At 37.6% G+C, this 230,686-nt stretch carries 191 protein-coding genes, 11 tRNA genes, 3 rRNA genes and 2 pseudogenes (2 of these 207 cut by a window edge); 189 read left to right on the forward strand and 18 right to left on the reverse strand.

What is annotated here, in order from left to right; genetic code table 11:
* The 4 genes from QBE53_03520 to argF form a co-directional block, all read left to right on the forward strand.
* On the forward strand, positions 1-151 hold the end of the coding sequence (locus tag QBE53_03520; protein WZL82192.1) for a patatin-like phospholipase family protein. Its footprint begins 1,034 nt before the window's first position; 151 of the gene's 1,185 nt are visible here — the last part of the coding sequence; the start codon falls outside the window, past its left edge; the stop codon is at positions 149-151.
* A gap of 52 nt (positions 152-203) precedes the next feature.
* A complete protein-coding gene (locus QBE53_03525) occupies positions 204-1,763 on the forward strand; it encodes an HD domain-containing protein (GenBank protein WZL82193.1) in 1,560 nt (519 codons plus the stop codon).
* Positions 1,750-3,891, forward strand: coding sequence for an RNA degradosome polyphosphate kinase (locus tag QBE53_03530; GenBank protein ID WZL82194.1), 2,142 nt, complete (start codon positions 1,750-1,752; stop codon positions 3,889-3,891). The genes QBE53_03525 and QBE53_03530 overlap by 14 nt, the downstream gene beginning before the upstream one ends.
* Positions 3,892-3,966: 75 nt before the next feature.
* A complete protein-coding gene (gene argF, locus QBE53_03535; GenBank protein ID WZL83261.1) occupies positions 3,967-4,902 on the forward strand; it encodes an ornithine carbamoyltransferase in 936 nt (311 codons plus the stop codon).
* A 132-nt stretch (positions 4,903-5,034) separates the two neighbouring features.
* Here the strand turns inward: argF and fabG are convergent, their stop codons facing one another.
* A complete protein-coding gene (fabG, locus tag QBE53_03540; protein WZL82195.1) occupies positions 5,035-5,769 on the reverse strand; it encodes a 3-oxoacyl-ACP reductase FabG in 735 nt (244 codons plus the stop codon).
* A gap of 134 nt (positions 5,770-5,903) precedes the next feature.
* Between fabG and QBE53_03545 the strand changes: the two genes are divergently transcribed.
* The 35 genes from QBE53_03545 (at position 5,904) to tsaD (ending at position 47,080) form a co-directional block, all read left to right on the forward strand.
* Positions 5,904-6,887, forward strand: a complete 984-nt coding sequence (locus QBE53_03545) for an LCP family protein (GenBank protein WZL82196.1) — start codon at positions 5,904-5,906, stop codon at positions 6,885-6,887.
* 21 nt (positions 6,888-6,908) lie between these two features.
* On the forward strand, positions 6,909-8,306 hold the full coding sequence (locus QBE53_03550) for an LCP family protein (GenBank protein WZL82197.1): 1,398 nt from the start codon (positions 6,909-6,911) through the stop codon (positions 8,304-8,306).
* A gap of 11 nt (positions 8,307-8,317) precedes the next feature.
* Positions 8,318-9,046, forward strand: coding sequence for a WecB/TagA/CpsF family glycosyltransferase (locus QBE53_03555; GenBank protein ID WZL82198.1), 729 nt, complete (start codon positions 8,318-8,320; stop codon positions 9,044-9,046).
* Between the two features lie 9 nt (positions 9,047-9,055).
* Positions 9,056-9,949, forward strand: a complete 894-nt coding sequence (locus tag QBE53_03560; protein WZL82199.1) for a YitT family protein — start codon at positions 9,056-9,058, stop codon at positions 9,947-9,949.
* Positions 9,950-10,185: 236 nt separating this feature from the next.
* On the forward strand, positions 10,186-11,298 hold the full coding sequence (gene ugpC / locus QBE53_03565; GenBank protein WZL82200.1) for a sn-glycerol-3-phosphate ABC transporter ATP-binding protein UgpC: 1,113 nt from the start codon (positions 10,186-10,188) through the stop codon (positions 11,296-11,298).
* Between the two features lie 129 nt (positions 11,299-11,427).
* Positions 11,428-12,522 (forward strand): helix-turn-helix domain-containing protein, encoded by a 1,095-nt coding sequence (locus tag QBE53_03570; GenBank protein WZL82201.1) that lies wholly within the window; start codon positions 11,428-11,430, stop codon positions 12,520-12,522.
* A gap of 36 nt (positions 12,523-12,558) precedes the next feature.
* Positions 12,559-13,245: a cell division ATP-binding protein FtsE gene (ftsE, locus tag QBE53_03575; GenBank protein WZL82202.1), complete on the forward strand. Its 687-nt coding sequence runs from the start codon at positions 12,559-12,561 to the stop codon at positions 13,243-13,245.
* Positions 13,235-14,143 (forward strand): permease-like cell division protein FtsX, encoded by a 909-nt coding sequence (ftsX, locus tag QBE53_03580; GenBank protein WZL82203.1) that lies wholly within the window; start codon positions 13,235-13,237, stop codon positions 14,141-14,143. The genes ftsE and ftsX overlap by 11 nt, the downstream gene beginning before the upstream one ends.
* Before the next feature lie 40 nt (positions 14,144-14,183).
* A complete protein-coding gene (locus QBE53_03585) occupies positions 14,184-15,359 on the forward strand; it encodes a peptidoglycan DD-metalloendopeptidase family protein (protein WZL82204.1) in 1,176 nt (391 codons plus the stop codon).
* Positions 15,360-15,379: 20 nt separating this feature from the next.
* On the forward strand, positions 15,380-16,567 hold the full coding sequence (locus QBE53_03590) for a S41 family peptidase (protein ID WZL82205.1): 1,188 nt from the start codon (positions 15,380-15,382) through the stop codon (positions 16,565-16,567).
* Positions 16,568-16,654: 87 nt separating this feature from the next.
* A complete protein-coding gene (locus QBE53_03595; GenBank protein WZL82206.1) occupies positions 16,655-17,893 on the forward strand; it encodes a PDZ domain-containing protein in 1,239 nt (412 codons plus the stop codon).
* A gap of 162 nt (positions 17,894-18,055) precedes the next feature.
* Positions 18,056-20,041, forward strand: coding sequence for an excinuclease ABC subunit UvrB (uvrB, locus tag QBE53_03600; protein WZL82207.1), 1,986 nt, complete (start codon positions 18,056-18,058; stop codon positions 20,039-20,041).
* A gap of 8 nt (positions 20,042-20,049) precedes the next feature.
* A complete protein-coding gene (uvrA, locus tag QBE53_03605) occupies positions 20,050-22,875 on the forward strand; it encodes an excinuclease ABC subunit UvrA (GenBank protein WZL82208.1) in 2,826 nt (941 codons plus the stop codon).
* A gap of 90 nt (positions 22,876-22,965) precedes the next feature.
* A complete protein-coding gene (locus QBE53_03610) occupies positions 22,966-23,694 on the forward strand; it encodes a PHP domain-containing protein (protein WZL82209.1) in 729 nt (242 codons plus the stop codon).
* Between the two features lie 83 nt (positions 23,695-23,777).
* Positions 23,778-24,257 (forward strand): NAD(P)H-dependent oxidoreductase subunit E, encoded by a 480-nt coding sequence (locus QBE53_03615; protein WZL83262.1) that lies wholly within the window; start codon positions 23,778-23,780, stop codon positions 24,255-24,257.
* 12 nt (positions 24,258-24,269) lie between these two features.
* Positions 24,270-24,665, forward strand: coding sequence for a (2Fe-2S) ferredoxin domain-containing protein (locus QBE53_03620; GenBank protein WZL82210.1), 396 nt, complete (start codon positions 24,270-24,272; stop codon positions 24,663-24,665).
* Between the two features lie 20 nt (positions 24,666-24,685).
* The gene (locus QBE53_03625; protein ID WZL82211.1) at positions 24,686-26,479 is read left to right on the forward strand and encodes an NADH-quinone oxidoreductase subunit NuoF; all 1,794 of its coding nucleotides are present in this window, start codon (positions 24,686-24,688) and stop codon (positions 26,477-26,479) included.
* A 26-nt stretch (positions 26,480-26,505) separates the two neighbouring features.
* Positions 26,506-28,269, forward strand: a complete 1,764-nt coding sequence (locus tag QBE53_03630) for an NADH-dependent [FeFe] hydrogenase, group A6 (GenBank protein ID WZL82212.1) — start codon at positions 26,506-26,508, stop codon at positions 28,267-28,269.
* Positions 28,270-28,450: 181 nt separating this feature from the next.
* Entirely contained in the window at positions 28,451-28,984 is a 534-nt protein-coding gene (gene raiA, locus QBE53_03635; GenBank protein WZL82213.1) for a ribosome-associated translation inhibitor RaiA, read from the forward strand.
* Positions 28,985-29,360: 376 nt separating this feature from the next.
* Positions 29,361-31,958: a preprotein translocase subunit SecA gene (gene secA / locus QBE53_03640; GenBank protein WZL82214.1), complete on the forward strand. Its 2,598-nt coding sequence runs from the start codon at positions 29,361-29,363 to the stop codon at positions 31,956-31,958.
* A gap of 20 nt (positions 31,959-31,978) precedes the next feature.
* Positions 31,979-33,089 (forward strand): peptide chain release factor 2 gene (prfB, locus tag QBE53_03645; GenBank protein ID WZL82215.1). Its coding sequence is split into 2 segments (ribosomal slippage): positions 31,979-32,053 and positions 32,055-33,089, totalling 1,110 coding nucleotides; the frame shifts between segments, so codons are not numbered across the junction.
* Between the two features lie 35 nt (positions 33,090-33,124).
* A complete protein-coding gene (locus tag QBE53_03650) occupies positions 33,125-33,586 on the forward strand; it encodes a chemotaxis protein CheW (protein ID WZL82216.1) in 462 nt (153 codons plus the stop codon).
* Positions 33,587-33,719: 133 nt separating this feature from the next.
* Positions 33,720-34,163 carry an ACT domain-containing protein gene (locus tag QBE53_03655; protein WZL82217.1) on the forward strand — a complete coding sequence of 148 codons (444 nt, stop codon included), beginning with the start codon at positions 33,720-33,722 and terminating at the stop codon, positions 34,161-34,163.
* A 4-nt stretch (positions 34,164-34,167) separates the two neighbouring features.
* Positions 34,168-35,388 (forward strand): homoserine dehydrogenase, encoded by a 1,221-nt coding sequence (locus tag QBE53_03660; protein WZL82218.1) that lies wholly within the window; start codon positions 34,168-34,170, stop codon positions 35,386-35,388.
* A gap of 3 nt (positions 35,389-35,391) precedes the next feature.
* Positions 35,392-36,600, forward strand: coding sequence for a cofactor-independent phosphoglycerate mutase (locus tag QBE53_03665; GenBank protein WZL82219.1), 1,209 nt, complete (start codon positions 35,392-35,394; stop codon positions 36,598-36,600).
* A 25-nt stretch (positions 36,601-36,625) separates the two neighbouring features.
* Entirely contained in the window at positions 36,626-37,837 is a 1,212-nt protein-coding gene (locus tag QBE53_03670) for an aspartate kinase (protein WZL82220.1), read from the forward strand.
* Positions 37,838-37,974: 137 nt separating this feature from the next.
* Entirely contained in the window at positions 37,975-40,116 is a 2,142-nt protein-coding gene (locus QBE53_03675; protein WZL82221.1) for a Tex family protein, read from the forward strand.
* Positions 40,117-40,130: 14 nt separating this feature from the next.
* Positions 40,131-40,748: a YcxB family protein gene (locus QBE53_03680; GenBank protein ID WZL82222.1), complete on the forward strand. Its 618-nt coding sequence runs from the start codon at positions 40,131-40,133 to the stop codon at positions 40,746-40,748.
* A complete protein-coding gene (gene tsaE, locus QBE53_03685; GenBank protein ID WZL82223.1) occupies positions 40,735-41,157 on the forward strand; it encodes a tRNA (adenosine(37)-N6)-threonylcarbamoyltransferase complex ATPase subunit type 1 TsaE in 423 nt (140 codons plus the stop codon). The genes QBE53_03680 and tsaE overlap by 14 nt, the downstream gene beginning before the upstream one ends.
* Positions 41,154-41,873 (forward strand): tRNA (adenosine(37)-N6)-threonylcarbamoyltransferase complex dimerization subunit type 1 TsaB, encoded by a 720-nt coding sequence (tsaB, locus tag QBE53_03690; protein WZL82224.1) that lies wholly within the window; start codon positions 41,154-41,156, stop codon positions 41,871-41,873. Before tsaE ends, tsaB begins: the two co-directional genes overlap by 4 nt.
* Positions 41,860-42,303: a ribosomal protein S18-alanine N-acetyltransferase gene (gene rimI / locus QBE53_03695; GenBank protein ID WZL82225.1), complete on the forward strand. Its 444-nt coding sequence runs from the start codon at positions 41,860-41,862 to the stop codon at positions 42,301-42,303. The genes tsaB and rimI overlap by 14 nt, the downstream gene beginning before the upstream one ends.
* Positions 42,304-42,319: 16 nt before the next feature.
* Complete coding sequence (tkt, locus tag QBE53_03700; protein ID WZL82226.1) at positions 42,320-44,302, forward strand: transketolase; 1,983 nt, start codon at positions 42,320-42,322, stop codon at positions 44,300-44,302.
* A 177-nt stretch (positions 44,303-44,479) separates the two neighbouring features.
* Positions 44,480-45,388, forward strand: coding sequence for a ribonuclease Z (locus tag QBE53_03705; protein WZL82227.1), 909 nt, complete (start codon positions 44,480-44,482; stop codon positions 45,386-45,388).
* A gap of 90 nt (positions 45,389-45,478) precedes the next feature.
* Positions 45,479-46,048, forward strand: a complete 570-nt coding sequence (locus QBE53_03710; GenBank protein WZL82228.1) for a hypothetical protein — start codon at positions 45,479-45,481, stop codon at positions 46,046-46,048.
* Positions 46,049-46,057: 9 nt separating this feature from the next.
* Positions 46,058-47,080, forward strand: coding sequence for a tRNA (adenosine(37)-N6)-threonylcarbamoyltransferase complex transferase subunit TsaD (tsaD, locus tag QBE53_03715; GenBank protein WZL82229.1), 1,023 nt, complete (start codon positions 46,058-46,060; stop codon positions 47,078-47,080).
* Between the two features lie 29 nt (positions 47,081-47,109).
* Here tsaD and QBE53_03720 read toward each other — a convergent pair whose 3' ends face one another.
* On the reverse strand, positions 47,110-47,619 hold the full coding sequence (locus QBE53_03720; protein ID WZL82230.1) for a ferritin: 510 nt from the start codon (positions 47,617-47,619) through the stop codon (positions 47,110-47,112).
* A gap of 103 nt (positions 47,620-47,722) precedes the next feature.
* Between QBE53_03720 and ispD the strand changes: the two genes are divergently transcribed.
* From ispD to prfA, 21 genes are all read left to right on the forward strand, one after another.
* Positions 47,723-48,415 (forward strand): 2-C-methyl-D-erythritol 4-phosphate cytidylyltransferase, encoded by a 693-nt coding sequence (gene ispD, locus QBE53_03725; protein ID WZL82231.1) that lies wholly within the window; start codon positions 47,723-47,725, stop codon positions 48,413-48,415.
* A gap of 169 nt (positions 48,416-48,584) precedes the next feature.
* Positions 48,585-48,670: transfer RNA gene (locus tag QBE53_03730), tRNA-Ser, on the forward strand.
* A gap of 58 nt (positions 48,671-48,728) precedes the next feature.
* Positions 48,729-48,817 (forward strand) — tRNA-Ser (locus QBE53_03735).
* 224 nt (positions 48,818-49,041) lie between these two features.
* Positions 49,042-50,568, forward strand: a 16S ribosomal RNA gene (locus QBE53_03740).
* 262 nt (positions 50,569-50,830) lie between these two features.
* Positions 50,831-50,948: ribosomal RNA gene (gene rrf, locus QBE53_03745) — 5S ribosomal RNA — on the forward strand.
* A 29-nt stretch (positions 50,949-50,977) separates the two neighbouring features.
* Positions 50,978-51,051, forward strand: a tRNA-Ile gene (locus QBE53_03750).
* Between the two features lie 177 nt (positions 51,052-51,228).
* A 23S ribosomal RNA gene (locus QBE53_03755) occupies positions 51,229-54,126 on the forward strand.
* The 16S, 23S and 5S rRNA genes sit together here with 11 tRNA genes alongside, the layout of an rRNA operon.
* Positions 54,127-54,204: 78 nt before the next feature.
* Positions 54,205-54,276, forward strand: a tRNA-Asn gene (locus tag QBE53_03760).
* A gap of 8 nt (positions 54,277-54,284) precedes the next feature.
* A tRNA-Glu gene (locus QBE53_03765) sits at positions 54,285-54,356 on the forward strand.
* 104 nt (positions 54,357-54,460) lie between these two features.
* Positions 54,461-54,533, forward strand: a tRNA-Thr gene (locus QBE53_03770).
* Positions 54,534-54,561: 28 nt separating this feature from the next.
* Positions 54,562-54,635: transfer RNA gene (locus tag QBE53_03775), tRNA-Ile, on the forward strand.
* 25 nt (positions 54,636-54,660) lie between these two features.
* Positions 54,661-54,734 (forward strand) — tRNA-Asp (locus tag QBE53_03780).
* A gap of 68 nt (positions 54,735-54,802) precedes the next feature.
* Positions 54,803-54,875 (forward strand) — tRNA-Val (locus QBE53_03785).
* A gap of 16 nt (positions 54,876-54,891) precedes the next feature.
* A tRNA-Leu gene (locus QBE53_03790) sits at positions 54,892-54,975 on the forward strand.
* Between the two features lie 12 nt (positions 54,976-54,987).
* A tRNA-Arg gene (locus QBE53_03795) sits at positions 54,988-55,061 on the forward strand.
* Positions 55,062-55,173: 112 nt separating this feature from the next.
* Positions 55,174-56,526: a magnesium transporter gene (gene mgtE / locus QBE53_03800; GenBank protein WZL82232.1), complete on the forward strand. Its 1,353-nt coding sequence runs from the start codon at positions 55,174-55,176 to the stop codon at positions 56,524-56,526.
* Positions 56,527-56,744: 218 nt separating this feature from the next.
* Positions 56,745-58,220 carry a transcription termination factor Rho gene (gene rho / locus QBE53_03805; GenBank protein WZL82233.1) on the forward strand — a complete coding sequence of 492 codons (1,476 nt, stop codon included), beginning with the start codon at positions 56,745-56,747 and terminating at the stop codon, positions 58,218-58,220.
* Positions 58,221-58,337: 117 nt separating this feature from the next.
* Positions 58,338-58,550 carry a 50S ribosomal protein L31 gene (gene rpmE / locus QBE53_03810; protein ID WZL82234.1) on the forward strand — a complete coding sequence of 71 codons (213 nt, stop codon included), beginning with the start codon at positions 58,338-58,340 and terminating at the stop codon, positions 58,548-58,550.
* A 140-nt stretch (positions 58,551-58,690) separates the two neighbouring features.
* Positions 58,691-59,683 (forward strand): DUF1385 domain-containing protein, encoded by a 993-nt coding sequence (locus QBE53_03815; GenBank protein ID WZL82235.1) that lies wholly within the window; start codon positions 58,691-58,693, stop codon positions 59,681-59,683.
* Positions 59,652-60,536 carry a peptide chain release factor N(5)-glutamine methyltransferase gene (gene prmC / locus QBE53_03820; GenBank protein WZL82236.1) on the forward strand — a complete coding sequence of 295 codons (885 nt, stop codon included), beginning with the start codon at positions 59,652-59,654 and terminating at the stop codon, positions 60,534-60,536. Before QBE53_03815 ends, prmC begins: the two co-directional genes overlap by 32 nt.
* 17 nt (positions 60,537-60,553) lie before the next feature.
* Positions 60,554-61,624, forward strand: coding sequence for a peptide chain release factor 1 (gene prfA / locus QBE53_03825; GenBank protein ID WZL82237.1), 1,071 nt, complete (start codon positions 60,554-60,556; stop codon positions 61,622-61,624).
* A gap of 66 nt (positions 61,625-61,690) precedes the next feature.
* Here the strand turns inward: prfA and QBE53_03830 are convergent, their stop codons facing one another.
* Entirely contained in the window at positions 61,691-62,668 is a 978-nt protein-coding gene (locus QBE53_03830; GenBank protein WZL82238.1) for a diguanylate cyclase, read from the reverse strand.
* Positions 62,669-62,962: 294 nt separating this feature from the next.
* Here QBE53_03830 and adhE point away from each other — a divergent pair, with 294 nt between their 5' ends.
* The 6 genes from adhE (at position 62,963) to QBE53_03860 (ending at position 73,443) form a co-directional block, all read left to right on the forward strand.
* Positions 62,963-65,566 carry a bifunctional acetaldehyde-CoA/alcohol dehydrogenase gene (adhE, locus tag QBE53_03835; protein WZL82239.1) on the forward strand — a complete coding sequence of 868 codons (2,604 nt, stop codon included), beginning with the start codon at positions 62,963-62,965 and terminating at the stop codon, positions 65,564-65,566.
* A gap of 276 nt (positions 65,567-65,842) precedes the next feature.
* Positions 65,843-66,823: a Gfo/Idh/MocA family oxidoreductase gene (locus tag QBE53_03840; protein WZL82240.1), complete on the forward strand. Its 981-nt coding sequence runs from the start codon at positions 65,843-65,845 to the stop codon at positions 66,821-66,823.
* 439 nt (positions 66,824-67,262) lie between these two features.
* Positions 67,263-67,613 (forward strand): DUF2294 domain-containing protein, encoded by a 351-nt coding sequence (locus QBE53_03845; GenBank protein WZL82241.1) that lies wholly within the window; start codon positions 67,263-67,265, stop codon positions 67,611-67,613.
* 22 nt (positions 67,614-67,635) lie between these two features.
* Positions 67,636-68,841, forward strand: coding sequence for a cation:proton antiporter (locus QBE53_03850; GenBank protein WZL82242.1), 1,206 nt, complete (start codon positions 67,636-67,638; stop codon positions 68,839-68,841).
* Between the two features lie 142 nt (positions 68,842-68,983).
* Positions 68,984-71,686, forward strand: a complete 2,703-nt coding sequence (gene acnA, locus QBE53_03855; protein ID WZL82243.1) for an aconitate hydratase AcnA — start codon at positions 68,984-68,986, stop codon at positions 71,684-71,686.
* A 14-nt stretch (positions 71,687-71,700) separates the two neighbouring features.
* Positions 71,701-73,443: a methyl-accepting chemotaxis protein gene (locus QBE53_03860; GenBank protein WZL82244.1), complete on the forward strand. Its 1,743-nt coding sequence runs from the start codon at positions 71,701-71,703 to the stop codon at positions 73,441-73,443.
* Between the two features lie 125 nt (positions 73,444-73,568).
* On the opposite strand, the gene QBE53_03865 is transcribed toward QBE53_03860, so the two are convergent.
* Positions 73,569-75,194: an ATP-binding cassette domain-containing protein gene (locus QBE53_03865; protein WZL82245.1), complete on the reverse strand. Its 1,626-nt coding sequence runs from the start codon at positions 75,192-75,194 to the stop codon at positions 73,569-73,571.
* A 124-nt stretch (positions 75,195-75,318) separates the two neighbouring features.
* On the opposite strand from QBE53_03865, the gene QBE53_03870 reads away from it, so the two are divergent.
* From QBE53_03870 to QBE53_03885, 4 genes are read left to right on the forward strand one after another with little or no spacing between them, the layout of a single operon-like run.
* Entirely contained in the window at positions 75,319-76,314 is a 996-nt protein-coding gene (locus QBE53_03870) for a Gfo/Idh/MocA family oxidoreductase (protein WZL82246.1), read from the forward strand.
* 53 nt (positions 76,315-76,367) lie between these two features.
* The gene (locus QBE53_03875; GenBank protein ID WZL82247.1) at positions 76,368-77,228 is read left to right on the forward strand and encodes a helix-turn-helix domain-containing protein; all 861 of its coding nucleotides are present in this window, start codon (positions 76,368-76,370) and stop codon (positions 77,226-77,228) included.
* Positions 77,218-78,783, forward strand: coding sequence for a hypothetical protein (locus tag QBE53_03880; GenBank protein WZL82248.1), 1,566 nt, complete (start codon positions 77,218-77,220; stop codon positions 78,781-78,783). The genes QBE53_03875 and QBE53_03880 overlap by 11 nt, the downstream gene beginning before the upstream one ends.
* Before the next feature lie 9 nt (positions 78,784-78,792).
* Entirely contained in the window at positions 78,793-80,343 is a 1,551-nt protein-coding gene (locus QBE53_03885) for a hypothetical protein (protein WZL82249.1), read from the forward strand.
* A 15-nt stretch (positions 80,344-80,358) separates the two neighbouring features.
* Here QBE53_03885 and QBE53_03890 read toward each other — a convergent pair whose 3' ends face one another.
* Entirely contained in the window at positions 80,359-81,411 is a 1,053-nt protein-coding gene (locus tag QBE53_03890; protein ID WZL82250.1) for a winged helix-turn-helix domain-containing protein, read from the reverse strand.
* Between the two features lie 165 nt (positions 81,412-81,576).
* Between QBE53_03890 and QBE53_03895 the strand changes: the two genes are divergently transcribed.
* The 14 genes from QBE53_03895 to QBE53_03960 all read left to right on the forward strand — a co-directional run bounded on the left by QBE53_03895 (position 81,577) and on the right by QBE53_03960 (position 96,995).
* Positions 81,577-82,332, forward strand: coding sequence for an alpha/beta hydrolase (locus QBE53_03895; GenBank protein WZL82251.1), 756 nt, complete (start codon positions 81,577-81,579; stop codon positions 82,330-82,332).
* A gap of 20 nt (positions 82,333-82,352) precedes the next feature.
* On the forward strand, positions 82,353-83,909 hold the full coding sequence (murF, locus tag QBE53_03900; protein WZL82252.1) for a UDP-N-acetylmuramoyl-tripeptide--D-alanyl-D-alanine ligase: 1,557 nt from the start codon (positions 82,353-82,355) through the stop codon (positions 83,907-83,909).
* A 15-nt stretch (positions 83,910-83,924) separates the two neighbouring features.
* Positions 83,925-84,809, forward strand: coding sequence for a DegV family protein (locus QBE53_03905; GenBank protein WZL82253.1), 885 nt, complete (start codon positions 83,925-83,927; stop codon positions 84,807-84,809).
* A gap of 94 nt (positions 84,810-84,903) precedes the next feature.
* Entirely contained in the window at positions 84,904-86,187 is a 1,284-nt protein-coding gene (locus QBE53_03910; GenBank protein WZL82254.1) for a glucose-1-phosphate adenylyltransferase, read from the forward strand.
* On the forward strand, positions 86,180-87,301 hold the full coding sequence (gene glgD / locus QBE53_03915; protein WZL82255.1) for a glucose-1-phosphate adenylyltransferase subunit GlgD: 1,122 nt from the start codon (positions 86,180-86,182) through the stop codon (positions 87,299-87,301). Before QBE53_03910 ends, glgD begins: the two co-directional genes overlap by 8 nt.
* Positions 87,302-87,406: 105 nt before the next feature.
* A complete protein-coding gene (locus QBE53_03920) occupies positions 87,407-87,871 on the forward strand; it encodes a chemotaxis protein CheX (GenBank protein ID WZL82256.1) in 465 nt (154 codons plus the stop codon).
* Between the two features lie 23 nt (positions 87,872-87,894).
* Positions 87,895-88,962: a branched-chain amino acid aminotransferase gene (locus tag QBE53_03925; GenBank protein ID WZL82257.1), complete on the forward strand. Its 1,068-nt coding sequence runs from the start codon at positions 87,895-87,897 to the stop codon at positions 88,960-88,962.
* A gap of 95 nt (positions 88,963-89,057) precedes the next feature.
* Positions 89,058-90,140, forward strand: a complete 1,083-nt coding sequence (gene asd / locus QBE53_03930) for an aspartate-semialdehyde dehydrogenase (protein ID WZL82258.1) — start codon at positions 89,058-89,060, stop codon at positions 90,138-90,140.
* Positions 90,141-90,244: 104 nt separating this feature from the next.
* Positions 90,245-90,397 carry a DUF3787 domain-containing protein gene (locus tag QBE53_03935; GenBank protein WZL82259.1) on the forward strand — a complete coding sequence of 51 codons (153 nt, stop codon included), beginning with the start codon at positions 90,245-90,247 and terminating at the stop codon, positions 90,395-90,397.
* A 177-nt stretch (positions 90,398-90,574) separates the two neighbouring features.
* Positions 90,575-92,344 (forward strand): methyl-accepting chemotaxis protein, encoded by a 1,770-nt coding sequence (locus QBE53_03940; protein WZL82260.1) that lies wholly within the window; start codon positions 90,575-90,577, stop codon positions 92,342-92,344.
* Between the two features lie 171 nt (positions 92,345-92,515).
* Positions 92,516-93,685 (forward strand): HAMP domain-containing sensor histidine kinase, encoded by a 1,170-nt coding sequence (locus QBE53_03945; GenBank protein ID WZL82261.1) that lies wholly within the window; start codon positions 92,516-92,518, stop codon positions 93,683-93,685.
* Entirely contained in the window at positions 93,678-94,367 is a 690-nt protein-coding gene (locus QBE53_03950; protein ID WZL82262.1) for a response regulator transcription factor, read from the forward strand. Before QBE53_03945 ends, QBE53_03950 begins: the two co-directional genes overlap by 8 nt.
* 20 nt (positions 94,368-94,387) lie before the next feature.
* Positions 94,388-95,524: an HD domain-containing phosphohydrolase gene (locus QBE53_03955; GenBank protein WZL82263.1), complete on the forward strand. Its 1,137-nt coding sequence runs from the start codon at positions 94,388-94,390 to the stop codon at positions 95,522-95,524.
* A 121-nt stretch (positions 95,525-95,645) separates the two neighbouring features.
* Entirely contained in the window at positions 95,646-96,995 is a 1,350-nt protein-coding gene (locus QBE53_03960; GenBank protein ID WZL82264.1) for a citrate/2-methylcitrate synthase, read from the forward strand.
* Between the two features lie 8 nt (positions 96,996-97,003).
* Here QBE53_03960 and QBE53_03965 read toward each other — a convergent pair whose 3' ends face one another.
* The 3 genes from QBE53_03965 to QBE53_03975 are packed head-to-tail and all read right to left on the reverse strand — an operon-like array spanning position 97,004 to position 100,225.
* Complete coding sequence (locus QBE53_03965; GenBank protein ID WZL82265.1) at positions 97,004-98,026, reverse strand: lysylphosphatidylglycerol synthase transmembrane domain-containing protein; 1,023 nt, start codon at positions 98,024-98,026, stop codon at positions 97,004-97,006.
* Positions 98,007-99,038 carry a glycosyltransferase gene (locus tag QBE53_03970; GenBank protein ID WZL82266.1) on the reverse strand — a complete coding sequence of 344 codons (1,032 nt, stop codon included), beginning with the start codon at positions 99,036-99,038 and terminating at the stop codon, positions 98,007-98,009. The genes QBE53_03965 and QBE53_03970 overlap by 20 nt, the downstream gene beginning before the upstream one ends.
* An 8-nt stretch (positions 99,039-99,046) precedes the next feature.
* Positions 99,047-100,225: a glycosyltransferase family 4 protein gene (locus QBE53_03975; protein WZL82267.1), complete on the reverse strand. Its 1,179-nt coding sequence runs from the start codon at positions 100,223-100,225 to the stop codon at positions 99,047-99,049.
* Between the two features lie 210 nt (positions 100,226-100,435).
* On the opposite strand from QBE53_03975, the gene QBE53_03980 reads away from it, so the two are divergent.
* From QBE53_03980 to QBE53_04105, 26 genes are all read left to right on the forward strand, one after another.
* A complete protein-coding gene (locus tag QBE53_03980; protein ID WZL82268.1) occupies positions 100,436-101,257 on the forward strand; it encodes a transporter substrate-binding domain-containing protein in 822 nt (273 codons plus the stop codon).
* Between the two features lie 30 nt (positions 101,258-101,287).
* Entirely contained in the window at positions 101,288-102,040 is a 753-nt protein-coding gene (locus QBE53_03985; protein ID WZL82269.1) for an amino acid ABC transporter permease, read from the forward strand.
* A gap of 21 nt (positions 102,041-102,061) precedes the next feature.
* Positions 102,062-102,787, forward strand: coding sequence for an ATP-binding cassette domain-containing protein (locus tag QBE53_03990; protein WZL82270.1), 726 nt, complete (start codon positions 102,062-102,064; stop codon positions 102,785-102,787).
* 13 nt (positions 102,788-102,800) lie between these two features.
* Complete coding sequence (locus QBE53_03995) at positions 102,801-103,208, forward strand: DUF3783 domain-containing protein (GenBank protein ID WZL82271.1); 408 nt, start codon at positions 102,801-102,803, stop codon at positions 103,206-103,208.
* Positions 103,205-103,738 carry a DUF5698 domain-containing protein gene (locus tag QBE53_04000; GenBank protein WZL82272.1) on the forward strand — a complete coding sequence of 178 codons (534 nt, stop codon included), beginning with the start codon at positions 103,205-103,207 and terminating at the stop codon, positions 103,736-103,738. The genes QBE53_03995 and QBE53_04000 overlap by 4 nt, the downstream gene beginning before the upstream one ends.
* Before the next feature lie 16 nt (positions 103,739-103,754).
* The gene (locus QBE53_04005; protein WZL82273.1) at positions 103,755-104,384 is read left to right on the forward strand and encodes an ATP-binding cassette domain-containing protein; all 630 of its coding nucleotides are present in this window, start codon (positions 103,755-103,757) and stop codon (positions 104,382-104,384) included.
* Positions 104,384-105,184, forward strand: a complete 801-nt coding sequence (locus QBE53_04010; protein WZL82274.1) for an ABC transporter permease — start codon at positions 104,384-104,386, stop codon at positions 105,182-105,184. The genes QBE53_04005 and QBE53_04010 overlap by 1 nt, the downstream gene beginning before the upstream one ends.
* A complete protein-coding gene (locus tag QBE53_04015) occupies positions 105,181-105,996 on the forward strand; it encodes an SH3 domain-containing protein (GenBank protein ID WZL82275.1) in 816 nt (271 codons plus the stop codon). The genes QBE53_04010 and QBE53_04015 overlap by 4 nt, the downstream gene beginning before the upstream one ends.
* A gap of 8 nt (positions 105,997-106,004) precedes the next feature.
* Positions 106,005-107,879: a GAF domain-containing protein gene (locus QBE53_04020; GenBank protein WZL82276.1), complete on the forward strand. Its 1,875-nt coding sequence runs from the start codon at positions 106,005-106,007 to the stop codon at positions 107,877-107,879.
* Positions 107,880-107,894: 15 nt separating this feature from the next.
* Complete coding sequence (locus QBE53_04025; protein ID WZL82277.1) at positions 107,895-108,596, forward strand: Crp/Fnr family transcriptional regulator; 702 nt, start codon at positions 107,895-107,897, stop codon at positions 108,594-108,596.
* 70 nt (positions 108,597-108,666) lie between these two features.
* Positions 108,667-109,326, forward strand: coding sequence for a DUF47 family protein (locus tag QBE53_04030; protein WZL82278.1), 660 nt, complete (start codon positions 108,667-108,669; stop codon positions 109,324-109,326).
* Positions 109,326-110,279, forward strand: coding sequence for an inorganic phosphate transporter (locus QBE53_04035; GenBank protein WZL82279.1), 954 nt, complete (start codon positions 109,326-109,328; stop codon positions 110,277-110,279). The genes QBE53_04030 and QBE53_04035 overlap by 1 nt, the downstream gene beginning before the upstream one ends.
* A gap of 126 nt (positions 110,280-110,405) precedes the next feature.
* On the forward strand, positions 110,406-113,948 hold the full coding sequence (nifJ, locus tag QBE53_04040) for a pyruvate:ferredoxin (flavodoxin) oxidoreductase (protein WZL82280.1): 3,543 nt from the start codon (positions 110,406-110,408) through the stop codon (positions 113,946-113,948).
* A gap of 115 nt (positions 113,949-114,063) precedes the next feature.
* The gene (locus QBE53_04045; protein WZL82281.1) at positions 114,064-114,990 is read left to right on the forward strand and encodes a metallophosphoesterase family protein; all 927 of its coding nucleotides are present in this window, start codon (positions 114,064-114,066) and stop codon (positions 114,988-114,990) included.
* Between the two features lie 11 nt (positions 114,991-115,001).
* Positions 115,002-115,418, forward strand: coding sequence for a secondary thiamine-phosphate synthase enzyme YjbQ (locus QBE53_04050; GenBank protein WZL82282.1), 417 nt, complete (start codon positions 115,002-115,004; stop codon positions 115,416-115,418).
* 31 nt (positions 115,419-115,449) lie between these two features.
* Positions 115,450-115,719, forward strand: coding sequence for a hypothetical protein (locus QBE53_04055; protein WZL82283.1), 270 nt, complete (start codon positions 115,450-115,452; stop codon positions 115,717-115,719).
* Positions 115,720-115,751: 32 nt separating this feature from the next.
* Positions 115,752-119,096: a PD-(D/E)XK nuclease family protein gene (locus QBE53_04060; protein ID WZL82284.1), complete on the forward strand. Its 3,345-nt coding sequence runs from the start codon at positions 115,752-115,754 to the stop codon at positions 119,094-119,096.
* On the forward strand, positions 119,080-119,388 hold the full coding sequence (locus tag QBE53_04065) for a hypothetical protein (GenBank protein WZL82285.1): 309 nt from the start codon (positions 119,080-119,082) through the stop codon (positions 119,386-119,388). The genes QBE53_04060 and QBE53_04065 overlap by 17 nt, the downstream gene beginning before the upstream one ends.
* A gap of 10 nt (positions 119,389-119,398) precedes the next feature.
* Positions 119,399-120,439, forward strand: a complete 1,041-nt coding sequence (locus tag QBE53_04070; GenBank protein ID WZL82286.1) for a V-type ATPase subunit — start codon at positions 119,399-119,401, stop codon at positions 120,437-120,439.
* A 17-nt stretch (positions 120,440-120,456) separates the two neighbouring features.
* Positions 120,457-122,367 carry a V-type ATPase 116kDa subunit family protein gene (locus QBE53_04075; protein ID WZL82287.1) on the forward strand — a complete coding sequence of 637 codons (1,911 nt, stop codon included), beginning with the start codon at positions 120,457-120,459 and terminating at the stop codon, positions 122,365-122,367.
* Positions 122,368-122,389: 22 nt separating this feature from the next.
* A complete protein-coding gene (locus tag QBE53_04080; protein ID WZL82288.1) occupies positions 122,390-122,821 on the forward strand; it encodes an ATP synthase subunit C in 432 nt (143 codons plus the stop codon).
* A 31-nt stretch (positions 122,822-122,852) separates the two neighbouring features.
* Entirely contained in the window at positions 122,853-123,161 is a 309-nt protein-coding gene (locus QBE53_04085; protein WZL82289.1) for a V-type ATP synthase subunit F, read from the forward strand.
* An 18-nt stretch (positions 123,162-123,179) separates the two neighbouring features.
* Entirely contained in the window at positions 123,180-123,794 is a 615-nt protein-coding gene (locus QBE53_04090; protein WZL82290.1) for a V-type ATP synthase subunit E family protein, read from the forward strand.
* A 1-nt stretch (position 123,795) separates the two neighbouring features.
* The gene (locus QBE53_04095) at positions 123,796-125,586 is read left to right on the forward strand and encodes a V-type ATP synthase subunit A (GenBank protein WZL82291.1); all 1,791 of its coding nucleotides are present in this window, start codon (positions 123,796-123,798) and stop codon (positions 125,584-125,586) included.
* Positions 125,583-126,980 (forward strand): V-type ATP synthase subunit B, encoded by a 1,398-nt coding sequence (locus QBE53_04100; protein ID WZL82292.1) that lies wholly within the window; start codon positions 125,583-125,585, stop codon positions 126,978-126,980. Before QBE53_04095 ends, QBE53_04100 begins: the two co-directional genes overlap by 4 nt.
* Positions 126,981-126,982: 2 nt before the next feature.
* Complete coding sequence (locus QBE53_04105) at positions 126,983-127,597, forward strand: V-type ATP synthase subunit D (GenBank protein ID WZL82293.1); 615 nt, start codon at positions 126,983-126,985, stop codon at positions 127,595-127,597.
* Positions 127,598-127,659: 62 nt separating this feature from the next.
* On the opposite strand, the gene QBE53_04110 is transcribed toward QBE53_04105, so the two are convergent.
* Complete coding sequence (locus tag QBE53_04110) at positions 127,660-128,619, reverse strand: alpha/beta fold hydrolase (GenBank protein WZL82294.1); 960 nt, start codon at positions 128,617-128,619, stop codon at positions 127,660-127,662.
* Between the two features lie 158 nt (positions 128,620-128,777).
* Between QBE53_04110 and pgmB the strand changes: the two genes are divergently transcribed.
* A complete protein-coding gene (gene pgmB / locus QBE53_04115) occupies positions 128,778-129,419 on the forward strand; it encodes a beta-phosphoglucomutase (protein WZL82295.1) in 642 nt (213 codons plus the stop codon).
* A gap of 111 nt (positions 129,420-129,530) precedes the next feature.
* Here pgmB and pyk read toward each other — a convergent pair whose 3' ends face one another.
* The gene (gene pyk, locus QBE53_04120; protein ID WZL82296.1) at positions 129,531-130,949 is read right to left on the reverse strand and encodes a pyruvate kinase; all 1,419 of its coding nucleotides are present in this window, start codon (positions 130,947-130,949) and stop codon (positions 129,531-129,533) included.
* 141 nt (positions 130,950-131,090) lie between these two features.
* Between pyk and addA the strand changes: the two genes are divergently transcribed.
* The gene (gene addA / locus QBE53_04125; protein ID WZL82297.1) at positions 131,091-134,747 is read left to right on the forward strand and encodes a helicase-exonuclease AddAB subunit AddA; all 3,657 of its coding nucleotides are present in this window, start codon (positions 131,091-131,093) and stop codon (positions 134,745-134,747) included.
* Positions 134,748-134,823: 76 nt separating this feature from the next.
* On the opposite strand, the gene QBE53_04130 is transcribed toward addA, so the two are convergent.
* On the reverse strand, positions 134,824-136,245 hold the full coding sequence (locus QBE53_04130; GenBank protein WZL82298.1) for an ISNCY family transposase: 1,422 nt from the start codon (positions 136,243-136,245) through the stop codon (positions 134,824-134,826).
* Between the two features lie 202 nt (positions 136,246-136,447).
* Here QBE53_04130 and QBE53_04135 point away from each other — a divergent pair, with 202 nt between their 5' ends.
* The 13 genes from QBE53_04135 (at position 136,448) to ptsP (ending at position 147,609) form a co-directional block, all read left to right on the forward strand.
* Positions 136,448-136,681 carry a hypothetical protein gene (locus tag QBE53_04135; protein WZL82299.1) on the forward strand — a complete coding sequence of 78 codons (234 nt, stop codon included), beginning with the start codon at positions 136,448-136,450 and terminating at the stop codon, positions 136,679-136,681.
* Positions 136,682-136,723: 42 nt separating this feature from the next.
* Positions 136,724-137,416, forward strand: a complete 693-nt coding sequence (locus QBE53_04140) for a hypothetical protein (protein WZL82300.1) — start codon at positions 136,724-136,726, stop codon at positions 137,414-137,416.
* Between the two features lie 15 nt (positions 137,417-137,431).
* On the forward strand, positions 137,432-137,659 hold the full coding sequence (locus QBE53_04145; GenBank protein WZL82301.1) for a helix-turn-helix transcriptional regulator: 228 nt from the start codon (positions 137,432-137,434) through the stop codon (positions 137,657-137,659).
* Positions 137,652-138,578 (forward strand): hypothetical protein, encoded by a 927-nt coding sequence (locus QBE53_04150; GenBank protein WZL82302.1) that lies wholly within the window; start codon positions 137,652-137,654, stop codon positions 138,576-138,578. The genes QBE53_04145 and QBE53_04150 overlap by 8 nt, the downstream gene beginning before the upstream one ends.
* A 1-nt stretch (position 138,579) precedes the next feature.
* On the forward strand, positions 138,580-139,155 hold the full coding sequence (locus QBE53_04155) for a GNAT family N-acetyltransferase (GenBank protein ID WZL82303.1): 576 nt from the start codon (positions 138,580-138,582) through the stop codon (positions 139,153-139,155).
* A gap of 78 nt (positions 139,156-139,233) precedes the next feature.
* Positions 139,234-140,151, forward strand: coding sequence for a GntR family transcriptional regulator YhfZ (gene yhfZ, locus QBE53_04160; GenBank protein WZL82304.1), 918 nt, complete (start codon positions 139,234-139,236; stop codon positions 140,149-140,151).
* A gap of 260 nt (positions 140,152-140,411) precedes the next feature.
* Positions 140,412-140,768, forward strand: a complete 357-nt coding sequence (locus QBE53_04165) for a DUF2620 family protein (protein WZL82305.1) — start codon at positions 140,412-140,414, stop codon at positions 140,766-140,768.
* Between the two features lie 41 nt (positions 140,769-140,809).
* Positions 140,810-142,111: a YhfT family protein gene (locus QBE53_04170; protein WZL82306.1), complete on the forward strand. Its 1,302-nt coding sequence runs from the start codon at positions 140,810-140,812 to the stop codon at positions 142,109-142,111.
* A 28-nt stretch (positions 142,112-142,139) separates the two neighbouring features.
* A complete protein-coding gene (locus QBE53_04175) occupies positions 142,140-143,051 on the forward strand; it encodes a phosphotriesterase-related protein (GenBank protein ID WZL82307.1) in 912 nt (303 codons plus the stop codon).
* A gap of 25 nt (positions 143,052-143,076) precedes the next feature.
* On the forward strand, positions 143,077-143,436 hold the full coding sequence (locus QBE53_04180; GenBank protein ID WZL82308.1) for a PRD domain-containing protein: 360 nt from the start codon (positions 143,077-143,079) through the stop codon (positions 143,434-143,436).
* 12 nt (positions 143,437-143,448) lie between these two features.
* On the forward strand, positions 143,449-144,612 hold the full coding sequence (locus tag QBE53_04185; GenBank protein ID WZL82309.1) for an alanine racemase: 1,164 nt from the start codon (positions 143,449-143,451) through the stop codon (positions 144,610-144,612).
* 47 nt (positions 144,613-144,659) lie between these two features.
* The gene (locus tag QBE53_04190) at positions 144,660-145,859 is read left to right on the forward strand and encodes a phosphopentomutase (GenBank protein WZL82310.1); all 1,200 of its coding nucleotides are present in this window, start codon (positions 144,660-144,662) and stop codon (positions 145,857-145,859) included.
* 22 nt (positions 145,860-145,881) lie between these two features.
* On the forward strand, positions 145,882-147,609 hold the full coding sequence (gene ptsP / locus QBE53_04195) for a phosphoenolpyruvate--protein phosphotransferase (GenBank protein ID WZL82311.1): 1,728 nt from the start codon (positions 145,882-145,884) through the stop codon (positions 147,607-147,609).
* An 8-nt stretch (positions 147,610-147,617) separates the two neighbouring features.
* On the opposite strand, the gene QBE53_04200 is transcribed toward ptsP, so the two are convergent.
* Positions 147,618-148,436: an AraC family transcriptional regulator gene (locus QBE53_04200; GenBank protein WZL82312.1), complete on the reverse strand. Its 819-nt coding sequence runs from the start codon at positions 148,434-148,436 to the stop codon at positions 147,618-147,620.
* Between the two features lie 164 nt (positions 148,437-148,600).
* Here QBE53_04200 and QBE53_04205 point away from each other — a divergent pair, with 164 nt between their 5' ends.
* A complete protein-coding gene (locus tag QBE53_04205; GenBank protein WZL82313.1) occupies positions 148,601-149,734 on the forward strand; it encodes a glycoside hydrolase family 27 protein in 1,134 nt (377 codons plus the stop codon).
* 2 nt (positions 149,735-149,736) lie between these two features.
* On the opposite strand, the gene QBE53_04210 is transcribed toward QBE53_04205, so the two are convergent.
* Positions 149,737-150,414 carry a PAS domain-containing protein gene (locus QBE53_04210; protein WZL82314.1) on the reverse strand — a complete coding sequence of 226 codons (678 nt, stop codon included), beginning with the start codon at positions 150,412-150,414 and terminating at the stop codon, positions 149,737-149,739.
* A 228-nt stretch (positions 150,415-150,642) separates the two neighbouring features.
* Between QBE53_04210 and QBE53_04215 the strand changes: the two genes are divergently transcribed.
* The 22 genes from QBE53_04215 (at position 150,643) to QBE53_04320 (ending at position 176,853) form a co-directional block, all read left to right on the forward strand.
* Positions 150,643-151,020: a RidA family protein gene (locus QBE53_04215; protein WZL82315.1), complete on the forward strand. Its 378-nt coding sequence runs from the start codon at positions 150,643-150,645 to the stop codon at positions 151,018-151,020.
* 24 nt (positions 151,021-151,044) lie between these two features.
* Entirely contained in the window at positions 151,045-152,559 is a 1,515-nt protein-coding gene (nhaC, locus tag QBE53_04220; GenBank protein ID WZL82316.1) for a Na+/H+ antiporter NhaC, read from the forward strand.
* A gap of 48 nt (positions 152,560-152,607) precedes the next feature.
* Positions 152,608-153,795, forward strand: coding sequence for a pyridoxal phosphate-dependent aminotransferase (locus tag QBE53_04225; protein WZL82317.1), 1,188 nt, complete (start codon positions 152,608-152,610; stop codon positions 153,793-153,795).
* A 252-nt stretch (positions 153,796-154,047) separates the two neighbouring features.
* Complete coding sequence (locus QBE53_04230) at positions 154,048-154,920, forward strand: sugar ABC transporter permease (GenBank protein WZL82318.1); 873 nt, start codon at positions 154,048-154,050, stop codon at positions 154,918-154,920.
* A complete protein-coding gene (locus QBE53_04235) occupies positions 154,920-155,753 on the forward strand; it encodes a carbohydrate ABC transporter permease (protein ID WZL82319.1) in 834 nt (277 codons plus the stop codon). Before QBE53_04230 ends, QBE53_04235 begins: the two co-directional genes overlap by 1 nt.
* A 67-nt stretch (positions 155,754-155,820) precedes the next feature.
* On the forward strand, positions 155,821-157,149 hold the full coding sequence (locus QBE53_04240; GenBank protein ID WZL82320.1) for an extracellular solute-binding protein: 1,329 nt from the start codon (positions 155,821-155,823) through the stop codon (positions 157,147-157,149).
* 133 nt (positions 157,150-157,282) lie between these two features.
* A complete protein-coding gene (locus tag QBE53_04245) occupies positions 157,283-158,797 on the forward strand; it encodes a helix-turn-helix domain-containing protein (protein ID WZL82321.1) in 1,515 nt (504 codons plus the stop codon).
* Between the two features lie 9 nt (positions 158,798-158,806).
* The gene (locus QBE53_04250) at positions 158,807-160,492 is read left to right on the forward strand and encodes a histidine kinase (GenBank protein ID WZL82322.1); all 1,686 of its coding nucleotides are present in this window, start codon (positions 158,807-158,809) and stop codon (positions 160,490-160,492) included.
* A 19-nt stretch (positions 160,493-160,511) separates the two neighbouring features.
* Positions 160,512-161,975 (forward strand): sulfatase-like hydrolase/transferase, encoded by a 1,464-nt coding sequence (locus tag QBE53_04255; GenBank protein WZL82323.1) that lies wholly within the window; start codon positions 160,512-160,514, stop codon positions 161,973-161,975.
* 9 nt (positions 161,976-161,984) lie between these two features.
* Entirely contained in the window at positions 161,985-163,628 is a 1,644-nt protein-coding gene (locus tag QBE53_04260) for a glycosyl hydrolase family 28 protein (protein WZL82324.1), read from the forward strand.
* A 178-nt stretch (positions 163,629-163,806) separates the two neighbouring features.
* The gene (locus tag QBE53_04265; GenBank protein WZL82325.1) at positions 163,807-165,723 is read left to right on the forward strand and encodes a family 20 glycosylhydrolase; all 1,917 of its coding nucleotides are present in this window, start codon (positions 163,807-163,809) and stop codon (positions 165,721-165,723) included.
* A 63-nt stretch (positions 165,724-165,786) separates the two neighbouring features.
* The gene (locus QBE53_04270; protein WZL82326.1) at positions 165,787-167,136 is read left to right on the forward strand and encodes an extracellular solute-binding protein; all 1,350 of its coding nucleotides are present in this window, start codon (positions 165,787-165,789) and stop codon (positions 167,134-167,136) included.
* Between the two features lie 200 nt (positions 167,137-167,336).
* A complete protein-coding gene (locus QBE53_04275; GenBank protein WZL82327.1) occupies positions 167,337-168,218 on the forward strand; it encodes a sugar ABC transporter permease in 882 nt (293 codons plus the stop codon).
* Between the two features lie 14 nt (positions 168,219-168,232).
* Positions 168,233-169,087, forward strand: coding sequence for a carbohydrate ABC transporter permease (locus QBE53_04280; GenBank protein ID WZL82328.1), 855 nt, complete (start codon positions 168,233-168,235; stop codon positions 169,085-169,087).
* 170 nt (positions 169,088-169,257) lie between these two features.
* Entirely contained in the window at positions 169,258-170,040 is a 783-nt protein-coding gene (locus tag QBE53_04285; GenBank protein ID WZL82329.1) for a TIM barrel protein, read from the forward strand.
* Between the two features lie 98 nt (positions 170,041-170,138).
* Positions 170,139-170,762, forward strand: coding sequence for a helix-turn-helix domain containing protein (locus QBE53_04290; GenBank protein WZL82330.1), 624 nt, complete (start codon positions 170,139-170,141; stop codon positions 170,760-170,762).
* A gap of 63 nt (positions 170,763-170,825) precedes the next feature.
* Complete coding sequence (locus QBE53_04295; GenBank protein ID WZL82331.1) at positions 170,826-172,037, forward strand: hypothetical protein; 1,212 nt, start codon at positions 170,826-170,828, stop codon at positions 172,035-172,037.
* A 55-nt stretch (positions 172,038-172,092) separates the two neighbouring features.
* The gene (locus tag QBE53_04300; protein ID WZL82332.1) at positions 172,093-172,947 is read left to right on the forward strand and encodes an ABC transporter ATP-binding protein; all 855 of its coding nucleotides are present in this window, start codon (positions 172,093-172,095) and stop codon (positions 172,945-172,947) included.
* Positions 172,948-174,063, forward strand: a complete 1,116-nt coding sequence (locus QBE53_04305; protein ID WZL82333.1) for an ABC transporter permease — start codon at positions 172,948-172,950, stop codon at positions 174,061-174,063.
* Positions 174,064-174,077: 14 nt separating this feature from the next.
* Positions 174,078-175,082, forward strand: coding sequence for an ABC transporter permease (locus QBE53_04310; GenBank protein ID WZL82334.1), 1,005 nt, complete (start codon positions 174,078-174,080; stop codon positions 175,080-175,082).
* Positions 175,083-175,112: 30 nt separating this feature from the next.
* Complete coding sequence (locus QBE53_04315; GenBank protein WZL82335.1) at positions 175,113-175,310, forward strand: hypothetical protein; 198 nt, start codon at positions 175,113-175,115, stop codon at positions 175,308-175,310.
* Positions 175,311-175,428: 118 nt separating this feature from the next.
* Positions 175,429-176,853, forward strand: a complete 1,425-nt coding sequence (locus QBE53_04320) for a GGDEF domain-containing protein (protein WZL82336.1) — start codon at positions 175,429-175,431, stop codon at positions 176,851-176,853.
* On the opposite strand, the gene QBE53_04325 is transcribed toward QBE53_04320, so the two are convergent.
* A complete protein-coding gene (locus QBE53_04325) occupies positions 176,799-177,206 on the reverse strand; it encodes a PilZ domain-containing protein (protein ID WZL82337.1) in 408 nt (135 codons plus the stop codon). The genes QBE53_04320 and QBE53_04325 overlap by 55 nt on opposite strands.
* A 120-nt stretch (positions 177,207-177,326) precedes the next feature.
* Positions 177,327-178,220, reverse strand: a complete 894-nt coding sequence (locus tag QBE53_04330; protein ID WZL82338.1) for a haloacid dehalogenase-like hydrolase — start codon at positions 178,218-178,220, stop codon at positions 177,327-177,329.
* 266 nt (positions 178,221-178,486) lie between these two features.
* Here QBE53_04330 and QBE53_04335 point away from each other — a divergent pair, with 266 nt between their 5' ends.
* From QBE53_04335 to QBE53_04470, 28 genes and pseudogenes are all read left to right on the forward strand, one after another.
* Positions 178,487-179,482, forward strand: a complete 996-nt coding sequence (locus QBE53_04335; GenBank protein WZL82339.1) for a helix-turn-helix transcriptional regulator — start codon at positions 178,487-178,489, stop codon at positions 179,480-179,482.
* A gap of 208 nt (positions 179,483-179,690) precedes the next feature.
* A complete protein-coding gene (locus tag QBE53_04340; protein ID WZL82340.1) occupies positions 179,691-180,608 on the forward strand; it encodes an ROK family transcriptional regulator in 918 nt (305 codons plus the stop codon).
* Between the two features lie 36 nt (positions 180,609-180,644).
* A complete protein-coding gene (locus QBE53_04345; GenBank protein ID WZL82341.1) occupies positions 180,645-181,958 on the forward strand; it encodes a hypothetical protein in 1,314 nt (437 codons plus the stop codon).
* A gap of 80 nt (positions 181,959-182,038) precedes the next feature.
* Entirely contained in the window at positions 182,039-184,192 is a 2,154-nt protein-coding gene (locus QBE53_04350; GenBank protein ID WZL82342.1) for a hydantoinase/oxoprolinase family protein, read from the forward strand.
* A gap of 8 nt (positions 184,193-184,200) precedes the next feature.
* A complete protein-coding gene (locus QBE53_04355; protein ID WZL82343.1) occupies positions 184,201-184,890 on the forward strand; it encodes a hypothetical protein in 690 nt (229 codons plus the stop codon).
* Between the two features lie 11 nt (positions 184,891-184,901).
* Positions 184,902-186,362 carry a DUF4127 family protein gene (locus tag QBE53_04360; GenBank protein WZL82344.1) on the forward strand — a complete coding sequence of 487 codons (1,461 nt, stop codon included), beginning with the start codon at positions 184,902-184,904 and terminating at the stop codon, positions 186,360-186,362.
* A 52-nt stretch (positions 186,363-186,414) separates the two neighbouring features.
* Positions 186,415-187,767: an FAD-dependent oxidoreductase gene (locus QBE53_04365; protein WZL82345.1), complete on the forward strand. Its 1,353-nt coding sequence runs from the start codon at positions 186,415-186,417 to the stop codon at positions 187,765-187,767.
* A gap of 3 nt (positions 187,768-187,770) precedes the next feature.
* Complete coding sequence (locus tag QBE53_04370; protein ID WZL82346.1) at positions 187,771-188,361, forward strand: hypothetical protein; 591 nt, start codon at positions 187,771-187,773, stop codon at positions 188,359-188,361.
* A 17-nt stretch (positions 188,362-188,378) separates the two neighbouring features.
* Positions 188,379-189,671 (forward strand): hypothetical protein, encoded by a 1,293-nt coding sequence (locus QBE53_04375; GenBank protein WZL82347.1) that lies wholly within the window; start codon positions 188,379-188,381, stop codon positions 189,669-189,671.
* Between the two features lie 145 nt (positions 189,672-189,816).
* Positions 189,817-190,086: a TIGR03905 family TSCPD domain-containing protein gene (locus QBE53_04380; GenBank protein WZL82348.1), complete on the forward strand. Its 270-nt coding sequence runs from the start codon at positions 189,817-189,819 to the stop codon at positions 190,084-190,086.
* Between the two features lie 295 nt (positions 190,087-190,381).
* A complete protein-coding gene (locus QBE53_04385) occupies positions 190,382-191,671 on the forward strand; it encodes an extracellular solute-binding protein (GenBank protein ID WZL82349.1) in 1,290 nt (429 codons plus the stop codon).
* 2 nt (positions 191,672-191,673) lie between these two features.
* A complete protein-coding gene (locus QBE53_04390) occupies positions 191,674-193,500 on the forward strand; it encodes a histidine kinase (GenBank protein WZL82350.1) in 1,827 nt (608 codons plus the stop codon).
* Positions 193,490-195,103, forward strand: coding sequence for a response regulator (locus QBE53_04395; protein WZL82351.1), 1,614 nt, complete (start codon positions 193,490-193,492; stop codon positions 195,101-195,103). Before QBE53_04390 ends, QBE53_04395 begins: the two co-directional genes overlap by 11 nt.
* Before the next feature lie 78 nt (positions 195,104-195,181).
* The gene (locus tag QBE53_04400; protein ID WZL82352.1) at positions 195,182-196,294 is read left to right on the forward strand and encodes a C4-dicarboxylate TRAP transporter substrate-binding protein; all 1,113 of its coding nucleotides are present in this window, start codon (positions 195,182-195,184) and stop codon (positions 196,292-196,294) included.
* A 94-nt stretch (positions 196,295-196,388) separates the two neighbouring features.
* Positions 196,389-196,880, forward strand: coding sequence for a TRAP transporter small permease (locus QBE53_04405; GenBank protein WZL82353.1), 492 nt, complete (start codon positions 196,389-196,391; stop codon positions 196,878-196,880).
* On the forward strand, positions 196,880-198,160 hold the full coding sequence (locus QBE53_04410; GenBank protein ID WZL82354.1) for a TRAP transporter large permease: 1,281 nt from the start codon (positions 196,880-196,882) through the stop codon (positions 198,158-198,160). The genes QBE53_04405 and QBE53_04410 overlap by 1 nt, the downstream gene beginning before the upstream one ends.
* Before the next feature lie 38 nt (positions 198,161-198,198).
* Entirely contained in the window at positions 198,199-198,870 is a 672-nt protein-coding gene (locus QBE53_04415; GenBank protein WZL82355.1) for a glycerophosphodiester phosphodiesterase family protein, read from the forward strand.
* Between the two features lie 229 nt (positions 198,871-199,099).
* Positions 199,100-199,750, forward strand: coding sequence for a DUF47 family protein (locus QBE53_04420; protein ID WZL82356.1), 651 nt, complete (start codon positions 199,100-199,102; stop codon positions 199,748-199,750).
* 28 nt (positions 199,751-199,778) lie between these two features.
* Entirely contained in the window at positions 199,779-200,837 is a 1,059-nt protein-coding gene (locus tag QBE53_04425; protein ID WZL82357.1) for an inorganic phosphate transporter, read from the forward strand.
* 234 nt (positions 200,838-201,071) lie between these two features.
* On the forward strand, positions 201,072-201,434 hold the full coding sequence (locus QBE53_04430; protein ID WZL82358.1) for a YccF domain-containing protein: 363 nt from the start codon (positions 201,072-201,074) through the stop codon (positions 201,432-201,434).
* A gap of 278 nt (positions 201,435-201,712) precedes the next feature.
* A complete protein-coding gene (locus QBE53_04435) occupies positions 201,713-201,919 on the forward strand; it encodes a hypothetical protein (GenBank protein ID WZL82359.1) in 207 nt (68 codons plus the stop codon).
* A gap of 166 nt (positions 201,920-202,085) precedes the next feature.
* Positions 202,086-202,904 (forward strand): DUF4263 domain-containing protein, encoded by an 819-nt coding sequence (locus QBE53_04440; protein WZL82360.1) that lies wholly within the window; start codon positions 202,086-202,088, stop codon positions 202,902-202,904.
* A gap of 20 nt (positions 202,905-202,924) precedes the next feature.
* On the forward strand, positions 202,925-204,634 hold the full coding sequence (locus tag QBE53_04445) for an AAA family ATPase (GenBank protein WZL82361.1): 1,710 nt from the start codon (positions 202,925-202,927) through the stop codon (positions 204,632-204,634).
* A 2-nt stretch (positions 204,635-204,636) separates the two neighbouring features.
* Positions 204,637-206,406: an ATP-dependent helicase gene (locus QBE53_04450; protein WZL82362.1), complete on the forward strand. Its 1,770-nt coding sequence runs from the start codon at positions 204,637-204,639 to the stop codon at positions 206,404-206,406.
* Positions 206,407-206,417: 11 nt separating this feature from the next.
* Positions 206,418-206,663: a hypothetical protein gene (locus QBE53_04455; protein WZL82363.1), complete on the forward strand. Its 246-nt coding sequence runs from the start codon at positions 206,418-206,420 to the stop codon at positions 206,661-206,663.
* Between the two features lie 48 nt (positions 206,664-206,711).
* Complete coding sequence (locus QBE53_04460) at positions 206,712-207,368, forward strand: hypothetical protein (protein WZL82364.1); 657 nt, start codon at positions 206,712-206,714, stop codon at positions 207,366-207,368.
* Between the two features lie 26 nt (positions 207,369-207,394).
* Entirely contained in the window at positions 207,395-208,180 is a 786-nt protein-coding gene (locus tag QBE53_04465) for an IS3 family transposase (GenBank protein WZL82365.1), read from the forward strand.
* A 140-nt stretch (positions 208,181-208,320) separates the two neighbouring features.
* A pseudogene (locus tag QBE53_04470) lies at positions 208,321-208,653 on the forward strand (integrase core domain-containing protein).
* 202 nt (positions 208,654-208,855) lie between these two features.
* On the opposite strand, the gene QBE53_04475 reads toward QBE53_04470, so the two are convergent.
* Positions 208,856-209,236, reverse strand: coding sequence for a hypothetical protein (locus QBE53_04475; protein WZL82366.1), 381 nt, complete (start codon positions 209,234-209,236; stop codon positions 208,856-208,858).
* A 270-nt stretch (positions 209,237-209,506) separates the two neighbouring features.
* Between QBE53_04475 and QBE53_04480 the strand changes: the two genes are divergently transcribed.
* The 6 genes and pseudogenes from QBE53_04480 (at position 209,507) to QBE53_04505 (ending at position 219,976) form a co-directional block, all read left to right on the forward strand.
* Positions 209,507-209,716 (forward strand): helix-turn-helix transcriptional regulator, encoded by a 210-nt coding sequence (locus QBE53_04480; protein WZL82367.1) that lies wholly within the window; start codon positions 209,507-209,509, stop codon positions 209,714-209,716.
* Positions 209,717-209,733: 17 nt separating this feature from the next.
* Entirely contained in the window at positions 209,734-210,786 is a 1,053-nt protein-coding gene (locus QBE53_04485) for a DNA cytosine methyltransferase (protein WZL82368.1), read from the forward strand.
* 14 nt (positions 210,787-210,800) lie between these two features.
* On the forward strand, positions 210,801-212,351 hold the full coding sequence (locus QBE53_04490; protein ID WZL82369.1) for a restriction endonuclease FokI C-terminal domain-containing protein: 1,551 nt from the start codon (positions 210,801-210,803) through the stop codon (positions 212,349-212,351).
* Between the two features lie 293 nt (positions 212,352-212,644).
* Positions 212,645-213,142, forward strand: a pseudogene (locus QBE53_04495) (CatB-related O-acetyltransferase).
* A gap of 141 nt (positions 213,143-213,283) precedes the next feature.
* On the forward strand, positions 213,284-213,874 hold the full coding sequence (locus QBE53_04500; protein WZL82370.1) for a hypothetical protein: 591 nt from the start codon (positions 213,284-213,286) through the stop codon (positions 213,872-213,874).
* 294 nt (positions 213,875-214,168) lie between these two features.
* Positions 214,169-219,976: an S-layer homology domain-containing protein gene (locus tag QBE53_04505; GenBank protein ID WZL82371.1), complete on the forward strand. Its 5,808-nt coding sequence runs from the start codon at positions 214,169-214,171 to the stop codon at positions 219,974-219,976.
* A 49-nt stretch (positions 219,977-220,025) separates the two neighbouring features.
* Here QBE53_04505 and QBE53_04510 read toward each other — a convergent pair whose 3' ends face one another.
* Together QBE53_04510 and QBE53_04515 are read right to left on the reverse strand one after the other, a co-directional pair.
* On the reverse strand, positions 220,026-220,544 hold the full coding sequence (locus QBE53_04510; GenBank protein WZL82372.1) for a tail fiber protein: 519 nt from the start codon (positions 220,542-220,544) through the stop codon (positions 220,026-220,028).
* Positions 220,545-220,583: 39 nt separating this feature from the next.
* A complete protein-coding gene (locus tag QBE53_04515; protein WZL82373.1) occupies positions 220,584-221,102 on the reverse strand; it encodes a tail fiber protein in 519 nt (172 codons plus the stop codon).
* A 323-nt stretch (positions 221,103-221,425) separates the two neighbouring features.
* Between QBE53_04515 and QBE53_04520 the strand changes: the two genes are divergently transcribed.
* The 7 genes from QBE53_04520 to katG all read left to right on the forward strand — a co-directional run.
* The gene (locus tag QBE53_04520; GenBank protein WZL82374.1) at positions 221,426-223,873 is read left to right on the forward strand and encodes a type I restriction enzyme HsdR N-terminal domain-containing protein; all 2,448 of its coding nucleotides are present in this window, start codon (positions 221,426-221,428) and stop codon (positions 223,871-223,873) included.
* 15 nt (positions 223,874-223,888) lie between these two features.
* Complete coding sequence (locus QBE53_04525; GenBank protein ID WZL82375.1) at positions 223,889-224,605, forward strand: LytTR family DNA-binding domain-containing protein; 717 nt, start codon at positions 223,889-223,891, stop codon at positions 224,603-224,605.
* Positions 224,592-225,863, forward strand: coding sequence for a GHKL domain-containing protein (locus QBE53_04530; protein WZL82376.1), 1,272 nt, complete (start codon positions 224,592-224,594; stop codon positions 225,861-225,863). The genes QBE53_04525 and QBE53_04530 overlap by 14 nt, the downstream gene beginning before the upstream one ends.
* A gap of 98 nt (positions 225,864-225,961) precedes the next feature.
* Positions 225,962-226,999: an alcohol dehydrogenase catalytic domain-containing protein gene (locus QBE53_04535; GenBank protein ID WZL82377.1), complete on the forward strand. Its 1,038-nt coding sequence runs from the start codon at positions 225,962-225,964 to the stop codon at positions 226,997-226,999.
* A 68-nt stretch (positions 227,000-227,067) separates the two neighbouring features.
* Complete coding sequence (locus QBE53_04540) at positions 227,068-227,682, forward strand: TetR/AcrR family transcriptional regulator (protein ID WZL82378.1); 615 nt, start codon at positions 227,068-227,070, stop codon at positions 227,680-227,682.
* A 32-nt stretch (positions 227,683-227,714) separates the two neighbouring features.
* On the forward strand, positions 227,715-228,446 hold the full coding sequence (locus tag QBE53_04545) for an NAD-dependent protein deacylase (protein WZL82379.1): 732 nt from the start codon (positions 227,715-227,717) through the stop codon (positions 228,444-228,446).
* Positions 228,447-228,519: 73 nt separating this feature from the next.
* A protein-coding gene (gene katG, locus QBE53_04550; protein ID WZL82380.1) for a catalase/peroxidase HPI crosses the window boundary here: on the forward strand, positions 228,520-230,686 show its 5' portion. The gene runs 17 nt beyond the window's last position; 2,167 of the gene's 2,184 nt are visible here — the first part of the coding sequence; the start codon lies at positions 228,520-228,522; its stop codon lies beyond the right edge, outside the window.

Below are 230,686 nucleotides of genomic sequence, written 5' to 3' on the forward strand. Positions count from 1 at the left end.
GGTAGCGCTTGCTCTAAATATTGAGCGATTTAAACACTATAGTCTTAAAGAATTAAGAACTTGCGTAAGTCAAGAGATGCAAACAGGACAACAGGCGATATTATTTGACCATCCTCTATATGATATTTTTGTAAACTTATTTGAATCATAGGCGAAATGCCAAGGGAGTATGGTATAATAATGATTATTGAGGAGGCAAAAAAATGAGTAAAAAAGTGGTGGCAGCAATAGACTTGGGCTCACATGCCCTTCGAATGAAAGTTGGAGAAATCAATCGATCCGGACTTTTTCATGAGCTTGAGAATTATAGAAAAATCAACGGAGTAGGTCATGATACATTTACAACAGGAAAAGTTTCGTTTGAGACGGTAGACAAAATTTGTGATGAGCTTAAATTGTTCAAAAAATCTTTTGTAGAATATGGAGTGGATCAATACTTGGCTATGGCAACAAGTGCCCTTAGAGAAGCTGAGAACAGAGATTATATTGTTGACCAGATCCGGCTAAAGACCGGACTTGAAATCAAGGTCATCAGTAACTCAGAAGAACAGTATTTGACCCATAAAGCCATTAAGCATCAGTTGAGCGACTATGAGCAATTAATTCAAGAAGGAGCCGTCGTCGTTGTTGTAGGTGCTGGTAGTGTTCAGATTACAACCTATAAAGATGGACGCCTTCGATCTTCGCAAAATGTAAAGATGGGGTCGCTAAGAATAAAAGAAGTATTTGAGGATATCGAACGTAAAGCAATTAATTATCATAATATATTGGACGAATATATATCGACAAATTTAGAAGGTGTAGATTACTTTAAAGACACAGATACATATAAGCATTTGATTGCTGTCGGCGGAGAATTAAGCATCATAAGCAAGTTAATTGAGAATCAAGAAAATACTCACATTGGACAGCTATCAGAAAAAGAGTTTTTAAAACTATTTGATCATATAGTTGATATGACCATTGAAGAAATTGAAGAAACCTATGGCGTGAAAAGAGAACGTGCAGAGATTATATTACCGTCAATGATGCTCTTTAAAATGTTTTTAGAAAAAGTAGAGAGTAATCAAATTATTACGCCAATTATATCGTTAACAGATGGTATTATACGATTGATTCATGAAGAGCTTTACTTAAAAAAGAAAAGTGATGAAAATAATGATGATATTATTGCAAATGCAAAAGCATTAGCCAGAAAGTTTCAGTATAATGAACCACATGCAAAAAAAGTAGAAGAAAATGCACTTATCTTGTTTGATCGTTTAAAAAAAATACATGGACTAAAGCAAGAACGTGTTTTACTCCAGGTAGCAGCAATTTTGCATGATATAGGTAAAGTTGTTGCACTCGATCAGCATTATTTGCATTCGTATAATTTAATTCGGTCATTGGAGATTTTTGGGCTTTCAGAAGAACATGTTGAAATGGTAGCTAATATTGCATGCTATCATAGCATGGTCAAACCAACAGTTACTGACCAAAACTTTAATGGTTTACCTAGAGAGTCGCGAACAAAAGTTGGGAAGCTTATTTCAATTATCCGCTTGGCAGATGCCTTAGACCGATCTCACAAAGGCAAGATTCAGATTCAATCAGTTCGCCTCCATGAAAAAGAGCTGGTGATTCATTGTACAAGTGCTGTAAATGTAGATACAACATTAGAAGAATGGACCTTTAATCAGAAGGCGGATTATTTTATGGAAGTGTTTGGAATTACGCCACGACTAAAAATCAAGAGGGAGTTTGAGAATGAAAAAAAATAAGAACATTGATTTAAATCATCCGGCATTATATGAAAATCGAGAACTAAGTTGGTTGGAATTTAATCAGCGTGTTCTTTGGGAAGCAGAAAATATAGAGAATCCATTATTTGAACGTGTAAAATTCTTATCCATAGTCAGTAGTAATTTGGATGAATTTTTTATGGTTCGTGTTGCCTCGTTAATGGAACAAATCCATGCAGGTTATGATAAGCCTGACTTTTCAGGATTGTCACCAAAAGAGCAGATTGAACAGATTTCTATTCGAGCACACACAATGGTTGAAGATCAATGCAATGTGTTCAAACGCTCTATTTTGCAAGGATTAAAAAAAGAGAATATTATTTTTACGCTTGACTTTAGTCAGCTTAGTGAACAACAGATAGAGTATATTGACCACTATTTTGAAAACAATTTGTACCCGATATTGACGCCGATGGCAGTGGATTCATCCCGTCCCTTCCCTTTGATTTTGAATAAAAGTTTAAACATAGCAACAATTTTAGAAAAAGATGGTCAGGAATTTTTTGCAACAGTTCAAGTGCCGGCAATGATCAATCGTTATTTGGAAATACCGGCAGCACATGAAGGCGAACGTCAATTTGTTATGCTAAAAGACATTATTACGCATCATATATCGACTCTGTTTATGGGATATAGTGTGCTTTGTTCATCAGCCTATCGGATTACACGTAATGCTGACTTAACTATTGATGAAGAAGAAGCAGAAGATTTATTGCTTGAAATAGAAAAATCCATTAAAAAACGAAAATGGGGAGAAGCGATTCGCCTTGAAATTGATCAAAAGGTGGATGAACGGATATTAAGTTTTTTAAAAGAAGCTTTAAAACTCAAAAATCGTTCGATTTATAAAATCAATGGACCGATTGATCTCACTTTCTTAATGAAAGTCTACGGGATGAGCAATACAAAAGATTTGAAATTTAAAGACTACTCGCCCAAACGACCTAAAGATTTATTAGGCGAAGAGGATATTTTTGAGGCAATCAAGAAAAAAGATATTTTCTTGAACCATCCGTTTGAAAGTTTTGAACCTGTTGTGGAATGGATTCAAGATGCGGCAAAAGATCCTTTTGTTCTTGCAATCAAGCAGACCTTATATCGTGTATCTGGTCGCTCGCCCATTATACAAGCACTGGCAGAAGCGGCAGAAGCCGGTAAGCAAGTCACTGTATTGGTAGAGCTAAAAGCAAGGTTTGATGAAGAAAACAATATCCAATGGGCAAGACGCTTAGAAAAAGCAGGGTGCCATGTTATTTACGGACTTGTTGGTTTAAAGACCCATTCAAAGGTCACACTCATTGTAAGAAAAGAAGATGATGGCATTCGCCGCTATGTCCACTTGGGAACAGGAAATTACAATGACATCACGGCAAGGTTCTATACAGACATGGGGCTACTGACTGTTAATGAGCAAGTGGGGCGGGATGTTTCAGCAATCTTTAATACGTTGTCCGGATACTCTGAACCTCCCCGTTTGCATAAGATAACCATGGCACCAACTCAATTACGCGACAGGTTTATTTATATGATTCGTCGTGAAGCGACATATGCAAGTGAAGGAAAGAAAGCGCAGATTATCTGTAAGATGAATTCATTATGTGATTTTGAAGTGATGCAGGAGCTATATAAGGCTTCCATGGCTGGAGTTAAGATTGAACTGATTGTACGAGGGATTTGCTGCTTGATTCCTAATGTGGAAGGTGTCAGTGACAATATTACTGTGCGTAGTATTGTTGGAAAATACTTGGAACATAGCCGTATATATTATTTCTACAATGACGGAAAAGAAAACATCTATTTGTCAAGTGCCGATTGGATGCCCAGAAACCTTAACCGCCGAGTAGAGTTGCTTTTTCCTTTGGAGGCAAAACATATTAAAACGCGAGTTATGGATATGCTGGAGATACAACTTAAAGATGTTGTTAAAGCCAAGATAAAAGATCGGGATAAAAATTATAATCGTATCGACCGACGAGGAAAGCCTGTCATTAATTCACAAGATTATTTTGAAGACGAGGCAATAGAGGTTGAAAAGAAATATTATCGAAAAGAGATTGAAGAAACATTTACACCCATTATGTCCCATGATACAGAGGATGTCATTTGACAAAAAAGAAATATTTGAGTATAATTATAAAAATAAATGAATATATATTCAAAAAGAAGGGGTGGAACAATGGCAATCAATTTAAAAGGACGAAGTTTATTAACGCTTAAGGATTATACGTCAGAAGAGATAGAGTATCTAGTCGATTTAGCAATTACGCTTAAGAAAAAGAAAGCAATGGGCATCAAGGGCGAATTGCTTGCAGGAAAGAATATTGCCCTTATCTTTGAAAAACCTTCAACACGTACACGATGCGCATTTACAGTAGGGTGTGTTGATGAAGGTGGACATCCGGAGTACTTGGGAAAAAATGACATTCAATTAGGTCATAAGGAATCAGTAGAAGATACAGCCCGTGTTTTAGGACGGTTATTTGACGCCATAGAGTTTAGAGGCTTTAGTCAAAAAACCGTAGAGACATTGGCTGCATACAGTAAAGTTCCTGTATGGAATGGACTGACAGATGCATATCATCCGACTCAGATTCTTGCCGATTTAATGACAATCAAAGAAAATTTTGGGACATTTAAAGGAATTAAACTGACGTATATAGGTGATGGACGCAACAATATGGGTAACTCCTTAATGATTGGATGTGCAAAAGTAGGTATTCATTTTTCCATCATCGCACCGGCGTTTTTGTGGCCGGAAAAGAACTTGGTGGAAGAATGTCAAGAGTATGCAAAAGCATCCGGAGCAAAGATAACGATTATTGATGATGTCAATGAAGTCAAGGACAGTCATATCGTCTATACCGATGTATGGGTTTCGATGGGCGAAGAAGGAAAAAGCAAAGAACGCGTTGAACAATTAAGACCTTATCAAGTGAATGCAAACTTAATGGAGAAAGCATTACCACAAGCAGTTGCCATGCATTGCCTTCCTGCAGTGAAAGGCTATGAAATTACGGAAGAAGTGTTCGAAAAGCATAGCAAAATAATTTTTGATGAAGCTGAAAACCGTATGCATACAATTAAGGCAGTGATGGTTGCAACATGTGGCAACGGCTAGAGCTAAGTGATAATCTAAATGTATAATTTAAGAATAAAAAACAGATGTAACGTAAGATAGCGTTGCATCTGTTTTTTTATGGTGAGCGTGTGCCTATTGTGTGCCACCATCACCATTGCATGCCACCATGACCTATTGCATGCCACCATCATAGGTAATGACTTGCCCATTAAGATATAAGCCGTGGCGAATAATAGCATATGCAAATTCAGCGACTTCTTCTGGTGTTCCATAACGTGACATAGAGATTGAAGCGCTTAGAGCTTCGTGCTCTTGCTCAGATAAAAATGCATTCATGCCTGTGTCAATGACGCCACACGCAAGAGCATTCACACGAATATTTGAAGGACCAAGTTCTTTAGCTAGAGCCTTTGAAAAACTATTGAGACCTCCCTTAGAGGCAGAATATGCGACTTCCATTGAAGCTCCGTCATTGCCCCAGATGGAGCTAATGTTAAGAATGTGTCCATTATGATTGCGAACCATTTCGGGAACGACAAAAGAACACATGTTATAGACAGAGGTAAGGTTTGTATTTATAACATGTTGCCAATCTTCATAGGATGTTTCTGTGAATAACTTGATATGGCTGACGCCTGCATTATTTACAAGAATACGTATGGGATGGTTTAATTGGTGAATTTCGTCAAACATTTTTGCAACATTTTCATAGTTTGAGACGTCACATAATATAGGATAAGCTTTAAATCCCTTTTCCTCGATGGTGTGAACTGTTTGAAGCAGTCCGTCTTGGTCGCTTTTTGAAATACAAACCACAAGAGAGTCTTTATTTGCAAGTCGAATAGCAATGGCTTGACCAATTCCTTTGGAAGCTCCGGTGACAAGAACTAATGATAAACCGTTCATATATTTCGATTCCTTTCTAGAGAAGTTTATACGAATAATATATACTATTTTTAAAACTTATTCAATTTTTTATATGCAGGATAGAGGTATATATGGTAATATAGAGGTTGAAATTATTTTGCATGGAGGGCGACATGGATAAAGACTTACGAGAATTATTAATGTTATCGTTAACAATAGCGATTATATTTTTTAGTTCATTTTTAGTGGTAGGAACCCATAAAGACAATCAACAAGAGATAGAAGAGACAGTTCAAACGGATAAAGGCATTGAAGAAGTTCAAGTGGAAGAGGAAGAAGTTGAGGAGGAATCCTTTCATCCAGACTCGTTTACAGGGCTTTTAATAGGATTTGATAAGTCTCGAGGATTAACGGATGTTATTATGGTAGGATATTTTGATGCGACAACGAGTGAGTTTAAAGTTATCTCCGTTCCCCGTGACTTGCATATTGACTTTCGAAAAGAGCCGTTTAAGACGATTAAAGAAAATGATCCCAACAATCGAATTGCTTATTGTAAGTTAGGCGAAGTCTATTACAATCTAGGGAAAGATCATGATGCACTAAAGCAATTAAAAAAGATTATTAGTGTTATTGTAGGATTAGAAATAGATTATATGGCAACGATTGATGTCGGAGGATTTAAAGAAGTTGTTGATGCGGTTGGTGGGGTTGAGTTTTATGTTCCTCAGCGTATGTACTATCCTGACCCGCTACAAGATTTATATATTGATTTACAAGAAGGGTTACAGCTACTGGATGGGGACAAAGCAGAACAGCTGGTACGTTACCGAAAGTATAAAATGGGTGACTTGCAACGTATTCAAGTACAACAAGATTTTATGGTTGCCTTATATACGAAGATTAGTCAGATTAGAGACTTCAATAAGGTTGCTGAATTGGTAACTATCGGATATAATATATTTGACTCGGATTTCGGACTGGCCTTTGTATTAGACTATGCGCAGTATTTTTTCGACATGAAAGACCAGGATATATTATCTTCAGAGAATATGGTGATTTTACCATCCTATGGAGAAAAAATTAATGGAATTTGGTATCAGATGTGGTCATTAGAAGAGCATCATGAAGTAGTAGAAGAATTAATGAATCGATGACATAGGAATTAAGGAGTTATCATGGCTAAAAAGAGAAAAAACAGGCATATATATTTGATCAATAAATTCATAAAAATATTTTTTGTATCCTTTGTATTGCTAATTATAGTAGCATCTTTGGGAACGTATGGATATGTTCAAATAACAAGCAACAAGATTTTAGAAGCATTAAAAAATAATCCGATTACAGTGAATGGAACCGATGATGGTATTGACGAGGTGCTAAGCGAAGAAGATGCATCTCATATTGTGGCCAAGGAATTAACAACAGTAGCGATTTTTGGTGTAGACGAAGATGGTTATCGTACCGATGTGAATATGATTGCCTTTTTTAACCATAAGCTTGGAGATATTGATATTATATCTATCCCAAGAGATACAAAGGTCCGCATTCCGGATGATATTTATTCGGAGATAACAAAGGTACGTAGTGACGTAAAACAATATTCACGTATCAACGCGATACCGGCATATGTCAGTAGTAAAAAGCGTAATGATACTTCGGTTGAAGTGCTAGAGCAAGTGTTTGGCGTAAAAATTGACTACTATGTTAATATGAACTTGGAAGGATTTAAATATATTGTTGATGCAGTAGGTCCTATTTATATGGATATTCCAAAGCCTTTGAAATATAGTGACCCGCTACAGAATTTGTATATTAATCTTGATGCCGGATATCAGCCCCTTAATGGTGCTCAGGCCGAGCAATTAGTACGTTATCGCAAAGGGTATGCCAACGCAGACATCGGGCGAATCGATATGCAGCATGAATTTATGAAAGCATTTATGGAACAGGTGCTAGAGCCTGACAAAAAGTTTAATATGGTAACGATTTTAGAAACGATTTTTAACCATGTGACAACAAATTTTACTGATGCAGTGGACTATTTAATCTATATTGATGATATTTCTGCAGATAAGATAAGCATGACAACACTTCCTGGAGCTGGAAGTAAGACAGATGGATCTTATGAATATGATCAGGCGGCATCAAAAGAATTAATCGAAGGCATTATCAATAAAAAAGAGGTTGTTCCGGTACCGGAAAATCAAAATGCAGATGGTCAAGAAGCAACCAATGATGAAGGGACACAAGAACCAGAAGTTGAAATTGAAGTGGACCCAATTGAAATACTAGATCCAACAGAGTTTGCCATTTCTGTACAAAATGCAACGAACATCAGCGGATTAGCAGGACGTACAAAAGAGCGACTTAAAACCATAGGGTTTGATGTAGTGGATGCAAGTAATTATAAGGATAAATCCCTAAAGCAAACCATTATCATAGCACCGGTTCAAGAAGTGGGTGAAGCGTTAGAGACGCATTTTAATAATCCGAAAATTACAATTGATGAATCGTTGATGGACAAAGAAATTCAAGTGATTATTGCCGTTGGTGCCAATGACAGTGATCAATAGAGCGAGGAAATATGAAAACTAGAGAGAATATTTTAGGTGTGATTTTTGACAATGTCACGATGCAAGAAGCGTTTAACTATGGACTTGGTTTGTTTTCACGACAAACCAAGTCAGTTATTTACACTCCGAATCCGGAGATTGTTATGGCGGCTTATGAGGATGATGACCTTAAGAACAACCTTAATCAAGCTGATTTAGTATTGCCGGATGGAATTGGAGTGGTTATTGGGTCAAAGCTCATAGGCAGACCTTTAAAAGAGAGAGTTGCAGGATTTGATTTTATCCAACAACTATTCGCAGCATTAAAAGATACGGACTATACCGTATATTTTTTTGGCTCAAAAGAGGGCGTTGCAGAATTAGCGGCAGAAAAAATGAAAAAGAAATATCCGGGGCTTTCCATAGCTGGAACATGGCATGGATATGAAAAAGATACCGAGAAAGTTATTGCAGATATTAATCGAGTAAAACCGGACTTGTTATTAGTCGGTTTGGGTGCGCCAAGGCAGGAACAATGGATTTCACAAAACAAGGAGCGCATTGACGCAAAAGTATTTGCGGGCATCGGAGGATCGTTTGATGGTATGGCAGGCGTTGTTAAACGGGCGCCGGATATTTTTATACGGTTAAATCTTGAGTGGTTTTATCGCTTACTTAAGCAGCCGACACGATTTAAGCGTATGTTAAAGCTACCATTATTTTTAATAAAAGTGATTATTGAAGGACGAAATTACACGTAGAGGTGAATTATGGAAATACGAATCAAGCGACACCCGATTATTGACTATTTACTTATTATCATTGGTACAACAATTTTAGCCATTTCGATTAACATGTTCTTTGATCCACTGGAGATGGTTACAGGAGGCGTTACCGGATTAGCAATTATTATTAAAGCGGTTACTGAGAACCTGATAGAAGGTGGGGTACCAATTTATCTGACAAACTTGCTAATTAACGTTCCGCTATTTATTATTGCAGTTATTTTAAAGGGGAAAAACTTTGGCGTACGAAGCCTGTTTGCAACATTTTATCTATCTTTTGCCTTGTTATATACGGATGGATTACAACCCTTGACCTTTGATAATTTGTTAGGAGGCGTCTTTGGAGGTGTGCTTGCAGGCGTAGGACTTGGACTTGTTTTTAGTGCTTTTTCGACAACAGGAGGTACAGATTTAGCGGCAAGTATTATTCAACACTTTGCTAAACATATTTCCGTAGCGCAGATTATGCTTTTTTTAGATGCGTTGATTGTACTTTTAGGATTGTATATTTTTGGACCCGAAAAGACGATGTATGCCATTATTTCTATATATATATCCATGAAAGTTATTGATGGCATATTGGAAGGACTCCATTTTTCCAAGGCGGCCTTTATTATTTCGGATTTTAGCGAAGCTATTTCTGAACAGCTAATGGAAACTTTGGATCGTGGCGTGACTGGACTCAGTGCGGAAGGAAAATATACGCACAATAAAAAGGAGCTTCTCTTGTGTGTTGTGTCTAAAAGAGAAATCGTAACCCTAAAAGAAATTGTTCGAGATATCGATAAAAATGCATTTGTTATTGTTGCAGACGTGCGAGAAGTGGTTGGAGAAGGGTTTGTGGAATATGAAGTCCCTAAAAATGAAGCGATAAAATAGACAATGTGCCCATAAATTAGAGTCTGTTTTGGTGTGATAACAGAATGTGTTGTTCAATGTTGATAGGAAAAAAAGGAAAAAACCTTTGAATATATTGCAAAATAGCTGTAAATAGCAATGTACACAAATTCAAAAAGCACCTTTTGTATATTTAAGCCATAGTTTTCATTGGTTAAGTATAGTATAGTAATACATAACGTAACAGACATTAACCAATATTCCACAAGGGGGCCCATATGGCAAGTTTATCTCTTAAGAACATCAAAAAAGTATATGCAGGAAATGTAACAGCAGTTCAAGACTTCAACCTTGAAATTGCAGACAAAGAATTTATCATCTTCGTTGGACCATCAGGATGTGGTAAATCTACGACACTTCGTATGATTGCTGGTCTTGAAGAAATCTCAGAAGGTGAATTATACATTGGCGATCGTTTAGTAAACGATGTAGAGCCAAAAGATCGTGATATTGCGATGGTTTTCCAAAACTATGCATTGTATCCACATATGACCGTATACGATAACATGGCATTTGGTCTTAAATTACGTAAGACTCCAAAAGCTGAAATTGATCGTCGTGTACAAGAAGCAGCTAAGATTCTTGGTATTGAAGTATTGCTTGATCGTCGACCAAAAGCATTATCTGGTGGACAACGTCAACGTGTTGCTATGGGTCGTGCGATTGTTCGTGAGCCAAAAGTATTCTTAATGGATGAGCCTTTATCAAACCTTGATGCTAAGCTTAGAGTTCAAATGCGTATTGAGATTTCTCGCTTACATCAAAGACTTCAAACAACAATTATCTATGTAACTCATGACCAGGTAGAGGCGATGACACTTGGAACAAGAATCGTTGTTATGAAAGATGGTATTATCCAACAAGTGGATACACCTTCAAACCTTTATGATCACCCAACAAACCTTTTCGTTGCTGGATTCATTGGTTCACCTCAAATGAACTTCTTGGATGCAAAAGTTTCAAGAACAGGTGATGATATCACTTTATTATTTGGAACAAACTCGATTTTATTAAAAGGAAAGCAAGCACAATCTATGATTGATGGTGGCTATGTAGATAAAGAAATCGTATTTGGTATCCGTCCAGAAGACATTCATGAAGATCAAGCTTATATGGATGCACATCCAGAAGCAGTTATTGATTTTGATGTTAACGTTGTCGAAATGTTAGGTGCTGAGCTTAATGTTATCGGTAGTGTAGATGCTTTTGATGTTACTGCTAAGACTGATCCACGATACAAAGTTGAATCAGGTCAAACAGTAAAAATGGCATTTGACCTTAATCGCTTACATTTATTCGACAAAGAGACAGAAAAAGTAATAGAATTGTAAGAGTAAAACAAAAATAATTGGAGGGAATGCACAAAATTGTGCATTCCCTCTTTCAATTTTGTAAATTATGCTATAAAATGGAAACAGAATCCAAAGATGCAAAGCATCTAGAAAGTAGGAGAAAGTTATATGATTTCGAATCAAATAATTCAAAACACAATTGAAGGATTAAAAACAATTACTCGCATTGAACTTAGCGTTATGGATCCCGATGGAAAAATATTAGCAACAACAGAAGAAGAAAAACTAGGGGAATACAATTATGCAGTCCCTGATTTTATTAATTCACAAGCAGAGAGTCAACTTGTACAAGGCTATCAATTTTTCAAAGTATTTGATGACCGTACAGTGGAGTATGTTATTTCTGCCCAAGGTGAAGCAGAAGATGTATATAAAATCGGAAAGATAGCATCCTTCCAAATTCAAAATCTGTTGGTTGCTTACAAAGAACGTTTTGATAAGGACAACTTTATCAAAAACTTATTGTTAGATAATCTATTGCTTGTCGATATCTATAATCGTTCAAAAAAATTACACATTGAAACGGATGTACGTCGTGTATCAATGATCGTAGAAACCAAATTCGAAAAAGACACAAATGCTCTTGAAATCGTACGTAGTATTTTCCCAGCTAAAACGAAAGATTTTATTACAGCTGTGGATGAAAAAAATATTATTTTAGTTAAAGAGCTTAAAGAAACAGATACCATTGAAGATATTGAAAAATTGGCACGTATGATTGTAGATACATTAAATGCAGAGGCGATGAGCTCCGTTTATGTTGCTATTGGAACTGTGGTGAATGACATTAAAGATGTATCAAGATCCTACAAAGAAGCAAAGATGGCATTGGAAGTTGGAAAAATCTTCTATACAGAAGCACATGTTATGGCATATGAAAACCTAGGTATTGGACGACTAATTTATCAATTGCCAATTCCACTATGTAAAATGTTTATCAGTGAAATTTTCCAAGGACAATCACCGGATGAATTTGATGATGAAACACTGGCAACGATTAATAAATTTTTTGAAAACAGCTTAAATGTGTCGGAAACTTCAAGACAATTATATATCCATCGTAATACACTGGTATACCGCTTAGATAAACTTCAAAAAAACACAGGATTGGACTTAAGAACATTTGAAGACGCAATTACATTTAAAATTGCATTGATGGTTGTAAAATACATGCGTTATATGAGCCAGTCAGATGTATATTAACAATGGTCTTATCCGATAGGATAAGGGAGGCTTAAAATGATACGATTAGAAAATGTTTCAAAGACATATCCCAATGGCGTCAAAGCCCTTGACGATGTGTCATTTTCCATAGAAAAAGGAGAGTTTGTATTTATTGTCGGAGGAAGTGGCTCGGGAAAAACTTCGATAATCAAAAGCTTGATGCGTGAGATAAAAGTATCCTCCGGGCAGATATATGTTGAGGGTGTAGACATAACGAAACTAAGCAATCGAAAAGTTCCAAAGCTACGTCGTAATTTAGGTGTAGTTTTTCAGGATTTTCGATTGCTACAAAATATGTCTGTTTATCAAAATGTCGCATTTGCGCTGCGTGTAACAGAAACACCTACACGCATTATACGAAAAACCGTTCCGACATTACTATCTATGGTCGGACTAACGCACAAAGCAAAAATGAAACCTTATCAATTATCAGGTGGAGAACAGCAGAGAACAGCATTAGCTAGGGCTCTTGCAAATAATCCGCCTATTCTTATTGCAGATGAACCCACAGGTAACTTGGATCCAAAAATCTCCTGGGAAATCATGCGGTTGCTTCAAGACATTAACATGAGAGGAACGACAGTCGTTGTAGTAACTCATGATCGAGAAATCGTTGATGCAATGAAAAAACGTGTGATAACGTTAAAACATGGACGTGTAATTAAGGACATTCAAAGAGGAGACTATGGTTATGAGAATTAAAACTCTATGGTATTGCTTGATAGAAGGCATAAAAAACCTTTTTAAGAATAGATTGATGTCACTTGCATCCATATTGACCATTGTAGCAAGCTTATTTATTGTTAGTATTTTTTACTCCATAACAGTAAATTTAAACTATACACTAGATGAATTTGAGCATAATATTGGAATTGCAATATTTTTTGAAGAAAATGTAACAGAAAACGAAATATTAACACTTAAGACCCAATTGGAAGCGCGTGAAGAAGTGTATGAAGTGACCTATGTTAGTGAAAAACAGGCATGGGAGGATTTCAAAGGAGACTATTTTGCAGGAAGAGAAGATTTACTTGAAGGATTTGATGAAGATAATCCATTGGTTGGATCGGCTTCTTTGCAGGTTCTGTTTGATGATATATCAAAGCAAGACCATCTTATTCGTCTCCTAGAATCGGAAAGCATTGTTCGACACGTTAAGGAAGCTAGAGAAGTGGCGGCTATAGTTGAGAACTTTAATGATTTGGTTGCATATATCAGCTTAGCGCTTATTGTCATCCTATCAATTATTTCGCTATTTATTATTTCAAACACGATTCGCTTAGGTATTGCTCTTAGAAAGCGCGAAATTAATGTTATGCGTTATATCGGAGCAAAGTCGATGATGATTCGTGGTCCTTTTATTGTTGAAGGGGCGCTTATTGGAGTCATAGGTGCGGCTATACCACTTATTGCGATATCCAATTTTTATGATCGAGTCATACAAAGTATTATGACGCAATTTTACCTTTTGAATGATTTTCTTGTATTTATTCCGGTAGAGCAATTGATGGTTCAATTAACGCCAATTATGCTTATATCAGGAGCTGCACTTGGGATTATTGGAAGTCGATTTACCATTGGAAGATATTTAAAGGTTTAACGAGGAGTTACGATACCTGTACTAATAGGAGGGTGATGATGTGGGCAAAAAATTAATACGTCAGCGGTTCTTATTAACTCTGCTTTTAGCGGTGTTGATTCCGGTTGTCGCTTTAAGCGTCAACGCAAGAACGTCAATTGAAGATTTAGAACAGCAAAAAAAAGAGACAGAACAAGCGATTGAAGATGCAAAAGAGGAATTTGCGCAAAAAAATGCAGGTATTGCAGAGCGCTCCTACCAGATTTTAGAGTTGGAGGAGGAAACGAACCGTATCAACAATGCGATTGCAAAGACAAATTCTGAGATTGCCACTAAGGAAGAAGAAATTGGTCTAACGCTTGAGCAGTTAGACTTAATCCGCGAAGAACAAGATGTATATTATGAGCAGACAAAAGAACGTATAAAGGTCATGTATGAATTTGGATCAACAGAGTATCTTGAGGTACTTCTAGAATCTAAAGATACCAGTGATTTTTTTAATCGTTTAGAATATTTGAATAAATTAGTAGCATATGATCAAGAAATGCTCGAAAAGATTCAAGAAATTGAAGAAGAAATTAAGCGTCATGAAAACCAGTTGACAGTTGAAAAAATTGAACTGGAAGAGCTGCAGGCTGAAAACATGGTTCAAAAAAATGATGTTGAGGCATTGCGCGTAAAAAAAGAAAAAGAAATTGTGTCTATTCAAGAAGATAAAGAACTTATCCTTCAAGAGATTCAAATGATGGAAAAAGAGCAAGAAGAACGCGATAAAATGATTGAAGAGCTGATAAAGCTATATGCAGATAGTACAATATTATTCGGTGGGGATCTGGACTGGCCTGTACCTGGATGGAGTCGTATCTCTTCAGAATTTGGTCCAAGAATACATCCCGTGCATGGATATCGAAGCACACATACGGGAATTGACATTCCGGCGTCCTATGGAACTTCAGTAAAAGCCGCAGGAAGCGGTCGTGTTATTTTTGCCGGTTGGGGAACAGCTTATGGTAACTTTATTTTGATTGACCACGGGGTAGACCCGCAAAAACGACATGTCGTTACCCAATATGCGCATAATTCCGAATTGTTGGTTTCAGAAGGAGATGTCGTTGTTCGCGGAGAGACCATTGCAAAGGTTGGTAGTACGGGATGGTCAACAGGGAACCATTTACACTTCGGTGTTCAAATCGGGGGCGAATGGGTGGACCCAATGAAAAAAGCATCAGCAAACTAAAGCTAGAATAGAGGGAATGCATGAAAAAAAGTAGTTTTTTTATAGGTTTAGCCAGTGGTATGATTTTAATCTTAGCTCTTCAATTTGTTTTTAATGCATTTTATCCTTTACGATATGTGCTGCAGGAAGTTGTTCCGGAGTATACAAATCAAGAGTATGAGAGTTTTGAAACGAAGGTTGAGGATGTCATTGGAAAACTAAATACATACTATTATGAAGACATTGATGAGGAATTGTTATATGAAGAAGCTATACGTGGAATGGTCGATAGTGTAGGCGATCCATATACAACATACTTTACCAAAGAAGAGTACGCCTCATTTATGGAAACCATGGAAGGCAGTTATGACGGAATCGGTGTTGTTATTTCCTATGGGGAGACAGAAGATGAAGTGGTTGTTGTCGCTCCATTTAAAGGTTCGCCAGGAGAAAAAGCAGGCATAAAGCCAAATGATCAAATCATCGCTGTTGACCATGAAGAGATTAAGGGCATTGCGCTGGATAAATTAGTTGAACGTATTAAAGGGCCCAAAGGGACAGAAGTTATCTTAACGGTAATACGAAACGGGGAGACGATGGATATTTCAATAGAACGTGCAGAGATTGAGATTCCTACAGTGGAGTATAAAATACTGGAAGATAACATAGGATATATAGCGATAAGTAGTTTTGACCTTGTTACTGAAGACCAGTTTGAAAATGCAATAGAACAGCTAAATAATCAAGGACAAGAGGGAATGATTATTGATCTGCGGTTTAACCCTGGAGGATACTTACACATTGCGTATAATATGATTGATGAATTGTTAAAAGAAGATATGTTAGTCGTATATACTGTGGATAAACAAGGGGATCGTTCTGAACTTATTACAGAGACAAAGCAATCTTTTGATAAACCACTGGTCATATTGGTCAATGGAAGCAGTGCCAGTGCATCTGAAATTATGTCGGGAGCGATAAAAGATCATGATTTAGGAACCATTGTCGGCGAGACGACATTTGGCAAAGGGTTAGTGCAACAAACCATTGACCTTGATGATGACTCAGCCGTTAAGGTGACGGTTTCAAGGTACTATACACCCGATGGAAATTACATACAAGGGGTTGGAATAGAACCGGATATCTTTGTGGAAGAAGATTATGAAAATGATGTAGATGATCAATTAGAAAAAGCAATCGAAGTTATCAAAGAACACATTAATCCATAGAACACCATGAGAATACACAAATGATTCAAGCGCCAAAACTACAACAAAGCTTTGGCGCTTGAACCCTTAATGAAAGATGAGAAAAATATGTTGGAGATAGTAAGAGTAACTTTAGAAAGTGTTGGTCATTCAATTTTTAATATTGTTTTTATATTTGGTGTGTGGATTGTTTTTTTAATTAATCGACGTTTGTACCATATTGATATTTATCGAATTATCAAAAAAAAATCAATTTTTCACGTCATGGCTGACATACTTGTACAAAGCATTATCATTGGAAGCATCATGAGCTTTATTATTGTTTTTGTTGGGGTACCGCTATTTTTTAATGCGTTTTTGGTTTTTCTTATTCCGATTTCACTCCTGCTTTCGATGATTCGCATAAGATTTTTAGATATCCATTATAGTGCAGCGCTAATTTCTGTGATGACCTTAGTTTTAAATGGACAACATATAGGTGAATATGTGTTGCCCAATATTGAAACACACATTCCTTCGCTTATGCTTCTTGTAGGCATGTTAAATGTTATCAAAGGATTGATGATATGGTTGACCCAAGACCAAAGTGTTATCCCGGTATTGAGTCGTAAAAATAATCAAATCGTCATGGGACATATCATTCATAAAAGTTGGATTTTACCCATGGGTATCTTGCTGCTGCAAATAGGCGAATTGTTAACAAATGGAATTCAAATGCCACCATGGTGGCCGATACTTGATTATGGTTATAGTCAAAGCGTATTTTTTTCAATGCTTCCATTTGTAGCTATGTTAAGTCATAATTCAATTAGCTATACACAAACACTGAAAAATCATAAAAAGCAATATGTATGGAGTAATTTGATAATCGGAAGCATCATGATCGTGATCGGTTTTTTTGCACTACATAGTTTTATACTTCAAGTGGCCGGTACGTTGATGATGATTATATTGCCAGAAGCCATTCACTGGATGCGTCTTCAAAAGGAACGAAAAACTCCGCCCATCTATTCACATCCTGAAAGTGGGCTACGAATCATGGAAGTCATTGATGGCGGTGTAGCTGATGAACTTGGTATGGAAATGGGGGAAGTCATTGAAAAAGTCAACGATACGTTGATTCATGATTTTAAACATTTTTTGCGTATGATTAAAGATGCCAAAGAGCAAATTGTCATCGAATCTAGAACTATTTCGGGGCGAATGATTCGATATGAAATTCATAAAACGAAGGATCTGTCGCGCATGGGGGTAAGATTTATTCCGGAGAAACCACTAATCACCTATTCAATGGAAAACTATAATCATATTGGATTGCTTGATTTTTTAAAAGGAAATTATAAATAGACATATAGAGAATCAGACGTTTCATGTAATAGTCATGGAACTGTTCTGATTTTTTTTGTGATTTTGAGAACATATGTTTGCAAATAGAATAGGGTATGGTATAATTATTTAACAGTAAGCAGAGAAAAGTTTGAGATGATTTGGGTAAAAAGAGGTGTAGGCATGGGACGATTTAATTTACAATCAGAGTTTAAACCAACAGGAGATCAACCACAGGCAATTCGCCAATTGTTGGAAGGGTTTCAAGAGGGGAACAAGCATGAGACTTTACTAGGAGTTACTGGCTCAGGAAAAACATTTACTATGGCAAATATCATTCAGGATATGAATGTGCCAACATTAATTATTGCACATAATAAAACTTTGGCGGCTCAATTATATTCTGAGTTTAAAGAGTTTTTTCCAGACAATGCAGTTGAGTACTTTGTTAGTTATTATGACTATTATCAACCGGAAGCTTATGTGGCGCATTCAGATACATATATAGAAAAAGATTCATCGATCAACGAGGAGATAGATAAATTACGACATTCGGCTACGGCAGCATTAGCTGAGCGCCGTGATGTTATTATTATTGCATCGGTATCGTGTATCTATGGGTTGGGATCGCCGATTGATTATAAGGAGATGGTGATTTCGCTTCGACCGGGTATGGAATATGACCGTGATGAACTCCTACGTAAGCTTGTCGATATACAGTATAAGCGTAATGACTTGGATTTTGCTCGCTCTACTTTTCGTGTACGTGGTGATGTGGTTGAAATATTCCCATCAGGTTCCTATGAAAATGCCTTGCGTATTGAGTTCTTTGGCGATGAGATTGAGCGGATTACGGAGATCAATACACTGACAGGTGAAGTGTTGTTTGACTTAAAACATGCGTCAATATTTCCTGCGTCACATTATGTCATTCCTGAAGAAAAAATCGAAAAAGCTCTAGTGGCAATTGAAGAAGAGATGATTGAACGTGTAGCTTATTTTAAGGCACATGATAAACTTATTGAAGCTCAACGTATCGCTGAACGTACAAATTTTGACATGGAGATGATACGCGAGACTGGATTTTGCTCAGGTATTGAAAACTACTCCCGCCACTTAACGGGACTGGCACCAGGGCAAGCCCCTCACACTTTAATCGACTATTTTCCAAAAGATTTCTTGATTATTGTTGATGAATCCCATATGACGATTCCCCAAATACGAGGCATGTATGCAGGCGACCAATCAAGAAAGCAAAACCTCGTGGATTATGGATTCCGATTGCCTTCAGCAAAGGATAACCGACCATTGAATTTCTCGGAGTTTGAAGAACGTGTCAATCAGATTTTATATGTATCAGCGACGCCGGGACCCTATGAAAAAGAGCATGAACAAATGTATGCTGAACAGATTATCCGCCCGACAGGATTGCTGGATCCAGAAGTTTTTGTACGTCCGGTTAAGGGACAGATTGATGACTTGATTGGTGAGATCAATCATGAAGTTGAACTAGGTAAAAAAGTTCTGGTGACAACATTGACGAAAAAAATGTCTGAAGATTTAACGGACTATATGAAAGAAATAGGGATTCGTGTACGATATCTACATTCAGATATTGATACGCTTGAACGTATTGAGATTGTACGTGACTTACGCATGGATGTCTTTGACGTACTTATTGGAATCAACTTGCTACGAGAAGGGTTAGATATCCCAGAAGTCTCTCTTGTGGCGATTGTTGATGCGGATAAAGAAGGGTTCTTGCGTTCAGAGACTGCATTGATTCAGACTGTTGGTCGAGCCGCCAGAAATAGTGAAGGTCGGGTTATTATGTATGCAGATAAAATTACTGGGTCTATGGAGCGGGCGATTACAGAAACCAATCGTCGACGTCAGATTCAGCAAGAATATAATGAAGAGCATAATATTACCCCGCAAACAATTAAAAAGGCCGTTCGCGAACTCATAGCTATATCTAAAGTAGCAGAATCCAAGAAAACATATACTTTAGACAAAGATCCAGAATCTATGGATAATCAAGAACTGGAAAAATTAATTGTTAAACTTAACCAAGATATGAAAAAAGCTGCTTTAAATTTAGACTTTGAACGTGCAGCCATGTTACGTGATGAGCTTTTTAAGTTGAAAAAGCAGATGCAAGATAGATAGGAGCAAGTATGTCAAAAAATAAGATTGTTATAAAAGGTGCCAAAGAGCATAATTTAAAAAATATTGATTTAGAGTTGCCGAGAGATCAATTTATTGTCATGACAGGACTTAGTGGATCAGGTAAGTCCTCTTTAGCGTTCGATACGATATATGCAGAGGGACAGCGTCGATATGTTGAATCGTTGTCTTCCTATGCGCGTCAATTCTTAGGTCAGATGGAAAAACCTGATGTTGAAACCATTGAAGGCTTGTCGCCGGCAATATCGATTGATCAAAAAACAACCCACAAAAATCCACGATCGACGGTGGGAACGGTTACAGAGATTTATGACTATTATCGCTTGTTATATGCTCGGGTTGGAATTCCTCATTGTCCAAAATGTGGAAAGCCTATTCATAAACAAACAGTGGACCAAATTGTGGACCATATATTAGAACTTGAAGAAGGAACAAAAATTCAACTATTGGCGCCCATCGTACGTGGACGTAAAGGACAGCACACTAAACTGTTGGAACAAGCAAAAAAAAGTGGCTATATTCGAGTGCTCATTGATGGAAATATGTATGATTTAAGTGAAGAGATTGAGCTTGAAAAAAATAAAAAGCATACGATCGCTATTGTTGTTGATCGTCTTGTTGTTAAAAAAGATATACAAAAGCGCCTAAGTGACTCCATTGAGACGGTTATGCGCCTATCGGAAGGTATCTTAGAAGTTGATGTGATTGGCGCTGAACGCCTAACCTTTAGTCAGCACTTTGCATGCCCAGATTGTGAGATCAGTATCGAAGAAATTGAACCGAGAATGTTTTCCTTTAACAACCCGTTTGGAGCATGTCCGGCGTGCCATGGGCTAGGATTTACCATGAAGTTTGATCCGGATTTGATTATTCCGAATCCATCGCTTTCCATTCGACAAGGTGCAATTCAAGCACCAGGTTGGGGCTTGGCAAATAAGAAAAAAAGTTATACACTAAGTCTTTTTGAATCACTGGCAGCAAAGTACAAATTCAGCTTGGATTTAGCCTACAGTCAATTACCCTCAAAAATTCAGACCTTGATTTTATATGGCAATGAAGGCAAGCAAATTAAAGTGAAATATGAGAATGATCATATGTCCGGAGAATATGCAACAGCATTTGAAGGGGTTATCCCTGGATTGGAGCGTAGATATCAAGAGACATCATCAGACTACATGCGATCAGAATATGAAGCGCTGATGACGAATGATGAGTGTGAAGCGTGCCATGGAGCACGCCTTAAGCCTGAATCATTAGCTGTAACTGTAGGAGGAAAAAATATCGTTGAAGTTACAGAACAAGCGATTATTGATATTCAAGCATTTATGGAAAGCCTTCAATTAACAAAGCGTCAAGAGTTAATTGGGGAGCAAATATTAAAAGAAATCAAAGCACGAATTAACTTTCTTGTTGATGTGGGATTAGATTATCTGTCGTTGTCTCGTACAGCGGGAACCCTTTCAGGAGGGGAAGGGCAAAGGATTCGACTTGCAACACAAATCGGTTCAGGGTTAGTTGGTGTGGTTTATATTCTAGATGAACCTTCAATTGGATTGCATCAAAGAGATAATGGGCGTCTCCTAAAGACATTAAAGCATCTTCGCGACTTAGGTAATACCCTTATTGTTGTTGAACATGATGAAGAGACGATGGAAGAGGCGGACTTTATTGTTGATATAGGTCCTCGAGCAGGAGTTCATGGGGGGGAAGTCGTTTATGCAGGAGATGTACAAGGAATTAAAACGGCCGAACATTCCATAACAGGACAGTACCTCTCTAAGCGTCTTGAGATTCCAATACCTAAAGTTAGAAGGGTTCCTGATGAACGCTGGGTAAACATACGTGGAGCAAAGGAAAACAACTTAAAAGATATCGATGTATCCATTCCTTTGGGGGTATTAACATGCGTGACTGGAGTGTCAGGATCTGGCAAGAGCTCCCTTGTAAATGAAATCCTATATAAGCGATTGGCAAGAGATCTTAATCGTGCAAAATTAAAACCGGGAGTACACAAAGATATTGAAGGATTGGAACATTTAGATAAAGTAATTGATATAGACCAATCTCCTATTGGACGTACGCCAAGATCTAATCCAGCAACATATACAGGCGTATTTGATCATATTCGTGATATTTTTTCGGCAACGCAAGATGCCAAAGTTCGTGGATATGCTAAGGGACGCTTTAGCTTTAATGTTAAAGGGGGACGGTGTGAAGCATGCCGCGGAGATGGAATACTGAAGATAGAGATGCACTTTTTACCGGATATTTATGTTCCGTGTGAAGTATGCCATGGTGAACGCTATAATCGTGAAACATTAGAGATAAAGTATAAAGGGAAGAATATTTCAGAGGTTTTAGATATGACCGTCGAAGATGCTTTGACTTTTTTTGAAAATGTACCTCGAATAAAAAATAAAATGCAAACACTCTATGACGTAGGTCTAGGTTATATTAAGTTGGGACAGCCATCCACAACTTTATCAGGAGGAGAAGCCCAAAGGGTAAAATTGGCAACAGAACTGAGTAAGCGAAGTACAGGAAAGACAATGTATATATTAGATGAACCGACAACGGGGCTACATTTTGATGATGTAAGCAAATTGATTACAATATTGCAGACGCTTGTAGAACAGGGCAATTCAGTGTTAGTCATTGAGCACAATCTTGATGTAATTAAAACAGCAGATTACATTATTGATATGGGACCTGAGGGTGGACATCGTGGTGGAACGGTAATAGGAAAGGGAACGCCGGAAGAAATAGCTCAAAATAAAAAGTCTTATACTGGGGCTTACATAAAAAAAATGCTCTAATCATTCGTTTACAATAATGTGGAAATCTGTTATAATGAGGTCTGAATTGTACAAGGTGTAATGACAATAATTTAACAAATGGGGATTGCAATGAATGTAAAATATGACTTTCACATCCATACCGCATTATCATCGTGTGCCTTAGAAGAAATGTCACCAAATAATATTGTGAACATGGCGATTATTAGTGAATTAGATGCTATTGCCATTACAGATCACAATAGCTGCCAAAATGTAGACGCAGTCATGACAGTCGCTAAGGAACATGGTCTTGTCGTCATTCCGGGGATGGAAGTCGAAACTCGAGAAGAGATTCATGTTGTCTGTTTATTTGAAACGGTTCAAGCCTGCAATAAAATGCAGGCATATGTTTATGCCAGTTTACCTAAAAGGAAAAATAAACCTTCTGTTTTAGGACGACAACTCATTTTTGATGTACAAGATAATATTATTGCAGAAGAAGAAAGACTGTTGTCTTTTGCAACGACAATTCCTCTTGAAGACCTCATTCAACAGATAATTAATCTAGGTGGTGTTGCCATTCCGGCACATATTGACCGCCCAAGTTATAGTGTTGTTTCTAACTTGGGATTTATCCCACCCAATCTGCCCGTTCAATGTCTTGAAATTTCACAATACGCAGAGTACAATACATATAAAGATAAATATAAAAAGCACACGCTGTTACAATCATCAGACGCGCATGAACTTGGCTTTATAGGCATTTGCATGAAAGAACTTCAGATTCCTAAAGTATCAAAGTCTCAACTGAACGTAAAAGTTGTGCTTGATTTTTTAAAAAAGATTGACAAATCATAAACAAAAAAATGTTAGTTAGAGATGAATAATCTCTTCTTATATAAAGGTTAAGGCTATGTAATACAATTTTAAGGAGGTTAATGATGGCTGCTAATCACGATTTAACTCAAGAAAAATACCAAGAACTTGCAGACTTTATTGATGCATTGCCAGATACAAAAGGCGAACTCATCAAAGTTTTGCATAAAGCACAGGGGATTTTCGGATACCTTCCGGCTGATGTACAAAAATTTGTAGCAAAAAAATTAAAAGTTTCTACAGCAAAGGTATTTGGAGTCGTAAGTTTCTACTCATTTTTTACTATGGAACCTAAAGGGGAACATGATATTTCCATTTGTTTGGGAACAGCATGTTATGTTCGAGGTGCAGAAAAAATAGTTGATGCATTCTCAAAAGAACTAGGTATAGGTGTTGGAGAAACAACTCCTGATGGTAAGTTTTCAATTACTGGATTACGATGTATAGGCGCATGTGGTTTGGCTCCTGTTGTAACAATCGGTGAAAAAACTTATGGACGTTTAACGGCTGACATGGTTAAAGATATTTTAGCTGAATACAAATAGGAGGGAAAAATAATGGCAAAAATTAAATCACTTGATGAATTAATGAAGATTAAAAATGATGTTAAAAATAAAGTGGCCCTTAGAGAAAAAGGCGATAATGTCGATTCTCTGATTCAGATTAAAGTAGCAATGGCAACATGTGGAATTGCAGCAGGCGCGCGTGAGGTTATGGATTATCTAATTCAAGAAACGCATCGACAAGGCATTGATAACGTTGTTGTTACACAAACAGGATGCATGAGTTATTGTTATGCAGAACCTACTATTGAAGTAACTCTACCCAATCAAGAACCCGTTGTATTCGGAGACGTTAATGAAGCGAAGGCAAAAGAGATTATTGAAAAATACTTAAAAGCTGGAGAACTTGTTGACGGAATCATTCCAGCAACGCATAAGACAGTAGAATAGAAAGGTTAGGAGGCGTAATAATGGCAAACGAAAAAATGCATGTATTGGTCTGTGGAGGAACGGGATGTCTTTCGGCTGAAGCAGAAGGAATTATCACAAATCTTAGAAGTTCTATAACAGCTGAAAACTTAGATGCAGATGTTCAAGTTCTTAAGACTGGATGTTTTGGATTTTGTGAAAAAGGACCGATTGTAAAAATATTACCAGACAATACATTTTATGTACAAGTTAAACCAGAAGATGCAGAAGAAATTGTAAAAGAACACCTAGTAAAGGGAAGAAAAGTAGAACGTTTACTATATGTTGACCCAGATAAAAAAGTGATTATTTCCGATTCAAAGCATATGGACTTCTACAAAAAGCAAATGCGTATAGCATTGAGAAACTGTGGATTTGTTGATCCAGGAAATATTGATGAGTATATTGCTCGTGATGGATATATGGCACTTGGAAAAGCTATAACAGATATGACACCTGAGATCGTTATCCAAGAAATCAAAGATTCAGGTCTTCGTGGCCGAGGTGGTGGTGGATTCCCAACTGGATTGAAATGGGAATTTGCACGTGGATACGATGCGGATCAAAAATATGTTATCTGTAATGCGGATGAAGGTGACCCAGGTGCATTTATGGACCGATCCATTCTTGAAGGTGATCCACATACGATTATTGAAGCAATGGCAATTTGTGGATATGCTATTGGTGCGTCCAAAGGTCGTGTATATATCCGTGCGGAGTACCCATTAGCGATTAAACGTTTACAAGCAGCAATTGACGTTGCTCGTGAATATGGTTTACTTGGAGACAATATTTTAGAATCTGGTTTTGATTTTGATATTGAACTTACATTAGGAGCAGGAGCTTTTGTATGTGGTGAAGAAACGGCGCTTATCCATTCTATGGAAGGTGAACGTGGAGAACCAACAACAAAACCACCATTCCCAGCAGAATCAGGATATTGGGGCAAACCGACCAATGTAAATAACGTGGAGACATTTGCTAACGTACCTGTTATCTTACTAAAAGGTGCAGATTGGTTTAATAAAATTGGTACAGAAAAATCAAAAGGTACAAAAGTATTTGCGTTAGCTGGAAAAATCAATAACGTTGGACTTATAGAAGTGCCAATGGGTACAACACTTCGTGAAGTTATTTATGACATCGGTGGTGGCATAAAAGACGGTAAGAAATTTAAAGCCGTTCAAACCGGTGGACCATCAGGTGGATGTTTAACAGAAAAAGACTTAGATACACCAATTGACTTTGATAACCTTATTGCAAAAGGATCCATGATGGGATCAGGCGGTATGATTGTTATGGACGAAGACGATTGTATGCCGGCAGTGGCTAAATTCTATCTTGAATTTACAGAAGAAGAGTCTTGTGGAAAATGTACACCTTGTCGCGTAGGAACTAAGCGTTTATCGGAGCTTCTTGAACTTACGTGTGCAGGAAAAGCTGAACTTCGCCACTTAGATGAAATGAAGCGTTTAAGTCGTGTTATTAAAGATACTGCTTTATGTGGATTGGGACAAACAGCTCCAAACCCTGTTTTATCAACATTAGATGCATTTTGGGATGAATATGTTGCACACGTTCAAGAAAAAACATGTCCAGCAGGCCAATGTAGCAGTCTAGTAAAATACATCATCGATGAAGAAAAATGTATTGGATGTACAGCATGTGCACGTGTCTGTCCAGTTGGATGTATATCCGGAGAAGTGAAGAAACCACATGTGATTAATCAAGATGAGTGTATTAAGTGTGGCGCATGTTACGATAAATGTAAATTCGATGCTATTTTTAAGCAATAGAAATAAAAGATAAAGGAGTGTACCCAATGTCAGATATTAAAATTACTATTGATGGTAAAGAGGTTACTGTTCCGGCTGGTAGCACAGTACTTGATGGGGCTAAAAAGCTTGGAATTCATATCCCTACTTTATGTCATTTAGATTTACATGATACAAAAATGGTCAATCAATCCGCATCATGTCGTGTATGTGTGGTTGAAATTGATGGAAGAAGAAACTTGGCACCATCTTGTGCAACCCCTGCTGTTGAAGGGATGGATATTCGAACAAATACGATTCGTGTAATGGAAGCTAGAAAAACTGTACTTGAACTTTTAGTTTCGGATCATCCAAAAGATTGCTTGGCATGTGCAAAAGCTGGCGATTGTGAGCTACAAGATCTATCAGAGTTATGTGGATTAAGTGCAGACTCTATTTCAGGAACGGCTATGTCAACATATAAAAAAGATTATTCTCCATCACTTATACGTGATATGGATAAATGTGTTATGTGTCGTCGATGTGAGACAATGTGTAATAATGTTCAAACAGTAGGAGCACTTTCGGCAATCAACCGTGGATTTGATGCTGTTGTTTCAGCTGCATTTGAATTACCAATGGAAGAAACAGTTTGTACACATTGCGGCCAATGTGTAGCGGTCTGTCCAACAGGTGCATTAACAGAAAACAACCAGACATGGAAAGTAGTAGAAGCATTAGCGGACCCAACTAAAACTGTAGTTGTACAAACAGCGCCCGCTGTTCGTGTAGCATTAGGTGAAGAGTTTGGACATGAACCAGGTACAATCTTTACAAATCAAATGGTTACTGCATTGCGTCAAATCGGATTCAACTACGTATTTGACACTGATTTTGCAGCGGACCTTACGATTATGGAAGAAGGAACAGAGTTACTTGGACGTCTACAAAATTACTTAGATGGAAAAGCAGAGCAGACATTGCCTATCTTAACATCATGTTGCCCTGCATGGGTTAACTTTGTAGAGAGCCAATTCCCAGAGCTTATTGATATTCCATCATCAGCTAAATCACCAATGCAAATGTTTGGTGCTGTGGCGAAAAGTTATTTTGCTGAGAAGCTTGAAGTTAAACGTGAAGACCTTGTGGTTGTATCTATTATGCCATGTTTGGCGAAAAAATATGAAGCGAGTCGTGATGAGTTTGCAGTGGATGGAAATCCAGATGTTGACTTGGTATTATCAACACGTGAATTAGCGGATCTTATTAAAAAATTAAACATTGACCCAGACGAACTTGAAGCAAGTGAGTTTGATAATCCGTTAGGAATGTCAACAGGTGCTGGAGTTATCTTTGGTTCAACAGGTGGAGTTATTGAAGCGGCGGTAAGAACTGCATATGAGCTTCGCACAGGTAAAACATTAGAGCGTGTAGATTTTGAACAACTTCGAGGGTTTGATGGTGTACGTGTAGCTTCTGTCGCTATGGATGATGTTACGTTAAATATCGGAATTGCCCATGGTCTTGGTAATGCACGTGCTTTACTTGAAGAAATCCGTGATGGTAATCCAAGAGATATTCATGCGATTGAAGTTATGGCATGTCCAGGTGGATGTATCGGTGGAGCAGGACAACCCTATCACCATGGAAATGCAGAAATTATTAAAGCACGTCAAGATGCTATCTATGAAATTGACAAGAACATGCCATTACGTAAATCTCATGAAAACCCTGCAATTATTGAGTTGTATGAGACTTATTTAGATAAACCGATGAGTGAAAAAGCACATCATTTACTCCATACGGCATATTCTATTAAAGAAAAAGTATAATTTAATTATAATGTAAAATAGTCTATGTATATTGAAGTTGCATCTGTAGAAAATGACAGATGCAACTTTTCTATATAAAAAAAAGGAATTTTGAAAGTTATGGAGAATATGTATGTATTAGATAATATAGAATATTTTTCGAAAAGTATAATGAAAAATATTCCGGAAGGAGTTGTTATTTATGCGTTATGTAATTACAGGGAAAAACTTTGAGGTAACCGAACCACTTCGAAATATTTCAGAAGAAAAGATTAGCAAGTTAGAGAAGTATTTTACGTCGGAAACGACAGCAAATATAACGATGAGTGTCGTAAGAAAGCAACATCGAATCGAGGTAACGATTCCATTGAAAGGTACTGTTATTCGTGCAGAAGAAAATGCAGAGAATATGTATGCAGCTATTGATCTTGTTGTAGACAAGCTAGAACGTCAGCTTGTAAAGCACCGACACAAGTTAATCGATCGTCATCGACATAGTGGTTCATTTAGAAGTGCATTCCTAGATGCTGAGCCAGATCTTCAAGAAGAAGAAGGTCCAAAAATTGTTCGTACAAAGCGATTTGCAGTTAAACCAATGGATGCAGAAGAAGCGTGTATGGAACTTGAATTATTAGGACATGATTTCTTTGTATTTAGAAATGCAGATACAGAAGAAGTTAATGTCGTATATAAACGTAAAAATGGTGATTTTGGTTTGATTGAGCCAGAAGCATAAGCAAAATATGTGATTAAGATATAGAGAAGATGGTTGCTTGCAACCATCTTTTTTTAGTCAGAATATTGATTGACATAATTCTATCAATTCAATAAATCCACAGATAAAAGAGTAAAAAAAGTGCCGAAAATAGGGTTATGCACAGACTTAGACACACTATCCACAGAAATAATATGAGAAAATTATGTAAACCTAGAAACTTATCCACAGAAGCTTAGGGAAGAAAGTAGAAAATTAATACCATTTTTATAGGATGTTGCGGACTTTTGTGTTAAAATACAAGCAATACATGATTTCAAGAAAGTGTCTTGAAGGACCTACTGTAAAATGATACAATAGAGTAATGTAAAAATAGTTAAATTGGAAGGTGGACAAGATGGGGATTATTGAGAAAATCTTCGGAACCCATAGTGAAAGAGAATTAAAGCGAATTTACCCAATAGTTGATCAGATAGAAGCGTTAGAGCCGAAAATGATTGATTTGACCGATGAAGAGTTAAAGGCAAAAACAGAAGAATTCCGTGGACGTATCCATGAAGGAGAAGCACTGGATTCTATTATGGTTGAAGCATTTGCGGTTGTTCGAGAAGCGGCAAAGAGAGTTTTAGGATTACGACCATACAGAGTACAGTTGGTCGGAGCTGTTGTCTTACATCAAGGGCGTATTGCAGAGATGAAAACAGGTGAAGGTAAAACATTAGTTGCGCCTATCGCGGCATATTTAAATGCACTCGAAGGAAAAGGTGTACATGTTGTAACCGTCAATGATTATCTTGCTACACGTGATGCTGAATGGATGGGAGAAGTATTTAATTTTCTAGGGTTAACAGTTGGTGTTATTGTCAACGGATTAAATCACGAAGAACGACAAGCTGCGTACCGTTGCGACATTACCTATGGAACGAATAATGAATTTGGTTTTGACTACTTACGGGATAATATGGTTATATTTGAACGAGAGATGGTTCAAAGACCGTTAAACTATGCAATCATCGATGAGGTTGACTCCGTATTAATTGATGAAGCAAGAACACCGTTGATAATATCTGGAAGCAGTAGCAAGTCAACACACCTATATCAACAAGCACACATGCTTGCTCAGCGTTTAAAAGAAGGGCGAGTATTAGGAGAAGTAACCAAATTAAGCGCACTTCTTAATGAAGACATTGAAGAAGAAGGCGACTACGTTATCGATGAGAAAACGAAAAATGCTACGCTGACAGCAGATGGTGTGAAGCGGGTTGAAGAGTATTTTCAAATTGATAACTTAGCGGATCCGGAAAATATGGAAATACAGCACCATATTAATCTTGCATTAAAGGCATTAAAATTAATGCACCGAGATAAAGACTATGTCATCAAAGACGATGAAATAGTCATTGTTGATGAATTTACAGGGCGTTTAATGCCGGGGCGACGTTACTCCAATGGTCTGCATCAAGCGATTGAAGCCAAGGAAAATGTGAAGGTTAAACGGGAAAGTAAGACACTAGCAACGATTACATTCCAAAATTACTTCAACCGTTATGAAAAAAAATCAGGTATGACAGGTACGGCGTTAACGGAAGAAGAAGAGTTCCGTTCCATCTATGGTATGGATGTTATCGTCATACCAACGAACCGTCCGATTGCAAGAAAAGACCACAATGATGTGGTATATAAAAGTGTTGCAGAAAAATATCGTGCCATTGCAAAAGAAGTGGTTGCAAGCCATCAAAAAGGGCAACCTGTTCTTGTGGGAACGGTCAGTATAGAGTCATCAGAAGATTTAAGTAAAACCCTAAAACGCGAAGGCGTTCCACATAAAGTATTAAATGCAAAGTTTCATGAGCGAGAGGCTGAAATTGTTGCACAAGCTGGACAGCTCGGCGCGGTAACCATTGCGACAAATATGGCGGGACGTGGTACCGACATCAAGCTTGGAGAAGGGGTTAAAGAAGCAGGAGGCCTTAAAATTATTGGTACAGAGCGTCATGAGTCACGACGTATTGATAATCAGCTTCGAGGACGTGCAGGACGTCAAGGGGATCCAGGTGAATCACGCTTCTTCATTTCTTTGGAAGATGAATTGATGCGCCTATTTGGTTCAGACAAAATGAAAAATACAGTCGAACGTTTAGGATTACCGGATGATGAACCAATATCAGCGGGAATTCTATCTAACCGTATTGAAGATGCTCAACGTAAAGTGGAGGGCAATAACTTTGGTATACGTAAACGTTTATTAGACTATGACCAAGTCATGAATGAGCAACGTGAGATTATCTATGAAGAACGGTTAAAAGTTCTTAAAGGCGAAAGTATGCGTTCAATCATTTTAAAAATGGTTGATGATATTATAGAACGTAATGTTAATGCCCATTCGAATGGTATGGATCATATGGATGAGTGGGATTTAATGGGACTTCGAGAATCCTTGACAAAAATCATTCCGTTCCCAAATTTTAACTTTGATGAAAAAACCCGAGATACCATGACAAAAGAAAAATTCATCGAGTTATTGCAAGAGCTTGCACATAAAATGTATGAAGCCAAAGAAAAAGAATTCGATGAACCGGAGATGATGCGTGAACCTGAACGGGTAATACTACTTCGTGCAATCGATCAAAAGTGGATGGACCATATTGATAATATGGATCAAATGCGCCAAGGAATCAATTTAGTGGCATTTGGACAAAGAGATCCGCTAGTTGAATATAAACTTGTTGGCTTTGATATGTTTGATGATATGATTGAAAGTATTCAAGAAGATACTGTGCGTATACTTTATCGTATTGCACCACGTAACAAAATTGAACGTGAACGTGTTGCTAAGAACATATCCACAAATCGTGGTGAAGAAGCTGCGAAAAAAACAGTAAAGCACACAGGTAGAAAACTAGGAAGAAATGAACTGTGCCATTGTGGTAGCGGTAAAAAATATAAGCAGTGTCATGGTCCTTCAGAAAATTATAATTACCGTATAGAAGAATAACCATTGAAAGAGGTGATTTAATGTTAGCTTTAGAACAACTCAAGCAAGAATTGCAAAAGTATGAAGTGAAATTAGATGAAATGAGTGTTTCACTTTGACTTATTTAATGTTAAAATAAAAATAGAAACGATAGAAAATGAAATGGCTCGTGAAGATTTTTGGGATGATCCTGAAAAGTCACAAGAAGAGATGAAGGCGTTGAAGGGGCTTAAAGATAAGGTGGCGTCCTTTGAACAGCTTTCAGAGGCCTATGACGATGCACAAACAATGATTAGCATCGCAGAAGAAGAGGATGACGAAGGCTTGGTTGAAGAAATTAAGTCTATGGCAGAACGCTTTTTTAAGCAATATGAAACCCTTCGCATTGATACGTTGCTCTCAGGTCCGTATGACCGTAACAATGCAATTGTGTCTCTTCATGCAGGTGCAGGTGGAACAGAGTCCTGTGATTGGGTGAGTATGCTCTATCGTATGTATTTAAAGTGGGCAGATAAAAAAGAATATAAAACAGAAGTTCTGGACTATTTAGATGGAGATGAAGCAGGGATTAAATCGGTGACCTTTCAGATATCCGGTGAAAATGCCTATGGATATCTAAAAGCGGAAAAAGGGGTTCACCGCTTGGTGCGAATCTCTCCCTTTGACTCCTCAGGAAGACGCCATACGTCATTTGCATCCTGTGATGTTCTCCCGGAGATAGATGACTCTATTGAACTAGACATTCCCGATGATGAACTACGTATAGATACCTATCGGGCAAGTGGTGCCGGAGGCCAGCACATTAATAAAACGGATTCAGCAATACGTATAACCCATATTCCAACCAATACGGTAGTACAATGTCAAAATGAACGTTCACAACATAAAAATAAAGATAAAGCAATGTCCATGCTTAAAGCAAAGCTATTAGAACTTAAGCAAATTGAGCAACAAGAAGAAATGAAAGAAATTCGCGGCGAAGTCAAAGAAATCGGTTGGGGAAGTCAAATCCGTTCATATGTCATGCATCCGTATAATATGGTCAAAGATCATAGAACGAGTGTGGAGACCGGCAATGTTAATGCCGTTATGGATGGTGATATTGATGCATTTATCAATGGATATTTAATTTGGCTAACAACAGATCAATAATAAATTATATCTCAAATTTAAAGGAGGAAAAAACAATGGCTTCATTACAGCAAGTAATTTTCAAACTTGATCATGAGGAATATGGTTTGAATATTATGCAGGTTAATGGTATTGAGAAGTATCAAGAAGTTGTTAAGGTACCAAACTCACCTAAATATATTGAAGGGATTATCAACCTTAGAGGCGAGGTATTACCAATCTATAGTTTAAGAAAAAAATTTAATCTTGAAGAAAAAGAGATTAATGAAGACACAAAAATCATCGTTGTTAATACCAATGACATGATGATAGGATTTGTTGTGGACTCTGTTTCCGAGATTTTACAGATTGAAGAAGATAGTATTGAACAGGCGCCTAAAATTGTAACAGGAGTTAATCGTAAATATATCAAAAGCGTTGCAAAACAAGAAGAACGCATGATTATATTAATTGACATTGATCTTATTGTTTCGGATGAAGAAAAAGCAGAACTCGAAGAAGTTATAGTGGAAGCTTAATCGTTCAATAAGTGATAAAAGGATAATGCTAAACTGTTATCCTTTTTTTTCTTGCAATAAATTTATAGATGTGATATTATCTTTCTAGTAAATACAAATGTTTCTGACAAAAATACAAAACGAGGTGAAAGTTATGCCGGATAATGCAAAATACTATATTTTAAAGAAGAAAGCGCTACCAGAAGTGTTTTTAAAAGTTGTTGAAGCAAAAGCTTTAATCGAAAGAGAAAAAGCAATAACAGTACAAGAGGCAGTAGACCTTGTTGGTATTAGTCGTAGTTCTTTCTACAAATATAAGGATTGTATTTTTCCCTTCTTTGACAATGGACGAGGAAGCGTCGTAACATTTGCCGTTAAAGTAGATGATGAACCTGGGTTGTTATCTACGGTTATTGAAAAAATTGCTGAGGCAAAAGCCAACATATTAACAATTAATCAGTCGATACCGATTAACGGAGTGGCAAACTTGACAATAAGCATCGAGATATTACCAGAGACATTAGATGTTGAAGCACTGATTGATTCAATTGAAATGTTTGAAGGTATACATCACGTCAAAATATTAGCAAGGGAGTAAAAAGATGGTTAACATAGCGATATTGGGATATGGAACGGTAGGATCAGGTGTTGTAGAAGTACTCGAAAAAAATAAGGCAAGTATTGATAATAAAGCAGGAGACGAGCTTTATATAAAATATGTTCTTGATTTAAAAGAATTTCCTGGAACATCGATTGAGACAAAGTTAACAAAGAACTTTGAAGATATCTTGGAGGATGATTCTGTACAAATCGTCGTTGAAGTAATGGGAGGATTAAAGCCAGCCTATGACTTTGTGAAAAAGGCCTTACTAAAAGGAAAAAGTGTGGTTACATCCAATAAAGAATTGGTTGCTAGATATGGTCCTGAGCTACTTGAGATTGCACGACGAAAAAATATCAACTTTTTATTTGAAGCCAGTGTAGGTGGGGGGATTCCAATTATTCGCCCATTGAACAAATCATTAACGGCAGATGAGATTTATGAAATCACAGGGATATTAAATGGAACAACAAACTATATCCTAAGCAAGATGGCCCGTGAAGGTTTGAATTTTGAAGAAGTGCTAAAAGAGGCACAGGAATTAGGCTTTGCAGAGCGTGACCCTGAAGCGGATATTGAAGGCTATGACGCTTGTCGTAAAATTGCAATCTTATCCTCATTAGCTTACGGAATGCATGTAAACTTTGAAGAGATATATACAGAAGGCATCTCAAAGATTCGACTCAAAGATTTAGAATATGCAAAGGAACTTGGATATCAGATAAAACTTTTAGGTATTAGCAAAAAGATTGAAGAAAAAGCATATGCCATGGTAGCGCCCATGATGATTTCTGACAATCATCCTTTATCCAATGTACATGATGTGTTCAATGCGATTTTTATTAAAGGAAATGTTATTGGGGACGTAATGTTTTATGGAAGTGGTGCTGGAAAATTACCAACGGCTTCTGCTGTTGTTGCCGATGTGGTAGATGCTGCGAAGCATCTAGATAAGAACATCATTACGCATTGGTACTCAAAAGAAATGAATCTGATGTCTTTAGAAGAAGTGCCAAGCCAACTATTTATTGCAATTAAAGGACATGGATATCAAGATGTTCTTGAAGAAGTCTTTGGAAAAGTATCATACATCCATAGTGATGATGAAACGGTATTTATTACTCAAAGATCAACAGAAGGTGAGCTGTCGGATAAAGTTCATCGTTTGCAAGAGCAGTATCAACTAGAAGTGACATCAACAATTCGTATAGAAAAGGATTAGGTCATGAAATATATAATTGTATTAGCCGATGGAATGGCAGATGAGCCCATCGAAGCGTTAAACAATAAGACACCATTAGAAGTGGCGAAAACACCAATGTTTGATAGATTGGCAAATGTTGGTGAAGTAGGATTGGTCGATACTATACCCCAAGGCATGAATCCGGGAAGCGACACTGCAAATCTTTCAGTTATGGGGTATGATCCGAGGAAGTATTATACTGGTCGTTCTCCTTTAGAGGCAGTAAGTATTGGGGTTGAGATGCAAGAGAGTGATATATGCTTTCGCGTTAATTTTGTAACATTAACAGAAGAAGAAACCTACTGGAATAAGACGATTGAAGACCATAGTGCGGATGAGATTACTACACAAGAGGCTGCGATACTTTTGGAGGCAGTCAAAGAAGCGTTTGAAGATGCAGAGCTAACATTTTATCAAGGTGTTAATTATCGACATGCACTTATCTGGGATCATGGTTCAATGGACGTAAATTTAGAACCGCCGCACAATATTTTGGGCAAACAAATAGCACCATATCAGCCTACCGGAGACAATAGTGAACAGATACGTCAAATGATGGAACGAAGTTTTGAAATCTTAAATCATCATCCAGTCAATGAAGCACGACGTCAAAAAGGTTTGCGTCCGGCAAACAGTATATGGCCATGGGGAGAAGGGGTAAGACCGGAGCTTCCTGATTTTGAAAAAATGTTTAACAAAAAGGGTGCTATGATTTCAGCCGTTGATTTATTAAAAGGTATTGCCATTGCAGCGAATATGAAAAGTATCGATGTTGAAGGAGCAACTGGAAATATTCATACCAATTATCAAGGAAAAGTAGATGCAGCAATAAGGGCTTTTGAAGATGGATATGATTTTGTGTATTTACATGTGGAAGCGCCAGATGAATGTGGGCATCGCGGAGAACTGGACAATAAAGTAAAAGCGATCGAGCTCATTGATGAAAAGGTTGTCGCTCCTATTTACAATTATTTCAAAGAAAAAGAAGAAGCGTTTAAGATTGGGATTTTACCGGATCATCCTACGCCGCTACATATTCGAACACATACTAATGATCCGGTGCCTTATCTAATCTATACAAATGAACAAGAAAAACACAACCATTTCTTTTTTTCTGAAGCTGGTGCAAAAGCGAGTGGCAAGATAATAAAGCAAGGTTATCAATTTATGCCATACTTTTTAGGCAAATGATTATAAATGAAGACGGAGGAAATATATGCTTGTAGTTAAAAAATTCGGTGGCAGTTCTGTCGCCAACAAAGAACGTGTATTTAATGTTGCAAATCGAATTCTAGAAGATTATAAAGCAGGACATCAAGTAGTAGTTGTTTTATCGGCCCAAGGAGATACGACAGATGAGCTCTTAGCAAAGGCTGCGGAGATCACGGCGAATCCTTCAAAACGAGAAATGGATATGCTGCTTGCAACAGGAGAGCAGCAATCTGTTGCGCTGATGTCGTTAGCGCTTCATGAATTAGGTTATCCGGCGATATCGCTGAATGCATTTCAAGTAGGCATGAATACGTCAAGAACATATGGAAATGCCCGATTAAAAGGTATTGATAAAGAACGTATGGAAATGGAATTAGAACTTAACAATATTGTTCTTGTTACAGGATTTCAAGGGATTAACCGATATGAAGATGTAACGACACTTGGACGTGGGGGCTCGGACACTACGGCGGTTGCACTTGCAGCTGCATTAAATGCCGACCGCTGTGAGATATATACAGATGTTGATGGGGTATATACAGCAGATCCACGTGTTGTCAAAGATGCAAGAAAGCTAGATGAGATAACCTATGATGAAATGCTAGAATTAGCTTCATTGGGAGCGAAAGTATTGCACAACCGTTCGGTCGAACTTGCAAAAAAATATAAGGTTGAATTAGTGGTTCGATCAAGTTTAACACAAGCAGAAGGAACGATAGTTAAGGAGGAATGTAAAATGGAAAAAATGTTGGTCAGTGGTGTTGCAGCAGATAAAGACGTAGCACGTATAGCAGTGATAGGGATTCAAGATAGACCGGGTAAAGCGTTTGATTTATTTAGCTTACTTTCAAAAAATAATATCAGTGTTGATATCATTTTACAATCCATCGGACGCGACGGAACAAAGGACATCACGTTTACAGTTGCAAAAAGCGATTTGAAAGAAGCCACACAATTGATTGAATCGAACTTGGATCATCTAGAAGCAAGTAGCTTCCTCTTTGATGATGATGTGGCCAAAGTATCTGTTGTTGGAGCAGGAATGGCTTCAAATGCAGGGGTTGCAACTAAAATGTTTGAGGCGCTATACGATGCGGATATTAACATTCACATGATTTCAACATCAGAAATCAAAATCTCCGTATTAGTATCAGAAAAAGATGCTGATGATGCGCTTGTTGCGATTCATGACCACTTCAAATTAGGAGTTCGATAAGTAGACCGATATCGATGGACGTTAGAAAAATGCCTAACGTCCATCTTTTTTTGTCCTATTGTACTCCCTTTCTTGAAATTTCTTGGAATTGATATTATAATGAGTATGCACTTTTAGAAAAAACAAAGGGGTCTTATATGGAAATCAAAAAACAGTTACAACAAGAATTCGGGTTACAAGCATGGCAGGTGGAAAATACGCTGGCATTAATTGATGCGGGTAATACCATTCCATTTATTTCTAGATATAGAAAAGAACAAACAGGGTCACTCTCAGACGAAGTGTTACGTGAATTATCCGAACGCTTAACATATCTAACCAATTTAGAGGCAAGAAAAGAGCAAGTGCGTGCAACGATTATTGAACAGGAAAAAATGACGTCAGAAATTGAAAAAGCGTTAGTTCAGGCGCAGACACTCGTTGAAGTCGAAGATATCTATCGACCCTATAAGCAAAAGAAACGAACGCGTGCAACAATCGCAAAAGAAAATGGATTAGAACCCTTTGCACTTATTCTTTATATGCAACAGACACATGATGATTTAAATCAATGTGCCCAGGGGTATTTGAATGAAGAAAAAGGAATAACCGATATTAAGCAAGTCTTTGATGGAGCCAAAGATATTATTGCAGAGATGATCTCAGATGATGCAGATATACGTAAATACCTGCGAGATCATACATGGAATGTGGGTAAAATCGTTACAAAAACAAAAACCAAAGAGACCTCAGTATATGAAATGTATTATGAATATGAGGAACCTATAAAAAAGATACCGGGGCATCGTATTCTAGCCATTAATCGTGGTGAAAAGGAAAAAATTCTTTCCGTAAAAATTGATGGGGACGAAGAAAGAGGCATTGGATATATTGAAAAACAAGTGATTCGTAATGAAGCTTTTTCTGGAACTTCTTATATTAAAGAAGCTATTGAAGATGCCTACAAACGTTTGATTTTTCCTTCGATAGAGCGTGAACTGCGTAGCTATATGACAGAAAATGCTGAAGATGGTGCGATTAAAGTTTTCGGAAAAAATCTAGAGCAGCTTCTTCTTCAACCACCTATTGCAGGAAAAATCATTTTGGCGTTAGACCCTGCTTTTCGAACCGGTTGTAAAGTTGCAGTTATTGATAAGTATGGACAAGTGCTTGACACAGGAGTTGTATACCCAACACCTCCGGTTAATAAAATAGCCGAAGCAAAGAAAATCCTTGGGAAAATGATCAATCAACATCAAGTGAATCTTATTGCGATTGGAAATGGAACGGCGTCAAGAGAGACAGAAAGCTTTACTGTTGAGATGCTTAAAGAAATGAAAAGTAACATACAGTATGTTATAGTCAATGAAGCCGGAGCTTCGGTATATTCAGCGTCTAAGCTTGGGACAGAAGAATTTCCGGAATATGATGTAGCGCTTCGAAGCGCAGTTTCTATTGGAAGACGACTACAAGACCCGCTGGCAGAACTAGTAAAGATTGATCCCCAATCGATTGGAGTAGGTCAGTATCAGCACGATATGAATCAAAAAAAATTAGCAGAAACCCTATCTGGAGTGGTTGAAGATTCTGTTAACCGAGTAGGAATCGATTTGAATACGGCAAGTGTTTCCTTACTACAATATATTTCAGGAATCAGCAAAGCGGTAGCTAAAAACATTGTTAGTTATCGTGAAGAAAATGGTGAGTTTAAGACACGAAAAGAGTTGCTTAAGGTCGCAAAACTTGGTCCTAAGGCATTTGAGCAATCGGCAGGATTTTTACGTATACGTAATGGAAAAAACCCATTGGATAATACAGGAGTCCATCCTGAATCGTATGCAGCAACAGAAAAATTCATGAAATTATTGGATTTAGATCTACATTATGAAGTCAAAGAAATGCTAACAAAGGTTGGAAGTATCCAACATGTAGGCGAGGTAGCAGAAAAAATCGGTGTGGGAGAACCGACCCTTCAAGACATTATTTTGGAGTTGAAGAAACCGGGTAGAGACCCTCGTGATGAAATGCCAAAGCCAATCTTACGCAGTGATGTGTTAGAAATGGATGATTTAAAAATCGGAATGCGTTTAAGTGGAACCGTCAGAAATGTCATTGACTTTGGGGCCTTTGTAGACATTGGTGTCCATCAAGATGGGTTAGTACATATCTCAAAATTGAGTAAAAAATATATTAAGCACCCCCTTGAGGTGGTAGCCATTGGAGATATTGTTGAAGTGGAAGTTATTTCAGTGGACGTTGCAAAAAAACGTATAGGCCTATCAATGGTAAATGAAGATTAAAACTAGGAGATAAGATGAAAGAACTTGTACAAATTACTGTTAAAACAAAAACAATGGATTTATTTAGATTTATGCTATTTCATGCATACTCGAGTTTGAGTGGTGTAATTACAATGATCTTTGGTTTAGGATCATTGATCATGTTACCGGTGACCTACTTTGTGTGGAAAGATGCATTTGTCTCTTTGATATTACTCATGGTTGTCATCATTTACGTTATTGTGACACCTTTAAATATGCTCTCCCAATCCAAGCGTCAAGTTATTTCCAATCCGGTATTTAAAAACCCGATTACATATCATATCAGTGATGAAATATTTGAAGTACAGCAATATACCGGAACGGTTCGCTTGTTTTGGAATCAACTATTTCGCATTAAGAAGACACCCTTTGATTTTTTATTTTATGTAAATGAACAGCAGGCATTTGTTATTCCCAAAAAAGCAATGAGCGAAGCGGATAACATTACCCTTAATCAAATCATTGAAAAAATCGGTGACCAACTACCCAAGCAACCCACTTTAATAGAGCGATTACGTGGACAGACAACTTCCGTAGCTAATCCGGTTAAGGAAGAACAGATCAAGGTACACACTGTAGATAAAGAGGAAAAAGAAGATGATAAGGCATAGTTATTCACCTGAACAGACATATGCAATAGGAAAAGAAATTGGAGAAAAAGCAAAAGAAGGCGAAGTATACTCGCTGATTGGAGATCTAGGCGTAGGAAAAACTGTTTTTACAAAAGGATTTGCAGAAGGACTTGGCATTGACGAGGATATTACAAGTCCGACCTTTACTTTAGTTAATGAATATGAACAAGGACGGCTACCTTTTTACCATTTTGATGTGTACCGCATTGAAGACATATCTGAAATTGAAGACATAGGTTATGAAGAATATTTTTACGGCCATGGGGTCACACTTGTTGAATGGGCAAATAAAATAAAATCCCTCTTGCCAAAAGGTACGCGAACGATTATTATTGAAAAGGATTTAGAGCAAGGGTTTGAATACCGGAAAATTCAGGAGATCATATGAAAATATTAGGAATTGAAAGCTCGTCGACAATTGCATCGGTTGCAGTTGTTGAGGATGGACAGCTATTAGGTGAATATACTATTAATCATACGCTAAAACATTCAAAAACATTGATGCCAATGATTCAAGAAATGCTCAATAAACTTGAATTAAAACCCAAAGATATTGGCTTAATTGCTGTTTCAGAAGGTCCAGGTTCCTTTACGGGCTTAAGGATTGGAAGTGCAACGGCAAAAGGATTGGCGCAGGGATTGAATATTCCGATTGTGAGCATACCTACAATGCAAGTGTTGGCAAGTACGGTATTAATCCCAGGAGCAAAAGTGCATGCCATCATGTATGCCAGGGCAAGAGAAGTGTACTATCAAACATTTATGATAAGTGTCAAGGAACGGCATTTTTTGGTGGAGCCCCAGACACCCTTAGTCACATGTGAAATAGAAGAAGTGGCGGAAAAATTAAAAAAAGAAACACATCATGTGTATCTTGTTGGTGATGCAGTCTTTAGATTTGAACAAGATCTAGAAGGGCTTGGAGAAAAAATTATAAGCTTCTTGCCGGTATATACGAATCTCATGGCAAAAAATGTTGCAATATTAGGTCAATCAAGGTATGATGATAATGATGTAATGACATATCAAGAGCACCGTCCCTATTATCATAAAAAATCTCAAGCTGAACGCGAATATGAGAGTAAAAATCATGCGAAAAATTAAAGTTGAATCAATGTCGCAAGAAGATATTCAAGATATCGTTGATATTGAAAAGACCACATTCAGCATTCCCTGGACCTATGAAAGCTTTATACAAGAGTTGGCCAATCCTCATGCACACTATATTGTTTTAAAATGTGATGACCATCTTATTGGGTATGGAGGTTTTTGGAAAATATTGGATGAAGGACATATAACCAATGTTGCTATTACTTCGGCGTATAGAGGATTGGGCTATGGAACAATGCTTATCAAAGCATTACTACAAGAAGCAAAGAAGTTAAAGATACATCAGTTAACACTGGAAGTTAGAGAGAGCAATTTACGTGCTATCAAAGCCTATGAACAACTTGGCTTTACAATAGAAGGCAAGAGACGCCGCTACTACACTAAACCAATAGAAGATGCTATGATTATGTGGTTATCTTTATAACAAGGAGGATTTATTCATGAGTACTATTCAAGAACAAGCAATTAACACGATACGCATTTTGTCCGCTGAGGGTGTGCAAAAAGCAAATTCAGGTCATCCGGGCTTACCTATGGGAGCAGCTCCTATGGCGTTTGAGTTATGGGCAAATCATATGAACCATAATCCGAAAAACCCACAATGGGATAACCGCGATCGTTTTATTCTTTCAGCAGGACATGGCTCAATGCTTGTGTATTCTTTATTGCACTTATTTGGATATGGATTAAAAATAGAAGATTTAAAAAACTTTAGACAGTGGGATTCATTAACACCAGGACACCCTGAGTTTGGTCATACAGTTGGTGTTGAGACAACAACAGGACCTTTAGGGGCTGGATTTGCAACAGGTATAGGAATGGCTATGGCTGAGGCGCATTTAGCATCAAAATTCAATAAAGAAAATTACCCAATTGTAGATCACTATATTTATTCAATTGTGGGTGATGGGTGTTTAATGGAAGGTGTAACTGCAGAAGCGGCATCTTTAGCAGGAACATTAGGTTTAGACAAATTTATTGCTCTTTATGACTCCAATAAAATTTCTATTGAAGGAAGTACCGACTTAGCCTTTACTGAAGACGTTGGAAAGCGTTTTGAAGCGTATCATTGGCAAGTATTGGAAGTGGAAGATGGTAATGACCCAGTTGCTATCGGAAAAGCAATTGAACAAGCAAAAGCAAATAAAACACAACCTTCATTAATTATTGTAAAGACAAAAATCGGTCATGGATGTCCGGCGAAAGAAGGAAAAGCCAGTGCACATGGAGAACCGTTAGGTCAAGAAAATTTAAATGCGGCTAAAGAAAATCTTGGCATGCCACTAGATAAGGAATTCTATGTATCAGAAGCGGTTCAAACCTATATTGATGAGCTGGCAGCCCAAGGCGATAAAAAAGAAGCTGCATGGAACGCACTTTTTGCTGAGTACAAAAAAAGCTATCCAGAATTAGCGGCACAATATGAAAAAGACATGTCAGGATTTATTGATGTGGATGCTCTTGATGCAGAAGATTTTTGGTCATTTGATGAAAAACCAAACGCAACACGTGCATCATCAGGCCAAGTTATTCAAAAATTAGTTAAAATCATTCCAAACCTTTTTGGAGGATCTGCAGACTTAGCTCCATCAACAAAAACATGGATGGATGATCAAGGTGAGTTTTCAAAAGAGAATTATGCAGGTAAAAACATCCATTTTGGTGTTCGAGAGTTAGCGATGACAGCCATGGGAAATGGTTTGGTACTTCATGGTGGACTCGTTTCCTTTACAAGTACATTCTTTGTGTTTAGTGATTATATGAAACCAATGATTCGTTTAGCTGCACTTATGGGCTTACCACATACATTTGTTTTAACACACGATAGCATAGGGGTAGGAGAAGATGGACCTACACACCAACCAATTGAACAATTGGCGTCATTACGAACAATACCAAACCTAGTAACATTTAGACCGGCAGATGCAAAAGAAGTGGCAGCAGGATGGTACTTTGCAGTAACTAACAAAAAGCAACCAACAGCTCTTGTATTAACACGACAAAATGTTGGCTTCTATGAAAAATCAGGAAAAGAAGCTCTCAAAGGTGGATATATCCTTATTGATTCAGAAAAAGCAACACCAGACGTGATTTTAATGGCGAGTGGTTCAGAAGTAGGACAAGTTGTTGAAGCGGCTGAGATTCTTAAAAAAGAAGGTATTGATGCTCGCGTTGTTAGTATGCCATCAATGGAGTTGTTTAATGCACAGTCAGCTGAATATAAAGAAAGCGTTCTGCCAAAAAGCGTTACAAAACGTGTGGCGATGGAAGCGGCAAGAACATTTGGCTGGTATCAATATGTGGGTCTAGAAGGAAAAGTCATAGGGCTTGATCGCTTTGGAGCATCTGCGCCAGGAGCCAAAGTCTATGAAGAATTAGGCATAACAACACAAGCTGTTGTAGATGCAGTAAAAGCTTTATAAGCTGAAGGAATAGGCAAAATATATAAAGAGTCAAACGTATCAAGAGCATCCATTTGGATGCTCTTTTTCCACGGTGTTTTCTGCTAAAGAGAACGAAGGGATGACTTGACTTTTTTTTTGAGAGCTTTATAATTAAGATGATTTGATATAAAATGGATTTAGAAATGAGGCGTTTTCATGTTAGATGTGTGTTTGTTAGGTACAGGAGGTATGATGCCTTTACCTTATAGATGGTTAACTTCTTTAATGACAAGGTACAATGGAAGTAACCTATTAATTGATTGTGGAGAAGGAACCCAAATTACGATGAAGCTTCAAGGGTGGAGCTTTAAAGATATCGATCAGATTTGTTTTACCCATTATCACGGAGATCATATCAGTGGTTTGCCCGGCTTGTTGCTGACAATCGGTAACTCAGAGCGAAAAAAACCCTTGCGACTCATTGGACCGAAAGGACTCAAGCGTGTTGTTAATGGTTTAAGAGTTATAGCACCTGAACTACCCTTTGAGATAGAATTTATTGAATTAACAGAAGACGTACAAACCATTCAAAGCAATGGTTATATCATTCAGGCATATAAAGTAAATCATAAAATTACTTGCTATGGATATACTTTAGAAATTCCCCGCAAAGGAAAGTTTGATGCGCAAAAAGCAAAAGCGTTAGATATTCCTCTACATTTTTGGTCACGCTTACAAAATGGAGAGACGATTTTAGATGGAGAAAAAACCTATACTCCAGATTTGGTTATGGGAGAAGAACGTAAAGGATTAAAAGTGACATATTGTACAGATACCCGACCGGTACAAAACATTATAGACAGTGCTAAAGATGCGGATTTGTTTATTTGCGAAGGTATGTATGGAGAAAAAGCGGAGCAGACGAACGCTGTACAATATAAACATATGACATTTGAAGAGGCAGCAACATTAGCTCAAAAAGCCAAAGTCAATGAATTATGGTTGACACATTTTAGTCCGGCACTGGTATACCCAAAAGAATTTTTACCTGAGGCAAAAAAAATATTTAAAAATACAAAAATTGGTAAAGATCGAATGACAAAGACATTAAAGTTTCAAGAATGATATTCAAGAGAATCGTATTTGTACCGATATATAAAGAAAGAAGCTATAACTGTTTGACATGTAACCACCGAAGAGAATGGGGGAATCAAGATGCGTAAAGTGCTACCTATTTTAATATTAGTTTTGGTTATTGGTGGAATTGTATATTATTATGGATTGCAAGGACGAGAAAATCAAGACAATGAAAGTTCAGGGATATTAACAGATGAGAGAATCCTTGAACTATCCCAATCAACAACAGAATTAGCCAACTTTATAAGTTCGGTTAAAGAAACACCTGAGCAGGTGGTTCGTACCAATTCGATTATTCGAAAAATGACATACAGTGGTGAATATAATGAGGCGGAAGTTGAAAGCCTGGTAAATATGCAGCGTATGTTGTTTCAAGAAGAATTATTGGAACATAACCCCAAAGAATTTCATCATATAATGATTCGCTCGGAACTAGAGCAGTGGGAAAAAGCAGAATTAAAGATTATAGGTTCGGAGTATTTGCCTGCAAAGTATCAGTCAGATGATACAGCCATTGTAAAAGTGATTTTTTATACCAATGATCCCAACAGAGATATCTATGCGCAGTACGTGTTAGTGAAAAATGCACTAGATCAATGGGAAATTAAAGGATGGATGGGTGCAGAACCTTTTGAAATTGTGAAATAAGGAGACTATATGAAAGACGTTACGATACTAGCAATAGAAACATCGTGTGATGAGACGGCAGCAGCAGTCGTTGTTAATGGACGCAAAGTACTATCGAATGTAATTTCATCGCAAATCGACACACACAAAAAATTTGGTGGAGTTGTTCCGGAGGTCGCTTCAAGAAAGCATATTGAAAAAATAGATATCGTTATCGATGAAGCCCTTGAAGAAGCAAACTGTACATTTGAAGATATAGATGCAATAGCAGTGACCTATGGTCCGGGGTTAGTTGGTGCGTTATTAGTAGGAGTGGCCCAAGCAAAAGCGTTAGCGTTTGCGTTGGATAAACCTTTAATTGGTGTCCATCATATAGAAGGACACATAGCAGCAAATTATATTGAGAATAAAACATTTGAACCGCCCTTTTTGTGCCTTGTCGTATCAGGAGGTCATACGCACTTGGTTCATGTGAAAAAATATGATGAATTCACGATCATAGGGAAAACGCGAGATGATGCCATTGGTGAAGCCTTTGACAAAGTGGCGCGTTCTATTGGTCTGGGCTATCCTGGAGGTCCCAAAATTGATCGGCTAGCTCCTGAAGGTGATGCAACATATATTGATTTTCCAAAAGCAAAAGTCGAAGGATATGATTTTAGCTTTAGTGGAGTCAAGTCTGCCGTATTAAATTACCTGAATCAATGTAAGATGAAAAATGAAGAAATTATCCCAAAGCATATTGCTGCATCTTTTCAACATGCGGTTGTTGAAGCCGTCGTTGAAAAAACCTTTTTAGCAGCTGATGCATTAAATATAGAAAAAGTTGCTATCGCTGGAGGGGTTGCAGCGAATTCGAAGCTACGTGAGCGCATGAGGCAAGAGTGCGCTGCGCGTAATATTCAATTGCAATATCCTTCGCCAATTCTTTGTACAGATAATGCGGCAATGATTGGAGCAGCAGCATATTATGATTTTATCAATGGACGAGAAGATGGAATGGACCTTAATGCAATACCCAACTTAAAATTAACAAATAAAAAAAGCGACTAGGTCGCTTTTTATTCTATAGGATATATAGATTATTCTGCTGCAGGAGCAGTAAATGTACGTTTTGCTAGTTCACCATCAAGGTTGAATAGAACTGCTGGATTATTGTCTGCTCTTTTTAACTTTTGAACATAGTTTTTAAATGTAGCCATTTCTTCAACTTGTTCATCTATAAACCATTTAAGAAAACTAATCGTTGCATGTTCCTTTTCGTCCATGGCAATATTCATCAAATGATAGATACGATCAGTGACAAATTTTTCGTGTTCCAAAGAATGTTCGAACAAGTCAACAATATTATCATAGTCAACTGGTGGGGTTTCAAAACCTTTCATAACGATTGTTGCGTCCATTTCATTGAGAAAATTAAAAAATTTCATTGCATGGAATTTTTCTTCTTCGGCTTGAACGATGAAAAAGTTTGCAAATCCGTCTAAATCTTGTGTGTACGCATAAGATGCAGCGGCAAGATAAAGATGAGATGAATAGAACTCATATTTTATTTGTTCATTAATTTCGTCAATTAATTTTTGGCTTAACATATTAATACCTCCATTTAATTTAATATTTTATTTATACTTACATAGAGTATTATAGCATAGATTCGTTAAAATAGAAAAGTAAAGAAGACAAAGGAGAAAACATATGCATATAAGTGTAATCATCCTTGCAGCAGGGAAAGGTCGCCGCATGGAACAAAATATAAACAAACAATTTTTAGAAGTTAATGGAAAGCCGATTCTAAGTTATACAATAGAAGCATTTGTTGCCCAAGAGGGGATTGATGAGATTGTATTAGTTATTAATCCTTTAGAAGAAAAGATGATTGAAACAAAGGTACTTGCTCACATAGAGGGAGAAAGAAAAAATAGAATACGTATTGCCTATGGAGGAAAAGAACGATATAACTCGGTATATAATGGGCTAATAGCATTAGATGAACAGTGTGAGGCTGTATTGATTCATGATGGAGCAAGACCGTTAATTTCTCGAGCAGTTATTGAAAAGACAATCCAAACACTTAAGAAACATGATGGATGTCTAGTGGGGGTCAAAGCAAAAGATACATATAAAATTGTCGGACCAACAATGGAAGTTAAACGTACAGTATGTCGGGATGAATTATTTCAGATACAGACACCTCAAGGTTTTAAAAAACATGTTATTCTTGAAGCCTATAAAAATGCAGGAGATAGCTTTAATAAAATTACCGATGATGGTATGATGGTAGAACAATTTACAGATTATAAAGTTATTGTAATTGAGGGAGAATACAGTAATATCAAGGTCACAACACCAGAAGATTTGGAGATTATGAAGACTTTGTTAAAAAAATGAGAAAAATATAACAAAAACTGTTGACAAGAGCTTAACGTATATGATATTATATCTTTCGTTGCCGAACAAGAACTTTAGAAAAGAAACAAATAATTAAGAAATAGCTTGACATTATATGATGTGTGTGATATCTTAATTAGGCGTTAAATAACAAGTGATTCATTGATATGGAGAGGTGTCCGAGTGGTTTAAGGAGCTGGTCTTGAAAACCAGTGACTCCGAAAGGGGCCGTGGGTTCGAATCCCACCTTCTCCGTTATCAAAACCACCAATGCATGGTGGTTTTGTTGTCTCATTGACAAATTAGCGCGTTTGGAGAAGTACCCAAGCGGCTGAAGGGGCTCGCCTGGAAAGTGAGTAGGTCGTTAATAGCGGCGCGAGGGTTCAAATCCCTCCTTCTCCGTTAGTTTTTAAGAAATTAAAAACTTCTTCAAAAAAGTTGTTGACACGGTCGGTGAGATATGATATTATAATCTTCGCTGACAAAAACAGCGAAACAGTAAAAAGTACAAAATGAACATTTGATAATTGAATAGTGAAGTAAACCAAGTTATACCAAACAATTCTTGAGAGATCAAGTAACAGTAATAGCGAACAGCTAGTGTTTAAGCGAGGATAAAAAACTTTTAATTTGAGAGTTTGATCCTGGCTCAGGATGAACGCTGGCGGCGTGCCTAACACATGCAAGTCGAGCGAGAAGGCTTTGACGGAATCTTCGGATGACGGATGAGCTGGAGAGCGGCGGACGGGTGAGTAACGCGTGGGTAACCTGCCCTATGGAGGGGGATAACTAAGAGAAATCTTAGCTAATACCGCATAAGCGCACAGTATCGCATGATACAGTGTGAAAAACTCCGGTGCCATAGGATGGACCCGCGTCAGATTAGCTAGTTGGTGAGATAAAAGCTCACCAAGGCGACGATCTGTAGCCGACCTGAGAGGGTGATCGGCCACATTGGGACTGAGACACGGCCCAAACTCCTACGGGAGGCAGCAGTGGGGGATATTGCACAATGGGCGAAAGCCTGATGCAGCAACGCCGCGTGAAGGAAGACGGTTTTCGGATTGTAAACTTCTATCAGCAGGGAAGAAAATGACGGTACCTGACTAAGAAGCCCCGGCTAACTACGTGCCAGCAGCCGCGGTAATACGTAGGGGGCAAGCGTTATCCGGAATTACTGGGTGTAAAGGGTACGTAGGCGGCCCATTAAGTCAGATGTGAAAGCCCGGAGCTCAACTCCGGGATTGCATTTGAAACTGGTGGGCTAGAGTACAGGAGAGGAAAGTGGAATTCCTAGTGTAGCGGTGAAATGCGTAGATATTAGGAAGAACACCAGTGGCGAAGGCGGCTTTCTGGACTGTAACTGACGCTGAGGTACGAAAGCGTGGGGAGCGAACAGGATTAGATACCCTGGTAGTCCACGCCGTAAACGATGAATGCTAGGTGTCGGGAGTCGAATCTCGGTGCCGCAGTTAACGCAATAAGCATTCCACCTGGGGAGTACGGTCGCAAGACTGAAACTCAAAGGAATTGACGGGGGCCCGCACAAGCGGTGGAGCATGTGGTTTAATTCGAAGCAACGCGAAGAACCTTACCAAATCTTGACATCCTTCTGACCGTCTTTTAATCGAGACTTTCCTTCGGGACAGAAGTGACAGGTGGTGCATGGTTGTCGTCAGCTCGTGTCGTGAGATGTTGGGTTAAGTCCCGCAACGAGCGCAACCCTTATCTTTAGTAGCCAGCATTTCGGATGGGAACTCTAGAGAGACTGCCGGGGATAACTCGGAGGAAGGTGGGGATGACGTCAAATCATCATGCCCCTTATGATTTGGGCTACACACGTGCTACAATGGCGGATACAAAGAGAAGCGACAGGGTGACCTTAAGCAAACCTCATAAAGTCCGTCCCAGTTCGGATTGTAGTCTGCAACTCGACTACATGAAGTTGGAATCGCTAGTAATCGCAGATCAGAATGCTGCGGTGAATACGTTCCCGGGCCTTGTACACACCGCCCGTCACACCATGGAAGTTGGAAGCGCCCAACGCCAGTGACCCAACCGTAAGGAGGGAGCTGTCTAAGGCGAAATCAATGACTAGGGTGAAGTCGTAACAAGGTAGCCGTATCGGAAGGTGCGGCTGGATCACCTCCTTTCTAAGGAAGAACTTAGACCTGAGGGTTTAAGATGAGCAGCAGAGACTGCCGTCGTGGTAACGACGTCAAAAAACATACAACAAGCCGAAAGGCAACTCGCAAACACGGTAGAGCGAGATTTACTTCACTATTGAGTTATTAAAGTGACTTACAATTTAATAACATACCTATAATTTTTCATAGAAAAATTTAGTTGGAAAACTTGCCTAACACTGTTTGCAAGCAAACAGAAACGGCACAAAGATTTTCCTGCGGAAAACTTTTAGGTGGTGATGCGTCCTCGGGAAACACCCGTTCCCATACCGAACACGATGGTTAAGCCTTGGACGGCCGATGGTACTTGGTTGGTAACGACCTGGGAGAGTAGGTGGCTGCCTATTTATTTAAAAAAATATAGACATTCTAACTGGGGCGCATAGCTCAGCCGGTTAGAGCGCACGCCTGATAAGCGTGAGGTCGGTGGTTCGAGTCCACTTGTGCCCACTGCATCATATAGTATGATGTAATAAAGTATTTCATGAACATTGAAAACTACATATCGAAAAGTCAAAATAAACAAACCTATTTATTTAATAACGAAGGTTTATACGTAAACCGAAATTAAGAATAGAAAAGAACCAAAGAGCATACACAATTGTATTAAACTCTTAAGCAAGCTACGTTCAAGCTAATAAGAGCATAGGGTGGATGCCTTGGCACTAGGAGCCGAAGAAGGTCGTGATAAGCTGCGAAAAGCTTTGGGGAGGCGCAAATAGCCATTGATCCAGAGATTACCGAATGGGGAAACCTGGCTGGGAAGATCCCAGTTACTACTGAGTGAATACATAGCTTAGTAGGGGGAACCCGGGGAACTGAAACATCTAAGTACCCGGAGGAAGAGAAAGAAACATCGATTTCCTAAGTAGCGGCGAGCGAAAGGGAAAGAGGCCAAACCTGTGAACCTAGTTCATAGGGGTTCGGACTGCAGACGGTATTAACAAAGATTAGTCGAAATGTTTTGGAAGAGCATGTCAAAGAGGGTGAGAACCCCGTAGACGAAAGTTTGAGTTAGCCAGCAGGATCCAGAGTAGCGCGAGACACGAGAAACCTTGCGTGAATGAGCGGGGACCACCCCGTAAGCCTAAATACTACCTAGTGACCGATAGCGCATAGTACTGTGAAGGAAAGGTGAAAAGAACCCCGGGAGGGGAGTGAAAGAGAACCTGAAACCCTATGTTTACAAGCAGTCGAAGCACGTTAAAGTGCGACGGCGTACTTTTTGTAGAACGGTCCGGCGAGTTACGATTGCAGGCAAGGTTAAGCATTAAAGATGTGGAGCCGAAGGGAAACCAAGTCTTAATAGGGCGTCAAGTCAGTAGTCGTAGACCCGAAACCGGGTGACCTATCCATGTGCAGGTTGAAGTTACCGTAAAAGGTAATGGAGGACCGAACTCACATCTGTTGAAAAAGGTGGAGATGACGTGTGGATAGCGGAGAAATTCCAATCGAACCCGGAGATAGCTGGTTCTCCTCGAAATAGCTTTAGGGCTAGCCTTGATTTAGTCTAATGGAGGTAGAGCACTGAATTGCCTAGGGGGCTTCACAGCTTACCGAAGCATATCAAACTCCGAATGCCATATAGATGATGATCAGGAGTCAGACTATCGGAGATAAGTTCGATAGTCAAAAGGGAAAGAGCCCAGACCACCAGCTAAGGTCCCAAAGTGCGTGTTAAGTGGAAAAGGATGTGAGATTTCGAAGACAACTAGGATGTTGGCTTAGAAGCAGCCATGCATTCAAAGAGTGCGTAATAGCTCACTAGTCGAGAGGTCTTGCGCCGAAAATGTCCGGGGCTAAAACACGCCACCGAAGCTGTGGATTGGTACGTAAGTATCAGTGGTAGAGGAGCATTCTTAGATTGGAGAAGCTGTACCGTAAGGAGCAGTGGAGAGCTAAGAAGAGAGAATGCCGGAATGAGTAGCGAGAGAGAAGTGAGAATCTTCTCGGCCGAATATCTAAGGTTTCCAGAGTAAAGCTGATCTTCTCTGGGTAAGTCGGGACCTAAGGTGAGGGCGAAAGCCGTAGCCGATGGACAACTAGTTGAAATTCTAGTACCGCATATAAACAGAACTGTGGGGACGCAGGAGGATAACAAGAGCCAGGAAAGGAAAAACTGGTGCAAGCACAAAGGCCGTTGGATAGGCAAATCCGTCCAACTTAAGGTTGAAGTGTGACGCGGATCGAATTAAAGTAGAGAAGCTTGTGAATCCATACTGCCAAGAAAAGCCGCTATTGTTTTATATGTGCCCGTACCGCAAACCGACACAGGTAGATGAGGAGAGAATCCTAAGGCCGACGGGAGAAGCGTTGTTAAGGAACTCGGCAAAATGACCCCGTAACTTCGGGAGAAGGGGTGCCATCTTCGGATGGCCGCAGAGAATAGGCCCAAGCGACTGTTTAGCAAAAACACAGGTCTCTGCAAAACCGAAAGGTGAAGTATAGGGGCTGACGCCTGCCCGGTGCTGGAAGGTTAAGGGGAAGGATTAGCGTAAGCGAAGTCTAGAACTTAAGCCCCAGTAAACGGCGGCCGTAACTATAACGGTCCTAAGGTAGCGAAATTCCTTGTCGGGTAAGTTCCGACCCGCACGAAAGGCGTAACGATTTGGGCACTGTCTCGACAACGCGCCCGGTGAAGTTGTAGTACCGGTGAAGATGCCGGTTACCCGCGACAGGACGGAAAGACCCCATGGAGCTTTACTCTAGCTTGATATTGGGATTCGATGTTACATGTACAGGATAGGAGGGAGGCTTTGAAGCGAGGACGCCAGTCTTCGTGGAGCCACTGTTGGGATACCTCTCTTGTAATATTGGATTTCTAACCTAGCACCCTAAACGGGTGTGGGGACACTGTCAGGTGGGGAGTTTGACTGGGGCGGTCGCCTCCGAAAGTGTATCGGAGGCGCTCAAAGGTCTTCTCAGAATGGTTGGAAATCATTCGCAGAGTGCAAAGGCATAAGAAGGCTTGACTGTGACACCGACGGGTGGAGCAGGTAGGAAACTAGGACTTAGTGATCCGGTGGTATGAAAGTGGGATTGCCATCGCTCAACGGATAAAAGCTACCCTGGGGATAACAGGCTTATCACTCCCAAGAGTTCACATCGACGGAGTGGTTTGGCACCTCGATGTCGGCTCATCGCATCCTGGGGCTGTATTCGGTCCCAAGGGTTGGGCTGTTCGCCCATTAAAGCGGTACGCGAGCTGGGTTCAGAACGTCGTGAGACAGTTCGGTCCCTATCCGTCGTGGGCGCAAGATATTTGAGAGGAGCTGTCCTTAGTACGAGAGGACCGGGATGGACTGACCGCTGGTGTATCTGTTGTCTTACCAAAGGCATAGCAGAGTAGCCAAGTCGGGAAGGGATAAACGCTGAAGGCATCTAAGCGTGAAGCCCCCCTCAAGATAAGATATCTCATCCTTAATGGAGTAAGATCCCTGGAAGACGACCAGGTTGATAGGCTAGGTGTGTAAGCATGGTAACATGTTCAGCTGACTAGTACTAATAGATCGAGGGCTTGAACCAAAGCGAGCTTAAGAGTTTTAATAGAGTTGTGTATGAAGTGAAGTTTGACTTTAGAATGTAGAAGATTTTAGATAATAGTCCTCAATAGCTCAATGGTAGAGCACTCGGCTGTTAACCGAGGGGTTGTTGGTTCGAGTCCAACTTGGGGAGTTTAATAAGGCCCGTTGGTCAAGCGGTTAAGACACCGCCCTTTCACGGCGGTAACAGGGGTTCGATTCCCCTACGGGTCATTTTAAAATATATTATATGCTAACGTAGCTCAATTCTATCAGTGAACTGAGCATAGCGAAGGCACACGTGGGCAGACTGGCTCTGCCGTCAAGTAATTTCATATGCCGACGTGGCTCAATTGGCAGAGCAGCTGACTTGTAATCAGCAGGTTATCGGTTCGAGTCCGATCGTCGGCTTTATATAAAATTATAATAAAGTAGATGGGGGCCATTAGCTCAGTTGGTCAGAGCATCCGGCTCATAACCGGAGAGTCCGGGGTTCGAGTCCCTGATGGCCCATTTATATTTTATATTTAAATTGCATGGCCCAGTGGCTCAGTTGGTTAGAGCGCCGGCCTGTCACGCCGGAGGTCGAGGGTTCGAGTCCCTTCTGGGTCGCTAGTAAACTTACTTGCGAGACTTCATAAAAAGTGATATAGTAGTTAAGTGAGTTTATCATTATCCCAGGGCGCATAGCTCAGCTGGGAGAGCACCTGCCTTACAAGCAGGGGGTCACAGGTTCGAGCCCTGTTGCGCCCATTTAATTAAATATTATGCCCGAGTGGCGGAATTGGCAGACGCACAGGACTTAAAATCCTGCGATGTAAAAATCGTACCGGTTCGATTCCGGTCTCGGGCACACACTCAATATGTGCGCATAGCTCAGCTGGATAGAGCGTCTGGCTACGGACCAGAAGGCCGAGGGTTCAAATCCTTCTGCGCACGCTAGAATAAAAATCTATATCATTGGATATAGATTTTTTTTGTCTTAGAATACACTTATGTGGTATTATATTTCTAAGGAAAGAACATAAAATCATAAGTTAGGAGGGATAGCGTGGAAGGTTATGAAGAAAAATTAGAATTTCTAGAAAAATTGTTACAAGAAAAACGATTTACAGAACTAAAAGAATACCTTGTAAATATGATGCCTGCAGATATTGCAGAGTTTATCGATACAATGAAGCCAACCGAAGCTTTAATTGTGTACAGATTGCTATCGAAAACTGAAGCTGTCGAAGTATTTCCCCTTATTGATATGGAAAGACAAAAAGAAATAACCTCGCTAATTAGTGAAGAAGAGCTAAAAGCCATTGTAGATGAGATGTTTTTTGATGATATGATGGATTTATTGGGAGAAGTTCCTGCCAATATTGTAAAAAAGATTTTGAAAAATACGACACAAAAGCAACGAACATTAATTAATCAATTTTTAAAATATCCAGAAGAATCTGCAGGAAGCTTGATGACAATCGAGTTTGTAGATTTGCATAAAAAAATGAATGCACAGGAAGCGATGACACGCATCCGTAAGACTGGACTAGATAAAGAAACCATATATACCTGTTATGTTATGGCAGAACATAGAGAACTTGAAGGGATTGTATCGCTCAAGAACCTTGTGTTGGCTCAAGAAGATGAATTGGTCGAAAATTTGATGACAGATGAATTTATTAGTGTAAATACTCATGATGATCAAGAGTATATTGCTGAAATCTTTAAAAAATATGATTTGCTCTCAGTTCCTGTTGTGGATAATGAACGTCGTTTAGTAGGAATAATAACGATTGATGATATCGTAGATGTCATTGAAGAAGAAACAACAGAGGACTTCCAGTTAATGGCTGCCATTGCACCTTCAGATGATGAGTATATGTCGATGTCTGCTTTTACGTTGGCAAAAAAAAGAATTGTTTGGTTGGTTGTTTTGATGTTTTCGGCGACAATTTCTCAATTAATTACAGATAAGCATAGCTATTTAACAGCACAATTTACCGTTTTAGTTGGTGTCATGCCTATGCTCATGAGCACAGGGGGAAATGCTGGTGCTCAATCTTCTACGCTTGTTATTCGAGGGCTAACTCTTGGAGATATCAAATTTAGTGATTTATTTAAAGTCATATGGAAAGAAATCCGTGTTGGGATAATTATAGGTGTTACGCTAGGGTTCTTGAATTTCTTACGTATTATGCTCTTTAGTCAAGATATTAAACTTGCGATTATTGTAGGATTGACATTAATTGGAACGACAACAATGGCGGCATTGATGGGAGGAATCCTTCCAATTGTGGCTAAAAAAGCAAAATTAGATCCAGCAATTATGGCAAGCCCATTAATAACAACCATAACAGATGCAACAACACTCTTAATATTTTTTACCATTGCAGCATGGATCTTTTTAGGTATATAAGGCTCGCATCATAAACATATTGTGTAATCTGTATTTTGTGGTATAATAAACTTAATGTATAGAAATTAACAATAATGGTTTCATATCTTAGGTAGTACTATCCCAAGTTATCTAAAGTAATATTCAAAGATAATATATCCCTGTGATTAAAATTGAATTGCGATTTTTCATGCGTTATATTTGTGAAATGAAGTATGGAACTAAATAGGAGGATAAAATTGAAAACGAACTATTCGAAGATGAAGGTTGCACAGTTGCGTGAAATAGCCACGGAATTAGGTATACTTGATGTTAAAAACTTTAAAAAGGTTGAATTGGTTCAATTATTAGCTGAAATTGAACTGAAAAATGAAGAAAAGAAGGCTAAACGTAAGTCAACAAGAGAATATGAAACGCGTGAATTAAATTATTCAGAGATTTCACAAGCAAACGAAGAGAAAAAGAGCAAAGAAAAAAGAGAAGAAATAAACGAAGAGACCGTACAGGAGCCTGCACAAGAAGCTGCTCCACAAAAATCTGTTCATAAGACGCCGGCAAAATCAAAGTCAAGTAATGCATTAGATAGCGGTGAAGTTGCCCAAGGGATATTAGAAGTACTTCCAGATGGTTTTGGATTTATTCGAAGCGATAACTATATGCCTGGTGAAGATGATGTATATGTGTCTCCGTCTCAAATACGACGCTTTAGTTTAAGAACGGGAGATATTATAGAAGGTAATATTCGTATACCTAAAGAAAAGGAAAAATTCAGAGCTCTATTATTTGTTAAGTCAGTTAATGGAGATGACCCTGGGAAAGCAGCTGTACGCCCTAAGTTCGAAGAATTAACGCCTATTTTCCCAAATGAACGGTTGAATTTAAATACACGTTCCGATGATTATGCACTGCGCCTAATGGATTTTATTGCTCCTATCGGAAAAGGGCAGCGTGGGATGATTGTCTCACCTCCAAAAGCTGGTAAGACAACACTCATTAAAAAAGTTGCCAATGCGATTACAAAAAATCATCCGGATGTAGGATTGATTGTATTACTTATTGATGAGCGACCGGAAGAAGTTACCGATATACGACGCTCTATATTAGGAAAAAATGTTGAGGTTATTCATTCAACATTCGATGAGCTTCCAGAGCACCATAAACGAGTATCTGAGATGGTGCTTGCACGAGCAAAGCGAATGGTCGAACAAAAAAAAGACCTTGTGATATTGCTAGATAGCATCACGCGATTGGCGCGAGCGTATAACTTAATTATTCCACCAAGTGGAAGAACCCTCTCTGGTGGTTTGGATCCTGCAGCGCTTCATATGCCGAAGAAATTTTTTGGCGCAGCTAGAAATATCGAAGAAGGCGGTTCCCTTACTATTTTAGCAACTGCACTTGTAGAAACCGGAAGTAAAATGGATGATGTTGTTTTTGAAGAGTTTAAAGGAACAGGAAACATGGAACTGGTTCTTGATCGAAAACTTCAAGAAAAACGTATTTTCCCAGCTATTGATGTGAGTAAGTCTGGAACACGACGTGAAGACCTATTGTATAGTGAGATGGAGTTAGAAGCTGTTAATAAGCTTCGAAAAGTTTCTTCAAATATGCGAGCAGAAGATGTTATTGATAGTATGCTAAAAGTTTTTGTTGATACAAATAGTAATGAAGAATATGCGCATAAATTATCGAAAAATATATTGAATAATTATTAGATATATATTGCAATGATGGAGTCAGTATGATATAATGTGTAGGCTGTCTAGATGGACAAGAATTCATCAGACGAGAGTCTAATAGTTTAGAAGTAATGTATGAAAGAGGTGAAAAGAATGAGAGAAGGAATTCATCCAGAATATCATCAAGCAACTGTAAAATGCAACTGTGGAAATGAATTTGTTACAGGTTCAACAAAAGAAGCAATTCATACAGAAATCTGTTCAAAATGTCATCCGTTCTACACTGGACAACAAAAATCTGTTCAAGCGCGTGGACGTATTGATCGATTTAATCGTAAATATGGTATTAAAAATGACAATGAATAATATTAAGTTGAGGGCAACCTCAACTTTTTGTTTTAATATAAAGAATTTAACTGTATAAGCATAGCTTTATTTTTTTTAGAGTTCGGTATATAATAGAAGAAGTATTCAAATGTTTATTATATAGAAATGGAAGTGAAAATATGAAGGATAAGAAGCCAAGCGTAGGTGGACAAGCAGTCATTGAAGGCGTTATGATGCGAAATGATGACCTCTATGCTGTAGCTGTTCGCAAGCCGGATAAAGAGATCATCGTAGAAGAGATGCATCATAAAAGCTTTACAAAACGAAACAAGATATTGGGACTTCCTTTTGTTCGAGGGATTGTTGCATTTGTTGAATCCCTTGTCATGGGAATGAAGATATTAACTTTTTCAGCCGAATTTTTTGAGGTTGAAGATGAACAGGAAAAAGAGTCAAAATTTGATCAATGGATTAATAAGGTTTTTAAGGACAAGGCGAATGATGTATTTATCATGATTTCCGTTGTCCTTGCCCTTGTGATGTCCATCGGCTTATTTGTATTATTGCCTTTGGGATTATCCCATGTAATGAAACCGATACTTCCTTCGGATCAATGGGTGAATTTTGCAGATGGTATTATTCGCGTTGTGGTCTTGATAACATATATTGTGTTGATATCAAAAATGAAGGATATTCAGAGAGTGTTTCAATATCACGGTGCCGAACATAAATCGATTCATTGTTATGAATGCGGTTTAGAATTGACAGTAGAAAATGCGAAGAAGCAGACGCGTTTACATAAGCGATGTGGAACGAGTTTTTTACTTTACATCGTAGTTATTAGTGTTTTTGTGTTAACGGTTATTAATGCACAGACATTAGCTCATCGACTCGTGGTGCGTTTGGTTATGTTACCCGTTATTGCTGGAATATCATATGAAGTATTAAAGTTTTTAGGAAAAAGCCAATCAAAGATACTTGATGTCTTTACTAAACCTGGACTTTTACTACAAAAGCTAACAACGGCAGAACCGGATGACAGCCAATTGGAAGTTGCACTTATAGCATTAAAAAGCGTATTAAAAAATACAGATGAAGTGAAAGTAGATACGACTGAAAAAAAGATAAAGGATACAAGCATTGAAGATATATCAAGTACACCAATTACTTAAATATGGGCAGGAACAATTGGATAATGCGGGAATAGAAAAGATAGAGGCACGATTGCTCCTTGAATATGTTCTTAAAGTTGATTTTACAACGTTGGTTTTTAAATACAATGAAACCATTGATGAGGTAACTATACAGACATATTTATCTTATATTCATGAGCGGATAAAAGGTATTCCGTTACAGTATATTACCCATGAACAACATTTTATGGAACATAAATTTTATGTGGATTCAGCTGTGCTTATTCCTCGCCCAGAAACAGAAATGCTGGTAGAATTATGTATTAGTAATATTTTACATGCCATTTATCAAGGGCAAAAAAAAATAAGAGTACTTGATATGTGTACGGGAAGTGGATGTATCATAATAAGTATTGCAGCAGCATTACATAAAAAGTATCCAAAAATTGATTTTGAATGGGTCGGTGTGGATATTCAAGAGGATGCACTTAAGGTGAGCAAAAGAAATGAGCAAAGTATTCTGGGGGAATCAATGATTTCTTGGATGCAAAGCGATCTCTATACGCATATTGATGCGGCAAAGTCTTTTGATATTATTGTGTCAAATCCTCCATATATTCCTCATGGTCAACTGCAAGAGCTTATGACGGAAGTAAGAGAATATGAGCCAATGGTTGCACTTGATGGTGGGCGTGATGGACTTAGCTTTTACCGTCGAATCATAGAGGATAGTTTTGTACGTATAAGCAATGGCGGAATGTTGCTTTTTGAAATTGGACATGGACAGATGCAAGCAATAAAGGCAATCATGGAAGCAAATGGATTTCAGAATATACAAGAAATTAATGATATGGCTGGTCTTGAGAGAATAATTTCAGGTACTAAGAAATAAATTTAAGAGGTGAAAAAATGTTAGATCAATTAGATGGAATTATTGACAGATACGAATTTTTATCTGCGCAAATTAATGATGCAGATGTTATTGCAGATCAAAAGCAATGGCAACAATATATGAAAGAACACTCGGATTTGACGCCTGTGGTTGAAAAATACAAAGCGTATAAGGCAAATGAGGAGACCATTCAAGAATCACTTGAAATGTTAAAAGAGTCAGATCCAGAAATTGTTGAGTTAGCCAAAGAAGAGTTATCTGCTGCAAGGGAAGAATTAAAAAACAATGAAGCAGAACTTAAAAAGCTATTGTTGCCAAAAGATCCTAATGATGACAAAAATGTTATTGTTGAAATTCGTGCTGGAGCAGGTGGAGATGAAGCGGCTTTGTTTGCTGCTGAGTTATATCGGATGTACACACGTTTTGCTGAACGAAGTCGATGGAAAGTGGACCTTATGAACCTCAATGAAAGTGGTGTAGGTGGATTTAAAGAGGTTGTCTTTTCAATTCAAGGGCAAGGTGCATATTCGAAATTAAAATTTGAAAGTGGTGTACATCGTGTGCAACGTGTGCCGGTGACTGAATCAGGTGGACGAATTCATACATCAACAGTAACAGTTGCGGTGTTACCTGAAGTTGAAGATGTAGAAGTTGATATCGATCAAAATGATTTGCGAATTGATGTGTTTAGGTCTTCAGGTAATGGAGGACAAAGTGTAAACACAACCGATTCAGCGGTTCGAATCACCCACTTACCGACAGGACTTGTTGTCTCTTGCCAAGATGGAAAATCACAGCTTAAAAACCGCGATCAAGCGATGAAAGTACTTCGTTCTCGATTATACGATATGGAACTTGAAAAACAGCAAAGCGAATTGGCAGAAGATCGTCGAAGTCAGGTGGGAACAGGAGATCGTAGCGAAAAAATACGTACATATAATTTTCCTCAAGGACGTGTAACGGATCATCGTATCAAACTAACACTACATAAACTAGATACGATTTTAGATGGAGACATATACGACATTATCGATAGTTTAAATACAGCAGATCAAGCTGAGAAAATGAAATCAATGGAAAACAATTAAAAAATAAGCTGTACACTCATTCGAACTATCCGAGTTGGTGTACAGCTTATTTTTTATTGAAAAGATCTAGTAGCAATCATCATAAACCAAACTGGTTTTAAGTAACTTCTGAGCAGCATATAGCCGCTTGTCCGTTAAGTTAATGATATCATATATATTCCCAAGTGGAAGACTCTCGATGAACTGACTTAACCCTACGTTAACTTCTATCTTGGTTTGGTGCTGTGGACCGATTTTAAGCTCGCTAAGGGCATCAATAAGGGACTTTGTCATAGAGACGCCATTATCGTAAGATGTATCTTCAAATAGAACGGCAAAGCGATCACCGCTGTATCGAAAAGCATGAAGAGTAGAGCTTTGAAGTGTCTTTAAATATTTCGCAACGGATTGAACAGCACAATCAGCTGAGGCTTGCCCATGCTTGGCATTTATAAGAGCATAATTGCTAATGTCAATAATCATAATGCAATGGACAACATCAGGCATATTAATTGTGTTCATTGCTGATTGGTAAAATAAGTTCATAAACTCATAAAAAGATGTTATGTTGTTCAATTTCGTGAGCGGATCGATTTTAGAAGTGCCTGGGATGTGTTCTTTAAAGTCGCCAAAATGGAGAGCTTTTTGTTTAAGTGTAGGAGAAGTTGATGCTGTTGTGGCCACATTAATGGAATGGCCCCATGTGCCGATGACTTGACCGCTGTCATCAAGTAAGGGATACTTTGAAGTAATTACATAGGAAATGTAATTATCCTTCCAGGTCTCCTTTTCAATTTTCGCTAAAATGGGTTTTTGGGTCCGTATGATCTCCTGCTCATCATCAAAAGCTTCTTGAGCATGTTCTTTGGTAAAAAAATCAAAATCTGTTTTGCCAAGAACATCTTCAACAGAATCTAAGCCAAAATAATTGGCGTGATATTGACTTAGAGCTATAAAGCGTGATTGAAGGTCTTTGACGTAAAAGGATTCGTTTGTATTTGATCTGATTGAATTATAAAGTAAATGTTCAATGTTCGCATGAAGATTTGTTTTACTTTTATCCATAAACGCTACTCCTTTTCGAAGGGTGAAATGATCTTCCAATCATTTGTTAGTATTTACTATATTATAGCATAAAACAATAAGGCTTGTTATACATAATAAGTATGATAAAAAAATAACGAGAAAAGTATTGCAATTCAGAAAAGGGTGTGGTATTATATCCCTATATTCATTGAATAACAGGAAAAAGTACCAAAAAACATGCTATAAAATTAGTGAAATAGCTTGATAAGAGGTTTTTCTAATTTGAAACTATAATTCAATATGTTAATTTATTAACGAGAAAGAGGTGCAACAATGACAACAGTTAAAGATATGGAAACATTATTACAACGCATACAAGAGATAAAAGAGGCACAAAAAGAATTTTCATCATACCCACAAGAAAAAGTAGACGAGATTTTTCGACAAGCTGCAATGGCAGCAAATAATGCAAGAATAAAATTAGCAAAGATGGCTGTAGAAGAAACAGGCATGGGAATTGTTGAAGATAAGGTAATCAAAAACCATTTTGCATCAGAGTATATATACAATCAATACAAAGATGAAAAAACATGTGGGATCATCGAAGAAGATCATGCATTTGGAATCACAAAAGTTGCAGAACCGATTGGAATTATTGCAGCAATTGTTCCGACAACAAATCCAACATCGACAGCTATATTTAAAGCGTTAATTGCGCTTAAGACACGTAATGGTATTATTTTTTCGCCACACCCAAGAGCAAAACAATGTACAATTGAAGCAGCACGAATTGTTCTTGATGCAGCAGTTGAAGCCGGAGCACCTAAGGGAATTATTGGCTGGATAGATCAACCAAGTGTTGAACTTTCAGGAGCTGTTATGCAAACCTGTGATTTGACTTTAGCAACAGGTGGTCCAGGCATGGTTAAAGCAGCATATTCTTCAGGAAAGCCAGCGATTGGTGTTGGAGCTGGAAACACACCGGCGATTATTGATGAAACAGCACATATTAAAATGGCAGTAAGCTCAATCTTACTATCAAAAAGTTTTGATAATGGTGTAATATGTGCGTCTGAGCAATCGGTGATAGTGTTAAAAGAAGTTTATAACGAAGTTCGCAAGGAATTTGCTGAACGTGGAGCCTATATATTAAGTAAAAAAGAAGTAGACGCTGTACGTAAGGTTATTTTAATTGATGGACGATTAAATGCTAACATCGTAGGTCAACCGGCAGCAAAAATTGCTCAAATGGCTGGAATTAAAGTGGATGAAGCGACGAAAGTGCTTATCGGTGAAGTATCTTCAGTAGAACTAGAAGAACCATTCTCACATGAAAAGCTTTCACCAGTACTTGCATTATATAAAGCGGATAATTTTGATGCAGCACTAACAAAAGCAGCGCGTTTGGTTGAATTAGGTGGATTGGGACATACATCTGTACTTTATACAGATCAAAATACGCAAAAAGATCGTATTGAACAATTTGGAGCAAAGATGAAGACCGGACGAACAATTATTAATATGCCATCATCTCAAGGTGCGATTGGTGACTTATATAACTTCAAGCTGGCACCGTCACTTACATTAGGATGTGGAACTTGGGGAGGAAACTCTATCTCTGAGAATGTAGGTGTTAAACATCTGATCAATGTTAAAAGTGTAGCAGAAAGGCGAGAAAATATGTTATGGTATCGAGTTCCAAATCGTGTATACTTTAAATCAGGATGCTTAGACATCGCTTTGGATGAATTAAAGGACTTAGGCAAGAAAAAAGCATTTATTGTAACAGATAAAGTTCTCTATGACTTAGGATATGCTGAAAAAGTAACGGATAAATTAGACAGTGTTGGAATTGATACAAAAGTGTTCTTTGATGTTCAACCTGACCCAACTTTAGCAACTGCACGAAAAGGTGCCAAAGAAATGCAAGCCTTTGAGCCAGATGTGATCATTGCACTTGGTGGAGGTTCACCAATGGACGCGGCAAAAATTATGTGGGTTATGTATGAACATCCAGAAGTACGATTTGAAGATTTAGCAATGCGTTTTATGGATATACGTAAACGTGTCTTTAGATTCCCAACAATGGGGCAAAAAGCAATGATGGTTGCAGTTCCTACATCAGCAGGAACGGGTTCAGAAGTAACGCCATTTGCAGTTATTACAGATGAAAAAACAGATGTTAAATATCCATTAGCAGATTATGAACTCACTCCGAATATGGCCATCGTTGATGCTGAATTAATGATGAATATGCCAAAAGGATTAACAGCAGCATCAGGTATCGATGCGTTAACACATGCGCTGGAAGCATATGTATCGGTATTAGCATCGGAGTATACGAATGGACAAGCTCTTGAAGCAATTCGATTAATCTTTAAATATTTGCCTGAGGCATATAATGAAGGTACAACAAATATCAAAGCACGTGAAAAGATGGCACATGCCTCAACGATGGCAGGAATGGCATTTGCCAATGCATTCTTAGGTGTTTGTCACTCGATGGCACATAAGTTAGGTTCTATGCATCATATTGCACACGGAGTTGCTAATGGACTGCTAATTAATGAAGTAATTCGCTTTAATGCTGTAGATAACCCAAGAAAACAAGCTGCATTCCCTCAATACAAATATCCAAATGCAAAATGGAGATATGCACGTATTGCTGACTACCTACAATTAGGTGGAACGACAGAGGAAGAAAAAGTTGAAAACTTAATCAAAGCCATCGACGAGTTAAAAGAAAAAGTAGGTATCCCAAAAACAATCAAAGAGACAGGTATATCTGCGAAGAAGTTCTATGCTACGCTTGATGAAATGAGTGAAAATGCTTTTGATGACCAGTGTACAGGTGCTAACCCAAGATATCCACTTATCAGCGAGATAAAAGAAATCTATACACGTGTGTTTGAAGGAACTGAAAAAACAGAAAAATAGATGAATAGCAAATATTAACAGCATAAATTAAAAGAAAAGACTCCTGCCCATAGCCTATGCTATGGGCAGGGGTTTTTGCGTATATAGTTTACAGTATTGCATTAAGTAGTCATCAAGAGTTGTCAATTGTTTGCGTATAGGTTATTATATTTTTAAAAGAAGTATATCAAAAAGGGGGACTATCGTAGAGATATTACACCATGAGAAGCGCTACAATAGCTAAGTGTGCTAAAACAAAAGACGGGGATAAAAAATCGGAGGTAATAGTAAACGCATATGAAAAAGATAAGATTTGCCGTAATTGGAACCAACTTTATAGCTAAAGATTTTCTTCAAGCTGCAAAAACAGATGAGTTTTTTGAGCTGACAGCATTATATACAAGGAATCCAGAAAATGCATCGAAGTTAGGCCTTGATTCACAGGCCATACAAGTAAGTTGTGATTTTAATGAATTCTTGAACTTAGAGATATATGATGCTGTGTATATCTCAAGTCCCAATGCGCTACATGCGCCTCAAAGTATTGCGCTTATGAATAAAGGAAAGCATATTTTATGTGAGAAACCTTTAGCGAGCAATTCAAAAGAAGTAGCATTGATGATTGCAGCAGCTAAAGATAATCAGGTAATCTTTTTAGAAGCGATGCGACCTATTTTTCATCCTGCGATGGAGCGAGTCAAAGAAGGAATGAAAAAAATCGGGCAAATACATTTTGCGGATTTTAGATTTTGCCAGTATTCTTCTCGCTATGACGCATTTAAAGCAGGACAGATTCTTAATGCCTTTAATCCGAAGTTGTCTAATGGTGCAATTATGGATATCGGTATTTATCCGATAGAAGTCATGCTAGATCTGCTAGGAATACCACGCCAGGTCAATGGTTATGGAAAAGTACTCAAAGACAGCATTGATGCCTATGGACACCTTGTGGCTCAATATGAGAATATGTATTGCATGATTACCTATTCAAAAGTTTCCAATTCGTACTTACCGTGTGAGATTCAAGGCGAGAAAGGGGCTCTTCTTATAGATAAGATTACCAATACTTCTAAAGTATGGATTCGCTGGAAAAGTGGAGAAGAAGAGATTCTGTATGATAAAATAATTGAGAAAGATATGAAATTTGAACTTAGATATTTTATGGAAGCGATTTGGGGAACCAAAGAAACGGCGCAGTTAAATAGGATTTCTGTAGAAAGCTTAAAAATTGTTGATAACATTCGTAAGGAACTAGGTGTGGTTTTTCCTGCTGATTAAATAACCTCATCTGATTTATGTGAAGTATGCTTTGAGACAAGAACAAAGAAAGTACAAAATGACTGTGCTTTTGAGATGTCTATATGCAGAGGGTGGAAAAATGCTTAAATTTTCAGTGGAATGTACATAAAAATTGTGCAAATAGACGAGGATGAAAAAGTGGTGCTACAAAAAAATGAATAAAAAAACACAAAAAATATTCTTTGATGTAAAAATATAGTGACATATAATACAAACTCAAAGATATAGGATTTCAAATATTATGCGTATCCGTAGATTTGACTTTAGGATTTGAGGAGCATATAATAATGAATGGAATCGAACGATTGGTAAATAAAGTTGAGTGCATACGCAAGCAAAGTTATGGACCAAATATGATACCTAGATTTGGTGTATTCATATTGGTCTTTTTTTGTGCACGATTATGATGGAGGCGACAATGGAAAAAGGACAAATGGAGGCACACATTAGTACAAGCATGATAACGTTCCAACGTAAACAACTGGGACGTGGAGCGGAATCGGCAAAAACATATATTATTGATGATATGATTGTCATTCGCCTCAAAGGGGTATTGACAGCGGCAGAAAAAGAGTTGGCGCGTGAGGAAAAAGGAAAAGCGTTAGTTAAAGAGATGCGTTATCAATTAGAGGAGATTATTCGCCCGAAGCTTGAAGAAATGATTGAAGAGATTACAGGATGTAAAGTTATATCTATTCATAATGATATTAGTACAAAAACCGGAGAACGTATGGATGTCATTATTCTTGAAAAATCATTAGGATTTTAAAAAATATGCATGGAGGATGACGATGTTATCATATGACTTTTTCTTAGACTTAGCGATTATACTTTTGAGTACAAAAATTTTTGGTTTGTTGACAAGAAAAGTTCAAATGCCGCAAGTCGTAGGTGCTTTATTGGCAGGGGTACTTTTGGGACCAACTTTTTTAAATGTATTGCAGGAAACAGAATTCATTGATAAGATGGCAGAACTTGGTGTAATTATGCTGATGTTTACTGCCGGTATGGAAACCGATATCAAGGAATTAAAGCAAACAGGTAAGGCTTCATTTATCATTGCAGCGTTTGGTGTTGGAATTCCATTAATTGGAGGCTTTTTAGCAGCAGCTGTTTTTTCAGGTAATATTGCATCGATGTCAAAACTGGAATTGTTGCAAAATATTTTTATAGGGGTCATCTTAACGGCCACATCAGTGAGTATAACCGTAGAGACACTTCGGGAAATGGGAAAGCTAAAAACAAAGTCAGGAACAGCGATATTGGGAGCCGCTGTTATTGACGATATTATGGGAATTATCATTTTGACATTTATTATAAGTTTTAGAGATAGTTCGGTGAGTTTGACAAGTATTGTTATGCGCATTATCCTCTTTTTCGTTTTTTCAACAGTATGTGGATTTTTATTTTATAAAGGCTTTGAATATATGAGTAAAAAATATGGACGAAAACGGCGAATTCCTATATACAGCTTCATCTTGTGCCTTATTTTAGCTTATATTGCTGAAGAGTATTTTGGAATTGCAGATATTACCGGTGCGTATTTGGCGGGTATTATCATTAGTAATTTAAAAAGCAATGAATATGTTGCTGAAAAAGTGGAAATCACATCATATATGCTTTTCTCACCTATATTTTTTGCAAGTATAGGGATAAAAACTTCAATTCATACGATGAGTTGGAATATTGTCTTTTTCTCATTGCTTTTGATTGTTGTTGCGATCATGACAAAAATTATTGGTTGTGGCATAGGTGCTAGACTTACCGGGTTTAGCAGGGAAGATTCGATAAAAATTGGAATAGGTATGGTTTCACGAGGAGAGGTAGCACTTATTGTTGCAAATAAAGGGGCTGCGGTCGGATTAATTCGTGAAGAGTATTTTGCGCCGATTATTATTGTGGTTTTGGTAACGACTTTAATTACTCCAATCTTATTAAAACTTGCATATAAAGGAAAAAAAGAAAATATTCAGAATGTTGCTTTGCAACGCTCATAATAAAAATCTCGGACATCTGTTCGAGATTTTTTTGCAAGAAAGTGTACGTTAAAAACCATCAAGCTGTGATGATGCAATTGATTAAATTGTCATAATGTGGTATATTTTAGTATGACTATTCATGCTATAGGGAGGTAAGAAAATGATCGATTTTAAGAAAAAAGACATAATAGATACGTTTGAATTTAATAATAAAACATATCAATATGTAAACTTAAATAAGCTTCAAGAACTTACAGGTGTTAACTTAGAGCGCTTGCCAAAGACCATAAAAATTTTGTTGGAAAACGTGATTCGAAATTACGATGGAAATCTCATTACAAGCGAACATATTAATCAGCTGTTATACTGGGGAGAAACCGATGATGTCAAAGAGGTCGGCTTTATTCCATCCAGAATTGTTTTGCAAGATTTTACAGGTGTGCCAGCAGTTGTAGACTTGGCAGCCATGCGTAATGCTGTAGCAAGAATGGGAAAAGATCCGAGTGTTATTAATCCGTTGGTTCCTGTAGACTTAGTTATAGACCACTCTGTCATGGTGGATGCATATGGTAGCCAAGAGGCACTGAAATTTAATGTGGAAAAAGAGTTTGAACGCAATCATGAGCGTTATCGTTTTCTAAAATGGGCGCAAAATTCCTTTGAAAACTTTAGAGCGGTTCCACCGTCAACAGGTATTATTCATCAGGTGAACTTAGAATACCTGGCGACCGTTGTTGCTGAGCGCGAAGTGGACGGGGGAACAATGCTTCTTCCAGACACATTGGTTGGAACGGATTCACATACAACAATGATTAATGGAATTGGTATATTAGGCTGGGGCGTTGGAGGTATCGAAGCTGAAGCAGGAATGCTTGGCCAACCTTTATACTTTGTTACACCCCAAGTTGTGGGCGTACATATGACAGGACAACTTCAAGAAGGGGTTACAGCAACTGATCTTGCTCTTCGTGTAACAGAACTTCTTCGCCAGAATAATGTGGTTGGTAAGTTCGTTGAATATTTTGGACCGGGAGCACAAACGTTGTCTCTTCCAGACCGAGCAACAGTATCAAATATGTCGCCTGAATATGGTGCGACGATGGGATATTTTGCGGTGGATGAAGAAACATTAGACTATATGGCATTAACAGGACGGGATGAAGAAAAGATTGGGCTGGTACAAGAATATTTATCACGTCAAAATTTATTCGGAATAGATATTGAAACAGAAGTTGAATATAGCCAAGTTATAGAACTTGACTTATCAACGTTATCGGCAAGTTTGGCAGGACCAAAACGTCCACAAGACCGTGTGCCGTTAAGTGAACTTAAGAATGCGTTTCAAGAGATTGCCATTAAGCCGGTAGCAGATGGCGGGTATGGATTGAATAGAGAGGATTTAGATAAAAAAGTTCTATTAGACGGGTGGAAAGATGCCGATGGACAACCATCAGAACTTCGAACGGGGGATGTAGTTTTAGCGGCAATAACAAGTTGTACCAATACCTCGAATCCATCCGTAATGATTGGAGCCGGACTTGTTGCAAAAAAAGCTGTTGAAGCAGGACTAAGTGTACCTAATTATGTAAAAACCAGCTTGACACCTGGATCCTTGGTGGTAACAGAGTATTTGAAAAAGGCCAATGTCCTTGAAAGCTTAGAAACACTAGGATTTAATGTGGCAGGTTATGGATGTGCAACCTGTATAGGAAACAGTGGACCTTTGGATGAACCTGTAACAAAAGCCATTGTAGATAATGACATGCTTGTCGGTTCTGTACTTAGTGGTAACCGAAACTTTGAAGGACGGATTCATCAGCATATTAAGGCAAACTATTTGGCTTCTCCAATGCTTGTGGTGGCATATGCATTGGCAGGGACACTAGATATTGATTTTGATACACAAGCCATTGGAAAAGATAAAGATGGCAATGAAGTCTTCTTAAAAGACTTATGGCCATCAAATAGTGAACTTAGTGATGCTGTAAAACAAGCAGTATCTAATGAAATGTTCATTGAACAATATCGAAGTATTTATGAAGCGAACAATCAATGGAATGCTATTGATGCACCATCTGGAATGCTCTATGAATGGGAAGAAGATTCAACATATATTCGCGAGCCGGAGTTCTTTAAAAATCTTGAAAAAATGGAATCCATTGAAGATATCGTGGGAGCTAAAGTTTTACTATCGTTGGGGGATTCGATTACGACAGACCATATCTCACCGGCAGGAAGTATTACAACAAAATCGCCGGCGGGCATATATTTAGCAAGTATGGGTGTGGATCGTCTTGATTTTAATTCTTATGGTTCTAGACGTGGTAACCATGAGGTCATGATGCGAGGAACATTTGCGAATATTCGTATCCGAAACCGTTTAGCAGATGGCGTTGAAGGCGGCTATACAACAATGGAAGAAGGTAGCGAGGTGCTATCCGTCTTTGATGCAGCGATGCAATATCAAGCAAAGAACATACCGCTGATTGTTATTGCTGGAAAAGAATATGGAACGGGAAGTTCTAGAGACTGGGCCGCAAAGGGAACAAATCTTTTAGGGGTCAAAGCAGTAATTGCTGAGAGTTATGAACGGATTCACAGAAGCAATTTAGTTGGAATGGGCGTATTGCCACTTCAATTTTTACCAGGAGAATCGGTTGAAGCACTTGGACTGACAGGACGAGAAACTTATCGTATTGAGGGACTTTCCCAAGCAAAACCAATGGATAAAGTTAAGGTGATAGCTGAAAGTGAAGAGGGTAAAGTGAAAGTCTTTGAAGTACGCATGCGATTAGACAGTACAGTCGACATTGATTATTACTTAAACCAAGGGATACTCCAAAAAGTACTTTTAGAAATTTAATATAGGGAGGACTTATGCGCAATATCAAGTTAAAATACAAGTTAATCTTGTTAAGCATGATGATGATTCTTGCTTTTATAGCATTGATCTTATTTTCAGTATTGCCGACATTTAATCGCACTCTAGAGACCAAGACAGAACAAAAACTCGTTGAATTTGTTGAAATGCCAATGGGAATTATCGCTAAGTATCATCAAATGTCCATTGAAGGAGACCTTAGTGAAGATGAAGCAAAACAGATGGCTCTAGCAGCTATAAAACAGTTGCGCTATGATGATGGAACGGGATATTTTTGGATTAATGATGATACGTTGCCTATTCCTACGATGATAATGCATACCACATCTGCGGAGTTGGATGGTACAGTTCTTGATGATCCAAGCTATAATGTTGCCAACGGAACCCAGGAAAATTTTTTCTCGGTGTTTGTTCGTCTGACGAATCAAGATGGTAAGGGGTTTGTCAGGTATTTGTGGCCAAAAGTTTCTGTAAATGAAACAACTTCAGAACAACCGAAACTATCCTACGTCGAAAAGTACGAACCATGGGGATGGATTGTTGGGACAGGTGTTTATGTCGATGATTTAAGACAAATAGAAGTATCCATAAGAAATCGTGTGCTAGTCGGTACGGGTATCGTGATTATGATTACGGTGTTACTTGTTATTGCCATTACTGTTCCTCTTGAAAAAACATTAATTAAAATGTTGTCTGCAACAAAAAAATACCAAGAATACGATTTTAGAGAAGCTATTCAAATAGAGCAATCCGATGAATTTGGCGTCATTGCAAAAGCTTTTAATCGTGTGAGCCAAGGCATCAGTCAAATGGTTCAAAAAATAAGTGAGAGTTCAAAATTGATTCATAATAGTTTTCAAGAAATTCGTACAAGCTTATCTGGTCTTAATCAGGTGACCGATGAGACGGAGCAAAGTACAATTGAAATCGCAAATGTTATGAATCAGACGCGACAAAATTCAGAAGAGGTAGCGCATATTATTGGCGAAGCACGCAATGCGATTGAGACCATCGCAGAACGAGCGAGCAATGGTTCGGTTATGTCGAGTGAAATTAGCCAAAGGGCTATTCAGATGAAAGATGAAGCTGGAGAATCAAAAAAAGATGCAGAACAGATCTATGCGAATGCAAAAGAAAAAATGACCATAGCCATTGAGAGTGCATCAGAAGTATCAAGAATTAATGAATTGCTGGAATCAATCCTAGACATAACAGACCAAACCAATCTATTGGCATTAAATGCTTCCATTGAAGCGGCACGAGCAGGTGAGTCTGGACGAGGCTTTTCAATTGTTGCACAAGAAATAAAAAAACTGGCAGAATCATCGTCATCCATGGTGGAAGATATACGTGAAGTGACAGTTCGCATTGAAGAGGTGGTAAATTCCTTGGTCAATGATTCACAAGAAATGCTTAGTTTTATTGATACAAAAGTGCTAGAAGATTATGAAAAACTCTCGAGTTTAGGACAACAATATAATAAAGACTCCAATGCCTTTAATGATATTATGCTGGATTTAAGTGCCACGTCCCAAGAATTGTTTGGTTCGATGGATACTATACATACAGCTATGCTCAATGTTGCTGATTCAACCAATATCGGAGCTAAAGGTGTGGAACAGATTCGAGATAATATGCGAATTATTTCCCAAGATGCGGAAAACTTTTTAAGTATTGCAGATAAAAACATGGCATCCGCTGAAGCGCTTGATGCGATGATACAACAATTTAAAATTTAACAACAGAGATAACAAAAGGCTGTAGCACTATTTTATTTAGTGTACAGCCTTTTGTTATAAAAAATCCCGAGCACAAGACTCAGGATTTAGTGTGAAATTTGATTATGTCAAGTAACCAAATGTTATTATTCTTCGATGACATACATTTCATCAATTTGTGCTTGTAGGGATTCGTTCTCCAAAAACTCATCAAAGTCAGATAGACGATCAACAAGACCTTGTGGTGTAATTTCAAACACTCGATTAGCCACAGTTTCTATAAAACGGTGGTCATGAGAGGAGAAGATAACATTTCCTTTAAAACTAATTAATCCATCATTCACAGCTTGAATGGATTCAAGGTCAAGGTGGTTTGTCGGTTCATCAAGCAAGACAACATTGGCTCCAGATAACATCATTTTAGAAAGCATGCAACGGACTTTTTCTCCACCGGAAAGGACAGAGGCTTTTTTAAGCGCTTCATCACCACTAAAGAGCATCTTTCCTAAGAAGCCACGAATAAAGGATTCGTCTTGTTCTTTTGAGTATTGACGTAACCAATCAACTAAAGATAAATCGGAGCCTTCAAAGTATTCGCTATTGTCTTTTGGGAGATAGGCAGTTGTTACGGTAACGCCCCATGTATATTCGCCTTCATCCGGCTCCATTTCTCCCATTAGGATTTTGAACAAAGCAGTTCTTGCTTGTTCGTTACGGCTAAGAACAACGATTTTGTCATCCTTGTTGACAGTGAAACTAATGTTGTTGAGTAATTTGACACCATCGATTGTTTTAGAAATTCCTTCGACACGTAAAATCTCCTTACCAACTTCACGATCTTGAGAAAAATTGACAAAAGGATAACGTCGTGAAGAGGGTTTAATATCTTCGATTTTAATTTTATCCAACATCTTCTTACGTGATGTTGCTTGCTTAGCCTTTGAAGCGTTTGAGCTAAATCGTGCAATAAAGGCTTTTAATTCGTTGATTTTTTCTTCAGCTTTTTTGTTTTGGTCATTAATCATTCGTGACATCAGCTGACTAGATTCATACCAGAAATCATAATTACCGATAAAGAGATTGGCTTTCCCAAAATCAATATCAACAATATGTGTACATACATTATTTAAAAAGTGACGGTCATGGGATACGACAATAACCGTGTTTGGATATTCAATTAAAAACTCTTCAAGCCAGTTAATGGTTCTAAAATCCAAATGGTTTGTAGGCTCATCAAGTAGTAGAGTGTGTGGGTTGCCAAAAAGAGCTTGAGCCAACAATACTTTTACTTTCTCAGAACCGTTTAAATCGCCCATCTTTGTCTGATGAAGGGATTTTGGAATACCTAATCCAATAAGAAGTTTTTCAGCATCATACTCAGCATCCCAGCCATCTAACTCGGCAAATTCTGCTTCAAGTTCAGCGGACTTAACACCATCTTCTTCGGTGAAGTCTTCTTTTGCATACAGCGCTTCCTTTTCATGGATAATTTGATATAATCGCTCGTGACCCATGATAACGGTATCGATAATGGTTTCGTGATCGTATTGGAAATGGTCTTGCTTTAATACAGCGATACGTTCACCAGGAGTTTTACTCACATCTCCGGTATTGGGTTCGATTTCGCCAGATAAAATCTTTAAAAAAGTAGATTTTCCAGAACCATTAGCCCCAATTACACCATAGCAATTGCCATGATTAAATTGCAGGTTAACATTCTTAAAAAGTTGCTTGTCACTAAAACTTAAACTTACATTATTTGCACTTAACAAAATGGACCTCCATACTAGTAAAAATGATATATTTAAACTTGATAAGTTTAGCATAAATAAGTTTGAAAAGCAATAGATAACTATGATATGATAGGGGTAGCATATAAAAAGGAGTGAATACATTATGAAAAAGTTAAAAATAGGGGCGCTAGGTGTTTCGCGACATTTACTTACACGGGTGATGCTTCCTTTGAGTCAATCAAACCAAGTAGAGCTTGTCGGCTTGGCATCTCGCAATATAGAAAAAGCAAATCAAGTAGCCAAAACATGGAATATAAAGAAAACATATGGAGAATATCAACAGTTAATTGAAGATCCTGAGATTGAAGCGGTATATATTCCACTGCCAAATCATATGCATCTAGAATGGATGAAAAAAGCAATCGATGCCAAGAAACATGTGATTTGTGAAAAGCCACTGACGCTTGATGCTAAAGAAACGGACGATATTATTGCTTATGCCCAAGGAAAAGGTGTTAAAGTAATGGAAGCGTTTATGTATCGATTCCATCCCAAATGGAAGCAGGTTGTAGAATTGATGAAGGTGTCGGGTATTGGAGAGGTACAGACCATCCATACTATTTTCTCCTACAATAATCAAGATGAGAATAATATACGTAATATTAAGGAATATGGTGGAGGAGCCCTTATGGATATCGGTTGCTATGCCATCAATTCTGCGCGATATATTTTGGGAAAGGACCCAGAGAGTGTTATATCAAAAATGACGTATTCGCCTAGTTTTCAAACGGATATATTGACATCGGGTATGTTAGACTTTAAAACGGCACGCGCATTATTTTCTGTGGGTACAGCGATGTATCCAGCACAAGAAGTAAAAATATATGGAACGGGTGGGACGGTTGAAGTTGTCATTCCATTTAATGACTTATATGATATCAACGGAAAAATTATTGTGACCAACGACTTAGGGCGCCGAGTGATAGAATTTGAACCAACCAATCAATATGGAGAAATGTTTGATGCATTTGCTGATGCGATAGCTAAGGATGAAGCGGTCCCACTGTCATTAGAAGACAGTCGAATGAACATGCATATCATAGATCAGCTCGTCAAGTCCTCCAAAACGCAACAGTGGGAGTCCATAGAATCCAAATAAAAAGGATGGACATTTAATCACAAAATGTGATAAGATGTTTTTGAGGTGATTTAATGAAATCCTTTGGAGCTATACTCAAAGAAATACGAAAAGCACACCATATGAGTCAAAAGGAATTAGGCAAGCGCTTAGGTGTGGGGCAAACGACAATAGCAAATTATGAAAAAGATATTCGTTTTCCAAATCAAGAGACCCTAATGATTATGGCGGATATATTTGATGTATCCGTCGATCAATTACTGGGTCGACAAGAACTTAAGATAAACAGCGAATGCATGGATGAAATACAATTAAAACAAACGCTTTTAGACCTTTTATTACGAGCAAAAGAGCGCGAAGCGATGGACGTTATTAAAGGATATAAAGTAACCCGTGAAGAAATTATTCGTTTGTATGAAGGTGTTTTTCGCGCGTTACTCATAGACGTTGGTGTTCTTTGGGAAGAAGGTAAAATATCCATTGCCAAAGAACACTATATCTCTGAGTGTATATGGCGTATGGTAAGCTATATATCTCAAGGTATTGAACGGGGCACATCTTCAAAAGGCAATGTGTTGTGTATGGCGTTATCAGGTGAGCAGCATACATTAGGCATACGTATGGTTGCGGATTATTTTAATTTACTTGGATATCATCCCTACTATATAGGGGCTAATATTCCAACGGGAGAAGTTGTTGAGTTTGTGAAGCAAATCAAGCCCAGATATATAGCCCTATCATTGACAACACAGACCCTTAATGATGCACTGATTAACTTAATTAAATGCTTAAAACAAACATGTGAATCCTGCACGATTATTGTTGGCGGTCAAGCATATGAAAAAAACAAAGGAATGATTCCCCAACAAGCAGATGAATTCATAGATAGCTTTGAAGCACTTGAGGATTTGTTGAGGAGAACAGATGGAATTTAACAGTATTTTATGGCTTCATACGAGTGTCAAAAATCAAATTCATCATAAAATTATTGAGAATCTCAATTTGGAAGAAGTTTATCAACAACTTCTTACAAATGATGAGATTCTTTATTCTTTATGTATGGATGTTCAAACGATTGAATATCGTCAGGCTATTCTTAAGGACTTTATGAGCAATGAAGGACTCTTGGATGAGTTGATGAAGAGCTTAGAAGCTTTTTATCACTTAAAACCCTTGTATCATTCAGAACTATATAAAGTATCTAATCTGTATCGTATTATTGATATGCTTATTATTATGGAAAAGGCAATTGACAGTTTAGAACAGCTAGATCAGATACTGCGATACTATCGGTTGGAATCATCGGGATTAAAAAAACTATGCGATAGTGTGTATGCGAATATAGGTACCGATGAATATAAGGCAATGAAAAGGGATCTAAAGGAGATACACTATATATTTAGTTCGATTAAAGGGGCGACGCTATCGGTATCTATGACATCAGGAATGCGCCCCAAATTTGCTCAGGTAACGCAGATTGATCATCACCGATATCGATACCCTAAAGCCTTTCGACATGTGTCGGATGTCTTAGCGGATGATCAGACCTTTTTGGATCGGCGTATTTCAAGTTATGTTCCTGTTTTTAAAGTACAAAAAATGAACTATAATATTTTGGAAGAAATTGAGTATGCTTTACGTGAACATAAAGCTAAATTGGAGGCATTTATACAATCTTATGAGCGTATTGATATAAAACCGTTTGTGCGGTTATATGAAGAAATTGCGTTTTATAGCTCCAGCTATAAGCTTTTTCACACATTACAAGAAAAAGGGCTTCCGATTACCAAACCAGAAATTGTAGCCAATGCGACATGCTTAGCGTTTGAGGATGGATATAATATTAATTTGGCTATAAAAGGTACAGTTGCACCGAGTGCGATTGTTCTAAATGGATTTGAGTTAAACGAAGAGCGAAAGTTTTTTCTGATAACAGGGGCTAATCGTGGAGGAAAGACAACTTATACACAGTGTATTGGACAAATACAGCTCCTTGGTCAGCTTGGGTTATATGTACCGGCTAAGTCCGCTAAGATTAGTTTGGTTGATACTATAGAATCGCATTTTCCGGCGTTAGAAAATGAGTCTGTCGATAAGGGGAAATTTGGAAGAGAATGTGAAGTGTTTGTTGAAAGCTTTAAGCGTGTGACACCGCGTTCGATTATGCTTTTGAATGAATCTTTTGCCGGGACAAGTCATCTAGAAAGTTTAAGTATTGCAACACAAGGTGTTGTTGCAATGATGCAAGCAGGTATTCCTTTTATCTTTAATACCCACTTGCATGAGTTATATGAAGAAGTATTAGCGGAATTGGAGCATAAAGGGTTGAGCACCTTAAAAGAGCACTTAATTAGTTTAACAACAAAGATGGAACAAGTTGACAGTACCTATGTCATGATTGAACAGGAACCGATGGGAAAAAGCTATGCAAGGGAAATTGCTATTAAATATGGGGTAACATATGAACAACTTATAAAAGATATGTCGTAGGGGTGGATAATGAATAAGTCGTTAATGAGTTTGTTATGGAGTAAGGATTCAAGTAAAAAAACTATGACCCTATCAAAAAAAGATATGGATGATATGGGGATTGAATGGTTTGTAGATTTTTTTCAAGGGGAGAAAAAGCAAAGTTTAGACACATTAATTCATGAAATTCCAATTGAAATCCAAGATATTAAATATCGTCAGAGTATCTTAAAAGACTGTGTGAATAATCCGCTACTGTTTGATAAACTGCTTTCATACGGACAAGATGCCTTCCATCAGATGACATTAAGCAAATTTGCATTTGAAAAAGAGGCGACTATTTACAACTTAATCAAAAGAGTGGCAGAAGTGGATGGGATTCGAAAAACGCTGGAAGATATTTTGCATATGTTTGAACAGGCAACGATCGAGTCACAAGGATTAAAGCAATATCATCAACTTTTACAAGAAATTGTTGATTCCAGGATTTATGATGCGTTTATTCGGGATGTTGAAATGATTAAATCGCAAGCGGCGGGTGTTAAAAGTATAAAAATCGGCTTGAATTTGGATGAATATTTGCAACCGATTGAAGCCATTTTACTAGATGTCAGTGAAGAAGTGTTTAAATATGGACGCTTTGATAAGAAAATGGAATATTATGCAGTAAAAGGCATGAAAGAAGTGATGCTGATTCCACGAAAAATTTTTGCAAAGGAAACGATTGCACCACCCGAAGCACTTAACAATTTAGAAAAAATTGTTGAGCCGGCCATGCTTCAACTTATTAGCTTTTGTGATCAGTTTACCCGTAAAATTCTTGAGGTTCTTAGTATTCTTCATGAGGACTTGCCGTATTATAGCGTCGGAGTAACAATGTATCAACAAATTACCGACCAAGGCTATATCATGACATTGCCCAAGTGGGGGCAAGATTACAAAGCGAAGGATTTGTATCATCTGCATCTGGCGATGAAGCTCAAGCCAGATGAACTGGTTTTTAATACAATAGAGTTAAGCAAAGATAAGCCGATTAATATATTGACAGGAGCTAATCGTGGCGGCAAGACGACAACGACACAAAGCATTATGCAAAGTATATGGATGGGGCAACTGGGATTTTTTGTAGCGGCAAAAGAAGTAGAGCTTCCTTTAGTTAGTGCGTTGAAGGTCCATTTTCCAAGAGAAGAAAAAGAGACGGTGGATTATGGACGCTTAGGTGAAGAATGTAACCGCTTTAAAGAAATGTTTGAACAAAGCTCTTCAACGAGTTTCTTCTTTATGAATGAGTCTTTTTCAGGGACGTCCCACCATGAAAGCTTGCAAATCTCAGTAGAGATATTACAAGCCATATATCAAAGAGGTAGCTTTGTTTTATTCAATACGCATTTACATGAACTCGTTGAAACATTGGAGAAAAAAATACCTCAAAAGAGTATTCAAAGCCTAATTGCGGGAAAAGATATGGATAAATCCCCCTATGTTATTGAACGCGGGCGACCCCTTGGAAAAAGTTATGGTATAGAAATAGCCAAAAAATATGGGATGAATTATGAGACGCTGATTCGTATACCCCATTAATTGTGTTCGCATGGTTTAAAAAGGATCAATGTAGAGATAACGTTTTAAGCCATCAAACAACTGATTAAAGCGTTCACTATCGACTTGGTAGTATATACGTTTACCTTCTTGATACTTCATGTGAATAATCCCTAGATCAACTAGACGACTAATGTGATAGCTAATGGTAGCTGTTGTAATCCCTAAGTGGTCTGAAATCTCCTTATTATAATGAGGGGCATGCATTAAAAAGCGAATAAGATTTCGACGAGTATCGTCAGCAAGGGATTTGATTAATTCTTCATAATGCACTTGATGATGGTCAGAGTATAGTTGTTTTTCTGCATCAACACCATAGAAAAAATATACTTCATTGTGGTTGCCATAGGCTACGGTGATTTTGTCACCGAAAAAATAACCGACAAAAATGCGGATGGAACTATGCTCATTGGACAAAGCCTCTTTGCTTTGAAATAAGATGGCATTAATAAAATCATCCGGGTTTTCATCCAATAGTTGTTGATGCTTGGGTTGAATCTTTTGTAGCTGTTGTGTTAATTGATCTTCGTTTTTTGAAAAAAAGTGTGTATAGAAAAATTCAAAGGAATAAATCAAACGTTCCATAACACCGTCAGGATACTTTTTGAATTGGTAATAGAGTGTTTTATCCATTCCAAATTCATGGCGAAGATTGGTAAGCTCATCTAAAAGATGATCCAGTGCAGCGCTTTCGGATTCGATGGATACAGGAATATCAATGCGGTCAATATATAAATCCAGCAACTGACGTGTGGTGAATTTTTTAAGATAGCCAATGAGGTCAAGAGGGTGTGATAAGTTTTCGTGAATAATCACATCAAGCAAAACAATATAAAAGCAAGAAAAATCTCTTAAAAAAAGTTCGATATCGTTGATGACTAAAATAGGTAGTTTGGGATAAATTTGTTCGACATAGCTGGTGATAAAATGATCAAAACGCTTGGTAGAGAGTGTCTCGTCAGCATTTTGATTAATGGAATAATAAGCGATGCCGGTCAGATTATAAAGAAACTCTAGCGATAAATTGGTTTCAATTGTAAGTGATTTCATAGCGTTACCCACTTTCCGTTTGGTATATCGTTATAGACTAGTTTATATTTTATCAAAGTAAAGCGAAGATTTCCACTCTTTTATTGAGATTGAAAACATTGATGTGATGAAAAACATATGATATAATTCCTTTTAAATGTTTTACTAAGGCATATGGAGGCTGTTATGAAAAAAAAAGTGGAAAAATATAATATAGAATATACGGTGATGGGAGAAGAGCATGAAAAAGACTTGGTTATTTTTCATGGATGGGGATGTAACAAAGAAATGTTTGATTTTATAGTGGAACACTTTAAGACAAAATATCGTGTGTTTGCTTTTGACTTACCAGGATTTGGCGGTTCAAAAGAACCCAAGGAGATTATGGGTACAATGGAATATGCCAAACAAATGCGTGATGTTTTTGAGCTCTTGGGTATAAAGACACCGATCGGTATTGGACATTCCTTTGGAGGACGTATCTTAATAAAAATGGCAACATTTTATACCTTTGAAAAATTGGTTTTAACAGGGAGTGCAGGTGTAGTCAACAAACGTCCGTTAAAATACTATGTTAAAGTATATACATTTAAACTCATGAAGCGTATATACCAACTTAAACCGGTTCAAAAAATGTGTCCGAATATGCTGGAACGTTATAGAAATAAAGCAGGTTCCGCAGATTACAATCAGGCAAGTCCAACGATGAAACAAATTCTCTCAAAAGTGGTTAATGAAAATTTGATACATGAGTTTAAACTAGTCAAGGTGCCAACGTTACTTATTTGGGGAGACAATGATACGGCGACACCGCTTAATGATGGAAAGATTATGGAAAAAGAGTTTGCAGATGCCGGATTAGTTATCTTTGAAGGTGGGACACACTATGCGTTTTTGGAACAAGCGCAACGATTTATAAAAGTATTGGATGCATTTATATAATGCATGCTATGGAGGTAAAAATGGATACTGTAATTTATATTGCTTTGTTAATTCTAGGAACGGCATATTTTGTAAAACGTAGCTTATATTATACACATATGTTCCAATTAAATTCCTATCGATACCAACGTTTTTTTCGCTTTTTACGTAACAACATCAAAAAAATATTATCAATTAAAAATAGCCTGTTTATTATTATAGTATTTGTTTTGGCAGGTTTTGATAATCGATTGGCAGTTATAGGAGCATTGGGGATTTATCTGATCTATACGATGCGTCGTAAGCATCAAGTAAAAAAACCTTTGGTTTTGACTGCGCGTGTTAAACGCATGTTGTTTGTACAAAATATACTCTATATATTTTTCCTTTGGACAGTATATGCTTTAGAACTTGGAAGCATCGGGTATATATTTATATTTTTTATGAGTATGCCTATTGTGATGTTAGCGAATACACTTTTGATTCCATGGGAAAATGCAATGAAAAAATATTATTATACAGATGCTAAAAAACGTTTGAGAGAACATCCAAACTTAAAGATTATAGGAATAACAGGAAGTTATGGAAAGACAAGCACCAAATTCATTTTGGAAAAAATATTATCAAAAGAATATAATACGCTAATAACTCCGCATAGTTATAATACGACATTAGGAGTAATTCTAACCATTCGTAATATGCTGCGTCGTTCACATGAAGTTTTTGTGGTTGAGATGGGAGCAAAGCAAAAAGGAGATATTGAAGAAATCTGTCAATTAGTCAAACCGGATTATGGTATAATTACAGCGGTAGGCCCCCAACATCTGGAGACATTTGGAACGGTAGATACAGTAATTGATACCAAGTTTGAATTGGCACAAAGTGTGTATCCCCAAGGCATCTGTTATGTCAATGGCGATAATGCTAATGTTCAAAAAGGGATAAAGCGCTACTCAAAGGTCCAATATGTGACCTATGGAAGTGAACATGGTAATCAGGTTTTGGTTACACATATACGTCAAGATGCATCAGGTTCAGAATTTGAGGTAAGTATCAACCAACAGGCATATCGATTCCAAACGAAACTGTTGGGAGAACATAACATGCTCAATATTGCAGGCGCTGTCGCGGTTTCGATGGAACTTAACGTGCCCTATGAAAAAATATATGCGGCCATAAAAGAATTGAAGCCAGTTGAACACAGACTAGAATTAAAAACGCAAGGTGATTATTATATTTTAGATGATGCGTTTAACTCGAATCCGACAGGTGCAAAAAGTGCCTTGGATGTATTGGCACAGTTTGAAACGGGACGCCATATTATTATGACGCCTGGAATGATTGAGTTAGGTGCCATGGATAATGAACTGCACACAGTTTTTGGGCAACAAATTGCAGCGGTGTGTGACGAGGTTATTTTAATTGGAGAAACCAAGACAAAGGCAATTGTCAAAGGCTTGCAAGAAAGTCAATACCCTATGGATCATGTCCATATATGCCAAAGCGTATATGAAGGGTTTAATAAAATTCGTGAGCTAGTACAAGCTGGCGATGTTGTTCTTATCGAAAATGATTTGCCGGATAATTTTGATGAATAGTGTGGAGGAAAAATAATGCAGATAATGATAGTAACAGACTCAAGCTCAGATCTACCTTTGTCATATGTAAAAAAACATTCAAACAATCTTGAAGTATTAGGAATGCCGGTTATGGTTTCTGGACAAGAATATATAGATGATTTGGGCGAAAAGTTTTCGCATGATTTTTTTTATGAGGAAATGGCAAAAGGGACAATGCCAAAGACTTCTCAGATTAATGTCATGACATTTTATGAATGCTTTGAACGATTGGCAAAACAGGAGAAAGAGATATTATACTTAGGTCTTTCTTCAGGTTTAAGTGGAACGTTTAATAATGCAGTACTTGCAAAAAATATGCTTTTGGAAGAGTATCCAAAGGCTAAGATAGAGGTAGTTGACTCCGTAGCAGCTTCAATTGGATTAGGGGTGTTAATCTATTGCCTTATTCAAAAAGTGGAGCAAGACAATGCTAATTTGAAAGAGTTAGTTGAATATCTAGAAAAAGAAAAGCTCAGAGCAAATCATTGGTTTGTTGTCGATGACTTGATTCACTTAAAAAATGGCGGGAGAATTCCGGCAACTATGGCCTATGTAGGGACAATGCTAAACGTGAAGCCTTTACTTTCAATGGATTATAGTGGAAAACTCGAAACCTTTGGAAAGGTTCGAGGTAAGACACGCGCGTGTAAATACATATTGGAAAAAATATCAGAACATCTACAAGATTCACAAGAAATCATTATTATTGGTCATGCGAACGCACCGGAAGATGTAAAATACCTAGTCGAGGAACTGGAAAAAACCAATAAAAGCAATCCGATTATTCTCACATGTCTGTCGGCAACAATTGCATCGCATGTCGGACCGGGGATGCTTGCTGTGGCATTTATGGGGGGAAATCCTCGAGAAAGTAAATAAGATGATGAATTAATGTAGATTCTTTGTGCGCTTATCAGGGTTTTGTGATAAAATATAGATATACATAAGATGACTAAAGATGGGAGTTGAAATTATGGTATCTAAAGAAATTGTAGGCCTACTCTTAGCAGGCGGCCAGGGAAGTCGCCTCGGTGTATTGACAACAACGACAGCAAAACCATCGGTTCCATATGGAGGGAAGTATAGAATCATTGATTTTCCGTTAAGTAACTGTGTTAATTCCGGCATAGATACAGTAGGTGTCTTTACACAATATCAACCACTTGAATTAAATGCGCACATAGGGATTGGTAAACCATGGGATTTGGACCGAATCTCAGGAGGAGTAACAATCTTGTCACCTTATCAAAAAAGTGACAATAGTGCGTGGTTTACAGGTACAGCTAATGCAGTCTATCAAAATATTCACTATATTGACAAAATGAATCCAAAATATGTTATTATTCTATCCGGAGACCATATCTATAAAATGGACTATGCGATGATGCTGGCGGCTCACAAGCGCAACAAAGCAGATGCAACGATTTCTGTTTTTGAAGTACCGATAGAAGAAGCAAGTCGATTTGGAATTATGAATACCAACGAAGATGGTAGTGTATATGAATTTGAAGAAAAGCCTGCAAAGCCTAAAAACAATCTGGCCTCAATGGGGGTCTATATTTTTACATGGGAAGTTCTAAGAGCTTATTTGATTGCAGATGAAGCTGATCCTGATTCGTCCAATGACTTTGGTAAAAATATCATTCCTAAAATGTTAAAAGATAATAAACGGTTATTTTCTTATGAATTTTCCGGTTACTGGAAAGATGTGGGAACGATTCAGGCATATTGGGAATCGAATATGGACCTTGTTAAAAGAATACCTGATTTTAACTTGTTTGATCAAAGCTGGAAGATTTTTACAGTGAATCCGGTGATGCCCGCAAATTATATCGGACCCGAAGGCGTAGCTAAGCGCTCCATTATTGCAGAAGGCTGTATGATTTATGGGACAGTGATTAATTCAGTTATTTCGCCGGGAGTACAGATAGCTCCAGGAAGTGTTGTGGAAGATTCGATTATTATGGCCAATACGACTATTGGAGCGAACACAAAAATAAAGAAAGCTATTATTAGCGAAAATGTAACGGTAGGAAATGATGTTGAGATAGGCTATGGTGAAGATATCGTTAACCTATGTAAGCCGGATTTATATAATAGCGGGATTACAGTCGTTGCAGATTGTGCGACCATACCGGATACATGCAAAATCGGTAAAAATGTTGTTATTGATCGTCATGTAACAGCTCAAGACTATAAAGATTTAGAAGTACCTTCAGGAGAGACTGTTTTAAAAGGGGGTATTGTTTATGAATAGCACAATAGGAGTTATTATCACAGGTGGAAAAAATGAAAAGCTAAAAGAACTGGCAGCAAAGAGATCGGTTTCGGCCATTCCATATGGAGGACGCTATCGCGCCATAGACTTTGTTCTATCGAATATGATTAATTCAGGAATAAATAAAGTTGGCGTCCTAACGCAATATAGTTATCGCTCATTGATGGATCATATTGGATCGGGAAAAGAATGGGACCTTGATCGACGCCGTGGCGGTCTGTTTTTATTCCCGCCATACTTATCAGGAGATCATTCGGGTTGGTATAAAGGCTCAGCAGATGGGTTGTACCATAATTCAACATTCTTACGTCGAAGTAATGATGAATTCGTTTTAATGACGACGGGCAATTGTATTTATAAAATGACTTATGATAAAATGCTTCAAGAACATATTGATACGGGAGCGGACATAACAATTTTATACAGAGATATGAGTGATTTGGATCCTGAAGAGCTTAAACACTTGGGCATGGTTGCCTTTGATGAAAATAATCGTTTGATACAGATGTATGAAAAGCAATCAAAGCCCAAGGGAACGTTGGCTTCAATGGGCGTATATATACTTCGACGTGAACTTTTGATAGATCTGTTGGAAGAAAGTGCTTCTCAAGGGTATTATGATTTTGTTCGTGATATTTTAATAAAAAAACTGGATCAACTCGTAATCAAGGGATATCGTTTTGATGGATATTGGAGAGCGATGCATTCGATTCCTATGTTCTATAAGGCAAATATGGAACTATTAAATCCCGATATTCGTCAAGAATTATTCATGAATGATGGACGTGTGTTTACAAAAGTCAAAGATGAAACACCAGCAAAATATAATGAAGAAGCAGAAGTGAAAAATTCAATCATAGCTGATGGATGCATTATTGAAGGAACGGTTATTAATAGTGTTCTCTTTAGAGGTGTTAAAGTTAATCAAGGGGCAGTTGTTAAGGATAGTATTATCATGCAAAATACAGAAGTTCTTAATAATGCACAGCTAACAAATGTTGTATTGGATAAAGATGTGGTTGTTGGAGAAGGTAAAGTGCTTATGGGAGAAAAAAGTTATCCCTTTATCGTTGGAAAAAGAATAAAGATTTGAGGATAATAAGGATGCTTATAAGCATCCTTATTTTTTTTGTTGAACAAAATAAAAAAATATGTGATAATGTAAATAATACTAACTCAAATACGAAGAGGTGTAGCCATGAATGCGGAACATTTGAATCCAATCATAACAGCGTCAAAATTTGTTATCAATCAAACGTGTGGAATAGAACTTAAACCTGGAAAGCCTTATGTAACTCAAACAGAGTATTCTGATGACGTTTTTGTCGTGTTGTTAGGCATCACGGGTCAGTTACATGGACAAGTCATTTTGGCGATGTCAAAAGAAGTTGCCAAGGGGCTAGCCTCAAAGATGATGATGGGCATGCCTGTTCCAGAATTGAATGATATGGCAAAAAGTGCACTTGGAGAACTTATGAACATGATGATGGGTAATGCAATGACAATTTTTGCAGAAAAAGACATACTGCTTGATATAACCCCGCCGACGATATTTGTCAGTAGAGATTTATCACTTAACGTTGGGGATAGTCGTATGATAGGTATTCCATTAGAATTTGACGACGGAATGATTGAACTAAATATTGCAATTAAAGAGAAATAAAAACATTATAGAAAGGGTATAACATGATATCAATTGAAATAAATAAATCAAAAGTATTAAAAGAGATACCAAATCCGGATAATTTAGGGTTTGGTACTATTTTTACGGACCACATGTTTATGATGGACTATTCCAAGCAGAAAGGGTGGCACAATGCTAAAATCGTACCTTACGGACCGATAGCGTTTGACCCTTCAATGATGGTGCTGCACTATGGACAGGAAACCTTTGAAGGATTAAAAGCCTATAAAGGAAAAGATGAGGAGATCTATCTGTTTCGCCCAGAGTATAATGCTAAGCGTCTAAATGCATCGAACAGACGTTTATGTATACCAGAGATTCCGGTCGAAGATTTTATACATAGTATTGAAGCATTAGTGAAAGTAGATCGACGTTGGATTCCCAATGGTCCGGGAACGGCTTTATATATACGCCCATTTGTATTTGCTACCGATGCATCTTTAAAAGTACATCCAGCGACAACGTATAAGTACATGGTGATATTGTCGCCAGTAGGAGCTTATTACAAAGAAGGGCTTAACCCGGTAAAAATTCATGTCGAAGAAGAGTTCGTTCGGGCAAGTGTCGGAGGCGTTGGATTTGCTAAAACCGGCGGTAACTACGGAGCAGGACTGTTGGCGCAGGAAAAAGCCTCAAGCCAAGGGTGCTCTCAAGTGCTTTGGCTAGATAGTAAAGAACATAAATATGTAGAAGAAGTCGGAACAATGAATGTTTTTTTTGTAAAACAGGGTGTATTGATTACACCGGAGTTGAGTGGTAGTATTTTACCTGGGAACACACGCGATAGTGTGATTCAAATCGCTAAGAGACTAGGATATTCTATTGAAGAGAGAAAAATCAGTATTGATGAAATTATAAATGCGGCAAAACAAGGACACATAACGGAAGCTTTTGGAACAGGGACTGCGGCAGTTATTTCTCCGGTAGGTGCGTTGGTATACCAAGGTAGGGAATATGTATTTAACAATAACCTTATCGGAGAGGTGTCTCAGAAGCTATATGATTTAGTAACAGGTATACAATTAGGTGAGCTAGAAGATGACTATGGATTTCGTCATATAATCCGTTAAAAAATATTGACGCAACTTTAGTTTCATGATAGAATATCCACAGCAGAAAAACAATTGTTTTCACCAAGAAGACAGAGGTAGGAAAGAGGTAGATTATGAGTCAGAAATTAAAAGTTGGAATTATTGGCGGGACAGGTATGGTAGGGCAACGTTTTGTTACATTATTGCATGATCATGAATGGTTTGAAGTGACAACGATTGCAGCAAGCCCTCGTTCGGTTGGGAAAACATATAAAGAAGCTGTGGGTAATCGATGGAGTCAATCCATGGAAATACCAGAGCATATTGGAAAAATTATTGTCAAAAATGCGACGGATATCAAAGGTGTTGCGGAAGAAGTGGATTTTGTCTTTTGTGCGGTGGATATGAATAAAGATGAAATTAAAGCATTGGAAGAGGCGTATGCAAAAGCGGAAGTGCCGGTTATATCAAATAATTCAGCGCATCGTGGGACGCAAGATGTGCCTATGGTTATTCCAGAGGTAAATAATGCACATATTCAAATTATTGAGGCGCAAAAAAAACGTTTGGGAACAAAAAGAGGATTTATAGCTGTAAAACCAAATTGTTCAATACAAAGCTATGTACCTGCGCTTAGTGCCTTAAAAGAGTTTGGACCAAAAGATATTTCTGTATGCACTTATCAAGCAATTAGTGGTGCTGGAAAAACCTTTGATACATGGCCGGAAATGCTGGATAATATCATTCCGTTTATTGGAGGCGAAGAGGAAAAAAGTGAAAATGAGCCTTTAAAAATTTGGGGAAGCATAATCGACGATAAAATTGTTGATGCTACCCAACCTTTAATCTCAGCACAGTGTATACGTGTACCTGTTTTAGATGGGCACATGGCAGCTGTATTTGTTAATTTTGATAAAAAGCCAACAAAAGAACAAATCATTGAAAAATGGAACGCATATTCTGGTCGACCTCAAGAGTTAGAGTTACCTTTGGCTCCAAAACAATTTATAAAATATATGACAGAAGATAACCGTCCGCAGACGCATTTAGATAGAGACTATGAACGAGGAATGGGTGTGACAGTAGGACGCTTACGCGAAGATCGTCAATATGACTATAAATTTGTTTGTTTATCACATAATACCCTTCGTGGTGCGGCAGGTGGAGCTGTTCTTATTGCAGAATTATTAAAAGCAGAAGGATATTTAAATAACTAACGCTAATTAACAATCATTATCACTTGCTATTGACAATTATTAGAAAATAGTGCATACTGTAGATAGACTATATAATTATAAAATAAATGTAGAGGAGTGATATTATGAAAGACATTGGTAAGGACAAAAACTTAGGAACAAATAGAACTGAGGCAGTATTAGATGCAGAACGTTATGAAGAAGAGACCCATGTTCATATTCCTCATGAAGAAGCAGTTGAGGATGCAAAAGAATGGGTAGACAATAACGAAAAGTAATCTGCTTAAGAATATTTAAATATATAAGATGAAGAACTGACATTACCATGTGATGTACAGTTCTTTTTTTTATACTATATGTTAATAAACTACGAAGAACAAGGACGTGTAAACTCTTTTTTCTAGCATATAGTCAAAAATAAGAGTATAATAAGATATAGACAAGGAGGTATGTATATGGGAATTCGAGGCAAATTGACATTATTTACAAATTTACTAATTTTAGGTGTAGTTTCTGTATTGGCCATCGTTTCTTTTTTTGCTTTGCAGCGCAGTGGGAATGACAATCTTTCAGAACTTGAGACGGTGATGTATTCTCAATATGATGCAATGCTTAGCGAACATGTGGAAATCTTAATAACACAGCTTGATGGTATAGTTAATCAAATTGAGGCTGGTGTTATTAGTGAACAAGAAGGAAAACTTATTGCTGCAGATGTGATTCGTAATGCGAAGTATGGACCGGAAGGATACTTTTGGGTGGATGATCTTGAGGGAAATAATATCGTGTTGCTAGGCGGAGAGTCAGAAGGGACCAATCGGTTAGAATTAGCTGATGCCCATGGAACAAAAATGGTTCAGCTTATGATTGAAGCAGCAAAAAATGGAGGCGGATATACAGATTATTATTTTCCGAAGGCAGGATCAGATGTTGCAGAACGTAAGAGAGGATACACACATCTGTTTGAACCCTTTGGTTGGGTCGTAGGAACAGGGAACTATGTTGATGATATTGAATCCTATATTGATGTCAGAAGGCAAAATAATCGCGAACAACTTCGAAACAGCTTAGGCGTTGTTGTGGTTATGGCTATAGTGATGCTTGTTGTCGGTTTTGTTGGAGCGACTATTTTTAGTATCACGATAACAAAGCCTATACGAAAAATGACAAAAAATCTTCAAAAAGTTTCAGATTTAAATTTTGAGATGGATCAAGACACAGCTAAGTTGGCGCGGCGTAAAGATGAAATCGGTGTGATGGCAGGTTCCTTAGATACGTTGAATTCAAAGTTGCGTGGAGTGGTTCAGGAAATATTGCAGTTTACGTCAAATTTGAATACTTATGTTAAAGACATGGCACAAATATCTTCAACTACAAAAGAAAACTCAGTAACCGTAGTTAATGCGGTGGATGAGTTTGCCCAAGGAGCACAAGAACAGGCAGAGGATGCTCAGGAAAGTGTGACAAGCTTAGAATCTTTGAATGCATATATTGCGCAAAGCAACACGCTGGCGGAGGAAGTGTCAGAATTATCCAACAAAGTATTTAGTCGTCAAGAAGCAGGAAATGATTCTGTACGTTCTCTTGTTGAAGAATTTAATACAACGTTGGATGTTATTCAAAAGCTCAATGATGATATTGAAAATCTAAGCGAACATTCGAAAAGCATTAATGATATCATTAGTGTTATCGAAGGGATTGCAGGACAAACCAATCTATTGGCACTAAATGCTTCGATCGAAGCTGCGCGAGCAGGGGAAGCAGGCAAAGGATTTGCGGTTGTTGCATCAGAGATTCGCTCGTTGGCAGAGCAAACAACAAATTCGACCAAAGAAATCAATACCATTATTCATTTGGTTACACAAAGTGTAGAGGCGTCAAAAGAGAATATGGACTATTCAAATCATTCGATTAAGAAGGCTTTTGAAAAAATGAATAATGTAAAGAGTACTTTTGAAGAAACTTCTGAGATTACGGCGAAGTCCAATGAAAAAGTGAAGTCAGTACAAGTTTCTTTTGAAGGTATCAATAGTGCAAAAGAAGAGGCGCTCCATTCCATTCAATCGATATCGGCGGTCACAGAAGAAAATGCGGCGGCCAGTGAAGAAATCAATGCGAGCATGATGACGCAAAAAGAAATTATTTCAGATTTGGATGCGATAGCCAAGCAAGTATCAGATAATTCTAATCGACTCAATGAGCTTATGAAACGATTTACAATATAAGATGACTTATAATATAAGACGATAGAGTCAATACTAGAGGAGGTATTCCATGGAGTACCTCTTTTATATATTTTTAATACTTTTTTTATAAAGGGTATATTTGTACGTGCTAATATAGTAAAATAGGTATAAGATATTATTTATACAAATCGATAGATGGATGTGAAATCAATGGAACAAAAAAAAGACAAAGTTGTTCATACAATCCGCATTAGCGGTTTTTTTAATACTCCCCCTAGTGAAAAAGAAATTTATCAGGCGATGCGCGAATTTGAAAGGCTACAACGTATATTGCGCTGGGTGCCTATATTCTTTCTAGCGGTTTTAGGCGCGATTTTCTTTGCGGTCATGAAACTGTTTGAGCTTAATTTTCCGGCGTTTATTTTAATCACGATTAGTACTGTGATTATCTTAAAAGAAGTCAGTACAGTGTTATTTTCTTTACATATGCGTAAACGTTTGATGAAGCCATTAGAAAGACTGAGGGTTGCTGTGGAAGAAATCTCAAAAGGAAATTATGGGTTCACCGTTGAAGAAGAACAGTTTAACATGGTAGGTGACCTTATCGCTTCTTTTAATCGCATGAGCGTTGAGCTAAAAGAAGCAGAGGAACTAAAAGAACGCTATGAGCAAAACCGAAAGGAACTAATTGCCGGTATATCTCATGATTTAAAGACACCGATCACATCAATTATAGGCTATGTAGATGCTATTCAATCAGGCGTTGCAACGACGGATGAAAAGAGAGAAAAATATTTAAGTATTATTGAATCCAATGCGCAGTATACCAATAAACTTATTGATGACTTATTTTTATTCTCAAAACTGGATATCAATCAAATGCAGTATGAATTTACGCGAATGCCGATTTGTGAATTTTTACAGGATGTTATTATTGAAAAACAATTAGAACTTGAGGAAAATGGTGTTGAGGTTTCTTATGAAATACATATATCCCAAGATATGCAATTAGCAATTGATGGAAAAATGGTTTATCGTATCATGTCAAACATTATGTCCAATGCAATTAAGTATGGTAATAAAGAAACGCCGAAGATTCATATTGATGCTACAGAAATTCCAGATGGGGTTGAAGTCGCCATATCGGATAATGGGCAAGGCATTTCCCAAGAGAATTTGGAGCAGATTTTTGATGTGTTTTTCCGAGAGGATATTTCGAGAAATAAAGAAATTGGAGGTACGGGCTTAGGATTATCTATAGCAAAACAATTAGTTCAAGCACATGGTGGTACAATTTTTGCGTCATCACAAGTCGGTAAAGGTACATCCATAACCTTTACGCTCAAGGACCAAAAGCTACAGGAGGATAAAGATGAATAAAATACTGATTATTGAAGATGATCAACAAATTGCAGCATTAGAAAAAGACTTTTTGGAAATGAACGGGTTTGAAGTCCATATTGAAACCGATGGACATAAAGGATTAAAAGAAGCGATGACGGGAGAATATCAACTGATTATTATTGACATAATGCTGCCGAATGTTAATGGATATGATATACTAATGATGATACGCGATAAATTAAATATCCCATTTATTGTGGTTTCAGCACGTAGTGATGACATGGATAAAATCAAAGGCATTGAACTTGGGGCGGATGATTACATGACCAAACCTTTCAACCCTAACGAGCTTGTTGCACGTGTGAAAAATCAACTTTCCAGGTATGACCGCTTGCTGAATATGAAATCAAAGCAAGGAGAAATCGAGTATAATGGGGTTCTGATTAATGAAGAGTCTCGACGTGTGTATGTGAATAAAAAAGAAGTCATTATGACAACCACTGAATTTGATATTCTTCTTTTTTTCATGAAAAATCCGGATATTGTGCATAGTAAGCAAACGATATTTGAACGTGTATGGGGCGAGGATGAATACGGAGATATAGGAACCGTGCCTGTATATGTTCAAAAAATCCGAAAGAAAATAGAAAAAGATTATACACGGCCGAAAATTATAGAGACGGTTTGGGGAGTGGGATATCGATTTAATCGATTATAAAAAAATAAAGAGGTGTATGTATGCGACTAGTGCCTATTGGCTCAATAAAAGAAGGATCGCTATTAGCGAAAAGTATTTACGATGAGGAAGGACGTGTTTTATTAAATCATGGCATTGAGCTGACCGAGTCGTTGATTGATAAACTGAAAGTGAACCAAGTATATGCGGTGCATATCGCAGACGATTATAGTGTTGGAGAAATTAAAGATGTCATACGACCAGAACTTCGTCATTTGGCAGTAAAAGAAATAAAAACTGTTTTTGAAGCGATTCGTAAAGAAGTTGAAAGAACCATTCAAACCCTTAAATCTGAACAGGCGCAAATGAATCGACGCCTTCGCCTGATGGTTGACCAAAAGTATTTTCAAAGCATAGAGCAGATCATCAATGAGATGATGGGTGACATTATACATAACAAAGATGTAATGGTGGGGCTTGTAGATATAAAGAACATGCAGTCATTTGTATATCAGCACTCCATTCAAGTAACTGTTTTGTCCATTCTGATTGGAATATCAATGAAAATGGATGAAAAGATGCTTAAAGATTTGGCAATTGGTGCCATGATGCATGATATTGGACTTGCTTTTATTGATAAAGAACTCATTCACTATCGAACGGACTTTTCAGAAGAACAAAAAGAAAGTTATCGACGCCACTGTAAACTGGGTAATGATTTTTTAAAGGAAAATACGATGCTAAGTGTTGGTTCGCGAATGGGTGTCTTAGAACATCATGAATGTAACGATGGTAGTGGATATCCTTTAGGTATACGAGAAGAGCAGATTCATATTAATGCACGAATTATTCATGTAGCCAATGTATATGATAAAATGACATCCGGACACCTAGGAAAAGTTGTTCCCCCAAACGAAGCTATTGAATACATTATGGGGAATGCGGGAAATGGGCGGATTTTTGATTTTGAGATTGCCAATCTTTTTGTTCGACGCATTGTTCCTTTCCCTATGGGAACATTGGTTTTACTCTCTAATAGTCAAAAAGCTGTGGTCACAGGATATAATGCAGATAATCCTTTGCGACCCATTGTAAAAATTATTGAAAAAGGAAAGCGTGTTGAAGATTTGCAACAATTGAACTTGATAAATGCAGATACGCTAAATATAACCATCAAAAAAATTATATACGAAATTTAATTGCAAATATCAAACAACTTTATAACCCCTGTAACATGCTGAAATATTGACTTTTGCTTGTAAAAATGCTATTATAGTTAAGATATGTTAATACTCTAATTAGAGAAAGTCAGGTGTGAACATGAAAGATTATTCAGACTTAATTGCAAAATGGAGTGGGCTTGCACAAGAAGCTGATGTGATTGATCAAGGATTATATGGGCGCTATGAAGTAAAAAGAGGTTTGCGAGAATTATCAGGCAAGGGCGTTCTTGCAGGGTTAACTCGTATTGGTGAAGTTCACTCGTACATTATTGATGAAGGTGAAACTGTGCCCCAACCGGGACAGTTGATTTATCGTGGAATTGATATTGATGATTTGGTTAACGGATTCCGAAAGGACCAAAGATTAGGTTTTGAAGAAACAGCATACTTGCTTTTGATGGGAGATCTTCCTTCGAAGGCGGAGTTGGATAAATTTTCTGAAGTCATTGGTGAATATCGTATATTACCGGAAGGTTTTATTCGTGACATGATTATGGGATTGCCAAGTAAAGATATGATGAATGTATTGGCACGAAGTGTTCTTGCATTATATACATTTGATGACAATCCAGATGACATTAGTATTGATAATATTATTAAGCAATCATTGCGCTTGATATCTACAATGCCGTTATTAGCTGTATATGGATATCAATCATGCCAGTATTATCAAGGAAAAAGTAGTTTGGTTATTCATTCGCCGAGAACGGATTTGAGTACGGCTGAGAATATCTTGTATATGCTTAGACATAATAATGAATACACACCCCTAGAAGCACAACTTTTAGACTTAGCACTTGTACTCCATGCGGAGCACGGTGGAGGTAATAACTCGAGCTTTACAACCCATGTAGTCACATCGTCAGGAACAGACACCTATTCAACCATAGCGGCAGCGATAGGCTCATTAAAAGGACCAAGACATGGAGGCGCTAATATTAAGGTGGCTGATATGTTAGAAGACCTTAAAACAGAAGTTGCAGATTGGGAAGATGATGCACAGATATCAGACTACATTGAACGTTTATTAGAAAAGAAAGCGTTTGATAAGCAGGGATTGGTATATGGAATTGGACATGCGGTATATTCTTTGTCTGACCCAAGAGCGGTTATTTTTAAAGAGTACGTGGAAGCGTTGGCAAAAGAAAAAGGCTTAACGGATGAATTTAATCTATATAGTCGAGTGGAAGGTCTTGCTCCCAAGATTATCAGTGAGAAAAAGAAAATGTACAAAGGCGTTAGTGCCAATGTAGACTTTTATTCAGGGTTTGTATATCGAATGTTGGGAATTCCGAGAGAATTGTACACACCGCTGTTTGCCATTTCTAGAACTGTGGGCTGGTGTGCACATCGGATTGAAGAACTGAATAATGGAAGTAAAATTATTCGACCTGCATATCGATCTGTCGCAAAGAGACGAGAATATACTCCTTTGGATGAACGATAGATTATATATTAGGCGTAGTTCCTATGACCATGGAAAAATGTATAGGTTATAAAACCGATGATTAAACCAAGGTAATAAGTGATAAAGCGCCATATTAGAATAACGGATGCGATATGATGGTGTACTAAGAAGGTGCCAAAGATTAAAAAGAAGCCGCCTTCTGCACCACCGGAAGCACCAGGTAAAGGAACGATGGATGTAATGAGCATTACATAAGAGCTTGCAAGAATAATTCTAAAAAAGCTGGAGGGATAAATTCCAAGCGAAAGTAGAATAAAGTAGGCAATAGTGTAAAAGCATATGAGTTTCATCATGTTTAGCAAGATAGTAAAAATAAATAGACGTTTGTTTTTTAATAAGTAATGTATTTCATTGTGGAAATCAGCAATATGCGATTTCCATTTTTTATGTCGTTTTTTGTGCTTCTCTTCGTTTGAAAAAGGTTTAATCAGTGCAAGGACAAAATTCATGAGACACTGGGAAGCGGTTGAGGATAGGGCGATGGTACACAACGCGATAATAATTATAAAATTAAGAATAAACCCAACGATGGTAAACATCCCGGCAGAATTTGTCATTGATACTCTTGCATAGCTAAAGTGACCAAAAATCAAAGTGAAAAACCCAAGAAGAACGAGAGCGATTTGATAAACAATAAAGTTATGGGTGGATAGACTGGTACTGTAGCTTACGTTGAATTTGGGCTCTTTGCTTAAGGCATATATTTGAAAAGGTTGACCGCCAGTAGAAAAAGGGGTGATCCCATTAAAAAACTGAGTAGAAAGCACCAATTTAAAAACTTTTTTGTAGGCATAATCAGCATCATAAGCTTTTATAAATAAATGCAAAGACTTGGCCTCAAATGCCCAATATAAAAGAATTAAGAAAAAAGCAACACCAATCCATCCCAGGTTTACAGAGTGTAATTGGGAAAGGATACGTGTATGCTCGTTTTTTAGAAGAATAATTGCGGAAAGTATGGCAAAACTTACTACGGGGATTATTCTTTTTTTATTCAGTACGTGTTTCATAGCTTACCTCATATAAAATATCAGAATATGTATCAGAAAGAGTACGACCTATGGTCTTAAGAGAGCGCTGTTTGGCAACACAATAGGCGGCGCCTAGATCAATAGGTAAAGTACCGTCAAAATAGGAACGAAGCGATTGCTTAAACTGTGGTATCGAAGTTGCTTTTTTACAATGCAGTCCATCCTGGAGCCAGTCAGAATATACCGGAATATCTCGCACAATGATGGGTAACTCACAGGCTAAAGATTCTAGCATTACAATTCCTTCAGTCTCTTCATAACTAAGCATTAAGAACACATCAGCTTCACAATAAGCTGCAAGCATATTCTCAACATAGCCTAAAAAGCGTACATTTGTAGGTGCGGATTTTATCGCCTGTTTAACAGCTTTGGTCATGAGTGCTTTTGGAGTAGTACCACACCAGACGAAGGTGTAATCAGGCATCTGGCGAGCTAGAGCAATAAAATCGAGAATACCTTTTCGCTTAATCTGCAATCCAACGGAGAGAATAAGTTTTTCATCCTCTGAAAACCCATAAGTTTTTCTAAAACTATAGGATTGATGCTGAAATTGACGACGGCTAAAATGGGTCAAATCGATACCGTTAGAAATATTTACAATTGGCGGTTCTAAATGGTAACTTTGCAATAGCTTCTTTGAATAAGGGGTTGGTGTAATGATAACATCTCCGGTATTATACATTTTGCGAAGGACATGCTTAAATAAGGGCGCGATACGGTTAGAAAGAATAAAAGAATTCTTAAAATCTTCCTCTGTGCTGTGCCCGTGAATGACAACCTTTTTTCCTTTATACTTTGCGTACTTTGCAAGAAGATAGCTTTGGATTCCGATCGTATTGATATGTACGACATCACAATTATCCAAATCACTAAGTTTTGATGTATGGCTTATATCGTTTAAATCTAAGGCTTTTTTTTGATGCAAAATGGCGCGACCCACTCCAGAGTGTTTGATGAAATGTAAGCCTTCAGAATATAGTAATATGTTCATAAGTCCTCCTATATAGCGGTTAATCTAGGTTGCTTGATAATAGATGCATATATTTTTTCGATGTTTTTTCCGTAGTTTTCCTTTGAAATCGACTGAACGATGATTTGTGCATTGTGTGTCATAAGGTTACGGATAACCGGATTTGACAAGGCATGCTGAATATTTTCTAACAATTGTTTTTCAGTCGTAAACACATAGCCGGTTTTTTTGTGGTATACAATATCTTTGACATGTGTATCATCATATACTATAACCGGAATATTGCAGGCCATCGCTTCAATAATCGTCAGCCCCTGAGTTTCCGTCTTGGAGCAACTGACAAATAGAGTTGCTAAATTATAATATAGATGTATTTGATTAAACGGAACTTTTCCGGTAAAAATAACATGATCGCTTACGTGAAGCTTTTGGCAAAGTTTTTCCAGTTTTGCGCGATCCGGACCATCGCCTACAAACATAACGCGGATTGAAGAATCTTGTGCAACAAGCTCTGGAAGTTGACGAATAAGCATGTCGTGACTTTTTTCTTCGCTTAACCGTCCGACGGTTAATAGCAGGTTATGCTCTTGAGTCAATCCGTACTTTTGACGCAAAACCTCCAGTTCAGGGGCATCTTGACTTATAGGAACAAATTGGCTCAAATCAATTCCGGTAGGCATAACGAAGATAGCGTTACGTACACCATAATGAATAAGAGCGTTACGTGTCTTATTGGAAGGGGCAATGACGCCATCATATGTGCGGACATAGAATTTGCTGCCGGTTTTGATGAATTTTTTTATCATGCCGTGTCCATACTTTAAGCGGTTAACATAGTGGGTATAATCTTCATACATTGTGTGGTAGGTGTGAAGATTGGGTATATCAAGAATTTTTGCAATGTGTCGTCCTAATAATCCAATACTAAACTCGGTGTGGGTATGAATAATGTCAAAATCCATTTGTTTAATTTTGGATACTTTGTGCGCGCTAATGGGAATGGCCACGCGAAATTCTTTCCATCGGTGAAAAGGGATGGATTTGATGCGAATAACATTAGTGCGTTCATCTATGTGACCGGGAACTTCAACGGTGATAATTGTGACATCATGTCCTAATCGTGTTAACTCTTCTTCTAACATTAGGACGGAAGTTACAACACCATTGATTTGTGGTAGATAACAATCGGTAAACAGTCCAATTTTCATAATAAATACTCACTCCTTTAATACTTTTTTAATTTATCTATTAAACATATATTAACGGATAAACATTAAAAAATCCTTAGAATTAAGAAAAATTAACGTAAGAACTTTCATAATGTTGACTAAATTTTTTATTTCGGTATAATTAAAAGAGTTATAAATAAAGAGAAACTTGTCAGTATACGTACGTAATATTTAGGAGGAGAATGCGTTATGATAAAGAAAATAAGTGTTTTATTATTAAGTGTGATATTATTGGTTGGCTGTGGATCGGATGCAACAAAAGATGCATATGGTGAAAAAGAGTCAACCATGGAAAAAGATGTAATTAAAGTAGGTATGGAACTTCAATACCCACCTTTTGAGACAAAAAATGCTGAAGGAGAAGCAGATGGCGTATCTGTTCAGTTGGCATATGCATTAGGAGAATATTTAGGTAAAGACATTGAAATTGTAGACACACGATATGCAAGTTTAATTCCTGCATTGGAGACAGGAAGTGTTGATATTATTATTTCTTCAATGACAATTACACCAGAGCGTCTGGAACGTGTTGATTTTTCTGATGAATACACATCGGCGCCTTTAATGATTTTGGCGCATGTAGATTCAAAAGTTAACGGTCCAGAGGACTTAAATGATGCAGAAGTAAAAATCGCTGTAAAATCAGGTACAGTAGCAGAAATTTGGGCTAAAATGAATGCGGCAGATGCTACCCTTGTAAATATTGAAGAGGAAGCAACGGCAGTATTAGAAGTGGCTCAAGGAAAAGCCGATGCGTTTATTTATGATCCATTATCCATTATCCGACATAATCAAAATTATCCGGATACAACTAAGGCAATTTTAGAACCACTTCCAAATACCAAAGGATGGGGAATTGCAATGCGAAAAGGCGAAGATGAACTTAAGAATAAAATCAATGCATTTTTAGAAGAAGCTAAGGTTGATGGAACATATGAAAAGATACGTCAAGACTATTTGCAAGAAGAAATTGCAGAATTTGAAGAATATGGATTGGACTTTTTCTTCTAATTCAATAAAACTCCATGAAAGAAGGACTGCATGATAAAAAACAATAAAACAGTAAACTTCATGATAGCTTTATGTCTGTATTTAGGATTGTTTTACTTTGTGACAACACAAACAATAGGGGGGAGCCTTGACTTTGCCCCTTACTATACTTATAGAAAAGTAATATTTAGCGGGTGGCTTCGTACCATTGAAGTTAGCGTGCTGGGCGTACTCTTATCGTTAATGGTTGGATTGATTTTATATTTTATGAATGAGTCGAATATCTTAGCTATAAAATATGTAGCTGTTATTCATAAGACCATTATCTTTGGAACGCCTTTACTTGTGATTGCCATTGTATCTTATTATTATATTGGCAATGCGTTTTCGATTGATTCAAAATTGTTTGTAGGCGTTGTAACATTAGGATTATATATCGGAGCATATATTTCAGATATTTATAAAGGGGCCATTGAATCTATTCATATTAATCAGTGGCAGACAGCGAAAATGTTTGGGTTTACAAAAGTCCAAACTTATCGTTATGTCATTTTTCCACAAGTACTTAAGAGTATATTGCCTCCACTTGCAGGACAATTTGCGCTAACGATAAAAGGGAGTGCGTTATTGTCATACATGGCATTAAATGAATTCTTCAATGAAATAAATGTGGTTCAGTCAAACACATTCCGTTTTGCAGAAGGATTTATTGTTGTATCCATAGGGTATTGGATTATAACGGTGCCGTTAATTGTTTTTGTACGTAAATTGGAGGAAAGACTTCACGTGCGAATTATTAAATAGCAGAGAGGTATTGGTGAAAGCATGAAATTAAAACTCGATCATGTGAATAAGTTTTATGATAATGTAAAAATCTTGGATAACCTTGAATTATCCATGGACGATATAAAGGTGCTTGCACTCATTGGACCTTCAGGCAGTGGAAAGTCGACACTGCTACGTTTGATTGCTGGACTAGAAACCTTTGAAGGTGGCAATATAGAATTAAATAATCAGTCAATTGGTACGGTGAATTTAGAAGAATATCGTAAACATATTGGTTTTGTATTTCAAGACCATAATTTGTTTAATCATTTATCGGTCATTGACAACATTTGTCTGGTGATGGAAAAAGTCCATCGCCGCAAACCTTCAGAAGCAAAAAAAGAAGTCGAAGTTCTATTGGATAGATTTGGTTTGATTGATCATAAGGATAAGCATCCGCATCAAATCAGCGGGGGACAATCCCAACGTGTATCTATTGTTAGAGCACTGGCTATACAACCAGAAGTTATCTTATTAGATGAACCGACATCAAGTCTGGACCCGGTACTTACATATGAAGTTTTACAGTCGATAGAGACGTTGGTTCAAGACAATAAAGATGTGATTTTAGTTACCCATGAGATTGGATTTGCTAAAGAAATAGCCGATTATATTATCTATATGGAAGAGGGACATATTATTGAGCATGGCAATGCTAATATTCTAGAAAAGCCCCAGTCTCAAGAACTTAAAGTTTTTTTAGATAAGGTACTCACATTTCATTAAGGAGGTTATACATATGTCATTTAGTAAAATGGATTTAGAAGACCGAAAACGCCCTCAAGGACGTAATGCGATACTCGTCTATGGTTATGACCAACAAGGTGTGGAGGCGTTAGATACAATTCGTGAACATGCAGGAATTGATGAATTGATTTATATCGATCAATCAAAAGCAGAGCAGCATATAGAAGAAATTATAGCAGTAGAAGAAGAGACTTGTGAGCATAAGCTTATGGCTCATGAGGACCAGGTGATTGTGTTTAACAGCACAAGCCAATATGAAATTAATGCCTTTATTACAAAACTATTTAAAGAGGCACCTGCTAGACCCATTGTAGCTATGGTAACGCCAACAAGCATCAAATGGCGTTTTGCTGATTTGGTTGAAGAATTAAAACGGGAAAAAGAGGCGTTGAAGTCATGAATATATTGAGTGAACCTATTTATGTGTATTTACTGATTTTTGTAGTTAAGATTATTGAAGTAACGATGGCAACGATACGAATCGTTCTTGTTACCAAAGGAGAACGAATAAAAGGAGCCATGATTGGACTTATTGAAGTTGTTATTTGGGCATTGCTTGTGTCCAAAGTTTTAGATAATTTAACGGAAGATCCTTTTAAATTAGTAGTGTATGCATTAGGGTTTGCTATTGGAACGTTTTCAGGTTCGTTTTTTGAACAAAAACTCGGATTTGGAAGCGTTCGAATTGAAGTTATTGTTAAAGAAACTTCAGGGAAAACACTGGCTAAAGCCTTGCGTTCAAAAGGATTTGCGGTGACAGAACTTGTGGGTCAAGGTATGAACCACTCGCGATCGGTCTTGGTTATGCATATTAAACGTAAGCGATCGGCAGAGGCCATCGAAGTTATTAAAGCATTGGAATATAATGCAGTCATTACAGTGAATGATGTTAAGCCCGTCTATGGAGGCTATGGACTCCTCAAAAAATAAACAAAGGAGTAGTTGAATGACGTATGATATACAGTTTGAAGATCTAAAAATTCAGTTTGGTGAGAGAATTGTTGTTGAAGCTTTTGACCTCAAGGTAAAAAGTGGAGAAAAAATATTGATCACCGGAAAATCAGGTACAGGTAAATCTAGCTTAATTAAGGCATTGCTAGGATTTATTGAGTATCAAGGCGGAAAAATATTTGTACAAGGGCATGCCATTGAAGGTAAAGACTTTAGAGAAGTGCGCAATCAATTTGCCTATGTTAATCAAGATGTGACCTTACGTAAGGGAAAAGTAAAAGACTATTTGCTTGCGATGGGGAATTATCGCCACAATACACTGGATTTTTCAGGAGAATATCTGTTAGATCAAGAGCTGATGGAGTACTTTGAGTTCGACCCGCACTATATCTATAAAAATACAGAAGAACTGTCCGGTGGAGAACGTCAGCGGTTGGGAATCATATTGGCGATTATGTTAAAACGCCCGATATTCCTACTCGATGAAGTGACGTCGGGCTTGGATAAACAATTAAAGAAAAAGACAGTAGAATTCTTTATGAAGTGCCCTGAAACGGTTTTGGCGATTAGCCATGATCAAATTTGGGAAGAACAAGCAACGTTTAGAAAGGTGGCGTGGAAATAATGGGGGTTGCATCCATTGAAGTATTGAATTTAGCCTTTCTCATTATTTTGGTTGTCCCAATTTTTATGATTAATCGAACGATTGGCATAGTTCAAACAAAAAAAATAGTTATTGCAATTATGCGCATGGTCATTCAACTATCTATTGTTGGTATATATTTACAATACATTTTTGACCTAAATAATATTGGGTTGAATATTGCCTATATTGTTGTTATGATGGTAGTGGCAACAATCTCTATTGGGGGTTCTATTCCAATTAAACGCTCGATATCTTTTGTTCCGGTTTTGGTGTCATTATTTATACCGAATATATTTATGTTGCTTTTTTTTAATGGTGTTGTTATACAGATTAATCAAATCTTTGACGCCAAGTACATTATTACGATTGGTGGCATGTTATTAGGTAACGGTCTTAGTGGCAATATTATAGGGCTGTCGACATTTTACAATGGATTAATAAAAAATGAAGATGTCTATCAATATGACCTCATGCTGGGTGCGACAAAGTTTGAAGCATTAAAGCCCTATTTTAAGGAAGCGGTTTTAGTGTCGATTAATCCGACAATTGCATCGATTGCAACGATTGGTTTAGTTTCTTTGCCGGGGATGATGACGGGTCAAATTCTTGGAGGAACCATACCCATTGAAGCAATCCGATATCAAATCGCCATTATGGTAGCTATTTTTATTACAAAATATTTTAATATATATTTAGCCATTATTTTGTCGGCAAAGAATATGTTTAACAGCAAGTGTCAATTAAAAAAACAATTTTTAAAAGAGGAGGTACAATCGTGAAAAAAGTGATAATCGTTATGGGGCTTATGGTACTTCTTGCAGGATGTACCTTGGAATCCGTTGAAATCAAAGATGAAAAAGATGAAGAGGCCCAGCAAGAAACCGTAGTTGAACCTGTTTTCGAGCCAAGAACAGTATCCGCAAGTTATATTAACGTTGAAGCACAACGCTTAAATGTTCGAAGTGATGCCGACGTAGAAAGTTCGCAAGTTGGAGCCGTTTATGAAAATGATAAATTTCAGGTTATAGACCAAAAAGAAGATTCCCAAAAACGTATATGGTATTTGATCGAATATGAGCCCAATAAAGAAGGGTATGTGGCAGGATGGTTTTGTGCACAAACAGAGATTACGATTCGTGTAGAAGAAGATACAACAGAAATAGTAGATATTGAAGTCATGCCAATACCAAAATATATTGATAATCCATTTAAACCTAATGATATAAAAGTGGGAGATCAAATTGTTGGAATGTTGGTTAAAGAGATTAGTCAAATCGATGATTTGAGTAAAATTGTGTTTAATGGAGAAGTTGAATTGACAGGAACTTTTTACCATGAGACGTCAAGATTATCGTTTGGCACGGTTGTTCGTTTTGTTCCAGATGAAGCTTCGAGTGTATTGCTGCCTCGAATGTCAAATGATATTGATGATGTATGGTTTATCTTTAGTGATTATAATCAAGTGGCAAATAAGTTTGGTGAAGTCGGAACACAAGGGTTTGCCACAGTGAAAATTAAAGACTATACGATTAGCTATGGCGTTGCTGATGCGTATAATCAAGCGGCACTTGTATCGGTAACGATAGAATAGGGGGCTCTATGCAGCAGACCGACCAATATATAAAACTCGTGAATGCGATTGAATTTTTTTCGCAGCGTTTTTCGCTAGAAAACATGTTAGAGTATATCTATGATTTTTCGATGGAGTTGATACATCCTTCGTCATGTGTGCTTATTGTTGAAAGTCAAGGTACGTATAAAGTCGTAAAAAATACAGAGGGTTACAATCCGCACATTTCTTTTCCTAAACAGGCGCATCACGATGAACTGGTTTACTTTCATGCAGGGTTGGTGGATGAAGAACGTTTAGGAGACTATATCCCTACAGAGTTGTTTTTAGAAGAAAAACCTAAGTATGCTATTCCTCTTATTATGGACAAGAGCTTACTTGGGTTTGTGGTGTTTAATAAAGAACGTGTATTGGATGCGGATTTGATTATTGCCAATGCCCTTATGAATCTTTTTAGTCTATCACTGTCCCATTATGATTCCTATAATGCATTAGAACAGGTGAAGAAAAAACTTGATGCCAAAGTATTTAATCTTTTTGCGATTAATCAAGCGTCAAAAGCGCTGCTAAGCGAGTTGAATGTACGCAGGGTTGTACAAATGACCAATAGTGTGTTTTCGGAGCTGACTCAAAGTCGAATTACATCGATTTATATTTATGATACGATTGGACAGCGCTATGAATGTATGGGAATGATTGATGTATATAATAAAGTCAGTTTTAGGCCATCAAGCATCCAAAGCAAAGAGGTGAAGAATCTACAGGGAAAAATGGTCATTGATTATGAAGATTTAGAGGATCAACAGCTGTTTAAACGGTATTTTTCATCTTCCATTCATGCCCTCGATACGCATGAACCCAAGTACATTATCAATCTAGTGAATGATGGATATTTACTTGGATTTGTAACATTAAGTAAGAAAATCAATAATACGGAGTATGACCGGGAAATTTTTGAATTGATTGAAAGTTTAGCCTCGGCAACATATATAGCAGTTATCAATGCGAGGAATGTAGAGACACTTAAAGCACATCGACAATCCTTAGATGAAAAAATTACGCGATTACAAGTGATGAACACGCTAGTTAAAAATTTGAATCTTGCGCAAGATATTGATGCATTAGGTGAACTTGCATTAGAGACATTAAAGGTGGCTTTTGGATATAAGACGAGCTGTCTAGCGCTGTATAATCCAGAGAGTAATGCGTTTTCTATTCGTAACAGCGTGGGATTTCATACGGATGAAACAACGTTTTTCTTGAATCAGGATATGGAAGCTTTGCAAAATGGGCGAGTGGTTATAAAATATTCAGCGGATGATGTTGCCGATGCTTTTGCACAAATCTATACAGATGAATTATATGATATTGTTCAAGGAGCCATCATTGTACCGATGCATATTGACTATATTGTACCGGAGTTAATTGGTGTCGTATGCTTGTTTTCAATAGAAAATGGGGTGATGTTTTCCCAAGAAAATCTATTGACACTTGAAACGATTTCAAACCATATTGCACCTATGATTAAGCAGCTTAATGAAGTTGAGAACGTCAAAGCACATTTTCTTCGGGATGAAGCCAAGGACTTTAAGAACATGGTTGCTGAACTTATTGATAATATGCAATATAGTACGGAGGCGTTTTATGTTATTATTGCATCCGCAAAAGATAAGTCCCTATTTTCTCGCAAAGATATAAGCCATATTAAGGAGCAAAACAAGTATTGTTTTTGGCTTGATAAAAATACTTTGGCTATTTTAGTATATACCGACCATATGCGCGAACAGCTTTGTAGCTCTTTGGAACAAGACTATGTATATGAGGTTTTACTGGTTGAAGATGGACAAGGGCTTGAGAAGGTTTTGAGCCAGGTTGAAAAAACGGTTTTTTCAGATAAAAAGTAGAGAGAAGGGGTTTTTTTGGAACGAAAATATATTGAAAATTTTTTGGAGATACCCTTATTTGCAAATATTGATATCAAAGAACTGGAATATGTATTGAATTGTTTGCAGCCTTCAAGACAGCGCTATCAAGCCAATGATTTGATCACTCTAGAAGGGCATCCTTTTACCGGAATTGGGGTTGTGCTTGAAGGGGAGGTAAAAGTGACAAAAACGAATGAGGCTGGTGAACGGATTATGATGAGCATTCTTGGAGTGGGCAGCATCTTCGGTGAGATGGTAGCTTTTTCGTCTATCAACCAATGGCCGGCAACGGTTATGGCTAATACAGAGACCAATGTGCTTTTTATTAAGCCGGAAGTTATTGTTAGTCAATGTAGCCATATGTGTCAAGGTCATCGTCAACTTACAATCAATCTGTTGCATCTGATTTCAGACAAGGCCTTGGCATTAAACCGTAAAGTAAGTTACCTATCGATTAAAAGTATGCGGGGAAAATTAGCGAAATTTTTGATGGAAGAGCATCAGCGTCAACAAAAACAAACGTTTGACATACGGTTTAATCGTAATGAGTTGGCAGAATTTTTGAATGTGTCCAGACCTTCAATGTCAAGAGAATTATCTCGGATGAAAGAGGAAGGTCTGTTGGATTATTATCAAAATACGTTTCGATTATTGGATATTAATACGATTGGAAAATATGCAAGCTATCTTAACTAAAAAAGTTTTTAATGCACCTTGTATACAATAAACATAAATGATATAATAGAGAGTGATTGGTGGTGAAGTTGTGTTTTTTTCCAAAGCAAATAAGATAATTGAACAGTTAGAACTGCATTCAAGCCTTGTTTTAAAGTGTTTTGAAACATATCAAATGTGTCTTGAACAGATTCAAGAGACGTCACAACACGACACACATAAAGCGTTGTCAGCAATGGTAGAAGGAATAAGTCAGCTTGAAAATCAGGCAGACCAAGTTCGCCATGAAGTGATTCGCTATCTTTTAAATGGTGGGTTTCTTGTAGATAATCGAAAGTCAACAATGCGATTAATTGAAGGCCTTGACTATGTGGCTGATTTGGCGGAAGATATTGTGCAGATGATGGTCTATGAACAAATACAGCTACCTAAATGGTTGATTCAATATATTATAGAAATCAACACAATCACACATCAACAATTAAATATATACATTGATTTGATGCATAAAATTGTATCGGACTATAATTTGGAGGATGTCTTATCCGACTTGGCGCACATAGAAAAGCTTGAGTCACAAGTTGATGCAATAGAAAATGCAGTCATCCGACAGATTTTTGAACTATCATCCGTAGAACTAGCCTATAAAAATCAATTAAAAGCCTTAATCAATCTAGTAGCAAAAGTCTCAGACAATATTGAGGACTTATCCGATGAAGTTGAGATTATTTTAGCGGCTAGGAGGATTTAATGAGTATTTTATCATTATTATCCGGTGTTTTTCTTGGCTGGGGTTTAGGAGCGAACGATTCAGCCAATATTTTTGGTACGGCTGTTTATAGTCGTGTTGTTTCTTACCGCCTTGCAATTGTTTTGACTGCGATATTTGTAACATTAGGTGCAGTGTTAGAAGGCAATAACGGCATTGAAAAAGTCAGTGCATTTTCAAGGGTAAATGGAATCTCTACAATGTATGTTGCGGCAATAGTCATGTTTGCTGCAGGGATAACGGTGCTTTTAATGACGAAGCTTCGATTGCCGGTATCCACGAGCCAGGCGGTTATTGGAGCTATCATGGGGCATGGATTGCTCATGGGTCAAGGAGCGTTTGATCAGACTAAAGCGTTTGTAGGGGCTTGGATTTTTACGCCGATTGGCGGAATGGTTTTTGCCATGCTTTTGTATGGCATTGTAAAAAAGTATTTTGAAGAACGCTTGACCAAATTTCGTTTTTTTCAGTCATTTATTTGGTTTGGATATATATTTGCAGGGATTTTTGGAGCGTATAGTTTGGGAGCAAACAATGTAGCGAATGTATTTGGCGTTGTTTCGTCAGTGTCAAGCGAAGCTTTTCGAACATATGCAGGACTTTTAGGGGGCTTAGCCATTGCAATAGGTGTATTAACCTATTCAAAGCCGGTGATGAAAACTGTAGGCAATGGGATTGTTCCTTTGTCAAATGTGACAGGATTTTTAGTGGTTATTGCTTCGGGTATTACCGTTTATTTGTATGCACGCATCGGGATACCGGTTTCGACAAGTCAAGCTGTTGTCGGTGCGCTTATAGGGATTGGATTAATAAAAGATTATCGAATCATCAACTTTAGATTATTAAGACGTATTTTGATAGGATGGTTGATGACGCCTGGAATTTCTAGCGTGCTCAGTTATTTTGTTCTTGGAGTGTTCTATAGTTTACTTTAAAACATGAAACTGATATAATGACTTTATGCTTAAAGACCTTGTTTAAGCGTAGAGTTTATATATATGGTAGACTGCTTAGCAGTTGACCCAAAAACATATTTTTTTAAATTTCAAGGAGGTATAATAATGTCTAACAAAAAAGTTATGAAGACGATGGACGGTAACCAAGCCGCTGCATATGTATCTTATGCATTTACAGACGTAGCAGCTATCTATCCTATTACTCCATCTTCTCCAATGGCTGAGAATGTTGACGAGTGGGCTGCCCATGGTCAAAAAAACATTTTCGGACAAGAAGTTAGTGTAACAGAATTACAATCTGAAGGTGGAGCATCAGGTGCTGTTCACGGTTCTCTTCAAGCAGGAGCATTAACAACAACGTATACAGCTTCTCAAGGATTACTTTTGATGATTCCTAACATGTACAAAATCGCTGGTGAATTATTACCATGTGTATTCCATGTTAGTGCTCGTGCACTTGCAGGTCATGCATTATCAATTTTTGGTGACCATTCTGACGTAATGGCTGCAAGACAAACTGGTTTTGCTATGTTAGCATCTGGTAGTGTTCAAGAAGTTATGGACTTAGGTGGTGTAGCTCACCTTGCAACGATTAAGTCACGTGTACCTTTTGTACATTTCTTTGATGGATTTAGAACATCTCATGAAGTACAAAAAATTGAAATGATCGATTATGATGACTTCAAACAACTTGTAGATATGGATGCTGTAAGAGCATTTAGAAATAACGGACTTAATCCTGAGCGTCCTGTTACTCGTGGTACAGCTCAAAACCCTGATATTTTCTTCCAAGCAAAAGAATCATCAAACAATTTCTACGAAGCAGTTCCAGCAATTGTTGAAGATTACATGAAGAAAATCAGTAAAGTCGTTGGTCGTGAGTACAACTTATTTGATTACGTAGGTGCTGCTGATGCTACAAAAGTGATTATTGCAATGGGATCAGTAACAGATACAATTGAAGAGACAGTTGAATACTTAATGAACAAAGGCGAAAAAGTCGGAGTACTTAAAGTACGTTTATACCGTCCTTTCTCAACAAAGCATTTCTTAGAAGCTTTACCAAAAACTGTAGAAAAAATTGCTGTGCTTGACCGTACAAAAGAGCCAGGTGCAACTGGAGAACCATTATACTTAGACGTTCGTTCAGTATTCTACAACTCAGACAGAACACCTGTTGTTGTTGGTGGACGCTATGGTCTTGGATCAAAAGACACAACTCCTTCACAAATACTTGCAGTATACAAAAACTTAGATGCAGCTGCGCCTAAGAATAACTTCACATTAGGTATTAATGATGACGTTACAAACCTTTCATTAGTTGAAGATGAAAGAATTGTAACTGAAAAAGAAGGAACACGTCGTTGTAAGTTCTGGGGTCTTGGATCTGACGGTACTGTTGGAGCGAACAAGAACACAATCAAAATCATTGGAGATAAAACAGACTTATATGCTCAAGGTTACTTCAGCTATGACTCTAAAAAATCCGGTGGTATTACTGTTTCTCACTTACGTTTTGGTAAAGAGAGAATCCAATCAACATACTTACTTGATGAAGTTGACTTTGTAGCATGTCATAATCAATCCTATGTGGATAAATATGACTTGTTAAAAGGTTTAGTTCAAGGTGGTACATTTGTACTTAATACACAATGGACTGCTGAAGAGCTTAACGAGCACCTTCCAGGTGAATTAAAGCGCGAAATCGCTGAAAAAGACGTTAACCTATATATTATCGATGCTGTTGACTTAGCACAAAAAATTGGCTTAGGAAATCGTATCAACACAATTATGCAATCTGCATTCTTCAAGTTAGCGAATGTAATTCCAGCAGAAGATGCTGTGAAGTTCATGAAAGAATATGCTGAAAAAGCATATGGCAAAAAAGGTGAAAAGATTGTTAAGTTAAACTATGATGCAATTGACGCAGGTCAAGATGCATTAATCAAAGTAGAAGTTCCAGCTGACTGGGCAAATGCTGAAGATACAATCGAAGCAGATGCTAATGTACCAGAATTCGTTAAAAACATTCTTCGTCCTGTAAATGCACAAAAAGGTGATGATCTTCCTGTTTCTGCATTTGTTGGCGCAGAAGACGGTACATTCCCACAAGGTACTGCAGCATATGAAAAACGTGGTATTGCTGTTAACGTTCCTGAGTGGATGCCAGAAAACTGTATCCAATGTAACCAATGTTCATTCGTATGTCCACATGCATCTATTCGTCCATTCTTATTAGATGGTGATGAAAAAGCAAATGCACCTGAAGGTCTTATCACTGTTGGACCAAAAGGAAAAGGATTCGATGGACTTGAGTATGTAATGCAAGTAGACGTTCTTGACTGTCAAGGTTGTGGAAACTGTGCTGATATTTGTCCTGCAAAGAACAAAGCACTTGTTATGAAGCCAATCGAAACACAAGAAAAAGAAATCGAAAACTGGGATTATGTATCTGAAAATGTATCTTACAAAGATACATATGTAAGTACAGGTACAGTAAAAGGAAGTCAGTTTGCACAACCATTAATGGAGTTCTCAGGAGCTTGTGCAGGTTGTGGAGAGACTCCATACCTAAAAGATATTACACAATTATACGGAGACCGTATGTTGGTTGCCAACGCAACTGGATGTTCTTCAATTTGGGGTGGTTCTGCACCTTCAACAGTTTATACAACCAATGCAGAAGGCAAAGGTCCAGCTTGGGCGAACTCATTATTTGAAGATAACGCTGAGTATGGATATGGTATGGCTATGGGTGTTAAACAAGTTCGTAACCAACTTCTTGTTCAAATGCAAGGTATCCTAGCTCTTGATGTAAGTGATGACGTTAAAGCAACACTTCAAGAGTGGATTGACGGCATGAATGATGCAGACCAATCAAAAGCTGCTACGAAGAAAGTAGAAGCATTGTTTGGAACAGATCTTGGAAGCGCAGAAGCAAACCAACTTCTTGCTGATATTGAAACAAACAAAGATTACCTTGTTAAAAAATCCGTATGGATTGTTGGTGGTGACGGATGGGCGTATGACATCGGTTACGGCGGTCTTGACCACGTTCTTGCAAGTGGTGAAAACGTTAACGTTCTTGTATTTGATACAGAAGTATACTCAAATACAGGTGGACAATCTTCAAAAGCAACACCAACAGCTGCAGTTGCTAAATTTGCTGCTTCAGGTAAAAAAGTTAAGAAAAAAGACCTTGGTATGATTGCAACAACATATGGCTATGTATATGTTGCTCAATGTGCTATGGGTGCTAACCAAAACCAATTTATGAAAGCTTTACAAGAAGCTGAAAGTTATGATGGACCATCACTACTTATCGTTTATGCTCCATGTATCAACCATGGAATTAAAGTAGGTATGGGTAAATCACAAGAAAGAATGAAAAAAGCAGTTGAAGCTGGATACTGGCACTTATGGAGATTTAATCCATTACTTGCTGAAGATGGTAAGAATCCATTTGTTCTTGATTCAAAAGAGCCTACAGCTGATTTCCAAGAATTCTTACAAGGTGAAGTACGTTACACTTCATTAATGAATCAATTCCCAGAAATCGCTGAAGATATGTTCAAGCAAGCTGAACAAAACGCAAAAGAGCGTTATGATAGCTATGTGAGAATGGCGAACATGGATTATACTGTATAATCAAAAGACATTATTATACACATAATATATATGTATAAAAGCTGCAGCGCTAACAAATTGTTAGTGCTGTAGCTTTTTTTTCTAACAAAACATGATATAATATAAATGAAAGGATATGATTGAAATGATGAAAGTAAAAACTATTCAAAGGCTGAATGAATGCTATAAAAAAGCACAAACCATTGAATTTGATGATAGTGATCGTATTATTTTTTTTAGTGACATTCATCGTGGAGACAACAGTATGTCCGATGAATTTGCTCACAACCAAAACATATATTATCATGCCTTAGAAAAATACTATGAAGAAGGGTATGAATACTATGAATTAGGTGATGGGGACGAGCTATGGGAGCATGCTGATTTTAGAGTTATCATGAGTGCACACAGTGATGTATTTATGTTGCTAAGAAAGTTTTTTCGATCGAATCGCTTAAAAATGGTATATGGAAACCACAATATATACTTAAAAAGCAATGCATGGGTTAGAAAATATCTATATCATTTTGAGGATGAGTATTTGGATCAAAGCAAAGATTTATTTGATCGAATATCTGTACCTGAAAGTATAATACTTAAGTATAAAAAAACAGGTCAAGAAATGTTATTAGTACATGGGCATCAGGGAGATTTATTCAATGATAAATTATGGCCGATATCCATGCTTTCTTTACGATATTTTTGGAGATTTTTGCATATACTTGGATTTCATAATCCCTCAAGTCCTTCAAAAAATCGTGTAAAACGTCATAAGATTGAACTGAATTTTACTAAGTGGATTAACCGAAAAAAGGTAGCTATTATTTGTGGACATACCCACCGACCTAAGCTCGCTAAAAAAAATGAAGCGCCGTATTTTAACTGCGGCTGTTGTATTCATCCGCGAGGAATTAACGGTATCGAGATTGCCCAAGGTAAGATTATGTTGATTGACTGGAGAGTGCGACCAGATGAAGAAGGCAACCTTAAAATATCAAAAAAAATCATACGAGGACCTTATGATATCAGCAGTTACTACAAGTTAAAGCGACAAGAAGAATAAGGAGGGAGACTATGAAAACATATCGAGAGGAGTTAGTTTTTAAAACAAGTCACCGCAGGGATTTGATTAACATTACGTCAGATGTACAAGTGGCATTAATTGACAGTGGAATCAAGGAAGGATTACTCTTGTGTAATGCCATGCATATTACCAGCAGTGTCTTTATCAATGATGATGAGATTGGTCTGCATAAAGACTTTGAAAAGTGGCTAGAGACATTGGCACCTGAAAAACCCTATGACCGTTATAATCACAACGGATTTGAAGACAATGCCGATGCACACCTTAAACGAACCATTATGGGACGGGAAGTGGTTGTAGCTATTACAGATGGTAAGCTTGATTTTGGGCCATGGGAACAGATTTTTTATGGAGAATTTGATGGAAAAAGAGAAAAACGGGTATTAGTAAAGATTATTGGAGAATAGCCAAAGTAAAAGGCAGAAAGAGGTAAATTGAATGTTTACATTAGATAAAGTGGATTTTATAGAAGAAATAAAAGCGGAAATGGCAGGATATGAGGAGATAACAAAGGAGCATATTGATGATTGGGTTGAGAAGTTTGAGGAATATGTCAAAAAACAAAAAAACAAAAAATTAATTAAACAAGGACAGAAGGTTCAAGTTAACTTGGATGATGAAGCAGAACTGTTTAAAATTGTTGATCGTTATCTTGTAGCCATTGAAAATGAAGAAATCGATGCATATTGGCAAGACTGGAAGCTATAAACATATATTATAGAGGTGTATAAAGGAGAGGCATGAGTTTTCAATTTGTATTAGGAGCCACAGGGACTGGAAAAACAGAATATGTGATTAAAAAGATGCATCAAGACCAAGGACCTGTGATATATATTGTTCCTGAACAATATACGTTGCAAGCACAAGAAGATGTGATTAAGCTATCCAAGGCTAAAGGGATCTTAGACATTGAAGTATTAAGTTTTAATCGTTTAGTTTATCGGTACTTTGACGAACTAGGATTAGCGGATACGGCAATGATTCATGACACGGGCAAGAGCATGTTGATACGTAAAATTCTTGAAAATACTACCCAAGAATTGACGTGGATACAAAAGCATCGTAAAAAGCAAGGATATATGGAAGAGCTGAATAAGCTGCTAAAAGAGTGCCATCAATATAATGTAGATGTAGACACATTAGATGCATATATTCAAAAGCTGTCACCTGGACTATTGCAAGATAAGTTGAAAGATTTAAAAGTGCTTTTGCATGAGTTTAATGCATTAATGGATAAGCGCTACTTAACGTCTGAACATGCGAGTTTAAAATTGATTGAACAAGTACCTAAGATAACGACGCTTAAAAAGACGAGGATATATATTGATGGATTTTATGGGTTTACCCCCTTACAGTATGCGTTTATTGAACAGCTGATGAACTATTGTCAAGAGATTATCTTCGTCGTTACGTTGCCGACGGATGCTTTAGTACAAGATCTAAAAAATGAAGCAGAAATATACTATGAATCAAAAAAGATGGTCAGTCGCCTTCGAGAAATTGGGGAGCGTATAGGTATCCTTGAACAAGAAGCTATATGGCAAGAGACAATTTATCGAACGTCAAAAGCCTCGCTTAAGCATCTGATTAACCATCTCTACCAATATCCGGTAAAACCCTATACGCTAGATAATACAGCGATTCGCTTGATGGAAGCGGCAACAATTGAAGTAGAGGTGGAAGCTGTTGTATGCCGTATACATCAATTAATTGTAGAACAAGGGGTACGTTATCGGGATATCATGATATTAACCTCAGATTTAAGCTTGTATAAGACAACGATGAAAAATATATGCGAAAATTATGAAATACCTGTATTTTTGGACCAAAAGGATACAATTGATTCTCATCCGTTGGTTCAATTTATATTATCGGCTATGTTATCCATACATTATAATTTTAAATACGAATATATATTTTATCATTTAAAATCCTTATACTATGCCCATGCAGAAGAAGATATTCATAAAATAGAGAATTATGTTTTGGCCCATGGAATCAAAAGGAAAAGTCAATGGGAAAAACCTTGGGATGAATATGAAGAAACAAAAGTCGAGTTGATTCAGCCGTTTATGGAGTTTGCAAATCAATTTAAGTCATCAAGAACAATCCATGAACGTACGCAGGCATTATATACGTATTTGCTCCAATTAGGGATTTATGATAAAAACCTGGAGATGAGCAAGCAATTTGAAGAACAACACCAATTACAACGTGCCAACAGCTATGTCCGTGTATATCAACTGGTGATAGAACTTTTTGACGAAATGGTTGAATTGATTGGCGAAGAAAAAATTACAATTAAAGATTATGTTAGTCTAATTGAAACGGGACTGACACAAATAAAAATGGGACAAACGCCTCCAAGTGTAGATCAAATTATTGTGGGGGACTTAAGTCGAACCCGCTTTAGAGAAGTTGATTATGTATTTGTTCTAGGGGTTAATGAAGGCAAGGTGCCACTCGTTCGTGCATCGAATAGACTTCTTACCGATCATGAGCGAAGTACGCTGTTTGATTTAGGTTTAGAGCTGGCACCCAACCAACAAAAAAGTTTATTCAAAGAGCAGATGAATATCTATATGGGACTTACACGTGGACGTAAGCTCTTGCACGTATCTTATGCACGCGTGTTGGAAGAGAAGTCAGAACGCCCGGCAACACTTGTCTTTTTGCTGCGTAAAATGTTTCCAACAATTGAAACCCAATTGGCAGAAGATATTATTAAAAATTATGATAAGCCGACACGATGCTATGCACTGTTTAATCGCTTGGTACGTTTATCGGGCAGCCATGAATTTAGAGATTATGAAGAAGAAATCCAGAAATTGTACATTTTCTTTAATAAGGCGTATAATAGACAACATACGATTGGGATTAATCCGCATCAGTTTATTGAAGGGATTGATTATACAAACAAACCGGTCCAGTTAGAAGTGATGGGACATGATACACAATCCAGTGTTTCTCAATTTGAAACTTATGCAGGCTGTAGCTATAAACACTTTTTAACCTATCGATTAGGGGTTAAAGAACGTGGAGAATATGTTATTCGTATGCCCGACATCGGCATACTATTTCATAGATGCCTAGAATTGTACATGAAGAAGTGCTTCATGCGCCAAATTGATATTCATGAGGTTAGTGTGTCACTGCGAAATCAATTAATAGAAGAATCGATCCAAGAAGCATTAGATATCGACCATCTTACAATATTTACAAGTTCCCATCGTAATCGTTATCTTATCGTTAAGTTGACACGGATATTAAAAAGAGCAATCTGGGGAATTGAAGAACAGCTTAAACGAAGCAAGTTCAAGCCAAAAGAAGCGGAGTATAGTTTTAATGGACGGGAATATCCACTAGATAGCCTTACATTAAAAGTTTCCGATCAACATAAGGCGTATTTATCAGGTGTTGTTGATAGAGTGGATGAATATGAAACGGATGATGCGTTATATTTTAGCATTGTTGACTATAAGTCCGGTTCAAAGGATTTAGATTATAATCTTGTCAAAGAGGGAATTCAGCTTCAGCTGATTATTTATATGAATGTAATTGAGGAAATAAAAGCCCATAAAGTCAAGAAAAAAGTCATTCCTTGTGGGATGTATTATTACAAAATCCAAGACCCTATGCTAAATATTTCAGACATTGATACAAAAGATATTGAAAAGGAACGCTTAAAAAGTTTAAAACTGCGAGGTATACTTCTCCATGATGAGCAAATTCTTCGTTACTTTGATGAAACCATGGAGCAATCTTCATTAGTTATTCCGGCATTTATCAATAAAAGCGGTTCAATATCCAAAAAGTCCAGTACGATTGAAGAGGAGCATTTAGCGACATTAAAAAAATTCGTTCAAAATAAAGCCAAAGAGATTGCATCAAATATTTATAATGGACAGTTATCAATTGAACCTTACCGTTATAAGGAAGAAACAGGATGCGATTATTGCCAATATAAAAGTATATGTCGATTTGATCCGACAAATCATTCAGAACATTTTCGTCAAATTAGACCGGAGACCAAAGAAAATGTTTTTGAAACAATGAAAGGAGACCACAATGGAAGAAGTCATTAAAAAAATCATTGAGATTGAAGAAAAAGCCCAATCGGTTATTAATGAGACATTAAAGGAAAAAGAACGAAAAGAAAAAGAGCATGAAGCTAAGGTTCAAAATTTGGAAGAGACGATTATTAGCAATGCCCATCGTAAAGTTGAGCAGATACGTGAGCGTGAATTTGCAGAGGTTAATGGGAAGAGACAGGCGATGGAAAAAGAATGTGAGGATCGGCTTGATCGAATGCAATCATATGCAAATGAAAAGATGGATCAATGGGTGGATGAACTCGTTCGTCGTGTATTAGACTAGGAGTGTTGTTATGATTGGGTTATTTAAATATGGAGATTTGTCGACGAAGATTCGAGCAATGACAGGAAAAATGCTGACTAAAGATGATTATGAACAAATGATGAATAAGCCAAATGTCAAAGAAGTTGCCTTGTACCTAAAAAATAATACGTATTATAAAGAGGCGCTTAAAGATTTAAACGAAAGCGATATTCATCGTGGAAAACTTGAAGTTATGTTATATCGAGCTGTGGTGAGTGATGCGTTAAAAATAGCTAAACATCTTAGTGGGACAGAAAAGAAAATTTATCGCTATATTTATCGTAAATTAGAGATTGAAGACTTGAAAAAAATGCTAAGAACATTAGCTTCGGGCAAATCACTTGAGACACTAGATAGAGCAGGCTTGTTTGTTAGTAGATACAGCCGTATTGATTTTGATAAATCCCTAGCAGCCAAAAATGTTAGTGAACTTGTGGATAGCTTAGAGGGAACGAATTTTTATGGATTGCTGCATCCACTTATTACACCCAAAGGGGAAATGGACACGTTTATTGCTGAGATGATACTTGACTTATACTATTTTCAAAAAACTGCAAAACAAGTAAAAAAAGCAGAGTCAAGAACCGATCAACTTTTATTAGAACAGTTGCTTGGTGTGGAAGCGGACTTTAAGAATATCTTTTGGATTTATCGTGCAAAAAAATATTATCACATGAATCGTGAAATGATTTTTAGATATTTGATACCACACACGTATAAACTGAACAAAAAAACGCTGTCTGAAATGATTGATGCCAATTCAATTGATGGATTCATAAGCCGAGTGGAAAAAACCTATTATGGGCAGATTATTGATTTTACCCATGAGCGCGTTGAATTGCAATCGATGAGTTTTATCTACGAGTTACAACAGCGCAGTATGCGCCAAAAACCATTTTCCATTGCACCAATTATTGGATATATGTACTTAAAAGAGACAGAAGTCCTTAATATTACCAACATTGTTGAAGGAATTCGGTATAATATTGGACGAGATAACATCAAAGGCTATTTAGCTGGAGTGAAATAGAAGGGAGACATACAGATATGGCTGTAGAGAAAATGCGGTTTGTGAATATTGCAGGTCGAATTGCTGAAATGGATGATTTTGTCATTAAGGCAATTGTGCCTTTTGATATTCAGTTAGAAAACGCCATGTATATTTTAGACTCTGTAAAAGGTATGCAACCTTTCTCAGATGAGAACCCATATGAACGCCTCAACGAAAAAGTGGCAGATTTGATTAGTGTCCTTGATAGAGACATTCATTACGATCCAAACAAAGCGGCTGAATTGATGCCTATTGCACTCTTGGAACCTGAAATCGATGGGTATGAGCGGCAGCTGGAAACCATTCAACGTATTAGACGATCATTAAAGGTTGATTTAGAACACAAAAAAGAATTGCGTAAGCAAATTATTCCGCTTCAAAATCTAGACGTTCAAGTCGATAAGCTTTTCCATTTTGACTATATGCGTTTTCGATTTGGGAAAATGCCCAAAGATGGGTTTGAAAAATTAATCAAGTACGTTGAGAATTTAGATACAATCACCTATAAAATTTCTGAAGAAAATGAAAGTGTCTATGTTATGTACTTTACACCTCACGCTCAGGTGGGAAATATTGATTCGCTATTTGCTTCGTTATTTTTTGAACGTATATGGATTTCAGAAGATGTTAAAGGGCGACCCAAAGAAGCACTACAACGTTTGAATGAAGAGATCGAAGAACTTGAAAATAGGATACAAATGCTGGATAAAGACTCACAAGACTTTGTTGAACGTAACTTTGAACGATTACAAGAATTATATAACTTTACGATTCAGTTAAATGAAGTCTATAATGTTCGTCAATATGCACTGCGCTCCAAAGAAGCATTTTACTTGACCGGGTGGATTCCACTGTCACAAGTCGAAGAATTTCAAAAGATGGTAGATGATGTCGGCAATGTTTCATGTATTATTGAAGATGATGATGCCGTAAAGAAAACCGTCCCGCCGACGCGACTGAGGAATCATCGCTTTTTCAAACCTTTTGAGACCTTAGTTCAAATGTATGGAACGCCAGGATACAATGAACTTGACCCGACTACTTTTTTAGCTATTACATATATGATTTTTTTTGGAATTATGTTTGGCGATGTAGGACAAGGATTGGTTATTGCATTGGCAGGAGGATTGTTCTTTAAAAAAACCCAGAATATGCTGGGAAAAATTGCAGTATATATTGGAATTGTATCATCTATTGCCGGTGTCTTTTATGGTTCGTTTTTTGGTAATGAAGAAATTCTTCGTAAAGCGCTACCGTTTATCCCGATGATTAATCCGATGGACTACAAGATTCCGGTGTTAGGAGTTACAGTGGTCTTTGGTATTGGATTACTTATTATTGCTATGATTTTAAATATTATCAATGCATATAAGCAAGAGAACTATCCAAAAATGTTATTAGATCGCAATGGAATTATTGGGCTCATCTTTTATCTGACGATGATTTATCTTGTATTTTCCATTGTGATGCAGATGCCGTATTCACTGACTTTGATTGTCATTTTTTTGGTGGCACCATTAGTAGTTATGTTTTTTGAACATCCACTCGCCAATTTGATGAATAGAAAAAAACAAATTTTTCCGAAGGATAAAGGTGGATTTATAATTGAAACGGTATTTGAACTTATAGAAACACTTCTGTCAATACTTAGTAACACTTTGTCGTTTATGCGTGTTGGAGCTTTTGCATTAAACCATGTTGGGTTTTTTATGGCATTTCATGCGCTAGCCGACATTGTTGGTGGAACGGGAAGCATAGGTGTTATGATTTTTGGGAATATTCTTATTATTGTTTTAGAGGGTCTAATTGTTGCCATTCAGGGCATTCGATTAGAATATTATGAACTGTTTTCAAAATTCTTTGAAGGTAATGGTACCGAATTTAAACCATTTAAAATAAAGGGATAATGACATATTAGGAGGATAAAACATGGAATTTATTTTGGTAATAACAGTAATTTTGGTAGCGACAACAGTTGGTATAGGTGTTTGGGCAATCAAACGAGGAATGAACAACAAGAAAGCAACAAAGGTTTTAGGTATTAATATTGGAACATTTTTCTTACTTATGATTGGTGCAACAGTTTATATGCTCAGTGGTGACGTTGCGATGGCTCAAGATACTGCAGTTAATGCAGCAGCAGGTATATCCAATGGAGAAGGACTTAAATTTATTGGTGCGGCGCTTTCAACAGGCATGGCATCCATTGGTGCTGGGATTGCAGTTGCGGCATCAGGAGCGGCAGCTATTGGAGCTATTAGTGAAGATACACAGCTTCTAGGTAAAACCATTATTTTCGTAGGGTTATCTGAAGGGATAGCTATCTATGGATTGATTATTTCCATTATGATTTTAGGATAATATTAAATACAAAAATTTGAGGTGATTTCACATGAAAATGTATTTAATCAGTGATAATGTAGATACGCTGACAGGGATGCGTCTAGCAGGTATTGACGGTGTTGTTGTTCATGAGACACAAGAGGTTGAACAACAATTAGATAAAATACTTAAAGACCGAGAAGTTGGCGTGTTGTTGATAACAGAAAAATTAGGCGATTTAGTAGGCGAACGTCTTGATTATATCAAAATGAACTATCAGACACCACTTATCGTTTTAATACCGGACCGACATGGAAGTGATCGAGGGCTGGATTCGATTACTAAGTATGTTCGTGAAGCAATCGGCTTAAGAATTTAACGTAATGAGGTGAATAAAATGAGTAATGAAATGATCAAGCTAGAGCATTTTACAAGTGAAATCATGTCGGGCGTCGCTGAGCAAAAAAGTCAAATAGAGATGGAGCAAGATAAGCGACTCAAGGCAGATTATGAAGCAAAAGAATTGGAATATCTTGAGAGTGCATATGAAATCATTCAAAACGGCTTAAAAGATATTGACAGAGAAAAGAATGAAGTGGTCTCTAAAACATTGATGAAAAATAAAGTTGCACTTTTAAACGGACGAAAAAATATCATCGACCAAGTGTTTGAAAAAGCCACTAAACGTTTAGAAGAGCATACAAAAACGGAACAATATAAAGATGAGCTTACCCAAGCGATTGATAAACAGATGGAGTATATGGGTGAAGGAGACTATATCATTTATATTAATTATAAAGACAAAGACCTTTATCATTTTCTAAAAGAAAAGTATCCAAAGCACCAAATACACATTGAACAAAAACACATTGAAATGATTGGTGGATCTAAGCTGCTTAACACATCTAAAAATGTGTTTATTGACGACAGCTATGCAAAACACCTAGAAGAAGAACGGGAAAACTTTTTACAGTACTGTGGAATACAAATTGATGATAAAGTAGGTGACTAAAGTGGAACAAAAAGGAATTATTTCCGGAATAAACGGTCCGGTTGTAACGGTGAGTAAAACCAAAGAACTCGGCATGATGGAAATGGTATATGTCGGAGATTTAAAACTTATCGGCGAAGTTATCGGTATAGAAAAAGAAAGTACGATTATTCAGGTGTATGAATCAACCACAGGTCTAAAAGCCGGAGAACCCATATATTCTACAGGTGCGCCTTTATCATTGATGCTAGGACCTGGAATAATAGGGGGCGTATTTGATGGAATTGAACGACCACTTGAAAAATTGTTTGAAAAGACGGGATCTTTTATTGGACGCGGAATAGATACGCCAAACTTAGATACAGATAAAGTCTGGTCGGTTAAACCAACAGTTCAAGTCGGTGACTATCTAGAAGCAGGTATGACTTATGCTACAGTTCAAGAGACGGAGCTCGTTAACCATAAGATTATGCTCTCTCCGAACTTAAAGGGAGAGGTTGTTGAAGTAGCCGCTGAAGGCGACTATAAAGTGTTAGATTGTATTGTAAAAATTAAGGATGCATATGATGAGATTATCGAACTGACGCTTGTACAATATTGGCCGGTAAGAGATCCAAGACCCTTTACCAGCCGTAAACGATTGGATCAACCATTAATTACTGGGCAACGAATTATTGATACGCTTTTTCCAATTCCTAAGGGAGGAACGGCAGCGATTCCCGGAGGATTTGGTACAGGGAAAACGATGACTCAGCATCAATTGGCAAAATGGTCAGATGCGGATATTATTGTTTATATAGGATGTGGGGAGCGTGGCAATGAGATTACAGAAGTATTGGAAGACTTTCCAAAGCTTATTGACCCCAAATCGGGAAAACCATTAATGGAGCGAACGGTTTTGATAGCCAACACATCAAACATGCCTGTAGCAGCTAGAGAGGCATCTATTTATACAGGTATCACGATTGCTGAATATTATCGTGACATGGGATATCATGTTGCGATTATGGCAGATTCAACATCAAGGTGGGCTGAGGCGCTTCGGGAGATATCCGGTCGACTAGAAGAGATGCCGGCAGAAGAAGGATTCCCAGCATATTTACCTTCAAGACTTTCACAGTTTTATGAACGTGCAGGATATGTTGAAACACTAAATCGCATGGAAGGTTCTGTGAGTATTATTGGTGCGGTCTCTCCCCAAGGTGGAGACTTTAGTGAACCGGTTACCCAAAATACAAAACGCTTTATACGCTGTTTTTGGGCACTTGATCGCAACTTGGCTTATTCAAGGCATTATCCGGCGATTCATTGGCTAAATAGCTATAGCGAATATGTGAATGAATTAAAGCCATGGTTTGATGATAAGGTTACACCGGAGTTTATGAATGTACGCAAAAAAATGTTAGGCTTGCTCCAAGAAGAAAGCAAGCTAATGGAAATTGTCAAGCTGATCGGAGCCGATATCTTACCGGAAGAACAAAAGCTTATTCTAGAAGTAACAAAACTGATTCGATTAGGTTTTTTACAACAAAATGCTTTTCATGATGTAGATACCTACGTTCCCGTAGAAAAACAGTTTAAGATGATGGAAATCATCATGTTTTTATATGAGGCGTCAAGGCCGATTGTAGCTCGTGGGATTCCGGTATCTCAAATCCGCAAGACAGGTATTTTTGATGAACTTGTAAAGATGAAATATACAATTGATAACGAAGATTTTACGCCGTTTGATGACTTGAAGACGAAAATTGACGAAGCGTTTATAAAAGTCAATGAAAGTTACAAAGGCTTTGAAAGGGTGATTAAAGAATGAGAATCGAATATTTAGGTGTTAAAGAAGTCAATGGTTCCTTAATCATTCTTGAAGGCGTTAAGGATGCATCCTATGAAGAAATGGTGGATATTAAGCTTGATGACGGACGAACCAAAGTAGGACGTGTCATCGAAGTTCACGAAGATATGGCTGTTGTTCAGGTGTTTGAGGGAACTTCGGGAATATCTCGAACCAATACCCGTACAAGTCTTCGAGGAACACCGCTTTTACTTCCGTTATCCGATGAAATCCTAGGGCGCACCATGGATGGAAAAGGTCAGCCGATTGACGGTTTGGGTGCCATATCGCCGGAAGTACGTTGGGATATTAATGGAGCACCGATTAATCCGATAGCACGAAAATATCCAAGAAACTATATTCAAACGGGTGTCTCAGCTATTGATGGGTTAACGACACTTATACGCGGACAAAAGCTTCCTGTATTTTCTGGTAATGGTCTTCCGCATGATATCTTAGCGGTTCAAATTGCAAGTCAGGCCCAGTTAGCGATTGACTCGGCGGAAGGGGAAAATTTTGCCATTGTGTTTGCTGCAATGGGTGTCAAAAATGATGTTGCCGATTATTTTAAGCGAAGCTTTGAAGAAAGTGGAGTACTGGAAAATGTATGCATGTTCTTAAATCTTGCAAATGACCCGGTTATCGAACGTATTGTTACGCCAAGGTGTGCACTAACAGCAGCTGAATATCTAGCTTTTGAACGCAATATGCATGTGCTTGTTATCATGACAGATATGACTGCCTATTGCGAAGCCTTGCGCGAGATATCTTCATCAAAAGGAGAAATCCCTAGTCGAAAAGGATTTCCAGGATATATGTATTCAGATTTAGCCTCATTATATGAACGCGCTGGAATGCTTAATGATCGGGAAGGCTCTATAACGCAGATTCCGATATTAACCATGCCAAATGATGATATTACACATCCGATTCCAGACTTGACGGGATATATTACGGAAGGACAAGTCGTTCTTGATCGTGCACTGCATCAAAAAGGAATCTATCCACCAATCATTGTACTGCCTTCCCTTTCACGTTTGATGAAAGATGGAATTGGAGAAGGATTTACTCGTAAAGATCATCCTCAGATTGCTAATCAACTATTTGCATCGTATGCCCATGTTCAAGAAGTTAAAGCGTTGGCATCGGTTATTGGTGAGGACGAGCTGTCAGAAATTGACCAACTCTATATGGAGTTTGGAAATGCCTTTGAAGCGCGTTTTGTAAGCCAAGAGACGGATGAAAATCGATTTATGGATGTCACCCTTGACCTTGGATGGGAGCTTCTAGGTATTTTACCAAGAAACGAGCTTGACCGTTTAGATGATGACCTATTGGATCGTTACTATAAACCACGAAAAAAAGGACGTGAATAATCATGGATGCAACTCTTTTTCCCACCAAAGGAAATTTGATGCTTTCAAAAAGCCGACTAAACCTTTCAAGACAAGGTTACGAGCTTTTGGATAAAAAACGGAATATTTTAGTGCGTGAAATGATGACGTTAATCGATCAGGCCAAAGAAATTCAAGCACAGATTGGTGAAACATTTTCAGCGGCCTATAAAGCACTTCAAACAGCCAATATAACTATCGGTATTAACACAGTGGAACAAATAAGTAAGGCGGTTGAATTAGAAGATCAAATCGTCATTAATGTACGTTCCATCATGGGTGTAGAGATTCCAATCATAGGGGAAATAAAAAAAGACATCGAACCCGCCTATGGCTTTGCGCGTACAACAATTTCCTTGGATGAAGCCTATGAAAAATTTTTAAAAGTCAAACAATTGACACTTTTATTAGCAGAAGTTGAAAATGCAATCTATCGTTTGGCTATTAATATTAAACGAACACAAAAAAGGGCGAATGCGCTTCAAAATGTTATGATTCCAAGATATGAAACCTTGACTAAGGATATCACTAATGCGTTGGAAGAAAAAGAACGTGAAGAATTTACGCGACTGAAGATGATAAAGTCGATGAAACAATAAAAAAAGCATGCCACATACGTACATTGTATGTGGGCATGCTTTTTTATACCTATAAAAGCCTTTTAATTTTCCAACAAGAAGGCTAGTTCACGATCGTTGTGTCCAGGCAGATGTTCATGAGCAAAATCAGGGTAAATGTCCATTTTTTTGGAGCTCATGATGTTGTTGTAAGCAGCAAACTGCGTTGAAGGAGGACAGATGGTGTCCATCAATCCTGTGGACATAAGTACGTCGCCTTGAATCCTTGAGGTTAAAAATTGCAAGTCAATATAGCTCAATGTTGAAAAGAATTCATCTTCACGTTCATGTCTGGGATCAAAGTGACGGAAGTATTCCCGTAACCCGATGTAGGCATCTTTTGCAAGGTCCAGATCCCATACACGTCGATAATCACAAAGGAAAGGATATACAGGAACAAGCTTACGTATACGAGGCTCTAAAGACGCACAAGCAAGTGTTAACGCACCGCCTTGACTGGCACCGCAAGCATATACACGGTTTGAATCAACATCGGGCATATCCAGAGCAATTCGAGCAAGAAGTACGGTGTCTAGGAAGACGTGTTTAAAATACAAAGCATCTCGACCAGAATCAACTCCTTTCATAATAAAGCCGTATAGCGTTCCACCCTTGACTTGACTAACATCGGTGGATTTTCCGCCTTGACCTCGGCAATCCATGGCAAGAACAATCATGCCGGCAGCAGCATAGTTAAGCAGTCCGGTCCAATCACCAGAATCACCAGCGTATCCATGAAAGCGAAGGACGGCAGGTGCTTTAGCTGTAAGTGAATTGGGTTTAATCATTTTAGCATAGATTCTTGCACCGTCAGTAGCGTTATAATATACATCATAACAGGTGGCAAAAGGAACTTGAAAGTCTGCTTTTGTAATGGAAAGATTAAGTTCAAGCTGATCTAAAGAAGCTAAAGCGTCATCCCAAAATGCATCGAAGTCATCGGGTTTGGTCATGGCGCCATGATAATTTTTGAGTTCATCAAGTGGCATGTCGATTAATGGCATATAAAAACCTCCTAAAATTATAAAATTTAATTCATTTTAGCACAAATGTAAAGCGATGGTCAATGAATAAAGGATAGGTCTTGTTGTCTAGATTCCAATCGGTTATAATAAACATAGAGTCAGATAAAATGTGAGAGGGCTTATGTTAGGAGGACATTATGATTAGAGCAGTAATATTTGATCTTGATGGAGTAATTGTGTCGACAGATGAATTTCATTTTCAAGCATGGATGCAATTAGCCAAGAGATTACACATTCCATTTAACCGTGAAATTAATGAACGTTTACGTGGTGTTAGTCGTTATGAAAGCTTAAATATTATTCTTGAAAATGCAACAAATGCATTTTCAGAAGAAGAAAAGCAAGAATTTCTGGATGAAAAGAACAATACATATATTGAACTTTTACATGAATTATCCGATGCAGATATTTTACCTGGGGTGACAAAGACGTTAGAGGAACTTAAAGAACGCGATATTCGTATTGCCATTGGTTCTTCAAGCCGTAATACGCCACGCATTCTTAAATACATTGGTATGGAAGATACATTTGACGCTGTGGCGGATGGTAATGATATTACAAAAAGCAAACCTGATCCTGAAGTGTTCTTATTGGCAGCACAACGATTAAATATTAAACCATCAGAATGCTTAGTGGTTGAAGATGCGTATGCAGGGATTGAAGCGGCAAAAGCTGCAGGGATGAAAGCACTTGCAGTTGGGTCAGCCTATGACTGTCCAGATGCAGATGTGCGTGCACGAGATTTAAGTGAAGTTAGCCTAGTCGAACTCTTGAATTAAAAATAGTGTGAAATAGTAGGTGAACATAAAAAAACAGATGCAATGCGATATATTATCGCACTACATCTGTTTTTTATTGATTTAGAAGTAAGTACCCTGTGGGGCTACTTTTTAATCGACTTCTTGGACTTTCATAAGATTGGTCTTTCCGGTGATGCCGAGTGGAACTCCAGCAGTAATTACAACAAGGTCGCCTGAGTTAACGAGTCCTAAGCTTTTAGTCTTTTCTACAGATTTATAAAAAAGAATATCTGATGAAGTTTGTTGTTCCATAATCAATGGAAGAACGCCCCAGTTTAACATCAGCTGACGTTGTACTTTAGGATTAGAAGTTGTTGCAATGATTGGAACATTTGGCCGATACATACTAATCAGTTTTGCAGTACTTCCTGAATAGGTAGGGCATATAATCGCTTTTGCCTTTAACTGCATTGCTGTTGAACATGATGCATGGCTTACGGAGTTGGTGATGGACTTTTCACGTCGGCTTACAATCTTTGTGAACAAGTTTTGATAATCCATAGATGCTTCTGCAGCTTCTGCAATACGCCGCATTGAACGAACCGATTCGATTGGATATTTTCCGGCAGCGGATTCACCAGAAAGCATGATGGCATCAGTACCATCTAAGATAGCATTGGCAACATCGGATACTTCGGCACGGGTTGGTCGAGGATTAACTTGCATCGAATCCAACATTTGCGTTGCAATGATAACCGGAATATCAGCTTCGTTACATTTTTTTACAATGAGTTTTTGGATATGTGGGATGGCTTCAGGTGGGGTTTCAACACCTAGATCACCACGGGCAACCATGATGCCGTCAGATGCTTCAATAATTGCATCGATATTATCAATACCTTCTTGAGATTCAATTTTTGAAATAATCTTAACGCTTTCACCATCATTTTTATTAAGATGGTCACGAATCATTTGAACGTCTGAAGCCGTTCGTATAAACGATGCTGCAATAAAGTCTACATCATTTTCAATTCCAAAGATTAAGTCGGATTCATCGGCTGGCGTCATGGATGGAAGATTGAGGTGAATATTTGGAATATTGACACCTTTTCGATTTTTAACGATACCGCCATTTTTGATGTTGCAGATAACATCTTCACCATCAATTTCAGATACTTCAAGTTCAATCAAACCATCATCAATTAAGATAACGCTTCCAGCACATACATCTTCATGAAGTGTTGGGTAGGTCACGCAAAATTTTTCGGAAGTACCTTCAAAATCTCCATGACAAATACGTGTGTGCTCACCTGTGATTAGTTCAGCTGAACCATCAACGAATGTTTTGGTACGAATTTCAGGTCCACGCGTATCCATAAGAATAGCTATGGGAATGTTGAGTTCTTCTCTAACTTCGTTAATCATTGCGATTATTTTTTTATAATACTCTTGATTACCATGGGATAAGTTGAGACGAGCGACACTTAAGCCACTCTTAACGAGTTGGGTAAAGGTTTCTTTATTATCGCTTGCGGGGCCGATTGTACATATAATTTTTGTTTTATTCATTTTAACCTCCTCTGATTTATGAATTCAATACTATTATACCAAAGTATTACCTAAAACTGTATATGGAATTTCCGACAAACTTATACTACAATAAGAGAAGGGGAAAGAATAATAGCACAAAAGAGGAGATAGGTTCACTATATGAAATTTCAATATACCCAAGAACAAGAAAAAATTATACAAGATGGCGGTCGAAGCCTTTTAGTTTCGGCGGCAGCGGGGTCGGGAAAAACAGCCGTCCTTGTACAGCGTATTATCCAAAAGATTACCAATCCAAATACACCGATATCTGTAGATCAGCTGCTTATTGTGACATTTACCCATGCTGCTGCATCTGAGATGCGGGAGCGAATAAGCTTAGCTATTGAAAAAGCGATTGAAGAGACGGCAGATGAAAAGATGATGCAGCATTTGGTTAAACAACTGACAATGATGGCATCGGCTAATATCATGACTCTGCATAGCTTTTGTTTACAGATATTAAAAAACTACTACTATCTTTTAGAACTTGACCCAAACTTTCGTATCGGTAATGAGACAGAACTGGCTCTTATACAAGAGGAAATCCTTGATGAAATCTTTGAAGCGGCTTATGAAGAAAAAAGTCCGGCTTTTATCCGGATTGTTGAAGCCTTTTCCTATGGTAATGATGATGTAAAAATACGGGATATCATCTTGACGATATATCGGTTTTCAAAAAGTCATCCAAATCCAGAAGCATGGTTAAATGAAGCTGTAGAAACACTTAAAATTCATGATGCACAGGAGCTTTATTCTACAGAGTTTTTTAATGTGCTTCAAAAGCATGTGGCAGATAACTTGGCTGTTGCCAAGAGCATGTTGCCTGACCTACATGAACTTATGGCGCTTGATGCAGGACCGGATAAGTATAAAGATACAGTCACAGATATAGAATATCTGTTAAATTGCTATGTATCCGCTCTTGAAAACAAAGATGTGCAGGCGCTTAAGTCAGCATACCAAAGTCAGTCGATTGCGCCGTTAAGCCGAAAGTCAAAAGGTTATGACAAGGCGCTTGCAGAAGAGGCAAAAGACATCATTAATCAGATTAAAGACAGCTTGAGCGTTGTAGAGCTTCTATGTTTTGATGAAGAAGAAAGCATCGAGCAAGTAGGCGTTATCGCAGGTGATATTCAAGAGCTTGTACGATTAACACAGCTTTTTGATATGCGTTTTTCAGAAGAAAAATATGATAAAGCGTTAATTGATTTTAGCGATATCGAACATTTTGCATTGGCGTTATTATACGACGAAAACCAAGTTTCTGAAATTGGAAAGCGTTATAAAGATATGTTCCATGAAGTGCTTGTTGATGAGTATCAGGATATCAACGAGGTTCAAGAAGCGGTTATTCAAGCAGTATCTAAGCAAGAAGAAGAAAAAAACTTGTTTATGGTGGGTGATGTAAAACAGAGCATTTATAAGTTTCGGTTAGCACGACCGGAGATTTTTAGTCAAAAATATCGACGCTTTTCTTATGACGACGAGCAGCAGACGAATGAAGTAAAAATTGATTTGGCTAAAAACTTTCGAAGTCGTCAAGAAGTACTATCCTTTTCAAACCATATCTTTAAGGGCATCATGAGTGAAGCCGTTGGTGATGTTAAATATGATGAAAAAACACAGCTTAATTATGGTGCTATCCAGTATAAACAAGCAAGTGCAAAGGACTATCGACCGGAGATACTTATTATTGAAGATCCAAAGGAAGGTGAGTCCAAGGCAACAATTCAAGCGCAGCTTGTTGCAAATAAGATTCATGCGATGGTCAATGAAAAGTCTTTGGCTATTGTGGATAAAACAGGAGAGCTACGGGAAGTAAAATACCAAGATATCTGTATTCTTATGCGCAGTCCATCAAAAGCTATGGAGGATATTAAAGATGTATTGGATGCCAAAGGGATACCTTATGCAACGGATGTATCAACAGGGTATTTTGAGGCTATTGAAGTTCAAGTGGTATTAAATTTATTAATGGTTTTAGATAATCCCATACAAGATATTGCCCTTGTATCCGTGTTACGTGCGCCTTTTATGGGATTTGATGAACATGACCTTATTCAGTTAAAAAAAATAGATCATACATTAAGTATTTATGAGGCGCTAATAGCATATGAACAAGTGCATCAAGAATCAATAGAGGAAGAACAAAGTGCGTTAACCAAAAAAGTTCACTATTTTCTAACTTTATATAATCGGTTAAAAGCAGAAGCGAAATATCTTGAACTACATGAACTCATACAGAAAATCTACTTAGAGACAGGCTATAAAAATATTGTTCGTTTTATGGATAATGGCAGTCAACGCATGCAAAACCTGGAGTACTTATTACAGCAAAGTGAAGCCTTTGAGGCATCAAGTTATAAAGGTGTATTTAATTTTGTGCGCTATATTGAGCATATGAAAAAATACAAAGTGGATTCGCCGGAACCTACCTATACTCTAGATAGTGATAACAGTGTGACCATGATGAGTATTCATAAAAGCAAAGGACTTGAATTTCCTATTGTTTTTATTTTGGATTTACAAAAGCAATTTAATGAAATGGATTTGCGCGAAACGGTTTTAATGGATCAAGACTTAGGGTTGGCCAGTGATTATATCGATATTGATGCTCGTACAAAAAAAAGGACGGTCTTTACAGAGGCGCTTCGGATTAAAGCAAAAAATGAGCTAATCTCTGAAGAAATCCGTATTTTATATGTAGCATTAACTCGAGCAAAGGAAAAGCTGTATCTACTTGCAACGACATCAGACTATGAAAAAAATATTGAAAAAATGATGGAAAGATATTCTAAATATGCAGACGTATATGTGCCCTCAGGACTTGTACAAAGTACGCGTAGTTATTTGGAACTGATTCTCATGCGATGCAATAGCCAAAGCAGTGCATTGTATTCCATAAGGAAAGTACACTACGATGAAATCGTTGAGCAAGAAGCCTTTTATGAACTGAGTCAAGAAGAGCAAAAATCTGAATTAAAAGACATGCTACTGCAAAGCTATCAACGAGAAGAAGAATGGGAACAAGACATTAGCGAATATGAAGAAGAGATATATAAGCCTTATGCTTATGCGTCATCCACCCAAAAATATCTCTCTATGTCAGTTTCAGAGATAAAACGAAAACATCAAGAAAATCAAATAGAAGAGCAGCAGTGGGCATATGAACAATTGATTAAATCAGTCCAAGAACCGATTCCGGCGTTTATGGATGCGGCACTTGAAAATCAGCCTCAACAAGGGGCACGCTATGGAACGCTTATGCATCTGGTATTGGCAAAGCTTGATTTTTCCATCTCGTGGACACGAGAATCGTTAGAAGCGTTTGTTCAAAAGATGGTTAAAGACAATATCATTACGTCAAAAGAGGGAGGACGTATCTCGATTCATGCGCTCCAACGCTTTACAAGTTCTTCTTTGTATCAGCGTATTTTGAAGGCGGATTCAAAGCAGATTCGCCAAGAACAACCCTTTGTATTGCAGATTGATGATGAGGGTGATGGACGGATGATTCAAGGGGTTATTGACTTGTATTTTGTTGAAGAAGATGCGTTGGTATTAGTGGATTACAAGACAGATTTTTTGAAAAATCAAGATGCATCGATATTAATAGAGCGTTATCAACTCCAGTTGGAGTACTATAAAAAAGCTTTGGAACGTATGACAGGAAAACATGTAAAGCAAACGATCATATATAGCTTTTCATTGAATGAAGCACTTGACATAATTATGTCAACCGTTTTTGAGAATGTCCCAAAAAAAATTAATAATTAGCACTGTCAGGTGCATGGCTTTTTTCTTTATGGTGCTTCGTCCCCATCCTCGCCGTAAGGCAGGCACCGGAGTCGTCCTAGTTGGACAGTACTTCCTGCGTATAGCAGGCAGACTCAAAGTCAATCCGATGGCGTTGCTGTTTTGCAAAGTTCGCAAATGTAGCCTGGCGCCATGGATGGTTGATAGGGGGAATGGTTTGCTTCTTAGGCTCGGATATTTTTGATAGGCTGTCAAAGTTAATCGAAGAGTATTCATGTTCAGGAATGAGCCTTAGGGCATAGGTTTCATCATTGATTGAAGTATAGAGCTGGTTATCGAAAGCTTGGATAACTAGAGATTTAGTACCTTTATAAAAGTGCTTAGGCAAACCATCTCGACCTGTTGGCATGTAATAATGCTTGTTGTAACGGATGCAATGACCATTATCGATTTTGCGGTCAGAAAGCACGGCAAGAATGAGGTTAATTTTTTCCTGAGGGGGTTGCTTTTCAAAGACACTTTTGATATGCTTGGAGTCTATTGCGAACTGAGCATTGTATTCTTTTATGTAGGAGTTCAAGAATACGTTGGCTTGCTTAGTCGTTGTCACACCTTTCAGTCGAAGTTCGACTGGAAGGCGTGATTGCAAAGTCTGGAACAACCGTTCAACCCGACCTTTGGCTTGGGGGATACTGGTGGTCTTAATATCAACTCCCAACTGATGACAAGCATAACTGAACTGAGTGAAGGTATCGGCTTCGATAGAAGCGGATCTTTTTTGTTTGTATTCAAAAACAGTGCGTCGGTCGGTATAAAACATATAGGGAATTCCATAATTGGATAGGATTTGATGGAATACGTTGTAATAGCCGTTAAGTGTCTCCTGTTCGTCGAAATAGGCGCCTACAATAGAGCCAGTAGCATCATCGATGGCGATGTGAAGTTGGGACTTTGTCTGACCGTACCATTGGTGGATGGAGGCGTCCATCTGCAACATTTCACCAAAGAAGGAACAGCGGGGACGGCGGGGATGGGCATCATCGATGTCGACCAAGGCAGTGTCGATTCTTTTGATGTCCTTTTTCGCTTTTGCCATTTTTTTCATAGCCTTGAGCCTTTCCTTCATCCTTCGTTTGGTTTTTCGGTTGGCCTTGGGTGATAGGATGAATTCGGTACTTAGAATGTTGTTGATGGTTGTGGCAGAAACCTGAATATGTTCGTACTTTGCCAAGAGTTCTTGGAAATGTGAGAAGTTGGCATCATAGTACTTGTTGCGGTAGAGATCCAAAATCTTCTGACGGGTTTCGTCATCAAGTGTGATGCTAGGCTTTCGCCCTTTGTTACCATGCTGGAAATAACCTTTGCCGTTTGCTTTGTAGCCGGCAATCATTCGGTTCACATGGCGAACGGAACAGCCGATCTTGATGGAAGCATTGAGTTTGTTACCGTTAGTTTCAACAAGTTTCTTGATAATTTCATATTTGTGATGTTCTTTCATGTTAAGTTCAATTTTTCGCATAATATAACCTCGTTCGTTTAGTGAGTTTCTATTATACGACATCCTTTCCCTTTGGGACATAATCAAATGTGGTTACTTAAGACATTATCAGATATGAATCAGACATTGAATGAAGCACTTGACATAATTATTGACAAACAATAATTTTAGTGATAGACTGAATCTAAAATTATAATAAAACAATAATTTTGGAGGGTGATTAATGAAATATAAAAAAGTAACAGTTGTTTTACTAATTGAGGCGATAGTTTGCATTATGCTCACAGTGTCAAATATAAAATCAGGAGCGCTCTATGAGCATTTTATTACATTCCCGTTTGTTTATTTGGCGAGAGGTTTAAGATGGTTATCTTTATCGGGAAGTGGAGGTAATGCCATTGCTTGGATCCTTTTTGTTTTTATCGGAGCCATACCCTTAATCGTTTGGGGGATATGACGTCATAAGGAAGAGCTAAGGTCTTGGGATGCTCTTTTATGGGTGATGAGTGGAATGGTCTTTGGCATCTTATATCTCCTAATTAATCCAGGGCTTATCAGCCGATATTTAACACCGGTTGGTATGGAATCGACAGGGGCTATGATATTAGGGAGTACTTTTTATGCTTTACTTTCAGGATATGTTATTTTGACGTTTATAAAAAAATTAGTAAAGGTGGAAACGCTACATTTATTGGACTACTTATCCGTTTTCATTTTTATTTTAGCGATGCTGAGCGTTGCGTCAGTATTTTCAACAACGACAAGACAAATAATGCTTCAAATGTCGAATCTTCGAGAAAACAATACCATGTTTGGTATCAATTTTTTGGTTTCGGATGTATTTATTGTTCTTCGAGAATTTGGTAAAGGACTACCCAGTTTATTAAATATTTGGATTATGTATTTAGGCGGATGCCTACTAGATGCACTTAAGGAGAACCAATATGGAGAAAAAGTGGTTTTTGCAGCCAAAAAACTGGAAAACGGATGTAAGACAGTGATTTCCTTGACGGTACTTTCAATTATCCTCATCCATATCAGCCAACTGTTTTTTTCAAAGCAATTGTTAAGCTCCGACTATCATTTGATGATTCCGTTGATGTCTATGATGTTCTTATTAATGATTATGCTAATGTCAAGATACTTTGCTGACAGTCGGCGACTAAAAAATGAAGTGGATTCATTCATATAATTTTAGGAGGAATTTATGGCAATTAAGGTATATCTTAATGAAGTATTAAAAAGTCGGAAGATGACATCAAAGCAATTATGCCATAAAATTGGAATTACAGAAGCCAATTTATCAATTCTTCGTAGTGGAAAAGCAAAGGGAGTTCGGTTTGGGACGATTAACCAAATTTGTTATTATCTTGAATGTGATGTAGGTGACATATTAAAATTTGACGGTGAGCTGGAGGAGTGTGTGGATGAATAAAGTAAAAAGTATCATAAATATAGGCGTGCTATTTAGTGGATTGATTTTATTGAGCGGCTGTCAGCTTGCTCATGCACAAGAGGCACAAGAAAAGGCAGATAAACTTATCGGGATTTTTGCAACCTTTGAAGATTTGCCTGTGATGGAAGATGAGATGGACCTGTCAGATAAGATAAGTGATGCGATGATTAAGGAGCTTCTTAATGGGGAAGAGGTTATATTACCTGATTGGCGAAATGAAGGTCGTATCTATGCCGAAATAGGACCGGATGGAAAACATATATTTCCGATTGAAGGAGCAGCATTAATTGACGCATCTTATATAGATGAAGAAGGGGTTAATGTATCCAAGGTGGATGTAGGTATAGGCGTGAGTGATCTTCATATTTCTGTAAGTGATAATACACGTGAGATTGAAGGCACACTTTATGTGGAAAACCAAGAGAGGATTCTTGTTATTTTTAATCCGGTCTACAAAACTTTGGATGGACAGATTTATGTATGTAGAGGAAGCAGTCTGTCTTTTGACTCTTATCCAGGAGCTCGTGCCAGTCAGTCCTTAAGTGAATCACATACGATGGAAGATAATGACGAGATGATGGAAGAGACATTTTTAGTGGAGTTAAACATAGAAGCCAAAGATCCCATCGATTATGCCATACTAAAGAGTATGAATATAGCCGATGAGGTGATAGATACTATGCGAATATCCAAAGACAAGCTTCCTGAATATATTAAAAGACCCGAAGGGCTTGCTTATTACATTCTTGAAGAACATGGCACAAGTCAAGAAGGCATTAAGAGTGTTCAGCGAAAGGTCATTGATAAAAGTGAAGAGACGATTAGTTGTATGTTTGTTAATGCAAACAATATTTTTGAACCCTATTCAATTGAAATAAAAGAAAGCGAAGGAAAATAAAATGAAAGAGATTACAATCAGGCTGGGACATATTGATGATGTATATGCACACATGGTTGAAGAGTTTCCGGCCAATGAATTAAAAACATATGCTGAGTTTGTAAAGCTAGAGCGAGATGGACGCTATGATGTTTTACTTGCGTATGATGAACAACTGATTGGCTATGCGCTTGTATATAAATCAAAAGCAATGCGTGCATTATGGCTAGATTTTTTAGCGGTGTTACCTAGCGCTCAATCTAAAGGGTATGGCACTGTTTTTTTTGAATCCATTATCAATGCATATCAAGCAGATTATGATGGCATGTATTTAGAAGTAGAGATACCTGAAAAAGATAATGTTAATCAACAACGCCGGATTACTTATTATGAGCGTTTGGGGGCCCAGATTCTTCCCATGGATTATTGGCTACCTACCCAAGATGGCGCTTTTGCCATGTATTTAATGTATGTTGGTAAAAAAGAAGCAACGCTAGAGCGAACGGTTCAGACAATTGAAGATGTGTTTGCATATATCCATAAAAGTGCACCGGATACATCCCATATTATTGCAAAAATTAAAGCGCAAATTGTATAAGCTTTTTTGACAAAATTTAGATTATTATTTATAATAATGATAATATACAATATATTGTATGTTAATAGGAGGTTATAGATGAAATCAAAGTTAATGCAAAAGCACGGGCTTGCAACAATTGAATTAGCAAGAGAATTGATTTACAAAGAAGAAGGCGAACGCATAGAAACAGTCGCTGCATATGCAGAAAAGTTTGGATTTGCACGGGGAACAGTACAGTCAGCATTTGCGTTATTAAAAGAAAACAAAGTAATTGATATTCAATCTAAAGGACATCTTGGGTCATACATTACATTTATTAATTATAAAAAATTATGGGAATATACAGATTTTGGAAGCTGCATGGGCGTCATGCCCTTGCCGTATTCCAAGCTATATGAAGGCTTGGCGACAGGATTATATCATGTAGCAGGCGATAGTATTATTCCGTTTCATTTAGCTTATATGCGAGGGGCGAGTTTGAGGGTTCAAGGAATTATTAATGAACGCTATGATTTTGCGGTCATGAGTAAATTTTCTGCCATTGAATTTATCAAACAAGGATATGAGATAGAAAGTATTCTTGATTTTGGATGCCGATCCTATGTGAATAAGCATGGATTGATATTAGCCCCGCATTGTGAAGGGTTGGCCGATGGGATGAAGATTGCACTGGATAAAACCTCCTTAGATATTTATGCCCTAACCAAAAGGGTATGTCAAGGTTATGATGTGGAGTATGTAGAATTGCCATATAATCAGATTATTGAAAATATCAAGACAGGAACGATTGATGCAGCGGTATGGAGTATTGATGAAATACTTAATAAAAATGTAGATTTAAACTACATTGACATTGATTCATTTGTTAATGAAAGTGAAGATACTAAAGCGGTTATTGTCATCAAAAAGGGCAATGAAAATATCAAAAGCTTCTTAAAAAAAGTGATTGATGTGGAAAAAGTCGTTGGGATTCAAGAGCAAGTTATTACGGGACAATTAATTCCAAAGTATTAATTTAACATTTCCTCTTTACAAAAAGAGGAAAAAGGCTTATAATCAATATACAGTATTTTGTACATTGCATGTTGGGTTTGAACTTTCTCAGGATCAATACCTTATGGACAATGTAAAGTATATAAAAAATGAAAAACATAGGCCTATTATACCTTCAATGTACAAAAAAATGTATATTACTGTAGTAGGTAATGTGAATTTCGTGTATAATGGAGGTGAGATAATAAAAAACAACCAATCAAGGCGAAGGAGGATTTACAATGAGAATAGCAGTAGGTGGATTAGATAAAAATAGGATGGCAGCAAGTGTTAGAGAACATGGAAATAGTGATGTTGAAGTATATGAGACAACAGATATGAGTGCAGCAAAGGACATAAAAGCCGGAAAAACAGACTATTATTTTGGGGCTTGTAATAGTGGTGGTGGTGCGGCGATATCCATTCTTATTGGAATGGTGGGGTATAACAAATGCTGTACAGTAGCAAAAAACGGTCAAAAAGCAGATGAAATGGTAATTAAAAAATATTTGGACGAAGGTAAAATCTGTTTTGGCATGTCAGTAGAAAATATTGAAGCGACAGTTCAGTTATTAATGAAAAATATTTTAGAAAAATAGGACCTACTCTTGTTAGGGTGTCCGTATTGGGAGGACGTAAAATGGAGTTTGATATTATTCAAATAGCAGTAATTTGTTTGTTAACAGGGATGACATCATTATTAGCACATGGGGCTATGGCAGTTTTTCATGATGGAATTAGACCAATATTGCCTGAATTTGTTGAAGGAAGAATGAAGCGACAAGAAGTAGCCAGTGTTGCTTTTGGATTAAGTGTTGGATTTATTGCATCGGTAGGGATATCGTTCACGTTGGCAACAGGATTATTTAATCCGTGGTTACTTTTTTTACCTACGGATATTATCGGTGTAAGTTCACCCAAAAAATGGATTGCAGCAGTGGGTGGAGCGTTATGGGGATTCATCGTTGTTGTAGCATTAACTACAGTGAACACAACACTTACAGGTTTGCCAGTTGACTTTTTGTCAGCTCTTGGAGAATTAAGTGGACCGGTTGTTTCAGCTTTTGCACTATTTCCTATTTTGGCAATTTTCTTACAGTTTGGCAAGAAAAAAGGAATTATTGCAGGGGTTCTTGTCTTAATTACACGTGTATTGTTAGTAAAGTTCACAGCTCTTTATCCAGAATCATTCCAATTACTTGTCGGTATGGTTATGTTACTTGTATTTGCGGTCATTCATGATCATGGCATGGAACAATCAGCAGATGAACAAGAGCAAGACTCAATTTTTGAGGTGCGAACATTAAGAATACGTAAGAATTTACCCTTTTTAGCAATCACAGGTGCACTAATAGCCTTAGCTGCAAATCTTGACTTTTTTGCAGGTTCAGAAGTATCTATTTATTTATTAAAAGATGCGTATAGCTCTCCAGAAGCAGCGCAAGCGACAAATCTTATTAATCAGGCGGCTATTGCAGAGACAATGCGAGGATTAAGTTTTATACCTTTGATTGCAACAACTGCATTATCAACGGGAGTATATGGTGTGGCAGGTCTTACTTTTGTTTATGTCGTTGGATATATAGCACCTCACTGGACGGTTGCATTGGCACTAGGTGGTTTAGTGATCGTTTTGGAAGTGTTCTTACTTAGAAAACTTGGAAGCTTTTTTGAAAAATTCCCATCAATTCGAATGGCATCAGATAACATCCGTTCAGCAATGAATATGTCTATGGAATTAGCATTATTGTTGGGAGCGATGTTTGCTGTAATTAAAATGGGTGGATATACAGGATTTTTCATTGGAGCATTGATATACCTTGGAAATGAAGCATTAGGAAAACCTATTATGAAATTGGCAATTGGACCAATTGCAGCGATTGTTACTGGAGTCTTATTAAACGTATTGTACTTTATGAATTTGTTTACTCCAATCGTATAAAACAAAAGAAAAGGAAGAAGGCGTTCTTATGATACAAACAGTATTAGGCAAAGTATCCTCAACAGACATAGGATATACATTAGCCCATGAACATTTAGTCATGGATTTATCACATGTTCGACAAGAGGCAGATTCTATTTTGGGTGAAGTTCATGTTATGACAAAAGAGCTGTTAAGTGCAAAGGCAATGGGTTTATCAGCTGTTGTGGACGTGTCAAATACTGGCATGGGACAAGATGTGAATCGTTTAGTCAAAATATCTGAAGCAACAGGAATTCATGTAATTGCAAGTACAGGATTTTACCAAGATTGCTACTATATGGATGAGGTAAGACAAAGTACTGTTGAAGAACTTGCAGCAAAATTCATTCATGAGCTGTGTACCGGAATTGATGGTACACAGCACAAGGCTGGCATTATTGCAGAGATTGGGTCAAGTCATCAAACCATGACAGAAGATGAAAAAAAAGTTTTTCATGCATCGGCAATAGCGGCAAATAAAACTGGTTCGGCTATTTTCACCCATTGTGAACTTGGGACAATGGCTCTTGAGCAAGTTGAACTTTTATTCAAGGACAATGTAGTAAAGGAGAAAATTCTTATTGGGCATATGGACTTGGTCGATGATGTGGAGTACTTGAAACAAGTCCTTAATCAAGGGGTAAGTATTGCATTTGATACAATCGGAAAAGTCGGATATGTTACAGATGAGCGACGCTTAGAGAAGCTTGTAGAGCTTTTGGAAGCAGGATTTGAAGAGCAATTGGTATTGTCTCTAGACATCACTCGAAAATCGTATCTGAAGTCGAATGGAGGATATGGTTATGATCACATGTTTGGGACGTTTGTCCCTATGATGAAAAACCAGGGCATCAGCGATACAGTCATCAAGAAATTATTACGTAATAATGTCTTGAGATTACTTGAACGTAGGGAATAAAAAATCCAGAAAGTGAGGAAAGTAAATGGAAGAACGCTTAAATGTCTTGCGTGAAGCTGGATTAATTACAGAAAATATCTATGAAAAATTAAACAACATGATTGTCGGTTATAAAAGGACCTATAACATTGAACTGACAGAAGACAACGCATCGATGATGATAACACATTTATCTCAGGCGATGATGCGGGTCGAACGCAATGAAAAAATCAATGAACCCGATCAAGGGATTGTGGATGAATTGATGAATAGCGAACATTACGCCAAAATGGAAGAAATGTATAAGGGAACATGTGCGATGTTAGACTTTGAATTTCCTCCCGAAGAAAAGTGGTTTGTTTTTGTTCATATCGGAAAAATTATTATCACAGAGACCATAACGTAAGAAGGTGGATAAATGTTTTTAGAAAAAACAATCGAGAAAAATCCGGAATTAGTCGAGTGTGCTTTTCAATTTTTAGCTCAAGGCGATATACAACCGGATAGTTATATTATAGATGTGGATCGTCTTCTTACTAATGCAAAGAATATTTTAGACGTGGCGACAAGGTATAATGTGAAGCTGTACTTTATGACAAAGCAAATCGGACGTAATCCCTATATTGGCAAAAAACTTGTAGAATTAGGGTATGAAGGTGCGGTGTGTGTGGATTATAAAGAAGCCTTGTCACTTGGACAACATGGAGTGAAAATCGGACATGTGGGGCATCTGGTTCAGATTCCCAAACAAAGCATCCCAAAGATTCTTCAGTTAAAGCCGGAAATCCTTACGATCTATACAGTTGAAAAGGCTCAAGAAATTGCAGAAGTAGCTAAAGAGCTTAATGTAGAAGTGGATTTGATGCTTCGTGTTTTAGACACAGATGACTGTATCTATGAGGGACAAAATGGTGGAATCGCTATTGAAAAGTTAGAAGCAACCGCAGAAAAAATACAACGTCTTGAGCATGTCAATATTCGTGGAGTTACTTCATTTCCTTGCTTTTTATATAATGAACAGACACATACAGTCGAAGGGACGCGTAATCTAGCGACCATAAAAAAAGCATTGGAAATATTTAAAAAGATGGGAATAGAGATTACACAGGTTAATCTTCCGTCAAATACATCCATGGAAACAATCGAGATGATTCACCAAGCAGGAGGAACACATGGCGAACCAGGACATGGTCTAAGTGGAACGACACCAAAGCATGCGATACAATCCGATGGAGAAATACCGGCGATTGTGTATGCAAGTGAGATTTCACACACCTTTGGTTCAAAGGCTTATTTTTATGGTGGGGGACATTATCGACGCTCACATATGAATAAAGCATTGGTGGGACAATCGCTAGCAACAGCACAGATGGTTGATGTATTACCCTTAGACCCAACAGCGATTGACTATTACTTTGAAATTAATCAGCCATGCAACGTGTCCTATCCGGTTGTGGCTGCATTTAGAACACAAATTTTTGTAACCCGAAGTGATGTTGTTCTTGTGGAAGGACTAAGTAAAGGAAAAGCCCATATTGTCGGAGTATATGATTCACAAGGAAGACTTCGTGAGGAATGTTGAGGAAAATCCCGAGATGTGTGACAGGAAGAAAGAGTAGGAGGATATTGATGAAAGGTAAAATGATAGTCCTTGTTTTAGATGGATTTGGAATGGGACAAATGCCGGATGCAGATAGCAAATATTATGCGGATACTTTTGGTAGTCTTTTAAAATACCAAGAGGATTTAGCATTGCCTAATTTAGAAGCATTAGGATTAATGAATGCATATGGCAAAGAGTCACTGAAAATGAAGTTTAATCCTCAGGCGAACTATGGAAAAATGGCACTAATGCATCAGGGGGCGGATACATTTTATGGACATCAAGAAATGATGGGAACATTCCCAAAGCCTACCCAAAAGATCCCGTTTTCAGGAAGTATTCATGAGATTCGTCAAGGGCTTATCGATGCAAACTATGATGTTAAGTATATTGGTGACCAGCATAAAATTTTATTGGTAAATAACTGTATTACTGTTGGAGATAATCTTGAAGCGGATTACGGTTTGGCATATAATGTGACAGCTTCATTTGACTACGTGTCATTTGAAGATGTCATTAAAGTAGGTCGCGTGGTTAGACAGCATGCAAAAGTACCTCGGGTCATTGCTTTTGGAGGTCAAGGAGTCAACTTGATTAACATTATCTCTTCTATCCATGAAAAGGATAATACGATGGTTGGGGTGAGTGCGCCAGAAGTAGGAGTCTATGACCAAGGATATGAGGTTATTCATATGGGGTATGGCATTGACCCAGAGGTTCAAGCACCAACAATTCTAGGCAGACAAAATATTCCGGTAACATTAATTGGTAAAGTTGCGGATATTGTGCAAAACGATTTTGGAAAGAGTATACCAGCGGTAGACACCACATTAGTTATGAATGAACTTATCCAAGCATGCCAACAGATGGAACGAGGGTTTATCTGTGCCAATGTGCAAGAGACAGATCTTGCCGGACATGATCAAAACCCCGGGCGTTATATTCAAAAATTAGAGACGGTGGATGCACATTTACCTAAACTAAAAGAAGTGATGGCACAAGATGATGTCTTATGTATTGTTGCTGACCATGGCAATGATCCGCTCATTGGTCATGGAAAACATACACGGGAATATGTGCCTCTTCTTGTCTATAAAAAGAATTTGAAAAATCAGCGTTATGGACTAAGAAGTACATTGTCTGATATTGGAGCAACAGCAGTAGAACTATTTACTAGCGAGACAGCAATACAAAACGGTAAAAGAATACAGTTTGAAGAGGCATAACAGATTTAAGGAGGACACTAATTTGATACATGGAATTGGTGCGAGCGAAGGCATATGCATAGGCAAGATATTTAAGTACGATCATGTCGATGTGCAAGCAAAAACAAACACAGTGGAAGATTGTGGAGCAGAGATAGAACGGTTTAAGCAAGGCGTAAGCCAAAGCATTGTTGATTTAGAAGGAATCAAAGAGCATGCGCAAGAAAACATCAGCCCGGAGACAGCGGCGATTTTTGAAGCACACATAGAAATCCTAAAAGACCCGGAGTTTATCGGTCAAGTCAAAGAAGTGATAGAGACAGAAAAGATCAATGGAGAATATGGGCTTGAGAAGGTCAGCCAACAGTTTGTGGCAATGTTTGAAAGTATGGATAACGAATATCTGCGGGAACGTGCGGCAGATATAAAGGATGTATCCCGACGTGTGCTCATGCATATGAAAGGGCTAAAAAGTCATGACTTAAGCGAGATCAATTCAGAGGTCATCTTAGTGGCAAGAGATTTGACGCCATCAGATACAGCACAGTTAAACCGCCGATGGGTCAAAGGATTTATAACGGATATAGGCGGGCGAACCAGTCATAGTGCCATTATGGCAAGAACCCTTGAGATTCCGGCAGTAGTAGGTACGATGACAGGATTTGAGAGCTTAAAGGATGGCGAGCAGGTCATTCTAGATGGGAACGAAGGCATCATCTATCAGAACCCGGAACAAGAGCGATTGGAAGAATATGCAGAGAAAATACAAGAGCTTGAACGCCAAAAGAAACTGCGAGAGACCTATATAGATAAAGCCAGCGTAACAGCTGATGGAGTGCATATTGAGATTGGAGCCAATATCGGAAGTCCAGAAGATATCGAAGGAGCATTGTCCCATGGAGCAGAGTGTATAGGACTATACCGAACAGAATTTTTATATATGGGCAAGAAAAACTTCCCTACAGAAGATGAACAATTCGAGGCGTATAAAAAAGTGCTGGAAGCCATGGAGAACAAACCGGTGGTAGTAAGAACACTCGATATCGGAGGAGACAAAGAGCTGGATTATATGACAATGGATAAGGAGTTGAATCCATTTTTAGGAAATCGTGCGATACGTCTGTGCCTGTCGAATGAGGAGTTGTTCTTGACCCAGTTAAAAGCATTATTGCGAGCGAGCGTCTATGGGAATCTGCATATCATGTTCCCGATGATAGCAACGTTAGAAGAGTTGCGCCAGGCAAAAAGATTGCTTGAAGTGGCCAAAGAAGAGCTACAACAAAACACAAAGTATAGTGAAGCCGAGTTTAAGTATAAGATTGGAATCATGGTAGAGATACCGTCAACAGCCATAATGGCGCCGGTATTTGCAAAAGAGGTGGACTTCTTTTCCATAGGGACCAATGACTTGATTCAGTATACATTTGCAGCAGACCGTATGAATGAGAACGTATCCTATCTATATCAACCGTTTAATCCGGCGATCTTGAATCTAGTACATATGGTAATAGAGGCGGCCCATAAAGAAGGTAAGTGGGTCGGCATGTGCGGAGAGATGGCAGGGGAACCCTTGGCCCTTGGATTACTGATTGGTTTGGGATTAGATGAGTTTAGCATGAGTGCGCCAGGAATCTTAAGAGCGCGCCAGCAAGCCGCAAGGATTGATAGCCGCCAGGCAAGTAAGATAGCCAAGGAGGCATTAACATTAACCAGCCAAGAGGATGTCTTGAACGTAATAGAGGATAAAATGAAAAATCAATTAGTCGAGTAACCTTTTGATTATAGAATGAAAGAATGTCGCGTCTGTTGAAAAGCTAAAGGGGATTGATGATATTTTTTCTTGAACACCCGAGAAAAATAACTTTGAGAAGAATAACCAAGACGGGCACTTACGTCGGCTATACTATGGTTATCTGTGAGTAATTGTCGACCATATTCTAAACGAATATGATTATAGTATGTCATAGGACCATGACCGGTATAAGCTTTAAAGACCTGTTTTAGCTTTGACTCGCTAACACAACATGTAGCTGTAAGTTCGGATAATGAACATCCGCTGCTAAGGTTAGCCTTCATATGTTGTACAGCTTTATTATAGATATGGGTATCTTTGTTTTTGGTATAAATTAAAGGTCTAGCATCTTGAGTTATTTTCGATAGAAAGATTTCAATAATTTTTATAAAACTGAAAGGAAGAATAGACATTTCTCCACAAGGTATTTTTTGTGCGTCTAAAAAAATCTCTATATCTTTTATTGCATAGTGCAATAAATCTAATTGTAGCGCATTAACTTCATAGATTTTAGGCAAAGCCAAACGTGGTAAATCGGAACTTAGAAAATGGATGACAACCATGTTGGCACAAGTGTTTTCGATGACTTTATTTCGGTGAAAAATATTGGGTTCACTGAGGAAAGCCTGGTTTTTATTGAGCCTAAAAACAAAGGTGTCATAGGTGATTTCTAGGGCACCATCAAGTACAACGTTTAACTCCCAAGAATTATGACTATGTCCATTAAATACATAGCTTGGATTGAGGGTGTAACGATGATAGAATTCAATTTTTGAAAGAGAAAAGTCATTGACAAATTGATTCATAAGACACCTCGGCATTTATTAGAAGATGTTCATATTTTACCATATCGAGTAATAAAAAGACAGATAGTGACAAAAATCTGTCTTTTTGTGTATAGGAGAATAGCATATATTCGATTATAATTATAAGAGGCAAGAACGTAATCATATTAAAGGAGTGAAGGATAATGAGTACAGCATATGAAAAAAGACTGACCCCCCTTATGGGATGGGCATCGTGGAATAACTATCGAATTCATATTAATGAAGAACTATTGAAAAAGCAAGTCGATGCATTAGTGGAGACAGGACTTGCTGACGTTGGGTATACGTATTTTAACATTGATGATGGTTTTTTTGCGGGAAGAGATCAAGACGGAAAGATTCGCTCCCATCCCAAACGATTTCCAAGTGGAATGAAGGCGATGGCAGAATATATTCATGACAAAGGATTAAAAGCAGGGATATATTCGGATGCTGGAGAAAATACATGTGCCCACATGCATGATAATGATGATGGCAATACGGATGGTTTAGGTGTCGGTTTATATGGCTATGATGAACAAGATCTTAGAACATATTTAGTAGAATGGGATTATGACTTTATCAAAGTTGACTGGTGTGGAGGCTTATGTCTAAAACTAGATGAGAAAGCACGCTACAGTAGAATCGGTCAATTAATTGAGACACTTCGTCAAGAAAAAGGACAAGATATAATCTATAATGTCTGCCGTTGGGAGTTTCCAGGAGCATGGGTTGTTGATGTGGCAGATTCATGGAGAACCAGTGCTGATATAGACTTATCTTTTGAAAGTGTCCTAAGACAAATAGATGCAGTCAAACCATTGGCCCAATATCATGGCCCGGGACATGTTAATGATCTTGATATGCTTCAAGTTGGGCGAGGTTTAAGCTTCGAAGAAGATAAGACACACTTTGCGATGTGGTGTATGATGTCTACACCCTTAATGCTAGGTAATGACTTAACATCGATAGCACAAGAAACTTTAGAGATTGTAAAGAATGAAGAACTGATTGCCATTAATCAAGATAAAGCCTGTCGTATGCCGTATGTGGCTGTATCTGATGGAGAAGTGGAGTATTGGCTAAAAGATTTAGGTGAAGAAAATGGAACACAAAAAGCCATAGCCATATTGAACCGAAGTGACCATGACATTGAAGTGAACATTGAATGGAAAGCATTAGGATTAGAAAAGATATCAAAAATTAGAGACGCTTGGAACCATCAAGATATCAAAGTTGAAGATACTTTTTCCGTGATGGTTCCAAGACACGCAACAAAAGTGTATCGCGTCCAATAAACTTAAGAATTGGTTAAATTGCGTAAATGCATATAGACTGTATTTTTTGAGATATTCATTAAATCAGCAACTTTCACAACGGAATCTTTCATGTTAAAGATTCCTTTTGAATTTAATAAAGCAATAATTTCTTTGTTCTTGTTCGAAGCTGAAATCGCTTGATTCGACAGAACACTTTTTTTGGCTTCATCCAGAGCTTTGAGTAAAATATCATCAATAGAATTTGAAAAGTTTTCGACCACAAAATCCTCAGCAGGACTAGGAACCATGCGAGCTTTTGGAATAAAGTTTTCAATGATATCTGAAAAGGGCATATTCATATAAAAATTAATGCAAAGTAAACCGATGATGCGGTTATTTTCCCCGATAATAGGAATGGTGGTTGATTTAATATCAACACCTGTAGCGGTTTTGTTAAAATAACTGACAGACTGCAGGTCGTTATTATGCTTGATTTGTTCCAGCATAGATAGCGCATAATCAGTAATGGGAGAGCCCTCAACCCGACCGGTGTAGTGCCCATTTACAATCTTAATGACAGATTCATTTAGATTTTCCAAGCTATGTAGAACAAATTCATATCCCTTGCCTAGGTAGTTATCTAGACCATCAATGAGGGACTTATACGAATCAAGAATAAGTCGATCTGTATGTGTTAATGTAAGAAAATTCGTTTTCAAAAAAATACCTCCAATATCGCTTTATTTCATTATAACCCTAAAAATAAATTCATGCAATAAAAAAAAGTTTAGTGAAAATCAACAAAATAGACGAAAAAATTTGTACATAAAACAAACAATATTTCATTGACTAAAAAATATTTCATCGTTATAATACTATTTATAGCTAATAAAAAGTTATTTATGACTGGCCAGTCAGATAAAATGAATTAACACGGAGGATACAACATGATGAACAAAATAAATACAACTAAAGCACCGGCAGCCATAGGCCCTTATTCTCAAGCCGTTGTGTTTGAAAACCTTATCTTAACTTCAGGTCAAATTCCGATTGATCCTGTAAGTGGAGAGGTGGTAGATAATGATATTACGATACAGGCAGAGCAGGTTATGAAAAATTTAGAGGCGGTTTTACACGAAGCAGGCAGTTGCTTTGACCAAGTGTTAAAAACAACATGCTTCCTAAAAAACATGGAGGACTTTGAAAAATTCAACGCAACCTATAGCAAGTACTTTACCAATAAGCCGGCAAGATCATGTGTAGCCGTTAAGCAGCTTCCAAAAGATGTCCTTTGTGAAGTTGAAGTCATTGCAGTGAAAAACTAATCATAGACGATGGAGGAATAAAAAATGAATGCAAAACAAGAGAAGGTAAAAAAGCAACCCACTTTATTTTTAGCATTAGTCCCGATTTTAGTGATGATTGTATTATTGAGTATTGGATATGGGGTCATGGGGTTAAGTCCGGAGATACTTATGTTAGTCTCGGCAGCGGTTGCAGGAGTTATTGCCTATAGCCTGGGATATTCCTGGGATGATATTATGAATTCGATAGTTGCAAAATTATCTAAGACGATGCCTGCAATTTTTATTTTGATTATTGTAGGATTACTGATCGGGACATGGATGATTGGTGGAACCATTCCGATGATGGTTTATTATGGATTAAAAATTATCAGTCCTAAGTTTTTAATTGTAACGTCGTTTTTGGTGACTGCATTTGTATCGATATGTACAGGAACTTCATGGGGATCGGCTGGAACGGTTGGGGTTGCTATCATGGGGGTAGCAGCAGGAATGGGCGCTCCACTACCTATCGTTGCAGGGGCAGTGGTATCAGGGGCATACTTTGGAGATAAGCTCTCACCACTATCAGATACAACCAATCTTGCACCGATTGCAGCCGGATCAAAGCTATATGACCATATAGGACATATGCTATGGACAACAGGTCCAGGAGCAATCCTATGTATTATTGTCTATACAGTTGCTGGATTTAATCTTGACACAGCAAGCTATGGAACACCTGAAAAAGTCGAAGCTGTATTATTTTCATTAGAATCTATTTTTAACTTTAATATTTTCTTATTATTACCGGTCGTTCTCGTTCTTTTTGGCTCAATCACAAAAAAACCAACAATTCCAGTGATGCTCCTTTCAAGTGCGATAGCCCTATTTAATGGTGTGGCTTTTGAAGGATTTACCTTACAACAAGGATTTAGTGCAGCAATTGAAGGATTTAATCTTTCGATGGTTAACATTGAAGGGTTTGACCCAGCAACATTGATCCCGGATGTGGCAAGACTACTTAACCGAGGCGGTATGAAATCGATGCTAAGTACAGTGCTTATTGCATTTTGTGCCTATGGATTTGCAGGTACGCTTGCAGTGACCAACTCGTTAAATATTGTTCTTGAAAAATTAACAAAGTCTGTAAAATCAACACTTGGACTTGTTGGGGCAACCGTTGTTTCTTGTATAACCGCTGTTTTTGTAACATCCAATGGACAGTTATCTATTCTAATCCCTGGGGAAATGTTTAGAGATACATATATCAAGCGCGGATTACAACCTAAAAACCTGTCAAGAACACTTGAAGATTCAGCAACAGTTGTTGAACCCATTGTACCTTGGACAGCAGCTGGGGTATATATGGCAACAACACTTGGTGTACCGACACTGGAATTACTTCCTTGGGCAATTCTATGTTATACAGGTGTTATTTTTGCTCTAATATGGGCAGCAACAGGAATTGGAATCAAGAAGATTGAAAAAGGTGATGAATACTATGAAGAATATGTTCGCCTTAATCAAGAAGAAGAACATACACAAGCACGTGTAAAGAAAACATTTGCTACTGAATAAATTTGACGACGGCTAACAAAGAAAAGCATATGTGGAAAGGTTATTTCAATGACAAAATATAGTGATTTTGACGTAACAATTGACCGACGAAATACCAACTGCGCAAAATGGGATTCGTTGGCAAAAAAATATGGAAAAAATGATTTGATTCACCTAGGAGTTGCGGATATGGATTTTCAAGCACCACGGCCGATTTTAGACGCAATGCAAAAGGTGATAGAACATGGGATTTTAGGTTATACAGACCTTAACGATGCATTTTACTCTAGTATCGAGAACTGGGTTTTTAAAAAAACAGGAATCAAGATTTTAAAGGAATGGATTGTATTTTGCCCAAGAATTAATATTGCATCCAGTGTCTGTGTTGAGAGCATAACACAGGAAGATGGGCATGTAATCATTAATGCACCTGCATATTCTCCTTTAGTAGATGCCATTGTTAAGAATAAGCGCACAGCCATTATGAATCCGCTTAAGCGAATCGATGATCGCTTTGTTATGGATTTTGATCATTTGGAAAAAATCGTTAATGATCAAAGTGAAATGTTTATCCTTGTCAATCCAGATAATCCAAGTGGAAGAGCATGGTCAAAAGAGGAATTAAATCAATTAGCGGTATTTTGTAAAAAGCACCACTTGATTTTATTCTCAGATGAAATTCATGCAGATATTCTTGCAAAAGATGTAGAATATACCAGTGCATTAACATTGCTTAACCCATTAGACAATAAGGTTATCTATGCGAACTCTTTAACAAAAACTTTTAATATTCCAGGCGTTATTGTCTCCTATATGGTTATTCCAGATCCGCAAATACGTCAAAAAGTGGAAGCGGAAATTGATCGAATAGGTATGCATAATCCCAATATATTTTCTCTGGCTGCAGTTGAAGCAGGATATAGTGCCTGTGATACGTGGTTAGCATCTCTTAACAGCTATATCGATGCCAATGAAGCCTTTGTTCGAGAATATATGTCGCAGCACATGCCAAAGTTTCATATCCTACCTAGGGAAGGCACCTATCTTCTATGGATTGATTGTAGCAAGCTAGGGATATCCGAGGAAAAATTGGAACAATGGTTTATTGAACAGGCAAAAGTTGAAGTATATATGGGGTCAAAATTTGGAAAAGAGGGACAAGGATATATCCGAGTCAATCTTGCCACTTCAAAGTCAAGGCTAGATGAAGCACTTTTGCGCATGAAAAATAAATATACATTATTAGACACAATTTAATAGGCGTTAATATAGAGGTTATGTGAAAAGGAAGAGAATTTCCACTTCACATAACCTCTATTTTTTTATAGTGGATGAAGCTTTTTTACAGGTGAACAAATAATCTACCCCAAACAACAAAAAAACACCCTTTGAATGAAGGCTGTAAAGTCAGAACAAAAAAAACAAACATTTTTCACCCTGTATAACCAAATTATAGAATTTCTTTAGAGGTGTCTACCCCCTATAATTTTATGTAAAGGAGGGTTATACATGAATAAAAAGAAATTGACCTATAATAATTTTTACTACTACCTTTTTTTAGTTTTACCGGTTTTGATTATCTATATTGTATTTTTTATTATTCCTGTGGTGCAAAGTTTTTACTATAGCTTCACCAACTTTAACGGAATTAATCCAAATGTACGCTTTATAGGATGGGCAAATTATAGAGTTGCACTGACGAATCGCGTATTTCTTGGAACAATTAAGAATACAGTTTTTTTGGCAGTGGGTATTACACTGTTGCAAAATGGCCTAGCGATTTTAGTGGCACTTGGGTTGAATCATAAGTTCAAAGCAAGAGGATTAGTACGAACATTGATTTTTGCGCCTTGTATGTTGGCACCGGTCGTTGTTGCCTATCTGTGGCAGTTCATTTACAGTTCAGATGGACTTCTTAATCGATTGACAGGAAGTGAAAATGTCTGGTTGGGCAATCCCAATACGGCACTAATCTGTATTATGGTTGCCCATACGTGGGTGTGGATTGGATATTCAGCAACCATATATCTAGCGGATCTACAAGGTATTTCAAAAGATATTCTTGAAGCGGCGGCCATTGATGGATGTAATCCATGGCAAAAATTTAAAAAAATAACATTTCCAATGATTGCAACATCAACAACGGTCAATGTTAGCTTAGCTTTTATGGGAAGTCTTAAGATTTTTGATCTTGTGTATGCAATGACCAATGGAGGACCCAACGGTGCAACAGAGACGATGGGGACATATGTCATGAAGAAGATGAATGAAAATATGCATGGATTTGCTTCGGCTTTGACAATCATTATGATGGTGCTTATCGTTGTATCGGGACATTTCTTGACGAAATATCTCAAAAAGCGTGAGGAGGTTCTTTACTAATGATTCAAAGTACATTCAGAAAAAAAATAACAGTAGTAATGATTGTTATTGCGGCAATACTTATTTTTTATCCCATTATTATGATGATGAACATTTCATTAAAGACACAAGCGGATTATATTATGAATCCATATAGTATTCCAGAGGTTTTTCAATGGAGCAATTATAAAACAGCTATTGAAGCTATGAATTATTGGAGAGCATTGTTTAACTCGGTATATATTACCGGAATATCAGCGATTATGTGTACGTTTTTATGTGCAACGGCCTCATATGGTATTGCACGTGCGCTTAAAGGGAAAAAGCTATTTGGCTTATTATTTAGCTTTTTCTGGTTTGGTATTGCACTTCCACAGCAAGTTGCTATGGTTCCTCTTGTTTTATGGATGAAACGCTTAGGATTAAGTGGTAATCTTTTTGGGGTGGCCTTAGTTTATGTAGCTGCCAATGCGGCTTTTGGTGTGTTTTTCTTTACAGGATTTGTCAAAACGGTACCTATCGCACTTGAAGAAGCGGCAAGGATTGATGGTGCATCACAATTTACAGTTTTTCGAAAAATTGTTTTGCCATTACTTAAGACGCCAATGGTGACCCTGATGATTATTATGGTTTTACGTGTATACAATAACTTTTTGTATCCACTTATCTTACTTCAGGGGAAAAATTCAAGGACATTGCCATTAACGGTCTATTTTTTCAAAGGTGACAATGTGGTTGAGTGGAACATCATGTTTGCAGCAACTACCCTTGTGGTTCTTCCGCTACTTATCTTTTACTTTGTTCTACAGAGACAGATTATTGATGGAATGACAAGTGGCTCCGTTAAAATGTAACAATAAAATGCAATAAGCATTTTATTATAAATGATTCTAATCTATAATAAAGAAAAGGAGAATGAGTATGAAAAAATTGTTAAGCATTGTGCTGGTTTTGGTTTTGGTGGGAGTACTTTTTGCAGGGTGTACACCAAAAGAAGAGCCTGTAACACAAGCAAATGGGAATGGCGGGGAAAGCGAACAAACGAATACCACACAGACAGAGACAGAACAAGACACGGCTTCGGATAATGAAGTTAAAGAAATTACAATGTTTGGATTTAAGACAGCAAGTGAAGCAGAAGTTATTGAGACATTGATTGAAAAATTCAATGCAGAAAATGCAGATATTAACTTAACGTATGAAGGTGTAGCCAATGCCTCAGGTTATCAAGATGTCTTAAATACACGACTTGCTTCAGGACAAGGTGATGATTTGTTCTTTGGGAATGGAACCAATATTTTACCTTTGTATGAAGCAGGGTATGTCCTTGCCTTAAATGATATGGAGGTAGTTGATAATTATGCCAGTGATATCTCGATTAATGGCAATGTCTTAGGACTTCCTAATGAAAAATCGGTTTTTGCAATGTATACAAATCAAGATTTGCTGGAGGAACTAGGCTTAGAGGTTCCTAAAACATATGAAGAATTTTTATCGGTATGTGAAAAAGTACAGCAAGCTGGGAAGATACCTGTTGTCGCAGGATCAAAAGACGGAACAGGAGCGGCTCTTTTTATCACAGCCAAAGGCTTATATCCTGTGTATAAGGACGCAGATGCATCGACACGATTACAGGCATTAGACAAAGGAGAAGAAAAGTTAGGAGAAGTACTTCGTCCCGGATTTGAGATGGTTCAAGAGCTAATGGATAAAGAGTATATCGATCCACTAGAAGCGTTAGTGATGAATGCAGGTCCAGACTCTGTCGGGCAATTTGCATCGGGTGAAGTGGCATTTATGCTTACAGGAAACTGGATGGTTAAAGCGGTTAAAGAAGCTGCACCGGAGCTGAACTTTACACTTGAAGGACTTCCCATTGGACAAGAGCCTGTTGTTCTTAGTAATACAGGCGTGTTCATTTGTGTGAACGCAAATTCAAAAAATCAAGAAGCAGCAAAACGGTTTTTAGAGTTTATGTTGACAACAGAAAACCAAAATACATATGTGCAAGGTCAAAGTGCCTTTACGGTATTAAAAGATGGCACGAGTACAGATATTAAAGAAGTGGCTCCTGTTGCGCAATTGTTAAAAGAAGGAAAAGATGCACCATGGGTTAATGCATCTTTTGCAAACTATAATCCATGGGCACTGGCAAAAGAATATGGTGCAAATGTCTTAGGTGGTGCAACGGTAGATGAAGCTGTTGAAGAACTTGATCAGGCTATTGAGATTGCCATAGAACTTAAGTAGATAACAACTGAATTGACCGCTTACTGGCGGTCAATTCATTCATGTATATTTTACTTTAGAGGCTTAATGTTAACATTCAGCTTTGTATTCTTATCCTTCGTCATTTATAATAAAATCTAAGGATGGTGACATAATGAAATATAAGGTACTAATAGCAGATGATGAATTATGGATAAGAAAATGGTTAACCAAAATGATTGGAGAACTTCGAACGGATATAGAGATCGTTGCAGCAGTGGATAATGGAAAAGATGCTTTAGACATTTTGCAAAAAGAGCATGTGGATATTTTGGTTACAGATATACAGATGCCTCTTATGACAGGACTAGAAGTGGCAGAAATGGCCCAAGATGTCAAGATCATTCTCATAAGCGGCTATGATGAGTTTGCTTATGCTAAAAAAGCGATTAAGTTACAAGTAATGGGGTATCTCCTAAAGCCTATTGAAAAAAGTGAATTGGATGAAGTGCTGGAGACAACCATAGAGACGATAAAAAATACTGGGAAATCAAATGCAGATGCTATGACGGTTGACAATGCCCTTCAAAATCTATTAAGTGCGTATATAAAATCGCGACAAGAAAAAACGTTGTTAGAAATTATAGGCGTGACCAGTGGATTAGGCATTCAAGCAATGGTTGTTGGCGAGATTCAACTAGACATAGCACAGCACAATAGGGTTACGCTTCAACAGTATTTTGAAGAAAGCATCCTACCCTTATATCTGCAACAACATGTATATCTTATTGCGGAAAGTGCTCTTCGTTACAAAGTGATTATTTTTTTTCACCACCAGTTAACCAAAGATATTTTTTTGATGAAACAGTTTTTAATCGATCGCATTGAACGCATGTATATCCAAAGTAGGGTCGTATTAAGTCAGATGTACACAAGAGTAGAAAAACTTTCCGATGCTTTAGAGAAGGTTGAACAAGCGATGCAAAAAACGCATGTCGTCAATGCAAAAGACGGACAGGTGATAGAGGCATTTAACAAAGATGTGATGTATGCGATTCGCTCAAGCATGCTACTTGCGATGAATAGCTTTGATGACAATACTTTTATAGATTATTGTCGACAACTTAGTTTTCGTTTAGAAAATAATGAATACGCCCTAGATGAAATCCGGATGTTCATCTTTGGACTCGTCAGTGATGTGATAAAAAAAATCGAAGAGACAGATGGAGAATTAAGAAATATATTGATTAGTGAAGGATATGATTTTTGTGTGAAAATACAAAAATATTCCAATGTTTTTTCCATGGTCAGTTGGGTGGAAAAGTTTGGTGTAAAAGTGATTAAGTATTTACAAAGCAATCAATACAGCAATGTAACAGACCTGGTGGATCGGGCAAGGAAACATTTGCTTATACATTATGCAGAGGAGATAAGTCTATCGGCAATGTGTGATAAGTTTGGTGTGAACCGTTCCTATTTTAGCAAATGTTTTAAAGAAAAGGCGGGTATGAATTTTTCGGACATGTTAACCAATATTCGATTAGACGCCGCAACGCAGTTAATTAGCAGTACCAAAATGTCTCTAGTAGATATTAGTGAAAATGTAGGTTTTAATGACCCCAAATATTTTAGCCGTGTGTTTCGAAAGTACTATGGGATGACACCTTCACAATATCGAGAAAAGCATTAGGAGGGCATTATGAAAAGTAAAATTGGTATGCGAATTTTTGTGTATATGTTCTGTGTAGCGATTGTCCCGATGGCGTTATTGTTTGGATATATTTCATCCAACTACTATGATAATCTTGAAGAAAACATATATTATGAAAACACATTATTGCAGCAAAGCAGTGTAAATGAACTGGATGCTACACTTAATAAAATCGAGTTTACATCGAATGTGTGCTTTGACTTAGGGATTCAAGATATTCTATCCAAGGACATTCAAAATGCCTTGGAAAATTATACATACTTACAGCAAATAGAACGGATTTTCCGGGTAAACCTTGAGCTTTTTAAAGTCTTTGATGTTCTTGATGCTGTAAAAATAGAGAATAGCTTTGGTAATTCCTATATTATTCAGCAAGAAAATGATGTGACCTATAGTTTTCCGGAGCTAGAGATTGAAAAAGATATGCTAAAACAAAGATATAAAAACTTTGATATCATCACAACGGATACAGGGGCATTCGTCTATGTTCGATTAATTTCTGGGATACGCGATGTTGGGACGGATTTGGGCATCGTGTCAATTTTATTTGAAAAAGATAAACTTTTGGAATCCTTTGAAGGCTACACCCACGGCAATCGTGGCTACCTGACCATTGAAAATGAAGTGGGTAATGTCATCTATACCAGCGTACCAAAGGAAATATCACAACAAACCTTATCCAGTACAATGCGACGTAGTGAGTTTTCTCTTGAGAATTCCAAATTTAAAGTGATTTATTATGATAATGTCAATCTACTTTTAAGCCCTGTACGAGAATTACAAAAAATTACGTTGATACTTATGGGTGTTAGTATTTTGGTCGTGGTGATATTGGGCTTTGTACTGGCGAGCAATTTAACGATTTCTATTCGACAGTTAAAGCGAGGGATAAGTAAGGTCGCTGATGGGAACTATGATGTCAATATTAAAATTAAAAGAAAAGATGAACTGGGCGAGTTATGTGACACATTTAACTTAATGGCTAATCGTATGGATGTCTTGATTAATGAAGTCCTGACTTCAAAGCTTACAGAAAAAGAAGCGGTTATATCAGCACTGACAGCACAGATTAATCCGCATTTTTTATATAATACGCTGGATATGGTCAAAAGTATGGCTGAAATCGAAGGACAAGATGAGATTGGAGAGATTGCAAAAGCCTTATCAGGTATTTTTCGATACAGTACAAAAAACGATGTGCTTGTTGTTCCGGTTCAAGAAGAAATCAAGAATTTAAAAAATTACATAAAAATTATTGATGCACGATTCGATAAGAAAATACGCTTTCAACTAGACGTTGATGAGGATGTGCTTTATTGTGAGATGATTAAACTTTGCCTTCAGCCTTTGGTGGAAAACTCCATCAACCATGGATTGTCTCATCGAGGAAATGAAGGAGAGATTCACGTGGCAATCACTAAACAAGGGACACATTTAATCATCAAAGTTGAAGACAATGGAGAAGGAATTGAACCAATCCAGTTACAAAACCTTCAAGAAGAACTCGAAGATTATACGAAAAAGAAAAACACAAAAGAGGATAATCGCCATACGAGTATAGGCCTTCAAAATATTCATCGGCGCATTCGCTTGTATTATGGCGAAGAATATGGACTACATATTGAAAGCCAGTATTTGGAAGGAACGTCAGTAATGATTCGAATGCCTCTGTAGTGTGAAAAAGGAGTCGAAGATGAAGAAGAAACCGAATATATTGTTTATTATGACAGATGAGCAAAAATTTGATGCCATCGGCTATAGAAACCCAGAAGTTATTACCCCCCACTTAGATGCACTCGCAAAACAGTCAATTAATTTTTCGAATGCATATACGACAAACCCTTCCTGTATTCCGGCAAGAGCAGCTATTTTTACAGGCAGATATCCATCCCAAAATGGAGCTTCTGGTTATATGACGCCCTTAAATGAAAATGAGACGACATTTATGAAGTTGCTTCAAGACGGTGGATATCATACAGCAGTAGTTGGGAAACAGCACTTTTGGAAGTCAGCTGTGGATAGAGGCTATGATTATGAAGATATTGTTGATGAACATGAACCGCCAGAGGTGATTTTTGACCAAATTACAGACGATTATTTTGGATTGCCGGCACATCGGACAACGGCAGATCGAGTGTCTAGCTATGTGCAATTTTTATATGATAGTGGTTTTACTCGAGGTGAACAATTATATCGTGAGGTGAACGCCAAGGGAATCTATGAATTTTTTGGTGATGAAAAATATTATGTGGATAGCTATGTCGGTGATAGAGGCCTTGAATGGATTGAAGAAAAACGTCCAACGGATCAACCTTGGTTTATGACCCTATCATTTCCAGGTCCCCATATGCCCTTTGATGGTCTGGGATTACCCGATGATGCCCTTTATGAAGACATGGACATGTCTTTACCGACTACGTCGGTTCAAGACCTTTTTACTAAGCCGCCTCATTTTTTAGATATTGTAAAAAAATATGGAAAAGTTGATTTGGAAAACCAGACATCTCCGGATGGCTTTACAGATGAAGAACTACGCTTACTCAAACGTGCCTACTATGCCAATATGACGTTGATTGACCGGAAAATAGGCGCGGTGATTGAGAAACTAAAAGCTCTGGACTTATATGACGATACACTCATTCTCTTTACATCAGACCATGGAGATTTTCTTGGAGACTTTGGAGTGGCAAGTAAAGCTCAGTATTGTTCAGAAGCGTTGCTTCGTATTCCGTTCTTAATGAAACCTCCGATAAAAGACTTTGCCGGATATGAAGAAAAGTCCTTTATCAGCTCTGTAGAGATTGCGGCAACGTGCCTTAAAGCGGCAGAAATTCCTATTCCTAAAAATATTTCAACACGTAGTCTTACATCTTTTTATACAGAGCCCCAAACAGTTAAGCGGTGGTCAAGAATCTATCTTGAAGCGAGGGATATTCGAAGTATCCGTGATGAACGATTCAAATTCGTCTATTATATGAACCGCTCTTACGGAGAACTGTATGATTTGGCGATTGATCCAGAGGAAAAATATAATCTGTGGGACAATGGGAGATATTCAAAGGTAAAAAAAGAGATGCGATTAAAATTAATGGATAAGTTGATTGAACTTGGTGAAAACAGTCATATACCATGGCATGTTGAAGCGCCAAGCATATAGAGGGATAAGATGATGAAAAAAATATATATTGATACGAAGCGCCCATCACCATTTGGAGATATGACGTATAACATCAATCAATTGCTGACAAAAGAGCGAGAAAATATTGAAATAATTTTTGAGCAAGCGACCTATCTTTTTGAAAGCACATATGCCTATGAACAGTATACCTATGTAACGAACAATGATCATGGGCTTAAAAAAATGGCGTTTCCAATCTTGGATGGACAAAATGTGACAATTGATGGACAAGGATCTACGTTTGTCTTTTCTGGAAGAATCCTGCCTTTTTTTGCGAAAAACATTGAGAATTTAACAATCAAAAACATCACAATTGATGTTGAACGACCATACTATACACAAGGAATCATACAGGAGTCCTCTTTAGAGCATGTAATTATTACAGTGGATAAGGAGCGTTATCCCTACATGATAGATAAGGGAAACTTGGTTTTTAAAGGAAAGCATTATTTCAGTGATTTTGTCCATGAGTTCATTGAGTTTGAGGCAAAAGAGAAAAAACCCATTTATGGGTGTGAGGATTTTTTTGTGGATGATCGAGTGCGTGCAGAGGAACTTGAGGATGGGCGCCTTAAGATTTATCATACATTCCATCGAAAACCAATGGTTGGAAAAGTTCTTGTGATTAAACATGAAAAGCGGCTAATTCCAGCGATTGTGTGCGATCATTGCAAACAGGTTATGCTTGAAAATGTAACGATTCGTCAAGCAGGAACTATGGGCTTTGTCGCACAATATTGTGAAGATGTGTATCTGAATAAAGTGATTGTTGCAACGGATGAAGACTCAGAACGTGTGGTTTCAACCAATACAGATGCGACACACTTTGTAGGGTGCAAAGGAACTGTACGCGTGGAAAACAGCTTATTTGAAAGTCAGTTGGATGATGCCATCAATGTGCATGGAAACTACTTGATTATGGAGCGGCAAGTTAGCGATAATCAAGTCCTAGCCAAGATTGGTCATTATCAGCAGCAGGGAATTTTTGGTTTGGATGAACAGACGACTATCCAGATTGTTGATGTCGAGACGATGCTTCCAGTGGCGCAGACACACTTACAAGCCAAGAAGATTATCAACCGAGAGTATGTGTTGTTAATATTTGAGGATGCACTGGATTTGGATGCAGGCAAGGGCTATTGTATTGAAGATGTAGAGCGCTATCCAGAGGTGATATTTAGAAATAACACGGTATGGAAAAATCGTGCGCGTGGATTGCTATTGACCTCACGACAAAAGATTTTGGTTGAGTACAATACGATTATTTCTGAATCAGCAGCAATTAAAATAAGTGGCGATACTAATCTTTGGTATGAAGCCGGACCGACCAGTATTGTGAAGATTCGTCGGAACACGATAAAAAGCGTTAACAATAATCCTATCTGGGGAACAGGATTATTTGATATTGACCCTGAAATGTCAAGGCATATTCAAGACAAGTTTTATCATAAGCACATAGTCATTGCAGATAATGCCATTGATCCAGGAGAGCGTCCAGTAGTCTATGGACAAAGTATTGCACATTTAGAATTTGTTAACAATAAGTTTGATGTTGAGGTGCAATCAGAAGAGCTTAAACTGAACCATTGTGGGCAAGTGACGATCAACAAAGTGCCATTTATCGTGGGTTAAAGTCAACAGAGTACGGACCCGTACTCTGTTTTTTTTGTATATATTTTATAAAGAATTACAAATGTAAAGACATGTAAATTGCTATTGACAAAAAAATTGGCTAATGGTACACTCTCAATATACAAAGTTTTGTACATTGCAACTATAAAGAGATATTACATGGATTGTGGAGGGAATTATGGAGTATGCACTGAATTTTTTACCGAAGCCAAAGGAAGTCTGTTTTTCCAGCGGCAGGCTATCTTTAGAGAATTTTTACTTTTCCAGTAATGTGCAGGTAGAGCAACTGATTACCGACTTTTTCACATATCAAATAAAAAAGAAAATAACGAAAGCGAACACTTTAGATGCCAATGTGGTTTTTAAGGAAGCGCAAGGGTTTTCCAAGGAAGAATATGCATTAGAGATTATGCCGGAACGAGTGATTATTTCATATGGACAAAAGCCAGGACTATATTATGCCCTTATCACATTAAAGCATATAATACATCAATTTAAAGAGAATTTACCGTGCCTTCTTATAAAAGACAAGCCGGATATAGAGGTACGGGGTGTGATGCTTGATATAAGTCGTGACAAGGTTCCAACACTTGAGACACTACAGCGTTTGATTGATATGTTAAGTGATTTAAAAATAAATCATTTTCAGTTATATATTGAAGGTTTTTCATTTGCCTACCCTTCATTTAGGCACCTATGGGAGGGGAAAGAGACGCCGATTACAATTGAGGAACTCCAACAACTGGAAAAATATTGTTCGGATAGGTTTATTGATCTTGTAGGCAATCAAAATTGCTTGGGGCATATGGAGCAATGGTTGGCACAAGAAGAGTATAAAGAGCTAGCAGAAAATACAGAATCGGTGAAGATTATGGGGGTCTTTGATTCGCCTCCGACCACAATTAATCCAAGAAATCCTAAGAGTCTAGCGTTGATTCAGCAAATGTTTGAAGATATATTGCCTTGCTTTTCATCAGATTATTTTAATGCCAATCTAGATGAACCTATTATGCTCGGTACTGGAAGAAGTAATGCCATCGAAGAAGGAATTAGTGCAGAAGACCTCTATTTGCAACATGTTGGCTGGGTCTATGACCTAATCAGTTCCTACCAAAAAAAGATGCTAATGTGGGGCGATATCCTTATAAAAGATCCTAAACTCGTAGATAAATTGCCCGAAGATATAACGGTGATGCTATGGGGATATGAACAAGACTATCCATTTGATGCATACGCTAAGATTTTAAGCCAGTCCCAAAAAGATTTTTATCTCTGTCCGGGGACGAATGCTTGGCTGAGTTTGACAGGAAGAACCCAGAATATGTTGCATCATATTCAAAATGCATGTGATGCGGCGCAAAAGCATAAGGCAAAAGGGGTTGTTGTTACAGAATGGGGAGACAAAGGGCATTGGCAACACCTTCCAATCAGTTATCCCGCATATGTATATGCTATGGGGCTAAGTTGGAATTTAGCAGATTGCAGTGAGGCAGATGTTTCGAAGCATTTAAATACCTATGTTTTTAAAGATGCCAAGCAGCTTATGGGCGACATTGTTTTAGATTATGGTCGGTACAATCAATTTGAAGAATTTCCGATGTTTAATATGACCTTAACCATGTCTTCATATACGTTTGGTTTACAACAAGATATCGTACAACTTTTGCATGATAGATTTGGAATACTTGATGCAGAACAAAAAAAAGAACCGATGTCCATATCCATTCATCAACGGTTGAAGAACAAAAAAACATATGCATATGACGCTCTTGTAGCATATGTAAAAAAATTAGAAAGTCAACTGGAGAAAGTGGATTTAAAAAGTGATGACGGAGCGTTGATTATTAAAGAGTATAAGCACGCAACGAAGATGATTGTATTAGGAGCGATGATTCGACACTATACTTTGACGCATACGGATATGACGTATACAGACAGGCGGCAGATACTGCAATCAATACAGACAATGCTTGAAGAAGTTAGGAATGAGTTTAAGCGATTATGGGGGCTACGCAATAAAGACGGTGGGCTTATGCGAAGTATGAAAGAACTTGACCAGATTCAAATGGAAGTGAATGATCAGCTCGCTCAATGAGCTATCAGATAAAATGAGCTTGCAAGACTCAAAATTCAAAGAAAAAGGAAGGAGTATTACACAATGAAACAGATGAAAAAAATCATTTCTGTTCTTCTAGTTCTTACATTTTTAACAGCACTGGTTACAGGGTGCCAAAATACAGAACAGACAGGAGAAGGAGCAGCAGAAGAGGCAACAACAGAGGGGCAAACACAAGAAGAGACGACTGCAACAGATGAAGCAGAGCAAGAGCTAGAGCAAGTAGAGATCACTATTGCCAGCCAATTTGGAGGAACAAATGCAGCAGCACCACCATATCAGGCAGCATTAGAACAATTTCAACTAGATAATCCACATGTAAAAATCATGGATAGTTCTCAAAATCCTGATGAAGCATGGAAACAAAAAATTGTATTGGACTTTTCCGTTGGAAATGAGCCGGATGTTCTTTTGTATTTTACTGGCGTAGACCAAAAACCAATTGTTGAAAGTGGCAAGGTTGTTTCAATTGATACGATTAGAAAAGATTATCCAGATTATGCCAGCAATATCAATAAAGACCCAATGGAAATGGTGAAGGCAGAAGATGGTGTAAATTACTGTGTACCTGTTAGTGGATTTTATGAAGGTATGTTTGTTAACAAAGATCTTTTTGATGAGTATGGATTAGAGTTACCAACAGATTGGGATAAGTTCATGACGGCAGTTGAGACATTTGCAGATACGGATATCGTACCGATTTCAGTTGCACTTGGAAATATTCCTCATTATGTCATCGAACACTTTATTCTCTCAGCAGGTGGTGTAGAAGAGCATAGAGTCAATCCTAAGACAAAAGAAGAGATTCCACAATCATGGATTGAAGGATTAGACAATATCAAAATGTTATATGACATGGGTGCGTTTCCTCAAGATACGTTAGTAACAGAAGATGAGTTTACAGTACAAGCTTTTGTAGACAAAAAAGCAGCGATGGTTATTGATGGTTCATGGTTATCTGGACGCATGGTTGATACTGAAAATACCGTGTTTTTACCTTTCCCATCATCAACAGATAAAAAAGATCCTAGCTCAGTGATTGCCGGATTTTCTTCAGGATTTTTCATCTCTGAAAAAGCCTACAATGATTCAGCAAAGCAAAAAGCTGTTGTTGACCTAGTGAGCTATCTGACTTCAGATGAAGTAATTCGCAACATCGTTACGGCTAATGCAGGAATGCCAGCGGCATCTGTTGTAGCCGAAGCTGATAATCCATTGTTAACATCAATGGCAGAAGTTACAGGTGCAGCTAAGGGTGCGGATATGCCAATTGATAGTCGACTTCAAAAACCAGCTTGGGAAATCTTTACAAAAGGTATTCCACTTGTTGTTGAAGGAAAGATAACATCAGAAGAGTTGCTTTTACAAGTGGTTGAAGAAAATAATTACTAAGCCTTATATATTTTTAATTATCTAAAAGACACAATATTCTGTTTTTTTCTCCATTCACATTATGTGAGATAGACAAAAGTGCATAAACGTTGAATGGAGGAAAAAATACAGAAAAAACAGACAAAAAACATCTACAAAAATAGGTGATGAAGGCAGGTAAAAGGCACTTGTAAAAACAATGATAAGGAGGCAAAAGTTTCATGATTTATAAAAATAAGAAGATGATATTTTTATTCTTATTTCCGGCTATGATGTATATTTCCTTATTCTTACTCTATCCATTTTTAAGAAATATATTTAATAGTTTCTTTGAAATAACAGCGTGGGGATCTATGGGGCGCTTTGTCGGATGGGATAATTATAAAACGATGTTAAGTGATCCCTTTCCACTCAATTCTCCCTTGTTTTGGGAAGCACTTAGAAATACATTGGTGCTTATGTTATGGACACTGGTATTTCAAGTTGGACTAGGATTAATTCTTGCATTACTAGTAGAATCCATAGGTTTTGGAAAAAAATTCTTTCAAACAGTTTATTTTTTTCCGATAGTTATCTCGGCTACAGCATTAGGATTATTATGTAAACTCATTTTTGATTTTAATGGTGGAATGCTTAACCAAGTGTTAGAAAGCTTAGGGCGTGACCCGGTTCTTTGGTTAGGGACCAAGCATGCGTTGAAAATGATTAGTGTTCCGATTATCTGGCAATATGTTGGATTCTACTTTGTTATTATCTTTACCGGTATACAGCGTATCCCCAATTCACTATATGAATCGGCTGAACTTGAAGGTGTGACAGGCTTTAAAAAAGCAATTTACATTACAATTCCACTTATATGGGATGTGATTCAAGTGTGTATAGTGCTTGCGATTACAGGGACAATCAAAGTGTTTGACTTGGTTTGGATTATATCAGGAGGAAGAGAAGGAACAGAAGTATTAGGAACATATATGTATAAACAGACTTTTGAAGCGGCAAAGATCGGATATGGATCAGCGATTGCGGTCATGATTGTTATTGTTGGGATTGTCATATCGCTAACGGTTAATAAGTTGCTAAGTCGAGAAAGCATCACCTATTAAGAGGAGGAAAGGTAGTGGCTAGACAAAATACGGACATAAGCGTTTTTGCACGCTATGTAACCAAAGCATTAATATATTTCTTTTTATGTAGCTGGGCATTTACGACATTGTATTTATTGTTTTGGGTTGTAAATAACTCGTTTAAAACCTCGGCTTTAGTATTTTCCGATTCATTTAGCTTAGCAAAAAGTTTTGATGTATCTAATTATATTACAGCATTTAGTCGACTCAACATTGGCAGAGCATATTTTAATAGCATTTTTATCTCATGCTGTGTGGTGATTGGTGTTATAGTGTTTGGGGGTATGTCGGCATACATTATGGCACGATATGAGTTTAGAATGAAGAAATTAATACATGCAATATTAGTATCAAGTTTGTTGTTTCCTGTATATTGCACCATTGTTCCTGTTTTTGAGATGCTTTTTAAAATGAAGTTAATCAACAACTACTTTGGTGTTATATTACCACAGACTGCAGGAAATATGGCTTTTGCTATCATTGTTTTAACAAGTTTTATGAAAACAATTCCTATTGAAATGGAAGAGGCAGCCTATGTCGAAGGATATAGTACTTGGCAGATTTTTGTTAAGATTATTCTTCCTCTGTCAAAGTCTTCATTTGCAACCGTCGGGATTTTTACGTTTTTATGGTCATACAATGATTTATTTACATCCCTTATCATATTAAGAGATCCTACATATTTTCCAATTAGCAACCTGCTTAATGAAATAAGTAGTAAATATGGAACAGATTATGGATTAATGGCAGCATCAGTGACACTGGTGATTATACCGGTACTGATTGTATATCTTATAGGACAAAAACAAATCGTTAAAGGATTAACTGCGGGAGCGGTAAAAGGATAAGTACATATAACTCAAAGAGTGAAAAGTGTGAACTGCAAAGGTTTACACTTTTTTTTATTCAATAAGAGGGCTTCGTTCTACACTAAAAATGTTAAGGATACAGTGTATTGACAAATGTTAAGCACATGTGTTTAGATGAATATAAAATCAAGAGAAAGGATGGTGAGCCCATGTTAGATTTTGGGATGCCAACGTTATTAGAATTAGATGGATTAGAAGCCAATGCGAAGTTCTGTCATGAACTTGGATTAAAGTTTGTAGAGATTAATATGAATGTTCCGGACTTTCAGGTGGAGGCTTTAGATAGAGAACATTTACTTGAATTGATGGAGCAATATAAGATTTATTTCACTTTTCATATGGCAGATAATATGGATATTGCTAATTTTCAGGAAGAGGTTCGACGCGTTAATGTGGAGCTTGTTATTAAAACCCTTGAATTTGCAGAATCTATCGGAAGTCCCCTTGTGAATATGCATATGCAAAAAGGGGTCTATTTTACTATGCCCACAGAAAAAATCTACATATATCAAAAATATATTGAGCGATATATGACGTATGTAGATAGTTTTGGAGAAAGGATTGAAAAAGAGCTTAAGGACAAGAAGGTTTTTTTAGGCGTGGAAAATACAGGGGATTTTGATCGGGAGTTTATGCGTGCAGGGACCCTTAATCTCATAGAACGCCCAAATATTGTGATGACGTATGATATTGGACATGATTATTCCTTTGGAAATGACCGTGGGTTTATTATTGAACATTTAGAAAAAATCCGACACATGCATATACACGATGCCATCGGCATAGATCATCATCTAGCCCTTGGCAGTGGGGAGATGCAGTTAGAGCGCTATATTGGATTTGCTAAAAACTATCATGTGCGATGTGTTATCGAAGCCAAGACGATTGAAGCGCTTAAAAAAAGTGTGTCAGAGTTACCTAAGTATATGTAGATTATAGATAGAAAAAAACTGTTGACCAGTTTGGTCAGTGGGTGTATAATAAAAACAAAGGTACCGACCGAAATGGTCGGTCGATAGGAGATGAGCTCTTGACAGATAGATTAGATAAAATGGATCCTGACAAAAAAGTGCGATTGATTAATGCGGCAATGAAAGAGTTTGGGGAAAATCGTTTTGAAAAAGCCTCAACCAATGCCATTGTCAAAGCAGCAGGGATTTCTAAGGGGTTGTTATATCATTACTTTCGCTCAAAAGAAGAACTATATGAATATCTTTTTGACTATGCAATGAAGGCGGTTGCAGTACCGATAGCTCAAGAAGTTGGATTAGAAGAGACTGATATTATACGGCGTATTGAACGGATTACAAAGTTAAAGGTAGAGATATTTCATGAACTGCCCAGCTTGGTTTCCTTTACAAAGGCGATGTATGCAGGGATGGATTATGAAGATGTGAAAAAAGTGATTGAAAAATATAATCCTATATCCGTTGATATGTACTATACTCATAATGTGGATAAGTCCCTTTTTAAAGATGACGTGGATGTAGAGATGGCGGTTAAGATTATTCAGTATACATTAGAAAAAGTCGGAGAACGCTACATGGTGCAACGCAACATGGGATTTGAGCCCGACATGGAAAGCATTATCAATGAAGTTAAAGCCTTTTTATCGCATTTTCGACAAATGTACTACAAAAAAACGAATACTTAAGTGGCATACGGATATCACGTTAACATTGATGAAAAAGCAGTTTTGCTGGATTTGGAGGTCATTATGAAGAAAAAGTTGATTATCGTATTTGTAATATTTATATCCATAGGCGCCGGTTTATTTTATTATTTAACTATAGGTAATATCGGTGTCAAGTATGATACAGTTCAAGTGATGACAGAAGAGATTGGCAAATCTGTTGCAGATACGGGAACGATTAGTTCTAAGAATATCCGAAGATATTATGGTAATGGCGCACAAAAAGTGGAACAAATCTCTCTTAAACGAGGAGATCAGGTTGAAAAAGGGCAACTTCTTATAAAATATGAAGATAATAATCAACAGATTGACCTTGAAATCCAAAAAGTGGAAAAACAAATCGATGCACTAGAAGCGGCATACAGTGAGGCGCAATCTGGGACAGATATGGGAAGTGTTAATGGAGCAAGGATTGAAATTGCAAGGATTAAAAATCAGATAGATGCAGCGACAAAAACAAGAGATAGAACAGAAGCATTGTATCAAGAAGGGGTTGTCTCTCTTGTAGAACTTGAACAAGTCAACGAAAACATTCAACAACTTCAAAGCAGTTTGGATATTGCCCAAAACACCTATAATCAAGTGTCTAAGGGACTTTCAAAGAATATGCGAGAAAAATATGAAGCGGAAATCGGGGCGTTGCTTTTATCGGTGGATATTTTAGAGCAAAGCCGTCAAGAGGCAGGTATATATTCGGATATTGAAGGTGTCGTAACGCAAGTGAATACATTTGAAGGGGATAAACCTTTTGCAGGAATGCTAATGCTTGAAGTATATGATCCGTCTCAAAAGATAGTCTTAGTAGATTTTATGTTAGAAGATGCTATACAGATCCATCCGGGCTTAGAGGCAAAACTAAAGGATACATCATTAGATGTAGAGATTAACGGACTGTTCGTTGAACAGGTATATCCTAAGGCATTTGTCACTTTATCCGAACTGGGTGTAGAGGAAAATCGTCAAACCGTTGAGATTGCTCTTTCGCCAATGGAAAAGAGTCTGGCGTTTGGCGTTGAAGTTGAGACACAGGTCGTTGTAGAACCGGCAAGACAGCGATTGGTAGTACCGATGGGCTGTATTATTCAAAAAGATTCAAAACAGTATGTCAACGTTCTTCAAGACAAAGTGCCAATTGAACGAGAAGTGACAACAGGCATTAAAAGCGGCGATAACATTGAGATTATTGAAGGGGTCAAAGCAGACGAATATGTCATCATCAATTATCAATCAGAGTAAATAAAGGGATGGAAGATATAGATATAAGCCTGGCAATAAAGAAGGGATGAGTTCGATGATAAAAGTCAAAAACCTGTACCATTCATACAATAACGATGATGTCTATGCCGTCAATGATATTAGCTTTGAAATCGAAAAAGGTGAGATTTTTGGGTTTTTAGGTCCTTCCGGTGCGGGCAAATCAACGACACAAAACATTCTAGTCGGGCTGTTACAGCTTCAACAAGGTGAAGTCGAAGTTGCAGGCTATGATGTAAAGCATATAAAAGACAAGATGTTTAACAATATAGGGATGTCCTTTGAACAGTCCAATGTGTATAGTAAAATGTCCGGGCTGGAGAATCTTGAATTCTATAGAAAGCTTTTTGATGTAGAGACAAGAGACCCAAAAGAGTTAATCAAGCTAGTGGGATTAGAAGGCAATGAACATGTTAAGGCCGGAAAGTACTCAAAGGGCATGAAACATCGCCTTACCTTTGCAAGATCAATGATTAACAATCCGAAGATGTGGTTTTTGGATGAACCGACTACCGGACTCGATCCCTCGATTGCAGCAGGCATTAAAAATATTATACGTCAAGAAAATCAAAAAGGTGCAACTGTTTTTTTGACAACCCACAATATGTATATTGCTGATGAGCTGTGTGATCGGGTAGCTTTTGTTGTCGATGGTAAGATTCGGCTCATTGATTCACCCAAAGCCTTGAAGCTTAAGTATGGACAAAAACTTGTTGACGTTGAATATTTTAACGACGGTCAAGTGGTCAAAGAAAGCTTTTCAACAGTGGATGAAGCAGAAAAGCTAAGGCTAGTGGAGGTCATAAAACAGCACGATATACAGACCATGCATACAAAAGAAGCCACACTAGAGGAAATATTTATAAAAGTCACCGGAAGGGGTTTGGTATAGATGAAGCTCTGGTACAGTTTTTCAAAGGAACTGAAGTTATCTTCAAAAAGCTGGTATTTTTATGTTGAGCTAGTAATGGCCATCATTCTTTTGGTCATCCTTCTTTTTATCGTACCACAAGACTTTGACAGCAAGGGCAAGGAGTATTTTTACCTAGAGTTACCTCAAGTGGTTAAGGAGCGCTATGTGAAGAATCTACTTGAAGAAGATTTAGATGAACATGCAGAAGTGGTCGAGCTTGAAGCGGATAATGTACACTATGAAGCGATGCTTTTTGAAACAGAAAAATCTAAGATATATCTATTAGAGAGTAAAAAAGCATTAGAGGCGATTACCAATTCAGAACGTGTACCGACAGCATATGCCCACCTAAATACCGAGGGACAGATTGTCTACACTTACTTCTTGCAAGGTTATGAGACGCAAAAGCTTCAAAATCTGCTACGCGTGTATCATAATCGTTTGGCAGGACATGATGTCATTGAAGCCTATTCGGATACAATACCGGTTAAGCGTATCTATGAAGATTCAGCGCCCCTTAATGACAAGGAAAATATGATTCCGGTCTTTTTAACATTTAATGGAAGTCTTATGAGCTTGTTTATCATTGGCGCATATATATTTTTAGATAAAAGCGAAGGGATTATTAAAGCCTATTCGGTCACAGCATCTTCAGTATGGCACTATTTATTAAGTAAGATTGGAGTTATCATTCTAACGAGTGTTATAACAACACTCATTATTACCATTCCGATTATGGGAACACAACCTAATTACTTCATGATGTTAATCTTTTTAATCACCTCAGGCTTTTTTGCAGCTTCATTAGGCTTGCTACTGACAAGCTTTTACCAAGATATTGTAGAAGCTTTTGGAGCGATGTATGTGGTTATTATAATTATGATTATGCCAAATATTTCATACTTTACCCCTAGCTGGGATCCGGACTGGATAAAGATTATACCAAGCTATGTAATGTTGCAAAGCTTCAAAGACATTATATCGGTTGGAGGCAATATGACCTATGTAGCTGTAGCGTCTATGGCTTTTCTAATGGTTGGATTGGGATTGTTTGTCCTAGCCAATTATCGCTTTAAAAAAACCCTGTCCTTGTAAAGGAGTGTTACGAGATGATAAGAAAAATCTTTGTTATATTTTGGCGGGATGTTAAAACCAGCGTACGTAATTTTATCACCTTGTACATTCTCGTCGTTCCAATTATATTTGGTATTATTATTAATGTGTTTTCTCCCGGCATTAACGATACAACGGTTGAGATTGCGTTACTTGAAGGGGAAAATATAGAACAGAGTACGTATTTGAAACAATTTGCAAAAGTCGAGCATCTAGAAAGCCTTGAAGCTATTGAAGAAAGGGTCAGAAAAAGAGATAATATTGTTGCTATATTGCCGGGAGATTCGGGTGTGTATTATATTTTAGCACAAGGAAATGAACCGGAGTATGTTATTGATTATGTGAAAAACCTAGCGGCGTTTGAACATTTTGACATTCGTGTGGAAGATACCATGGCAGATATTAGAGACTATGGTCGAGATATTCCGCCACTAAAAAAACTTATGGTCAATACAGCGATGATTTTTACATCCATTCTAGGAGGCATGATTATTGCATTAAACATTGTGGAAGAAAAAGCGGATAATACCATTAGTGCCATGCATCTATCGCCAGTCTCAAGGGTAGGATATATTGCAGGTAAAAGTATGATTGGCGTTGTAGTGCCACTTGTCGGTAGTATTTTACTTTTAGTGATTACAGGTTTTCGTGAGATTAATTTTTTTCATGTGCTGGTCATGATTTTGGTGTCGTGCATTATCAGTATATTGGTGGGCTTTATTGAAGGGATTAACAATGATGATGTCATGAATGCAGCAGGCAACATGAAATTACTCTTTTTACCACTCTTTGGATCAATTGCTGGCGAAGAACTGTTGGCAGATAAATGGCAAGTGCTATTTTACTGGATTCCATTTTATTGGACATACAAAGGCAATGACCTTGTTTTATCTGGAAGAGGGACTTGGATGGATATTTTAACCTATGCAGGTATTGTTGCGGGCATAAGTGGTGTTGTATTTTTGGTGTTGGCACCAAGAATACGCAAAGGGTTGGAATAGATTAAATCAAATCAAAGAGGAGGTTTTCTTATGAAAATATGGGCAGTCTTATCATTAGTGTATGCAGCGGTTGTTCTTGTATTAGCCATTACAAAACCTGCGGCTATTTGGAAAATGAAAAAAATTCAACTGTTTGAAAAAGTATTGGGCGTAAAAGGCACAGAGGTGTTTTTCTATGTATGGGCGTTGGCCTTTATGGTTTTAGGCGTATGGTTATTAACACGATAGTTGATGAATCCTAAAACTGTATCTTGCATTATTTTACATATAATAGTAAAATAATACTGATTATGAAGGTGTCGACATTGTATGATCAGTGCAACAAGAAGGTAAGGTTGAAGTCAGTATGAGAAAAAACAAACTAAATACAACAAATATTACCGTTGCCATTACATCAATAGTGGTAGTCTTTTTGTTTCAACATATGGTATCTTTACATTCCGCGGACAAGGATGATAGAGGTACCTTGATTTTTATGGGAAATAATCAGATTGCACCGATTTTGTATGAAGAAAATGGAGAAGCAAAAGGGATTGCGGCTGACATTGCCAAAGCGCTGGGAGAGCGCATTGGATATTCGGTTGAAATCAAAGCGGTAAATTGGGACGAAGCACAAGACAAAGTGTTGTTGGGACAGGCAGATGCATTGCTGCACATTAATCCAAGTCGAGAGCGCGATGCAATATATGACTTTTCCCAAGCGTTGCTCTGCTCAGAATTCTCGATTTTTAAGCAGCATGATAACCGAAGTATTTATTCGGCAAGGGATTTGAAAGGAAAAGTAGTCGGCGTTGAATCGGGTGGATACCCTTTTCATATGCTTAAAAATATGGAGCAAGTACAACTTGTTATAATTGACGATTGGGAGAAGGGGTTTGGCAAGCTAGGCTCTCAAGAAGTCGATGCAATTGTTGCAGATCGATGGATTGGAGAATATCATCTGGCAAGGAGCAGGGTTGAGGGGATTGAAATTTTAGAAAAACCCATAGAAAGTCTCTATTCGCACATTGCAGTCAAAAAGGGCAATCAGCAGATTCTTGATTTGATTAACTCGGGGTTAGAGGCATTATATGATGATGGAACCATGGCAGATATACTCAACGAATGGCAAGGGAAAAAAGTCGTTTATTTTACAGAAGAAAGCCTTCGAAGAAGAATATGGTTGATAAGTAGTGGTGTACTCGTGAGTGTAGTGTTACTATCTGTAATCAGTCTTCGAAAGTTTAAACAGCTTAGTCGAATGAATGAAGAACTTGAGCAGATGACAATGCTTGATCCGCTGACTGGGTTATATAATCGCAGATATTTTGATGTTGTACTTGAGAAGGTATGGTATGAGAATAAACAAAAGATGCATCAAGTATCCGTTATTATGATTGATATCGATAAGTTTAAACATTATAACGATACCTATGGACACTTAGCAGGTGATGGCTGTCTAAAGCAAGTAGCTAAAGTCATAAAACATGCACTAAATAGACCGGAAGATGTTATTGCACGCTTTGGTGGTGAAGAATTTGTGATTCTACTGTCAAATTCAAGCGCAGACCAAGCGATGGTTATTGCAGAAAAAATACGTGATAAGATTGAAAAGCTATGTATAAAGCATGAAGATGCAGTGACGAAAGTTACCATAAGTTTAGGTATTGCATCAAGTGTGCCAGAAAAAAAACAAACGCCTGAACGACTAATAAAAATAGCCGACCAAGCGTTATATCAGGCAAAAAGTGAAGGCCGCAATCGAGTTGTTGTGGCATCAGAAGTAAGATAGCTTTTTTGACGAAGATAACTTTTGATGAATCGGTCAAGAAACAAAAGTGTATCTTTGGTTATGTTAATAAATTTTAGACCGACTTCATATTCGCCGTTGGAATAACGGCACCAGACGACTTGCACACAAACCTCCCGCTTTTCAACGGTATTGGCAAGGTTAAAACTAAGAACATCGTCTTTATCAAGCTTTTTCGTACTAATAATACCTAGTCCGCTGTAAGAGATGTTTTTGATGGTTATCCTAATAGGAACAAGATCTGGTTTTTTACCTTTGTCGTATGGAATGTGATTATAACACAAAATATGATTTTTGTAGTCGATGCGTCGTCGAACTCTTTTTTCATTATCCAAAGTATCACCTTATAAACCTGTATGCAAGTTGTATATGTCATTTGTCAGTAAATGTATATTGTTTTTTAAAATTATACTATTGATTCTTGACTTTTGCAATTGAAAAACTATAGAATAACCCTATCTAAGGGGGGACTGTCCCATTTTAAAGTATGTATGACGCTTGCCCCGAATTGTTATGGAGAGCGTCATAATATTTTCAGGGTCAGGCATTCGCCCATAGCCGCCATCACCAATATGGTGAATATCTACGCCAACGCGTTTGTTGCTTAAGCCAAACTGTTTAATGGTAAAGCTATCGGCGCTTTCTTGACTTGTCCCGATGGCGCTGATGACAAGGCCGCCGAGTGCATGGACTTGTTGAGTAATCATTCTGGCTTCATCTTCATATACTCCAGGGACTGTTCCAACAGTAGGAATCAATACGCCATCGGCTCCGGATTTGATGAAGTCAAGGATTTGTGAGGCATCTAGAACTTTTTCACTCAAACCTCCGGCATGCATTTTCCCAGCGAAAACCAAGCCTGTGTAGTGTTTTTTGGCATCAGCGATTGCAGCGTTTATAGATAAATTTGAGACGCCGGTGGCTGGATTGCCGGTTAAACATATAAAGTCAACACCTAGATTTTTTGCTTCAATAAAAGTGTCTATTGACGCAAGGCGACCTGAGGCGATTTCTAATCGGTTTTCAATAAATTCAGCATCCGTATCGACGGGCTCCAAGTTAATCCCCACGGGACGCCCAGTGAGCTTTTTTATCTCAGCAATAGGATTATCACATGTATACATACCCTTTATTTTTTTATCAAACACATCAAATTCATTTAATAAAATCAAGTCGGCACCAAAAGAAGCCATCATTTCAGCATTAGTGACACCTTCAATCAGTGGGGCGGCTGTCACAACCGTTTCGGCGAGAATGGTTCTTCCGGCGCTAGCCATAATTGAAAGTTTTAGTTCGTCAGGCAACATTTTTTGACAGTCACTGGCATAACAACTAATTAATCGTTTCATGTAAAATCCCTCCTATGATATAATAATGAATAGTTCATTAACCTAAGTATATATGAAAAAAAGAGTTCTGTGGGATATATTTTATGTCATTATTCAAAAAAGCATGTAGTTTTAGAAAATATTGAACAGATTGCCCTAAACACTTGATTTTATCACAAATGCAACCACTGGTTGACAGATTTCAAAGTAGATTTGGTAGTGTGCAACTGGATTTTTAGGTAAGCTAAGTACATAAAAAATGAAAACATACACGAGGAGGAAACAATATGATATTAGCTGATAAGATTGTTACATTAAGAAAGAAGTTTGGGTGGTCGCAAGAAGAGTTGGCTGAAAAAATGAATGTATCACGACAGTCAATTTCAAAATGGGAGAGTGCAAGCAGTATACCTGACCTCAATAAAATTCTAATGCTTAGCGAAATATTTGGTGTATCTACAGACTACTTAGTCAAAGATGATATAGAAGAAGTTGAAGGCGTGTCGGAAGATACGGACCCAGAAATCAAAAAAATCACATTAGAAGAGGCAAGGGAGTATCTTGAGAATAAACGCGATGCGGCAAAGTTAATCTCAAGAGGTGTTCTATTATGTATATATTCAATCGTTCCTTTACTTTTTTTAGAAGCACTTACGGAAAATCCGGGAATCAACTTATCCTCAGACATTGCATCTGCACTAGGACTTATTCTGCTTTTTGCAATTGTAGCCATAGGTGTTGTACAGTTTTTAAGAACTAGTCAATATAGTGATGACTTTGAAAAACTTCAAAACACCCCATTTGAGCTTGCTTATGGTGTTCGCAGTATCTATGTAGAAAAGTATAAAGAGTATAAACCAGAATATATCAGAAAAATTTCATTGAGTGTAACCTTATTTGTTATGAGTGTTGTTCCGTTATTAACAGTGAGTTTATTGATATCTTCTGACATGTTAGAAATTCTAATGGTTGTTCTGCTCGTTATTATTGTTGGTATTGGCACTTACATTATTATACCGGCTTCGATGGAGAATGATGCATTGAACTTTCTGATCGGTGAAGGAGAGTATGCACCACACAAAAAAAGTGAGAATCAACGTGCGGAAAAAATTGGTGCCTTTTATTGGCCGTTAGTTACAGCTGTCTATATCGGCTGGAGCTTATGGACAATGGATTGGGGAATTACTTGGATTATATGGCCGGTTGCAGGAATTGCTTTTGCAGCACTCATTGGATTATTTGGAATGTTTGAAGGAAATGAAAAAAAGAGAAATCATAGATAAAACAATAGCAAAACAATAGCAAAAGAAGCCTTTTTCATGAGGCTTCTTTTGCTATTGTTTTATAAGAGTTGTTGGTTATGCACAAAAAAAATGTTTTCATCAATAAAATATAATAAATAGTTGACAAAGAAAAACAAAGGTGCTAAGGTATAAACAAATACTTCTTACAAAGCTCGTAAAAAGTAAAAATATATAAGGAGCAATGCTGATGTTAGATAAAATGAAGATTAAAAATCTTACCAAGATTATGGTCTGTATACTGTCAAAACAAGTGACAACTAAAGCAGACCTGGTTGAAAATACAGAGCTTAGTAACTCAACAGTCTCTTCGGCGGTCAATAGCTTAATCAAGTTAGACTTATTAGAAAAAGCAGGGTTTGAAGAATCCATCGGTGGTCGCCGCTCGGCTATATATAAAATGAATAGTAGTTATGCACATTTTTTAGGCATAGGCTTATACAAGAATAACATTCATTTTGTTATCACAAATTTTGCTGGTGAATTTGTGGAAAGCTTTGATATAGAGATTGAACCATCCGCTAGCGTAATCAAAATCTTAATTAATGCTATCGAAAAAGTCATGGGAACATATCCTAAAATTATAGGGATTGGTATCGGTCTTGATGCAGAGATTAATTATAAAGAGCAGATTATTATTAGCTGTGATGCATATAACTGGAAGCAAGTCCATTTGAAAGAGATTTTAGAGAGAAAATTTTTAACGTTTATATATATTGATCATTTGGCTAATGGAGTAGCTTATCGAGAACGATTGTTTGGATATGCAAAAGAGACGGATAATTACCTTTGCTATCATGAATCGGCACAGACAAAGGCGGCACTTGTACTGAACAATAGTATATGCCGCGGTCAAGAAAACTATACCGGAAAAATTGATAGCATCCATGAATTTTTTGAGCATATAGATATTTTTATAAAATTTTTGGATGTATCAAAAATTATTATTCGATATTTTACAGAAGAGTTTAAAAATATGGCGAACCAACTTGCCAAAGAACATCAAAAAACAATTATTTGCATTGAACAAATGGATAATGATGTTGAAATTGGCATGGCTATATCTGCGCAGAGAGAATGGTTTAAGTCCGTATATTTTATGCTCTAAGCTAAAATATATATTATCTTTTGGAGGAGGTTTTATATGACAACTGTATTTATTATTTTAATTTTTATTGGGATGTGTGTACTGATGTACACGAAGAAGCTATCCGCATTATTTGCTCTACCTGTGATGGCATTTCTCATTGCATTAGTTTCCGGAATTCCGTTTATGGACACAATGGTTGAAGAGACAAGTCAAGCGGGAATCCTTACACTTATGTTTGTAGAAGGACCGACACGATTAGCATCTGCTATGATGATGTTGATATTTGGAGCTATTTTGGCACAATATGTAAAAACTACAGGCATCGCAGAAGCATCGGTAAGAAAAGTATCCGAGCTTGCAGGCGATCGACCGCTTGTACTTGGAATGTCGTTCATGATTGTTCTTAGCTTACTATTTACGACACTTGGAGGATTAGGTTCAGTTATTATGGTCGGAAGTATTGCCTTACCTATTATGGCATCAGTTGGTATCAAACCGCTGACTTCTGGAAGTATTTTGTTAATTTCACTCAGTACAGGAGGGATTTTTAACTTAGCTAACTGGGGATTATATACGGATGCTATGGGACTTAGTGTAGAACAGATTCGTAAGTTTGCATATCCTTTGGGAGCTGTGTTTTTAGTGTTTGGTCTATTATTTGTGGTAGTAGATGTCAAATTTGGTGGGAAGCTTTTTGGAGTCAATAAACGTGCGAAGCAAAAAATTGCATGGCCAGCACCAGAACCTATGGCTGTATCACAAAAAAAGGTCAATCTCTTGGCGATGTTAACACCTATTGTACCACTTATTATGGTTTTAGGATTAAAAGTGGATATTATTACAGGTTTTGTTGTAGGAATATTGTATTGTATGGCGACTACGATTAATAAGGATTCCTTAAAGCAACTAACAAAGTCGATTATTGAAGGAATATCCAACTCAGCAGGAGCAATTTTCTTGATTATTGGTATAGGTATGCTTTTAAAAGTAGTTATGGATCCAAGAGTAACAGAGAATATAGGACCGCAATTAGCTCAGATATTACCAACGACCGGACTTACCTTTGTACTGTTTTTTGCAATCTTAGCACCACTGGCATTATATCGTGGACCGCTGAATGTTTGGGGACTGGGATTAGGCATTGGAGCGATTATGATGGCAACAGGGCGAATGTCAGGATTAGCCATTATGGCGGCCTTAATGTCCGTTGGTCAAATCCAAGGAATCTGTGACCCGACCAATACACATAATGTATGGACGGCTGCATCTATAGGATGTGACGTAAATGATATTTTACGAAAAACATTACCTTTTGTTTGGATAGCATCCGTTATTGGTTTAGTAATTGCAGCAGTAATGTTCTATTAAATACAAGGCTTATCCAAATGATGAAAAGAGATGCGGTACAATCTTTGTACTGTATCTCTTTAAAAACAGGGGGTTATCAAATGCAAAAAAGGACTATACGTATAGGTATTGATGTAGGGGGAACCTTTACACATGCAGTAGCTATACAACAACCGGAAAATGAAGTGATTGCACATGCAGTTACACCGACAACGCACTTGTCAAAGGCGTCGGTATCAGAAGGGATTATTAAAGTTTTTAAGGACATCATTGAACAGACAGGCGCCAGCGATGCAGAGATTAATTTTGTAGCGCATAGTACAACCCAAGCAACGAACGCTTTGCTTGAAGGGGATGTTGCAAAAGTGGGAATTGTTGGAATGGGTAAGGGACTAGATGGTATAAAAGCAAAGAGCGACACCCAAGTTAAATCCCTAGAATTAAGCCAAGGAAAACTATTAGATACATCTCATAGATATATAAACTCAGGGAGTAAAATGTTTAATGAAGATGAGATTAGCATAGTTCTTGAGGAATTAAAAAATGAAAATTGTGAAGTCATCGTTGTCAGTGAAGCTTTTGGTGTCGATGATACAACAAATGAAGCGTTGGTTGTCAAAGCTGCATGTGAAAAGGGATTACCTGCAACAGCGAGCCATGAGATATCTCAACTCTATGGATTAAAGGTACGAACACGTACAGCTGTCATTAATGCCAGTATCTTACCGAAGATGACAACGACAGCGCTTTTGACAGAAAAAAGTATCAAAGATAGTGGGATTACGTCACCATTAATGATTATGCGAAGTGATGGTGGTGTTATGGACTTGCCCCAGATGAAAAAGAGACCGATTTTAACGATGTTATCAGGGCCAGCAGCAGGCATTGCCGCCGCCCTTATGTATGCCAAGATATCCGATGGTATATTTTTAGAGGTTGGTGGAACCAGTACAGATATATCTGCCATTAAAAATGGCAAGGCGATGATCAAAAGCGCCAATGTCGGGGGACATCTGACATACTTAAAAACCTTAGATTCAAGAACCGTAGGAGTAGGTGGGGGATCCATGGTTCGGATGCATAATAATAAAGTCCTGGAAGTGGGACCACGAAGCGCGCATATTGCAGGATTAGGCTATCTTGCCTTTAGTCAACCTAATGAACTGATTGATTTAAAGCCAAAATTAATTCGACCCATGCCATCTGATCCAAACGATTACCTAATCGTAGAAAATAAAGCCGGAAAACAATTTGCAGTAACCCTTACAGATGCATCCATTGTTCTTGGGATGACCGCAGAAGGCGATTATGCATATGCGAATAAAGAGACGGTCGACCATGTATTTTGCGAATTAGCAAAAGCTTATAATACAACGGCAAAAAACTTGGCAAAAGACATGCTAGACCAAGCGATAGCTAAAGTCAGACCTGTTGTTGAGGATTTACTATATGAATATAACATTGACGCTGAACTGGTATCTCTTGTAGGTGGAGGTGGAGGCGCTACGGCTGTGGTGAATTGGTTGGGAAAATCTATGCAGATGAAGCATATGATTGCTGAAAAAGCAGAGGTTATATCTGCAATTGGTGCAGCAATGGCTATGTTAAGAGACTGTATTGAAAGAACCGTATTAGAACCGACAGAACAAGAGATTGTTGCTATTCGAAAAGAAGCTATCGGTCGATTAGAAGCCATGGGAGCACAAAGTAGTACCATTGAGGTACAAGTTGAAGTTGATAATGCAAAGAATATACTACGGGCCATAGCAACAGGTGCTTTTCACATGAACAAAGATGCACTGGATAAAAAGGTCCTGAGCGAGGATGAAATCTCAGCAAGTGCCATCAAAGCGTTTAAGTCAGAAGCAGATCGTGTAACAGCGGTAGCAAAAACAAAAGGATTAACCGTCTTTCAAAACCATGAAAAGATAAAAAAATTCTTTGGACTGATGACAAAAAATAAAATCACCTATCGAATTCTTGATGATTCTGGGGTGGTCAAACTTCAATTAAATAAAGGTGCGTATATGCAAACCCGCGCCAATGGTGAAATACCGGAGTTTATCCAAAGTGAATCCATTTACAATGATGTCGGCATGATTATTCCTGAGATTTTTATGTTATATAAAAGTCGAGTGGTTGATTTTTCAACCATCTTAGATTATAAGCAGGTGATGGAGTTAATTCGTATCGAACTCGATGGTCTAGAAGAAGATGAGCCTATTGTTTTATTGGCACATCCACGAAATAGTTAGGAGGACATATGGACAATAGATTTATGCAAAAATTATTGGAAAAAGAATTGAGCTTAGTCGTTAGTTTGCCTTGCAATGATCTTCAGTTGGCAAAAGCTGCATGGGAGAATGGGGCGGATATTGTTAAAATACACTTAAATGTTGAACATAGGGCAAGTAAAACATCGTTTAAAAGCTTTGAAGAAGAAAGCGATGTGATTCGTAGGATTATAGATGAGGCAAAAGGACCTTGCGGCATTGTTGTTGGAGGAGACTTGGCATCGGCAGATAGGGATTTTGACCAGGTGGTTAGGGCAGGGTTTGATTTTATTTCTCTGTATGCCCATCATGCACCGGTTAGAATATTTAATGAGCAGACCATTGCAAAGATGTTAGCTGTAGATTATACATATACAGATTTAGAAATTAAAAATCTAAGTGAGATTGGTGTGGATGTTCTGGAAGCCTCCATCATGCGTCCGGAGACATATGCAGAAGGCTTTAGTGCAAGAGATTTATTACAATATAGAAGGCTTGCAAGTCTTTCAACACTTCCTATCGTTGTGCCGACGCAGCATAATATCCAAGCCGATGATGTAAAATATCTGCAAGAGTGTCAGGTAAAGGGGATTATGATTGGCTCGATTGTCACAGGTAATCATCAAGAGAGCCTTGCCAAAGCTGTATGTGATTTTCGAAATGCCATAGATAAAATATAGGAGATGAACGTATGAAAATTAGTATGCTTCCTATAGACTCACGACCGTGTACGTATAATTTTCCTCAACAACTGGTCAAATTATTAGGATATGACTTAAATGTTCCTTCAATTGATCAGATGGATTTTTTTAAACAACCCTCGTCCTATGAAGCGATATCAACATGGCTATTAGATGCAGCAAGTAAAAGCGACATATTGATTTTGTCTGTTGACCAGCTATTATACGGAGGTTTAATCGCATCAAGGCAAAACTATGTATCTATGGATGAGGCTAAACAAAGGCTGGACTTGATAAAACAGCTAAAACAGACAAAGCCTAATTTGGAGATTTATGCCTATAACATCTTAATGCGAACTACGGTCAGTACCGTTAACGCAGAATCAAAAAAATGGTGGGAAAAAGTAGCCAAGTATTCAAAGTTGTATTATCTAGAACAAACACAGTCCCAACCAAAGTACCAGCAGGCCGTTAAAGAATTAGAAAGGGAAATACCTAGAGACGTCTTAGAGGAGTTTTGGGAGGTTCGTAATAGGAATCATACCATGAATAAGATGTGTTTGGAGTTTGCCAAGGATAACATTTTTGAGCGGTTACTAATCTTACAAGAAGACTGTGCGACACAAGGGATTCAAAAATTTGAGCAACAAGTGCTTCAAGAGTTTGTCAACAAAAACAACCTACAAAAAAGAATCTATATTCATAATGGAACCGATGAAGCCGGAATGGAGATTTGTATGCTGGCACTTTGCACACTTAGACAAAGCAAATCCATAAAAATTCATTGGCTTGGAGACAACATGACATTTACAGCGCGATATGAAGACCGAGAGTTTTCAAAAAATCTGTATAGTCATATGCAGATGATGAATATCCGTGAAGAAAAAAGCGCACAAGATGTATTATTCATTTATCCGCCAAAAGCAAGTCAAGGAGATCATTGTCCCAAACTTGAAGCCTCTCACCAATATGATGATAGCCAGATGCAAGATTTTGCAGAGAGAATTCTAGCCGAGCACAAGCGAGGAAAAAATTGTTTTTTGTTGGACCTAGGCTATGCTAATGGTGGAGATATGGAGTTTATGAAAGTGGTGTCAGCAACGCTTGATGTGAGGCAACTCTTTGGATATGCGGCTTGGAATACAGCAAGTAACGCCTTGGGAACAATCCTATCACAAATTGTTGCATGTCGTTCTAGCAATACAATGCTCAATCAGAAGTTTACGATGGAGCGTATATTAGATGATTTGGTCTATCAAGCTATTGTGCGAGAAAAGGTGGAACAAAACCTTCGTCAACACAAGCAAGATGTTTGGTGCATAGAAAACTTACCCCTAGGGAACGCACTGTTGCATCAAGGTTTTGAAAGCAAACAGGGAGTATTAAATCAAATCTTTAATCATTCGGTACCGTCATTTAACTATAAAATCTGGTGGCCAAGAACATTTGAGATAGATATAGAGGTAGAATGATGAGAAAATCAGATGAAAGGAAATAAGGTTACATACTTAAAAGGTGTATAATATGAAGAAAATTTATGATTTAGTCGTCATTGGGGCAGGTCCCAGTGGTATGACCACTGCTATATCGGCTGCAAGACAAGGACTGGAGGTCTTATTAATTGATAAGAACTCCTATCCGGGAGGGATGAATACAGCTGCTATGGTATCGCCTCTACTGACATTTCACTGTGGAGAACAGCAGGTCATTAAAGGTATAGCACAAGAGATAATTGACAGGCTTGCAAAACACAATGCAACATTAGGTCATATCCCGGATCCAATAGGTATGGCGTCTTCGATTACGCCCATTGATACAGAAATTTTAAAAATCGTATATTTTGAGATGTTAGAAGAGCTACCTAATATCACAGTGCTCTTTGATACCGTACTTTATTCTGTCGAATCTAGCCAGGGAATTGTAAAAAAAGTTTGCGTGATTAATAAAAGTGGAAGTGCGACATATACAGGTAAGATGTTTGTAGATTCGACAGGGGATGGCGATTTGGCAGCCATGGCAAAGGCAGAGTTTAATATTGGAAGGACAAAAGATGGCCTATGTCAACCGATGACCTTGATCTTTACAGTCGGTGGTGTTGAGTTATCAAAAGTCATCGAATATGTGGAGAATAACACAGAACAATTTATACTCAACAAGAATAGCGATTTAAATAAATATCTAGCTGTTTCAGGTTTTTTTGAATTTGTAAAACAAGCGCAAGAAAATGGAGACCTTAACATTCCTAGAGACCGTGTGTTGTTTTTTCAGGGGATACACCCAGGTGAGATTACAGTGAATATGACAAGAATTATTAAATTATCAGGAATTAATGCTAAGGATTTAAGTATAACTCAATTCGAAGCGCATAAGCAAATCATGGAGATTATAGAGTTTTTCAAAAAATACATAGATGGTTTTCAATCGTGCTATATACAAAAGATTGCCAATACAACAGGGGTACGAGAAAGTAGACGTATTAAAGGAAAAGAGACACTAACAATTGACAATGTAATTCAAAATCTTGAAAGTAACGAGAGTATCGCTATTTGCTCTTATCCTATTGATATACATGATCCTAATGGCATGGAGCTTAACTGGTTGCGAAAAGAAAGGGCATGCTGCTATGATATACCTTTTGGAGTCATGGTGCCTATAAAATTTGACAACCTATTGGTAACTGGACGTTGTATTTCAGCGACCCATGAGGCTATAGCATCAGCAAGAATATCAGCAACAGCTATGGCGATTGGAGAGGCGGCAGGTGTCGCAGCAGGTGTTTGTGCCAAAGGTGACTATAATTTTAATACGATAAATATACAAGAAGTTCAAACAGTACTTAATCAACAGGGAGCGATCCCCGGGAAGAAGTGGTTGTAAGCGATGGAAGCAATTATTGCGCGGGACGATGTACGACGAATCGATGAAGTCTTGTGGCTGAGTTCGCCTGTTTTTTCCAGACAAAAAAATAAGGAACATATATATGATGAAGCTGTAAAACTTGGAGAAGATATTGCGAAAAAAACACCTATACATATGGCAACGCTAGAAAAGGATATTTATCGTTATGGAATCGCACATATTGTAACATTTAGCGATGCGAACATCCACGATGAAAGTCATAGAGCGTATTATCTTCCTGAGACAAAAATGATTCAATATAATGATAACGTTCTAGAAAAGCTGTATCAATTTTGTGAACAAGAAAAAATACACCTGGAAAAACGAGAAGTGTTGCAGATGATCTTGTTACATGAGTTTTTTCATCATCTAGAAGAATGGCATTATGAGACTGTAGACATGACATTATCAAAAAAAATCGGGTGTAGAATCAATCCGATATATCGGGAAATTGCAGCGTTTGCATTTGTCAATGCATATATCCAACCGATAAAATGCCAATGCATTGATCTAATATGGCTTAAGTATGCTCAGCCTAAGCTTTTTAAAAACATCGAAAAACTTATAGTGTAAAAGAAGGAGGAATATGAATGAAAAAAATAAAAGGACTCGTTATAATTTTATTATTATTAAACTTCATGATGGTATCTATCACGGCCTCAAATAATTATATTAATGCCCAATTGCCGGTACAAGCAGCCGATGAAAACAATCCAATCCTTACACTCAAACATCGAATCTATATTGAAAACTTTACGAATGGCGTTGTGAGTGTTGTTGATAACAACAGCAACCACGTAGTGGTGGGTAATGTGTATCGTCCGGCAACAGTAGCAAAAAATTCCAGTGATGGATTCTGGGCAGCTCACTATGATAAGGCCTCTGATGGCACGTTCTCATGTGTGACTGCCATAGGAGCCAATGCCATGCATTTAAAAGTAGGACCAACAGCTTCTTACAATCCGATTCAGGCAACTGCATGGACACCCAAACAAATCAGTGTTGGTATCAATGAAGATTATGTACATGCAGGAGGAACATACAGTGACTCAATGATTTATACTTCCATTGCAGGGGGAACGAATATTTTTGGAGGCTCATCAGCACCTTATGTTGGAAATCCAGTAAAATATTTAACCGCCAATGGAGTATGGGAAAGTCTGGATACCTACTTTAACAATGATTTTACCAAGCCAATTCCTAAACGATTGCTTATAGAGGTATATGAAGCATCAACAAACAATGGAACACCCAATTATATTGAATTTGAGAACTGGGCAAAAAATGATTCTGTCGGTGGAATAGTTCAGTCAGAAAACGGTAGAGTATTAGTGCATTATCCGAATGGGACACAAAAGCATATTGCGGATATCATTCAAAGAGTCCAAGGAACCGGACGGTTTGGTGGAAGTGAATATGCAGAAGTCGGTAGACTGCGTGCGGCTCATCCTGGTGTTATCTGTCTTTCGACATCCTCAAAAGTCGGATATACGACGAATAGCAATTTACGAGGAGGGTTCCAGTTTGTACCTGCCAACCATGCAAAGTATTTAAGTTATGATTTAGCCCAAGATAGTTTTATCGGGCGTGATCAATGGGGAATCGTATCCTATGTTGGTGCGACCAAGGATGCTTTGTATGATTCTAATTATATTATTAATGGTGAGGTATCATATAATCCAATATGGGAAGGGGTTGCCCCATTATTTACCGAGTATATCAATCCGCGTCATATACCGGGAAATCCTATGGACTCTACCTATTTTATGGTATCTACGGATTTTGGAGTGACGTGGAATCATCCTACAGAGATTTTAGGTGTCACTGATGCAACTAACTCTTTGGTTGCTACATGGACAAATATACGATTGTACTTAAACTGATAAGGAATATAAATCTAAAACCCTTTGATTCATAAAAATGAATCAAAGGGTTTTATTTTGCATCAATATATGCTAATATATCAATGGTTATCGTAGAATATTCAAAAGACAATGAAGATATAATAATATCTATAAGGAGGCAACAATGGAATATATTTATAAAACACAAAACGTGTGTGCCCGTAACATAAAGGTGGACGTAGAGGATAATATTGTAACCAATATTCAGTTTTTGAATGGTGGATGCAGTGGTAATCTTAAGGCACTTCCGGCTATACTTGAAGGGTGGACGGTTGAAGATATTGAAAACAAGCTTTCAGGTATAACATGTGGTAACAGACCAACATCATGTGCAGATCAACTTGTAAAAGCGGTCAAAGAGGCTTATCAATTAGCAAGTGAAAAAAAGCATTAAATTAATATGTGGAGTGGATAAATATATGATGAACTTAAACTGAAAAGGGAATGAGTTTTGGAATGAATTATTTAAAGATTTGAAATAAATATTTTTTATACTTATATTTTTTCAATGTATAAGTCAACGATAATGATTTAAGCTTGGATTCACCTGTAAAAAGTGAATCCAAGCTTTTTTTTACTGCAACAGCTAATGATATCAAAAAACACGCGTAATGATGAACAATCTTGTCAACAACCATCAGAGTATGGTATATTTGAACAAACTGTACGAATGGATTAGGAGGCTTATTGTGAAAATATACATATATTTATGTGTCGTAGGTATTCTTTTAGCAGGGTGTACGAATATTGAGACCATACAAGAAGAGATAGAAGATGAAGCAATCGTGATAGAATTTTGGTATGGACTAAAAGGATATCCCAACCAATTGATGAAGAAAATGATTGAAGACTATAACCATAGTCAATCCACTTATGAGGTTATAGGGGTCGAACAAACCAGCCATGAAGAAACCTTTGCTGCTTTAAAGGCTGCTATTGCAAGACAAAAAGCTCCCACGGTTGTACTTTTGGAAAATCAAGAATTAAGTTTCCTGGTCTCAAAGGGGGTCATTGATTCTATTGATACGCAAAGCTTTGAATTAGATGATTTTATTTACTCCTATCTTAGCCAAAACACAATTCAAGACAATGTCTATGGGATGCCCATGTTTGGAGGAACCCAGGTCTTATATTATCGAAAAGATTTTTTGGAAAATAATAATATCAAACCAGTCGATTTATTAACGTGGGAGTCTCTGGCATCCGTCTCAGAAAAATTGTCGGAAAAGCAAGGTGATGAGACCATTGTCTATGGATGGGAATTTATGTATGGAGTGGAAAATCTTATTGATGCCTCTATCAGTAATGGTGGGGAGTTTTTAAATGCGGATGGAAAAAAAATAAAGATTAATTCGAAAGAGTGGGTTGATGCATGGAACTATTTTCGTCGTCTGATTCATGAAGAAAAAGTTATGTATATTCATTATGGAGGGGAAGAGTGGAACCACTGGTATGCAACGATTGATGATGTCAAACAAGGCAGAGCAGCAGGTTATATAGGCTCCTGTGGTGACATGGGAGATCTTGATATGTCAATTATAGGTACATATCTGTTGCCAAATTGGAATGATAAGTTATATGAACCTAAGGGGGTTGTAAACTTACAATCTTTTTGTTTGCCTATGAATGATGCCACAGTTCAAGAAGGGGCGATTGATTTTATTAAGTATATGACCAGTGTGGATTCAGGAGTGTTGTGGGCAACAAAAACAGGGTATCTACCCGTACGCAAATCTGTAATGGATCAAGATGCATTCTATGAAGCAGTCCTTGCTAATCCAGACTATTTTATACCCATTCGTCAAGTCAAGATGGGGGCAAAAACGTTTATCGACCCAACAGAAGGTCATATTAACGAACAACTTGAACTTGCTGCATACAAAGTCCTCATCGAGAATGTGGATGCACAGATAGCACTTGATGAAGCGGCAAAAAATGCTCAGGCAAAAATGGATGAATTATTTAATCAATGGAGGTAAGTATGTTATTTCGATTTACACATATACGCAATCGAATTGCGGTTACGGTTTCCATGATTGTCGTTGGAGCCTTGTTATTAACAACCTATGCAGTAAGTTATATCTACAATCGTGAACTAACGCGCCAAGTATTTATCATCACCAATCAGAAGATGGATCGAATTGCAGATAGTATTGATGAAGAACTCGACCAAATCCTAGAACTACAAAATCAAATTCAAAATGACAACAATATCCAAGAGTTGATGGAAAAGCATCGACGTCTAGAACAAGATGATGCTCAAGTGATTAAAGAATTATCGGATTTGTTAAGAGATTATTCGTACTCCAATACGAGTGTAAACTCAATCTTTGCGTTTGATCTGAATAAAAATATTTTGGATCCGTTGTATCGTATTGAGCCTTATCATGAAATTGTATCAGAGTTTGAGGAATTTAAGCGCTTTATTGAAGCAGATGCATATAGTGAGTTTTCAGTGCCGACAACTTTTCCTAATCGCCACTACAATAATCAGGTATTAGAAGCTTCAACCATTACCTATTTTTCCAAATACATTAATCTGAATCACTTTGACCAGATTGGATATATTATGATTAACACCAATATTGATAGTGTCTTTGGAAAGTTTATGGATCTAAGTGAAAAAGAACTGGATTTTGCTATTGTTGTGGATCAGTACGGGCGAAAAATCATAGAGTCTGGCGAGGTTCCGACTACTTTTCAAAAGCAGGATGTGCTCCACGATATGGCAAACCAAGAGACCCGTAATATTATAGGTGCAGGGATGCAGACTTATATTATTAATCAATCGATAGAAGCACATCCAAGTTGGACGATTATTGGCGGCATTCACTATAATAATCTCCTTGAAGGTAATCGTATGATTATGAATATCGTCATCCTTATCGGTGGAATCAGTGTATTAGCAGTTTCGCTATTGGCTTTTTATATCGCCAAGCGGATAACCAAGCCGATTATTGAAGTGTCGGAATCGATGGAATCACTAGACTATGGAGTATGGCCCGAAGCTTTAGTGCCAAAGACTAATGATGAACTTCGAATTCTTGTCGAAGGGTATAACACTATGGTGCGTGACATTAAGTCGTCCATAGAAACCATTGAAAAAGAACAAACGGAAAAAGCGCATTTTGAGATTAATAATCTGAAGTTAAAGCTTGAGTTGCTTCAATCGCAGATTAATCCGCATTTTGTTCATAATACGTTAAATAGTATTAAATATTTGGCAAAAGTTAAAGAAGCATCGGAATTAGTGGATTTAATTGAATCGTTTAATATGCTGTTACGTGCAAGTATGTCAATTGATTCTGATTTTATCACCGTAGATGATGAGATGGCGTGTGTGAAGAGTTTTATGAATATTTTTACTATTCGCTATGATCATCCGATTGATATGATTTTTGATATTGACCCTCAATTGAATAAATGCCTGGTTCCTAAACTTATTCTCCAGCCAATCGTTGAAAATTCTGCATACCACGGAATCTTGGGCAAAGGCGTCAAAGGCAATCTAAAAATAAAAATATCACCTGTAGATTCGGATAAGATGAAAATAGAAGTTTGTGATAATGGACTAGGTATGTCCAAAGAAAAAGTAGAACAAATCTTAAGTGGACAGGTGATGCGCCAAGAAAAGAGCTTTGTGCGAAGTAAAAAAGGGTTTAATAACATCGGCTTAAAAAATATCAAAGACCGTCTGCAACTTTATTATGGAAAAAGTTGTCAGTTAACCATTAAAAGTCATGTAGGTGAGGGCACCAGTGTTTCATTTATTATTCGACAGACAAAGGAGAAAACGAGTGGACAGTAAGTATACAGTATTGATTGTAGATGATGAAAAACCGGCAAGAGAGTTGGTTAAAACGTTAGTGGATTGGCAGGAATATGGTTTTATTGTTTGTGGAGAAGCCAAAAATGGTTTGGAAGGCTATCAATTGTATGAAAAGTTAAAACCTGATCTTATTATTACAGATATTGATATGCCGGTACTTGATGGACTGGAGTTTATTCGTAAGGTTAGGCAAACAGATGCAGCACAAAAGTTTATTATACTCAGTTGCTATGAAGAATTTGCTTTTGCCAGAGAAGCCATACGCCTTAATGTAGATGAATATATGATTAAAGACCTGTTAACCAAAGAAGAAATCATTAATCAACTGTGTCAGTTTTCTAGTGTATCAAAACACCAAAGCGAGGAAGAGGCAATGGATGTAAGCCAAGAAGACTGGGAAATCAACAGTCGTAGGTTAAAGCATTTTATTGTCAATGGAGCTTTTGAAGATGCGTATTTGTTTTTGCGTATGCAGGTAAGAGAAACATATGGAATTATGGTGGTGAGTATAGATGACTACAAACGTTATCAGTTATATGATCCTGAACTTGACAAGGGAAAGATGAAAAGTGGCGTATTGGATACATTGTGCAGGGCAAAGCAGGAGAATAGTCAAATCCTTGAGTTTGCACATATTGGAAAAGGAATGTTCATCGTTATAACTCGATTGACCAATACAGTTAGTGAAGGTCAGCTATACTATGAGTTGACAAAAATGGCCAATGCTATTCGATATATTCATTCCAAGGAGCATAAAGAGACGTTAACAATTGCTATGGGACGTACATTTAGCCATGCACATGAACTAGAAGAAGCTTTTCACTTAGCGATGGATGCTATACGGTATCGGTTGTACCTTGGTAGGGCTAAAAATATATCGTATAACTCAAGCATCGTTAAAAGCATCAACACTTCAAAGCCGAATGTTGAAAAACTGATTGATGAGGTACAAACACAGATTAATAGTCGAAACCTAGAAGGGGCAATAGAGTCCATTATTGAGCTTTTTTCGGATAAAAACACAGGGTTTATACAGTATCATTATCTTATGGAGGTTAATGAGCAACTGGTTATGATGTTTATCGAGATGGCAAGAGAGTATGAAGTGGATCAAAAAGAGCTGATGGATGAAAATATTAGTCCGCTTCATGACTTAGACAGTATGGATACCATTGCCCAGATGCGAGCTTGGTTTGTAGCGTTAACTCAGCAATTAATTGGGCTGCTGCAAGAAAAAGAACAATATTCAAGACATGTGCTGATTGCCAAGCAATATATTGAAGAACACATGTGTGAAGCGGTGTCCTTAAGTGATATCTCGGACTATTTACACTTGCATAAAGTTTATCTTGCACGTATTTTTAAAAAGGAAATGGGGGTAACCATCACCCAATATATTCATGTAGTACGAGTGAACGAAGCCAAGAAGCTAATACGTACTACAAATTTGAAGCTATATGAGATTGCAGAACAGATTGGCTATGCAAATACCCATTATTTTTTTGTTGTGTTCAAAAAAATCTGTGGCATAACCGCCAGTAACTATAGAGAAAAGTATAAAATAGTTAATATTGAACAATGAAAGTTAACATTGAACAGTCTATTATGTGAAATATGCGCTATGATTAATGTATCAAAATGAATTGGGAGGAAAGTGATCATGAAAAAGCTTTTAGCAATTGTATTGGGGTTAGTATTAATAATGAGTTTATTCTCAGGATGTGCAAAAGAAGAAGCAGCTACGGATGCAGGCACACAACAAGAGGCTGCCGGATCCAATGAAACTGCAGATGAATCAACAACAGAAGAAACAGCAGCGCCAGAGCAAGAACAAGAGACACCAGACGATTATAAACTTGTGTTAAAACTCAGTCATGTGTTTAGTCCAGATGAGCAATTAACTAAATCCATGGATGCAGCAGCGGCAAGCATCTTAGAAAAAACGGATGGAGCGATAGAGATTCAGACGTTCCCACAAGGTCAGATTGCAACATATAAGGACGGGGTTGAGCAAGTTGTTCGTGGAGCTAACTTCATCTCTGTAGAAGACCCATCTTATATCGGAGACTATGTTCCGGAATTTACAGCACTTGTAGGACCTATGCTTTATAACAACTATGATGAGTATGTAGAATTGGTTCAAACAGAGATGGTTGAAGGCTGGAAGAAAAAAGCAGAGGAACAAGGAATCAAAATTTTAGCACTTGATTTTGTCTTTGGATTTAGAAATGTTATCACAGATAAAGTTGTCAAAACACCTGAAGACCTTCAAGGTGTCAAGCTTCGTACACCAGGTAGCCAATTGTTCATTGAAACCTTAAATGCGATGGGCGCAACAGCGACGCCACTTCCATGGGGAGAGACATTTAGTGCATTGGAGCAAGGTGTTGTTGAAGGATTAGAAGGGTCTGAATTTACGAATATCGGAACAAAAGTTTATGAAACAGGGATGAAGAATGTTGCTTTGACAAATCACTTCCTTGGAACATGCGGTGTGTATATCTCCATTGATGTGTGGAATGAGATACCTGAGAAGTATCAAACAATTATTCAAGAAGAGTTTACAGCAGAAGCACATAACATGGTTGAACTTTTAAAATCTCAACATGCGGATGTAGTTACAGAACTTGAAGGATATGGTGTAGAGTTTAACGAAGTTGATAAAGATGCGTTCATGGCAGCAACCAAACCTCTTTATGAGACACTTCCAGGATTAAGTATGGATATCTATGATGAAATTCAAGCAGAGCTTGAGATCATTCGAAACAACTAAAGTGACTCCAAAGATTGTTTAGATTTTGAATAGATTCTGCAGGTTATTTGCAGAATCTATTCTTTTACCAAAGGTTACGAAAGAGGTGCGACAGATGAAGTGGTTAAAATTTATTTTTAAAAATATTGAAGAATTGATTAGTGGAGTCTTTATTGTTGCTACGGTCATTATTGTCATCATTAACGTTATCCTTCGCTATTTTTTTAACATGGGCTTATATTGGTCTGAAGAAGTGGCGACCATATGTTTTGTATGGGCAGTTTTTGTAGGAGCGAGTGCGACCTATAAACATAAAATGAATATCGGCATTGATTTTTTGGTGAAGCGAAGTCCATTGGTTATTCAAAAGATTATGCGGATTTTTGTTGATGTCTTGTTAATTGTCATTGTCGGATATTTAGTATATTTAAGCGTTATATTTACAAATATTGCATCCATCAAGCCAACAGCTGTATTAGGCATATCTTCTGCATATGTGAATGCATCCCTTGTGGTAGGCTTTGGTTTGATGTTTATACATGCCATTCGTTTTTTTATTGAAGACATAAAATTTGTAATGACTGAAAAGAAAGAGGAGGTTGAATAATGGCATATCTTCCAATAGTTTTAGTGTTTTTGCTTTATTTTTCAAGTATACCTATTGCCTTTGCATTATTTGCAGCAGCGCTTGTATATTTTACGTTTATTAATGTTGGGATGCCACCGGATTTGATTCTACAAAAATTCATCTCTTCAACGCAATCTTTTCCGTTACTTGCGGTTCCTTTTTTTATCATGGCAGGTTCGGTCATGAACTATTCGGGCATCAGCAATAAGCTGATGAACTTTGCAGAAGTCTTAACAGGGCATATGTCCGGTGGTTTAGCACAAGTCAATGTTGTTCTAAGTACAATGATGGGAGGCGTATCGGGCTCAGCCAATGCAGACGCTGCGATGCAGTCAAAAATCTTAGTTCCTGAAATGGAAAAGCGAGGTTATTCACGTGCGTTTTCAGCAGCGATTACGGCAGCTTCTTCTGCAATCTCACCGGTTATTCCACCAGGGATTAACCTGATTATTTATGCTCTTATAGCCAAAGTATCTGTTGGGAAGATGTTTATCGGCGGCTATGTTCCTGGTTTATTGATGTGTTTGACACTCATGATTACTGTGGCGATTATCTCAAAAAAACGAGGATATACACCAACGAGAGAACGCCGGGCAACACCGATAGAGATTTTTAAACAGCTGATTGAATCAATCTGGGCTCTTTTGCTACCCTTTGGAGTCATTATGGGATTACGCTTTGGTGTGTTTACACCAACAGAAGCCGGAGCCATTATGGTGCTTGTCTCTGTGTTGATTGGATTCTTCGTCTATAAAGAACTAAAAATCATGCATTTTAAAGAAATCATCAAAGATACGATTTATGGAACCGGAACAGTCGTATTGATTATTGTAGCGGCTTCAGTGTTTGGATATTATATGAGCTGGGAACGTATTCCACAGACATTATCTACGGCTTTAGTTGGACTGACAGAAAATAAATGGGTGATGCTTTTAATTCTTAACTTATTGCTTTTGGTTTTGGGTATGTTCATTGAAGGTGGTGCAGCGCTTATTATTGTTACGCCATTAGTAGTTCCTGTTGTTGTAAATTTAGGCGTGGATCCGATTCACTTTGGTATGATTGCTATTGTTAATATTATGATTGGTGGAGTAACGCCGCCCTTTGGGTCGATGATGTTTACTACCTGTTCAATAACTAAGACGGAAGTCCATGATTTTATACGGGAGAGCCTCCCTATGATTGCGGCATTATTAATTGCACTGCTTATTATAACGTTCTTCCCGGCAATCGTTATGTTTTTACCAAATCTGATGTAATACATATATATAATATACATATGGAAAGGATATAGAATATGATTCTAATAGCACATAGAGGAGCATCAGGATATTGCCTCGAAAATACCATGGCATCTTTTGAAAAGGCACTTGAAATGGGGGCGACGATGATTGAACTGGATGTTCAGTTAACTGCCGATGAAAAAATAGTGGTTTATCACGATTTTGAACTAGGAAGGATTGTAAAAGGAGAAGGGTTTATCAAAGATCAGCTAAGTGAGGACCTAGTAAAACTGGACATTCCACTACTAGAAGATGTCCTTGACCTTGTGCCTTCTGATGTAGTGATTAATGTTGAGATAAAACGCTTGGGTATCGATCGAAGAGATGTAGCTCAAAAAGTATATACAATGGTTGAAGAAAAAGGACGGCTAGAATCCATAACTTTTTCAGCATTTGACCATCAGATACTTTTGGATTTGCAGTCGTTGGGGGCCAAGCGGCTTGGACTGCTTTTGGACTCTGGAATGGTTAGACCATGGGACTATATGCAATCTATAGGACTTCACTGTATAAGTATCAATCAATCCAAAGCATTTATTCATCCTCAGTTTGTTGAACAGGCTCATGCCCATGGATATCAAGTGTTTAGTTATACAGTGAATGAACCACAGGTAGCTAAAGCGTTTGAGACTTTTGGCGTGGATGGTATTTTTACGAATTATCTGGATATTCTTAATAAAGAGTGATGATGTAAACAATCGAGAAATATATCAAAAGGCTGTCTTATCTAAGGCGGTCTTTTCCTATACTACAGGAAAATCCATACATCCTTTCTCAAGAGTTATCTGTATCTATTGAATAAGTTAATATAACACAGTGAAAGTTAACATGACACATTTTTTTTAGAAGGACTTGAGCGTATGATTATGCTAAGGCGTTATATATGCGAAGGTTTATGGAAAGAAGGAGATTGTAATGAAAATTTTTCAAGACAGGAATAAAGAATTAGAGATTGAGATGGATCTCTATTTGAATTGCCTCCAAAAAGGTGTAATGACATTTAATGAAGGTATTAAAGACTTTATGGATGACAATGAAGGACAGTTTGATGAGCGTATCAAATCTATTATTGAGTTGGAAAATGATGCGGATGAACATTTGCAAACGTTGAAGTTCATCTTATTTAGATATAATTTGATGCCGGACTTGAGCGCGGATATCTTGGAACTGATGGATGCTATGGATGATATCAACGATATAGCCAAAGACGTTTTATTAGGTTTATATGTTGAACGTCCTTGTATTAACCCGGACCATAGAAGCGACTTTAAAATGATTGCAAAATATTCGCGCAAGGCGGTTGAGACTTTGATTAAAGGCGTACGTATTTATCTGACGCAGTTTAGGACGATTGAAGATTATGTCAGTAAGGTTTACCATTTTGAATCAGAAGTAGATACATTGCTATATAACTTAAAGGTGAAAATCTTCTCGGATAAAGATGACATGAATTTTCCGATTAAGATGCACGAGCGCTATTTTGCACAAGAGATTGCTAAGCTCTCAGATATTGCAGAAGATATTGCCGGAAAACTGGCGGTATTTCGTTTTAAACGAAGCTTATAGATAAGAGGGGACGGAGGAGGTTTTTGTAATGGATGTTACACTATCAACAACGATTTTTCTCTCGGCAGGTCTATTTATGGGATGGTCCTTAGGGGGAAATGATGCCGCCAATATTTTTGGAACAGCGGTAGGAACACGTATGGTGAGATTTTCAACGGCTGCGCTTATCTGTAGTATCTTCGTCATCTTAGGAGCGGTAGTCAGTGGTGCAGGGGCATCCCATACCCTTGGTGAGCTTGGCGCGATTAATGCCATAGGTGGTGCCTTTGCGGTATCAGCATCAGCAGCATTTACCGTTATGATGATGACAAAGCGTGGACTTCCGGTATCAACGTCACAAGCAATTGTAGGTGCAATCATTGGTTGGAATCTGTTTGGCGGGATTGATACGGATATATCTGTAGTGACCAAGATTATCAGTACGTGGGGGATTACACCTGTGCTGGCTGCGATTTTTGCGATGGTGATCTATTGGATTGTTCGATTTAGCTTAGAACACATCAACATTCATGTGGTTCGAGTCGATAAGTACACCCGCTACGCCCTTGTTATCGTAGGAGCCTTTGGGGCATATAGTCTGGGAGCGAACAATATTGCCAATGTGATGGGGGTTTTTATCAATGTGTCGCCATTTAACACGTTAAGTATTTCAGATACTTTTGTTGTCACAGATGTACAACAGCTTTTCTTACTCGGAGGCATCGCTATTGCCGTTGGAGTCTATACATACTCTAAAAAAGTCATGTTAACCGTGGGTAAAAGCATCTTTAAGTTATCCCCGATCAGTGCTTTTATCGTTGTCTTGGCAACCTCGATTGTTCTGTTTTTATTCTCATCAGAAGCGCTTTATATGTGGCTGACATCGCGAAATCTGCCGGCACTGCCACTAGTTCCGGTATCTCAGTCACAGGCGATTGTTGGAGCGATTATGGGGATTGGTATAGCAAAAGGCGGTCGTAATATTAATAGTCGTGAACTGCTTCGAATAAGTTCAGGCTGGGTTATGACCCCGATACTATCCATGGTTATATCGATGGTGTCACTGTATGTACTTCAAAACGTCTTCATGCAAACGGTAATTCGCTAATAAAAGCCATCCATACCTTGCAATATCTGATGTAAAATAGTAAAATATACCTAGATATATACAGTGAGGTGCAGGGGATGAGACGGATGGGACAGCCAAATAGGAAAAGTCTATATGAATACAAAAAACTAACGCATACCCACGAGATGGCTATGCGTTTTTTTAGCACAAAAATAGTGTCATTAAAGGTAACGGATTGATACATACCATACTCAAAGAAAGGAAGTGCGAAGAATGAAAGTACTAGGGAATATAATATGGTGGCTATTTGGTGGAGTTATACTCGCAGGGATATGGTTTTTGGGAGGCCTTCTACTAACAATTACAATTATCGGCATCCCCTTTGGCATTCAATGCTTTAAAATTGCAGGATTTGTCCTCTTTCCTTTTGGGAGAAATATTGAACTTGGACACTTTGGTGCAGGCGGCTTGCTCCTCAATGTATTATGGGCTATATTCATTGGATGGGAACTTGCCATAGGCCATCTGTTCGCAGCACTCTTAAGTGCTATAACCCTCATCGGCATCCCCTTCGCTAAGCAACACTTCAAGTTAGCCCAGCTAGCCTTTATCCCCTTTGGAGCAAGAGTGGGGTAGAGAAGGCGGCGGTGTATTGAAGAGTTTTGAGGATTAGGTGAAGGGAACCTTATCATAAATAAGTATTATTATAATGTTTAGGTATTAACTTTATAGAGAAGCTAGGCTGTTTTTAGAGGAAAATGGATTATTTGAGCATTGATTAGAATCGAGATTTTTTAGCAATAATAAATTATTCAATTTAGAACATTATCAAATAAATTTTCTGCATCATAAAATTTGCTGAACATTATAGACAGAGTTATCTCTTCGGATATGATTAATTCGGAGGTGATACAATGTATCGAGATAGAATTGAAAAAGTAGACTGCAAAGTAATAATCAAAGGTGAGGAATTATATAGCTATAAGGGGAGGCTAAGGAACCATGAAGATATTAAGAATGAAGTTCTAGCAAATTTTGCAAGAGAGTTCATGGCAGAGGTTGAGAAGTTAATTGAAGAAAAAGGCAAAGACTACGTTATGGGCTTATGCACAAGGGAGTAATTTGATTTTATGAGATGTGGGGAGCATGTTGCTTCCATTATTTTTGGAATTAATCAGAATCATTTATTGATGATATGTGAGACATTAAATTATTTAGCTTATAATAACTATATTACGTTGTTATATAAGTTAAACATAGCTGATGAATTATTTATGAGGTGGTAAGATGACTATTACAGATAGAGATTATAACATATTAACAGATGAGGAGAAGGTAGAATGGAATCTCCAAGAACATCTTGCTTCGCTTGATGATAACGGAAAACCTTTTCTCATAAAAGGAATGAAACGAACGAATTACACTCTTATTCCAAAGGCAGCAAGGCACTACCTTTCATTATTTCCGAATAATATGATGGATATTTGTGATTTAAAAAGAGATGATTACTTGCATGATATGGTTAATGGTTTCGAAAAATTTCTAGATGACCCTTCAACTGGCGAGCTGCAAATACTGAATTATATCAATCATGGTATGAGACATCATTTGATTGCATCAATCCTTAAAGGTGGATATGACTTTGGTCATCATGAAGCCTTTGTATTTCCTGAATTCAAGCTAGGTAATTCATGGACTGTTGATTATCTAATTGTAGGAAGGAATTCTGGTGGATATGAGTTCATATTTGTAGAACTAGAATCGAATAAAGGGCAAGTGACTAGAAAAGATGGTGAATTCTCAACAGTAATAAATAAGGGTATTCATCAAATAAATGATTGGAAGATTTGGTTAGAGGGAAGGTATTCACAGCTCAATGAAACATTTGAGAAATATCTTCATGTAGATAAATCACTTCCTGATGAATTTAGAACATATGATAGTTCAAGAATTCATTATGTCTGTGTTGCAGGTAGAAGGACAGATTATAATAAAGCGACATATACAAGAAGAAGAAAATTCATGCAGGAGCAGCGAATCAATGTAATGCATTATGACAATTTAATTGACTTAGCCAGAAACACAATTGGCAAAGCCACATATTAGAGATAAGGTGGGTGGAGTAAATGTATATCAGAAAGATTAAAGAAATTGAAAATTATCGGAACTTATCAGGTGTTGACTTTTCATTTACTAAGAAGATAAATTTCATTGTTGGTGAAAACAATATTGGTAAAACTAACGTTATGGAATTAATGAATAAAGTAGTCAAGATAGGAAAGTTTGAAGAAAGTGATTTTACTGATGTTAGAGAGCCTATAAAAATCATCTTTAGTATCAAGTATAGTGAAAGTGAGCTTGGATTTTTTGAGAGCACTTTTGATGTGAATGATGAATATTTAATCACTATTACGGCTACCCAAGAGAGTGTAGACAGTAGGATTGAATATGTTCATACTGGTTCGGAGTCTTATATTAATCCCAAACATATTAAAATGCTAAATTTCATATACTATTCATCCCTTAGAACACCAAATAAAGAGCTGAGTTTTAATAATAATATCGGAACTGGTAAAGTTCTTAAATACATTATGAAAAAGAGTCTTGAAGATAAAGACATTCAACAAATGGATTTGCTAAAGCAAGATGAAATTAGAGAAGTTTTGACTGAAGTTAATGGACGCTTAGACAAATTGAATGGTTTATCATCTGAGAAAATTGAAGCATTCCTAAGCGAAGACAATGAGAATATAATTAACAGGATTTTGGAGATTGGTGATATAAATAAACGTAACCTCTCGAAACTTGGTGATGGACTGCAATACTCATTCAATATATTTCTCAACATACTTGATTTACTGGTGCATTTGAAGACAACAAAGAAAGAAAATGTTTTTGAAAGCCTACTAATCAAGGAAGCTGACGGCAAAAAATATTTGCCTATTATTCTTGGATTGGATGAACCAGAGATTCATCAACACCCATATAGACAACGTGCCTTAATTAAAAGTATTAGGGACATCATAAGTAATAAGAATGAAGGTTTTACACAAATTATAAATGACCTATTTGATATTGATGGATTTATTGGGCAGGTATTTGTAACAACGCATTCACCAAGTATTTTACTAGATGATTATAGGCAAATAATACGTTTGTATAAAGAGGGTGACAATGTAAGTTCTTCAAGTGGAAATGCTATACAGTTTACTCCAGATGAAAAGAAGTTGTTACGCAGTAGTTTCATGTATTTCAAGGAAGCTATGTTTGCAAAAGCTGTTATTCTTGTCGAAGGTGATACAGAATATGGAGCGGTTCCAGTATTTGCTCAACGGCTTGATTTTGATATGGATGAAAAAAGTGTTGGAGTATTCAAACTTGATGGTGCAGATGGAGTTAAAAAGTATCTTAAATTATTCGATGGATACAGTATTGAAGCCAAAGCGATTTTAGATAAAGATAAGGAAGCTGATTATACTGGACATGACCAAATATCATTTACTACTGGTATAGATTTTGAAGAAGATATATTTGATAACTTTACATTTGATGGATATTTGGAGTATCTAGTTAGTCTTAATAAACATACATGCCTTATTAGATTACTAAGAGCAAAGATTGATGATTTTGATAGAAGAGAATTTCTTGAAGACCCATGCTCATATGAAGTCGAAAATGAAGTGAAGATAGAGATAATGGCAGAGATTAGAGAGAAAGAACTCGAAGAGTTGGGAAAACAGAAAAATGCTGTTCATGGAGCTCTATTAGCAGAACTAGTCGATGAAATACCGCAAGCGTTTGAGGATATTATTACTGATATTATGTGGGAGATATAAATATGACTAGAGAAGAAATAGAGAATAAGATTAGGGAGATTCATGGCACAGATGAGGAACAATTAGAGTTTATACTATCAGATAATAAGAGAATTCAAGTAACTGCTAGTGCAGGTTGTGGCAAGACAAAGACTATGATAAGTAAAATTGCATATGAGTTAATTACCACACCAAACCTAAACCATAAGAAGATATTGGCTCTTACTTTTAGTGTAAATGCATCCACAAAGATAAAAGAGGATACTGCATCAATATTACCTCAAATTATTGGTGATGAAGATTTTGATGTTGAGAATAAATTAGATGTATCGAATTATCATGGTTTTTCAACCAAATTATTATTTAAGCATGGATATATATTCCATGAGAACTTGAAAAGTGTTGAAGGATTCACTATTGTTCCAGAAACGGCTGCTGTTGTAAATAGACACCTTATTGCTCAAGATGTAAGGATGTTAACAGAGTTTACTGAAGCACTTAAAGCTGTTGATAAAGCAAAAGTGGATGAGTTAATTGAAGATTATAGGAAACTTCTTATTGAAAAGCTGATTCCAAATAATGTGATTACATATAATGGTCTATTAATATTGGGGAGTGAGTTACTCTCAAACCCTCACATCAAGAACTTCTATACAAAGTATTATCCAATGGTTATTGTAGATGAATTTCAGGACACCAATTATCTTGCCTATAAAATAATATGTAATCTGATTGGTGATAACAAGATGATACTAATGGGTGATGATATCCAAAAGATATATGGTTTTCTTGGGGCTATTCCTAATTTATTTGAGGATATGAAGACTGAGTTTGATATGATGCCAATGGAGTTCAAAACCAATTATAGATTTCAGGATAATCCGAAGATGTTACAGCTTGATAATTATATAAGAGAAATATTCAAGCAATATGATGATATGGATTCATTTGAGGAGACTGCTGAAATAAACTTTGGCTTTTACACATCTGAAAGAGGTGAAGTTGATAAGATATACTCAGGGTTAATTGAAAAGACCCAAGGAGATAATACTGCTGCTGTGCTAGTGAATATCAACAGAAGTTCCACATGGATTATAGATAAACTTGAAGAGAATAATATCACTTATTTTAATGGTTTATTTAAAGATACTGATGTTGATTATCAAAAGTTTCATAAAATTGCTTTTGATAAGTTTGTGAGAGAAAGTGGAATAGGGCGGTCTGTTTCTTCAAGAGTAATGAATTCAGTGATAGCAGAGATGGAAGCAGAACAGATAGCAATAGTTACAGATATTATTGTATTCAATTCATTAATGCGATTATTGAAGGCTTTATTTGAAAAGACTAAATCATCATCTTTAAGTAGAGCTGAGAAGTATGACAAAATATCTTTTACGCTTAGTAATGGAAGTTTGAAAAGGTTGATGAATGAAATCGATGAAAAAATTGTTATTACAACTATTCACGGCTCAAAAGGTCTTGAATGGGACTATATTTTCATTCCTCAAATTACAAGTGGTGCATTTCCGATATATATAAGTGGAGGGTCGCTTTGTAAGACATGTAAAGATGATAGTAGTGGAACACAGTATCAAAAGAGATGTGAATTTACATTCCCAAGTTATTTAAAATCTGGCTTTGAAGAACAATTAAGTCTTTTCTATGTTGCTATAACAAGAGCAAGAAAAGATGTTTATATGTTTGCTAATACAGAAAATAATCCTTGGGGGTATCCTAAAAAAAGAAGCTGCTTTACGGCATTACCAAACTTAACTAGAAACAAAGACTTTTAAGGGGGTTAGATATGGCACATAAAAGCGATAGTAGTGTTCAGTTAAAATCAGAGAAAGTGATTCTTCATAAACTTGAAGAACATTTAGGATTGGCTACAGACTCTTTAATAACAGAAAGAATAAGGCTCAATAGTAAATCTACTGTAGAGTTAGATGGCTTTCATGAGGAACAAGGTATAATGGTTGAAGTGTTTTCTCGAATCGGTAAACCGAAACCTGCACATTATGAAAAGTGTTCTGATACAATAAAGTTGTAACACCAGGGGGTGCGGACATAATCTTAGACCTTAAGAAAGGATTTTGCCATGTATTCATTAGAACAACGCCGTATCGCAGTAGAACTTTATATCAAGTATGATTTACAAGTCAATCCAGTAGTCAAGGAGTTAGGATATCCCTCAAGACGTATATTATATAAATGGTATAAAGAATATCTTGAGCGTGGTGGTCATCCCAAAACCCATACAAGAGAGTCACCATATTCTTATGAGAAGAGAAAGAGTGCTGTTGAGTACTACATTAATCATGGTAAAAGTCTAGCAAATACAATTCGAAAGCTTGGCTATCCTACACAAGTTACATTAAGGTCGTGGATTACTGAGATGTACCCCGATACTGAAAAACGTTGTGATACCCAAAAATATAAGGTAAGATATTCGTATGCCAAGAAGAAAAAAGTGCTTATAGACCATTGTAAAAGATCTACATCCAGCGAGATTATTGCAAAAACTCATGGTGTTCCCCGAACTGCACTTTATCGCTGGGAAAAAGAGCTACTAAGTATGGAGAGTATCGAATCTATGAGAAATCAACGTAAAAATAACGCTTTGATAAAAAATAATCCTTCGGACAAAAAATCCGAACTAGAAAAAGAAGTCGATAAGCTAAAACAGGAAATCTTTGACCTAAAACTCGAATGTGATATATTGAAAAAGACTTCAGACGTCTTAAAAAAGCAATAAGCATCAATCCTAAATCCTTATCAAACATGGAAAAGGCCAAGGTCATTGGTGCGCTCAAACACAAATACAAGACTGCAGTCTTGCTAGATTATTTTCAAATGGCCCGTAGTAGTTACTTTTACAATGTACAAATTCTAAAACGTTCTGAAAAATATGTTGATTTGCGGATAGCGATAAAGCGAATATTTGAGGAGTCATCACAAACGTATGGATATAGAAGGATTTATGGATCCTTGGTGAAGGAAGGAATACGAGTATCAGAAAAAGTTATTCGTAGAATCATGCTTGAAGAAGGTATTTCAGTTCGCCAGGTCAAAAAGAAGAAGTATAGCTCATATAAAGGTGAAATTAGCCCTGCTGTAGAGAATGTGATTAATAGGAAGTTCACTGCTGCTAACCCAAATGAGAAATGGTTAACTGATATAACCGAATTTCATTTACCTGCCGGTAAAGTGTATCTTTCCCCAATCATTGATTGTTTTGACGGTATGGTTGTTTCTTGGTCAGTTAGTACATCTCCTAATGCAAATCTGGTAAATAGTATGTTGGACGAAGCACTTACTACGTTGGAACCAAATGAACATCCAATTATTCACACGGATCGTGGCTGTCACTATCGATGGCCAGGTTGGATAGAGAGAATGAATCAATCAGGATTAACACGTTCTATGTCTGCCAAGGGATGTTCGCCTGATAATGCAGCGTGTGAAGGATTCTTTGGCAGGCTTAAGAATGAGATGTATTATGGAAAGTCGTGGCTTCAGACATCAAAAAATGAATTTATTGATCATATAAACCAGTATATCGAATGATATAATAAAAAGCGTATAAAAATATCACTTGGGGCCAAGAGTCCTATAGAGTATCGACGTAGCCTAGGATTGTAATAATCAGTCCAAGAAAACATCCGCACCCCCGGTATGACAATTTTGCTTGACTAGAACAAAGTGAGATATGCCTTGAAAGGGGATTCCCGAAAAAAATCAAAGTGGATAATGGCCCGGAGTTTATTTCTAGATCATTAGATTCTTGGGCTTACTTCAACAAAGTCAAACTCGAATTCTCAAGGCCAGGGACACCAACAGATAATGCAGTCATCGAATCCTTTAACGGGAGCCTTAGAGACGAATGTCTAAATGTAAGTTGGTTCATATCATTAGATGACGCAAAAGGAAAAATCGAGGCATGGAGATTGGACTACAATGAATTCAGACCTCACTCTGGACTAACACACATGACACCATCCGAATTTGCCCAAAATCATAACGAAAAATCGATTTCATAATGAACATTTTAACTTTAAATATGGACCAAAAAAAGGGTGCTACTCAATCATAAAGTGACTAACATTTATATTGGATTAGATTTTGGGGAGCAGGTCAGAGTAAATGATATACTTGACTGATACATATAAAGTAGCTATAACCGCGGTATTTTTTTAACGGTTATAGCTGTTTTTATGTAAAGCTGTCAAATGAATTGATTACCTACAGAAGTGTAAAGCTTACATCGGTAGGTGAAGTAAATTTCACCTGTACACTGTTTCCAACTTGAGCGCCACAAGATACATACCACGGAGTGAAAGCTTTGCAAGCGCCGTGGCCTATACCTTCAAATTGTTTTGCGTATTTACCATCGGCTGTTCCGTTACCTGCTGCTTTGATTCTTATTGATGGTGAACCATTAGTAAAGGATGCCGTGTATTCAGAACCACGTCTAATATTATACATTCTTGCATAATCTACAGGAATCTTAACATAAGATTCACCTTCAATTTTTGCTCTGTTTGTTGGGTTTCTTGGTTCATTTCCCCAATCGATATGAGAGGGTTTAATCGCAACAGTATATATATCTCCTGCTTTTGGCATAATATTCCTCCTTGCAACTTAGATTAATGTGCTATCAATTATTTCAACTATTCAGTAGGTTGATGTGAAAATCATTTGACATTACAATACCTAAAAATTTTAACATAATTTGGAACTTGGTACCAGATGTACAAGGAAAATAAAAGGTAATATAATCGAGCTACTTTTTTATCGTGCGAACAATCGTTCGAATAGCTAAACAAATATATGGACAATATAAAATTTATAGTTTATACTAGTGTTAGTTTGATAGAGCGGAGGGGATGGAAGATGACAATCTCAGAGCAAATAAAAGTACTATGTGTACGTTGTGATATAAGTGTAGCTGAATTAGCTAGAAGAGTGGGTAAATCCCCTCAAAATATGAGCTCTAAGCTGAAACGAGGCAGTTTTACAATTGAAGACTTAGATGATATTGCAGAGGCAGTAGGGGTTACTTTTGAAAGACACTTTGTACTTAATAATGGCGACAAAGTATAAATATTGGAGGATTTAGAATGCGATTTGAACTAGGAGAACTGTTTTGCGGACCAGGCGGTATCGCTCATGGTGCTACAACTGCAAGAATTGAAAATGAGGAGTTTCAAATAGTCCATAAGTGGGCGAACGATTATGACCAAGATACGTGCAACACATATGCTTATAATATATGTCCTGAACATCCTGAGTCAGTAATATGTGAGGATGTAAGGAAATTAAGGATAAATGATTTAGAACCAATTGATGGTTTTGCTTTTGGCTTCCCATGCAATGACTTTAGTTTAGTGGGTGAGCAAAAGGGATTTGATGGTGAATTTGGACCACTTTACACCTATGGTGTTAAAGTACTTAAGAAATTTAAGCCTAAGTGGTTCTTAGCTGAAAATGTGGGTGGTATACGAAGTGCTAATGAAGGTGGAGCATTTAAGAAGATATTGAATGACCTAGAGAACGTTGGATATAAATTATATCCACATCTCTATAAGTTTGAGCAATATGGAATTCCACAAGCTAGACATAGGGTAATAATAATAGGGATTAGAAAAGATTTACCTTATGAGTTTAAGGTGCCATCACCTGCACCTTATGCAGATATAGATAACACAAGTAAAACAGCACTAGAGGTACCACCTATTGCGAAAGATGCTCTAAATAATGAGAGGACACGACAATCTGCAGTTGTAACTGAAAGACTTAAACATATTAAACCAGGACAAAATGCTTTTAATGCTGATATTCCGGAAAATCTTCAGTTAAAAGTTAAAGGTGCTAAAATCAGTCAAATTTATAAACGTTTAGACCCTCATAAGCCTGCTTATACAGTTACTGGTAGCGGTGGAGGTGGTACTCATATATATCATTATGATGAACCACGAGCATTAACAAATAGGGAAAGAGCAAGGTTGCAGACTTTTCCAGACCATTATAACTTTCAGGGTGGGAAAGAGAGTGTAAGAAAACAGATTGGTATGGCTGTACCAGCAGCTGGTGCTAAGATTATTTTTGAAGCTGTTCTTAGAACATTCGCAGGTATTGAATATGAAAGTGTAGAGTGCAATGTAGAAATATAGATAGGGGGTGTACTATGATTAATTATTGGTGGGTAACTAGACCTAAAAGAAAATTAAACTCAGTACCTGAGGTACTTACAACATTTGCAGAATTATCACTTGATGCAGAGTGGCAAGGGCAAAGGGGAACACATTTATCCTTAGAAGATGCATTAGAACAAGCAGGATTGAAAAGAATTGGAGAAAGGCGAGACCAAACTGGGGGCGGTGCTAGAACTTATAAAGCATGGATAATGAGTCTAGGCTTGATATTTGCACAAGAATCCACGGGTCAAATAAAGCTTACCTTAGCAGGTGAAGCCATAATGTCAGGTGCATCACCAGTACAAGTATTAAAACATCAAGTTCTTAAATATCAGTTCCCCTCGTCATTTTCAATGGGTCGAGGGGTTCTGGTCTCTTCACGATTTAAAATCAGACCTTTTAGGTTTTTACTAAGACTTTTAAATGATGAGAGAATCAGTTGTTATATAACTGAGGAAGAGATTGCGAAAATTGTTATTACGGAAGCTGAAAAAGAAACCGATTCGTGCTTTAATCATGTAGTGAATAGAATAATTGAGTTTCGTAATACTGGTGATTCTTGTTTAAAGGATGATTTCTTTACGAAGTATGGACCAGGACGTGGAAAAGTTAATCCTGCTTATCCGTATCGTCATCTGACTGATACAGCTAATACCTTAGTAAATTGGCTTGAATATACCCAGTTAGCTAAAAGAAATGATAATCGACAGCTAGTTATATTAGATGACAAGAAAGCAGAAGTAGAAGAAATATTAGCAGAAACTCCACCTTTCATCAATAGACCTGAACAGCATGAATATTTTCAAAGAAAATTCGGGGTTGACCCAGAACATACTAAGGATACACGTAATCTTACAGCTACCAGAACGGTAACTCATAAAATAATTGCAGAGCAAAAGATTAAGCAAGCTTTCATCTCAGAATCGTTAAAGCAGCCTATTGCTAGGATTGATTCACAAGTTATAGATAAGATTATAGATATGACTGGCATTGATGCAAATCTTGTTGAGGAAACGCTTTTAAAATACTATCCTCATGGAGCCATTGGGTCATTTATGACTGAGTACTTTGAAATGGCATTTAGAGGTAGAGATAATGCCATAGAGTTTGAGACTGCTACTGTAGAACTGTTTCAGTCAGCGTTTGGATTTAGAGCAGAGCATGTAGGTCCAATTGGACTAACTCCTGATGTGCTTGTCCTATCTGATCAGGATAGATATGTTGGCATTATAGACAATAAAGCATACAGTAAGTATTCAATTACGAATGACCATAGAAATCGTATGATATATAATTATATTGAATCATACCGTCAAAGCGAGTATCCTCTTGAGTTCTTTAGTTATATATCAGGCGGATTCAGTAATAATATTAATAATCAAATTCAAAGTATAGCTGCAGAAACGGGTATTAATGGTTCTGCAATGTCAGTATCAAATATGATAAAATTAGTTGAGAATTATGAACGTAATAGATATGACCACAGTAAAATAAAGCAAGTATTTTCGGTCAATAGACAAGTATTGTTAGCAGATATATAAATTTTTAAGGTAGCCATAATTGGTTACCTTTTTTACTTTCAAACCTATCATTTAAGGGTATGCTTTAAGCAAGAGGTGTGAAATATGGGGGACATGTTTTCAAAAGAAAAAAGAAGCGAAATTATGTCGCATATAAATGGGAAAGATACTAAACTTGATGTGCTTGTAAGGGAGTAATATTGGATCAGTTTATTGGGGGGGGCAGGTCATGTGAATCTCTCTTTTTGGTGTCTACTTTATTGTAACAATCGTTAATGATCGTGTCTATTTTTATAGTATAGATCCATTTTGAGGATTATTGCGTAAGGTATTTATCACCGAATAGAGATGATGTTGATAAACTTAAAATAGGAAAATTTTGTTCCATAGGTTCAGGAGCTATCTTTATGATGGCTGGTAATCAAGGGCATAGATATGATTGGATAACAAGTTATCCATTTTATTATTCAACTATTAATGAGAGGGCAAAAGATGGATATGTACCAGCTGGAGATACTGTGATTGGAAATGATGTCTGGATAGGAACGGAAGCAGTCATAATGCCTGGAGTAAAAATAGGGGATGGTGCTGTAATAGCGACAAGAGCATTAGTTTCAAAAGATGTAGAGCCATATACTATTGTTGGAGGAAATCCAGCTAAGCCTATTAAAAAAAGATTTACACAAGACAAAATTGAAATGTTGTTAGAAATTAAATGGTGGGATTGGCCTATTCAAAAAATCAAAAATAACATGCTACTTTTGTGTAGTGATGATATTAAATTGTTATATAAAGAGTTTTTGAATAAATAAATCGAAATGATGAACCACATCATATATCTAGGGTGGATGTTACTGTTATGGACGACAGTTATATCTTATGAACTTAATGCATGTGCTTGAATAGTTAATGCAAAGGAGGACTTATCTATCAATAATCCTATAAATCAATATTTGGAGTATATTAAAAAAATAGGTAACCGAAAAGAATTATATAAAGTAGTTGCCAAGACCTTTAATGTGACAAGTGCATTATATCCGGGGAGTCATGTTGATATAAGTCCATCGTTAGTGATTCCTGATGTCACTTATATTGATAATTATAAGGGGACGATTAGCTTTTTTGCAGACATAGAGCCTATATATGATTATATCAATCAGAAGAAGGACTATGATGAGGCTTGCCATATTAGATTTTACGGGGAAAATTATGAAGATAATTTTGACCTTGGCAAGGTGGACTTAATCATTTCTCAATATGCGGGTTTTGTTGGTCAATCAACAAAAAAATATCTGAAAGACGAAGGGATATTGTTATGTAATGACAGCCATGGTGACGCGACTTTGGCATATTTAGACGATGCCTTTGAATTCATTGGAGTGGTTGATGCGAACAATAGGATTGCAACAAAGCAGTTGGATCAATATTTTCAATTTGCCCGCCAGAGGAAAATAGACATCGAGAAGGTTAAGCAAACAATGAAAGGTCCAAAATACAAACATCAAGCACCAAATTATTTGTTTAGATATAAAAATTTATTTTAAGATTCCTTGCATTATCTATAGCGAGATAGTAAAATATTACTAAGGTAGCATGCTAATGTGCGAGGGGATGAGGCAATGAAACATCCAATAAGGGATAATCAAATACTATTAAAAAATATGAACGCATAATCACGGGAGTGGTATGCGTTTTTTTTGCACAATACCATAAAGAAAGGATATATTTTGGGAATCGAGCGTGACACATATTAAGGATCAAATAGTGGAAGGAGAGGGTTAGTTTTGCACAACACCAAATGGAAAGCGGTAGCAATTATTTTTTTTATGAGTTTTTACATGAATATCACTGTGGTATCAGTAGTAGGTGTGGACGGTTTCAATGATATAGATAATCATTGGGCAAAAGATAAGATTTCAAAATGGACAGAGGCGGGGAGGATCTCGGGCTATCCAGATGGCTCCTTTAAACCAGATGACAATATTACCAAGGCTGAGTTTATTACACTGATTAACAAATTGTATGGTTACAATGAAGCGGATGGGGTTAATTTTTCAGATGTTGGAAGCGAAGCGTGGTATGCTAATCAGACAGCGATAGCAAAATCAAATCGATATATGCAATGGTATCAAAACAATCAATTAGAACCGGATGAAGCTATTTCTAGAGAAGATGTCAGTGTTATAGTAGCTGAAATTCTGGCAAGTAAAAGTAACGATCCTGACACAGTTTTAAGTTCTTTTGAAGACGGAACAATGGTTGAGGAAACGCATCAATCACAGGTGGCAGCGTTAATCGAAAAAGGTTATTTAACGGGATATCCTGATGGAACGTATAAACCACAAGGGGCTATTACCCGTGCAGAGGTTATTAATCTGCTAGACAAAGTACTTGGACGAACGGTTACAGAATCGGGAACTGTTGGCAATGGTTCGCAGGTTGAAGTTGTCGATGGGAACATTACCGTATACAAAGGCGATTTAACCCTGACTAACGTTTGGATTAAAGGTGATTTGATATTAACGGCAGAAGTTGCTGATGGAGATATTAACTTAGAGAATGTGACGATTGATGGACGTATTATTGTAGATGGCGGCGATAGTCAACTGCATTTAAAGGGAAGTAATATAAGTGAGATACTTCTGGTTAAAAAAAGTGGAAAGTCTCAAGTTCTCTCTGAGAACAGTACAGTGAATAAGGTGATATCAAAATCCAATGTACTCCTAGAAGGTGATTTTAAAAACTCAGAAGTTGAAATTCAATCATCAGGACATGTAGTTGAATTGGATGGAACATTTGCTTCAGTTGAAATGAAAGAGAGCGCAACCCTTGAGATCAAAGGTGATACCGGTATTGATGATTTGAAGGTGGCTACTGAAGCAGCAGGTTCAAATATCAATACATCTTCCGGGACAACCATTAAGGAAGTAACTTTTGATGGTCCGGCGATAGTTAAAGGAAGTGTGTTCATTGCCAAGGTGGTCTTGAATACAGATGGGGTTTTAGTAGAGCCTGTTGTAGGTGAAATAGAAAAAAACGAAGCAACAACGAATTCCGAAGGCGTTAAAGTCAAACAACCGTCGCGAGGTGGAGGTGGCACTAGCACAACAACGGATACAACGCCTCCGACCGGTTATAGCGTCAGTTTTGACCAAAGTGCAGCAAATAGTTCCAATCAATCTTCAATGAGTTTTACTTTTAGCTCGGCAGAAGTCGGGACGAGTTATAAGTATAGTATTGACGATACGAATGGATTGACTTTGGCAGTCATTGGCAATGGAACGATAGCTACTGCTACGGATCAAGTAACTGGCATTGATGTCAGCACGTTGGATGATGATACTTTGACATTGACTGTGACATTAGTAGATGCAGCGAACAATCAGGGGAATAGTGTAAGTGATACGGTAATAAAAGAAACGGTTGCACCGACGGGCTACAGTGTTTCAATAGATCAGGCGGCTATCACTGCTTCCAATGAAACCACAATGAGTTTTAGCTTTGCATCTGCTGAGGTAGGGAGTAATTATCGTTATACGATTGCTGATACTGATAATGGGACATCGGATGTAACAGGTAGTGGTTCAATTGTCACGGCAGCGGATCAAGTGATTGGAATAAATGTCAGCACGCTTACAAATGGAACACTGACATTGCACGTCCAATTAACAGACGCAGCAGGGAATGAGGGAAATATAGCGGTTGATACCATCATAAAGGAATCAACGCCGCCGAGTGGCTTTAGTGCTAGCTTTGATCAAGATCCTGTGAATCTAACAAATAAAACAAATATCTCTTTCACGTTTGCCTTGGCAGAAGTTGGAACAACTTATAACTATAGCATCGACGATACCAATGCTGGAACCCCTGCGGTTACAGGCAGTGGAACCATAGCGACAGCCACCGATCAAATCAGTGGATTGGATGTCAGTGGTCTGGATGATGACACGCTAACCTTGACAGTCTATTTGACCGATAGTTATGGGAACCAAGGAAATAATGTAACGGATACAGTGCTTAAAGATACGAGTGAACCAAGTGGCTATAGCGTTAGTATAGATTCAAGTTATATCAATAGTAGCAATGCAACAGCAATAAGCTTTACTTTTGCTTTGGCGGAAGTCGGAGCAACGTATTCTTACAGTATCGACGATACCAATGGCGGGACTTTGCCGATAACAGGAAGTGGAACCATAGGGACAGCCACCGATCAGATAACAGGTATTGATGTCAGTGGATTAGATGATGATACCTTAACCTTGACAGTTTACCTGACAGATAATCATGGGAACCAAGGTGGCAACACAACGGATACAGCAACTAAAGAGACCGTTGTGCCAAGCGGTTACTCTGTTACTCTAGATCAAGACCCGGTGACGTCAGCTAATGACACGGGGGTAAGCTTTAGTTTTGCCTTGGCGGAAGTCGGAACAACATATCATTACAGCATTGATGATAATAATAATGGCACGTCACCGATAACAGGAAGTGGGGGCATAATAACAGCCACAGACCAGGTAAGTAGTATTGATGTGAGTGGCTTAGATGATGGGACCTTGCATCTTAGTGTGACCTTAACAGATGCAGCAGGCAATATCGGGGTAGCGGCAACAGATAGTGCAACCAAAGAAGCGACGCCTCCAACTGGATACACCATAAGCTTCGATCAAGATTCAGTGATTGCATCCAATGCAACGAATGTATCTTTTACTTTTGCCTCGGCAGAAGTAGGAGTCGCTTATACCTATAGCATCGACGATTACAACGGCGGAACCCCTGCGGTTACAGGAAGTGGTATGATAGCGACAGCGACAGACCAGATCAGTGGATTGGATGTCAGCGGGTTGGATGATGATACCTTAACCTTGACAGCTTATTTAACGGATGCATATGGGAACCAAGGAATCAATGTAACGGATACATTAATAAAAGATATATATATACCAAATGGCTATAGTGTTAGTATTGATTCAAGTTATATTAATAACACCAATGCAACAGCAATGAGTTTCACATTTGCCTTGGCGGAAGTCGGAACAACGTATCACTACACTATTGACGATACCAACGGTGCGACTGCTGCGATCACAGGTAGTGGAGTTATAGAGACAGCGACAGATCAGATAACAGATATTGATGTCAGTGGCTTAGCCGACGATATTCTAACTTTGACGGTCTATCTAACAGATAGTGCGGGCAATCAAGGTAGCGATGCAACGGATACAGTGACCAAAGAGACGGTGCCACCAAGTGGTTATACGGTTACCTTAGATCAAGACCCGGTGACGTCATCTAATGATACTGCAGTAAGTTTTACGTTTGCCTCGGCGCAAGTAGATGCAGACTATGCCTACAGTATCAGTGATGGCAGTAGCCAAGTGACAGGCAGTGGGACGATAGCAACAGCCACAGACCAGATAAGTAGTATTGATGTGAGTGGTCTAGCGGATGGAACCTTGAATCTTAGCGTGACCTTAACAGATGCAGCAGGCAATATCGGGGTAGCGGCAACAGATAGTGCAACCAAAGAAGCAACGCCTCCAAGTGGATACAGTGTAAGCTTCGATCAAGGCACGGTAATCTCATCCAATGAAGCCAACATATCTTTTACCTTTGCCTCGGCAGAAGTAGGAGCTACCTATAACTATAGCATCGACGATACCAATGCTGGAACCCCTGCGGTTACAGGAAGTGGAACCATAGCGACAGCCACAGACCAGATAAGTGGATTGGATGTGAGTGGTCTAGATGATGACACGTTAACCTTGACAGCTTATTTAACAGATGCATATGGAAATCAAGGAGATAATGTAGCGGATATGATTACAAAAGATACCGTTGCTCCAAGTGGATACAGTGTTAGTATTGATTCAAGTTATATTAATAACACCAATGCAACAGCAATGAGTTTCAAGTTTGCCTTGGCGGAAGTCGGAACAACGTATCACTACACTATTGACGATACCAACGGTGTGACTGCTGCCATCACAGGAAGTGGAACTATAGCAACAGCCACAGATCAGATAGCTGGTATTGATGTCAGTGGATTAGCCGACGATATTCTAACTTTGACGGTCTACCTAACAGATAGTGCGGGTAATCAAGGTAGCAATGCAACGGATACAGTGACCAAAGAGACAGTGCCACCTAGTGGTTATACAGTTACCTTAGATCAAGACCCGGTGACATCAGATAATGATACTACAGTAAGTTTTACATTTGCTTCGGCGCAAGTAGATGCAGATTATGCCTATAGTATCAGTGATGGCAGTAGCCAAGTGACAGGCAGTGGGACGATAGGGACAGCCACAGATCAGATAAGTAGTATTGATGTGAGTGGTCTAGCGGATGGAACCTTGAACCTTAGCGTGACCTTAACAGATGCAGCTGGCAATGTCGGGCTAGCAGCAACAGATAGTGCAACAAAAAAAGCAATCTCACCAAGTGGGTATAGCGTCAGCTTCGATCAAGGCTCAGTGATTCCGTCCAATGAATTCAACATATCCTTTGCCTTTGCCTTGGCAGAAGTAGGAGCTACCTATACCTATAGCATTGATGATACCAATGCTGGAACCCCTGCGGTTACAGGAAGTGGTACGATAGCGACAGCGACAGACCAGATCAGTGGATTGGATGTGAGTGGTCTAGATGATGACATGTTAACCTTGACAGCTTATTTAACAGATGCATATGGAAATCAAGGAGATAATGTAACGGATACAGTAGAAAAAGATACGAGTGTACCGAGTGGATACAGTGTTAATATGGATCCAAGTTATATCAATAGTACCAATGCAACCGCAATAAGTTTTACTTTTGCATTGGCAGAGGTGGATGCAACGTATTATTACAGCATTGACGATACCAACGGTGCGACTTCCGCGATCACAGGTAGTGGAGTTATAGAGACAGCGACAGATCAGATAACAGGTATTGATGTGAGTGGCTTAGATGATGATACCATCACCTTAAGTGTTTATTTAACAGATGGTTTTGGAAATACAGGCAATACCACAACGGATACAGTGACCAAAGAGACTGTGGTGCCAAGCGGTTACACCGTTACCTTAGATCAAGATCCGGTGACATCAGATAATGAAACGGCAATAAGTTTTACGTTTGCCTCGGCGGAAGTAGGAGCCACTTATAACTATAGTATTGATGATGCCAATGGTGCAACTTCGGCGATCACAGGTAGTGGAACGATAGAGGCAGCCACAGATCAGATAACAGGTATTGATGTGAGTGGATTAGATAGTGGAACCTTGAACCTTAACGTGACATTGACAGATATAGCGGGCAATGTGGGTATAGCTGCAACGGATAGCGTAGTAAAAAGTGCGAATGTTCCCAATAGTTACACAGCTACCTGTGCCAGTGATCCAAGTGATGATTATGCACAAACATATGAGAAAGCAGCAGATGTTAATGGAAAACCAAGTTATAATTATTATCACAATGTATATGGTGCGAATTTCACAATTCTATGGGATGCTGGCGATAACCGCTGGGAGCTTCAAGATGATAGTGTCTCTGCTGGATATGATCCGGTAGTTCATTACCATAATGGTACAGGTGATACGCCTCCAATTGGTCCTTGGATAAATATATATGGGATTGGGGATATATCACTCAATGCAAACTAGTATTCAAATAAAGAGACAACATATTAATATGTTGTCTCTTTATTTGAATCTAACTTCTTGGCGGGAAAATACCATTAACGCAGATAATAAAGTTAATGGTTAAAAAGGGTGGTAAAATTTGAAGTGGTTGAGAACCGCCGGTATCTCCGATGCTTTTTTCATGCATATTCGTAGTTGTATCGGGATCTTTTGGTCCATAAACATTGGTGGTATATCTAGATTGTGGAACAGATAAAACATTGTTTTCAGGTTCTGCTAAAGTTGCATTTTGGGTGGATGCAGTTATGGTATGGCTATGTTTAGGCATGTTATCAACTGTGATGTGCGTTGTTAGCGTTCCGCCTTTTTCTCCTTGACGAAAAATAGGTCCTTGATGCATTGGGAAGCGATCGCGTAAATCCGGTAATTGGAATGTATTGATTCCATCACCGCCATAGGTGGTACCTAGAAGCGCATAAAGTGCTTGAAATTGTGATATCGGTAATATAGCTCCATCACAGAACATCCAGTCCTGAGGCGCATAGTTGCCGGCGAACATTGTAATCTCACCTAAATAGTAATCTACCATTTAAAAATTCCTCCTTACTTAATCAATTGATGGTTTGTGTTAAGGACGAGATGGATAATAGCCATCATAGTTTATGATAAAATTAAATGTAAGATAAGGCGGCATCGTTGCAAGTGGTTGAGAGCCACCTTCATTTTTTAGACTGTCTTGATCCAATGAAGTTATATGAGAAGCATCATAGTTAGTGTACAGCATTGTCGGATAGCGCGATTGAACAGTTGACATTACGTTATTCGTTGGAGTTGACTCAGCCATATTGCTTGTAGAAGTTCGAAGGGGATGATTGTGAGCGGGTAAATGGTTGGGGGATAGTTGAACGTGCGTCCAACCTCCAATCATTCCTTGATAGAAGCCATCGCCTCGATGGTTTGGAATCCGGTCTCTTAAATCCGGCAGTTTGAAGGTGGTATACCCATCGCCACCGTAACGATTTCCGATAACAGCATAAAGCAGCTGGTACTCAGAAATCTGAAGTGTCGAACCATCACAGAGGAACCATCCTTCTGGCGCGTAAGTTGCTGCAGTAAGGGTCACTTGTCCTGCAAATGGATAATTCATTAATATTTCCTCCTCTCGTTAAAACCTTGACTAACTTGTATAGAATTATTATATCATAAAATTAAATGTAAAACGCAAAGAGAGTATTTTGTATGGAAAATATAGCTTATAATGGCTTGCATTATATGGAGCAAAATAGTAGAATGGTACTTGAATAAAGTGGTAATGTGCAATGGGTTGAGTATAATGGGAAAACTTATAAGGGAAGATTCTCTATTTTTTTATAATAATAAGCGCATAACCATAACTGTGGTATGTGTTTTTTTGTTGTCTGGGAGAGATAAGAGCTGAATGAATAATTAATAAAGGGGAGCTATAGTATTATGATATTAAACATTGATCAACGTAAAATTGTCGATAGTGATGTAACAGGAAATATGCTTATTCGTGGTGTGGCGGGAAGTGGAAAAACCACCGTTGCAGTTCATAGAATACCGATTCTATTGGATTATCATACAAAAGAAAAGGATAAGGTTCTCTTGATAACATATAACCGTTCCTTAATCCACTATGTCAATTATTTATATGAAAAAATGGATCGACAAACGACGCTGCTTGATTTGTCCGATAAGGAAGAACGATTAGAGATTAAGACCATTGACTCAATCATTCGAAGTCTGTTTAATCAATTAAAGATAAAACATAAAAATAATCCCATTCCCTCAATGCATGAACAATTTAATACAATAAACTATGTTTTGGATAAACTTCAAGATAAGTATAAAGAGATTCCGTGGTTTAACACGCAAAATTCGAGATTCATACTTAATGAAATCGATTGGATTAAAGCCTGTGACTACGATAGTATAAAAGCTTATCAAGAAGCTGATAGAACAGGCCGAGCCGCTTACATGAAAGAAATTAAAGACACACAAGGCGTTCAACGAATTAAGAAAAATAGTATTCAAAGAGAAGCTATTTATGAATGCTATCAGTTTTATAATAACATCATGTATAAAAAGGGCTTTTTTGATTTTGGAGATATGGCAAAAATGGTAAAGGATCATTTTGAAGAAATTAATACGGATAAGTACGTGCACATACTTATAGATGAAGCACAAGACCTGTCAAAATTACAACTTGATATAATCAAGAGATTATATGATGAACAAGACTATAGCTCGGCAACCTTTATCACAGATACTTCTCAGAGTATTTATGAAAAATCGTGGTTGAGTTATCATGCTTTTACTACTGTAGGCTTTAATATGGCAGGTCGCTCGCGCATCCTAAGCAAAAACTATCGAACCACGAAACAAGTGGCAATGGCGGCATATAGTTTGACAGAAAAAGATGATGCAATTACTTCAAATGAGTTATACGTGAAGCCTCTGGTGGTTGAACGCGAAGGAAGTTTTCCGGTCTATCGAAATTTTGAAAATGATGAAGAAGAACTTAACTATATCTCCAGCGTGATTAAGAAGAAAAGCTCTAAGTATGACTTGCGGGATATGGTTATCATAGCACGTAATAAAAAGCAGTTAGAGATTGCTAAAGATTATTTGATTCGTCAAGGTATTGACTCCAAAATCTATTCAGATAAAGTATCCTTTGATGAAGAGGTAGTAAAATTATTTACTATGCATTCAATTAAAGGTTTAGAATTTAAGTTGGTTTTTATTATTGGCTTGAATGAAGGAATTATTCCCTATTCTAGTCCGTGTGAAGCAGATGACAATAATAACAGCGAAATACAAGACAGAAAATTATTGTATGTTGGGATGACCAGAGCTGAAGAAAAACTCTATATGACCTCGAGTGGAAAAGCGTCAAAGTTTATAAAAGATATTAATCCCGAATACCTTATTACCAATGATGAAGAACCCTTTGAAAATATTACAAAATTACCTGAAAATCGATATTTGTTTACAGAAAAGATTATTGAAATACATAGCAAAGAGGAAACTGTAAGACAAGGTATTCTTCAAAATCTCATAGATATACTAGGATATCCATTAAGTTGCATCGATATTGAAGTTCCCGTGCAACAATATTCTCAAAAAGGTTATGCAGATATTGTCCTCTACAAATCTCAATCAAAAGAGAAACCCTTAGTTGTCATTGAATGTAAGGCTCAAGATGTTGAAATCGAAGCATTAAAGGACCAATTATTTGACTATATGAAAGCATTGCCTAGTGTAAGATTTGGCATGATGACAAATGGAGTAAAGCATTATTTTTATGAGAAAAGTGGAATGAAAATGTTGGACCGTGCTATGGTGCCATCTTATGATAACTTAGTCAACACCATAGATAAAGTCTTTGTCTATAAGAATATGGTCAATAATAGAGAGTTTAAATATATCGTTAATGGATATGATAATAAAAACATATCAATAAAGTATATGGATGAAGAGGGTGTGTTGCCTATTGGAGACTATCGGGATATAGGAATAATGGGAAAAGTATCCGCCGGTTTGCTCAAGACGATGGATCAATCTATAGATAGTATATCAAGGCATATCCCATTGCCATCAGAGTGGTTTTCAAATAGTTACGATTATCTCATGCTTAAAGTTGATGGGGATAGTATGATTCAGGCAGGAATAGAGCCTAGGGACCATGTTGTCGTCAGAAGGCAAGCGGATGTTGAAAACTATGATATTGCCGTTGCTGTTGTAGATGATGAAGCAACGATGAAAAAAATAGTTAAGATGGGCGACAGTATAATGTTAATGCCTGAAAACAGCAAATATGAGCCGATAATGAAAAAAGCAGATGAAATCTTCATAGCAGGTAAGATCGTTGGAGTTTTGAAGAGCTTGGGATAGAAAAAGAGGCAGAGTATGAAAAAAATCTTATTATTGGAAGATAACATTTCCTGTAGAAAACATTTGCTTAAGATAGCAGCAAGCATAAACCCTACGTTGGATTTTTTTGAAACCGGTAGTGCAAATGAAGCATATAGCTATTCAATATCAAATGATGTCAGTGTGTTTTTGCTGGATATCCAGGTAGAGGATTATTCAGGAATAGAACTAGCCAAACGCTTAAGAAGTATAAAAAAATATCAGTTTACACCGATTATCTTTATTACGGCTATGCCAACTAGACAGCTGGAGGCATTTCGCAAAATCCATTGCTATGATTACATAATAAAGCCTTTTACAGAGGAAGAAGCCGGTAAAGTCCTTAAAAAAATATTGATTGATTACATAGATCGACCTAATGAAACCAAAAACCTAGCATTAAAGTTCAAGAATTTTACTCAAATGATTCCTATGAATGATATTTTGTATGTAGAGTATGTGAATAGAAGAATCATCATCATAACCAAAGAGGAAAAAATAAAATATATGCATATGTCGATGAAAAAATTCAAGCAATTATTAGATGAAGATTTTTTCATGCAAGTACACCAATCCGTTATTATTAATTCAAATTATGTTGAAAAAATAGAGTTCGACGCAAAAAGTATAAAACTATATAGTGTAGAAGAAGAAATTCCAATAGGACGAAGCTATCTAAAAGAAGTGAGAGGTAGATTTGATGACTTATATTGAGACGTTAATCTTATCTTTTTTTGACATGCTTATGTTGACGTACATCATTGTCATTTTAAAAGCTTCATTGAAGAAAATAGATGTCATTAAAGGTTGTTGTGGAGTACTTGTCGGGACGGCATTAATAGGCACGGTGATTTACTTTGTCAGTAATCAGGTGGTTTCTTTTACGGTTAATATTATAATTGCGTTTGTTTTAATTCAAATTATTATGAGAAGTGATTTAAAGCGTATTACGATTACTTATGTATATAGCCTGACGATTTTATGTACAGTTCAACTTCTGACAACCATTGCATATCAGTTGATAAAAGGAAGTTGGGATTACACATTTGTCAGTAGTTTGATAACACAGCTAATAACGGCAGTTATGACTATAGTTATATTAAAAATCTTGCCGATTAATCAATTTTATCATAGCCTTATTAAAGAAAATAAATGGATGCAGATTGTTGTCACTAACGTTTTTTTCGTATATTATGTGTTAGTTATATTATGGAATACAGATTTATATGGGCTGCTTGATAGTATTTTAGGCATACTTATCCTTGTCGTTATTATATTACTTATCAACACGTTAATGATTACTCATGGGATATCTAATCAGATATTATCAGAAAAGATAAAGATGTATGATATGTATTTTCCTGTAATAGAAGATATCATTGAAGAAGTGCGAACAAAGCAACATGATTATCATAATCATATTCAAACTTTATATGCTTTAAAGTCCATGGAGCACTTACCTAATGCCTTTGAGGAATACTTACAAACAATAAAAGCTGATGATATTTGGATGAAGCTTATTCGATTGGATAATAAAGTATTGATGGCGTTTTTATATAGTAAATTTTTACATGCTCAAAAAGATAAAATTAATGTGGAGTTTAAAATTCAGAATTACTTTTTTAACTCTGAACTTCAAGATTATGAACTTATAGAAATTTTTGGGATTCTTATGGACAATTCAATTGAGGCAACTCTTGAAGTCGAAGCAAGAGGATGTGAAATACTTATAGGATATGAAGAGGGGTTAAATATTATTCAAACACGCAATCAAGCGACAGCTATGCTAAACGATAGATTGATAAAAACGTTGAAAAGCGAAAGGAAGCGTCATATTAAAGATAAAACAGGGTATGGGCTTCAAAAATTAACCACTATTGTCAACCGCTATAAGGGACAGATTAAGATAAAATATAACAAAAAAGACCAAGAAATAATTTGTCGAGTAGAGATACCTGATAGTAGTAATTAAAAACTCGTTAAACTATTGACAAGCTCAAAATCTGTGTTAAAATTATACTAGATGAACGTTCAGCTAGTATAAAAAAGCGCATAAAAGGAGAATGATTGATGAGAGCATTATATATGCCACAATTAAATAAAATTGAGCTTAAAGATGTAGAAAAACCACAGCTAAAAAATTCGACAGATGTGATTATTAAAGTGACTTCAACAACCATCTGCGGGAGTGATATTCATATTGTAAATGGAGTTATTCCTACGCAACCGGGCTTTGTATTGGGACATGAGTATGTAGGGATTATCGAAGAAGTTGGAGACGACGTGAAGAACTTTCGGGTGGGGGACCGAGTGATAGGACCACCAGCTCCATTTTGCGGGGAATGTGGTCCTTGCGAAAAAGGAAATGTAGCCCATTGTCTCCATGGAGGAATTCATGGCAGTGGGGTAACCCGCGGCGATATTCCTGGAACTCATGCTGAGTACACGCGTGTACCTCATGGAGATTCGTGTCTTCTTCATGTTCCGCAGCACTTATCGGATGAGGAAGTTATCTTTATCTCCGATATCGTTGCAACTGGATACACAGGAATTCACAAGATGAATTTACAAGAAGGAGAGACACTGCTTGTGTTTGGGTGTGGACCGGTTGGTTTATCAGCAGTGCTTACCGCTAAGTTTAGAAAACCTAAGAACATTATTGTTGTTGAAAAATCCGAACAACGTCTTCAAAAAGCAATGGAACTAGGAGCGACACATGGATTGCTAGTTGGTCGTGATAATGTTGAAGAAGAAGTGGCAAAGATCACAGGAGGCGTCGGTGTAGATGTCGTGATTGATGCTGTGGGTCTAGCCATCACTTTAGAACAAGGATTTAATGCATTAACGGTTGAAGGGCGCCTGTTTATGGTTGGTATTCCTGAAGCCCCAGTGGCTATTCATCCGTTACATTTTTTCAAGAATATTACCTTTAGTATGGGCTTAGGCGATTTGACAAAAATCGAAGAATTGCTAGGCTATGTGGCAAATGGTGAACTTGATTTAAAACCTTTAATCAGCCATCAGATGTCTCTTGATGATGTAGAAGCAGCCTTTGATTTGTTTGCCAATAATCCTAATGAAGTGTTGAAAATAATCATAAAACCATAAATCACTGTACGTTAATCTCCCCTTCCGCTATAATGTAAGTAATACGACGGAAGGGGATTAGTTTATCCATGAGTAAAAAAAGAGATGCAGAAGCATCGATTAAAAAAATCTTAGATGCGGCGAAGATTATTTTTGCCAAAAAAGGATATCACCGAACAACGCTATCCGAGATCGGCGAAAAAAGTGGCTTATCGAGAACGACGCCTTCATATTTTTTCAAAAATAAAGAAAATCTATACAAGACGCTGATTGACAGTCTGATTGAAGATGAAAAAAACTATGTGAGCAACTTGACATTTGAAGGTGAAGTGACCATAGAGGCGCTAAAAGACTTATTATCCAGGCATATAGGCTATACTTTTGAGAATCCATATTTAAGTAAAATTATTATATGGGAATCCTTAGATGATAACCGCCAAGATTGGATTCACAGTTATTTTCCTGACGTGATGCATTGGAGTCATATCTATTTGGAACAAGCCAAAAAACAAGGGTTGCTTCATGAGGAAATCGATACATATTCTTTATGGTTAAATGCCATGGCGATGGCGTGGTTACCAATCATTACAGAACATACGTTTATGCACTCTATTCATAGAGACATCAGTTCCCCGGAATTTCTTGCCTTTCATAAGCGACAAGTAGAGATATTGATTTTTGAGTCTATCCTAAAGAAAGAGTAAAAGTAGGTTTGTTCATAGAGAGGATGGTCTAAATGAAAGAATTTAGTGATCGAATCAAAGCGGCTGAGGCTATTGTGTTTTTTGGAGGTGCAGGAGTATCAACAGAGAGTGATATCCCTGATTTTAGAAGTGAACATGGAATATATAAAACTGTTCAGGAGTATGGTGTGTCACCGGAACAGATTATATCGCACACATATTTTCATAAGCATCCAGAAGTGTTTTATGATTTCTATCGTAAGTATATGATTTTTAAAGATGCAAAACCTAATGCAGCCCATAATACATTGGCAAAGCTTGAAGCTATGGGAAAGTTAAAGGCTGTTATAACACAAAATATTGATGGATTGCATCAAATGGCAGGGAGTCAAACAGTATATGAACTCCATGGATCCATTCATCGTAACTATTGCACCCATTGCCATGCATTCTATGATATGACCACGATGGTAGAAGCGGGTGGAGTGCCGTTATGCACATTGTGCGGGAATGTGATTAAACCGGATGTTGTTTTATATGAAGAACCTTTAGATGAACAGGTATTATCAAAAAGTATCGAAGCAATTCGCACGGCAGATATGCTGATTGTTGGCGGGACGTCTTTGAGGGTATATCCAGCAGCTGGGTTGATTAATTATTATCAAGGCAACAACTTAGTCTTGATTAATAAGGAAGAGACCCCTTATGATGCGAAGGTTGATTTATGTGTTCGAGGAAGTATCGGTGAGATTTTGCGTGAAACGATTGAGGAAATAGACCTATAAAATGTAGCACTCGCTTTTATTGTGATATAATTAAGATATTCAATTATCTAAAAGCAATGAAAGGAGATGCGTTATGAGTGAACAAGGAAGATGCCCCGTAACAGGAGCGACAGGAACTCGACCCACGAGAGGTACGACAAATAAAGACTGGTGGCCCGAACAGCTAAATCTCAAGATTTTACAACTGCATTCAGAAAAAGTGAACCCAATGGACAAGGATTTTTGTTATGCAGATGCGTTTAAACACTTAGACTATGAAAGTTTAAAAAAAGATCTTTATGCTTTAATGACAGATTCTCAAGATTGGTGGCCTGCCGATTATGGTCACTACGGTGGATTGTTTATCCGTATGGCTTGGCATAGTGCGGGGACCTACAGGGCTGGTGACGGTCGAGGTGGTGGTGGAACAGGAAATCAACGGTTTGCACCCCTCAATAGTTGGCCGGATAATGTCAATCTGGATAAAGCTCGACGCCTTCTTTGGCCGATTAAGAAAAAATACGGCAAGTGCATCTCCTGGGCAGATTTGATGATTTTGGCCGGCAACTGTGCGTTAGAATCCATGGGACTAAAAACGTTTGGATTTGGGGGTGGTCGTGAAGATATATGGGAACCAGAAGATGATATCTATTGGGGAACAGAAAAGAAATGGCTCGATGATAAGCGTTACTCAGGTGATAGAGACTTGGAAAATCCATTGGCTGCAGTCCAGATGGGATTGATATATGTGAATCCTGAAGGACCTAATGGCGAACCCAATGCGGTTGCTTCAGGACAAGATGTGCGTGAGACGTTTGCACGTATGGCGATGAATGATGAAGAAACTGTAGCTCTGGTGGCTGGTGGACATACTTTTGGAAAATGCCATGGAGCAGCCAGCCCCAGTCATGTAGGACCAGAACCTGAAGCTGGCGAACTTGAAGAGATGGGATTAGGCTGGAAAAATAGTTATGGTGATGGTAAAGGGGATAGTACAATCTCGAGTGGGATTGAAGGACCGTGGAATTCAACGCCGACAAAGTGGGATATGGGGTATTTTGAGACCTTGTTCGCTTATGATTGGAATCTTGTCAAAAGTCCGGCAGGAGCCTGGCAGTGGGTGCCGTCTGATCCAAAAGCTCATAATATCCCAAGTGCCCAAGGAGGATATAAGCAACCCCCGATTATGACGACGGCAGATATGTCCTTGCGTATGGATCCTGTCTATAAACCCATATCTAAATATTTTTATGAACATCCCGAAGCTTTTGAAGCTGCATTTTCTCGTGCGTGGTTTAAGCTGACCCATAGAGATATGGGACCGAAGTCTAGGTACCTAGGTCCGGAAGTGCCAGAGGAAGACCTTATTTGGCAAGACCCGATTCCGGTAGCGGATTATGAAGGAATTGAAGTTGATGATGTGGATATCTTAAAAGCGAAGATTCTATCAAGTGGACTTAAGGTAGGTCAGCTAATTAAGACAGCATGGGCATCAGCATCGACATTTAGAGGTTCGGATTATCGTGGTGGAGCCAATGGGGCAAGACTGTTGCTAGAACCTCAGAAAAGCTGGCGTGTGAATCAATCAGAGGACTTGGAACAGGTGATTGATGTCTTAAGAAGTATAAAAGAAGAGTTTGATAGGTCACATGCGACCAAAAAAGTTTCCATGGCGGACCTGATTGTTTTAGGTGGATGTGTTGCTGTTGAGATAGCAGCTGAAAAGGCGGGATTAAACAAAGAGGTGCCTTTTGTTCCGGGAAGAACAGATGCGACCCAAGAACAAACGGATGTTGAAACATTTAACCTGCTAGAACCCAAGGCGGATGGATTCATCAATTTTGTTGAAAATCCTAAGATGAGATGTCCAGAAGAAGTGTTGATTGATAAAGCACAATTGCTTAAATTAACTGCTCCGGAAATGACAGTACTCGTTGCAGGACTAAGAGTACTTGGAGCAAACTTTGAGGACGCACCTTTTGGTGTTTTGACAGAGCGTATTGGTACGTTGACTAATGATTTTTTTGTGAATTTGTTAGATATGGGAACGGTTTGGAAGCCCTTGAATGAAGAAAAAACGTTGTTTGAAGGTTTGGATCGGACCACAGAAGAGAGAAAATGGATGGCGTCACGGGTGGATTTGATTTTTGGTTCCCATGCACAGCTGCGAGCTTTTTGTGAAGTCTATGCTAGCGATGATGGTCATGAAAAGTTTGTGAATGATTTTATAAAGGTATGGGATAAAGTCATGATGGCGGACC

The sequence above is a fragment of the Vallitaleaceae bacterium 9-2 genome, from assembly GCA_038396585.1.
Lineage (GTDB): Bacteria > Bacillota > Clostridia > Lachnospirales > Vallitaleaceae > UBA1351.

Excerpts from the sequence above, each read along its gene's own strand:
- QBE53_03525 (WZL82193.1), top strand. The coding sequence starts at position 204 with ATGAGTAAAAAAGTGGTGGCAGCAATAGACTTGGGCTCACATGCCCTT.
- QBE53_03530 (WZL82194.1), top strand. The coding sequence starts at position 1,750 with ATGAAAAAAAATAAGAACATTGATTTAAATCATCCGGCATTATATGAA.
- fabG (WZL82195.1), bottom strand. The coding sequence starts at position 5,769 with ATGAACGGTTTATCATTAGTTCTTGTCACCGGAGCTTCCAAAGGAATT.
- QBE53_03545 (WZL82196.1), top strand. The coding sequence starts at position 5,904 with ATGGATAAAGACTTACGAGAATTATTAATGTTATCGTTAACAATAGCG.
- QBE53_03550 (WZL82197.1), top strand. The coding sequence starts at position 6,909 with ATGGCTAAAAAGAGAAAAAACAGGCATATATATTTGATCAATAAATTC.
- QBE53_03555 (WZL82198.1), top strand. The coding sequence starts at position 8,318 with ATGAAAACTAGAGAGAATATTTTAGGTGTGATTTTTGACAATGTCACG.
- QBE53_03560 (WZL82199.1), top strand. The coding sequence starts at position 9,056 with ATGGAAATACGAATCAAGCGACACCCGATTATTGACTATTTACTTATT.
- ugpC (WZL82200.1), top strand. The coding sequence starts at position 10,186 with ATGGCAAGTTTATCTCTTAAGAACATCAAAAAAGTATATGCAGGAAAT.
- QBE53_03570 (WZL82201.1), top strand. The coding sequence starts at position 11,428 with ATGATTTCGAATCAAATAATTCAAAACACAATTGAAGGATTAAAAACA.
- ftsE (WZL82202.1), top strand. The coding sequence starts at position 12,559 with ATGATACGATTAGAAAATGTTTCAAAGACATATCCCAATGGCGTCAAA.
- ftsX (WZL82203.1), top strand. The coding sequence starts at position 13,235 with ATGAGAATTAAAACTCTATGGTATTGCTTGATAGAAGGCATAAAAAAC.
- QBE53_03590 (WZL82205.1), top strand. The coding sequence starts at position 15,380 with ATGAAAAAAAGTAGTTTTTTTATAGGTTTAGCCAGTGGTATGATTTTA.
- QBE53_03595 (WZL82206.1), top strand. The coding sequence starts at position 16,655 with ATGTTGGAGATAGTAAGAGTAACTTTAGAAAGTGTTGGTCATTCAATT.
- uvrB (WZL82207.1), top strand. The coding sequence starts at position 18,056 with ATGGGACGATTTAATTTACAATCAGAGTTTAAACCAACAGGAGATCAA.
- uvrA (WZL82208.1), top strand. The coding sequence starts at position 20,050 with ATGTCAAAAAATAAGATTGTTATAAAAGGTGCCAAAGAGCATAATTTA.
- QBE53_03610 (WZL82209.1), top strand. The coding sequence starts at position 22,966 with ATGAATGTAAAATATGACTTTCACATCCATACCGCATTATCATCGTGT.
- QBE53_03615 (WZL83262.1), top strand. The coding sequence starts at position 23,778 with ATGGCTGCTAATCACGATTTAACTCAAGAAAAATACCAAGAACTTGCA.
- QBE53_03620 (WZL82210.1), top strand. The coding sequence starts at position 24,270 with ATGGCAAAAATTAAATCACTTGATGAATTAATGAAGATTAAAAATGAT.
- QBE53_03625 (WZL82211.1), top strand. The coding sequence starts at position 24,686 with ATGGCAAACGAAAAAATGCATGTATTGGTCTGTGGAGGAACGGGATGT.
- QBE53_03630 (WZL82212.1), top strand. The coding sequence starts at position 26,506 with ATGTCAGATATTAAAATTACTATTGATGGTAAAGAGGTTACTGTTCCG.
- raiA (WZL82213.1), top strand. The coding sequence starts at position 28,451 with ATGCGTTATGTAATTACAGGGAAAAACTTTGAGGTAACCGAACCACTT.
- secA (WZL82214.1), top strand. The coding sequence starts at position 29,361 with ATGGGGATTATTGAGAAAATCTTCGGAACCCATAGTGAAAGAGAATTA.
- QBE53_03650 (WZL82216.1), top strand. The coding sequence starts at position 33,125 with ATGGCTTCATTACAGCAAGTAATTTTCAAACTTGATCATGAGGAATAT.
- QBE53_03655 (WZL82217.1), top strand. The coding sequence starts at position 33,720 with ATGCCGGATAATGCAAAATACTATATTTTAAAGAAGAAAGCGCTACCA.
- QBE53_03660 (WZL82218.1), top strand. The coding sequence starts at position 34,168 with ATGGTTAACATAGCGATATTGGGATATGGAACGGTAGGATCAGGTGTT.
- QBE53_03665 (WZL82219.1), top strand. The coding sequence starts at position 35,392 with ATGAAATATATAATTGTATTAGCCGATGGAATGGCAGATGAGCCCATC.
- QBE53_03670 (WZL82220.1), top strand. The coding sequence starts at position 36,626 with ATGCTTGTAGTTAAAAAATTCGGTGGCAGTTCTGTCGCCAACAAAGAA.
- QBE53_03675 (WZL82221.1), top strand. The coding sequence starts at position 37,975 with ATGGAAATCAAAAAACAGTTACAACAAGAATTCGGGTTACAAGCATGG.
- QBE53_03680 (WZL82222.1), top strand. The coding sequence starts at position 40,131 with ATGAAAGAACTTGTACAAATTACTGTTAAAACAAAAACAATGGATTTA.
- tsaE (WZL82223.1), top strand. The coding sequence starts at position 40,735 with ATGATAAGGCATAGTTATTCACCTGAACAGACATATGCAATAGGAAAA.
- tsaB (WZL82224.1), top strand. The coding sequence starts at position 41,154 with ATGAAAATATTAGGAATTGAAAGCTCGTCGACAATTGCATCGGTTGCA.
- rimI (WZL82225.1), top strand. The coding sequence starts at position 41,860 with ATGCGAAAAATTAAAGTTGAATCAATGTCGCAAGAAGATATTCAAGAT.
- tkt (WZL82226.1), top strand. The coding sequence starts at position 42,320 with ATGAGTACTATTCAAGAACAAGCAATTAACACGATACGCATTTTGTCC.
- QBE53_03705 (WZL82227.1), top strand. The coding sequence starts at position 44,480 with ATGTTAGATGTGTGTTTGTTAGGTACAGGAGGTATGATGCCTTTACCT.
- QBE53_03710 (WZL82228.1), top strand. The coding sequence starts at position 45,479 with ATGCGTAAAGTGCTACCTATTTTAATATTAGTTTTGGTTATTGGTGGA.
- tsaD (WZL82229.1), top strand. The coding sequence starts at position 46,058 with ATGAAAGACGTTACGATACTAGCAATAGAAACATCGTGTGATGAGACG.
- QBE53_03720 (WZL82230.1), bottom strand. The coding sequence starts at position 47,619 with ATGTTAAGCCAAAAATTAATTGACGAAATTAATGAACAAATAAAATAT.
- ispD (WZL82231.1), top strand. The coding sequence starts at position 47,723 with ATGCATATAAGTGTAATCATCCTTGCAGCAGGGAAAGGTCGCCGCATG.
- rpmE (WZL82234.1), top strand. The coding sequence starts at position 58,338 with ATGAGAGAAGGAATTCATCCAGAATATCATCAAGCAACTGTAAAATGC.
- QBE53_03815 (WZL82235.1), top strand. The coding sequence starts at position 58,691 with ATGAAGGATAAGAAGCCAAGCGTAGGTGGACAAGCAGTCATTGAAGGC.
- prfA (WZL82237.1), top strand. The coding sequence starts at position 60,554 with ATGTTAGATCAATTAGATGGAATTATTGACAGATACGAATTTTTATCT.
- QBE53_03830 (WZL82238.1), bottom strand. The coding sequence starts at position 62,668 with ATGGATAAAAGTAAAACAAATCTTCATGCGAACATTGAACATTTACTT.
- adhE (WZL82239.1), top strand. The coding sequence starts at position 62,963 with ATGACAACAGTTAAAGATATGGAAACATTATTACAACGCATACAAGAG.
- QBE53_03840 (WZL82240.1), top strand. The coding sequence starts at position 65,843 with ATGAAAAAGATAAGATTTGCCGTAATTGGAACCAACTTTATAGCTAAA.
- QBE53_03845 (WZL82241.1), top strand. The coding sequence starts at position 67,263 with ATGGAAAAAGGACAAATGGAGGCACACATTAGTACAAGCATGATAACG.
- QBE53_03850 (WZL82242.1), top strand. The coding sequence starts at position 67,636 with ATGTTATCATATGACTTTTTCTTAGACTTAGCGATTATACTTTTGAGT.
- acnA (WZL82243.1), top strand. The coding sequence starts at position 68,984 with ATGATCGATTTTAAGAAAAAAGACATAATAGATACGTTTGAATTTAAT.
- QBE53_03860 (WZL82244.1), top strand. The coding sequence starts at position 71,701 with ATGCGCAATATCAAGTTAAAATACAAGTTAATCTTGTTAAGCATGATG.
- QBE53_03870 (WZL82246.1), top strand. The coding sequence starts at position 75,319 with ATGAAAAAGTTAAAAATAGGGGCGCTAGGTGTTTCGCGACATTTACTT.
- QBE53_03875 (WZL82247.1), top strand. The coding sequence starts at position 76,368 with ATGAAATCCTTTGGAGCTATACTCAAAGAAATACGAAAAGCACACCAT.
- QBE53_03880 (WZL82248.1), top strand. The coding sequence starts at position 77,218 with ATGGAATTTAACAGTATTTTATGGCTTCATACGAGTGTCAAAAATCAA.
- QBE53_03885 (WZL82249.1), top strand. The coding sequence starts at position 78,793 with ATGAATAAGTCGTTAATGAGTTTGTTATGGAGTAAGGATTCAAGTAAA.
- QBE53_03890 (WZL82250.1), bottom strand. The coding sequence starts at position 81,411 with ATGAAATCACTTACAATTGAAACCAATTTATCGCTAGAGTTTCTTTAT.
- QBE53_03895 (WZL82251.1), top strand. The coding sequence starts at position 81,577 with ATGAAAAAAAAAGTGGAAAAATATAATATAGAATATACGGTGATGGGA.
- murF (WZL82252.1), top strand. The coding sequence starts at position 82,353 with ATGGATACTGTAATTTATATTGCTTTGTTAATTCTAGGAACGGCATAT.
- QBE53_03905 (WZL82253.1), top strand. The coding sequence starts at position 83,925 with ATGCAGATAATGATAGTAACAGACTCAAGCTCAGATCTACCTTTGTCA.
- QBE53_03910 (WZL82254.1), top strand. The coding sequence starts at position 84,904 with ATGGTATCTAAAGAAATTGTAGGCCTACTCTTAGCAGGCGGCCAGGGA.
- glgD (WZL82255.1), top strand. The coding sequence starts at position 86,180 with ATGAATAGCACAATAGGAGTTATTATCACAGGTGGAAAAAATGAAAAG.
- QBE53_03920 (WZL82256.1), top strand. The coding sequence starts at position 87,407 with ATGAATGCGGAACATTTGAATCCAATCATAACAGCGTCAAAATTTGTT.
- QBE53_03925 (WZL82257.1), top strand. The coding sequence starts at position 87,895 with ATGATATCAATTGAAATAAATAAATCAAAAGTATTAAAAGAGATACCA.
- asd (WZL82258.1), top strand. The coding sequence starts at position 89,058 with ATGAGTCAGAAATTAAAAGTTGGAATTATTGGCGGGACAGGTATGGTA.
- QBE53_03935 (WZL82259.1), top strand. The coding sequence starts at position 90,245 with ATGAAAGACATTGGTAAGGACAAAAACTTAGGAACAAATAGAACTGAG.
- QBE53_03940 (WZL82260.1), top strand. The coding sequence starts at position 90,575 with ATGGGAATTCGAGGCAAATTGACATTATTTACAAATTTACTAATTTTA.
- QBE53_03945 (WZL82261.1), top strand. The coding sequence starts at position 92,516 with ATGGAACAAAAAAAAGACAAAGTTGTTCATACAATCCGCATTAGCGGT.
- QBE53_03950 (WZL82262.1), top strand. The coding sequence starts at position 93,678 with ATGAATAAAATACTGATTATTGAAGATGATCAACAAATTGCAGCATTA.
- QBE53_03955 (WZL82263.1), top strand. The coding sequence starts at position 94,388 with ATGCGACTAGTGCCTATTGGCTCAATAAAAGAAGGATCGCTATTAGCG.
- QBE53_03960 (WZL82264.1), top strand. The coding sequence starts at position 95,646 with ATGAAAGATTATTCAGACTTAATTGCAAAATGGAGTGGGCTTGCACAA.
- QBE53_03965 (WZL82265.1), bottom strand. The coding sequence starts at position 98,026 with ATGAAACACGTACTGAATAAAAAAAGAATAATCCCCGTAGTAAGTTTT.
- QBE53_03970 (WZL82266.1), bottom strand. The coding sequence starts at position 99,038 with ATGAACATATTACTATATTCTGAAGGCTTACATTTCATCAAACACTCT.
- QBE53_03975 (WZL82267.1), bottom strand. The coding sequence starts at position 100,225 with ATGAAAATTGGACTGTTTACCGATTGTTATCTACCACAAATCAATGGT.
- QBE53_03980 (WZL82268.1), top strand. The coding sequence starts at position 100,436 with ATGATAAAGAAAATAAGTGTTTTATTATTAAGTGTGATATTATTGGTT.
- QBE53_03985 (WZL82269.1), top strand. The coding sequence starts at position 101,288 with ATGATAAAAAACAATAAAACAGTAAACTTCATGATAGCTTTATGTCTG.
- QBE53_03990 (WZL82270.1), top strand. The coding sequence starts at position 102,062 with ATGAAATTAAAACTCGATCATGTGAATAAGTTTTATGATAATGTAAAA.
- QBE53_03995 (WZL82271.1), top strand. The coding sequence starts at position 102,801 with ATGTCATTTAGTAAAATGGATTTAGAAGACCGAAAACGCCCTCAAGGA.
- QBE53_04000 (WZL82272.1), top strand. The coding sequence starts at position 103,205 with ATGAATATATTGAGTGAACCTATTTATGTGTATTTACTGATTTTTGTA.
- QBE53_04005 (WZL82273.1), top strand. The coding sequence starts at position 103,755 with ATGACGTATGATATACAGTTTGAAGATCTAAAAATTCAGTTTGGTGAG.
- QBE53_04010 (WZL82274.1), top strand. The coding sequence starts at position 104,384 with ATGGGGGTTGCATCCATTGAAGTATTGAATTTAGCCTTTCTCATTATT.
- QBE53_04020 (WZL82276.1), top strand. The coding sequence starts at position 106,005 with ATGCAGCAGACCGACCAATATATAAAACTCGTGAATGCGATTGAATTT.
- QBE53_04035 (WZL82279.1), top strand. The coding sequence starts at position 109,326 with ATGAGTATTTTATCATTATTATCCGGTGTTTTTCTTGGCTGGGGTTTA.
- nifJ (WZL82280.1), top strand. The coding sequence starts at position 110,406 with ATGTCTAACAAAAAAGTTATGAAGACGATGGACGGTAACCAAGCCGCT.
- QBE53_04045 (WZL82281.1), top strand. The coding sequence starts at position 114,064 with ATGATTGAAATGATGAAAGTAAAAACTATTCAAAGGCTGAATGAATGC.
- QBE53_04050 (WZL82282.1), top strand. The coding sequence starts at position 115,002 with ATGAAAACATATCGAGAGGAGTTAGTTTTTAAAACAAGTCACCGCAGG.
- QBE53_04055 (WZL82283.1), top strand. The coding sequence starts at position 115,450 with ATGTTTACATTAGATAAAGTGGATTTTATAGAAGAAATAAAAGCGGAA.
- QBE53_04060 (WZL82284.1), top strand. The coding sequence starts at position 115,752 with ATGAGTTTTCAATTTGTATTAGGAGCCACAGGGACTGGAAAAACAGAA.
- QBE53_04065 (WZL82285.1), top strand. The coding sequence starts at position 119,080 with ATGGAAGAAGTCATTAAAAAAATCATTGAGATTGAAGAAAAAGCCCAA.
- QBE53_04070 (WZL82286.1), top strand. The coding sequence starts at position 119,399 with ATGATTGGGTTATTTAAATATGGAGATTTGTCGACGAAGATTCGAGCA.
- QBE53_04075 (WZL82287.1), top strand. The coding sequence starts at position 120,457 with ATGGCTGTAGAGAAAATGCGGTTTGTGAATATTGCAGGTCGAATTGCT.
- QBE53_04080 (WZL82288.1), top strand. The coding sequence starts at position 122,390 with ATGGAATTTATTTTGGTAATAACAGTAATTTTGGTAGCGACAACAGTT.
- QBE53_04085 (WZL82289.1), top strand. The coding sequence starts at position 122,853 with ATGAAAATGTATTTAATCAGTGATAATGTAGATACGCTGACAGGGATG.
- QBE53_04090 (WZL82290.1), top strand. The coding sequence starts at position 123,180 with ATGAGTAATGAAATGATCAAGCTAGAGCATTTTACAAGTGAAATCATG.
- QBE53_04100 (WZL82292.1), top strand. The coding sequence starts at position 125,583 with ATGAGAATCGAATATTTAGGTGTTAAAGAAGTCAATGGTTCCTTAATC.
- QBE53_04105 (WZL82293.1), top strand. The coding sequence starts at position 126,983 with ATGGATGCAACTCTTTTTCCCACCAAAGGAAATTTGATGCTTTCAAAA.
- QBE53_04110 (WZL82294.1), bottom strand. The coding sequence starts at position 128,619 with ATGCCATTAATCGACATGCCACTTGATGAACTCAAAAATTATCATGGC.
- pgmB (WZL82295.1), top strand. The coding sequence starts at position 128,778 with ATGATTAGAGCAGTAATATTTGATCTTGATGGAGTAATTGTGTCGACA.
- pyk (WZL82296.1), bottom strand. The coding sequence starts at position 130,949 with ATGAATAAAACAAAAATTATATGTACAATCGGCCCCGCAAGCGATAAT.
- addA (WZL82297.1), top strand. The coding sequence starts at position 131,091 with ATGAAATTTCAATATACCCAAGAACAAGAAAAAATTATACAAGATGGC.
- QBE53_04130 (WZL82298.1), bottom strand. The coding sequence starts at position 136,245 with ATGCGAAAAATTGAACTTAACATGAAAGAACATCACAAATATGAAATT.
- QBE53_04135 (WZL82299.1), top strand. The coding sequence starts at position 136,448 with ATGAAATATAAAAAAGTAACAGTTGTTTTACTAATTGAGGCGATAGTT.
- QBE53_04145 (WZL82301.1), top strand. The coding sequence starts at position 137,432 with ATGGCAATTAAGGTATATCTTAATGAAGTATTAAAAAGTCGGAAGATG.
- QBE53_04150 (WZL82302.1), top strand. The coding sequence starts at position 137,652 with ATGAATAAAGTAAAAAGTATCATAAATATAGGCGTGCTATTTAGTGGA.
- QBE53_04155 (WZL82303.1), top strand. The coding sequence starts at position 138,580 with ATGAAAGAGATTACAATCAGGCTGGGACATATTGATGATGTATATGCA.
- yhfZ (WZL82304.1), top strand. The coding sequence starts at position 139,234 with ATGAAATCAAAGTTAATGCAAAAGCACGGGCTTGCAACAATTGAATTA.
- QBE53_04165 (WZL82305.1), top strand. The coding sequence starts at position 140,412 with ATGAGAATAGCAGTAGGTGGATTAGATAAAAATAGGATGGCAGCAAGT.
- QBE53_04170 (WZL82306.1), top strand. The coding sequence starts at position 140,810 with ATGGAGTTTGATATTATTCAAATAGCAGTAATTTGTTTGTTAACAGGG.
- QBE53_04175 (WZL82307.1), top strand. The coding sequence starts at position 142,140 with ATGATACAAACAGTATTAGGCAAAGTATCCTCAACAGACATAGGATAT.
- QBE53_04180 (WZL82308.1), top strand. The coding sequence starts at position 143,077 with ATGGAAGAACGCTTAAATGTCTTGCGTGAAGCTGGATTAATTACAGAA.
- QBE53_04185 (WZL82309.1), top strand. The coding sequence starts at position 143,449 with ATGTTTTTAGAAAAAACAATCGAGAAAAATCCGGAATTAGTCGAGTGT.
- QBE53_04190 (WZL82310.1), top strand. The coding sequence starts at position 144,660 with ATGAAAGGTAAAATGATAGTCCTTGTTTTAGATGGATTTGGAATGGGA.
- QBE53_04200 (WZL82312.1), bottom strand. The coding sequence starts at position 148,436 with ATGAATCAATTTGTCAATGACTTTTCTCTTTCAAAAATTGAATTCTAT.
- QBE53_04205 (WZL82313.1), top strand. The coding sequence starts at position 148,601 with ATGAGTACAGCATATGAAAAAAGACTGACCCCCCTTATGGGATGGGCA.
- QBE53_04215 (WZL82315.1), top strand. The coding sequence starts at position 150,643 with ATGATGAACAAAATAAATACAACTAAAGCACCGGCAGCCATAGGCCCT.
- nhaC (WZL82316.1), top strand. The coding sequence starts at position 151,045 with ATGAATGCAAAACAAGAGAAGGTAAAAAAGCAACCCACTTTATTTTTA.
- QBE53_04225 (WZL82317.1), top strand. The coding sequence starts at position 152,608 with ATGACAAAATATAGTGATTTTGACGTAACAATTGACCGACGAAATACC.
- QBE53_04230 (WZL82318.1), top strand. The coding sequence starts at position 154,048 with ATGAATAAAAAGAAATTGACCTATAATAATTTTTACTACTACCTTTTT.
- QBE53_04235 (WZL82319.1), top strand. The coding sequence starts at position 154,920 with ATGATTCAAAGTACATTCAGAAAAAAAATAACAGTAGTAATGATTGTT.
- QBE53_04240 (WZL82320.1), top strand. The coding sequence starts at position 155,821 with ATGAAAAAATTGTTAAGCATTGTGCTGGTTTTGGTTTTGGTGGGAGTA.
- QBE53_04245 (WZL82321.1), top strand. The coding sequence starts at position 157,283 with ATGAAATATAAGGTACTAATAGCAGATGATGAATTATGGATAAGAAAA.
- QBE53_04250 (WZL82322.1), top strand. The coding sequence starts at position 158,807 with ATGAAAAGTAAAATTGGTATGCGAATTTTTGTGTATATGTTCTGTGTA.
- QBE53_04255 (WZL82323.1), top strand. The coding sequence starts at position 160,512 with ATGAAGAAGAAACCGAATATATTGTTTATTATGACAGATGAGCAAAAA.
- QBE53_04260 (WZL82324.1), top strand. The coding sequence starts at position 161,985 with ATGATGAAAAAAATATATATTGATACGAAGCGCCCATCACCATTTGGA.
- QBE53_04265 (WZL82325.1), top strand. The coding sequence starts at position 163,807 with ATGGAGTATGCACTGAATTTTTTACCGAAGCCAAAGGAAGTCTGTTTT.
- QBE53_04270 (WZL82326.1), top strand. The coding sequence starts at position 165,787 with ATGAAACAGATGAAAAAAATCATTTCTGTTCTTCTAGTTCTTACATTT.
- QBE53_04275 (WZL82327.1), top strand. The coding sequence starts at position 167,337 with ATGATTTATAAAAATAAGAAGATGATATTTTTATTCTTATTTCCGGCT.
- QBE53_04285 (WZL82329.1), top strand. The coding sequence starts at position 169,258 with ATGTTAGATTTTGGGATGCCAACGTTATTAGAATTAGATGGATTAGAA.
- QBE53_04295 (WZL82331.1), top strand. The coding sequence starts at position 170,826 with ATGAAGAAAAAGTTGATTATCGTATTTGTAATATTTATATCCATAGGC.
- QBE53_04300 (WZL82332.1), top strand. The coding sequence starts at position 172,093 with ATGATAAAAGTCAAAAACCTGTACCATTCATACAATAACGATGATGTC.
- QBE53_04305 (WZL82333.1), top strand. The coding sequence starts at position 172,948 with ATGAAGCTCTGGTACAGTTTTTCAAAGGAACTGAAGTTATCTTCAAAA.
- QBE53_04310 (WZL82334.1), top strand. The coding sequence starts at position 174,078 with ATGATAAGAAAAATCTTTGTTATATTTTGGCGGGATGTTAAAACCAGC.
- QBE53_04315 (WZL82335.1), top strand. The coding sequence starts at position 175,113 with ATGAAAATATGGGCAGTCTTATCATTAGTGTATGCAGCGGTTGTTCTT.
- QBE53_04320 (WZL82336.1), top strand. The coding sequence starts at position 175,429 with ATGAGAAAAAACAAACTAAATACAACAAATATTACCGTTGCCATTACA.
- QBE53_04330 (WZL82338.1), bottom strand. The coding sequence starts at position 178,220 with ATGAAACGATTAATTAGTTGTTATGCCAGTGACTGTCAAAAAATGTTG.
- QBE53_04335 (WZL82339.1), top strand. The coding sequence starts at position 178,487 with ATGATATTAGCTGATAAGATTGTTACATTAAGAAAGAAGTTTGGGTGG.
- QBE53_04340 (WZL82340.1), top strand. The coding sequence starts at position 179,691 with ATGTTAGATAAAATGAAGATTAAAAATCTTACCAAGATTATGGTCTGT.
- QBE53_04345 (WZL82341.1), top strand. The coding sequence starts at position 180,645 with ATGACAACTGTATTTATTATTTTAATTTTTATTGGGATGTGTGTACTG.
- QBE53_04350 (WZL82342.1), top strand. The coding sequence starts at position 182,039 with ATGCAAAAAAGGACTATACGTATAGGTATTGATGTAGGGGGAACCTTT.
- QBE53_04355 (WZL82343.1), top strand. The coding sequence starts at position 184,201 with ATGGACAATAGATTTATGCAAAAATTATTGGAAAAAGAATTGAGCTTA.
- QBE53_04360 (WZL82344.1), top strand. The coding sequence starts at position 184,902 with ATGAAAATTAGTATGCTTCCTATAGACTCACGACCGTGTACGTATAAT.
- QBE53_04365 (WZL82345.1), top strand. The coding sequence starts at position 186,415 with ATGAAGAAAATTTATGATTTAGTCGTCATTGGGGCAGGTCCCAGTGGT.
- QBE53_04370 (WZL82346.1), top strand. The coding sequence starts at position 187,771 with ATGGAAGCAATTATTGCGCGGGACGATGTACGACGAATCGATGAAGTC.
- QBE53_04375 (WZL82347.1), top strand. The coding sequence starts at position 188,379 with ATGAAAAAAATAAAAGGACTCGTTATAATTTTATTATTATTAAACTTC.
- QBE53_04380 (WZL82348.1), top strand. The coding sequence starts at position 189,817 with ATGGAATATATTTATAAAACACAAAACGTGTGTGCCCGTAACATAAAG.
- QBE53_04390 (WZL82350.1), top strand. The coding sequence starts at position 191,674 with ATGTTATTTCGATTTACACATATACGCAATCGAATTGCGGTTACGGTT.
- QBE53_04400 (WZL82352.1), top strand. The coding sequence starts at position 195,182 with ATGAAAAAGCTTTTAGCAATTGTATTGGGGTTAGTATTAATAATGAGT.
- QBE53_04405 (WZL82353.1), top strand. The coding sequence starts at position 196,389 with ATGAAGTGGTTAAAATTTATTTTTAAAAATATTGAAGAATTGATTAGT.
- QBE53_04410 (WZL82354.1), top strand. The coding sequence starts at position 196,880 with ATGGCATATCTTCCAATAGTTTTAGTGTTTTTGCTTTATTTTTCAAGT.
- QBE53_04415 (WZL82355.1), top strand. The coding sequence starts at position 198,199 with ATGATTCTAATAGCACATAGAGGAGCATCAGGATATTGCCTCGAAAAT.
- QBE53_04420 (WZL82356.1), top strand. The coding sequence starts at position 199,100 with ATGAAAATTTTTCAAGACAGGAATAAAGAATTAGAGATTGAGATGGAT.
- QBE53_04425 (WZL82357.1), top strand. The coding sequence starts at position 199,779 with ATGGATGTTACACTATCAACAACGATTTTTCTCTCGGCAGGTCTATTT.
- QBE53_04430 (WZL82358.1), top strand. The coding sequence starts at position 201,072 with ATGAAAGTACTAGGGAATATAATATGGTGGCTATTTGGTGGAGTTATA.
- QBE53_04435 (WZL82359.1), top strand. The coding sequence starts at position 201,713 with ATGTATCGAGATAGAATTGAAAAAGTAGACTGCAAAGTAATAATCAAA.
- QBE53_04440 (WZL82360.1), top strand. The coding sequence starts at position 202,086 with ATGACTATTACAGATAGAGATTATAACATATTAACAGATGAGGAGAAG.
- QBE53_04445 (WZL82361.1), top strand. The coding sequence starts at position 202,925 with ATGTATATCAGAAAGATTAAAGAAATTGAAAATTATCGGAACTTATCA.
- QBE53_04450 (WZL82362.1), top strand. The coding sequence starts at position 204,637 with ATGACTAGAGAAGAAATAGAGAATAAGATTAGGGAGATTCATGGCACA.
- QBE53_04455 (WZL82363.1), top strand. The coding sequence starts at position 206,418 with ATGGCACATAAAAGCGATAGTAGTGTTCAGTTAAAATCAGAGAAAGTG.
- QBE53_04460 (WZL82364.1), top strand. The coding sequence starts at position 206,712 with ATGTATTCATTAGAACAACGCCGTATCGCAGTAGAACTTTATATCAAG.
- QBE53_04465 (WZL82365.1), top strand. The coding sequence starts at position 207,395 with ATGGAAAAGGCCAAGGTCATTGGTGCGCTCAAACACAAATACAAGACT.
- QBE53_04475 (WZL82366.1), bottom strand. The coding sequence starts at position 209,236 with ATGCCAAAAGCAGGAGATATATATACTGTTGCGATTAAACCCTCTCAT.
- QBE53_04480 (WZL82367.1), top strand. The coding sequence starts at position 209,507 with ATGACAATCTCAGAGCAAATAAAAGTACTATGTGTACGTTGTGATATA.
- QBE53_04485 (WZL82368.1), top strand. The coding sequence starts at position 209,734 with ATGCGATTTGAACTAGGAGAACTGTTTTGCGGACCAGGCGGTATCGCT.
- QBE53_04490 (WZL82369.1), top strand. The coding sequence starts at position 210,801 with ATGATTAATTATTGGTGGGTAACTAGACCTAAAAGAAAATTAAACTCA.
- QBE53_04505 (WZL82371.1), top strand. The coding sequence starts at position 214,169 with ATGAATATCACTGTGGTATCAGTAGTAGGTGTGGACGGTTTCAATGAT.
- QBE53_04510 (WZL82372.1), bottom strand. The coding sequence starts at position 220,544 with ATGGTAGATTACTATTTAGGTGAGATTACAATGTTCGCCGGCAACTAT.
- QBE53_04515 (WZL82373.1), bottom strand. The coding sequence starts at position 221,102 with ATGAATTATCCATTTGCAGGACAAGTGACCCTTACTGCAGCAACTTAC.
- QBE53_04520 (WZL82374.1), top strand. The coding sequence starts at position 221,426 with ATGATATTAAACATTGATCAACGTAAAATTGTCGATAGTGATGTAACA.
- QBE53_04525 (WZL82375.1), top strand. The coding sequence starts at position 223,889 with ATGAAAAAAATCTTATTATTGGAAGATAACATTTCCTGTAGAAAACAT.
- QBE53_04530 (WZL82376.1), top strand. The coding sequence starts at position 224,592 with ATGACTTATATTGAGACGTTAATCTTATCTTTTTTTGACATGCTTATG.
- QBE53_04535 (WZL82377.1), top strand. The coding sequence starts at position 225,962 with ATGAGAGCATTATATATGCCACAATTAAATAAAATTGAGCTTAAAGAT.
- QBE53_04540 (WZL82378.1), top strand. The coding sequence starts at position 227,068 with ATGAGTAAAAAAAGAGATGCAGAAGCATCGATTAAAAAAATCTTAGAT.
- QBE53_04545 (WZL82379.1), top strand. The coding sequence starts at position 227,715 with ATGAAAGAATTTAGTGATCGAATCAAAGCGGCTGAGGCTATTGTGTTT.